We start from the raw sequence: 224316 nt of genomic DNA on the forward strand, positions 1-224316 counted from the left end.
GCCCGCCGCGCGCAGGACGGCGAAGCCGGGCAGGTTCTGGGCCGCCATGGTGACGAGATAGAGCGGGACGCCGACGCCGAGCATGGCTGCGATATCGAAGCGCGGTGTGACGAATTCGAGGCCGCTTAGCGACAATGGGCCGGCAGGCCAGCTCGCGAGCCCGCCGGCAAAGCTCAGGACGAGTCCGGCGCCCAAGGCCGCGATGACGCCGAGAAACGGGTTGAACAGCCTGACGACGAGAAAGATCGCCAGCAGCGGCAGGACGAGCGCCGGGCTCAGCCGCATCTCGTCGAAGACCGCGACGACGAAGCGGAAGATCACACCTGCGAGCATGGCGGCGGCGATAGGCATCGGAATACGCTCGATCAGCGCGCCGAGCGGCCGGAACGCCGCGGTCAGCATCATCAATAGCGCCGCCAGCAGGAAGGCGCCGACGGCGGCTGCGAGGTCGAGCCCGCTCGTTGCCGCGATCAGCGCCGCGCCCGGCGTCGACCAGGCGCAGATGATCGGCATGCGATGCCGCCAGGACAGCCAGATGCTGGCGAGGCCCATGGCGATGGCGAGGCCGGCAACCCAGGACACGGCCTGCGCCGGCGTCGCGGCCACGGCCTGGGCCGCCGCGAGCACCACGGCGACGGCCGCCGCGAAACCGACGAAGGCCGCGACCAGCGCGGAGAAGACGATCGACATGGGCGCTCTTGCGGCATTGCGCGAAAGGGCGACGACGCGCCCGGGCGTTCCCTTCAATCAGAAAAGCCGGAGCGTCGGAAGCCTCGCAGCATGCTGCGGCCATGAAGTGCGCGCGGGCTGGAGCCCTTCTGGCGCGAAGCTCCTCAGAGGCTGGCCTGAAATGAACCCAAAGATTTCGATGGCTCTGCCTTGATCTCCTACGCGCCGTCATTCCGGACGCAGCGAAGCGGAGATCCGGAATCCATCGTAGAGTTCCGGAGCCCTCCGATGGATTCCGGATCTGCGCCGCTGTGCGGCTTGTCCGGAATGACGGAGCGGATGATGGCGAGCGATCGGAGGCCCTTGATATCGCGCGATTCATTTCAGGTCAGCCCCTCAGGATGAGGGCCGATTTACATTCCTGCTGACGCTCAAGCGTCCTGGCTCATGACCAGATGGTACACGCGGCCCTTGAACAGCGGCATGATCGTGCCGAGCTGCTGCCGCACCTCCTGCCGGATCTCGCTCGCCAGCGCCTGGTGCATCGCCTCCAGGCTGTCGAAATGGAGATCGAAGACGACATAGACCGGCGGCGCGCCGGCTTCCTGCTCGGCGGCCCAGCGCAGCTTGACGTCGCGGATGCCGGGATAGCGTCGGATAGCCGGCAGCACGGTTTCGCGCATCTGACGGTCGAAATGGACACGATCGGCTTCAGGCACCTCGCCCTCGAGAACGGCTGAGCGGATAATCATCGGGATGTCTCCTCGGAGGTGTCCAGGCCGATCTGCAACAGGCGCACGACGCTGGTCTGGGTGGCGTGGAGATGGGCGTCGAGCAGGGCGCAGGCGCGCTCCGCCTCGCGCGCCAGCACGGCTTCCATGATGGCGGCGTGCTCGCTGTTGACGTCGCGGACCTCGGCCGGCGCTTCCCGATGATGCAGCAGGCGGATCTTGCGATAGCGCTCGGAATGGTCGGCGAGCGTGCCCCAGAAGCGCAGCAGCCAGTCCGAGCCGCAGGCGGCGACCAGGGCGGCATGGAAGCGCCGGTGACGGCCCTCCCACAAGGTCGCCGCCTCGCGGTCGTCCTGCGAGGCGGGCAAAGGGGTGCGCGAGAGCATGTGCATGGCCGCGACGATCTCGGCCTCCCAGGCGGCGTCGCCGAGCGCGATCGCCTTGGTCAGGCAGAGCCGCTCGATCTCGCGGCGGGTCGCCATCAGGTCGGTGAAGGCGCCAAGCGAGGTCTCGGTAACGCGCGAGCCGCGATGCGTCTCGGCCGCGACGAGCCCCTCGGTCGAGAGCCGCATCAGAGCTTCGCGGATCGGCGTCAGGCCGAGTTGGAAGCGGTCCTGCAGGTCGTTGGCGCGCAGGCGCTCGCCCGGCATCAGGTCGCCATGCAGGATTTCGCCGCGCAGGCGCTGATAGGCTCGCTCGGCTTGAGAGCGACTTTCCGTCAGGGTGTCCATCGCCACCGCACATTTCATGTTGACTCGCAGATTTTATAAAATCATCCTGATCTCATAGCAAGACGGCTTTGAGTGGAGATGACGGCGATGGCGCATGCCGGGTGGGCTCTGACGACGGTCGAGGTGGCGAGTGGGCCCGTTGCCTGCCTCGATGTGGAGGGCAAGCTCTATGCTCTGGAGCCGTCGCTGGCGCGGGTCGGGTTTCCCGGCCAGATCAGCATCATCGGCCTGTTCGCGGACTGGGGGCGTGCCGAAGGGGCTCTTGCGATAGCGGCCGCCGAGGTCGATCCGGCCGATCTGGTCACGGCCTCGCGCCGTCTCGCGCCGCTGCTCTACCCTGGCAAGATCCTTTGCGCCGGCGCGAATTATTTCGACCACCTCGCCGAGATGGGTATGCCCGGCGCCAAGAAGGAGGAGCAGCGGCTGTTCTTCTTCATGAAGCCGCCGCGCAACGCCGTCGTCGGCGAGGGGGCGACCGTGCGCATGCCGATCGGTACCGAGAAATTCGACTGGGAGATCGAGCTCGCCGCCGTGATCGGCAAGACGGCGCGCAATGTCTCCGTCGAAACCGCGCTGTCGCATGTGGCGGGCTATACGGTCGCGATCGACTTCTCCGCCCGCGACCACAACCGCGCGCCGGAAACTTTCTACAAGCTCGACTGGGTGGCGGGTAAGGCCAATGACACCTGCTGCCCGCTCGGCCCGCGCTTCGTGCCGGCCTCGGCGATCGCCGATCCGCAGAATCTTAGCTTGAAGCTCGCGGTCAATGGCGAGGTGAAGCAGGATGGCCGCTCCAGCGACATGATCTTCTCGCTTGCCGAGCAGATCGCGACCGCGTCGCGGATCATGACGCTCGACCCCGGCGATGTGATCCTGACCGGGACGCCCGCCGGTGTCGGCGTGCCCAAGGGCACCTTCCTCTCTGTCGGCGACACGGTCGATGCCGAGATCGAGGGCATCGGCAAGCTCAGCGTTATCATCCAGGCGGCGGCCTGAGATGGCGGCCGCGCCCGTCGCATTCGTGACAGGCGGCGCGTCCGGCATCGGGCGCGCGACGGTCTTGCGGCTGATCACCGATGGCTTCCACGTCGTCGCGGCCGATCGCGATGCGGAGAAACTGGCGGAGTTGGGCGCGCAGGACCAGAGCGGACGCCTCGAAACCTGCGTGCTCGATGTCTGCGACCGGCCGGCGGTGGCGGAGGCGATTGCGAAGCCTGCTTCGCTCGATGCTCTGATCTGTGTTGCCGGAGCCTATCAGCCGCGCGCCTTCGATGAGATCAGCGATGCCGATTTCCGCATGATGCTGGATGTGAACCTGCTCGGCGTCTTCATCGCCGCGCAGGAGGCCGCACGGCGGATGCAGGCTGGGGCGCGCATCGTGACGGTGTCGTCGCGGGCCGCCATCGGCGGTACGAACTTCGCCCATTACGTCGCCTCGAAAGCCGGCGTGATCGGCCTGACCCGCGCCATGGCGATGGAGCTGCGGCCGCGCCAGATCGCGGTGAACTCGGTCGCGCCGGGCTTCACCGATACGCCGATGACGCGGGCTATGCCGGCCGACCAATATGCCAAGGCCCAGGCGCTGGAGCCGAGCGGGCAGGCGGCCGCTCCTGACGACATCGCCGGCGCGATCGCCTTCCTGGCCTCGCCGGCGACGAAATTCATCACCGGTCAGACCTTGTTCGTGGATGGAGGCAAGTCCCTGGGCGGTCTGGGCCTGTGAACGAGACGTCCTGATCACAACGCATAATGAGGGGAAAACAGCGATGACGACGCGGCGTGGGATCATGAAAGGCGCACTGGCCGGTGCGCTCATCGGCTATGCGGGACGGGGCGCGGCGCAGGCGCCCGTGCAGATCCGCATCTCGACTGCGGCGCCGCCGAGCGATTTCCTGGCCAAGGCCCTGGAGGCACTGAAGGCCGAGATCGACGGCAGTTCGGCCGGGCTGAACGTCAGCGTCCACACCGCATCGACCCTGTTCAAGCAAGGCACCGAGGTGCAGGCGCTGCAGCGCGGCAACCTCGAAATGAGCACGATGACCACCTTCGAGGTGGCCCAGCAAATACCCGAGCTCGGCTTCTTCAACCGTGGCTATCTGTTCAAGGACCATGCCCATCTGCGCCGCGTCTTCGATGGGCCGATGGGCGAGGAGTACCGCAAGGTCGTGTCCGAAAAGATGGGCATCGAGATCCTCGCGACGCATTATCTCGGTACGCGGCAGGTTTCCCTGCGCACGAAACGCAATGTGAAGGGGCCGGCCGATCTCGCTGGGACCAAGCTGCGCATGCCGGCGGGGCCGGAATGGCTGCTGCTTGGCCGGACGCTGGGGGTGAGCCCGCTGCCGCTGGGCATGCCCGAGGTCTATCTCGCGCTCAAGACCGGTACGGTCGACGGCCAGGAGAACCCGCTCTCGATCTTCAACGCCGCAAAACTCTACGAGGTGAGCGAGCAGGTCGTGCTGACCTCGCATATGCTGCAGCCCGTGTTCTTCGCCATCGCCAAGCCGGTCTGGGCCAAGCTCTCGCCGGCTCAGCAGGCGGCCCTGCAGGCCGCGGCGCGCAAGGCCGCCAAGGCGGGCGATGATGGCCGCCTCGCCGACGAGGCCAGCATCATCGATGCGCTCAAGGGCCGGGGCCTGAGCGTGGATGCGATCGATCTCGCTCTGTTCCGCGAGGGGGCCGACAAGGCCTATTCCGGGGCCGATGCGACCAAGGCCTGGGACATGGCCTGGCTCAAGCGCGTCACCGAGGCCTGAGGCGCCATGCAGACGGGCGAGGGCGTGGAGACGCAAGGTGAGAGCGCAGCAGGCTGGGGCGCGCGGCTGCGCCGCTTCGCAACCGCCGTCCCGGCGCTGATGTTTGCGCTCGTCTTCCTGATCTTCAACTACAAGATCATCACCCGCTATCTCGAACATGACGAGGCGGCCTGGGCCGATGAGGTTTCGGTGATCCTGTTCATCTGGATCATCTTCTGGGCCAACGCCTTCGTCGTGCGCGACAAGGAGCAGATCACCTTCGATCTGGTCTATCGTCCGCTGCCGGACCGCTGGAAGCGCGTCATGGCACTGGCGCGGCTCGTCTTCGTCGGCGGCATCTTCGCCTGGGCGCTGCCGGGATCGCTCGATTACATCGTCTTCCTCTGGCGCGAGCGCACGCCGGTGCTGAACCTGCGGCTCGACCTGATCTATTCCTGCTTCGGCCTCTTCCTCATCGCCGTGGTGGCGCGCTCGGCTTGGCAGATCGTCAAGCTGCTCGGGCCGCGCTGGCGCGCGCATATCTGACGGGAGACGGGGACGCATGTCCGACGGGTTGTGGGTTTTGATGGGCGTCTTCACGGCCGCCGCCGTGCTAGGCGCGCCGCTTGGCCTGTCCATGCTGGCGGCGGGCTTCGCCTATATGATCTCGACGCATCAGGATGTCGGGCTCGTCGTCGACCAGACGATGAACGGGCTCTACAATTCCTATCTGCTGATCGCGGTGCCGCTGTTCATCTTCGTCGCCAATGTGATGAATGCGAGCGGGGTGATCGAGCGGTTGCTGCGCTTCGGCTCGGCCATGGTCGGCCATCTGCCGGGCGGGCTCGCGCAGGTGAATGTCGTCTCCAACCTGATCTTCTCCGGCATGAGCGGCTCAGCCGTCGCCGACGCCTCGGGACCGGGCCTGATCGTGGCGCGGATGATGGCCAAAAACGGCCGCTATCCGCGCGGCTTCGCGGCGGCGACTTCGGTCGTCTCGGCGACGCTGGGGCCGCTGATGCCGACCTCGATCCCGATGATCTTCTATGCGCTGATCGCCAATGCCTCGGTCGGCGCGATGTTCCTGGGCGGCCTCGTGCCGGCCGGGATGATGGCCCTGGCGCTGATGGGTGTGATCGCGATCATCTCGCGCCGCCGCAATTTTCCGCGCGAGGAGAAGGTGTCCTGGGGTGCGATGCCGGCCGTCTTCGGCCGGGCATTGGCACCGCTCGCACTGCCCGGCATCCTGCTCGGGTTGATCTATTCCGGCGTTACCACGCCGACGGAGGCTGCCGCGATCGCGGCGAGCTATGCGCTGATCCTGGCTTTCGTCGTCTATCGCACACTGAAGCCAGCGCAATTGCTGGTCGTGATGGGCGATACGGTGAAGGCGACCGCGATGATCGCGCTGATCATGGCCGGCGCCTTCGTCTTCAACTATGCGGTCGCCAATGAGGGCGTGCCGAAGCTGATCCAGTCGACCCTGCTTGCCTGGAACCTCTCGGCGACGCAGTTCCTGCTGATCGTCGACCTGCTGATGCTGCTGCTCGCGATCGTGCTCGACGAGGTCACGATCCTGCTCGTCATCGTGCCGTTGATCGTGCCGGTGGCGCAGGGCTTAGGCATCGATCTCGTGCATTTCGGCATCGTCGTGGTGCTCAACATTATGGTCGGGCTGACGCTGCCGCCACATGGCCTGCTGCTCTTCGTCATGGCAGGGCTCACCGGCACGCCGCTCTCGGAGATCTTCCGGGAGGTGCCACCCTTCATCGTCGCGATGCTGGCGATCGTGCTCGCGGTGACGTTCTTTCCCGAGATCGCGCTGTGGCTGCCCAGGATGGCGGGGCTGATCAAGTCGTAGGGGATCGGACGGCTTGCTATCGTCTTACTCGGAAACACGCCGTCGTCCCGGACAAGCGGCGAAGCTGCGCTGATCCGGGACCCGTGCCTGAACTTATCCGGTGAGGTTCAGGCATGGGTCCCGGGTCTCCCGGAGCCTGCCATCGGGCCGGCTAAACGCCGGACCCGGTAGGTCGCCCGGGACAACCGCGCATTCCTCGGGAAGGGCAGCTTCTGCCGTTATGAAAAGGGCGTGGCGACCACCAGTCGCCACGCCCTTTCGATTTCAAGTCAATGCGCGTGAAAGCTCACGCCGCTTTCGGCTTGCCGAAGGTCGGGTCGAGCTCGCCCTTGGCGTAGCGCTTGGCCATTTCGGCGGTGGTCGCGATGCGCTTGATCTTGCTGGCCTGGCCGGCGGTGTTGAACTCCTTCAGCCGCAGCGTGCAGAGCTTGGTCATCGCCTCCATGGCGGGCTTCAGGTATTTGCGCGGGTCGAACTCGCCGGGGTTCTCGGAAAGGATCTTCCGGATCTGGCCGGTCATCGCCATGCGGTTGTCGGTGTCGATGTTGATCTTGCGCACGCCATGCTTGATGCCGCGCTGGATTTCCTCGACCGGCACGCCCCAAGTCTGGGGCATCTTGCCGCCATACTGGTTGATGATGTCCTGGAGGTCCTGCGGAACGCTCGACGAGCCGTGCATGACGAGATGCATGTTCGGCAGCTTCTTGTGGATCTCCTCGATGATGTTCATCGCCAGGATCGCGCCGTCGGGCTTGCGGGTGAACTTGTAGGCACCGTGCGAGGTGCCCATGGCGATGGCGAGCGCATCGACCTTGGTCTCGGCGACGAACTTCACCGCTTCCTCGGGGTTGGTCAGGAGCTGGTCGTGGCTGAGCTTGCCCTCGAAGCCGTGGCCGTCCTCCTTCTCGCCTTCGCCTGATTCCAGCGAGCCAAGCACGCCGAGCTCGCCCTCGACGGAGATGCCGCCGAGATGGGCCATCTCGGTCACGGTCTTGGTCACGCCGACATTGTAGTCCCAGTCGCCAGGCGTCTTGCCGTCGGCCTTGAGCGAGCCGTCCATCATCACCGAGGTGAAGCCGGCCTGGATCGCGGTCATGCAGGTCGCCGGCTCATTGCCGTGGTCGAGATGCACGCAGACGGGGATGTGCGGATAAATCTCGGTGACAGCGTCCATCATGTGCTTGAGCATGATGTCGTTGGCGTAGGAGCGCGCTCCGCGCGAGGCCTGGATGATGACGGGGGCGTCGGTTGCGTCCGCGGCCGCCATGATGGCCAGGGCCTGCTCCATGTTGTTGATGTTGAAGGCAGGCACGCCGTAATCATGTTCGGCGGCGTGATCGAGCAACTGGCGGAGCGTAATACGGGCCACGGAGGTCCTCCCGGTTGGCGTCAGGTTTCCGGGAGGATGTAGGGCCAATGGCCCTGTTTCGCAAAGAAAAAGCTGCGCTCGTCGTGAACGGAGCGGCGGGTTTTCAGCTCAGCCGCAATGCCTCGACGCCCGGCAGCGCCTTGCCTTCCATCCATTCCAGGAAGGCGCCGCCCGCGGTCGAGATGTAGGTCAGGTCGTCGGCGACGCCGGCATGGTTCATGGCCGCGACGGTGTCGCCGCCGCCGGCGACGGCGACGAGCTGGCCGGCCTTGACGCGCTTGGCGGCGGCCCTGGCGACGGTGACGGTGGCCGTGTCGAAGGGCGGTAGTTCAAAGGCCCCAAAAGGCCCGTTCCAGACCAGCGTCTTGACCTGGTCGAGCTTCAGCACGACCTCGGCGACGCTGAGCGGGCCGGCGTCCAGGATCATCTCGTCGGGCTCGACCTCGCCGATCTGGATGACGCGATGGCCGGGATGGGCCTTGAATTCGCGCGCGACCAGCGCATCGACCGGCAGCATGATCTCGCAGCCGGCCGCCTTGGCCTTGGCCTCGATCTCGCGGGCGGTGCCGACGAGGTCGTGCTCGCAGAGCGACTTGCCGACATTGATGCCGCGCGCGGCAAGGAAGGTGTTGGCCATGCCGCCGCCGATGACGAGCACGTCGACCTTCTTGACCAGATTGCCGAGCAGATCGAGCTTGGTCGAGACTTTTGCGCCGCCGACGATCGCCATCACCGGGCGGGCGGGGTTGTCGAGCCCGGCGGAAAGCGCTTCCAGTTCGGCCTGCATGGAGCGGCCGGCGAAGGCCGGCAGGACGTGGGCGAGGCCTTCGGTCGAGGCATGGGCGCGGTGCGCCGCCGAGAAGGCGTCGTTGACGAAGAGGTCGCCATTGGCGGCGAGCGCCTTGACGAAGGCGGGGTCGTTTGTCTCGTCGCCGGCGTGGAAGCGGGTGTTCTCGAGCAGCAGGACCTCGCCGTTCTTCGCCGCCGAGACGGCCTTGGCGACATCCTCGCCGATGCAATCCTCGACGAAGGTGACGGGTTGGCCGAGCGCATGGGCGAGCGCCACCGCGACCGGCTTCAGGCTGTCCTTGGCGTCACGGCCCTTGGGGCGGCCGAAATGGGCGAGCAGGATGACCTTGCCGCCCTTGTCGGAGATCTCGCGGATCGTCGGCAGCACGCGCTCGATGCGCGTCGCGTCCGTGACCTTGCCGTTCTCCATGGGCACGTTGAGATCGACGCGGACCAGGACGCGCTTGCCGGCGAGATCGGCGTGATTGAGGGTGCGGAAGGCAGTCATCGCGCTCTCTTCAAAGGCGTTGGAACAGGGTGGGATAATCCATGACGAGGCCATCCTCGTCGACGGGCAGATCGGCGGTGAAGCTGCGGTCGGCTGCCTTGTAGCGAAACAGGCGCGGACCAAGGCAGGCATAGGTCTGAGCATCGACCGAAGGTTCGAAGGTGCCGAAGGACACATACAGCATCGTGAAGCCGTGTTCCGTTCCCGTTTGCCAGGCCGCGCGGCGGATCGGCAGCGTATTGGTGAAGGGCGTTCCGGCCAGGTCGATGTCGATGCAACCGTCGAAGTCGGGCAGATGGCCGCGCCGGCTGTCGTACCAAGCGCCATCACGCCGCGTCATCTCGAGGCCGCGACCATCGGTCGTGGAGACCGCGAAGGATCGCACCGAGAAATCGAGATCGCAGGCGATCTTGTAAGTCACCCCGTAAGGCGTACCGCCGCGCGCGCCGATCACGACCGCCTCGGCATGAACGGTCTCAGCTGTCGCCGAGATCGTCAGATGTTCCAGCCCTTCCCCGCCCAGGCCCTGCCAGCGGACGCTGCGTCTCGCTTCGAGGCATTGGACGGGCCGAAAGCTCATCGCGACAACAGTCCCGGGATCAGGCCCGGCACGCCGTATTTCAGGACGAGCACGGTCAGGATGACGGTGAGGACAGCGGTGGCGAGGCCGGTGATGAACAGGGCCCCGAAGCGCGGCGTCGCATCGACGCGCTGGCGCAGCGCGGCAACCTCGCCGGAGATGCCGGCAAAATCCATGGAGCCGGCGGCGTTGTCGACCTTATGGGCGCTACGCTCAAGCGAGGCTTCGGCGCGTGTCAGGACGGCCTCGTAGCGGGCGAATTTCTCCTCGATGCGCGCCGCTTTCTCCTCGATCCGGGAGAGCTGGTCGAGCCCGCGCGGCTCGCTTGCGGGCGTGTCCGCAGCCGGGGTCGCGCTGCCGACGATGTAAGGCGTGCCATGGGACGGCGCAGGCGTGACGATGGTCGGCTCGGCGGCGCTGGCCGGGGCTGCGACGGTCGGCTCGATCTTGGCCATGGGATGTCCGTTCATGCGAGGGAAACAGGGAAGGCCGCGCCCGGATGGGCGAGGGAAACAGGGAAGGCCGCGCCCGGATGGGCGAGGGAAACTGGGAAGGCCGCGCCCCGGATGGGCGCGGCATCGCTCGGGTTGGATCAGAGCAGCTTGGCCATGGCGACGGCGGTGTCGCTCATGCGGTTCGAGAAGCCCCACTCATTGTCGTACCAGGACATCACGCTGACGAACTTGTCGTCCATGACCTTGGTCTGGTCGAGCGCGAAGGTCGACGAGGCCGGATCATGGTTGAAGTCGATCGAGACATTGGGCTGGTCGGTGACGGCCAGGATGCCCTTGAGCGGCCCGCGCTTGCTAGCCTTCAGGATCGCCTCGTTGATCTTCTCGACCGTGGTCTTGCGCTTCGAGAGGAACTTGAAGTCGACCATCGAGACGTTGGGTGTCGGCACGCGCACCGACACGCCGTCGAGCCGGCCCTTGAGCTCGGGGATGACGAGGCCGATCGCCTTGGCGGCGCCGGTGGAGGTCGGGATGATCGACATGGCGGCGGCGCGGCCGCGATAGAGATCCTTGTGCATCGTATCCAGCGTCGGCTGGTCGCCGGTATAGGCGTGGACCGTGGTCATGAAGCCCTTGTCGATGCCGACAGCGTCATGCAGCACGCGCACCAGCGGAGCCAGGCAGTTCGTGGTGCAGGACGCGTTCGAGACGATGATATGGTCCTTGGTCAGTTCGTGATGGTTCACGCCGTAGACCACGGTCAGATCGGCGCCGTCGCAGGGCGCCGAGACCAGGACGCGCTTGGCGCCGGCGGCGAGATGCGCCGAAGCCTTGTCCTTGGTCGTGAAGATGCCGGTGCATTCGAAGGCGATATCGACGCCGAGCGCCTTGTGCGGCAGGTCCTTGGGATCGCGGATCGCGGTGACCTTGATCGGCCCGCGGCCGACATCGATCGTGTCGCCCGAGACGGTCACGGTGCCGGGGAAGCGGCCATGGACTGAATCGAAGCGGAAGAGATGGGCGTTGGTCTCGACAGGGCCGAGATCGTTGATCGCCACGACCTCGATATCCTTGCGCTTCGACTCGATGATCGCGCGCAGGACGTTGCGCCCGATGCGGCCGAAGCCGTTGATCGCCACCTTGACCGTCATCTCAATCCTCTCCTTCGCCGAGTTGCGGCGCCTTGGGCCGTCATACACGCGGGCAAATCGGCCAAACGATGACCGAACGCAAGGCCCTTTGCGGGAATATCTGCCTTGTTTGGCAAGCCTCAGGCGTTATGGCGCTTCATCGCGGCTTCGACCACTGCGTCAGGCGTAATGCCGAAATGCTTGTAGACCTCCTTATAGGGGCCGCTGGCTCCGAAGGAGTGCATGCCGATGAAGCCGCCATCATGGCCGATGACGGCATCCCAGCCGAAACGGACGCCGGCCTCGATCGCGATCTTGATCGGCGCGGAGCCGATGATGGCGCTCTGCGTGGCCTCGTCCTGGGCCAGCAGCAGCTCCAGCGAGGGCACGGAGACGACGCGGGCGCGCACGCCCTTCTCGGCGAGGAGCTTGCGCGCCGCGACCGCGATCTCGAGTTCTGAGCCTGAAGCGAAGAGAGAGACCTGGGCCTTGCCGCCCTCGGCCGCAAGCAGTTCGTAGCCGCCCTTGGCCGAGCGGTTGGTCGCGGTCGCGTCGGTGCGCAGCTGGGCGAGGTTCTGCCGCGAGAGGGCGAGCACGGTCGGCCCCTTGGTGTTTTCCAGTGCGAACTGCCAGGCTTCGGCGGTCTCGATCGCGTCGGCCGGGCGGAAGACATGCATGTTGGGCATGCAGCGCAGCGACGCGATCTGCTCGACCGGCTGATGGGTCGGGCCGTCCTCGCCCAGGCCGATCGAGTCATGGGTCATGACGTAGACCACCGGCAGGCCCATCAGCGCGGCGAGCCGCATCGCGGGGCGGGCATAGTCGGCGAAGACGAGGAAGGTGCCGCCGCCGGTGCGGAAGCCGCCATGCAGCGTGATGCCGTTCATCGCGGCGGCCATTGCGTGCTCGCGGATGCCGTAGCGGACATAGCGGCCCTTGGGCGTCTTGATCGTGAAGTCCTCGGCACCCTTGGCCCGGGTGTTGTTCGAAGGCGTCAGGTCGGCCGAGCCCATGACCAGTTCGGGCATCACCGGCTCGATGACGTCGAGCGCGAGCTCCGAGGCCTTGCGCGTCGCGATGGTGAGGGGGCTGGCGATCAGCGCTTTCTTATGGGCGAGGATCACCTTGTCGAGCTTGGCGGGAACCTTGTGGGCGAGACGACGCTCGAACTCGGCGCGCTTGCGCTCGGAGAGCGCGGCAAAGCGCTCCTTCCATTCCTTGTGGGCGGCCACGCCTGCGCCGCCGAAGCCGCGCCAGGCCTTGAGCACATCGGCTGCGACCTCGAAGGGGCCGCCGGTGATGCCGAGCGCCTTCTTGGCGGCGGCAAGCTCTTCCGCGCCGAGCGGTTCGCCATGCGCCTTGGAGGTGCCGGCCTTCTTGGGCGCGCCGAAGCCGATCACGGTCTTGCAGGCGATCATGGTCGGCTTGTTCGACTTCTGGGCGCGGCGGATCGCGGCCTCGATCGCCTCGGGGTCATGCCCGTCGACGCGCTCGGAGCGCCAGCCGCAGGCCTTGAAGCGCGCGACCTGGTCGACCGAGTCGGAGATCGTCAGCGGGCCGTCGATCGAGATGCCGTTATCGTCCCACATCACGATCAGCTTGTTCAGCTTGTGGTGGCCGGCGAGCGCGATGGCCTCGTGGCTGATGCCCTCCATCAGGTCGCCGTCGGAGGCGAGCACATAGGTGTGATGGTCGACGACCTTCTTGCCGAACTCGGCGGCGAGCATGCGCTCGGCCATGGCCATGCCGACGGCGGTGGCGAGACCCTGGCCGAGCGGGCCGGTGGTGGTCTCGATGCCGGCGGTCATGAAGTTCTCGGGGTGTCCCGGGGTCTTGGAGTCGAGCTGGCGGAACTTCTTCAGGTCATCGAGCTCCATGCCCGGCACGCCGGTGAGATAGAGCAGCGCGTAGAGCAGCATCGAGCCATGGCCGGCCGAGAGCACGAAGCGGTCGCGGTCGGGCCAGCGCGGATCGGCGGCGTCATACTTCATGACGCGGGTGAACAAGACGGTGGCGACATCGGCGGCGCCCATCGGCAGGCCTGGATGGCCTGATTTCGCCTGCTCGACGCCATCCATGGCGAGGGAGCGAATGGCGTTGGCGAGCTTGTCGTGCTGGCTCCGGTCGATCGATGTCATGGTATTTCAGGCTCCCGCCGGCGAATGGGGCAAGGCCGCGGCCGGCTCCCGTTTCAAAGACGGGGCGACGGCGGTCGCTATGTATAATCTCGGCCGATTGCCGACCGGGCTCGATTAGGCTGCCGGATCGACCTGAGTCAATTCGCTCCTCAGGCGTTTCGGCCATGCGAGGGGCAAGGCGGCCCCGAGACGGCGGCTGAGCAACCGCGCGCAAGCCCTTGGGATCGGGCGGCTCCTGGCCGGGCTTGCGATTCACGTTTCGCCCGCAGATGCGCTAGTGTCGCGAATCGAGTGAGCCGGCTTCGTTCTGAAGGAGGAAAGACGGTGGCGAGCCTGATGCTGGAGAATGCGCTCGCGCGCCTCGACGGCGCGTTGGGACAGCTTGAAGCCGCCGCCCGCCGCCGTATCGAGGCGGAACGCGGGCGCGCCAATCTCGAGACGGAACTGACCCTGATGCAGGACGACCGCGCCCGGCTTGCCGCCGAGCTCGATGGCGCCGTCTCCCGGCTCGGCGAGGTCGAGAGCGCAGCCACCGATGTCGATCAGCGGCTGGAGCGGGCGATGAACGTCATCGGCGCGGTGATCACGCGTGCGCAGGCTGAGATGCCTCATCTGGATCATTGAGCGGGGGCGACCATGCCGCAAGTCAACGTCACCATCGCCGGGAAGGCCTATCGCATGGCCTGCGGAGAGGGCGAGGAGCCGCATCTGGAGGGGCTGGCCCGGCTCTATGACGGCAAGATCGACGAGATGCGCCAGGCCTTCGGCGAGATCGGCGACATGCGCCTGCATGTGATGGCGGCGCTGATGGTCGCCGACGAGGTCTCCGAGCTCAGGCAGAAGGTCGCCGCCATGGAGATGCAACTGGCCGCCGTGCAGGGCGACGCCGGGGCGGCCGATCACCGCCTGAACGAGGTCGAGGACCGCGCAGCCGAGGCGCTGATGGCGGCGGCTGAGCGCATCGAGGGCGTGGCGCGCAGTCTGGTCCCGGCGCCTGTCGGCTGATATTGCCGGGCTTTCGATCACGTTTCCGCGGCTGCCTGCGAAGCCGCCGGGAGTTCCTGAATGCCGGCTGACATGAACCGCTCGGTGAGCTTCACCTTGACGGCGGACGATTACGCGGCGGCGAACAAGCTGCATGTGCTGAACATCTACCGGGACCGTTTCCGGCTCGCCATGATTGCCGCGGGAGTGCTGCTCTACGCGCTGTTCATCGGCTCTGACTATGCCAGCGGCTGGTCGTTCGGGGCTTTCGCAGGTATCGTTCACCTGTTCGCGTTCTTGCTGCTGCTGTTGCCGTTCCTGAGCTATTTCCTGTTCGCGCCGGACATGGCGCGGAAGACTTTCCGGAAGCAGAAATCGCTCCAGCAGCCGCTCACCTGGTCATGGTCGGAAGCGGGGCTGAGGGTGGCGAGCGATAGCGGTGAGTGGCTGACGCCCTGGGAGCACTATCTCAAGCGGGCTGAGAATGCCGAGATGTTCCTGTTTTATCAGGCGCCACGCCTGTTCCAGATCGTGCCGAAACGCGCCCTGACGCCGGAGCAAATGGCCGACCTGCGGGGATGCGCCGATCGGGTGGCCGGGTAGGGAGGCGAGACTGGGGAAGTGGCTTTCCAGATCGGGCTTGATTTGGAAATGATCGTTTCCTATAAATGGAGCATGGCCAATGTCGCCCCGTCATCCGCATCGATCTCCGTTTCGCGCAGCCGCGGCCGGCCGCGCGAATTCGATATGAATGACGCGCTCGACAAGGCCGTGCGAGTCTTCTGCGCACGCGGCTATCACGCTACCTCGATCGGCGACCTGACCGAGGCCATGCAACTGGCCCAGGGCAGCGTCTACAAGGCCTTCAAGGATAAGCGGGCGGTGTTCCTGGCGGCGTTCGACCGCAACAAGGCTGTGCGCGCAGAAAAGCTGCAGGATGCCGTCGGCGCTGGCGGGACGGGACTCGAGCGTATTCGCAAGGTCCTGGCCTTCTATGCCGAGGCCTCGCACGGCGCCGAAGGGCGGCAGGGCTGCCTGGTCGTCGGCAGTGCGGCGGAGCTTGCGATCTTCGATGACGAGGTGGCGCAGCGGGTCGCGGCGAGCCTCGACAGGAACGAGGCGCTGCTGGCCGGCCTGATCCGGCAAGGGCAGGCGGATGGCTCGATCCCGGCCCATCTCGACAGCGCGGCTATGGCCCGGCTGATGCTCTGCCTTGTCCAGGGCATGCGCGTGGTCGGCAAGACCGGCCGCAGCCGCGACGAGATGGCGGCCGTGGTGGAGGTCGCGATGAAGGCGCTCGCCTGATCTTTTTGACAATTTAGGAAACGATTATTCTCTATTCTGGAGCTCCTGATGACAATCGCTGCGACCGCCGACAATCCGCCTGATGAAGGCGCGCCGCCTGACGAAGGTGCAGTTTCCCCCTGGATCACCTTCGTCCTGGCGATGGCCTGCGGGTTGATCGCCGCCAACATCTATTATGCTCAGCCTCTGGCCGGGCCGATCAGCGCTGCGCTGGGCTTGTCTGCGCAAGCGACGGGCCTGATCGTCACCCTGACGCAGATCGGCTATGGGCTGGGCCTGCTGCTGATCGTGCCGCTTGGCGACCTGATCGAAAACCGCCGCCTCGCCCTCACCATGATCGGCGTCGCTACGCTCGGTCTGCTCGGCGCCGCCCTGTCGACCGAGGCTCTGCCCTTCTTCGCCGCGGCATTGTTCATCGGCCTCGGCTCCGTCGCGGTGCAGGTGCTCGTGCCCTATGCCGCGCATATGGCGCCCGAGGCCGTGCGCGGTCGCGTCGTCGGCAATGTCATGAGCGGGCTGATGCTCGGCATCATGCTGGCGCGCCCGGTCTCCAGCTTCATCGCCGGATTGTCTTCATGGCACATGGTGTTCTTCCTCTCCGCCGGGGCGATGGTCGCGCTCGCCTTGCTCCTCTGGCGGACCCTGCCGCGCCGCGTGCCGGTGGCGAAGCTCCGCTATGGCGAGTTGCTGGCGTCGATGGGCCATCTGGCGGCGACGACGCCGATCCTGCAACGGCGCGCGCTCTATCAGGCCTGCCTGTTCGCCGCCTTCAGCCTGTTCTGGACGACGACACCGCTGCTGCTGGCGGGGCCGGTGTTCCAGCTCTCGCAGACCGGCATCGCCTTGTTCGCACTGGCGGGCGTGGCGGGCGCGGTCGCCTCGCCGATTGCCGGGCGGCTCGCCGACCGCGGCTGGACGAAGCCGGCCAGCATCTTCGCCATGCTTTCCGTCGCGGTCGCTTTCGCGATGACCCATCTCGGCGAGGCGGGCTCGACCTGGTCGCTTGGATTGCTGGTGGCGGCGGCGATCCTGCTCGATTTCGGCGTCTCCACCAATCTGGTGCTGGGGCAGCGCACGATTTTCGCACTCGGCGCGGAGCATCGCAGCCGCCTCAACGGGCTCTATATGGCGACCTTCTTCGCCGGCGGCGCGATCGGTTCGGCGCTTGGCGGCTGGGCCTTCGCGCAGGGCGGCTGGCCGCTCGCTTCCTGGATCGGCTTTGCGCTCCCGGTCGCGGCGCTGATCTATTTCGCGACGGAGTAGAGCTTGCGGAGCGCCACCCCCAGTGGCGCTTCTCCCGACTGTGGACATCCGAACTGAAACGCGCTCCGGCCGAGATGCCCACTGGCGCTTTGCCGGCGCGCATCTTACATTGCTGATGCGGGGCTGCCTGGTGCGTGCGAGAACTGTATTCCCGGGCCCATACGACTCCCTAGGGAGCTGTCCCTGACCGGGTCCCTGGACCCGGACACACGGCGCCCACCTACTTCAGTAGGTGTCCCGGGATCGAAATCTCCACGGCCAAGGTGGCTCCGTACTTCCCATCATGACCAATGCATTCTCCGACAGCGCCGCCCACAGGAAAGCCGCCCTGCGCGAGGCCGCCCTGGCGCGCCGCGACGCGCTGGAGATCGACGACCGGCTCGAATGGGATCCGGTGATTACCGAGCGGGTGCTGGCGCTGTCGGCCCTGTCGGGAAATGGCCCGGTCTCGGCCTATTGGCCGATGCGCTCGGAGGCCGATCCGCGCCCGATCCTGGAGGCGCTGCATGCGCGTGGCATGCCACTCTGCCTGCCCGCCATCGTCTCGGGTGCCATGCTGTTCCGGCGCTGGGCGCCGTGGGAGCCGATCGTGCCGGGCGGTTTCGGGACGCTTGTTCCCGAGCCGAGCCGAACCGAGCTCAAGCCGAGGATCCTGCTGGTTCCGCTTGCCGCCTTCGACCGGCGCGGCTTCCGCATCGGCTATGGCAAGGGCTATTATGATCGGGCGCTGACCGAACTCGGCCCCGTCACGAGCATCGGCATCGCCTATGCCGTACAGGAGATCGAGGCGGTGCCAGACGAGCCGCATGATCGCAGGCTCGACTGGGTGGTGACCGAACGGGAAGCGATACACTGCGGTTGATTCTGCCGCGCATTCGCGCGACGGAGGACGCCTCGCAGCCATCCGAGTTCTCATGCCATGCGTTTTCTCTTCCTCGGCGATATCGTCGGCCGCCCCGGGCGAGTCGCGGTGCAGGAGCGTCTGCCGGCCCTGCGCCAGCGCTGGAGCCTCGACTGCGTCGTGATCAACGGCGAGAACGCGGCGGGCGGCTTCGGCATCACCGAGGCGATCTGCGACGAACTGCTCGCGGCGGGTGCGGATGCGGTGACGCTCGGCAATCATTCCTGGGATCAGCGCGAGGCGCTCGTCTTCATCGAGCGCCAGGACCGGCTGGTGCGTCCCGCAAACTACCCGACGGGTACGCCGGGGCGCGGCGCGACCGTGATCGAAGCGGCCAATGGTGCGCGGGTGCTCGTCGTCAATGCGATGGGGCGCATCTTCATGGATGCTCTCGACGATCCCTTCGCCGCTGTGGCGCGGGAGATTTCGGCCTGCCCGCTGGGCGAGGTCGCGGATGCGGTGATCGTCGACTTCCATGCGGAGGCGACGAGCGAGAAGCAGGCGATGGGCTATTTCCTCGATGGCCGCGCGAGCCTCGTCGTCGGCACCCACACCCATGCGCCGACCGCCGATACGCGCGTGCTGCCTGGCGGTACCGCCTTCCAGTCCGATGCCGGCATGTGCGGCGACTATGATTCGGTGCTCGGTATGCAGAAGGATGAGCCGATCCGGCGATTCCTGCAGAAGACGCCGGGCGCGCGGCTCGAACCCGCCACCGGCGAGGGCACGCTGTCTGGCGTCGCCGTCGAGATCGACGATGCGACGGGGCTGGCGAAGGCGGTCTGGCCGGTCCGGCTGGGCCCGCATTTGAGCGAAGCGGTGCCTGTCGGCTGGGAGCGCGCCTGACCGGCGCTAGAGTATCGGCCCGAAAAGTGGGAACCGGTTTTCGGCGACAAGCCGATGCAAGATCAAAGCTCTACAGCATCAGACCGAAGACGATATTCGGTCTGATGCTGTAAGCCGCCTCAGGCGGCTCGATTGCGCTGCATCAGGTGATCGAAGGCGTCGGCAAGCGACGCGGCCTTGGCGGCCAATGTGCCGGCGAGGTTGAGCACGTCGCTGACGCTGCTGCCGGCCTCCTGCGCCATCAGGCTGACGCCGCTGACGCTTTGCGCCACCTCTTCGGTGCTCTGGGCGGCGAGATTGACGCTGCGAGCGATCTCCTGCGTCGCGGCGCGCTGTTCCTCGATGCCGCTGGCGACAGTGGCCGTGGTCTGGTCCATCTGCCGGACGAAGGAGACGATGCGCTCGATCGCGGCGACGGCTTCATGGGTGGCCAGCTGCATCGAGGGTACCTGGGCCGCAATCTCGTCGGTCGCCTGCGCGGTGCGGGCGGAGAGCTGCTTCACCTCGGTTGCGACGACCGCGAAGCCGCGCCCGGCCTCACCGGCGCGGGCGGCCTCGATCGTGGCGTTCAGCGCCAGCATGTTGGTCTGGGCGGCGATGGTGCGGATCATCTCGACGATGGAGCCGATGGTCTGCGCCGAATGCGCCAGGCTCTTGACGATGATGTCGGTCTCGAGCGCGGCGGCGTTGGCGTCATGGGCCATGGTGGCGGCGCGAGACACCTCGATCGCGACCTGATCGAGCGAGATCGACAATTCCTCGGCCGCGCCCGCGACGCTGTGGACATTGGTCGAAGCTGCGTCGGAGGCCTGCGAGGCGACGATTGCCTGGGTGCCGGTATCCTGGACCACGCCGTTCATGGTCTTGGCCATGGCCTCGACGGTGCCGGCGCCGGAATTCACCGCGCCGACGACCTCGCGCACGGTGACCCCGAAGGCGGCGAATTCGGCAATGACGCGCTCGCTGCTCTGGCGCTGGACCTCGGCATAGGTTTCCAGCAGCAATTCGAGGTCGAGCTGGGCGGCCTTGTTGAGCGCGGCGCGCAGCGCGATGCGGCGGCGGAATTCCTTGCGGCGCCAGAAGCCGTTCATCGCCCGCAGCGCGTCGCGGTCGAGGCCCAGCTCGGCGCCGATCCGGTTCGAGACGATGGCGTGGCAGATGACGACCGCATAGGCGGGGACGCCGTGATCATGGAAGGCGACGGCGAGGCGATGCGCCGATTCCATGAAGCCGTCGTCGAGTTCGCCCGAAGCCAGCTTGATCCAGTGGGCGAGGCGCAGGGCATGCACTTCAGGCAGGCGCAGCGCCCGCGCGGTTTCGGGCCAGGGCTCGAACTGGGGGTGCAGCTCCTCCAGCAGCATGGGCAGGCGCGTCCTTGCAAACTGCGATTGCTGGTGCAGGAGCTTGAGGTCGAACGGTTCGATCTGGAAGGCGCGGAAGCGCGTCTCCTGTTCGGCGATCGGGTTGTTGGAAAGGATCGTCATGAAGTCCGGATTCGTCGCGCGCCGCTCGTCGGCGCGCGACGACTCTGGAAGCACATGGCAAATATTGGCTTAACAGAACCGCCCGGGCGGGACGATCATGCATAATTGCGGCTCGCTAGGGGCGTTGCGGCGGCTCCTGTCCCGGTGGCTTGCCTGTCGCCGAAGCCGGCGCTTATAAGGCCGGTCTCCCGCCATGGCCGCCGAAAGACGGGCCAGGCGATGTGCGCAGACGTGACAGCAGAGGCTGAATTGCCATGGCCGGCCATTCCCAGTTCAAGAACATCATGCACCGCAAGGGCAAGCAGGACGCCGTGCGCGCCAAGCTGTTCTCGAAGCTGGGCCGCGAAATCACCGTCGCCGCCAAGATGGGCATGCCCGATCCGAACATGAACCCGCGCCTGCGCATGGCCGTGCTGGCCGCGCGCGCCGAGAACATGCCCAAGGACAATATCCAGCGCGCCATCAACAAGGCGGCCGGCGGCGAGGGCGACAACTATGACGAGGTCCGTTACGAGGGCTATGGGCCGGGTGGGGCTGCCGTCATCGTCGAGGCGCTGACCGACAACCGCAACCGCACCGCATCCGCCGTGCGCTCCTACTTCACCAAGTCCGGCGGGGCGATGGGCGAGAGCAACTCCGTCTCGTTCATGTTCAACCGCGTCGGCGAGATCAGCTATCCGGTTGAGGCGGGCGATGCCGACAAGCTCATGGAAGCGGCAATCGAAGCCGGTGCCGACGACGTCATCAGCGACGAGAACGGCCACACCATCCTGTGCGCTTTTGATGCGCTGAACGAGGTCTCGAAGGCCCTGGAAGCGGCGCTGGGCGCGCCGGCCTCGGCCAAGCCCGTCTGGCGGCCGACGACATCGGCTCCGCTCGACGAGGAGAAGGCCGCCTCGATGATGCGTTTGATGGAAGCGCTCGACAATGACGACGACGTCCAGAACGTCTTCGCCAATTTCGAGATCGCCGACGAGGTGATGGCCAAGCTCGGCGCAGCCTGAGCCGTCATTCTCGGGGTTGACCCGAGAATCTCAGGCAGAAAGAGGCTCATTCGGCAAGAGATGCTCGGTGCAAGCCCGAGCACGACGGGCGCGGCTCAGCGCCCGATCAGCCCGTCCCATACCGGCAGGCTGACCAGCGCGCTCAGGAAAATGACGAGATAGGCGATGCGGCGGAACGCGGCGTCTGATGCCAGCCTGAAGCCATGCGTGCCGCCCCAGAGGCCCACGCCATAGACGGCGCAGAGCGGCAGCGCCATCAGCGCGGCCCCGGTCGTCAGGATGCCGTTCAGCCACAGGATCGTGCCGCTGATCAGTGTCGATATGCCGAAGAAGGTTTGCAGGTTGGCGCGTGTCTTGTGCTTGTCATTGCGCTGCGCGCCCAGCCAGAACACTGCGAGCGGCATGCCGCCGATGCTCGCCATGCCGTTGAACAACCCCGACAGCACACCGACGCCGAGCGAAAGTGGGATGCCCGGCCGGCCGTGATAGCGCCAGCCCGAGGCCATCAGCGCGACGGCGGTGAGCACGAGCCCGGCCAGGATCCAGCGCATGGTCTCGCGATCGAGCCAGATCAGGAGCCAGATGCCGGCCGGCAGCGCCAGCGTGGCGGTGGCGAGCAGCGGCAACACCTCGCGCCATTCGGCGTTCTTGGCGCTGCGCGCCGCCAGCGGCAGCGCATAGGGCAGGTCGATGAACCAGATCAGCCCCAGCGCCGCGACCGGCCCGAGCACGATGCTCGCCAGCGGCATGAAGACCATGGCGAAGCCGAAGCCGGTGAAGCCGCGCACGATTCCGCCAAGCGCGGTTGCCGCCAGCAGGATCGTCAGTCCGGAAGCCGAAATTCCGGGAAGGAGCGCGTTCAGGAGATCGTTCATCTGCGGAGGGCGAGAGGAGAAGAAAGTTCTCTTCGCACCAACATGGATCTCTGGCTGCGGGCAACCCTTTCCTTGTGATGCGATCGATGCGCGCCGGTCATCGATCGTTAGGACGGAGATGGAACAAAGGGTGTCCACAGTTTAGGCTCATCTTCACATGGCAGCTCCGATTCGCATTCTTGGCCTCGATCCCGGCCTCCGGAAGACCGGCTGGGGCATCGTCGTTTCGGAAGGCAGCAAGCTCAGCTTCGTCGCCTGCGGCTGTGTCGAGAGTGACGGCACGCTTTCGCTGAGCGAAAGGCTGCGGCAGCTGCATGAGGGCATCAGCCGCGTGATCGCGACCTGGACGCCTGACGAAGTCGCGGTCGAGGAGACCTTCGTCAACCGCGATCCGCAATCGGCGCTGAAGCTCGGCCAGGCGCGCGGCATCGCCCTGGTCGTGCCGGCGCTGGCGGGATTGGACGTGGCGGAATATGCGGCCAACCTCGTCAAGAAGACGGTGGTCGGCGTCGGCCATGCCGACAAGAAGCAGGTCCAGATGATGATCCGCGTGTTGCTGCCGAAGGCGGAGACGAAGTCCGCCGATGCGGCCGATGCGCTGGCGGTCGCGATTTGTCATGCCCAGCATCGCGGCATGCGAACCCTGGTTGCGCAGATGCGGGCTTCCGCGTGAGGCGCTACAGCTTGTATCCTGCTCTAAGCGGCGAGGCCTTCGATGATCGGTAAGCTCAAGGGCCTGATCGATTCCTATGGCGAGGATTTCGTCATCCTCGACGTGCAGGGCGTCGGCTATGTCGTGCAATGTTCGTCGCGGACCCTGCAGCGCCTGCCCAAGCCCGGCGAGGCGGCGGCGCTCTCGATCGAGACGCATGTGCGCGAGGATGCGATCCGGCTCTACGGTTTCCTGTCCGACAATGAGCGCGACTGGTTCCGGTTGATGCAGATGGTGCAGGGCGTCGGCGCCAAGGTCGCGCTCGCGATCCTGTCGATCCTGGAGCCCGGCGCGTTGGCGACCGCGATCGCCACCAACGACAAGACGGCCGTGGCGCGCGCTTCCGGCGTCGGGCCCAAGCTCGCCCAGCGCATCTGCGCCGAGCTCAAGGACAAGGCCCCGGCCTTCGGCCATATCGACCCGGGCGTGGCGCAGCTCGCCGGCGCGCTGGAGGACAGGAAACTGCCGCAGCCGGTCGCGGATGCCGTCTCGGCGCTGTCCAATCTCGGCTACCCACAGGCGCAGGCCGTGGCGGCCGTGGCGGCGGCGTCGCGGGCGGCGGGCGAGGGGGCCGGCACGGCGCAGCTCATTAAGCTCGGGCTGAAGGAATTGGCGAAGTGAGCGCGCCCAGCGCCGGCATCATCCGCGACGTCGAGGACAAGAGCGCGTTCCTGGCGCTGATGATGGCGAGCTGGGGCTCGCACAGCATGATGATCGGCCTGCATGTCTATGACTGCTCCGAGCTCGATCTGCTCGGTGTCTTCGCGCCGGATGGCGAGGCGATGGCCTATGCGAGCTGGACCATGCGCGGCGATGTCGCGCTGCTCTGTGCGCTGCATTCCGTCGCTCAGGGACAAGGCGCGGCGATTCAGATTCTCGACGCGGTCAAGACTGCGGCCAAGGCCAAGGGCGCGGTCAAGCTGCGCGCGATGCTGACCAATGACAACATGCCCGGCCTCGCTTTCTACCAGAAATGCGGCTTTCGCTTCTCGGCGCTTTATGTCGAGGCGATCGACGCCTATCGCTCGGTGATCCCGACCATCATCAAGACGGGTTATCAGGACCTGCCCGTGCGCGACGCGCTCGAATTGGAGATTGAATTGTGAGCGATGCGCCGCGCCGTCCCGGCCTGATGACCGCCGACCGCCGCGACGACGACAGCGAGAGTTCGCTGCGGCCGCTCTCGCTTGCCGATTTCACCGGCCAGGCGGCGGCGCGGGCCAATCTCCAGGTCTTCATCAACGCCGCCAAGTCGCGCGGCGACGCGCTCGACCATGTCCTCTTCGTCGGGCCACCAGGGCTGGGGAAGACCACGTTGGCGCAGATCGTGGCGCGCGAACTCGGTGTCAATTTCCGCTCGACCTCGGGGCCCGTCATCGCCAAGGCCGGCGATCTCGCGGCGCAGCTCACCAACCTCGAGGAGCGCGACGTGCTCTTCATCGACGAGATTCACCGGCTCAGCCCGGCGGTGGAGGAAATCCTCTATCCGGCGATGGAGGATTATCAGCTCGATCTGATCATCGGCGAGGGGCCCGCCGCGCGCTCGGTCAAGATCGACCTGCCGAAATTCACCCTGGTCGGCGCCACCACCCGGGCCGGCTTGCTGACCACGCCGCTGCGCGACCGCTTCGGCATCCCGATCCGGCTCCAGTTCTACACGGTCGAGGAATTGCAGGGCATCGTCGCGCGTGGCGCCCGCGTGCTCGGCGTGCCGATGTCCGATGACGGCGCCAACGAGATCGCCAAGCGCTCCCGCGGCACGCCGCGCATCGCCGGGCGCCTGCTCAGGCGTGTGCGCGACTTCGCCATCGTCGACGGAGACGCCATCGTCACGCGCTCGGTCGCCGACAAGGCGCTGCATCTGCTCGATGTCGATGCGATCGGCCTTGACCAGATGGACCGCCGCTACCTCACCATGGTTGCGATCAATTTCGGCGGCGGCCCGGTCGGGATCGAGACGATCGCCGCCTCGCTTTCGGAGCCGCGCGATGCGATCGAGGAGATCATCGAACCCTTCCTGCTGCAGCAGGGTTTTATCCAGCGCACCCCGCGCGGCCGGCTTCTGACGCCGCACGCATTCCGCCATCTCGGCATGCCGGAGCCCGCGCGCGAGACGGCGCAGTTCGGGCTGTTCGGGGATGGCGAGGAGGAGTGATGCTGCTGACGATTTGGACGGCCCTGTTTGCGATGGTATTGACGCTGCTGCCGGCTGTCGGGGCAGGGGCGGCCTATGCGGCCGAAACCTCGCCCGAAGCCACGGTCCGCGAGGCCTATGCGATCACGATCCGCGAGCTTGCCGACATCGAGGCCGGCAAGAAGGCCACCCAGCCGCCCTTCCGGCCTCCGCACCGGCAGCGTTTGATGACCAAGGAGCTTTCGGCGCTGTTCGCGCGCGACGAGCAGTTCATGACGGAAAGCCGAGACCAGGGGCATATGGATTTTGATCCCTTCATCAGCGGGCAGGATGGCGAGGTCAAACAACTGCGCGTCACGGTTTCCGAGCGTTCGGCGGAGAGCGCCACTGTCTTCGCCGACTTCTTCAGCTTCGGCCCGGTGCGCGTCACCTTTCGGATGAAGCTGGAAGATGGGCGCTGGCGCATCGACGACATCGTCAACTGGATGGAGGGCAAGGACTACACGGTTCGCAGCCAGCTTTCGCAGCCCTATGACTGCGGCTCCTTCATGAAAAAGCCCTGCAAGCGGTAGCGCCAAACCGACCGGTCAATCGCAGGCTCCGGACAGATATAGGCCATAGGCTGCTTCCTTGGGGCAGGTGCGTTGATGGGTTTGCCTCCTCATCTGAGATTGCGCCATCGCTCCCAGGACGTCCGCTGTCGTGGCGGCCAAGCGAGCGCGAAGTCGTCGTCGGCATTGTCGAAATTGGGGCTGTAGAACGGATCGTTCAGCAATTCGCCGCGCCAGGATGCCTGCATGAAGCGGCATTCGCGGTGGAAGCGGTCTCTTGTGTCCGGCCTATCGTCGGAGGGGCGCGAGGCGGATTCGAGATGGTGGAGCACGGCATTGGGCGTCCAGACGACGCGCAGGCCGTGCTGGCGGACCTTCATGCACAGGTCGACGTCGTTGAAGGCGACCTTGAGCCTGGTATCGTCCAGGCCTCCGACAGCCTCATAGACCTCGCGGCGGATCGCCAGGCAGGCTCCGGTGACGGCACCGACGTCCCGGGTCAGGCCGAGATGGCCGAAATAGCCGGGATCCGTGGCGCTGCGAAACAGGCCGATATGACCGGCGATGCCCGGGCCGCCATCGAAGGAGCCGGCGCCGAGCCTGACCCCGGCATGCTGAATCTTTCCGTTGCCGTAGAGGAGTTTTGCGCCGACTGCGCCGATATCGGGCCGAATCGCGAGGCTGACGAGCTCGTCGAGCCAGTTATCGGCGATGACCTCGATGTCGTTGTTGAGCAGGAGCAGGATATCGCCTCGCGCCTGGCGGGCGGCGACATTGTTCAGGGCGGAGTAGTTGAACTCCCCGTCGATGCGCAGGATGTGCACGCGCTCGTCCCGTTCGAGGGTGTCCAGGAGAGCCAGCGCATCGTCCTCGATGCTGCCATTGTCGACGACGATGATCTCGAGCGCGGGATAGGCCGTCTTCTGTAGCAGCCCATCCATGCAATTGCGCAGAAGTGCTGCGCGATCACGCGTCGGCACGATCACAGTCACGAGGGGGCCGGATCTGGAACCGGCCATTCGACGCGGTTCCAGATCCTGGCGAGCGGCGCTTCCGAGACCTTGGCGGCGCTGTGCCCCATACGGTCGAGATGCCGCCTCACGGCCATGCGGGCATTGCGCAGGCAGGCCTCCAGCCGCCGCTGCGAGAAAGAGCCGCCGCCGGCTTCCTGTCGCCAGTGATACAGAACGAACGGAATATGCCTGATGCGGCCCGGGTCGATGGCCTCGATCGCGCGCAAGGCGAGATCGTAATCCTGGCTGCCGTCCAGCGACGGGTCGAGGCCACCGACCCGCTCGAGCAAGGCCCTGCGGTAGACCGCGAGATGGTTGATCAGGTTCTGGCCCAGCAACAGATCGTAACTATATTCCGGCTTGAAATAGGGCTCGCTGCGCCGGCCTTTCTCATCGACCTTGTCCTCGTCGGAAAAGAGCAGATCGGTCTTGGGATGCCGCTCCAGCTCGGCGGCGATTTCATAGAGCGCCCGTTCCGCCAGAAGGTCGTCATGGTCGAGCAGGGCGACGAATTCGCCCGTTGCGAGCGCGAGCGCATTATTGGTCGCTTCCGCGATGCCGCCATTTGTCTCACGTCGAATCCAGCGAATGCGCGAGTCCAGCGCGGCCTGCTCGCGCAGGATATCGGCGACGTGGCTGGAGGGCGATGCGTCGTCGGCGATGCAGAGCTCCCAATGCGGATAGGCTTGGCCGCGCACCGACTCGATCGTCTCGCGCAGGACGCGCGCAGGCGTCTGATAAGCCGGCACCACCACCGAAATCAGAGGGCGGCGTGGCATTGCCGCGATATGGCGGCGGATCGCGGCCCTGTCGGCGGCACTCAATGTGTCGTAGGCCGAGATCCATTTGCAGTAGGAAAATCCGGCCCGGGGCCGCATGGCCGGAGGCGCGAAGGGGGCTGCGAGCAGGTCTCCGACGGCCGGCCAGCCGCCGCTTGAGTAGCGTTGCCTGGCCAGCTCCAGACGCCGGGACATCCGCTGTGGGGTCGCCAGCCAGTAGAACAATCGCGTCGCGGCGCGAGCATAGGAGCCTTTCCGCTGCCACCATGTGCTGTCGGCTATCTTGTAGACTGTCTGATGCAGAGCCATCCGCGCCTCGTGTTGCGTCCGGACGGAGCTGCCCGGTAACCGTTGAGGCTGCGGATGCCGCCGCCGCGGCGTGGCGCTTCTTGGGCGGTTGATCGACGGAAATGGCTCTCGGCGTTGCCGGATTGTTTCAGGCTCACGGCTATCCCGGATCATGCGGGAGCAGGATGCGAAAAGGTGGGAACCGGTTTTTCGCCTTGATCCCGCTCTCACTCTTGGATGAGAGACGGATTCAGATTTCAGCTGGGATCACATTGTGATTCCATCAGACATCATCCGGCTCTAGATGTGGAGCCTCAACAGGTTGTCCTGATCGAGAGCGAGTCTGCTGATTGGGGTATTGGCCTGGATACCGCCATGGGGTCGATGCCAGTTGTAATGGTGGAGCCAGCGCGGCAGCTCCTCTGTTCGGCGGTCTGAGTGATCATAGGGCCTGGCGTAGGCCCATTCGCGCAGAGCTGTCTGGATGAAGCGCTCGGCCTTGCCGTTGGTCTTGGGTGTGTAGGGTTTTGTCCGGATGTGCTTGAGCCCGAGATCGCGACATGCGTCGCGGAAAGCGAAGGCTTTATAGCATGAGCCGTTATCGGTCATGACGCGGGTGACGGTGACGCCGAGGCGCTCGTAATAGGCCACCGCCGCCCTGAGGAAAGCGACCGCGCTTATGGCCTTCTCGTCGGGCTTCATCTCGACGAAGGCGAGTCGCGAGGCATCGTCGATGCAGACATGGGCGAACTCCCAGCCGAGGCCTTCGCCGCGTCCGCGCCGGTTGCTCTGGCGGGTCCGGTCCCCGGTGATGCGGTGGCCGACACCGTCGATGCGGCCGAGCTTCTTGATGTCGATGTGGATCAACTCGCCGGGATGGGCGCGCTCGTAGCGGCGCACCGGTTCGGCCGGCTCGAGGTCGCGCATCCGGCTCAATCGCGCCCGCCGCAGGATCCGGCTCACCGTCGCCGGCGAGACGCCAGCTTGCTTGGCGATGGCCTTGCCGCTCAGCTTCTGGCGCCGCAGCGCGAGGATCTGCTCGATCCGTTCGCTCGGCGTCGGGCGATGCAGCCGGTGCGGCCGCGACGAGCGGTCGGCCAGACCTGCCACACCCTCGGCGGCGAAGCGGGCGATCCATTTATCGACGGTCTTCAGGCTGACGCCGACGCAGACCGCGATCTCGGAAGGCCTGTGCCCATCGGCCGCCATCCGCACAATCCGCTCTCGACCCAGCGGTGTCAGACGGGCATTCTTGTGGATGTTCATCCGGTTCCTCCCCGAGGGCTCTGAAGCTTCGCAACCTCAGCTTCCTCGCTCGGGACCGGATGGACAACCTATTGACAGCTCACATCTAGAGGTCCGATGGACCCCTTGCCGAGGCCGCGCATTCCCGCATGCGGCGCCTTGGCTCAGCAGAGTATTCGATCGTGACCGTCCACCGGCTTTCCGTCCGCGTCTATTATGAGGACACCGATTTTTCCGGCGTCGTCTACCACGCCTCCTATCTGCGCTTCATGGAGCGCGGGCGGACCGAATTGATCCGGTCGCTGGGCATCGAACAGCGCGAATTGTTCGATGGCGGCACCGCGCTCGGCTTTGCCGTGCGCAAGATGGCGATCGAGTTCATTCGGCCGGCGGTGATGGACGATCTTTTGACGGTGGAGACACGCTCGGTCGCTGCGCGCGGGGCGACGATGGATGTCGAGCAGCGGGTGCTGCGCGGCGAGGAGGTCCTGGTCACGGCGCAGGTCCTGGTCGCCTGCGTCGGCGGCGGGCGGGCGCGGCGGATTCCGGACGGACTCAGACGCAGGCTCGAGGGCGGGACGGACGACGCGTAATGCGTGGTCGACGCTGGCCTGGCGCCATGTTAGCGCTCGATACATGAGCTGGAAGCGCAACACCCCCGATCCGCCACGCGGCTATCATCACGGCAATCTCAAGGAAGAGCTCGTGCGCGCCGCGCTCGGGCTGATCGGGGAGAAGGGCCCCAACGGCTTCACCTTCGCCGAGGCCGCGCGGCTTGCCGGCGTCAGCCCGGCCGCGCCCTATCGGCACTACCGTGACAAGGACGCGCTGCTGGCCGATGTCGCGGCGCGCGGCTTCCTCGTGTTCGAGGCGGCGCTGTCGCGCGCCTGGGATCAAGGCAGGCCGGATCCGGAGACGGCGTTCCACCGGCTCGGGCGCGCCTATCTCGCCTTTGCCCATGACGAGCCGGCCTATTACTCGGCGATGTTCGAGGCCGGGGTGCCGCTCGATGCAAGTCCCGAACTGCGCAGCGCGGCTGACCGCGCTTTCCAGGGCCTGCGCGCCGCCTCAGAGGCCTTGATCGTGCTGCTGCCGGTGGGCAAACGGCCACCGGCGCTGATGATGGCGCTGCATGTCTGGTCGATGTCGCATGGCGTGGCTGCGCTGTTCGGCCGGGCCGATGGCGGCCGGCGGCCCTTGCCAATGTCGGCAGCCGAGCTGCTCGAAGCCGGCATGCTGATCTATTTGCAAGGGCTTGGACTGGGCTCACTCAAGGATCCGAGCCCATGACCGAGGCAACGGACACACAGATCGACGAAGCGATCCTCTCCGAATTAGAGGCAAATTCTCTCAAGACCGCCCGGATCATGGTTCTCGTTGGAAAGCGGTTTCATGCTTCGGATCCATCATTCCTGGATAGGGTCGAGGCCCGTATCGGTGTGTTGATCGAGGCTGGAAGCGTCAAATTGTACGGTAACTTGGCAAATTGGCGCCGTAGCGAGCTTGCCTTGATGCCGTCCGATGGATGAGCAGCCTCGGCTGCCTCCGCCTTCGAGATCTGGCTAGGAGACCTCTGTCCGAGCGATCTTGACAAAAGGTCCGGTCGCATCCATTTATGTAAATGTGATTTACATTCACGCCTTTCCATGGTGAGGAAACAATGCCGATCGTCGCGAAGCTGGACGAGTTTGGGAGAGGGGCCTGGATCGCCTTCACGGTCCTGGGCTTCATGGTTTGGTGGCCTCTGGGTCTGGCGACCCTGGCCTTTACGATAGGGAGTGGTCGCATGGGATGCGGATATGCCGGGGCCGGCCGTCAGGAATATCGGATGAGCCGTCTCCAGGAGAAGATGGACCGTCTGCGTAGCCGCATGGGCGGCGAGGGCGGCGGTTTTGGCGGCGGCGGCTGGCATCGCGGCCCGTCGAGCGGCAACCGCGCTTTCGACGAGTATCGCCAGGAGACGCTGCGTCGCCTCGAGGACGAGCAGCGTGAGTTCCACGACTTCCTGGGACGGCTGCGCATGGCCCGCGACAAAGCCGAGTTCGACCAGTTCATGGCCGACCGGCGCGGCGGAGAGGCCACTCCACCCCCCGCTGGCTGACGCGTAAGACGCATAACGACCTGTCGTTGCAGCCTCGCCCGCTCCGGAGAACCGGGGCGGGCGTTTTCGTTTGCGACCCCTGGCTAGAGCCGTTGAATGATCCAATCGGATCGTTCAACGGCTCTAGCTCTTTGTTTTAACGCGTCTTCTTCACGCGAACCGGTATCCACTTCGCTCGAAAACGCTCTCGGCCTGCGCTGGCCGCATGGCGCGTATACCGGGCATTAACCTTGCTGGAGGCTTAACTCGATCCCGAGCATGCGTTTCGCAGGAAACCCCGTTTCGGCCCATCTTTCGCCGGATTTTCAAGCGATTGACGGCACCGGCAGTTCCCCGGATCGCGGATCGGGCGGCGGCGTGGGGTCTCTCGCGACGCGTGCGGCGGGGTTGCGTCGGGAAATCCGGCGCACTCGCTAATGCAGAAGGATGACAGGATGAACCCGGCCGATGTCGCGCAAGCCGCGCCGCAGATCGATATGTCGTTCTGGACGCTGTTCTGGCACGCCCATATCGTCGTCAAGCTGGTGATGAGCGGATTGATCGGCGCCTCGATCTGGTGCTGGTCGATCATTATCGACAAATCGCTGCTCTATCGCCGCACGCGCAAGGACATGGACGCCTTCGAGGAGGGCTTCTGGTCAGGCCGTTCGCTCGAGGAGCTCTACCGCGACCTCTCCAGCAAGCCGGCCAATGACATGGCCGCCGTCTTCGTCGCGGCGATGCGGGAGTGGAAGCGCTCCTTCGAGAATGGCGGGCGCTCGGTCGCCAGCCTCTCGCAGCGCATCGACAAGGTGCTCGACGTCACCATCCAGCGCGAGACCGAGCGGCTCGAATCGAAGCTGCTCGTGCTCTCGACCATCGCCTCCTCGGCGCCCTTCATCGGCCTGTTCGGCACGGTCTGGGGCATCATGCATTCCTTCACCGCCATCGCCGTCTCGAAGAATTCGTCGCTTGCCGTGGTGGCGCCCGGCATCGCCGAGGCGTTGTTTGCCACCGCAATCGGCCTGTTCGCCGCGATTCCGGCACTGATGGCCTATAACAAGCTCCAGGCCGAGGTCGCCAAGGCGCAGAACCGGCTGGAGGCCTTCGCCGACGAATTCTCCGCGATTCTGTCGCGGCAGATCGACGAGCGGCTGGCGGCTTAGGGGCAAGCAAAATGGGTATGTCAGCAGCATCCGGCGCGAAGGCCGGGGGGCGACGCGGCCGGCGGGGCCGGCGCCATGGCGCCATCGCCGAGATCAATATGACGCCGTTCATCGACGTCATGCTGGTGTTGCTGATCATTTTCATGGTCGCGGCGCCCCTGATCGCGACCGGTGTGCCGCTCGATCTGCCGCAGACCGGCGCCAAGCCGATCAATGTCGACCAGAAGCCGGTCACCATCGCCATCGACAGCAAGGGCCAGATCTTCCTGCAGGACCAGCCGACGCTGGAGCCCGATCTGGTGATGAAGCTGCAGAGCCTCGCCAAGCAGGGCTTCGACGAACGCATCTATGTCCGCGGCGATCGCATGGTCGATTACGGCCGCGTCGCCTCGGTGATGTCGACCATCACATCGGCGGGTTTCAAGCGGGTCGCGCTGGTCACCGAACCGGCGCGGTGAAGACGAGTGCAGTGAGGGTGTTCCAGGCGTGAAGCTTACGACCTCCGAACCGGGCATGATTGTGTCGGCGCTGGGCCACGCGACGTTTCTCGTCGCGGGGTTGCTGGCGTTCGCCTCGCCGGTGCCGCTGCCGGAGAACGAGGAGGCGATCGCCGTCGAGGTGGTCGATCCCAGCGCGCTGAACCAGGTCACGCGCGGCGAACGCAAGGCCGAGAAGGTCCAGGAGCAGCCGATCCAGCGCGCCGAGCGCCAGTCCGAGATCGTCGAGCGTAAGGAGGCGGGCGAGGCCAAGCTGGACACGCCCGCGCCGCCGAGCAGGCCGGTGGAGCTCAAGATCGCCGACGACAACGCGGCTGCGCCGCTGCCGCCCTCGCGCGCCGCGCTGCTGCCGAAGGCAGAGCCGAAGGTCACGCCGCCGGAGCCGGTGAAGCAGCCGCCGCAGAAGGCCGAGCCCAAGGCAGAGCCGAAGCCCGACCTCAAGCGCGAGGAGCTGGCGAAGCTCGCTGAGGACGCCGAACTCGAATCCAAGGCGAAGCAGGCCGAGGAAGAGGCCAAGGCTGCCGCCAAGGCGAAGTCCGAGGCAGAGGCTCAGGCCAAACAAGAGGCTGCCGCCAAGGCCAAAGCCGATGCTCAGGCCAAGGCGGAAGCCGCCGAGGCCGCGAAGCAGAAGGCGGAGGCCATCGCCAAGGCAAAGTCTGAAGCCGAGGCCAAGGCGAAGATCGTCGCGGCAGCAAAGGCGAAGCAGGAGGCCGAGGCCAAGGCCAAGCGCGAGGCCGAGATCGCCAAGAACTTCAACCCGACCGATATCGCCAAGCTGCTGCAATCGAAGGAGCAGGCGCAATCCTCGGGCTCGGCCGCGCCGCAGGTCAATCGCACAGCTTCGCTGGGCACCGAGCGCGGCGCGTCGCAGAAGCTCAGCCCTTCGCTCAAGGCCCAGCTCATCGGCATTATCCAGGACCAGTTGCTGAAATGCTGGAACGTGCCGATCGCTCTCGCCAACGCCAAGGGCTCGGTGGTGCCCTCGGTGCGGATGAAGCTGAACACGGACGGCTCGCTCGTCGGCCAGCCCGGCGTAGTCAACTCTTCGTCAGATCCGCTGTTCAGGGTGGCGGCCGATTCCGCCCTGACCGCAACCCGCCGCTGCGCGCCTTTGCGCATTCCGGCTCAATTCGCTTCCTATTATGACGACTGGCGCGACGTCGTCGTCAATTTCGACGCAAGGGACGTACTGTGACCCTCATCGACCGCAAAATCCTTTCGCCGGTTGCCAACGGACTGACGCGCCGCGGCGCGCTTGCTCTGGGCGGTGCGGCGTTGCTCGCCCCGGCCGTGGCGAAGGCCGAACTCGTCATCGATCTGCGTGGCGGCTCGTTCCAGCCGCTGCCGATCGCCATTGCCGACTTCGCCGGCGATGGCGGCGTGCTGGTCTCGGGCGTGATCACCAATAATCTCAAGCGCTCCGGCTATTTCACGCCGATCGACAAGAGCCGCCATCCCGACAGGAATCCGCCCTTCGATTCCGTTCCGCAATTCGAGGCCTGGAAGGCGGCGGGCGTCCAGGCGCTGGTGACGGGCCGTGTCTCGCGCGACGGTTCGGGCCGCATCAAGGCCGAATTCCGGCTCTGGGACGTGACCACCGGCACGCAGACCGACGGCCAGCAGTATTTCACCGATCCGAGCAATAATCGCCGCGTCGGCCACATCATTTCCGATGCGATCTTCACCAAGGTCACCGGCGTTGGCGGCTTCTTCGACACGCGTGTCGTCTTCGTCGATGAATCCGGGCCGAAGGAGAACCGGCGCAAGCGCCTCGCCATCATGGACCAGGACGGCGCCAATGTGCGCTATCTCACCAATGGCGACGTCTCCGTGGTGACGCCGCGCTACTCGCCGGTGGCCCAGGAGGTCACCTATATGTCGCAGCGCATGGGCGAACAGCCGCGCGTGCATGTGCTCAACATCGAGACCGGCCAGCGCCAGATCGTCGGCAATTTCCCCGACATGACCTCGAGCCCACGCTTCTCGCCCAATGGGGCGCGCATCGCGCTCAGCCTGCAGCAGGGTGGCAACGCCAATCTTTACGCCATGGATATCGGCTCGCGCACCACGACGCGGTTGACCTCGACGGGCGCGATCGACACCTCGCCATCCTATTCGCCTGATGGCACGCAGATCGTCTTCGAGAGCGATCGCGGCGGTTCGCAGCAGCTCTATCTGATGCCTTCGGGGGGCGGGGAGGGCAAGCGCCTCTCCTTCGGTGCGGGCTCCTATTCGCAGCCCTCATGGTCGCCGCGTGGCGATCTGATCGCCTTCACCCGTCGCGGCGCGGGCGGTTTCGCGATCGGCGTGATGCGTGCGGACGGTTCGGGCGAGCGGGTCTTGACCGAGGGGTTCCACAATGAAGCGCCGAACTGGGCGCCCAACGGCCAGTACATCATGTTCTTCCGCGATCCCGGGGGGCAATCCGGTGGAAAACTATACATGGTCGACATCACCGGGCGCGTCGAAGTGCCGGTGCCGACACCGGCCTTCGCCTCGGACCCGACCTGGTCGCCGCTGCTGACAGCGGGGAGGTGACGTGCCTCCTGTCCTGAGCCCTCATCCTGAGGAGCGGGCGCTAGCCCGCGTCTCGAAGGGTGTTTCAGCTGTCTCGGAAGCCACCTGAAGCGTCCTTCGAGACGCCGCTTCGCGGCTCCTCAGAATGAGGGCTGTGCGGGATCGAGGGACAAAAGGCGATGTATTCGCGCCACACAGCCTGGAAAGCCGCATTTCGCAGCGTTTGGTTAACCATATGCCGCAATGCCGCCACTTCGCCTTGTTTTGGCAAGGTCTCGTTTAGGTTGACGCTTCATTGATGGGCTCCTGTGCAACGCCGTCCGTGAGCCGCGCCCCGCAGATTCGATTGCCCCGGAGTCAAACCATGCTTGCCACTCTTCTTGCCGGCGGCCGCGCCGTCCGCTTCGCCGCCGCGATCGCAGCCTCGCTCGCGCTCGGCGCCTGCGCCAACAACAACCAGAATGCCGACGGTTTCGGCGCCGGCGGCGCCGCCACGCCCGGCAGCGCCCAGGATTTCGTCGTCAATGTCGGTGACCGCGTCTTCTTCGAAACCGACTCGACCGATCTGACGTCGACCGCGACCGCCACACTCGACAAGCAGTCGGCCTGGCTGCAGCGTTATCCGCGTTACACCTTTGTGGTCGAAGGTCATGCCGACGAGCGCGGTACGCGCGAATACAACTTCTCGCTCTCGGCCCGCCGGGCCCAGACCGTGCGCGACTATCTCGCTTCGCGCGGCATCCAGGGCAACCGCATGCGCATTGTCTCCTACGGCAAGGAGCGCCCGGTCGCTGTTTGCAACGACATCTCGTGCTGGTCGCAAAACCGCCGCTCGGTGACGGTGCTCGACGGGGCCGGCGGCGTCTGATCGCCACCCAGCATCCCGATCAAGTTCGGGCCGGCGCCTTCCGAAGAGGAAGCCGCCGGCCCTTTCATATTTTGGCCGTGGTGAGGGCGTGTTATAGCGCCCGAACCAAGCGCAACCGGTTGTCGATAATGCTCAAAGACGTCGCTCTTCACCGCAAGGCCCATTCCCTGCTGGTCGTTCTGGCCGCAGGCTGGATGGCATTCGCCATAGCGGCTCCCGCGCGAGCCCAGGACGCGGCCGAACTCACCGTGCGCACCGCGCGGCTCGAGAACCAGTTGCGTCAGCTCTCCGGCCAGATCGAGCAGCTCCAGTTCGAGAACAAGCGTCTCACCGAGCAATTGCGCAAGTTTCAGGAAGATGTCGATTTCCGCCTGAACGAGCGTGGCGGCGGCCGCACTGGTGGGGCGGCGCCAGCAACGGCGCCGAGCAGCGCGCCTGCCGGCGGCCAGCGCCAGCGGCGCGGAGATGCCTTCGATCCCACGACGCAGCAAGGGGCGGCCGGCGCGCCGCGCTCGCTCGGCGGTGGCGTGGAGGGTATCATCGAGGAGGATTTCGCGGGAGCGCCGGGCCAAGGTCCGCTCGACATCCAGGGCGTCGGACGCACCGTGCCGCAAGGGGCCTTGCCCCCGGCGGTTCCGCGTGGGCCGAGCGTGGCCGCGGCGGGCGGCGTGAGCTCGGCCAAGGAAGCCTATGACATCGCCTACGCCTCGGTGCTGCGCAAGGAATACGAGCAGGCCGAGATGGGCTTCCGCCAGTTCCTGCAGAGCTATCCGCGCGACCGGCTCGCGGCCGACGCGACCTATTGGCTGGGCGAGAGCTATTTCCAGCGCCAGCGCTATCGCGAGGCGGCCGAGCAGTTCCTGAAGATCTCGCGCGAGAACCCGCGTTCCACCAAGGCGCCTGACAGCCTGCTCAGGCTTGGCATGGCTCTGAACGGGCTGGGCGCGCGCGATCAGGCCTGCGCCACCTACGCCAAGGTCGGCGTTGACTATCCCGCCGCCTCCAGCGCCGTGCGTCAGGGCGTCGAGCGCGAGCGCCGCCGCTCCGGTTGCGCTTGAGCGCGCTGCCGGCCTCGGTCGCGGAGCACGAGCCGATCCTCGCCGGCGAGGCGGAGGTGCTTTTCGCCGATCTCGCCCATGAACCCAGATTGCTCGTCGCGGTCTCGGGCGGCCCGGATTCGGTCGCGCTGCTGGCTTTGCTCGCTGAATGGGCAGGCCATCCCGGGCGGCCCGCGATCGTCGCCGCGACGATCGATCATGGTCTGCGCGAAGGTTCCGCGGCCGAGGCGCAGGCCGTGGCCCGGCTTTGCGATGGGCTCGGTGTTCCTCACGCGCTCCTGCCCTGGCTCGGTCCAAAGCCCGCGACCGGTTTGCAAAATCGGGCGCGAACAGCCCGCTACCATCTGCTCGCCCGCGAGGCCGAGCGGCGCGGCGGCGCGGTGGTCGTCACCGCCCATACGCTGGACGATCAGGCTGAGACGCTGCTGATGCGGATGGCGCATGGCTCGGGACCGGCCGGGCTTGCCGGCATGCGGGCGCGCAGCCGCCGGGACGAAATCACGCTGGCGCGGCCGCTGCTGAGCGTCTCCAAGGCGCGGCTCGTCGCCACGGCCCGGGCACGCGGCCTGTGGTTCGCGGCCGATCCGAGCAATCTCGACCCGCGCTTCGAGCGCGTGCGCTGGCGCATGCTGATGCCGGTGCTGTCGGAGGCCGGCCTCGACGCCGGTCGCCTGGGGACGCTGGCGACGCGGCTGGCGCGCATGGAGAGGGCGTTGGCAAGCCGGGCCGAGGCGCTCTGGCCGGCGATCGTTATGCCCTGCGACGAGGCTGGTGCGGTCAAGCTTGGCTTTACTGCCCTGCTCGACCATCCCGAGGAAATGCTGCTGCGCCTGCTGGCGCGGGCCGTCGATAGCGTCGGCGCCGATGAAGACACCGTGGCGCGGCTGGAGAGGCTCGAAAGCTGCGGTTTTGCGTTGATCGAGGCGGCGCGGGCGCGGTTTGCCTTGACACGGACATTGTCGGGGTGCGTGCTGACGCTTGGTCGCGATGGCGTCCTTTGCGTGCGGCGCGAGCCTGTCCGCAAGCGGGGCGTTCACCCTGCGGCGTCATAAGGTCTGGTCGATTGGCCCGTTTCCCTTGGCAAGGGCGTGTGCCGCACCTAGATTAGCCTAGCAAACCCTTGGCCTCCTCCGGCATTCCGGCAGGCCCGATCGGACTGGTGATGAATCCGAACTTCCGTAATTTCGCCCTTTGGGTGGTGATCTTCCTGCTGGTTCTGGCGCTCGTCACGCTCTTCCAGAGCCCAAGCCAGCGCGCCAGCACCAATGAAATTCCCTATAGCCAGCTGATCAACGAGTCGGAGGCCGGGCGTATCGCCAATGTCGTGGTCGCCGGCCAGGAGATTTCCGGCACCTTCTCGGATGGCCGCAGCTTCGTGACCTACGCGCCTTATGGCGACCCGGCACTGCTCAAGACCTTGGCCCAGAAGGGCGTTCAGGTCTCGGCGCGGGCGCCGTCCGAGGGCACGCCCTGGTTCATGGCGCTGCTGGTGAACTCGCTGCCCTTCGTCATCTTCATCGGCCTGTGGATCTTCATGTCCCGCCAGATGCAGAACGGCGCCGGTCGGGCCATGGGCTTCGGCAAATCCAAGGCGAAGCTCCTGACCGAGGCGCATGGCCGCGTCACCTTCGAGGATGTCGCCGGTATCGACGAGGCCAAGGAAGACCTTCAGGAGATCGTCGAGTTTCTGCGCGATCCGCAGAAGTTTCAGCGGCTCGGCGGGCGCATCCCGCGCGGCGTATTGCTGGTCGGTCCTCCCGGTACCGGCAAGACCTTGACCGCGCGCGCCGTCGCCGGCGAGGCCAATGTGCCGTTCTTCACCATCTCGGGCTCCGACTTCGTCGAGATGTTCGTCGGCGTCGGCGCGAGCCGTGTGCGCGACATGTTCGAGCAGGCCAAGAAGAACTCGCCCTGTATCATCTTCATCGACGAGATCGACGCGGTCGGCCGCCATCGCGGTGCCGGCCTCGGCGGCGGCAATGATGAGCGCGAGCAGACGCTGAATCAGCTCCTCGTCGAGATGGACGGCTTCGAGGCGAATGAGGGCGTCATCATCATCGCCGCCACCAACCGTCCCGACGTGCTCGACCCCGCGCTGCTGCGTCCGGGCCGTTTCGACCGCCAGATCGTCGTGCCGAACCCCGATGTCGCCGGTCGCGAGAAGATCCTGCGCGTCCACGTCCGCAAAGTGCCGCTGGCTCCCGATGTCGATCTCAAGATCCTGGCCCGCGGTACGCCGGGCTTCTCGGGCGCCGACCTGATGAATCTCGTCAACGAGGCGGCTTTGCTCGCGGCGCGTCGCGCCAAGCGGATGGTCACCCATGCCGAGTTCGAGGACGCCAAGGACAAGGTCATGATGGGCGCCGAGCGCAAATCCATGGCGATGTCCGAGGAAGAGAAGAAGCTGACCGCCTATCACGAGGCCGGTCACGCCATCGTCGGGCTTTATGTCCCCGCCGGTATCCCGGTCCATAAGGCGACGATCATCCCGCGCGGCCGTGCGCTCGGCATGGTCAAGTTCCTGCCCGAGGGCGACCGCTACTCGATGAAATTCAAGGAGTTCACCTCGCAGCTCGCGGTCGCCATGGGCGGGCGCGTGGCGGAAGAGATGACCTTCGGCATGGAGAACGTCACCTCGGGCGCGACTGGCGACATCCAGCAGGCGACCAAGATGGCGAAAGCCATGGTCACCCAGATGGGCTACTCCAAGGAACTCGGCATGGTCGCCTATGGCGACAACCAGGAGGAGGTCTTCTTGGGCATGTCGATGGGTCGGACGCAGAGCCTGTCCGAGGCGACCGCGCAGAAGATCGATAGCGAGGTCCGCAAGCTCGTCCATCAGGGCTATCTCGATGCCACCGCGATCCTGACCGAGCACCACGAGCAGTTCGTCGCGGTGGCCGAGGCGCTGCTCGAATTCGAGACGTTGACCGGCGACGAGATCCGCGACCTGATCGCTGGCAAGCGCCCGGTGCGTGAGACCGACGACACGCCGCATGCGCCGCGTGGTTCGGCGGTTCCCAGCGCCGGCCGCGGCCGCAAGCGCGGCGAACCCGACGCCGGGCTGGAGCCGCAGCCGCAGCTCTGAGGCGAAACCTCTCCCGATTGGAAAAGGCGGCCGTATCGGCCGCCTTTTTTCTTGTGAGCCACAGTTTTCTCTTCTCGAGATGAGGCTCTGGTTTCGAGTGTAGCTGCCCGGTCGCAGCCAATGGCAGCGTCTTGCGCCTGCTCCGCCCCGTGGTCGGATAGGATTCGTCACAAATCGTGAGAAGGCGGAAACCAATTCCGGCTATAGAAGGAAGCCGGATCGAGCCTGCGGGCTCGTGTGGACAGAGCAAACATGACACGCAAATATTTCGGAACCGACGGCATTCGCGGGCGCGCCAACGGCGTCATCACGCCCGATCTCGCCCTGAAGGTCGGCCAGGCGACCGGCATTGCCTTTCATCGCGGCGAGCATCGCCACCGCGTCGTCATCGGCAAGGATACGCGGCTCTCGGGCTATATGATCGAATACGCCATGGTCGCGGGCTTCACCTCGGTGGGCATGGATGTGATGCTGCTCGGCCCGATGCCGACGCCGGCTGTCGCGATGCTGACGCGCTCGATGCGTGCCGATCTCGGCGTCATGATCTCGGCTTCGCACAACCCCTATGAGGATAACGGCATCAAGCTGTTCGGCCCCGACGGCCACAAGCTCAATGACGAGGTCGAGGCCGAGATCTCGGCCCTGCTTGATTCCGATCTATCGCCGCGGCTCTCAACCTCGCCGATGCTCGGCCGGGCCAAGCGTATCGAGAGCGCCCATGCCCGCTATATCGAGTTCGCCAAGCGCACCCTGCCGCGCAATATGAGCCTGGAGGGTCTACGGATCGTGGTCGATTGCGCCAATGGCGCCGCCTACAAGGTCGCCCCCGAAGCGCTCTGGGAGCTTGGGGCGGAGGTCATCGCGATCGGCGTCGAGCCGGACGGGCTGAACATCAACAAGGATGTCGGCTCGACCCATCCCGCCGCCTTGATCCAGAAGGTGCGGGAATTGCGCGCCGATGTCGGCATTGCGCTCGACGGTGACGCCGACCGCGTGTTGATCGTCGATGAGCAGGGGCAGGTCGTCGATGGCGACCAACTCATGGCCGTGATCGCGCGCAGTTGGCAGGAGGATGGGCGACTGTCGCAGCCCGGCATCGTCGCGACGGTGATGTCCAATCTCGGCCTGGAGCGTTATCTCGGCGGTCTCGGCCTGTCGCTGGCGCGGACCTCAGTCGGCGACCGCTATGTGCTCGAGCATATGCGCGCTCATGGCTTCAATGTCGGCGGCGAGCAGTCCGGCCACATCATCCTCTCCGATTACGGGACGACGGGCGATGGGCTGGTCGCTGCGCTGCAGCTTCTTGCTGTGGTGAAGCGCAAGGACAAGCCGGTCTCGGAGGTCTGCCACTGCTTCGAGCCGCTGCCGCAGATCCTCAAGAATGTACGCTACAAGCAGGGCCAGCCACTCAAGGAGAAGCCCGTGGTCAGCGCTATCGAGGCGGCAACGCTATTGCTTGGCGCAGGCGGGCGGCTCGTCATCCGCCCGTCGGGCACCGAACCGGTGATCCGGGTGATGGCGGAGGGCGATGACGCTGACCTCGTCATGCGCGCGGTCGACGATGTCGTCGAGGCCGTGACGAAGGCGGCTGCTTAACGACAACTCGGCCTAGGCCGGAACCAGGTCGTCATTCCGGGTCTACACTTGCCGGGTCTACGCCTCGCTGCGCCCGGAATGGCGACGCGTTACCCAGACAAGACAATAGGAAGAGGCTGTGTCACCAGACAGCCGCGAAGGCTGCGCTTTCAGCTTTTTCACCCACTGCGGATATCGGCGGATTGGCTGGCCGTTAACCCGAAACCCGTTGCGGTTAGGAATTCGGTAAGTATTGAGGCGAGCTTCATTCTTTTTTCAGGTTAAGCGTTAGGGTTAAGTCTCATTTAAGAAATCCCTGCCAACGTCCTTCCTATCGGTAACTCGCGCGAGCTGCGTTCTTGGCGTCGCGCAAACTCGAAGGACACTGCCATGGGCAGCCTGAAAATCCTTGCGCTGGCAGGCGTCATGGCTGTCAGCGCCTCCGCGCTCGCAACCGCCGCCGATTATATGCCGGCTCCGCCGCCACCCGAGCCGCTCGGCCTCAAGGGCTCGATCTCGAGCGGCGTCTATCTCCGCGGCGATATCGGTGTCGGCTATCAGTCGATCAGCAAGTATCATCAGGACGATGTCGCGGCTTTCGGCGGCAGCTTTTTCGGAGCGGCCGAAGGCAACCACGCGGTCTTCGGCGGGCTCGGCATCGGTTACCGCTTCAACAACTGGTTCCGGGTCGATGCGACCGGCGAATATCGCGGCGGCTCGACGATCGGCGTCAACGACATCATCTACAACCCCTTCGCAGGGGTGAACCAGACGAACACCTACAAGGGCAACCTGTCCTCGATGGTGGCGCTGTTCAACGGTTATGTCGATCTGGGTACCTGGAACTGCCTGACGCCTTATATCGGCGCCGGTATCGGCTATGCGTCGAACAGGATCACGGGCCTGACCGATCAGGGCATCGTCGGCATCTCGCCGACGCTTGGCACGGCGGCCAGCGGCACCAAATCCGGCCTCGCCTGGGCGCTGATGGCCGGCGTCGGTTACGAGGTGAACAAGAACCTCACGCTTGAACTCGGCTATCGCTACCTCAATCTCGGCGATGCCCGTTCGGGTTCGATCAACAACGCCTTCCTGGCCGAGAGCTATGCGCCGCTCAAGGCCAAGGACATCGACAGCCACGATTTCCGGATCGGCATGCGCTGGAACTTCGGCGAGTCGGATTGCTGCGGCCCGGTCGAACGCCCGGTGGCTTATGCGCAGCCGACCGTGCGCAAATACTGAGAGCTGGCCAAATCTCGCATTCTGGCGGCGCGGACCTCGGGTCCGCGCCGTTTTCGTTTCGGACTGCTGCGATCAGCGCAGCAGCGAGCGGCCGGTCATCTCGCTCGGCTGCGGCAGGCCGATCAGGGCGAGCAGCGTCGGGGCGATATCGGCGAGGCGGCCTTCCGCCAGGGTCATGGCGCCGCTGCCGACCAGCATGATCGGCACGGGGTTGGTGGTGTGGGCGGTGTGCGGCTCCCCCGTCACCGGATCGACCATCAATTCGCAATTGCCATGGTCGGCGGTGACGATGAGCGAACCGCCTGCTGCCGTGATCGCGTCGGCGATGCGCCCGAGGCCGGCATCGACCGTCTCGACGGCCTTGATCGCGGCTGAGAGCACCCCGGTATGGCCGACCATGTCGGGGTTGGCGAAGTTCAGCACGACGAGATCGTAGGCACCGGACTGGATCGCTTCGACCGCGCGCTGAGCCAGTTCGGGCGCCGACATTTCGGGCTGCAGATCATAGGTCGCGACCTTGGGGGAGGGCACCATGACGCGGTCCTCGCCCGGATAGGGCGTTTCTTCGCCGCCATTGAAGAAATAGGTGACGTGCGGGTATTTCTCGGTCTCGGCCATGCGGACCTGCGTCATCCCGGCCTTGGCGACGGTCTCGCCGAGGCCGTTGGCGAGCGTCTGCGGGGCGAACAGCGCCGGCATCAGCGGGTCGAGCTCCGAGCTGTAGGAGGTCATGCTGACAGCCTTGGCGAGCACGGGTCGGCGCGGACGCACGAAGCCGGTGAACTCGGGCTGAAGCACCGCGCCGAGAATCTCGCGAATCCGGTCGGAGCGGAAATTGAAGCTGAGCAGTCCGTCGCCGTCCTGCATGCCGCTAAAGCCTGCGATCACGGCAGGCTTGATGAACTCGTCGGTCGTGCCTTGCGCATAGGCGCTGGCGATCGCGGCCTGCGCATCCGCGAAGGCCTGCCCTTCGCCCAGGACCATGGCGCGCCAGGCCTGCTCGACTCGTTCCCAGCGGTTGTCGCGATCCATCGCGAAGTAGCGGCCCGACAGCGTCGCGATCACAGCCTGCGGTGGCAGTGCGGCGCTGAAGGCTGCGATATAGGCGGCAGCCGATTGCGGGGGCGTGTCACGTCCGTCGGTGAAGATATGGACGCGGACCGGGATACCATGCCGGACCAGGATTTGCGCCAGCGCGACCGCGTGATCCTGATGGGCATGGACGCCCCCGGGCGAAACCAGCCCGAGCAGATGGCAGGCGCCGCCGCTGGCCTTCAGAGCCGCGATCAGGCCTGTGCCCTCCAATGCGCGTGCGATCGAGCCGTCGGTGATCGCCTGGTTGATGCGCGGCAGATCCTGCATCACCACGCGGCCGGCGCCGAGATTGAGGTGGCCCACCTCCGAATTGCCCATCTGGCCACCCGGCAGGCCGACATCGAGGCCCGAGGTCTTCAGTGTGGCGTGCGGGGAGGCGGCCCAAAGCCTGTCGAAGTTCGGCGTGTTGGCGAGGCGGACGGCGTTGTTCTCGCTCTCCCCGCGGCAGCCCCAGCCATCGAGGATCATCAGCATCACAGGGCGTTTGGGCATGGGCTGTCCTTACAGGCGCGGTTTCGGAGCAGGGGAGGCCGATAGCACGACCCGGTGTCACGAGCGAGGCGGCGCGCCCGCGCTTGACGCTCAAGCGGGTCCACGCATTCTTGATGGGCGAAGGGTCGCCGGCCGCTCGCTCTTTGATGAGAGACGGATTCAGATTTCAGGAGATGACGCGTGATCAAGTTCTATTATCACCCTTCGCCGAACCCCGCGAAGATCGCCCTGTTCCTGGAAGAGGCCGGTCTGCCCTATGAAATCGTACCGATCGACACCCGCAAGGGCGAGCAGTTCAAGCCGGAATTCCTGGCGATCAACCCCAACGCCAAGACGCCGGCGCTGACCGATGGTGACGTCACCATCTTCGACAGCAATGCGATCCTGCTCTACCTCGCCGAGAAGACCGGCCAATTCCTGCCGGAGAATACGCCGAAGGCGCGCGGTGAGATGCTGTCCTGGCTGATGTTCGTGGCGACCGGCATCGGCCCCTATTGCGGCCAGGCGGTGCATTTCAGCCGTTTCGCACCGGAGAAAATCCCCTATGCGATCAATCGTTATGCCCGCGACGCCGAGCGGCTCTGGGGCATCATCGACGCGCAGCTTGGCAAGCATCGTTATATGCTGGGCGATGCCTACACGCTGATCGACATGTCGGTCTGGGGTTGGTCCACCCTGGCGCAGTTCGCGCTTGGCGACGAGGCCTTCGGCAAGCTGCCGAACGTCAAGCGCCATCGCGACGAGATCTCGGCGCGTCCGGCGGCCCAGCGCGCCGTGGCGCTGAAGGACAAGTTCGCCTTCAAGACCGAGTTCGACGACGAGGCGCGCAAGTTCCTGTTTCCGCAGAATGCGCATCTGGCGGCGTGAGCCAGCTCGCTTTCTGAGCCAAGCCGCTTCCTGAGCCAAGCCGCGGCCTGGCGAATCTTCCGCGTCAGGCCGCGATCACGAAATCGAAGCGGCCGAGCTTTCCACCCTCGGCCGCGCGGATCTGCATCAGGAGCGACTTGTCGTAGATGCCGTCCCTGGCATTGGCGGGTTCATCGGGGAAATAGAGTTGCGTTGTCAGCACGGGGCCGCTGCCGGCCCGCAGCTTGACGTGGAAATGCCGCGTCCGACCCGGATAGAGCCCGGGGACGCGGGTGATGAACTGGTAGCGGCCCTGTTCGTCGGTGAACTGGTGGCCGCGAAAGCGGAAGCCGGAATTGTCGTAATCGCCACCGTCATTGGCGTGCCAGAGATCGACCAGGGCGCCGGTGACAGGGCGGCATTGCCGGGTCAGGACGAAGCCGGACAAGGCGAGGATGTCGCCGGGGCCGTCCCCGCGCAAATCGCGCTTCAAGGGCGATGACGGGACGAAATAAGGGCCCTCCGTCTGCCGCTTCGTCGTCGCGGCTGGAGCGCCGCAAGCGGGCGTCAGCGGCAATTCGGCCTCCTGTGCCACGACAAGGCGCGGCAATGCCAAAGCGGCGAACCCGGCCGCGGAGAGGCTGGCTGCAACGAGGTCGCGTCTGCTGATCATGGTGTCGGCTCCGGTTGGAGTTCGTCGTCTAGCCTATCAAGAGGGCTGAAAGCCGGCGCCTGCTTGTCTGCGTTTTTCTCAACTCCGTTCCGCGGGATGACGCTCCTGATTTGCAGGAAAGCAGTGGCAGCGCGGCTGGTTTCGCGGCAGTGTCGCAGCGACGATTCCGCGCCCGCCGCTTCAGGCTCCGGCGCGCTCCCATGAGGATGGAATGCCGACCGATATCGAAATTGCGCGCGCGGCGACGCTGAAGCCGATCGCAACCATCGCCGACAGAGCCGGCATTCCCCAGGAGGCCCTCAACCCCTACGGCAAGTTCATCGCCAAGGTCGATACATCGGCTATTCCCGATTTCGCGAGCAAGCCCGATGGCAAGCTGATCCTGGTCACGGCGATCAGCCCGACGCCGGCGGGCGAGGGCAAGACGACGACGACAGTGGGGCTCGGCGACGGGCTTTCGCGCATCGGCCGGAATACCATGATCGCGCTGCGTGAGCCTTCGCTGGGGCCCTGCTTCGGCGTGAAGGGCGGCGCCGCTGGCGGCGGCTATGCCCAGGTCGTGCCGATGGAGCAGATCAACCTGCACTTCACCGGCGATTTCCACGCCATCACCAGCGCACACAACCTGCTCGCGGCGATGATCGACAACCATGTCTATTGGGGCAACGCGCTCGGGCTCGACACTCGCTACATCGCCTGGCGGCGGGTGATGGATATGAACGACCGGGCCTTGCGCTCGACAGTCTCCTCGCTTGGCGGGGCCAGCAACGGCTTTCCACGCGAGGACGGCTTCGACATCACCGTCGCCTCCGAGGTGATGGCGATCTTCTGCCTGGCGAAGGATCTGCCCGATCTGGAGGAGCGATTGGGCCGGATCGTCATTGGCCGCACGCGCGACAAGCGCCCGGTCACGGCAGCCGAGCTCAAGGCGACAGGGGCGATGAGCGTGCTGCTCAAGGACGCCGTGATGCCCAATCTGGTGCAGACGCTGGAGGGCACGCCGGCCTTCGTCCATGGCGGACCCTTTGCCAATATCGCCCATGGCTGCAATTCGGTGATCGCAACGCGGGCCGCCCTCAAGCTCGCCGATTATGTCGTGACGGAAGCGGGCTTTGGCGCCGACCTCGGGGCCGAGAAGTTCTTCGACATCAAATGCCGCAAGGCCGGCCTCAAGCCAGCTGCTGCCGTCGTCGTGGCGACCGTGCGCGCCTTGAAGATGCATGGCGGCATGGCCAAGGACAGCCTGGCCAAGGAGGATCTCGCGGCGCTCGAGGCGGGGCTCGCCAATCTGGCGCGGCATGTCGAGAACATTCGCAAATTCGGCGTGCCACCGATCGTGGCGATCAATCATTTCACCAACGACACGGCTGCCGAGCATGATTTGATCCGCAGCTTCTGCCGCAACCATCTCGGCGTCGAGGCGGTGATCTGCCGCCACTGGGCAGAGGGCGGAGCCGGCACCGAGGAGCTGGCGAACAAGGTCGTGGCGCTGGCGGAGGGCGGCGAGGCCGATTTCGCGCCGCTCTATCCCGACGTCATGCCGCTCTGGGACAAGCTCGAGACGGTGGCACGCGAGATTTATGGCGCCGCCGGGCTCGTCGCCGACGCCAAGGTGCGCGCGCGCTTTGCCGAGCTGGAGGGCGCCGGACACGGGGCGTTGCCGGTCTGCGTGGCGAAGACGCAGTATTCCTTCTCGGCCGACCCGACGCTGCGCGGCGCGCCTTCGGGCCATATGGTGCCGGTGCGCGAACTCAGGCTCTCGGCCGGTGCAGGCTTCGTCGTCGCGATCTGCGGGGACATCATGACGATGCCCGGCCTGCCGCGTGAGCCTGCGGCCGAGCGCATCCATATCGATGCGGCCGGGCAGATCGAGGGGTTGTTCTAAAACGCGGCGTCATCCCGTGCGCGCCGCGGGATGACATCCCTTAGAAAGCGAGCTGTACCTTCATCGCCTTCGACTTGTCGGCGGCGAGATCGAAAGCCTCGATCGCGCGCTCGACCGGGATCGAGGCCGTCAGCAGCGGCGAGAGGTCGATGCTGCCCGAGCCGATCATCGCCACCGCCCAGTCGAACTCCTCATGGAAGCGGAAGGAGCCGCGCAGGTCGAACTCCTTGGCAACGAGCACATTCATCGGCAGGGTGAAATTGCCGCCGACGCCGATCTGCACGATGGTGCCGCCCGAGCGCACAACGTCGAAGGCTCCCGTCAGTGCGTGCTGATTGCCTGAGGCCTCGAACATCACGTCGAAGGCGCCCTTCTCAGCACCATATTCCGCCTTCAGCCGCTCCGGTTCGGCCATGACGTTGATCGCTGCGGTCGCGCCCATCTTCAGCGCTGTCGGCAAGGGACCATCGACCACATCGGTCGCGACGATCTCGGAGGCTCCCGCCGCCTTGGCCGCGACCATGGCGAGCACGCCGATCGGGCCTGAGCCCGTCACCAGCACGCGTTTGCCGAGCAATGGACCGGCGCGCTTGGCGGCATGCAGGCAGACCGAGAGCGGCTCGGCGAAGGCGGCCATGGCCGCGCTGACACCGGCTGCGACCTTAACGGCCTGGCGCTCCTCGACGACGAGGATGTCGCGGAAGCCGCCCTGGACATGGGGAAAGCGCATCGCCGAGCCGTAGAACAGCATGTCGGTGCAGTGCTGCTGCTGGCCCATCTGGCAATAACGGCAGCGTCCGCAGGCGCGGCTGGGATTGACCGCGACGCGGTCGCCGGGCTTGACGCGCGAAACCTCGCCGCCCACGGCCTCAACCGTGCCGGCGATCTCATGGCCAAGGATCATCGGCTCCTTGACGCGGATCGTGCCGAAGCCACCATGCAGGTAATAATGCAGGTCGGAGCCGCAGATGCCGCCGGCCTCGATGCGCACCCGGACATCGAGCGGCCCGAGCTCCGGCGCGGTCGTCTCCTCGACGCGCAGATCCTTCTCGGCATGGATGACGACGGCGCGCATGGCGTTCTCCCAGTGCAAGACTGATGTACGAGACTTGGCGATCTACGAGACTTGGCGATCTCGGCCCAGCTTGCGATTGTCTAATCGATTGAAAGATGCTTACCGAAATCGAGCCCGCGCAGGCAAACGCAAACTGCGCAGGTCAGACGCGCCGTAACCGGAGATCCACCGATGTCGCTTTCGCTGTTCAGCCTCGCGGGCAAGATCGCCCTGATCACCGGCTCCGGCCAGGGCATCGGACTGGCGCTTGCCGAGGGTTTGTCGGAAGCCGGCGCGCATGTCGTGCTCAATGGCCGCGACAAGGCCAAGCTGGAAGCGGCGGCGAAGACGATCTCGGCTGCCGGCCGCGAGGTCTCGGTCGCCCCCTTCGACGTCACGGATCAGGCGGCTGTCGAGGCCGGCGTCGCGATGATCGAGGCCGAGATCGGGCCGATCGACATTCTGATCAACAATGCCGGCATGCAGAAGCGCGCGCCCTTCACCGAGTTCCCGGTCGAGGGCTGGCACGAGGTCATGGCGACGAACCTGCATTCGGTGTTTTATGTCACGCAAGCCGTGACCAAGCGCATGGTGCCGCGCAAGCGCGGCAAGGTCATCAGCATCGGCTCGGTGATGAGCGAGCTCGGCCGCGCCACGATCATCCCGTACACCGCCTCCAAGGGCGCGGTGAAGATGATGACGCGGGGCCTGGCCGCCGAGCTCGGCAAGCACAACATCCAGGCCAACGCGATCGGGCCGGGCTATTTCACCACCGAGATCAACAAGGCGCTGATCGCCGACGAGGCGTTCTCGGCCTGGGTCAGCAGCCGCACGCCGGCAGGCCGCTGGGGGGAGACGAAGGAGCTGGTGGGCGCCGCAATCTTCCTGTCTTCGGCGGCATCGGACTATGTCAACGGCCATCTGCTGATGGTCGATGGCGGGCTGACCTCGGTGGTGTGACGGCGCCTAGATCACGTGGCATTCGCATTTGAACCACGCCGTCATCCTGGCCGCAGCGAAGCGGAGCGCCGGGATCCATCATAAGGCTCTGACGCTCTACGATGGATCCCGGGACGCCCTGCGGGCGCCCAGGATGACGCAGTGGTTCCGAGGCCAACGATGACATTCAGTTGCGCTTCTCCTGCGGGTCCGGGTGCCCGTCGATGCGCATCTGGAAGAGGAAATAGGTCGGCGAACAGAAGCCGTAATCCTTGACCAGATCGGCCGCGCCGGGCACGTCGTCGGGCATTGCCTGGCACATGTAATCCTCCCGGCAGAAGCGCGTCGCGCTGCAGGTGCCGCGATTGCCGCGCGTGACGGATTTGGCGAGGCAGGCGTCGAAATTATTGGTCGCGACGCAATCGTCGAAGGCCTTGCCACCGGCGAGGCCGCAAATCTCGTCGGGCGTCTTGCCGCCCGCAAAGCCTGCGAAATTCTTGTCGGCGGCGTTGCATTGGCGATAGGCCATGCCGCCGGGCACGCCGATCTTGGCCGGCCGGCAATTGAAGCTGTCTTGCGAGAAGCTTTTGGCGAAGGCGCCGAACTGCCCCGTCAGTTTGTATGTGTCGAGATAGGGCTTGCCGACGACCGTCGTGATTGCGCCGGAGAGGCAAGGCTGGCCTGAAAAATTGCGTGCTTCCTCCAGCTTCAGGCATTGCCCGAGCCCGGGGCCGACAGAGGGGTTGGCGATGATCGCCTTGCAGGTCGAGCCGCTGCCGCAGGTCCAGTTTTCGCCGAAGCTCGAGCGGGCTGCATCGGTGAGGCATGGCATCGTCAGCCCTGCAGCGCGATAGCTGAACGGTTTGCCGGGCTGCCAGCTGGCGGGCGGCGCGAAGGAGAGGGGGCGATAGCGGTCGGGTTCGCGGCCTGCCGCCATCGCCTCGATATAGGCCGCGCGGCGGATGGTCTCGGCGTGGAAATGCGGGGAGACGCCGGTCTTGATCCGGTTCAATGGCGATGTGGTGGCGTCGTCGAGCCCGAACATATGGAAGCCGGCCGTCGCATTGGCCTGATGGCAGCCCATGCAGGTGCCGTTGTCCAAGCGCTCGATGATGCCGCGCTCCGTGCGGACCAGTCGCGTCGCGCCCAGATCCAGGCCGGCCAGCGCACCGGCCGGCAGTATCTCGGTGAAGGGGTGGTTGGCGAGGCGGGCGCTGCCGAAGGTCGAGTACGAGATCGCCTTCGTCGCCAGAAAGCGCGTCGGCAGCAGGTAGACGCCCTGGTCGATCGCCGGAACATGGTCGCGGACATAGTCGACGAGGTCCTTGCGTAGAGCCGCGTCGGCCTTCAGGCGGGGAATGTCGGGCGTGTTTTCCAACGGCTTGGGCGAAAGCGTCAGGGCGCCATCCTGTCTCGCGGTGGCGAAGACCCGTAGCAGATAGGCGGCCTGTCCGCCGAACTGCGTTTCCATGCCGGAGGGAAAGCGCACGATCTGCGCATTGATCTCGACCTGCTTCAGGTTCAGCCGTGCCCGTGCGAGCGGTCCCTCGATGATCGTCCTGGCGCTGACTGCAGCCTCCACGCTCGCCTGCAGGGGCAGCCAGAGCGCGGCCATATCGTTGCAGGTCTCGCCGGGCAAAGCCGCGGCCGTGAAGACGGCGTTCAGCGTGAAAGGCAGGCGCGAGGCGAGCTGGCGCTTCAGTTTCGTATCCTGGAACGCATAGGCGAGGCGATAGATCAGCCGAACCTCGCCGCAGCCGGTCTCGCCGCCGAGGCTGGCGAAATCGTGCCGGTCGAGCCGGTTGACGACGGCGCTCAGCCGAAACTGCGCGATCGGCGAATTCAGCCAGCCGAGATCGATGATGCGGCCAACATTGCCATCGGTGACTTCGAACAGCTTGCGTCCGTTGACTGCCATCTCTGCACGCAGGCCCGAGACGTCGTCGCGGAGATGGCTCGCGATGACGCGGAAGGCTGCGCTGGCGCGCGTGAGATCGGCGGTCGATGAGGCCTGCGCCTGTCCGAGGATCGCACCGAGAGAAAAGCCCGCGGCTTCGATCTGCCGCAAGGTCGCGACGTCCTGGATGTCGGTCAGTGCGGGCCGGCGATTGGGAGGCTGCTGCGCCGAGAGTTCGACCGTCGCCATTGCCAGGACGAGCGAGGCGAGGGCGATCCTGAGGCCAGTCGACCAGCGCATCCGCTCTCTCCGCACTGAGGCGCCGTCTCGCAATGACGCTAAGGATAGCGAGTGAGCGGTGCCCTCGTCTAGAGCAGTTTCCGATCCAATTGGATCGTTCAACAGCTCTAGCTCTTTGTTTTAATGCGTTTTCTCCGCGCAAACGCTTCGCGTTTGTCGCGGGGGAACCGGTGTCCACTTCGCTCGAAAACGCTCTCGCGGTCGCAGGCTTCAGGCCGGCTTGCCGTCGCGGGCCTTGCTGGCGCGCAACTCGAATTCCTGGCGGATCGCCTCGAGTTTCTCCTCGTCGAGCTCTTCCAGATCGAGCAGTTCCTCGCGCGCGCCCTCCAGCCGCACGATCAATTCGTCGAGCTTGATCTGCATCGCGGCGCTGTCACGATTCTGGCTGTTCTGGATGATGAAGACCATCAGGAAGGTGATGATGGTCGTCGAGGTGTTGATCACCAATTGCCAGGTGTCGTTGAAGCCGAAGAAGGGCCCCGATAGGCCCCATAGGACAATTACCGCGACGGCGATGACGAAGGTCTGCGGCCTGCCCGCCCAACGCGCCGTCGCCTGTGACAAGCGGGTGAACAGCGAGCGATCGGTCAGCAATGCGACAGGAGACGGCATGGCGATTTTCCCCGGGCCGGATTTTGGCCTGCAGATTCAACGCATATCGGGGCCGCGCGTTCCGTCGCCGGATGGTTCAGCCGGGCAGCAGGCGCCGCGCATGCCAGGCGATGTGCTGCGCCATGAAGGTCGAGACGAAGGTGTAGGAGTGGTCGTAGCCCTCGCGCATCGTCAGTTCGAGCGGGATCTCGGCCTGGACGCAGGCAAGCTCCAGCAGCCAGGGCCGCAACCCCTCCTGCAGGAAGCCGTCGGCGGTGCCCTGGTCGACCAGGAGGTCCTTGAGGCGGTGCCCGTCGGCGATCAATGCGGTGGAGTCATATGCGCGCCATGTCGTCTCGTCCGGCCCGAGATATTTCTCGAAGGCGGGCCGCGACCAGCCGGCGGTCGAGGGCTGGGTGATCGGCGCGAAGGCCGAGACTGAGGTGTAACGCATCGGATTCTTGAGCGCGAGCGTGATCGCGCCATGGCCGCCCATCGAATGGCCGAAGATGCCCTGGCGGCCCATGTCGAGCGGAAAATGCTGCGAGACCAGCGCCGGCAATTCGTCGCGGATATAGCTCTCCATGCGATAGTTCTTCGCATAAGGCTCTTGCGTCGCATCGAGATAGAAGCCGGCGCCGGAGCCGAATTGCCAGTTATCCGGCTCGTCGGGAATGCCCTCGCCGCGTGGGCTGGTGTCGGGGCAGATGATGGCGACGCCGTTGGCCGCTGCGGCGGCGCGGTACTCGCCCTTGTCCATGACGTTTTGGTGCGAGCAGGTCAGGCCCGAGAGATACCAGAGCACCGGCACCGGCCCGTCCTCGATCTGCTGCGGCAGGAAGATCGCGAAAGTCATCGGGCAGGCGCAGACCGCGCTGTCATGACGATAGACACGCTGCGAGCCGCCGAAGGCCTTTGAGGAGGAGATGAGTTCCATCGGGTGTCCTTTCGCGGGGGGCGCGGCGAATGCCCTGCCGTCATTCTCGGGCGGAGCCCCCGGGTCCGGCCTCTGGCCGGCCCAAGGATAAACTCCGCGCAGACCCGAGAATCTCATGACGGAAAGGCACTGGTTTCCGAGATGGTCGGGTCAAGCCCGACCATGACGGCTCAGTGCCTGCCAGATGCGGCTAAAGAACGGCCGCTCAATACACCACCACCGACCTGATCGACTTGCCTTCATGCATCAGGTCGAAGCCGTGGTTGATCTCGTCCAGGCTCAGCTTGTGTGTGATCAGGTCGTCGATGTTGATCTTGCCCTCCATGTACCAGTCGACGATTTTCGGCACATCGGTGCGGCCGCGCGCGCCGCCGAACGCGGTGCCCTTCCAGACACGGCCGGTGACGAGCTGGAACGGGCGCGTGGCGATCTCCTTGCCGGCCTCGGCGACGCCGATGACGATCGACTCGCCCCAGCCGCGATGACAGCATTCCAATGCCTGCCGCATCACATCGGTGTTGCCGGTGGCGTCGAACGAGAAATCCGCGCCGCCGCCGGTGAGATCGACGATCGCCTGCACGACCTTGTCGTTGCCGACCTCCTTGGGGTTGATGAAGTCGGTCATGCCGAACTTGCGCGCGATCTCCTGCCTGGCCGGGTTGATGTCGACGCCGATGATCTTGTCGGCGCCGACCATTCGCGCGCCCTGGATGACGTTGAGGCCGATGCCGCCGAGACCGAAGACCACGACATTCGCGCCCGGCCAGACCTTCGCGGTATAGATCACCGCGCCGATGCCGGTCGTCACGCCGCAGCCGATATAGCAGATCTTGTCGAAGGGCGCGTCCTCGCGGACCTTCGCCAGCGCGATCTCGGGCAGGACGGTGAAGTTCGCGAAGGTCGAGCAGCCCATATAATGGAAGACCTCACCGCCATCGCAGGAGAAGCGGCTGGTGCCGTCGGGCATCACGCCCTGGCCCTGCGTGGCGCGGATCGAGGTGCAGAGATTGGTCCGGCGTGACAGGCAGGATTTACAGCTGCGGCATTCCGGCGTGTAGAGCGGGATGACATGGTCGCCGGGCTTCAGCGAGGTTACGCCCGCGCCGATCTCGCGCACGATGCCCGCGCCCTCATGGCCGAGGATCGCCGGGAACTTACCCTCGGAATCCAGCCCCGACAGCGTGTAGGCATCGGTGTGGCAGATGCCCGTCGCCATGACCTCGACCAGCACTTCGCCGGCCTTGGGGCCGCCGATCTCGATGGTCTCGATGGTCAGCGGCTTGCCCGCTTCCCAGGCGACGGCGGCGCGTGTCTTCATCGGGTGTGTCCTTCTTTTGGGGTTTTTGCTTTTTGGGGTCTTGCAGTTATTTCAGATAGGGGCGGATGGCGCGCATGATCTGTGTGATCTCCGCCTCGCCGTCTTGCGGCGTGGTCTTTCCGCTCGCCCTTCCCAGTATGGTTTCGCGCAGATGGCTTTCGAGGACCTCGGCCATCAACCCGGTCGCCGCACCGCGCAGCGCCGAGAGCTGCTGCAGCAGCGCACCGCACTCATCACCGCGCTCGACCGCGAGGACGAGCGCATCGGCCTGCCCTCTGATCCGGCGCAGCCGGGCGATGGCGCGCTTCTTCTCTTCGGGTGTATGCGGCATGCGGTTGGTATACTGGGGTGGAGTATGGAAGGCGGACGCTAATATGGCCCTGGCGAGCGTGTCAATGGCGCCCCAGCGGACTCAAACAAAAACGGCGGCCGCGTTGTCGGGGCCGCCGTTCAGGGAATGCGCGGAAATGGCGCGATCGCTAGAGCCGGATGATTTCAGATTGGGTCACAAAGTGACCCAATCTGAAATCATCCGGCTTTCATCAAAGCGTTAGAGCAGGATCGGTGCGAAAAACCGGTTCCCACTTTTTCGCATCCTGCTCTAGAAGCTGTAAGACGCTTTCACCTTGACCAGATGCTGGCTGAAATTGGTCAGGTCGAGATCGCCGGGCTGGCCCTTGGCCTTGCCGGCGACCTGGATGTTGTAGGCGGCCGAAAGCGCGAGCTGCTTGGTCGCCTGCCAGTAGACGCCGGGACCGGCGAAGGTGGCGTAGCCAGCCTCGGTGCCGAAGCCGAGATCGTTATAGCGGCGCTGATGGCGCACTTCGCCGCTGAGATAGATGCCGTCCACGGCCTGCCAAGCGAGCGAGGCGCCCAAAGTCAGCGTCGAGCTGCGGCCATAGGGGCTGGGGCCTGTCCAGGTCAGGTCATGCGAGACGTTGAGCGCGGCGTAGAGCTTGCCGGGGATCAGCGTCTTGTCGGCAAAAATCCGGATGCCGGTGTTGTAGCCGGTGAAGCGGCTGGCGCCGTCGGGGTCAGTGCGGTTGACGCTGGGATCGAGCACCACGGTCAGGCCGATGCCGTGCAGGTCGCGGCCGAGCAGCTTGTATTTCATTTCGACGCCGGCGCCGTAGCTGCGTGAATCCGCGTTGACGCCGCCGAAGGACGCGTCGGTGTAGTTGCCGAGCAGATAGGGGCCGACCTCGAGGCAAGGCAGCAAGCCGTAGGAGCCCTGGAGCTGGGCGCCGTGGCTGTTGAGCGTGCCGCTGCGCGCACCGAAGCCGCCGCCATAGGTCAGGCTCGGGCCGAAGGAGCCCTTATCCGCGACATCCGAGCCGGTGGTGAAGCCGAAGGCGTCGGTCGGAATGCCCTCACTCTCGCTGCAGGCGGACAAGGTGGCCGGAATCGCCGGCGCGCCCTTGCGCGAGGGCAAGTCGGCGGCGAGGGAGACGGTTGCGGCAGCGGCCGAGCCGAGCAAGGCGAGAGCGACGGATCTGAACGACATGGGCGGGTTCCGGTTGAGGTGAGAGACCCTTATGCAAATGCGAATGATTTGCAATATCTGATTCTGCTGTTTTTCGACGAAATCAGGATGCCTGAGCCGGAAAGACAGCGCGAGAGCCGGTGGCGGCCGGGTTGCGCAATGCGACGGCATGTTGCGCCGCGGCAACATGAATGACGTCAGTGCCGCGCCATATCGCCGAGCCGGGCATGGACCCGGGGTGCGATCGCGGCCAGTTCCGTCACGGGTTTCCAGGCTGCGGCATGGACCTCCTCGATCTGGGCGACGAGCGCCAGCGCCGGGTCGGCGAGGAAGAGATATTGCAGGTCGTGATGGACATGGTCGGGCTCGCCGCGAGCGGGCTTGCCGGGCACGTCATGGCTGTCGATGGCGAAGGGCAGGTCGCCGCCCTGGTGCCAGGGATGCAGCGACAGCCCCTGGACGCCGGTCTCCTCGATCGCCTCGCGCGCTGCCGAATGGTGGAAGGCCTCGGCCTTCTCGTAATGGCCGCCGGGCTGGAGCCAGCGGCCGATCACGACATGGTCGATCAGCAGCACCTTGGTGTGGTCGGGCGAGAGCACGATCGCGCTGGTGGTGAGATGTCCGGGCATGGTCGCGCGCTCGTCGAGCGCATCGCTTCGCGCGATCTGCCAGCGCAGCAGCGCCAGATGCTCGCGCGGGGAGGCGACCTCGGTGCGATAGCGCGCGACGATCAATGACAGGCGGTCGAGGAAGGATAGGGCGGTCATGCGTCCAGTCTAGCCGATTCGCTGGTTTTCAGGGCGGAGGCAGGTGGTATTCCTCGAACTTGCCGTTCCGGGGGCCGTCATAGCCGATCAGGACGGTCAGTCCGGCGGCGTCCTCGCCGGTGACGACGAGCGCCTCGGCCTTGGCGCTGTCGCGGTTGCGCAGCTTGCCCAGTTCCCGCACCGTCTCGGGCCGCGCCGGATCGATGAGCATCACCGCATAGTCCAGATCCTGCTCCTGCGCCGGGCCGACCAGAGCGAGCAGCCGGCCATCCCCAAGGGTTGCGAGATCGCGAAAGCCGCGCTGGCCCCCGAGCGGGACGGCCACGAGCCTGGGCTCGCCGCGCGCCGGTTCGTGTCCGGTCGCGAACAGGTCGGCGAGGCTCGCGCCGACGAGGAAGGCCTTGCCGTCAAGCGAGGGCGCGCGCAGGCCGGCCCAGAGCCGGTCTCCGGCAACAGCGATCGCCTCGACATTCATGCCGTTGGCGCTCATCAGATCCCGGCCGAAGAAGCCGCCGGCGGAGCCTGCCCGGCGCAGCAGGTCGCTCAGGCGATAGGTCAATTCGGGCGCGCCCTCGGCCCGGCCATTGGCGTCGACCTTGATGCGGGCGAGGTGGAAGGCCGAAAGCCGGAACTGGCCGGAATGGCGCGAGCAGCCATGCGAGCCGGCGACATAGAAATAGGGCGCGGAGAATGCGACGCTCTCGCCGTCGAGATCGCGGAACTTGCCCTGTTCCGGACAGGCCACTGCTGGCGGAGCGCCGAGCGTGGCCGGTGATGGCCCGTCGCCAAGCAATGGCATGCTTTCGCCGGGCGTGATCGCGCCATCGGCCAACGTCGCGAATTGCGCGGCCGTGTTCTCGTCATTGATCAGCAGGCAGCGCTGCTTGCCGTCGCGCGCCGGCATGCAGGCCATACCGCTGATGTCATGGGCGGGTTTGCCAGGCTTCTTGCCGGCGAAGTCGCTCATGGCCTCGATGCGACGCAATGGCTGCAATGTGTCGGCCAGGGCAGGCGAGGTCGCGAACAGAGCGCCGGCGAGCAGGGCGCAGAGCCGCGGATGCCGCATGATCCGTTTTCCCTCGGAGTTCATATCAGCCTCTAGCCCTCCAGCCAGGATTTCATCACGCGCCAGAAGGCGAAGCGCTGCTTGCTCGAGACCAGCGTATGCGCCGCGCCTGGAATGATGGTGAGCTGCTTGTCGCCATTGGGCAGTTTCTTGAAGAAATCGCAGATATCGTCCATCGAGGCGATACCGTCATATTGCCCGCTGATCATCAGGACCGGCGCGGTGACGCGGTCGGGATGAACCACCGGCAGGTTGACCGTCATGTCGAGATAGGTGCCGGCGGGCACGCTGTCGCCGAAGGGCAGTTCGGCCTTGACGAAGGCGTCGATCACGTCCTGGTCGGTGGTGTCGGGCTTGTCGCGGGTAAAAATGCTGCCCAGCATGCCGGCATCGCGCGGCCTGCGGTTATGCGTGCGGAAATACTCCGCCTGCTCGGCCCGCTTGCTGAGCGTGCCCGAGCCCTGGCCGGTATAGGTGAAGGCCTGCAGCACCAGCCGCCCGACGCGGTCCGGCCGCGCCATCGCATAGGCGCCGACGCGCAGCGCACCCGAGCTTTCGCCCATCATATGCATGCGCTCCTGGCCGGTTTCGCGGCGCACGAGGTCGCCTGCGACGATCAGATCCGCGACGCCGCTGGCGATGTCGGAATTGCCGGAGGTGCGAGTGGATTTGCCATAGCCCTCATGGTCCATGGTCCAGACGTCATAACCCCAGCGCGCGGCGACATTCATCAGCGAGATGTCGTCGCGCCCGGGAATGGTCAGGTCGTATGTCGGCCGGCCCGAAGCCGATGAGCCGTGCACGAAGAACAGCACCGGCAATGGCTTGCCGCCCGGCGGCCCGACGCGCTTGCGGTAGATCGCAAGCTCCACGCCGGGCGCTTTCGTGGCGCTGTATTCGGCGCTCCAGATCGCGGCCTCCTCGGCCTTTGCGCCCTGGCTGTCGAGCGATGAGGCCAGACCGCCAAGGGCCGCCCCCTGAAGCAGCGTGCGACGGTGAAGCATATGCGACCCTCCCGGAGCCCGATCTTGATTTCGGTCAGAGTAGGAGGGTGGAGGCGGGGGCGACAAGCGGGGCTGCATGGCTTGCGATCACCAATGCGAGATTGGGGGGCATTTGGGAGCCGGGACGCCTCTTCCCTTCTCCCACCCATCTCGGGCTTGCCCGAGATGGGCAACCAAGGTGTCAAAGTCGGCAACAGCCGACTTTGATGTGGGAGAAGGTGGCGCGCAGCGCCGGATGAGGGGGCGCCGTGCCCTGTCAGGTTGGCGTCGTGTTCGGCTAGATGGAACGCTCACAGCGCCCCCTCATCCGTCTCGGCTTCGCCGATCCACCTTCCCCCGCGAGGGGGAAGGGAAGAAGGCGCGCGAAATCCCCGCTCGCGCCTATGCGCCGCGGCACTCCGCCTTCGGCGTTCTTCCTTAAGGCTCCGACCATCGACGTGCCGAGGAGGAACGCGTTTCAAAGATGCTGGGGCGAGCCCGAGCATGACGCGGTGATCGCCGCGCGTGCGTCCTCGGTTGACATACTCATAACTCTCTGGTTATTGATCGAAACAATAACCAGAGAGTTATGGATTCGATGCCGGACAGCCACGACATGCTCTTCAGGACGCTCGCCGATCCGACCCGGCGGGCCATCTTCGAGCGGCTGTGCCGTGACGGCGAGCAGACGGTCGGGGCCCTGACGGCCCGGGCCGGCGTCTCGCAGCCGGCGGTGTCGAAACATCTCGGCGTGCTGAAGCAGGCCGGGCTGGTGCGTGACCGTCACCAAGGTCGCCAGACGCATTATTGCGCGCAGCCCGGCGCCCTGACCGCGCTGATCGATTGGACAAGCCAGATGGCCGGGTTCTGGGAAGCCCGTTTTGACGATCTCGAAGACATACTGAAGAGGATGGACCAATGACCGAAACATTGACCGAGATCCGCTCCGTCGTTGTCGAACGGGAGCTCTCTCATCCGCCGGAAAAGATCTGGCGAGCGCTCACGCAACCGCAACTGATCGCGGAGTGGCTGATGAAGAGCGACTTCAAGCCTATCATGGACCACCGTTTCAGCCTTCGCGCCGATTGGGGTGCTGTTGACTGCCAGGTCCTGGCTATCGAGCCGAACAGGGCGCTGTCCTATAGCTGGGGCGCTTACGGCCTCGAGAGTGTCGTCACCTGGACACTGACCCCGACGCCCGGCGGGACTCATCTGCGCATGGAGCAGTCGGGCTTCCGGCCAGACCAGCAGCAGGCCTATCAGGGCGCCAAAGCCGGGTGGCCGCAGTTCTTTGCAAATCTGGAGCAGCTTCTGGCGCGGGTGGACTGACGCCCGCCGGAGCGGGGCAAGGCGAAGGACGAGTCTATCGGACAGGGCCGATGATCGGCACCTGGCTGATAAATCGAAGCGCCGCTTTACAGCGGTGCTTCGATCTCTTGGCAGCAGTCCTCACAACTTCCCATAAGCCGGGACGGTCAGGAACTCCTCGAATTCCGGCGCGAGCGAGAGCTGCGAGAACAGCGCGATCGCCTCCGGGAAGCGGCCCTTGTCGTAGGCGTCGGCTCCCAGCTCGCCCTTGACGCGCTCCATCTCCTGCGCGAGGCAGCGCTTGAACAGATCGGCGGTGACTTTCGTGCCGCCATCGACCTCGACGCCGTATTGCACGAACTGCCAGATCTGGGCGCGGCTGATCTCGGCGGTCGCTGCGTCTTCCATCATGTTGTAGATCGGCACCGCGCCGCGGCCGCGCAGCCAGGCTTCGAGATATTGCACGCCGACGCGGATGTTCTCGCGGAAGCCCTCCTCCGAGCGCGTGCCCTGATGGACTTCCAGCAGATTTTCGCGTCCCACCTGCACGTCGGTGCGCAGCTTGTCGAGCTGGTTGGCCTGCGGCATCAGCCGGTCGAACACCTCCATGGCGACGGGGACGAGGTCGGGATGGGCAACCCAGGTGCCGTCATGGCCGTCGCCGGCCTCGCGCTCCTTGTCGGCCTTGACCTTGGCGAAAGCCGCGGCATTGGCCTCAGGATTGTTCTTGACCGGGATCTGCGCCGCCATGCCGCCCATGGCGAAGGCGCCGCGGCGGTGGCAGGTCTTGATCAGGAGCAGCGAATAGGCGCGCAGAAAAGCCTTGGTCATCACGACCTGAGAACGGTCGGGCAGGACGTAGGCCGCGTTGCGGGCGAGCTTCTTGATGAAGGAGAAGATGTAGTCCCAGCGGCCGCAATTCAGGCCCGCCATATGGTCCTTCAGCTCGAACAGGATCTCGTCCATCTCGAAGGCAGCCGGCAGGGTCTCGATCAGGACGGTCGCCTTGATCGTTCCGACCTTCAGGCCAAGCGCGTTCTGGGCGGCGACAAAAACGTCGTTCCAGAGGCGGGCCTCGAGATGGCTCTCGAGCTTGGGCAGGTAGAAATAAGGGCCCGAGCCCGCCGCCAGCGCAGCCTTGGCGTTGTGGAAGACATAGAGGCCGAAATCGACCAAGGAGCCCGAAGCGATCTCCCCGTCGATCTCGATATGCGCTTCCGGCAGATGCCAGCCGCGCGGGCGGATGATCAGAACGGCGGGCTTGTCCTTGAGCTTGTAGGCCTTGCCGGTGGTCTTATCGGTGAAGTCGATCTTGCCGGCCCAGCGATCCCGGAGATTGAGCTGGCCCTCGATCATATTGGCCCAGACCGGCGAGGAGGCGTCCTCGAAATCGGCCATGAAGACTTTTGCGCCGGAGTTCAGCGCGTTGATGATCATCTTGCGATCGACCGGGCCGGTGATCTCGACACGGCGATCCTGCAGATCGGCGGGGATGGCTGAGACCTTCCAGTCGCCCTCGCGGATATGGCGGGTCTCGGCCAGGAAGTCGGGCGTCTCGCCGGCGTCGAAACGCTTCTGGCGCTCAGTGCGCAGGCTCAGCAGGCGCTTGCGCGTCTCGTTGAAGCGGCGCTGCAGATCGGCGACGAAGGTAAGCGCATCAAATGTGAGGATCTCGTCGAAGCGCGGGCCGAGCGCGCCCTTGATGACGACGCCCTTGGGCAGGCTGAGGCCGTTGGCTTGAGATGGCGACATGATCTTCTCCCTGCGGCGCGAATGCTGCCAGCATCATGTCTCAGTGCTCGCCTTCTCGAAATGCGGAAAAGAGACTGATCACCTTTCTCGATTTGGAAATAATGCCTCCGGTCGCATGCTGGCTCCGACGCGTGTACGGCAGGCCTCTTTTGATTGCGTGCGGCTCTATATTCTCGCATAAGTTGTGCTACCGCAACGTTATTTGCAGCAACTGCGAGATGGGGCCGAGTTCCTATGATCAATTTTAGCGATTCGTAAGGTCCTGGACGCCATCGCTCACCCGGCCGAAAGCGGCGCAAGGCTGAGAGGTGGCAGGCGATGATGCGGATCAAGGCGATGACGCGGGTCAAGGTCTGGGCGACGCGGTTCATGTCGCTTTGGGCGGGTTTTGCTGGAGACCGCTCGGGCAATGTCATGATGCTGTTCGGCCTCGCCATGATCCCGGTCCTCGGGCTGGTCGGCGCGGCGGTCGACTACTCCCGCGCCACCACGATGCGCACGATGCTCAACGCGGCGATCGATTCCGCTGCACTGATGGCGGCGCGTGACGCGACCAAGCTGAGCGACGCGCAATTGCGCGAACGCGTCAATGGCTGGATCCGCGCGAGCTTGCATGGCGATGCCGCGAAGGGCTTCAGCGCCGCCACGATCGCCATCGACCGCACCGGCCGCACGATCAGCGTCAGCGCCACGGCGAGCCTGACGGCAAGCCTGACGCAATTGATCGGCCAGAACGCCATCCAGATCAGCAGCAGCAGCCAGTCGTCATGGGGCACCAACACGATCGAGCTTGCTCTGGTGCTCGACAATACCGGCTCGATGGCGTCGTCGGGCAAGATGACCGCGCTGAAAGCGGCCTCGCTCGATCTCCTGAAGATCATGAAGGAGGCGACCTCCGAGCCGGACCAGATCAAGATCTCGATCGTGCCATTCTCGACCCGGGTCATCCTCGATACGAGCAACAAGAACGCGAACTGGCTGCGCTGGGACCAGTCGGTCACCACTTGCAGTAATTGGTGGCCCTATCCGTGCACGACCACGACCATTTCGAAATCGACCTGGCAAGGCTGCGTGGCGGATCGCGACAAATCCTACGATGTCCAGGACGGCGATGGTGGCGGCACCAATGGGACCGCCTATCCGGCCGATTTCTGCGACGCGTATTCCCCGTCGACCCAGGCGAAGGTCATGCCGTTGACGAGCAATTGGGATGCCTTGACGCAGCGCATCGGTGAGATGACGCCGGTCGGCGCGACCAATGTGACGATCGGCGCCGCCTGGGGCATGGCGACCTTGAGCCCGGGCACGCCCTTCACGGAAGCAAAACCGCTCACCACGCCGCGCCTGAAGAAGTTCATGATCCTGCTGACCGATGGCGACAACACCAAGAACCGCTTTGATGGGGATGGCTCGACCTCGAACCCGAACGTCGATGCGCGCACCAAGCTCGCCTGCGCCAACGCCCAGATCGCGGGAATCGTCGTCTATACGGTTCGCGTCATGGATGGGAACCGGGACCTGCTCAAGGCCTGCGCGTCTGACGCCGGCAAGTATTTCGAAGTGACCGATGCCGCGCAGCTCAGCCCGATCTTCAAGCAGATCGCCAGCGAGATCAGCGCGGTGCGCCTGACGATGTGATCGTCAGATCGCTGGCGCGTCTCGAAAGGATGTGGGCCGTGTCTCCGAAGACTTTCGGTCCATTCCGATTGTATATGTCAATTTATGCTCTCTATAGTTGTATAGCCAATGATTTCTTCACTGCATTTCCGAGATAGCGGCCAGTTCCGATAGTCGTTTTTATCAATTCGTAAGTTCCAGACCCCATCGCTTCCTTAGCCGAATGCGGCTTTTGGGTTGTGGGATGCCAAGTCGATGATGCGGATCGGGTCCTTGCGTCGGGTTATGCGATCGTTTCGGTCCGATCGAAGCGGCAACGTGCTCACCCTGTTCGCGATCACGCTCGTGCCGATTCTGGCGCTGACCGGCGGGCTGATCGACTACACCGAGGCGGCGAACGCCAGGATCCAGCTCAATGCTGCGGCGGATTCGGCTGCGCTCGCTGCCGTCTCGCAAGCGGCGATGCTGAAATCGATCGCCGATTCCAAGGCCGATGCGGAGAAAATCTTCGACGCCAACGCCGCGAGCTACAAGAGCATGGTGGCGAGCCGGACCGTCGAGATCACCAATGTCGGGCTGAGCCGTTCGGCCAAGGTCGTCTACAGCGCGAATTACCCGACCTATTTCGCCAGCTTCGTCGGCCAGGGCAAGGTCGTGGTCTCGGGCACGTCGAGCGCCGCAGGAGCGCGCGCGCCCTTCATCGATTTCTTCCTGCTGCTCGACAATTCGCCCTCGATGGGAGTGGCCGCGACGACAGACGACATCGCTGTCATGGTGGCCAAGACCACAGACCAATGCGCCTTCGCCTGCCATCAGATGGATAAAGCGACCAGCGACTACTACACGCTCGCCAAGAAGCTCGGCGTGCAGATGCGCATCGACGTGGTGCGCTCTGCTTCACAGCAATTGATGGATACGGCCAAATCGACGGCGACGCTGACCGGCCAATATCGCATGGCGGCCTACACCATGGGCCCTTCCTGCAATGGCAAGACGCTGACGACGATCCAGTCGATCACCTCCGACCTCACTGCCGCGAAGACCTCGGCGGCGGCCATCGACCTGATGACGATTCCCTATGCGGGATATAACAACGACCAATGCACCGATTTCGACGCGACGCTGACGAGCATGAACGCGGTGATCGACAATCCGGGCGACGGATCGAGCGCGGCCTCGCCGCAGAAGGTGCTCTACTTCGTCTCCGACGGCGTCGGCGATTTCTATAATCCAAGCGGCTGCTCGCAGCCGACGACCAGCGGGCGTTGCCAGGAGCCGATCGACACCAGCTTCTGCAAGACGATCAAGGATCGCGGCATCAAGATCGCGGTGCTCTACACGACCTATCTGCCGCTGCCGACGAACAGCTGGTACAACAGCTGGATCAAGCCGTTCTCGGCCAAGATCCCGACCAATATGCAGGCTTGTGCGTCGCCGGGCCTCTATTTCGAGGTCAGCCCGAGCCAGGGCATCGCGGAGGCGATGAACGCCTTGTTCCAGCGCATCGTGACCAAGGCCTATCTGTCGATGTGAAGGGCGACGCGTGATCTGATCTGATCAGGCGCCTGAGAGCTCAGCAAAGCGCGCGAGGAAACGCGCCTGGGCGGTTTCGGTGTCGAGCGGGTCGAGCCAGGCCATGACCGCGCGCGGCAGCGCCTGGGGCCGGCCGAAGAAACGCAGCGCCTCGTCCCGTGCGAAGCCGGCAAGCTCCGTCGCCTCGAAGAAGGCGGCGACCATATCGGCCTCCTTAGTCTTGCGCTTGAGTACGGCCGGCGTGGTACCCGGCAAGGCGAAGCGCAGATGGATCGCGGTCAGCAACCGCAGCTCCACGCTCTTATAGGCGTCGCCCATCACCACCTTGAAGGGCGAGATCATGTCGCCGATGACGTATTCCGGCGCGTCGTGCAGCAAGGCCATCAAGCGCCAGGCATCGGGCCAGCCCGGGTTGAGATGGCTGGCAATCGCCTCGACCAGCAGGCTGTGCTGCGCCACCGAGAAGGAATGGGCGCCGTGCGTCTGGCCGTTCCAGCGGGCGACGCGGGCAAGCCCGTGCGCGATGTCCTCGATCTCGATGTCGAGCGGGGAAGGGTCGAGCAGATCGAGCCGGCGGCCCGACAGCATGCGCTGCCAGGCGCGCGGCGGAGAGGGGGGCTTGGCCATGCTCAGGCCACTGGGCGAGCGTCGCGCGCCAGCACGGCGCATTCCTGCCAGCGGAAGCAGTCGGTGAGATGGTCGTTGACCAGCCCGCAAGCCTCCATGAAGGCATAGACGATGGTCGGGCCGCAGAAGGTGAAGCCGGCTTTCTTCAATTCCTTCGCCATGGCCTCGGAGATCTTCGTCTGCGTCGGCACCTCCTCATGGGTGCGGAAGGCGTTCTGCGTGACGCGGCCGTCGAGATGCTTCCAGAGAAAATCGGCGAAGGGCTCGCGCTCGCTGATGGCGAGATAGGCGCGCGCGCTCTTGATCGCACCCTCGATCTTGCCGCGATGGCGGATGATGCCGGGGTCGGCGAGCAGGCGCAGCACATCGGCCTCGGTGAAACGAGCGATCGCCTCCGGCTCGAAATCGGCGAAGCCGGCGCGGAAGGCGTCGCGCTTGCGCAGGATGGTGATCCAGGAAAGCCCGGCCTGGAAGCCGTCGAGGATCAGCTTCTCGAACAAGGCGCGGGAATCATATTCCGGCACGCCCCATTCGGTGTCGTGATAGGCGAGGTAGAGCGGGTCGGTTCCAGGCCAGACGCAGCGGAATTTCCCGTCCGGCCCCTCGACGGCGGCGCGTCCGCTCATGCTGCGGCTCCGAAGTCCGGTTCGCCGGGGAAGGGGAAGCGGATAAAACCGGGTTTGGCCAGAACGAAGGCGAGGCCGCCGCCATTGAGCGTGAGGCCTTCGGAGAGCGCATCCGCGACACGGTCGAGCCGGAGCATGGCAAGCCCGCGCCCCTTCGCGCCCGAGCCGATGCGCCCGAGCGTCTTGGCCCCGGCCGTCGCCTCGACCCCGGTTTCGCAGGCGATCCCCTCGGTGAAGACCACCGGCACGATGCGGGTGCGCGCCGTGCCGCGGTGCTGCATGCGCGAGACGACCTCCTGGCCGATATAGCAGCCCTTCTTGAAGGAGACGCCGCCGAGCTGGTCGAGCAGCACCTCATGCGGGAAGGCGTCGCCATAGACGAAGTCCCTGCCGCCATCGGGCACGCCCAAGGCGATCCGCCTGGCATGATAGGTCTCGGTATCGTCGGCCGCGATCTCCTCGACGCCGGCGCGGTCGGTAATGGCGCGCTGGCCGAGCGCGGGCAGGCGCGGATCGGCATAGACGAGGCCTGAATCCTCCGGCAGGGGCGAGCCGTCGGCCGAGGCGATGACGGCGCTGGCCTCGCTCAAATCGTCGAGGGTGACCTTGGCACGCAGCTTGTAGAGTTTCAGGCGTTTCATCAGATCAGTGGTCTGGAGCAGCGGAACGTCGAGCAGGAAGCCGCCGCCATCCTCATCTGACAGCGCGACGATGAAGAAGTCGCAGATGATCTTGCCTTGCGGTGTCAGCAGCGCTCCGTAGCCCGAGCCGGCACGGTCCGGCGTCACGAGGTCCAGATCATTGGTGACGAGGTTCTGCAGGAAATCGCGGTCATCCTCGCCGTTGACGCGGATGACGCCGCGATCGATCAATCGGGTTGCGGACATGGGCAGCCGTTCCAGTTCTGAATTCCCTGCCGGGGCTCGTTAGCCGAAAGGGATCATTGTGCCACCCGAAAGCTGTTTCCGCTTCCGAGATGGCGAGTCTGTGGATAGGTAGGCCGCATCCGTCCTTTGCTCAACTGCCCGGAGACAAGCCATGCCGCAGACCTATGATGTCATCCTCAAGGGCGGCACTGTGGTGAACCAGGATGGCCGCGTTGCGCGCGACCTCGGCATCACCGGCGGCAAGATCGTCGCGCTCGGCGATCTCTCCCGCGCCTCTGCGGCGGAGACCGTCGACTGCACCGGCCTGCATATCCTGCCCGGCGTGATCGACTCACAGGTGCATTTCCGTGAGCCGGGGCTCGACCATAAGGAAGATCTGGAGACCGGGTCGCGCGCCGCCGTGCTGGGCGGCGTCACCACCGTCTTCGAGATGCCCAACACCATTCCCCAGACCACGGACGAGGCGGCGCTCGCCGACAAGATCCGGCGTGGGCGCCACCGCATGCATTGCGACTTCGCCTTCTGGGTCGGCGGCACGCATGAGAACGCCAAGCATGTCGCCGAGCTGGAGCGATTGCCCGGCGCTGCCGGCATCAAGGTGTTCATGGGTTCCTCGACCGGCGATCTCCTGGTCGAGGACGACAAGGGCGTCGCCGAAATCCTGAAGCGCACGCGCCGCCGCGCCGCCTTCCACTCCGAGGACGAGACCATGCTGCGCGAGCGCATGGGGCTGCGCGTCGCGGGCGATCCGTCGAGCCATCCGGTCTGGCGCTCGCCGGAGGTAGCGCTGACCTGCACGCAACGGCTCGTGCGCATCGCGCGCGAGACCGGGGCGCGCGTTCACATCCTGCACATCTCGACTGCAGAGGAGATGGTCTTCCTGAAAGACCACAAGGATGTCGCGACCGTCGAGGTCTTGCCAAATCACCTGACGCTGGTCGCGCCCGATTGCTATGAGCGGCTTGGTACCTATGCCCAGATGAACCCGCCGATCCGCGACGACAGCCACCGCCAGCGCATCTGGTGGGGCGTGGAGCAGGGGATTGTCGACGTGCTCGGCTCCGACCATGCGCCCCATACCCATGAAGAGAAGCACCACGCCTATCCCGCCAGCCATTCCGGCATGCCGGGCGTACAGACGCTGGTTCCGATCATGCTCGACCATGTCAACGCAGGCAGGCTGACGCTGGAGCGCTTCGTCGATCTGTCGAGCCATGGGCCGCAGCGCATCTTCGGGCTCGAGGGCAAGGGCCGGATCGCAGCCGGCTACGACGCAGATCTCACCATCGTCGATCTCAAGCGCCGGGAGACGATCACCAATGAGTGGGCCGCCTCGAAATGCGGCTGGACACCTTATGACGGCGTCACCGTCACCGGTTGGCCGGTCGGCACCTATGTGCGCGGGCAGAAGGTGATGTGGGAGAGCGAAATCGTCACACCAGCTCAGGGTGAGCCGGCGCGCTTCCTGGAGGCTCTGCCGCGCTAGAGCAGGATGCGAAAAAGTGGGAACCGGTTTTTCGCATTGATCCTGTTCTCACTCTTTGATGAGAGGCGGATTCAGATTTTAGACCGGATCACTTTGTGATCCGGTCTAAAATCATCCGGCTCTAGTCGCATGAGGCCGAGGAAGCGCTGCAAGGCACGGCTCTCATAGGCGTCGCGGCGGCGGATGAAGAGCGTCGTCACGGCGCCTTCATCGCCGTCGATCGGGTGCCAGCGCAGGGCCTCGCGCTGGGCCGACTGCATGAACACCGCCTTGGGCAGCAAGGTGATACCGACGCCGGCGGCGACGCAGCCGAGAATGCCGTCCAGCGTGCCGAATTCGAGGCGCGCATAGGAGGGCAGCCCGAGGCGCGCCAGCACCTGCTCCAGGCGCTGGCGATAGGAGCAGCCGGGGCGGAAGGTCAGCACGCTCAGCCCGGTCGAGGCGCTGCGCCGGAGGGCGTCGAGATCGCCGATCGCCTCCGGCGTCACCAGCCCCAATGTCTCTTCGAAGACCGGCAGGGCCGCGATCTCGTCATGCTGGATCGGGCCCGCCACGAAGGCGCCGTCGATCTCGCGGCGCAGGACACCCTCGACGAGCTGTGCGGTCGGCCCGGTCTGGAGGCTCAGGCGCACGGCGGGGCAGGCCTGGTGGAACGCCGCCAGCAGCGGTGGCAGGCGGATCGCGGCGGTCGTCTCCATCGAGCCGAGCTGCAGCACACCTTGCTCGGCGGCGTTGTCGCGTGCCGCGACCTTCGCCTCCCGCAGTAGCGAGAGCACACGCTCGGCATAGGGCAGCAGGCGCTGGCCGGCTTCCGTCAGCGCCATGCCACGGCTGTGGCGCTCGAACAATGCGAGGCCGATCTCGTCTTCAAGAGCCTTGATCCGCATCGTGACATTGGACTGGACCGTATGGATCTCCCGCGCTGCCGCGGAGATGCCGCCGGACCGGGCCACGGCGGTGAAAGTGGTCAGCTCGTTGAGATCCATCGGCCGGCGTTCTCAATTCCAGATGACTATAATCTTAATAATTCATTTTAGCAGAACGATAGGATGATCTAGCCTCGCTGTCGACCGGAAGCCTGCGGCGAGGACCGACACCATGACGATCACGACCCCCCTGACCCGGATGCTGGACGTCAAGCATCCCATCCTGCTCGCAGCTATGGATCTCGTAGCTGACGCTAGGCTGACGCGCGTGGTCTCGCAGGCCGGCGGCTTCGGCATTTTGGGCGGCGGCTATGGCGACGCCGACTGGCTGGGCAGAGAGCTTCCCAAGCTGGTGGAAGCCCGCGAGGCGTCGCCTTTTCGCTTTGGCGTCGGCTTCATCACCTGGGGGCTGGCCAGGCAGCCGGAGCTGCTCGACCTCACGCTCGCTGCCAAGCCCGACGCGGTCTGGCTCTCCTTCGGCGATCCCGAGCCTTTCGCCGGCAAGATCAAGGCTGCCGGAGCACGCCTGATCTGCCAGGTGCAGTCGGTCGAGATGGCGCGCGACGCGGTGGCGAAGGGGGCCGACATCATCGTGGCGCAAGGGTCGGAAGCGGGCGGGCACGGCGCCTCGCGTGGCACCTTCGCGCTGGTGCCGGCGGTGGTCGATGCCGTTGGCGACAGGGCGATCGTGGTCGCTGCGGGTGGCGTGGCCGATGGGCGCGGGCTCGCGGCTGCCTTGATGCTGGGGGCCCAGGGCGTCGTCCTCGGCACGCGGCTCTATGCCAGCCAGGAGGCTGCGGGCCATGGCGCGGCGAAGGAGCGCATCGTCGCGGCCTCCGGCGACGACACGGTGCGCGGGTTGATCTTCGACATCTCGCGCCAGAATGTCTGGCCGGCGCCCTTCACCGGTCGCTGCCTGGTGAACGCGCATGCCGAGCGCTGGAGCGGGCGTGAGGTCGCATTGATGCAGAATATCGCGACAGAGGCGCCGCGTTATCAGGCGGCGCGCGAGGCGGGCGATTTCGACATCGCCGCCGTCATCGCCGGCGAAGCGGCGGGGTTGGTGCGCGAGGTTTTGCCCGCTGCGACGATCGTCACCGAGATCGTCGAGACGGCCGAAGCGCTGCTGGCGAACGGGCAGGGCGGTCCGGTCAGCCTCGGGGCCGTGTAAGGCGCGCCAAAATATTTTCGCCGGGGTTGTCGATCCTGCTTGTGCCCGTTCGACGTGATGTCAGAGAGCGGGTGTTGAAGGTAGCGATAGACGCTTGCCGGACCTGCCTCCCGAAGCTGGAAAACCAAGGAGAACTCCGATGCGTGTGATGGTTCTGGTCAAGGCCGACAAGGACAGCGAAGCCGGCATCATGCCGAGCGAGGACATCCTCACCAAGATGGGGGCATATAACGAGGAACTCGTGAAGGCCGGCGTCATGCTGGCGGGCGAGGGGTTGCATCCAAGCAGGAAGGGCCTGCGCATCCGCTTCTCCGGGGCAGAACGCGTGATCACTGACGGCCCCTTCGCCGAGACCAAGGAATTGCTCGCCGGCTTCTGGCTCTGGCAGGTGAAGTCTTTCGACGAGGCGGTCGAATGGCTCAAGCGCGCGCCCTTCGACGGCGGCACCGAGATCGAGCTGCGTCCCGTCTTCGAGATGGAAGACTTTGGCGAGGCAATGACGCCCGAACTGCGCGAGCAGGAAGACCGGTTGCGCGCTGGAATCGAGAAGAAGGGCTGACCGGACCCGAAGCCCGCATACCCATTTCAATCCAGACGGCGCGAGGCATCGCCTCCGCCGCTTCCACGCCAAAGGAGAAAACCGATGCGTTTCATGGTGATGGTCAAGGCGACGACCGACAGCGAAGCCGGCGCACCGCCGACCCAGGAGCTGCTCGACGCGATGATGGCGTATAACGAGGAACTCGTGAAAGCCGGTATCATGAAGGGAGGCGACGGCCTGCAGCCGAGCTCGAAGGGCGTACGTGTGCAGTTCGAAGATGCCAAGCGATCCGTCGTCGATGGCCCCTTCACTGAGACCAAGGAACTGGTCGCCGGCTTCTGGCTCTGGGAATGCAAGTCGCTCGACGAGGCGATCGCATGGGTCAAGCGCTGCCCCAATCCGATGCCCGGTCCGTCCGAAATCGAAATCCGCCCGCTTTACGACCTGGCGGATTTCGGTGAGGTCGTAACCCCGGAGGCTGCGGCGACGTGGGATCGCCTCAAGACCGAGATCGGCGACAAGGGCTGAATCCTCTTCTGCCGGCGGCTGATGCCGCTTGCCAGAGGAGCCCGCTGATGATGTGTATCGCCCGTCATGTCGGCGAGCGATACACACCGCGCCATCGAGACGGTCTTCAGGATCGAGGCCGCGAAGCTGATCGCGGGACTTGTGCGCCTGACCCGCGATATCGGGCGCGCCGAGGAGCTGGCGCAGGACGCTCTGGTCGCGGCGCTGGCGCAATGGCCGCAGGAGGGCGTTCCGCGCAATCCCGGCGCCTGGCTGATGCAGGCGGCCAAGCACCGCGCCATCGACATGATCCGCCGTGACAAGCTGCTTCAGCGCAAGCATGAGGAACTCGGCCACGACAGCGAGGCCGATGCGCTGGCGATGCCGGACCTCGACGCCGCGCTCGACGACGAGGTCGGCGACGATCTGCTGCGCCTGATCTTCACCGCCTGCCATCCGGTGCTCTCGACGGAGGCCAGGCTTGCGCTGACGCTGAGGCTGCTCGGCGGGCTAACGACGGAGGAGATCGCACGCGCCTTCCTCGTGCCGGAGCCGACCATGGCGCAGCGCCTGGTGCGGGCCAAGAAGGCGCTGGCCGATGCGCGCGTGCCTTTCGAGGTGCCTCATGGCGCCGAACTGGCGCAGCGCCTCGCTTCGGTTCTGGAGGTGGTCTATCTGATCTTCAACGAAGGCTACGCTGCGACCGCAGGCAATGACTGGGTCCGGCCGGCGCTATGCGAGGAGGCGATGCGGCTCGGCCGCATCCTGGCCGAGCGCGCGCCGCTGGAGCCGGAGGTGCATGGCCTCGTCGCCCTGATGGAATTGCAGGCCTCGCGGCTGCGTGCTCGCACCGGGCCGAACGGCGAGCTGATCCTGCTGCTCAACCAGAATCGCGCCCGCTGGGACCAGCTCCTGATCGGGCGCGGGCTCAAGGCGCTGGAGCGGGCGCAAAAGCTCGCCGGCGCGACGCCCGGCCCTTACCTGCTGCAGGCGGCGCTGGCGGCCTGCCATGCCCGGGCGCGCAAGGCCGAGGACACGGACTGGCGTCGAATCGCCGCGCTCTATGCCGTGCTCGCCGCGATCAACCCGTCGCCGATCGTCGAGCTCAACCGGGCCGTCGCGGTCTCGATGGCGGAGGGGCCGGAGGCAGGGCTGGCGTTGGTCGATGCTCTGGCCGTCGAGCCGGCGCTGCGCGGGTATCATCTGCTGCCGAGCGTGCGCGGGGATCTGCTGGCCAAGCTCGGGCGGCATGGCGAGGCGGCGGCGGCCTTCGAGCGCGCTGTCACATTGACGCGCAACGCCAAGGAACGCGCGCTGATGGAGGCGCGCGCCACGACGGCGCGCAGCGCGGCTGCTCTGGACTAGAGCAGTTCCCGATCCAATTGGATCGCTCAATCGCTCAATCGCTCTAGCTCTTTGTTTTTACGCGTTTTCTTCACGCGAACCGGTATCCACTTCGCTCGAAAACGCTCTAGAAAATATAGCCCAGCTTGAGTCCGTAATTGGTGAGGCCGCGATTGGCGTTGCAGAGGCCGGCATTGGACATGTGCTCGACCGTCGCCATCACCGTCCAATTGGCGTCGAGGCGATAGCCGAGCGAGCCGGCCTCGCGCAGCAGCGGCGTGCAGCCGAGCGCGGCGTGGCCCACCGGCACGAAGCGGCCGGTATCGCCATTGTGGAAGGCAAGGCCGAAGGCGCCCTCGACGAAGAGTTTCGGGGTGATGTCGAAGGTCCAGGTCAGGCCGCCATAGACATGGCTGGTCTTGCCGGCCGTGTTGAGCGAGCCTCCGAGATGGAAGCGCGGAACCAGCAGCGCCAGAACCGGATCGCTCGGCAGGAACGGCTTTATCGAGAGGACCTCGAGATTGATGTCGACGGAGCCGCTCTCGGGGCTGGTCGGATCATGCAGATAGGCGCCGCCCCGAATCTCGGAAATCCAGATGTCCCGCGCCAGAGAGGGCAAGACCGGCGCCAGCGCGACCACATCGGCCGCCTGGACTTCCATCGTCAGGCCGGAAAGCAGGCAAAAGAGCGACAATAGGCAAAGCGTAGCAATACGCATGCTGAGCTACCCTAATCGAAACGGCCCCTGTCTGCCTTCTTTAGACAACGGCGATTCGCGGGAAAACACGCTTGTGGCGGCTCAGTTTCAACTTTTTCGACAGAGTTGCAGTTGTGCTGCAGTCCCAGCAAAGGCTTGCTGCGGGGCAAGGCAGATCGCCAGGCAGCTTCTAAGCGGATGGGTTAGTGCCGGGTGCCGCTGGTGAAGGCGCCGCCGCGCACCTTGCCCGGCAGCGCTTCGGCGAAGACGGCGGTGGCCTCCTCGCCATAGGTCTCGACCAGCGTGCGGAAGGCGGCGAAGAGGGCGGCATGGGCCAGTGCGTCGCTGTCGAGCCCGTCCTGCTGCGCTTCGTTGAAGGCGTCCTCGACATAGCCATAGGCGACGCGTCTTGCGTCGCTACGGTCCTCGCCCAGGGTGGGGTCGAGCGGCAGATCGTCTGGAAAAGTCGACATCGAGGCGGAGACTCTGCGGCTTGGACCTGAACATGCGGCGCGAAGTCCCCCTTGCGGGAGAATCCGTGCCATCGACAGACGTATAGTCATACGCAAAGCCGGCTTGCCCGGCCACCATCCCCTTTAAGAAAGGTTAACGCAGCCGCGAGAGTTTGTGGTTAAGAGCCGGCTGGTCGAGCTGTATCTACCCGCCATAGCGGCCTGCAAGAAGCCGGGCGAGGCGTTCGCCTTCGCTTGCCAGACGCACTGACGCCTCCTGGCTGCCGTCGGTACAGGCGCGATGCGTCGCCGAATAGGCGCGGAAGCCGCGGTTATAAGCGCTGGTCAGGCGCTCGCGGCGCTGCGGCGTGCGGCCCTCAGTGTCGAGCAGCGCGGTCATGCGCACCAGCCAATCCTGCGCCTCCTTGCCGGCGCAAAGGGTGCGCAGATAGGCGAGCGAACCCATGATCTCGGCCAAGCTCAGGAGCTGCGGCTCGTAAGGCGGGGGTGGTGGCTCGCCCGGCTCAGTCGTGGGCTTGGGCGCGTTTGCGGCAGGGCGTTGCGTCTGCGCGGCAGCCTCGCCAAGCGAAAGCGCGACTATGAGCGCCAGTGCCAGGACCGCGCCCCGCCTCACGGGCCGCGCCCGGCATCGTGCAACAAGGCCTCGTCCAGCAAGGCACGGGCGCGCCTGAGGACGTCGCCGAGTTCGCGCGTCGTCGGCAAGCCGCCAAGGTGCAGCGGATCGGCCCACATCACGGCGCCGGCCTCCGGCCCGGTCGTCGGCTCGCCCGAGAGCCATTCGCCGACGAAGGAGGCGACGACAAAATGATGCGTGACGCCGCCCTTGGCGTCGCGGCCGAAGATCTCGACATGGCGGTTGAAGCCGAGGATGCGCGCCTTGACGCCGACCTCCTCCTCGAGCTCGCGCAAGGCGGCTTCTTCCAGGGTCTCGCCGGGCTCGACCTTACCGCCCGGCAGCGACCAGAGCTGGTCGGCCGGTGGCTTGGTCCGCGTCGCCAGCAGGACCTTGCCGTCGCGGAATACGGCGACGGAGGCCGCCAGAACCGGCCTTGCCGGCGCCTTGCCGACTGCTGGAAACCGGATGACCTGGCCGCTATCTCCCGTCACACGTGCTGCCCGCCATTAATGTGGAGCTCGGAGCCCGTGACATAGCTCGAGGAGTCGGTGCAGAGGAAATAGATCGCCTTGGCGACCTCGTCGGTCTTGCCGAGGCGCTGCAGCGGCAAGGTCGCGACGATCTTCTCCGTGCCGGGCGAGAGGATGGCGGTATCGATTTCACCCGGTGAAATCGAATTGACCCGAATGCCGAGCGGCCCGAAATCGGCTGCCATCTCGCGGGTCAGGCTGGCGAGCGCGGCCTTGGAGGTGGCGTAAGCCGCGCCCGCGAAGGGGTGGACGCGGGAGCCGGCGATCGAGGTCACGTTGACGATCGCGCCCTTGGCCGTCGTCAATTCGTCGAGCAGGCCGCGCGCCAGCATGATCGGCGCGAAGAAATTGACCTGGAAGACCTGGTGCCAGTCGTTGAAGGACGTCGTCGCGGCGCCCAGCCGCGCGCCCTTGGGTCCTTTGGGCGAGATCCCGGCATTGTTGACCAGCGCGTTGAGCTTGCCGCCCTCGGCGGCCAATCGCTTCTTGATCTCGGCGATGCCGCGCATCGTGTCTTCGGGGTCGCCGAGATCGATCTGGACGTGATCGGCGGCGCCCGAGGGCCAGGGGCATTTGTCGGAAAAGGCCTGGCGCGAGCAGGACAGGATGCGCCAACCTGCCATGGCGAACTGCATCACGGTCGCATGGCCGATGCCACGGCTGGCGCCTGTCAGCAGCATGACCGGGCGCTTGCCGGCCTCGGTCTTGGGAAAATCGAATTTTGGCATCGCCATGGAGACTATCCTCAGGGGTAGAGGCGCGTACGCGACCAGGGCTCGGCTGCCGAGGGGCGGCGGAACACGACGCGATCATGCAGACGGAATGCGCCGTCGCGCCAGAACTCGATATAGACGGGCTCGATCCGGAAGCCGGTCCAATGCGGTGGCCGCGGGATCGTGCCCAAGCCGAATTTCGCAGCATAGCTCGCGACCGCCTTCTCCAGCGCAAAGCGGCTCTCCAGGGGGCGTGACTGCTGCGAGGCCCAGGCGCCGATGCGGCTGTCGCGCGGACGCGACTGGAAATAGGCGTCGGCCTCGGCCTCCGTCACCAGCGAAACCGGGCCGCGAATCCGGACCTGCCGCCGCAGGCTCTTCCAGTGGAAGAGCGCGGCCGCCTTGCCCTGGCCGAGCAGCTCCTGCCCCTTCTGGCTTTCGGTGTTGGTGTAGAAGACGAAGCCGTCCGCATCATAGCCCTTCAGCAGCACCATGCGGCTATTGGGCATGCCGTCGGCGTCGACGCTCGACAGCGCCATGCCGGTGGGATCGTTCGGCTCGGACTTCGTCGCCTCCTGCAGCCAGTCATGGAACAGAGCGAATGGCTCATCCGCCTGGGTGAAGTCACCGGTCGTTAACCGTTCCACGTGCTTAATCCTTGCTGGTTCTAGGTAGGCGTCGGGCGAGCGCGATCTGTGATTTGGGATGTGAGAGCAAGTCTGTATAGGGCAGCGGCGGGGGCGATCCAAAGCCCTCCTGCGCGCTATGCATCCATGCGTTCGGTCATGGTCGGCGGGGCGCTCGGGCTGGCTCTGTTCGGCGGCGGCTGCTCGGTCTCGTTCCCGATCCTGGGATTGTCTTCGAAGAGCGAGGACGAGGTCGCCACGACATCCTCGATCCCGCCGATCCAGAGCCCCACTAAGGGCGGAGCGCTCACCTCGCTCGCCTCCGATCTAGGACCTGAGGACATGCGCCGGGCCGATGGCGCGATGGCCGTGGCACTCGACCCACAGGGCAACGGCGCGGCGGTGTCCTGGGACAATCCCCAGAGCGGCATCAAGGGCTCCTTCATCCCGGTCGGTGGCCCGTTTCTGCGTTCCGACGAGATCTGCCGCGCCTTTATCGCCAGCGTCCAGACGCAAACCAAGCCGGCCAAGCTGCAAGGCACGGCGTGTCGTCCCTCGGGCGGCGACTGGGCCGTCAAGGACGTCCAGCCCTGGAAAGGCCTGACCTGAGCGGCGGGCGGACGATCCTCGATCGCGATCTTTGCGCGGGATGTTGCGTTCAGGCCACACCATTCCCAGATATCGGGTTATTGGCGGAAGGCTGCTGGCGGCACACGGACGCCTGGCGTCTTCAGTCGTGCGAATGGGGTTTATGAATGCGCGATCCGTATCAGATTCTGGGCGTCGCCCGGTCGGCCAAAGAGGACGAGATCAAGAAGGCTTACCGGAAGCGAGCCAAGGATCTGCATCCCGACCGCAACCAGGACGATCCCAAGGCGCAGGACCGCTTCGCCGAACTCAACGGCGCCTATGAGATCCTCGGCGACGAGGCCAAGCGCAAGCAGTTCGACCGTGGCGAGATCGATGCTGAGGGCAAGCCCAAATTCGCTGGTTTCGAGGGGATGGGCGCCGGACGCGGCGGCCGCGCGGGCGGCTTTGAATTCAATTTCGGCCAGGGCGGCGGCCAGCCCTTCGGGCGTGGCGGGCATGATGCCGGTTTTGATCCGGCCGATATCTTCGGCTCGCTCTTCGGAGATGCGGCGCGGCGTGGCGCCCGGGCTAAGCCGGAGGCGCAGAAGCCGCCGGAGCAGAGTTTTACGCTGGAGGTGACGCTGGCGCAGGCGGTGGCGGGCGCGCCGCGCCGCGTCAGGCTGCCGGGCGGGCGCGAGGTCGAGGTCACGATTCCCGAGGGCGTCGCCGACGGCAAGGTCATGCGCCTGCGCGGCCTCGGCCAAGTCGACCCGCATTCGGGCGAGGCCGGCGACGTGATGATGACGATCAAGGTCAAGCCCGATCCGCGCTTCACGGTCGAGGGTAATGATCTGCGCACCCGCGTGCCGGTGCCGCTCGCCAAGGCGGTGCTTGGCGGCCCGCTGCATGTGCCGACGCTGACGGGCGCGGTCGAGATGACGATTCCGCCCCTGACCGGCACGACCCGGCAGTTCCGCCTGCGTGGCAAGGGGCTGAAGGGGGAGAAGGGCGCAGTCGGCGACCTCTTCGTCGCCATCGACATCGAGATGCCGGAATCGGACGCCGAGCTGACTGCGCTGATGAAGGCGCGCACGACGTAAGCGGTTGCGCTCGCGCTCTTTACGAGAGTGCCCGGGCTTGCCCGGCCATCGAAGCGCCGCAACTGTCGAAAACCGGTTTCCACTTTTCGGCGTCATGTTCTAAGAGACCCCTCCTTTTGTTTCGTTCCAGGGTCTCCGATGCCTGACGCCATCACCGCCGCCCTCCCGACCGCCAATCTGCTCAAGGGCAAGCGCGGCCTCGTGATGGGTGTCGCCAACAACCGCTCGATCGCCTGGGGCATCGCCAAGGCCGCCGCCGATGCCGGCGCGGAACTCGCCTTCACCTATCAGGGCGATGCGCTGAAGAAGCGCGTCGAGCCGCTGGCGAAGGAGCTCGGCGGCCATGTCGTCGGCCATTGCGACGTCACTGATTCGGCCTCGATCGACGCCGTCTTCGCCGAGGTCGAGAAGCTTTGGGGCAAGCTCGACTTCGTCGTCCACTGCATCGCCTTCTCCGACAAGGACGAATTGACCGGCCGCTATGTCGAGACCAGCGAGGCGAACTTCACCAAGTCGCTCCTGATCTCCTGCTACTCCTTCACCGCCGTGACGCAGCGCGCGGAGAAGCTGATGAGCGATGGCGGCGCCATGCTGACGCTGACCTATTACGGCGCCGAGAAGTGGATGCCGCATTACAACGTCATGGGCGTCGCCAAGGCAGCGCTCGAGGCGAGCGTGCAATATCTCGCCGCCGATCTCGGCCCCTCGAAGATTCGCGTCAACGCGATCTCGGCGGGGCCGATCAAGACGCTGGCGGCGTCGGGCATCGGCGACTTCCGCTACATCCTTCGCTGGAACGAATACAACTCGCCGCTACGCCGCACCGTGACGATCGAGGAGGTCGGCGAGACCGCCGTCTTCCTGGTCTCCGACATGTCGCGCGGCATCACCGGCGAGATCCTGCATGTCGATGCGGGCTATCATGTCGTCGGCATGAAGGTGCCGACTGCGCCTGACATCTCACTCGAACGCAGCGAGTGAGCGGGCGATTTTCGTTGTAACTTTGTTGTAACGTCGCCGCCGACCGGATATTATTTTCGGCGTTGGAGGCGTGTCATGCATAGTTCTCTCAAGAAGATCGGAAATTCGGCAGGCATTCTGATCCCCAAGCCCATGCTCGCGGAGATCGGCGCCAAGGCCGGCGACAGCATCGATCTGACCGTCGAGAATGGACGGATCATCATGCAGCTGGCCGTCAATGCGCCACGTGCCGGCTGGGCCGAGGCTTCGCGGCAGCTTGCTGCGGAAGGCGATGACGGGCTGGTCTGGCCCGAGTTCGCCAATGATGACGATGCCGAACTGAAATGGTGAAGCGTGGCGAGGTCTGGCTCGCGACGCTGGATCCCACAATCGGGAGCGAGATCCGAAAAACGCGGTCCTGTCTGGTGATCTCGCCGAACGAGATCAACGATCATCTGCGAACCGTGACCGTTGCGCCGATGACGTCCGCGAGTCGGCCGGCTCCCTATCGCGTTCCGTTGCGCTTCGACGAGAAAGATGGCCTCGTCCTGACCGAACAGGTGCGGGCGCTCGACAAGCGCCGTCTCGTCAAGCGTCTCGGTCAAGTGCCGGGGCCGGTCTTGAGCCGCGTACTGCAGATCCTGCGGGAAACCTACGAAGACTAGGCAGGATGCGAAAAAAGTGGGAACCGTTTTTCCCGTTGATCCTGCTCTAATTTTTTGATGAGAGCCGGATGATTTCAGATGAAATCACTCTGTGATGCCATCTGAAATCATCCGGCTCTAGCGTTTGCGGAATGGCGTTCAGTTGATCGCCTTGATGCTTCCGAAGATCGCGTCGAGTTCCTTGCCATGCGACTCGCGCTCCTCGTCGGAGCCCCAGACCGTCAGCATGATCATGCGGTTTTCGCCGGCGGGCAGCAGGATGAAGTCGACCTTCGTCGGGCCGTTGCCGTCCGTGGTGCGGTACTGGAAGATCGTGGCCGGAATGCCGTTCAAGGGCGCCTCGGCCTTGATCGGCTCGACCTTCTTGATCTTGTTGTCCTTCATCCAGGCATCGTTGTTGGCGAGCATCTTGTCGATGTTGCGCGCATCGGCAAACTCGACCGAGAAGAACACCGACTCATCCTGCGGACGGGCGGAATAGCCGTAGTCGATCTCCTGGGTCTTCCAGTCGTTCGGAACGGTGATGGTCACGGCCGGGTTCTTGGTCGGGACCGCGAAGTTTTTCGCAAACGCCGGCGCGATCATGAGAAGCGCGGCGACGACGGCGGCGAGGGGACGAGCGCGTGTCATGGTAGGTTCTTTCAAGCCAGGCTCCGACTTGTCGCCTGCAGCGCTTTTTTCTCTGCGCCGATGATCGAGATGACGCAACGTTTGGTGCGTGCTCACTTTCGATAACGGTTAATTAACCTAAGGGCCGAAAAGGCTCGCGCCGAGCGTCGCATTGTTCAGGAACCGGGCCGCGACCAACGCTGGCGAACCGAGACCTTGCCGCGATTGCGAGCAAGTGGCGGGGTGATTTGCTTCCGGCCTAGTCCAGCGCGCGCTCCAAGCGTTCGGTCGCCTCCGCGTCCTGCCTGACGGTAGGGTCGGCGAGCTTGTCGCGGAGCTTGGCTGCGGTCTGGCCACTGAGCGCCAACATGGGCGCGATCTCCGCCAGCGGCGCCAGGGCGAAGGCGCGCTCGGCCAGGCGCGGATGCGGCACCTGCAGGCCGGGCTGGTCGATCTCGTCATCGCCATAGCTCAGAATGTCGATGTCGAGCGTGCGCGGGCCCCAGCGCTCGAGGCGCTCGCGACCTTGCCGCTTCTCGATGTCGAGGACGAGGGCGAGCAACTCGATCGCCGGCAGGCTGGTTTCGATCAGCGCGGCCATGTTGAGGAATTCCGGCTGGTCGAGCCGCCCCCAGGGCGGCGTCCGGTAGACCGAGGAGATCGTCCCCAGCCTGATCCTGGGATGCGCGGCGAGGGCTTTCAGCGCCGCTGCAAAAGCCGCGACCGGATCGCCGAGATTGCCGCCGAGCCCGAGTGCAGCCTCAATCGCCACGCCGGTAGCTCAGCTTGATGCCGACGCTGGCGAGCGTGGCGTGGATCGGCGGGGCGGGCTTGCGCAGGGTGACCTCGACGCGGCTCACCGGGGGAAAGCCGTCGAGCACTGCCATCGCCACGGCGCGCGCCGCTGCTTCCAGGAGGTTGAAGCGCTTGGCGGTGAAGGCTTCCGTCACCACACCCACGACCTTGCCGTAATTCACCGTGTCGGCGAGGCTGTCGCTGATCGCCGAGGAGCGCAGGTCGGTCTCCAGCAGGAGGTCGAGCGTGAAGCGCTGCCCGAGCCGCTCCTCCTCCGAGAAGAAGCCGTGATAGGCGTAGATATCGAGCTTCTCGATCAGAATGCTGCCGGTTTCGCTCACGGGGCGCCCTTTGCGGTGTTCAGGCTGGCGGAATTGGCGATGGCGGCCCAGACTTGGAGCGCCTCGGTATGGGCGCGCACATCATGGGCGCGGATGATGGCCGCGCCTTGCGAGACGCCATAGAGATGGCTGCTGATGCTGCCGGCGACGCGCTCGGCGGCGACCTTCTGGCCGGTGATCTGGCCGATCATCGATTTGCGCGAGGCCCCGAGCAGGATCGGGCAGCCCAGTTCCTTCAGGCGGCTGAGATCACGGATCAAGGCGAGGTTCTGCACTGGCGCCTTGCCGAAGCCGATGCCGGGATCGACGACGATCTGGCTGTGCGGCACTCCGGCTAAGGTGGCGATGGCGATGGAGCGCTCCAGGAAGCGTAGCACGTCGTCGAAGATGTCGATGTCGGGATCGACCGTGTCGCGGTTGTGCATCAGGATCATGGGCGCGCCATAGCGCGCCGCGACTTCGGCGATGGCGGGCTCGCGCTGCGCGCCCCAGACATCGTTGACGATGGCCGCACCCGCGCTCAGCGCGGCCTCGGCAACTTCGGCCTTCCAGGTGTCGATCGAGACCGGCAGCGAAAGCGCGTTGGCGAGACCCGCGACCACGGGCCGCACCCGCGCGATCTCGGTCGCGGCATCGATCGCGGCATGGCCCGGCCGGGTCGATTCCCCGCCGACATCGATGATGGCGGCTCCCTCCATCGCCAAAGTGAGGCCATGCGCGATCGCCTCCTCCGCATTGGCGAGCAGGCCGCCATCGGAGAAGGAATCGGGCGTGATGTTGACGATGCCCATGATGAGCGGCCTCGCATCAAGGGCGAGGCTGTGGCCATCGGGCAAGGTGAGAGCCAGGGACATTCGAACCTGCTGCAGCAGCGAAGAGCCGCCTATATACGGCGCATCGGGCCTCGGCCAACAGAAAGCGACGGCGCTTGCCATGGCCGCGACGCATGACCGCCGCCCGCGAGGGACTTTGACGGGCAAAGCGCCAGCGTGCATGAGCCCCCACATGGTCTCGATCACGCTCCCGCAACGGCTCATTCTCATTCGCCACGGCGAAACCGAGTGGAATCGCGAAGGCCGCCTGCAGGGCGCCCAGGATATTCCGCTCAACGCTTTGGGGCGGACGCAGGCCGCGGAGGCGGCCGAGCGACTGAAGACCCTGGCGCCGGATTTCGCGGCGCTCGACTACATTGCCTCGCCGATGGAGCGGGCGCGCGAGACCATGGATATCCTGCGCGGCCAATTGCAGCTGGAGCCCGGGGCCTACCGCATCGACGAGCGCCTGCGCGAGCTGACCTTCGGCGATTGGGAAGGCTTCACCTGGCGCGAGATCCGCAAGAGCGAGCGCGAACAGGCGCAGATGCGCGAGCGCGACAAATGGGGTTTCGTCCCGCCAGGCGGCGAGAGCTACCGGATGCTCGCCGAGCGCATCAGGCCCGTGCTGGAGGAGCTGCAGCGCGAGACGGTCATCGTCAGCCATGGCGGCATCGCGCGCGCCGTGTTGGCGCTGGTTGGGGCGGTGTCGCCGCAGAAGGCCGCGCTCGTCGATATCTGGCAGGGCAAGATCCTGGTGGTGTCGGGCAATCAGGCCGACTGGCTCTAACAGGGCTGCTGGACTAGGCTGCCGTAGCGGTAGCGTGGGGAACCGAAGCGTTCATCACGGGTTCAGTCATGGTTTGGCAAGGTCGTTCTGCTAAGCCAGTTTCGTGCGGCGGTGGCATGCTCGGCCGGAAGGCACAGCGGGAAGAGCGCATCGGGGGGTGTGGCTCGCCCGTGTTTTTATGAAGGTGCGTCGCAGGGGTGCGAGTGCCTGGTTCGAGGGTGCTTTCCGCCTCGCTCCGGGATGTCGTGGTTCTGAGCGCAGCGGGGCGCAATGAACGACATCAGCAATTTGTCGGCAAAAACAGCCGTGATGGGCGCACAGCCGCTCGCGGCTTTGGCGGGCGAGAAGCGCCCGGACCTGATCCGAGACGAGGTGCTGGGCGAGATCTTCGCCGCGACCGTCGCAGCGCGCGGCGGCGAGACGGCCCTGCGCGATGGCGCGCGGAGCCTGAGCTATGCCGAGGTCTGGGCCGCTGCCGGGCGGCAGGCGCGGGGCCTGGCTTTTGCGGGCGTCGGTCCCGGCGATATGGTCGGCCTGTGGATGCCGCGTGGCATCGATCTCCTGATCGCGCAGATCGCGATCACTCGCTCGGGGGCTGCCTGGGTGCCGTTCGATGCCGAGGCACCGGTCGAACGCATTGCCGTTTGCCTGAAGGACGCCGAGGCCAAGGGCCTCGTCACCACAGCGGAATGGCAGGGCAGGGCGGCGGCCACGGGCCGCATCGTCTGGAGCCCCGCGGATCTGGCGGCCCGCGACGATGGCGTCGAGATGCCGGGGCGCGCAGTCGGCCTGACCAAGGACCACCCAGCCTATCTGATCTACACCTCCGGCTCGACGGGCACGCCCAAGGCGATCGTCATCAGCCATCGCAACATCTGCCATTTCCTGCGCTCGGGGAACGCCTTCTACGGCATCAGTCCCGATGACGTCGTGTTCCAGGGCGCTTCGGTCGCCTTCGACCTGTCGATGGAAGAGATCTGGACGCCTTATCTGGTGGGGGCGGCTCTCTATGTCGCGAGCCCCGAGACCATGGGCGACGCGGAAAAACTCCCGGCCCTGCTGACAGAGGCCGGCGTGACGGTGATCGACACGGTGCCGACCCTGCTCGGCATCCTGCCCTCGGACGTGCCTTCGCTCAGGCTGATCCTGCTCGGCGGCGAGGCGTTGCCGCCGGCTATCGTCCAGAAATGGTCGAAGCCGGGCCGGCGCATTCTCAACACCTATGGCCCGACCGAGGCGACCGTGGTTGCGACCGCGGCCGAGGTCCGTCCGGGCGAGGTCGTGACGATCGGGCAGCCGATCGCCAACTACACCGCCTATATCGTCAACGAGGCGATGCAACTGGTCGGTCCCGGCGAGCAGGGCGAATTGCTGATCGGTGGTCCCGGCGTCGCCAAGGGCTATCATGGCCGCCCCGAGCTGACGGCCGAGAAATTCATCGCCAATCCCTTCGGCGGGATCGACGACCCGGTGCTCTATCGCTCCGGCGATGCGGTCAGTCTTGATGCCGACAGCAATATCGTCTTCCACGGCCGCATCGACGATCAGATCAAGATCCGCGGCTTCCGGGTCGAACTCGGTGAAATCGAGTCGAAGCTCGCCGACGAGCCGGGCGTCAGTCAGGCCGCCGTGGTGCTGCGCACCGATGACGAGATCGAACGGCTCGTCGCCTTCGTCGTGGCCGAGCCCGGCGTGGCGGTCGACGGCGCCGCCTTGCGCGCGGCGCTGCGCGACAAGCTGCCGCCCTACATGGTGCCGGCGCATTTCGAGGCTGTGGGCTCGCTGCCGCGCATGGTCTCCGGCAAGGTCGACCGCAAGATGCTCAAGGCGGCGCCGCTGACGGCGCCGAGCGCGGCCGGTGAGCAGGAGCCGCCGCGCAACGCGACGGAAGCGGCGCTGCTGGACGCCGCCAAGCGTGTGCTGGGCGCGGCAAGCCTGCCGCTCGACGCCGATTTTTTCATGGATCTCGGCGGTCACTCGTTGCTGGCCGCGCGCTTTATCTCGATCGTGCGCGAGACGCCGGCCTATGCCGGCATCACGCTGCAGGATGTCTATGGCGCGCGCACGTTGCGCGGCATGGCGGCACTGCTCGACGGGCGCGGTATCGCCGAGGTCGAGGATCTCTCCTTCACGCCTCCGCCGCTCCTGCGGCGCTTCCTCTGCGGCCTCGCCCAGGCCGCGGTGCTGCCGGTCATCATCGGCCTGTCGACCGCGCAATGGCTCGGCATCTTCGTCACCTACATGATCATGTCGGGCGAGGATCTGTCGCTGCTCGGCCAGATCTTCGCGCTGCTCGGCGTCTATGTCGCGATCACCATCGTGACCGGGCTGATCGCGATCGCGCTGAAATGGATCGTGCTCGGCCGGACCAAGCCCGGCGTCTATCCGCTCTGGGGCGTCTATTATTTCCGCTGGTGGTTCGCGGCGCGCGTCGCCGGGCTCGTGCACATCAAATGGCTCCAGGGCACGCCGGTGATGCGGTTCTACTGGCGCCTGCTCGGCGCCAAGGTCGGCCGCGACGTCATCATCTCGGATTATGAGGCCGGCGCGATCGACCTGATCGAGATCGGCGAGGGCACCGCACTCGGCTCCAAGACCACCTTCGCTAATGGTGAGGCGATGGGCGACAAGCTGATCATCGGTCGGATCAGCATCGGCAAGGACGTGTCGGCCGGCGCCTCCGTCGTGTTCGGTCATGGCAGCGTCATCGGCGACCATGCCGAGATCTGCGATTTGAGCGCGATCCCGCCCCGGACCCATGTCGGCGAGGCCGAGATCTGGGACGGCACGCCCGCGCGCAAGACCGGCATGGTCGATCTCGCCTCGCTGCCGCCGCAGGCGCAGGCCAGCACCCGCCGGCGCGCCGCGATGACGGCCTTCTATGTCGCCATGCTGATCGTGCTGCCGCCGGTCAGCCTGCTGCCGATCTTCCCGGCCTTCTGGCTGTTCGACCAGATCGACGACTGGGTCGCGAGCTGGTCCGAGATCAGCTATCTCTGGTACCTGCCGCTCCTGACCTGGCCGACCGCGATCGGGCTAATCGCCTTCACTGTGCTGCTGATGGCGGGGCTGCGCTGGGTGATCCTGCCGCGCGTGACCTCGGGCTCATACTCGATCCATTCCGGCTTCTACGCCCGCAAATGGACCGTGGCGCTGGCGACCGAGGTGACGCTGGAGACGCTGTCCTCGCTGTTTGCGACGATCTATATGCGGGCCTGGTACCGCATCATGGGTGCGCGCATCGGCCAGGGCGCCGAAATCTCGACCAACCTCTCGGGCCGCTATGATCTCACCGGCATCGGCGCCGGCAATTTCATCGCCGACGAGGTCGTCTTTGGCGACGAGGACATGCGGCGCGGCTATATGCGTCTCGACATGACCCGGACGGGCGATCAGGTCTTCGTCGGCAACGATGCCGTCGTGCCGCCGGGCGCCGTCATTCCTGACCGTGTGCTGATCGGCATCAAGTCGAAGCCGCCCGCCAATGAGTTGATGCAAGCAGGCGACACCTGGTTCGGCTCGCCGCCGATCCGCCTGCCGACGCGCCAGAAGGTCGATCTCGGCGCCGACTGGACCTATAAGCCGTCGCTGCGCAAGCAGTTCGCGCGCGGCATCTTCGAGGCGTTCCACACCTCGTTCCCGGCGATGCTGTTCATCACCTTCGGCACGATCGCGGTCGATCTCGTACTGCAGCGTGAGATCAACCATCAGGATTGGCTCGGCCTTGCCGTCTCCTTCACCTTTGTCGCCACACTGATCGCGATCACGCAGGCGTTGATCTGCGCCGCGATCAAATGGCTGATGATGGGCGTCTACAGGCCGGTGATGAAGCCGATGTGGTCGTGGTGGGCGATGCGCACCGAGGCCGTGGCGGTGCTGTATTGGGGGTTGGGCGGCAAGGTGCTGTTCGATTATCTGCGCGGCACGCCGTTCCTGCCCTGGTTCCTGATGCTGTTCGGCGCCAAGTTCGGCAAGGGCTGCTGGCTCGACACCACCGACATCACCGAATTCGATTGCGTCAAGATGGGCGATTTCTGCACCATCAACGCCCACTCGGCCCTGCAGACGCATCTCTACGAGGATCGTGTCATGAAGGTCGGCCGGGTCCATCTCGGCAAGGGCGTCTGCGTCGGTGCCGGTGCGACCGTGCTCTATGACACCCATGTCGGCGACTACGCCCAGATCGGCCTTTTGACCGTGATCATGAAGGGCGAAAACCTGCCGGCGCATACGCGCTGGGAGGGCGCTCCTGCGGTGCCGGCGAAGGCGCCGGCGGGGCATTGAGGCCGCTGGGATAAAGGGCCTCCGATAGCTCGTCATCTTTGCGCGACAATGGGACAGGTGCCGCCGCTCCGTTGCTAGTGTGTCTGCGCCCGCGTAGCGTAAGGTCAGGCGCTGCGGGCGAGATCGGGTTCATGGGAAAATCGGTTGTCCTGGCAGCGGCGAGCGCTGTGCTGCTGGCGGGCTGCAACGCCCATACCGTCACGGTTCCGGCCGGTGGGAGCGCGATCGTCAGTCAGCTCGCCATGTTCCAGCTTCATGCCTGCACGAGCTGGGAGCCGCCGCGCGCGAAGCTGGACCAGCCGCCGAGCAATGGCACCGCCGCCATCGGGCAGATCAAGGGCGTCATCACCGCTCCGTCTCACCCCTGCGCCGGGAAGGTGATCGACCGCACGGTGGTCAGCTACACGCCGCGCCGCGGCTTCGTCGGTCAGGACAGCCTCTCGGTGACCTATGACTACATCACCAATGATGCCGGTGGCCGTGGCAACCAGACGGATACGGTGACGATTCAGGTTCGGTGATCCGACGTCCCGGGGCTATGTTTGACGTTCGGCGGCGGCTTTACTAAGTCCGCCACGTTGCTCCGCGTCAGGCTGCCCATGTCACACAACACCTTCGGCCATCTTTTCCGTGTCACGACCTTCGGCGAGAGCCATGGGCCGGCGATCGGCTGCGTCGTCGATGGCTGCCCGCCGCTGCTGCCGCTGACCGAGGCCGATATCCAGGTCGAGCTCGATCGCCGCCGGCCCGGCCAGTCACGCTTCACCACCCAGCGCCAGGAGCCGGACCAGGTGCGGATCATCTCGGGCGTCTTCGCGCGCGAGAGCGATGCCGTCCAGGTCACGACCGGGACCTCGATCGGGCTGATGATCGACAATGTCGACCAGCGCTCGAAGGACTATTCGGAGATCAAGGACAAGTACCGGCCTGGCCATGCCGATTTCACCTATGATGTGAAATACGGCATTCGCGACTACCGCGGCGGCGGGCGCTCTTCGGCGCGCGAGACGGCGATGCGGGTCGCGGCCGGCGCGATCGCGCGCAAGGTCGTGCCCGGCATGGTCGTGCGCGGCGCGCTGGTGCAGATGGGGCCGCACAAGATCGACCGCGGCAACTGGGACTGGAACGAGGTCGGGAACAATCCGTTCTTCTGCCCCGATGCCAAGGCGGCCCAGCTGTTCGAGAGCTATCTCGACGGTATCAGGAAATCCGGCTCCTCGATCGGCGCGGTGCTGGAGATCGTCGCCGAGGGCGTGCCGGCGGGGTTGGGCGCGCCGATCTATGGCAAGCTCGATGCGGAGATCGCCGCCGCCTTGATGAGCATCAACGCGGTCAAGGGCGTCGAGATCGGCGATGGTTTCGGTGCGGCCGAGCTGTCGGGGGAGGAGAATGCCGACGAGATGCGCGCCGGCAATGACGGCCGCCCGCTGTTCCTGTCGAACCATGCCGGCGGCGTCCTCGGCGGCATCTCGACCGGGCAGCCGATCGTGGCGCGCTTCGCGGTGAAGCCGACCTCCTCGATCCTGGCGACGCGGGCGACCGTGACGCGCACCGGCGGCGAGGCCGAGATGTTTACCAAGGGCCGCCACGACCCCTGTGTCGGCATCCGGGCTGTGCCGGTTGGCGAGGCGATGGTCGCCTGCGTGCTGGCGGACCAGTATCTGCGCCACCGCGCGCAGGTGGGTGTCGTGGAGCCAAGGTGGCCGTTTCAGCCCTAGCGGCCCGTGATTCTCGGGCCGCGCAGCGGACCCGAGAATCTCTGGCAGGGGAGGGTGCCTGTTCCGACAAGAGATGCTCGGGTCCAGCCCGAGCATGACGATGGGATTATGCATTTCAGCAATACTGAAATTTTTCTGCCGCTTCATTGCAACTGAAGCCGCCGCGCATTAGCTTGCGCTCATGAAACTCGACGCCTGGCTCCAGCAGAACAAGATCGGCCGCAGCGCCTTTGCGCGGCAGGTCGGGCTGTCGCCTGCGAGCGTCACCGCGCTCTGTAACGATCTGAGCGCTTGGATCTCGCGCGAAAGCGCCGAGCGTATCGCCGCCGCCACGGGCGGTTCCGTCACCCCCAACGATTTTCTCGGCCTTGTCGGGCCGCGGGAGGCTGCCATGTCCAGCAATGTCACCCAGGCCATCGAGGCTTTCGCGCGCGGCGACATCGTCATCGTCACGGATGATGATGATCGTGAGAACGAGGGCGATCTCATCATTGCCGCCTCGCTCTGCACGCCGGAGAAGATGGCCTTCATCATCCGCAACACCTGCGGCATCGTCTGCGCGCCGCTGACATCGGGCGAGGCGCGCCGCCTGCGGCTCGACCCGATGGTGTCGTCGAACGACGCCCCGCTTGGCACCGCCTTCACGGTCACGGTCGACGTCAAGCATGGGCTGACCACCGGCATCTCGGCCGAGCAGCGCTGCAATACGGTGCGCGCGCTCGCCAACGGCAATATGGGCGCGGCGGACTTCGTGCGGCCGGGCCACGTCTTTCCGCTGATCGCCAAGGATGGCGGCGTGCTGATGCGCTCGGGCCATACCGAAGCCGCCGTCGATCTCTGCAAGCTCGCCAGCCTGCCGCCGGTCGGTGTGATCTGCGAGCTCGCCAATGACGACGGCACGGTGATGAAGGGGCCGCAGATCACGGCCTTCGCCCAGAAGCACGGTTTGCAGCAGATCACGGTCGCGGATCTGATCGCCTATCGCCAGTCGCGCGAGAAGCTGGTCGAGCGGGTGCACTCGTTCCCGGTGAAGACCGCCTTCGGCGAGATGACCGGGCATGTCTACATCACGCCCTTCGAGGACACGCAGCATTTCGCCTTCGTGATGGGTAAGATCGGCGATGGCGAGAAGGTGCCGGCGCTGTTGCATAGAGCCAATGTCGTCGCCGATGTGCTCGGCGGTGCGCCCTCGATCCAGTGTGCGCTGAAGCGCTTCGCGCAGGATGGCCGTGGCGTGCTGATTTATCTGCGCGACGGCTCGGCCGGCGTGCCGATCAAGAGCGTCGAGGATGGCTCCGACGCGCAGCGCACGCAGCAATGGCGCGAGGTTGGGTTGGGCGCACAGATCCTGCGCGACATCGGCGTCGGTTCGATCGTCAACCTTGCCTCCTCACCGCGCTCCTTCGTGGGGCTGAGCGGCTTCGGGATCGAGATCGCGGACACGCAGCCGTTGGAGTGAGCGCGGCCGTCATTGCGGCTTCGCGAGCGGCCGGAGTTCGCGAGTTCGGGAGTGCTGCGACAGGTCCAGCGGCTTCGAGAACGCCGCGGCGAGATGCAGCATCGCTTTGCGGATCGCGGCGTTGCGCAGCTCGCGGGCAAGGCGGAGATGGTGTGCAATCAGCTCCGGAGTGACGATAGGACGGCCCATCATTTCGCCTCGACGGTTTTGGTCGACGACCAGGCTCGGCCCCGGATGACACTGCAGATCTGGAAGCTGTAGTCGCTGAAGAAGCTTTCGATCCCGCGCTTCTTGGCCTTGGCGTGCTCTGGCTCAACGCGCCACGCCTTGAGCGCCGCCTCGGTTTCGAACTCGACGATCGTCACCCTTTCGCCGTCCTCGGCGACAAAGCCCTTATGAGAAACGTACCCCGAAATGCCTCGGGCGAGCTCGCTCATGCGCTTGGCCATGGGGCCGTAATCCTCTTGAACTCCTGGATTGAGGCGAGAGCGGAAGATGGTGACGATCATGGCGGCGAGCCCCTCTGCAAGCGGAGCGGGATCGCGGCTCGTTCGGCCAACGCCCCGCAATGTCAGGGGAACGTGCGCCTCACCATAATATAAATCAAATGCATATATATAATTATGATTATGTTCGATTTGATCCAGGATCAAGCTTGGTTTTCAACGCGCTGGTCAGCAATTCGATCGCCGGATCGAAGCGCCCCGGTATTGCATTGCGGATCAACGTCACCGTTGCCGGCATGACGAAATCCAGCACATCGAGGATGTTCAGACCGTGCCGGTGCGGGCTCTGCTCGAACTGCCGGCGCGGGACGAGGCCCAAGCCGCCGCTATGGGAGAGCAGCGACAACTGAAGGTCTTCCCCAAAGATTTCCGCCCCGACCTGGATGGGCAGCTGTTGCCGATCGAAGGACCGGACCAACGCGGCACGGCATCCACAGCCCGGAGGATTCAAGAACCAGCTTTCTCCTGCCAGATCGCGCAGCCGCCATGGGCTGCCGTCCCGCCGGCTCGCAGATCTGGACGCCGACACGATGACGACCTGCTCGGCTCCGAGCGAAATCCGGAGCAAGCCGGCGGGGACAGCGTGCGCATCCGTCAGCAAACCCACCGCGCAATCAAGCGCGCCATTGCGTATGTCTTCAATGAGCGCAGTGCTCCAGTTCGAGCCAACTTGCAGCCGAATGCGCGGAAAGGTTCGGCGCAGAGCATCGAGTGGTGTCGTCAAGACCATCTCGCCCAGCCCATGGGCGATGCCGATTCTTAACTCGCCGGCCGGGTCGGCCGCGCGCGTTGCGCAGGCTTCCAACTCCGCAACGGCCGTGAGAACGCGCCTGCAATGCTCGAGGACATGGTTGCCGAGCGCCGTTAATGCGGCCGGCTTCACCGAACGATCGAACAGAGGATCATCCCCGATTGCAGCCTCGAAGTTCTGAATGCGCCGGGTCGTTGCCGGCTGGGTCAGGTTGAGCCGTATCGCCGCCCGGTTGACCGAGCCGGTTTCAGCAGCCGCCACAAAGGCTCGAATGTCCGCTATGTTCATGCGATCGGAGCATAAACGAACAATGTTTATGCGAGAAACTGGGAAAAGCCAGATTGCAGAGCAAAGTCACAATCTTGCAGTCTTCGATCGCGGTGCCTCTGGCGATGTGGGCCCAGCTACCCCCGCATCAGCGCCATGACATGGGCGGCGGCCGAGCGCGACAGGGCTTCGAGATCGTAGCCGCCTTCCAGGACGGAGACGACGCGCCCCTTGGCGCGGCGGTCGGCGATCTCCATCAGCTTCTGCGTCGCCCAGGTGAAATCGCCTTCCTTGAGGTTGATGTTGGCGAGCGGGTCGCGCCAATGCGCGTCGAAGCCGGCTGAGATGATGATGAGGTCGGGCGCGAAGGCTTCGATCCGCGGCAGCAGCGCTGCTTCGAAGGCCTCGCGGAACTCCTCGGAGGCGTCGCCTGCACGCAAGGGGGCGTTGACGATGGTGCCGTGCTGGCCGCGCTCGGAGGCTGCGCCGGTGCCGGGATAGAGCGGTATCTCATGGCTTGAAGCATAGAGGACGCTCGGATCATCCCAGAAGATCTCCTGCGTGCCGTTGCCGTGATGCACGTCCCAATCGACGATGGCGACGCGCTCGACGCCATGGGCCTTCTGGGCGTGGCGGGCGGCTATGGCGGCGCTGTTGAAGAAGCAGAAGCCCATCGCCTTTTCGCTCTCGGCATGGTGGCCGGGCGGGCGCGTGGCGCAGAAGGCGTTGGCGACGGCGCCGCGCATGACCTCGTCCACCGCGAAGGTCGCGGCGCCGACGCCGCGTAGCGCGGCCTCGACCGTTCCCGGCGACATCAGCGTGTCCGCGTCGATCTGGACGAGGCCGGTTTCGGGGCTGGCCGCAATCACGGCTTTCGCGAAGGCGGGCGGGTGGCAAAGCGTGACCTGCTCCAGCAAGCCCAGCGGCGCGGTCGCGCGAATCAGGCCCGCGAAGCGCTCATCCTCCAGCGCCTGCTCGATGGCGCGAATGCGCTCGATGCGCTCGGGATGGCCGGGCGGCGTCTCATGCTGGAGGCTGGCCGGATGCGTGATCAGGAGGGTCGTCACGGAAAAGGCGCCTCGCATTGCGGATTACGAAAGGTCAGCGTGGCCGCTTTGCAACGGTCAGCGTGGAAGCGCGCGAATCGGTCGCCACAGCGGGAACCAGATTGCGCCATCTATGTTACGAGCCTAGTGGTTCGCTCGATTTCTCCGTGCCGTAATTCGCGTTGGCGTCACAGAACGTTAACCTTCGATTCATCATAAAAGTCGCCGTAGGGCCGCTTGGATGGAATGCATGAAACAGACCGTGATCGTATCTCTGGCGCTGGCGACCCTTCTGGGAGCTTGCCAATACAAGAGTGTGAATGCGCCGGCCCTGTCCGCACGCGACGCCGAATATATCGCGCTGGTGCCGAAGTTCGAGCACTACGTCACGCAGCTTCCTTATGAGATCACCGATCCGACCGGGCTCGCGCCGGGCACGATCCTGATCGATACGACCGAGAAGTATCTCTACTATGTCGAGCCGAACAAGAAGGCGATCCGCTATGCGGTCGCCACCGGCGACGAGGCCTTCGGCTGGACCGGCGAAGCGGTGATCCAGCGCAAGGCCGAGTGGCCGCGCTGGACGCCGCCATCCGAGATGCTGGTGCGCTGGCCGCATCTGAAGCCTTTCGCCGGCGGCATGGAAGGCGGCCCGGAAAACCCGCTGGGCGCGCGCGCACTGTATCTCTACCAGAACGGGCGCGACACGCTTTACCGCATCCACGGCACCAACGAGCCCGAGACGATCGGCCATTCGGCTTCGTCGGGCTGCATCCGCATGCGCAATATCGATGTGGTTGACCTGTTCAACCGCGTGCCGACCGGCACGAAGGTGATCGTTCGCTGAAGGCGCGGCGGCGCCTGGCGCCGTCTTGACTTGGAACCACCGCGTCATCCTGGACAAGCCGCGTAAGCGGCGCAGCTCCGGGAACCGTCGTAGAGCGCTAAGCCCTCCGATGGATCCCGGGACGACCTTCGGTCTCCCAGGATGACGGCGCGGTTCCCAGCACGAACAGCAAACCTAAGCGCCACAGCTCCGAGCTAGAGCACTTGCTCTAGCTCATTGTTTTAACGCATTTTCTTCACGCGAACCGGTATCCACTTCGCTCGAAAACGCGCTAGCCCAGCTCCACCAGGACGATCTCCGGCGGCATGCCGAGCCTGACCGGCAGGATACTGGTGCCGATTCCCCCCGAAACGATCAGGTCGCGCCCGTCACTCTCGCGGATATGGCCGTAGGCGTAACGCTGGCCATAGCGCGAAGGCACGAGCGGCGCCCAGCCGAACAGTCTGACCTGGCCGCCATGGGTGTGGCCCGACAAGGTCAGCGCGATGCGCTCCGGCATGCGCACGAAGGCGTCGGGCTCATGCGCCATCATGATCACCGGCGTGCCGTCGTCATCGATCTGCGCCAGTGTCCCGCTGAGGTCGTCGACGCCATGAGGCAGGCCCTGGACGCGCGGCAGGAAGGCGATCTGGTCGCCAAGGCCAGCGAGCCAGAGCGGGCCCGCCGCCGTGTCGAGCTTCATTGCACGGTTTTCCAGAACGGCGATGCCGTTTCCCGCCAGCGCCGCGCCCACCTCGGTCGGGCCGGAGCGGGCGGTTTGTGCCGGCGTGTCGTGCCACCAGTCATGGTTGCCCAGCACGGCGTAGACGCCGTCCTTGGCCTGAAGCCGTGCGAGCTCCCCCGCCCAGGCCTGCATGGGCGGGTCCGAGGCGCGGCGCGCGCGGCTCGCGACGAAATCGCCGAGCAGGAGCGTCAGGTCCGGCTTGAGTGCATTGGTCCGCGCCACGATGTCGGTGACGCGCGAGAGCGGGACGTGCAACCCGCCGATGTGCAGATCCGAGATCACGGCCAGGCGCAAGCGCCGCCCAGAGGGCCAGCCGCGCGGCGTCAGGCCATAGCGCGTCACGCGCAGCTGCTCGGGCTCCCAGGCTGCGGCATAGCCGGTCGTGCCGAGGCCGGCGAAAAAAGACCGGCGAGAGCTTGGAGAACTCTGCGCCGGTCAATCATTGAGGGTCTCGAAGAGTTTTCGAAGATCAGTCGTCGAAGCCATCGCGAAGGACACCGGCAAGCCGGGATGGTTGATCCTTCGCGTCGTCATCCAACGCGGCTGATGTGCATCTCGTTCCATCGGCGACTGCAGGAAAGGCGATCGGACGGAGACGAAAAGCATCGACTTCCCTGGCGGATGTAATGTGGAAGCCCGCGCTCGCTTGTGTCGTTGCACGAGATATTGGGTGAAATCATGGCCGTGGACGTCGTCGATTGTAGCAAGGCTGGTCGATTGTAGCAGGCCGATGGTTCCTGGCCACCGGTCGACATCATACTGACAAGCGATCCCGCCGCTGGCGCGGCGGGATCGTGATGTCTCCGTGTCGAATTGTATGCGGCCGTAACCAGCCGCCACAATCATGAACGACGGGCGTGGCTCAGGCGGCGAGCAGGCCCTCGGCCTTGGCCCAGTTGAGGGTCTTGTTCAGGGCGCGCTCATAGCGGTTGAACATCTCCTCGATTTCGGCCTCGGTGATGATCAACGGCGGGCAGAAGGCGACGCGGTCACCCATGGCGCGGGTGATCAGGCCTTCTTCCTGCGCGAAGACCACCGATTTGGCGCCGACGCCCTTCTTGGCCTCGAACGGGGCCTTGGTCTGCTTGTCCTTGACCAGCTCGACACCGCCGATCAGGCCGACACCACGCGCTTCACCGACCAGCGGATGCTCGCCGAGCTTCTCCAGCCGCGTGACGAAGGTCGGGGAGACCTTGCGGACATGGTCGACGATCTTCTCGCGCTGGTAGATCTCCAGCGTCTTGACTGCGATCGCGCAGCCGACAGGATGGCCGGCATAGGTGTTGCCATGGCCGAAGACGCCGATCTTGCGGCTCTGGTCGACGAGCACGTCATAGACCTGCTCGCTCAGCATCACCGCGCTGAGCGGGAAATAGGCCGAGGTGATCTGCTTGGCGAGCGAGATCGTGTCGGCCTTCATGCCATAGGTCGTGGTGCCGAACATGTTGCCGGTACGGCCAAAGCCGGTGATGACCTCGTCCGCGATGAAGAGGATGTCGTATTTCGCCAGGATCGCGTTGACCTTCTCGAAATAGCCTTCCGGCGGCAGGATCGCGCCGCCGGCGCCCATCACTGGCTCGGCGATAAAGGCGGCGACCGTGTCGGGCCCCTCGCGCAGGATCATCTCCTCGAGCTCGGCTGCAAGCCGCGACGAAAAATCCTGCTCGCTCTCGCCGGGTTCGGCGAAGCGGTAGTGATGCGGGCAGGAGGTGTGCAGGATGCCCGGCAGCGGCAGGTCGAAATCGATATGATTGTTGGGCAGGCCGGTCAGCGAGGCCGAGGCGACGGTGACGCCGTGATAGCCCTTCAGCCGCGAGATGATCTTCTTCTTCTGCGGCCGGCCGAGCGCATTGTTCATGTACCAGACGATCTTCACCTGGGTGTCGTTGGCGTCCGAGCCGGACGCGCCATAGAAGATTTTCGAGATCGGAACCGGAGCGATTTCCTTCAGCTTCTCGGCCAGCTCGATCGCCGGGTCATGGCTGCGGCCGCCGAAGATATGGGTGAAGGGCAGCTTCTTCATCTGCTCGGTGGCGGTCTCGATCAGCTCCTGATTGGAGTAGCCGAGCGAGGTGCACCACAGCCCCGCCATGCCCTCGATATATTCCTTGCCGGCGGTGTCGTAGACATAGACGCCCTTGCCGCTCTCGAGCACGAGCGGGCCGACCTCGCGATGCGTCGCGAGGTTCGTATAGGGATGGACGAGGGTCTCGATATCGCGGACGGCGAGGTTGGACAGCATCGTGCGGTTCCCGATCTTTATGGATTGCTTATGCGAGCATAGACCGGGTGTGGCGCAAAAGCTGAGCGATTTTCACGCAAGCCTGCGCAGACTCTGGCGCGGGGCGGCATCGCCGCGTCAGGATATTGAGCGGGTTCCGGGCGGGGCGCGATAGCCGGCGCCGGAGCGCTCCAGCATGGCGCCGACGGCGATCGCCATGCGGTCCTCGCCGGCCGCCGCGATGACCTGCACGCCGAGCGGCAATCCCGCCTTCGAGAGCTGCACCGGCACGCTCAAGGCAGGCAGGTCCGCCCCTGTGGCGAGCGAGGCCCAGAGCAGGAAATCGAGATAGGGGCGGGGTTCGCCGTTCACGCTCAATCGCCTGGCATGGATGTCGGGCGCGTGGTCGTGCGGGATCGCGGCCACGGGTGCGGGCGGGCAGAGCAGCACATCGTGACGTGCGAAGAAGCTGGCCCAGCGCCGCTTCAGCGCCAGCCTGCGCTGGGAGAGTTGCTGATAGAGGCCCGGCGTCATCCGCGCGCCGCGCGCCTGCAGGGATTGATGCGAGAGATCGTTGGGGCTGAAGCCTGAGGCCTGCGCCTGGATGCGGGCGCGTATCTTCGGCGGCAGGCCATAGGCGACGACGGCGTGGTTGAGTAGGGCATAGACCTCGAAGGCCTCGGCGAAGCGCAGCGAGGGCCGGGCGGTCTCGTCGACGGTCGCGCCCGCAGCCTGCAATTGCCGCGCCGCCTCGCGCACTGCGTCGGAGACTTCGCGATCGACCGGGGCGAAGGGGTCCTCGGCCCAGAGCGCCACCCGCAGGCCCTGCGCCGTCTCGCGCCGGGGCGGTGTCAGCACGGGGCCGGGCGTGGTCGCGTCGCGCGGGCCAGCCAGCACCGGCAGGATCATATCGAGATCCCCGGCCGTCCGGGTGATAGGCCCGGCGACAAGGAGGTCGGGATTGCGCAGCGTGCGCCGCTCGGGCGGCGGCGGAATAGCGCCCCAGGTCGAGACCAGCCCCCAGCTCGTCTTGAGACCGAAGACCCCGCAGGCATGGGCCGGCCAGCGGATCGAGCCGCCGAGGTCCGAGCCGAGCTCGAAGGCGCACATGCCGGTCGCGACTGCCGTTGCTGCACCACCTGACGAGCCGCCGGGCGAACAGGCCGCGTTCCAGGGATTGTTGGTCACGCCATGGGCCGGATTGTAGCTCTGGAAATCGCCGGAGAAGACCGGGACATTGCTCTTGCCGATGATGACGACACCGGCAGCGCGCAGCCTTGCGACGGCGGTCGCATCCTCCGCCGGGATGCGCTCGCGATAGGCCGGCAAGCCGCCGGAGGAGGGCAGGCCGGCGACATCGAAGGCGTCCTTGATCGTGATGGGCAGCCCTTCCAAGGGGCGGGCTGCGCCGGAGGCGATGCGCCTGTCGGATTCGCGCGCCGCGGCGCGGGCAAGGTCGCGATCCTGCGTGATGATGGCGTTGAGGCCGGGATTGAGCGCGTCGATGCGGGCGAGGCTGGCTTCGAGCAGGTCGCTGGCGGTGAAACGGCGCGCGAGAAGCGCTTCTCTCAGGCTTACTGCGGAGGCTGTGAGATCGATCGTCGCGCTCATCTCGCAGCCTTCTTCATCCGCGCTTGCGCGTCAGCTGGCGTCGACGGCGCGGGCCAGGTCGCGCCAGGCCTTGACCAGGCGGTCGAGCTCGGTGAGGTCGTCGCCTGGCAGCTTGCCCAGCGTGTTGGCGACGAAATCGCGCTGCGCGGCAATGCCGGCCTCGGCCAGTCTGCGGCCTTCCGGGGTCAGGTGCATCGCATAGGAGCGCCGGTCGCCCGCGATCGCCCGGCGTTCGACGAGGCCTGCCTGGACGAGGCGATCGGCGAGACCCGAGACATTGCCCTTGGTGACGTAGAGCCGCTCGGCGAGTTCGCTCTGGCTGATACCCTCGCGCTCGGTCAGCGTCGAGAGCAGATCGAATTGCGGGATCGAGAGCCCGAGCGCCCGGATACGGGCCGTCATCTGGATGAGCATGCGCTGGTGCAGCCGCATGAAACGGAACCAGACGCGATCGGGCTCGGCAGGCTCAAGGCTCGGGGCGAAGTTGGAGGCGGACACAGGCTTCTGGCTCTCCGGGCTGAATTGATACGACCTAAACCATCTCGCTCCCGGGCGCGAGCCCCGCTTTCATATCCGCGCGGCTTGCGCCTATTCTGCCCGCAATAACAAACACGATTTCAGGGGAGGCACCGATGCTCGGCTTGATGCAGGACTGGCCGCTGCTGCTGCACCGGATCATCGACCATGCCGCGATCCAGCACGGCACACGCGAGGTCGTCAGCCGGGCGGTGGAGGATGGACGTTTGCGGCGCACGACCTATGCGCAATTGCGCCAGCGCGCCTTGCAGGTCGCCAAGCGGCTCGGCCGCGAGGGCATGGCACTGGGCGACAGGGTGGCGACGCTAGCCTGGAACACGGACCGCCATCTCGAGCTCTGGTACGGCATCAGCGGCATGGGGGCGATCACGCATACGGTCAATCCGCGCCTGTTCCCGGAGCAGATCGCAGGGATCATCGACCATGCCGGTGACAGGATGCTGTTCCTCGACCTGACCTTCGTGGCCCTGGTCGAACAGTTGCAGGTGAAGATTCCGAGCGTCGAACGCTTCGTCATCCTGACCGATGCCGCCCATATGCCGGAGACCTCGCTCAAGGGGGCGGTCGCCTATGAGGATTGGCTGGCCGAGGCCGATGACGATTTCGCCTGGGCGAAGCTCGACGAGAACACGGCAGCCGGGCTCTGCTACACCTCGGGCACCACGGGCGGCCCCAAGGGCGTGCTCTATTCGCATCGCTCCAACGTGCTGCATGCGCTCGCCTGCGCGACGCCAGACTATCTCGGCCTGTCCTCGCGCGACACGGTGCTGCCCGTGGTGCCACTGTTCCACGCCAATAGCTGGTCGTTGGCCTATTCCGCGCCGATGACCGGAGCCAAGCTCGTCATGCCGGGAGCCAAGCTCGACGGGGCTTCGCTGCTGGAGCTGCTGGAAACGGAAGGCGTGACCTGCACGGCGGCGGTGCCGACGGTCTGGCTCGGCCTGCTCCAGCATCTGGAGGCGACAGGTGCGGGCCTCTCCACGCTGAAGCGCGTCGTCATCGGCGGTTCGGCCTGTCCGCGTGCGATGACGGAGGCCTTCGAGCGCAAATACGGCGTCACCGTTTCGCATGCCTGGGGCATGACCGAGATGAGCCCGATCGGCTCGTTCTGCTCGGTCAAGCCGATCTATCAGCATCTCGAAGGCGAGGCGCTCTACGACCTCAAGGTCAAGCAGGGCCATCCGCCCTTCACCGTCGAGTTCCGCATCACCGACGATGCGGGTAAGGACCTGCCCTGGGACGGCGCGACCTTCGGCCGGCTCAAGGTGCGCGGGCCCGCCGTGGCTGGCGCCTATTTCCGCCGCGAGGACGAGCCGATCCTCGACGAGCAGGGCTTTTTCGACACGGGCGATGTCGGCACCATCGACGCCGCAGGCTACATGCAGATCACCGACCGCTCCAAGGACGTGATCAAGTCAGGCGGCGAGTGGATCTCCTCGATCGATCTCGAAAACCTCGCGGTCGGTCATCCCGATGTGCTCGAAGCTGCGGTCATCGGCGTCGCCCACCCGAAATGGGACGAGCGGCCGCTCCTGGTGATCGTGCCCAAGCCCGGCCGGACGCCGGGCAAGGACGAGATGCTCGCCTTCATGACCGGCAAGATCGCGAAATGGTGGCTGCCCGACGATGTCGTGCTGGTCGAGGCGATCCCCCACACCGCAACGGGCAAGATCCAGAAGACGGCGCTGCGCGAGCAGTTCAAGGATTATCGTCTGCCGGGGGCGTAACGGGGAGGGCTGCGCCCCGGCTCGCAGTGGATTCGGCCGATTTCCAGCGCAAGAGGCCGGAGGGCCGGCCTCCTCATCGCTGGCGGGCTGACGCCGGAGATTGGCAGCATTTGCGCAAGAGGGGCCCGGAGCGAGCGGTCAGCGACATGTGATCGCGGCGACGACCCCCAAGGTCCGAGTCTCTGTCAGATCAGGCGCGGTCGCCTTGCGTTGGGCGGGATGTTCAGAACTCTTCTCGCTTCGCGATTGTGACGCGGATATGCCGATTCCTGCTTCGCTGGCTTTCTGCGATAGGATCGAACGCCTCTACGCATCTGCGAATGGAAAGCCACATCTGCCAATGGAAAGCATTGTGGGCCGCGAGATGCGACCTGTGCCTGCGCTGTGGACGTTCTACGTCAAGGTTAGTATTGGCGGTTGTGCTGGTCACTGACGCTGATGCTGCGAGACATGGCGCGAACTTGCTTGAGCAGTCCGTGGAAAAGCGCAAATACGCCAAGCGTAGCGAGGATGAGCGGCCATCCCGCGCTGACGAATGCGATCGCGATCGCATCACTCCAAGTGACGCGGCGCATCGGCAACTCCACGATCGAGTTCAGGCCGAACCACGCACCGCCAGCTCCATAGATCAGCGCGAGCCAGATCATGAGAACGCTTCCAATATACCGCGTCTCAATCGTAACATTAAACTCTTGGTAATCATAGCGCTGGATTCCGCTTCGGCAGGAAACAACCGGGGCCGGCATCTGCTTTGCGAGGCCTGCCGCCGACGCCCGGAAATTTAGGCGCTGGGCGGCGGATTCTTGGTTTGGGCCTGGCAGAGAGCCATCGTCGGCTTGTGATGGGCAGAGAAACCCTGCTGCTGATGCCTGGGTTGTGGCGGCGGCTCGCAGATTTTCGCCTTGTTCCGCCCCTAGCGTTCGACGAGCCTGGGCTGCCAGCAGCATGAGCTTCGTGCTAGTCAGCCCAGATGGTTTCTGCCCAGATCGTTCCTGCCCAGGTCGTTCTTGCCCATAGTCTTCCCGCCTATCCGGAGTCAGCATGTCGAACGCGTTGCGGGTTCTCCGCATTGAGACGAGCCCCTTTCCCGATCAGGAGCCCGGCACGTCCGGCCTGCGCAAGGCGGTCCCGGTTTTCCAGCAGCCGCATTATCTTGAGAACTTCGTTCAATCGATCTTCGACGCCGTCCCGGAATTGCGCGGCGGCACGCTGATTCTGGGCGGCGACGGCCGCTTCCATAATGCCGAGGCCGTCCGCGTCATCGTCGCCATGGCACTCGCCAATGGCGTTGCGCGCATCGTCGTGGGTGAGGGCGGGCTTTTGTCCACGCCCGCGGTCTCGGCGCTCATTCGCAAGCGCGGCGCGCAAGGCGGCATCGTGCTGTCGGCGAGCCATAATCCCGGCGGGCCGGATGGCGATTTCGGTATCAAGTTCAATGCCGATAATGGCGGGCCGGCAGCGCCCGTGGTGACCACGGCGATCTTCGCCCGCACGCGGGAGATCACGACATACCAGATTGCGGATGGTCTCGAACTCGCGCTGGGAACGATCGGGACGACTACGCTCGGTTCGGGCCAGGTCGTGGAGGTGATCGATCCGGTTACCGACTATGTCGCTTTGATGCAGATCCTGTTCGATTTCGACAGGCTGGGCGCCCTGTTGCGCTCGGGCTTCCGGATGCGGTTCGACGCCATGAACGCGGTGACCGGCCCCTATGGCCGGCGCATCTTCGAGGAGCGCCTGGGCGCGCCTGGGGGCAGCGTCATGAACGCGGTGCCGCTGCCCGATTTCGGCGGGCTGCACCCTGACCCGAACCCGGTCTATGCGGCCGAGCTGATCGCGGCGATGGCCGGGGCGGAGAAACTCGATTTCGGCGCGGCCTCCGATGGCGACGGCGACCGCAATCTGATCGTGGGACCCGGCGGCCAGGTCGTGGCGCCAAGCGACAGCGTCGCGATCCTGGCTGCCAACGCCCATCTCGCGCCGGGCTATGCCGCCGGCCTTAAGGGCGTCGCCCGCTCGATGCCGACGAGCCGCGCGCTCGACCGCGTTGCGAAGGGGCTTAACCTGCCGCTCTACGAGACGCCGACAGGCTGGAAGTTCTTCGGCTCGCTGCTCGATGCGGGAATGATCTCGCTTTGCGGCGAGGAAAGCGCGGGGACGGGCTCAGATCATATCCGCGAGAAGGATGGCGTCTGGGCCGTCTTGCTCTGGCTCTCCATCGTGGCGGTACGCAAGGAATCCGTGACCGAGATCGTTGCCGATCATTGGCGCCGCTATGGCCGCGACTACTACCAGCGCCATGATTATGAGGAGATCGACAGCAAGATCGCCAACGATCTCGTTGCCGCGCTCAGGGGCAGACTCGCGACTTTGCCGGGCCAGAGCTTTGCCGGCATGACCGTCGCCACAGCCGACGAGTTCAGCTATCGCGACCCGGTCGATGGCTCCGTGACCGAGCGCCAGGGCCTCCGCATCCTGTTCGACAATGACGCCCGCATCGTCTTCCGGCTCTCGGGGACCGGCACCAAGGGCGCGACGCTCAGGATCTATCTGGAACGCTTCGAGCCGGATCCGGCGCGGCACGGGCTCGATCCCGCGGTTGTGCTGGAGCCCCTCGCGAAGGCTGCCGCGGCGATCACGGAACTGGCGGAGCGTACGGGCCGGACGGAGCCGACGGTCGTCGCCTAGCGCTGGATGAACCCCGCGCGAACCACGCCGTCATCCTGGCCGGAGCCCTCGGGTCCGATCTTCGATCGGCCCAAGGATAAACTCCGCGGAGTGCCGGGATCCATCGGAGGCCGCTGCACTCTACGCTGGATCCTGGGTCGACCTTCGGCCGCCCAGGATGACGGCGTGTTTCCGTTCGACGCTAACGCACCTCGTTGACGTAGATATGGGCGCGGGTGGTCGCGCGGTGCTGGCCCAGGATGGTCGGCACGCCGGCCTGGTCATAGGCCACTTCCTCGATCGTCAGCACGGCCTCGCGCCCGGTGAGATCGAGCAGGGCGGTGTCCTCGTCATTGGCGAGATCGGCCGCGATCTGCTCGCGCACGGCCGAGATGCGGACGCCGTAGCGCTCCAGCAGATGTAGGTAGAGGAGCTGGGGCAGGGCGGCGGGATCGCGCGGCAGGCCGGGCACGCGCTCCGCCGCGAGGACCAAACGGTCATGCATCACCGGCTTGCCATCGGCATGACGGATGCGATGCAGCTTCACCACCTCGGCATCCGGCTTGATTTGCAGCAGCGCGGCCTGCTCGGGCGTCGCTTGCGCATGCTCCACGCTGAGCATCTGGCTGGTTGAGCGCGTCAGGTTGCCATCGGCGCGATGCAGCCGGAAATACTGGAAGAAGAAGCGCAGGCTGTGATGCGGGCTGCGGCCGGTCACCACCGTGCCGGTCTTGCGCCGGCGCGAGAGCAGGCCTTCCGCGACGAGATCGCTCATCGCCCGGCGCACCGTGCCGACCGCAATGCCGAAACCTTGGGCAAGCGCCGTTTCGTTGGGAAGCACCATGCCCGGCTGCCATTCGCCGACCAGGATGGCCTCCGACATATGGCGCTTCACCTTCTCGTAAAGCGGGGCCGCATCGCTATTGGCCAGGTTGGGAAGCGTAGGCTGGGCGTGTGCCCGTTGCGTGGCGGGTTCTGAGGCAGCGACCGTCGTTTTTTTGGCATTGACAGCAGGCATGCGCTCGTTCCTATTTCTATATAGTTTATATGAAAGCGAGGTTCTTGCAAATGGCGATGCCAGTTCGGCCCGCACGGCGTCTCCATCGCAGATCGCGGCTGCGCGCGACAAGCGCCGTCTCGGCGCGCTGATCGCGATGACCTCCGCTTCCGCTTGGATACAGGATGTTTCCGCCTTGGCGCCGGCCATGGCGTGGATCGCTGATGCGGTTGAAAGCGCTGCCAACGATCTCGGCGCGATGATCGCAGTCGATACCTCCTTTCCGCCGGGGCGGGGCTATGACGCCTTCGCCGATCTGATGGAGGGGCTGGTCGCGCCGCTCGGCTTCGCGCATGAGCGCGTCGTGGTGCCGGACGGGCTCTGGCAGGTGCCGGGTGGCCCGGCATTCGGCCCCCGGACCAACCTCATCGCGACGCGGCGCAGCGGCAAGCCGGTCTGCGGTCTGTACTTCCATGTCGACACCGTGCCGGCCGCGCCCGGCTGGCAGGGCGATCCGCTGCGCATGGCGCGCGAGGGCGGCACGCTGATCGGGCTTGGCGCTGCCGACATGAAGGGCTGCATCGCCGCAGTGCTGCTGGCGCTGCGCGCGGCGGAGGCCTGCAATGTCACCCTCGCCTATGATCCGATGCTGCTGCTCTGCACGGACGAGGAGGGCGGGCTCTATCCGGGTATCCGCTATCTCGCCGAACAGGGCCGCCTCGAAGGCCATGTCCTGAATTTCAATGGCAGCGCGGAGGCCCGCATCTGGGCCGGCTGCTTTGGTCTTTTCAACCTGCTGGTCCGGGTGCGCGGCCAGGCAGTGCATGCCGGCGAGGGCAATCGCTCCGGCTCCGGCATGAACGCGATCGAGGGCGCACTGCCATTGCTCAACGCGCTGTCGGTGCTGAAGGCGCGCGTGGCGACGCGCATCTCGGCCCTGCCACCACCGCCGGGCAAGCCGGCGCTGGCGGCGCAGCTCAGCATCGCGACGATCAATGGCGGCACGGCCGGCGGACAGGTGCCGGCGCTGCTCGAACTGACGCTCAACCGCCGCTATGCGCCCGAGGAGCGTTTCGAGGAGGCGTTGGCGGAGATCGAGGCTGTGGTCCGTGAGGCGGTCGCGCAGACACCGGGCCTGTCGGTCGAAACCGCCCTGGTCGGTCATCTCGCCCCGACCTCCGATCCGGCCGGGCCGCATTGGCCACGCTGGCAGCGTGCGATGGGGCAGGGCTTTGGCTACGCGCCTGAAGAGTTCCGCAAATGGGGCGCTGCGAGCTGCTCCGATTTCGGCTGGGTCCAGCGCACTACTGGCATGCAGGAGGTGCTGCTCGGCGGGCTTGGTCGCCCGAGCCGCAACATCCATGCGCCGGGCGAGCACACCACGACAACCGATATCGTCGCCCTGGCGCGCAGCGTCCTTGCCTATCTCGCTGCCGATTTCGCGCCCGAACTGATCCCCGAAAACACCTCGTCCCAAAGCTGAAGGAGCGCCCCATGCCGAGCGTCAATCGTCGCCATTTCCTCGCCGCCTCCGCTGCGCTCAGCGGTTTTGCCATGACCGGCTTCGATGCCGCGGCGCAGGCCCAGCCTCCCCGCCGGGGCGGTACGCTACGCGTCAGCGTCGACCAGGCCGTGGCCAAGCTGAACCCGCTCGTGACCCGGGTGAACCCGGAATACCTGGTCTCGGAACTGCTCTATTCCGCGCTGACCCGTCTCAAGGTCGATATGAGCGTCGAGCCGGACCTGGCCGAATCCTGGAGCAATTCCGCCGACCTGCTCGAATGGACCTTTGTCCTGCGCAAGGGCGTGACCTTCCATGACGGCAGTGCCTTCACGGCCGCTGACGTGGTTGCAACCTTCGAGGCGATCCTCGACGCCAAGACCGCCTCGCCGGCGCGCCAGAATGTCGGCCCGATCAGCAAGGTCGCGGCCAAGGACGACGCCACCGTCGTCTTCACGCTCTCGGCGCCTTATGCCGATCTGCCGGTGGCGCTGGCCTATACCAACGCCAAGATCGTGCCCGCCGCGGTGATCAAGGCCGGGCTTGGCCGGCTTGATCGCGAAGCTGTCGGCACCGGCCCGTTCAAGCTGGTCTCCTTCGAGCCGGAGCGGCTCATCGTGGTTGCCCGCAACGATGCCTATTACGACAAGGCGCGGCCCTATCTCGATCGTGTCGATGTCGTGGTCTATCCCGACATCAGCGCCGAAAGCTCGGCTTTGATCGCCGGCGACACCGACCTGATCTCGACCGCCCAGCCGACCGAATATGGCCGTCTGGAGAAGGCCGCCGGCGTCAAGGGGCTGCGCGTGCCTTCGGGCCAGTTCTGCAACGTCAATTTCGGCTGCGACACCAAGCCCTTCAATGATGTGCGCGTGCGCCAGGCGCTGGCCCTGACAGTGGACCGCACCGCGATGGTCGATTTCGTCACCGAGGGTTACGGCACGCCGGGCAACGACACCCCGCTCAACGCCGCCTATCGTTTCTATTCCGAGCAGGCGCTGAAGAAGCCCGACATCGTCAAGGCCAAGGCGCTGCTGACTGAGGCCGGCTATCCCAATGGCATCGAGGCGACGCTGATCGCCTCCGACCGTCCCTCGCTGCGCACCCAGATGGCGGTCGCGCTGCGCGAGATGGCCAAGCCCGCCGGCTTCCGCATCAATGTCGAGACGATGCCGCATGCGACCTATCTCGATCAGGTCTGGAAGAAGGGCTCGTTCTATGTCGGCTTCTACAACATGCAGCCGACGGCCGACGCGATCTTCGCGCTGCTCTACACCTCCAACGCCGCCTGGAACGAGACGCGCTGGAACAACGCCGCCTTCGACAAGGTGGTGAACGAGGCGCGTGCGACTGTCGACGAGGCCAAGCGCCGCGAGCTCTATGGGCAGGCGCAGGCACTGATGAACGCCGAGGTGCCCTCGATCATTCCGACCTTCTTCGATCTGCTCGCCGCCCGGCGCGACTGGGTGCAGGGCTATGAGTTGCATCCGCGCGGCGCGGTGTTCCGGCTCGATCATGTCTCGCTGGGCGCCAATGCGCCCAAGCGCGCCTGAGGGGTCAGCGCGCGTGTCGCCGGCCTATATCCTCAAGCGTATCGTGCTGGTCGGCTACACGCTGCTCGTCGTCTCGCTCATCGTCTTCGCGATCACCCAGATCCTGCCGGCTGATGCTGCCGTCATGATGCTGGGCGAGAACGCGACGACTGAAGCGCTCAGCGCGCTGCGCGCCAAGATGGGCCTTGATGCGTCGATCTGGGCGCAATACGGCCATTGGCTGGCCGGCGTGCTGCGCGGCGATTTCGGCGTCTCGATGCGCACCGGCCAGCCGGTCGGACCGGTGATGATCGAGGCGCTCGGCCGCTCGCTGCTGCTCGCCTTGTTTTCGATCGTGCTGATGCTGGTGCTGGCCTTGCCGCTGGGCATCATCGCGGCTGTCAGGCGTGGCCGCATCGCTGATCTTCTGGTCAGCGTGGTCTCCTATATCGGGGTCTCGCTGCCGGAATTCGTCACCGCCACGCTGGTCGTGCTGGTGTTGGCCGATTGGCTGCAATGGCTGCCGGCGACGGGCTATGTGCCGCTGACCGAGAACCCGCTGCAGGGTCTCAGGCATCTCGTCCTGCCGGTCCTGACCATTTCGGTCATCCTGATCGCGCATGTCTCGCGCATGGTACGCTCGGAACTGGTCGATGTGCTGCACACCGATTATGTCCGCGCCGCCCGCCTCAAGGGACTGCCGAAGCGCACGGTTCTCTACAAGCATGCGCTGCGCAATGCGCTGCTGCCGACGATCACGATCGTGGCGCTCGATGTCGGCTACCTCCTCGGCGGCGTCATCGTGGTCGAGGAGATTTTTGCGCTGCCCGGCATCGGCCGCCAGCTCATCGTCGCGATCCAGAGTCGCGACCTGCCCTCGATCCAGGCCGGCGCGCTGATCATGGCCGCGACCTACGCCATCGCCAGTTTCCTCGCCGACATCGCCTATGCCCGGCTCGACCGGAGAATCCAGTATGATTGAGCTGTTGCGCCGCGTGCTGCGCTCGCCGCAGGGAGCGCTCGGGCTCGTCCTGGTCGGGCTGATCCTGCTCGTGGTCATCCTGGGCCCATGGATCGCGCCTTACGACCCCGAAAGCCTCGCGCCCCTGCAGCGCTACAAACCACCGAGCGCGCTGTTCTGGCTCGGTACCGACCAATATGGCCGCGACATCCTGAGCCGCCTGCTGCATGGCGCGCGCGCCACCGTGGTGATGGCGGTGTTCGCGACCGCGCTCGGCACGCTGGCGGGCGCCGTGATCGGCACGATCTCGGCCTTTCTCGGCGGCCGCAGCGACGAGGCGATCATGCGCACCGTCGACGCGGTGATGGCGATCCCGAGCCTGTTGCTGGCGCTGCTGATCGTCAATCTGCTCGGCAAGAGCAGCGTGAACGCGCTGCTGGCCATCGCCATCGCATTCACGCCCGGCATGGCGCGGGTGACGCGCTCGGTCGCGCTTGCCGTGCGCAAGCAGGATTATGTCAATGCCGCCATCGCGCGCGGCGAGAGCGCGCGCTTCATCGTCTGGCGCGAGATGCTGCCCAATGTCGTGGCGCCGATCATCGTCGAGATGACGATCCGCGTCGCCTTCGCCGTGATGCTGTTTGCGACGCTGAGCTTCCTTGGGCTGGGCGCACAGCCGCCGGCCTCGGAATGGGGGCTGATGGTCGCCGAGGCCAGGCGCTTCATGCATCTGAGCCCGTGGATGATCCTCTGGCCGAGCCTGGCGGTGGCTTTTGTGGCGATCGGCTTCAACCTGCTGGGCGACGGCCTGCGCGACGCGCTCAACCCGCGCACATGAGGCCGACCATGACGCCGATCCTCGACATCGCCGGCTACTGCCTCGACTACGCCACGCCCGCCGGCTTCACCCGCGCGCTCGATGCGGTCACGCTCAGCGTTGCCAAGGGCGAGGTGCTCGGCCTCGTCGGCGAATCCGGTTCCGGCAAGACCTCGCTCGCCTGGGCGATCATGCGCCATCTGCCGGAGAGCGCACGGGAGGCCGGCCGTATCCGGCTGATCGACAAGGACCTGACCACGACCAGCGAGGCCGAGATCGAGGCCATCCGCGGCCGGCGCATCGGCATGGTCTTCCAGGATCCGAGCACCTCGCTCAATCCGACCTTGCCGCTGGGCGAGCAATTGGCCGAGGTGCTGGAACATCATCGCGGCCTGACGCGCAAGCAGGCCTGGGCCGAAGGCGAGGCGATGCTCGCCCGCGTCGGCCTGAAGGTTCCAGCCGAAATGATGCGGCGCTATCCGCATGAGGCCTCGGGCGGCGAGAAGCAGCGCGTGGTCATCGCCAGCGCCTTCGCCTGCCAGCCCGAATGCATCATTTTCGACGAGCCGACGACGGCGCTCGACGTCATCACCGCCCGCCAGATCCTTGATCTCTTCGGCGAGCTGCAGGCGCAGACCGGCGTCGCCTCGCTCTACATCTCGCATGATCTGGCTCTGGTCTCGCGCGTCGCCAATCGTGTCGCGGTGATCCATCGCGGCCGCATCGTCGAGCAGGGCGAGGTGGAGGAGGTTTTTGCCTCGCCGCAGGACGCCTATACCCAAAAGCTGCTCGCGGCCGTGCCGCGCCCGGATCATCGCCTTGTCGGCGCCGGGCCGGGCTCCGAGGCGAAGGCGCTGGTCGAGGTCGACAAGGTCAGCGTTCGCTATGGCCGCAAGCCCTTCCTTGCGAAGCTGCTCGGCCGCGAGAACACCCAGTTCACCGGCAATCGCGACATCAGCCTCTCCGTGCGTGAGGGCGAGATCCTCGGCATCGTCGGCGAATCCGGCTCGGGCAAATCGACGCTCGCCAGGGCGCTGACGGGGCTGAACCCGTTCGAGGGCGAGATCCGTTTCGCCGGCCGCCCGATCAGCGGATTGAAGGATATGGACCGTGCTTATCGTCGCGATGTCCAGATCATCTTCCAGCACCCCGATTCCTCGCTCAATCCGCGCCAGCGCATCCGCGAGATCCTGTCGCGGCCGCTCGCGCTCTACGGCACGGACGCGCAGCGCAAGGATGCGAATGCGGTCAGTGAGTTGCTCGAACAGGTGCGTCTGCCGGCGGCTTACGCCGAGCGCTATCCCCACCAGCTGTCCGGCGGCGAGAAGCAGCGCGTGGCGATTGCGCGCGCCTTCGCCTCGCGGCCGAAGCTGGTGATCTGCGACGAGATCACCTCGGCGCTCGACGTGTCCGTGCAGGCCTCGGTGGTGGAGCTTCTAGTCGATCTGCAGAAGCGCTTCGGCACCGCCTATCTCTTCATCACCCATGACCTCAACCTGGTGCGCCAGATCGCGCATCGCATCGCGGTGATGTATCGCGGCGACCTCGTCGATCTCGTCGATGTTGCCGAGCTCTCGGGCGGGCAGGTCCATGCCTATACCCGCTCGCTGATCGAGGCCGTTCCGGCCCCAGCCGCTCCCGCATCTGAGCTTCCAAGGATTTGACGATGGATCGCGCCGCCCTCCTGGCTCGTCTCGACGAGAAAGCCGCCCTCGATTTCCTCAGCGCCATGGCGCGCCACAAGAGCTATTCCGAGACCGAAGGCGAGCGCGTGCTCGCCGCCTTCATGGCCGAGAAGATGCGCGAGATCGGCGTCGAGGCCGAATTGCAGCCAGTCGTCGGCGAGCGTGTCAACGCCATCGGGCGCTGGAAGGGCACGGGCGGCGGCAAGAGCCTGCTGTTCAACGGCCATCTCGACACCAACCCGGCGACCGAGGGCTGGACGGTCGATCCCTGGGGCGGGCTCGTCGACAAGGAGTTCATCTACGGCATCGGCGTCTCCAACATGAAGGCGGGGGATGCTGCCTATTTCTGCGCGGTCAAGACGCTGATCGACGCCGGCGTGAGGCTGAAGGGCGATGTCGTCCTGACCTTTGTCGTCGGCGAATTGCAGGGCGGCGTCGGTACGGTCGCGGCGATCCGGAACGGGGTGAAGGCCGACTACTTCATCAATTCCGAGCCGAGCGACCTGCAGGCCATCACCATGCATGCCTGCGCCTTTACCTTCGTGATCGAACTCACCGGCAACACCCGCCATCTCTCCAAGCGCGAACAGGCTGTCGATGCCATCGTCGCGGCCTGCGACCTGATCCCACGCCTCAACGCCATGACCTTCTCCGGCGCGAAATCCGACGAGCACCGCTCGATCAACCGCGTCCATGTCGGCGTGGTTCGCGGTGCGCTCGGCAAGGAATTGCATGAATGGCGCGCGCCGCAGGTCGCGGACTTCACCCGGATCAAGGGTTCGGGGCGCTATGCGCCGGGCCAGACCGAGGCCGGCGCCATCGCCGATATGCGCCGCGAGCTCGATGCGCTGGAGGCGCGCTTCCCCGGCTTGAAAGCGGCGATCCGCACCGAGAAGGAAGAGGGCCACAGGTCGATGCCGGCCTTCGAGGTCGCCAGGGACGCCCGCATCGTCAAGACGATCAACGCCGCCTATCAGGAGGTGCGCGGCGAGGCGCAGCCGACAGGCGCGATTGCGCCTCCCGGGTTCTTCGGCACCGATGCCGGCCATTTCTATGCGGAGCTCGGCATGGAAGGCATCGTCTGCGGTCCGGGCGGGCGCTACAACACCATGCCTGACGAGCGCGTCGAGATCGTCGACTACCTCGCCATGATCCGGATCTACATGCTCTGCATCCTCGATATCTGCGAGATCGCCTGAGCAATGTTCGCGCCCCAGGAGTTCACGCTTCGGGAGTTCGCAAGCCGCGTCGCCAGGGCGCGGGCCGCGATGACTGATGCCGGCGTCGATCTCTTCCTGATCGACCATGCCGAATGCCTGGCCTGGCTGACCGGCTACACCGTCTCGGAGACGATGTATCGCGCGGCTTTCCTGCCACTCACGGGCGAACCCTGGTTCGTCCTGCGCGATCTCGATGCGCAGCCTTGCCGCAACGCCTGCTGGTTTTCCGATATCAGGGGCTTTGCCGATACGGCCGAGCCGCATGCTGTGATGGCCGAGGCGATCCGCGCCCGGGGCCATGCCGCCTCCCGGATCGGGGCCGACCACAACTCCTATGGCTTCACCGCTGCGACACGCGACCGGCTCCAGGCGCTTCTCCCGGAGGCACGTTTCGTCGACATGCCGGGTGCCGGCGACCTGCTGCGCCAGGTCAAGTCCGAGGCCGAGATCGGATTGCTCGCGCAGGCGGCCGGGATCGCCGACAAGGCCATGGCGGCCATCGCGGCCAGGGCGCAGCCAGGGTTGTCTCCGCGTGCGGCGGCCGCGATCGCGGCTGCGAGCTTCCTCGAGAATGGCGCCGATACCGGCGAGACGGGGCCGATCGTGCCCGGTATCGGCGACCACGAATTCCTGCATGGCGTGATGACCGCACAGCCGCTTGATGATGGCGACGTGCTGCATGTCGAATTGATCCCGAAGGTCGCGAATTATGGCGCGAGGCTGATGCGGCCGGTGCTGATCGGCTCGGATCGGCGCGGGCTTGCGCCGCTCGCCGAGCGGCTCGTCGCCTTGCAGGATCGGCAATTCGCGGCGATGCGGCCGGGTGCGCGCGCTGGCGAGGTCGACGCCGTCTTGCGCGAGGCGGTGCTCGCTGAGCGCCTGCGGCCGGCCTACGACAATGTCAGCGGCTATACGCTTGGGCTCTACGCACGGACGCCGCGCCCGAGCGATTTTTCACGCGTCTTCCTGCCCAATGCGACATGGCGATTGGAGGAGGGCATGGTCTTCCACATGTATGTCTCGGCCGGCGGGCTCGGCTTCAGCGAGACCGTCGTTGTTCGCGCGGGCGGCGGGGAACGATTGACCGGGATGGCGAGGGGGTTGCTGCGGGCCGGCGGCCCGCAGCTCTCCTGACCGAGCCTCTCAATCGATCCGCGACAAGGCGGCCTCGATCGTCGCGAAGATCGTCTCGATCTCGCCGGGCGCTATGATCAGCGGCGGCGACAGCACGAGCGTGTCGCCGGCATTGCGGATCAAGACGCCGGCCTCGTAGCAGAGCTTGGCGCAGGCGCCACCGCGCGCGCCCTCGGCGCCGGGGCGTGGCGAGAGATCGATGGCGCAAAGCAGCCCGGCCGTGCGGATGTCCGCGACATGTGGCGCGCCCTTGAGGCGGTGGGCGCGATCCTCCCAGAGCGGCAGCACGCTGCGCAGGCGCCCGAGCAGATCCTGTTCGGCGAAGACATCGAGCGTCGCGAGCCCCGCCGCGCAGGCGAGTGGATGGGCCGAATAGGTATAGCCGTGGAAGAGCTCGACCGCCTCCGGCGGCCCGGCCATGAAGGCCTCATAGACATGGCCGGCGACGAGTACGCCGCCCATCGGCACGGCGCCGTTGGTCATGCCCTTGGCGCAGCTCATCAGATCGGGCTTGACGCCATAGGCCTGTGCCGCGAAGGGCGTGCCCAGCCGGCCGAAGCCGGTGATGACCTCGTCGAAGATCAAGAGGATGCCGTGCTTGTCGCAGATCGCGCGCAGGCGTTCGAGATAGCCCTTCGGCGGCGGGTATACGCCGCCCGAACCGGTGACGGGCTCGACGATGACGGCAGCAACGGTCGTGGGATCATGGATCTGCAATAAGGTCTCCAGCGCCTCGGACGCGCTCACCCCGCCCTCAGGCTGGCCACGCGAAAAGGCCATGGTGGCGCGGTCATAGGGCAGCGGCAGATGGGCGACATCGGCGAGCAACGGACCGAAGGCGGCCTTGTGGCGGCCGATGCCGGCGACAGAGAGACCGCCAATGCCGACACCATGATAGCTCTTGTGGCGTCCGATCAGCTTGGTGCGGCCGGCCTGACCCCTGGCGTGGTGATAGGCACGGGCGATCTTCAGCGCGGTGTCGACGGCCTCCGAGCCCGAATTGACGAAGAAGACATGGTCGATGCCCTCGGGCGCGAACGCGCAGAGCCGCTCCGCATAGGCTTCCGCGGCTGGGTGGCTCATCTTGAAGGAGGAGACGAAATCGAGCCGGCCGGCGGCCTCGCGGATGGCCTCGACGATACGGGGCTGGCCATGGCCGGCATTGACGCACCAGAGCCCGGCCATGCCGTCGAGGATGCGCCGGCCTTCCGGCGTGACGTAATGCATGCCCTGCGCGCTCTCGAACAGCATCGGCTCACTCTGGAAGCCGCGCATCGGCGTGAACGGCATCCAGAAGGCATCGCGCCGGTTGGCGAGGTGAGGCTGGGGCGGGGCGGCATGGGCGGTCATGATCGGTCCTCGGCGAAGCGGGACGCTCATGATGTCTTTATTAAATACAAAAGACAATATCTGTTCGATGGCGCCGTTTCGGGTTCAGAGCCGGATGCGGAAAACCGGTTCCCGTTTTTTCGCATCCGGCTCTCGGTTTTTGTTTTGACGCGTTTTCTTCACGCAAACGCTTCGCGTTTGTCGCGAGGGAACCGGTATCCACTTCGCTTGAAAACGCTCTAGTCAAACCCGTTGGCGCGGCGGAGCTGGCTGGCCCGCTGAAGATGGCTGCGCATCAGGGCCGAGGCGAGTTCGCGGTCGCCGGCCTCGAGACAGTCAAGCATCTGCAAATGTTCGCGGCAGTTCACCACGACGCGCTCGAAGCCGAAGACCCAGTCGTAATTGGACAGGCGGCGCAGCTGGTTCTGTCGCTTGATCGCCGAGTGGATGTAGCGGTTGCCCGAGGCCGCTGCCAATCCCTCGTGGAAATCGGCGTTCATCTCGTAGAAGCCGATGCTGGAGGCTTCGCGCCAGGGGCGCTCGAGCGTCTCGCGATGATGGGCGCGCATTTCGTCGATCCAGCCTTGTTCGAGCGAGAAGCCGGGCTCCAGCAGTGCCATGGGCTCGATCAGCAGGCGGAAGCGGTAGCGCTCGTCATGGGCTGAAGGGTCGCGCAGATCGTGCAGGAAGCGCCAGCCATAGCCGGGCTTGCGTTCGACCATGTCGAGGTCGGCGAGGCGGGCGAGGAGGCGCTGCACCTCTGGCCGGCCGAGGTCGTAGCGCCGCATCACCTCCAGCTCGGAGATGTCGTCGGGAAGTTGCCCGGCCTCGCGGTCGCGAGCGATCCTGACCATGGCGAGCTCGGTCGCGTCGGGATTTCCGCCATTGCCCGCGGTCATTGCCGGCGTGCTCAGCAACTCGACGCCCTTGTTGGGGTGGCGCCGAACGACGCCTTGCCCGGCGAGATAGTCCAGGGCGGCGCGGACCGGCGTGCGCGAGACGTTCAGGCGGCGCGCGGCGCTGTTTTCGTTCAGCCAGGCGCCGGCCTCCAGGCCATCCTCGCGCACCATCTGGAGGATGCGCTCGGCGATGTCCTGCTGCAGCCGGGTGGGGGTGGTCATTGAAAAACTCTTGATTGTCTTAGTTGGCAATGAAATACATTAAGGATTGACGATGCGCCAGCGCGCTACGCGGAGTCCCGACCATGGTTGAACCTTGCCCCTTCGTCGACGTTTCGGGTTCGCCCTATGAGCGCGGCCGCCAGCATGGCGCCGCGGTGCCGCAGCGCGTCAAGCGCTCGATCGAGCTCTATGGCGGCCAGCTTGGGGATCTCGGCTATGACGCCGCCGCGAAATCGGCCCTGATCGCCGAATTCGCCCGCGAGATCGAAGCCTTCGGTGCGCATTACATCGAGGAGATGCGCGGCATCGCCGACGGCGCCAAGGTGCCGCTCGAAGACATCGTCATGATCAATGCCCGCACCGAGGTCATCGCCAAGGCCAAGCTCATCAAAAGCACGCCGATCGCCGAGACCGAAGAGCTCGACGATGGCTGCACCGGCGCGGTGATCCTGCCCGAGCGCAGCGCCAGCGGCGAATTGATCCACGGCCAGAACTGGGACTGGAAGGCCGAATGCGCGGAGACCGCGATCGTGCTGCGGGTGCGCCGCGAGGATGGGCCGGATTTCCTGACCTTCGTCGAGGCCGGCGGCCTTGCCCGCTGCGGCACCAATGCGGCCGGCATCAGCATCACCGCGAACTATCTCGAATCCGAGCGCGATTTCACGCAGGTGGGCGTGCCGCTCGCCCTGATTCGCCGCAAGGTGCTGGAGCAGGAGCATCTCGCCTTCGCGATCAAGGCGGTCGCGACCACGCCCAAGGCCTGCTCGAACAACATGATGCTCTCGACGGTGAAGGGCTTCGCCATCGACTTCGAATGCGCGCCGGATGAGGCCTTCCCGATCTATCCGAGCGAGGGGCTGATCGTGCATGCCAATCACTGGGTTGGGCAGGTCGCGCTGACGAAGCTAAGGGATACCGGGACGCCGCGCGTCCCCGAGAGCTTCTACCGCGACTGGCGCGTGAAGAAGCTGCTCGACGAGGCCGGCGAGAAGCTGACGGTCGCTGATCTCAAGCATGCCTTCTTCGACGATTTCCTCACCCCTCATTCGGTCTGCCGGCCGCCGCGCCTCAACGATGCCGGCAATCTCTCTGCCACCGTCGCGATGGTGATCATGGAGCCGGCCAAGGGGAGCATGGAGGTTGCGCTGCTGCCGGCGCTGAACCGGGTCTTCACGCGCTACAGCCTGACGGACGAGCCGGTCACGCTCGCGCAGGCCGCCGAATAGCGGAAGCCACACGCCGGCCGAACAGCTCGTCATAAAAAGAGGGGAACATGCCGATGCGTCGTTGGAATTCGTGGTTCGCGAGGCCTGCAGCAAGGCCTGCTGGGAGTCTCGCGGCAAGTCTCGCCGCCGGCCTGGTGCTCGGTGTGACGATCGCCGCTTCGGCGCAGGCGAGCAGCCTGCGTGTCCAATTGCCCTTCGACATCCGTTCGATCAATCCCGGCGTCAATCGCGATCACAACACCGACGGCGTCGTGCTCCACATGGTCGAGGGCCTGGTTGCCTATGGCGAGGATGCCTTGCCCAAGCCGCTGCTGGCCGAAAAGATCGAGATTTCAGGCGATGGCAAGACCTATAGCTTCACGCTGCGCCAGGGCGTGAAGTTCCATAACGGCGCCAGCCTGAGCTCGGACGACGTGCTCTGGAGCTGGAACCGCTACATGGACCCGAAGACGGACTGGCGCTGCCTGTCCGAATTCGACGGCCGCGGCACGGTGAAGGTCGAAAGCGTGACGGCGCCTGACGCCCGCACCGTCGTGTTCACGCTGGACAAGCCGAGCGCGCTGTTCCTGACCTCATTGGCGCGCACCGACTGCGCCATGACCGGCATCCTGCACAAGGATTCCGTCAAGGCCGATGGCAGCTTCGACAAGCCGGTCGGCACCGGGCCGTTCAAGCTCGGCGAGTGGAAGCGCGGCGAATACATCAAGCTGGAGCGCTTCGCCGACTACGCGTCCCTGCCGGGCAAGATCGATGGTTTGACCGGGGCGAAGCGACCGCTCGTCGACGAGCTTCGCTTCGTCATCATTCCCGACAGCGCCACCGCCAAGGCGGCGCTGGAGCGCGGCGATGTCGATGTCGTCCCCGACGTCGCCAATGCCGATGTCGCCGAACTCAAGAAGGGTGGCAAGGTTTCGCTGTCCGTCGTCTCCAGCATGGGCCTTGTCGGTTTGATCATCCAGACGCGCGACCCGGTGATGGGTAACGTCAAGCTGCGCCAGGCCATTGCGGCGGCAATCGACACCGACGAGCTCGTCGGTGCTGTGACGGACGGCATCGGCAAGCCCAATCAGTCGATCGTTCCGGCGCTTTCGGCCTATCACGGCCCGGTCGAGCAGCAGGGCGTGAAATACGATCCCGCAGCGGCGAAGACGTTGCTCGCAGAGGCCGGCTACAAGGGCGAGAAGATCGTCATGCTGGCCAACAAGCGCTACACGAACAGCTTCGACGCCGCCGTCATCGCCCAGCAGATGCTGAAGACGGCCGGGATCAATGTCGAGATCGAAGTGCTGGAATGGGCGACGCAGCTCGACCGCTACAACAAGGGCAATTACCAGATCCAGGCCTTCCCCTATTCGGGGCGGCTCGACCCGTCGCTCTCCTTCGAATCGATCACCGGCCCGAAGGACAAGCAGCCACGCAAGCTCTGGGACGATCCGCAGGTGCAGGCCCTGCTCGACAAGTCGATGGTCGTTGCGGGGAAGGCCGAGCGCCAGGCGATCTTCGACGAGCTGCACAAGCGCTTTATCGCCGATGTGCCGATGGTGATGCTCTATAACGGCATCGTCAGCGGCGCCTTCTCGAAGCGGGTCAAGGGCTACACCTCGTCTTTGACTTCGCTGCCCCGGCTCTGGGAGGTCTCGGTCGATGGCTGAGCGTGCGCCTGGGCCTCGATCATGTCCTTGACGATATGATGGGCGATCAGCCCGGCGAGGCGCGTCGCGTCGCCCGCACGCAGCGCCTCGACCATGGCGTGGTGGTCGCGGTCGCTGTTGAGCAGCGCCTGATGCGAACTCCAGACGGTGACGGAGGAGCCGCGCGAGCGGTCCCTCAGCCCCCAGATCGTCTCTTCGAGCACGGGGTTGCCGCAGACCGCGTACATCAGATGGTGGAAGGCGCCGTTGATTTCGCTCTGCTTGATGCGCGTGCCGCTCAGGACCGCCTGGCTGAAGCGCTCGGCGAGTTCGCTCAAGCGCGCGATCGTCGCGGCATCGATGCCGGCGACGATGCCGGGCGCGGCGGCAGTCTCCAGGATGATGCGGGTGTCCCGGATCGCGCGCTGGGTCTTCAGGTCGATCTCGGCGACACGGTAGCCGCGATTGGGAACATGCTCGATGGTCTTGCGGACGGCAAGTTCATCAAGCGCGCTGCGCACGTCGAAACGCGTCGCCTTGAAGGCCTCTTCGAGGTCGATCTGGCGCAGCCATTCGCCTGGCCGGTAGGCGCGCATATGGATCGCTTGCGCGATCTCGCTGGCCAGCGCGCGCTTCTCTTTTTGGCGGGTCGGACGAGTCGTCATCGGGTGTCTTTAGCAGATTCCAGATTTGTCGCATCGGGGCGTTGCGAGCCCTACAATAACATGCAACATAATTGGCGCCAATTATTACGCCAATCGAAAGGCGCATCATGACCGCTCCTGCAACCGCCTCCTCCCAGCCGGAAGATGCCGCCGCGATCGCCCGCGCGCTCTACGATCTCGGCCCCACGGCGGTGATCGCCTGCAAGGCCGATCCACGCTTCAGCTATTGCCTCTATGTGCCCAAGACGCTGGGGCAGGGCGGTGAGCAGCCGGAACTCGTCGTGGCCATGCACGGCACCGGGCGCGGCTTCACCGGCTATCGCGACGCCTTCGAGGAATTCGCGCGCTGGAACAACTGCGTCGTGCTGGCGCCGCTGTTTCCGATCGGCGTGCTCGGCGACGATAATCGCGACGGCTTCAAATATATGCGCGAGGGCGAGATCCGTTATGATCATGTCCTGCTCGCCATGGTCGACGAGGTGGCGCAGCGCTACGGCCTGAGCATCGATCGCTTCGCCCTGTTCGGCTATTCCGGCGGCGGCCATTTCGCCCATCGCTTCCTGATGCTGCAGCCGCAAAAGCTCTGGGCCTGCTCGATCGGTGCGCCGGGCTCTGTGACCCTGCTCGATCCGACGCGCGACTGGTGGGTCGGCACCCGCAACATGGCGCAACTCTTCGGAGTGGCACCCGATATCGAGGCGATGCGCCAGGTTCCGGTGCAGATGATCGTCGGCGCGGCCGATCTCGAGACCTGGGAGATCACCCACAAGCAAGGCGGCCGCAACTGGATGCCGGACGCCAACCATGCCGGCGCGACGCGTCCCGAGCGGCTGGCAAGCCTGCAGACATCCTTTGAGGCCGCGGGCGTGTCGGTGCGCTTCGATCTCGTGCCCAACATGGCCCACGACGGCCTGAGGGCCGTGCCGCGCGTGCAGGATTTCTTCGCCGATGTGCTCGCCCGCCGACGTGGCGGCGGCGCCAAGGCCGCTTGAGCGCCACCTAAAACAATAAGGGGAACAGTTATGAACCGTGTGCTCGCTTCCGCCTTCATGCTCGCGGCAATGGCTGGCCCCGCTGCCGCGCAGTCACTCACTGTTTCGGTCGCGGCTGATGTCCGCAGCATCAATCCCGGCGTCAACCGGGACGACAACACCGACGATTTCGTGCTGCAAATGGTCGAGGGCCTCGCCGGCTATGACGAGGGCGGCACGCCCGGCCCGCTGCTCGCCGAGAAGATCGACGTCTCCCCGGACGGCAAGACCTACACCTTTACCCTGCGCAAGGGCGTGAAGTTCCACAACGGCGCGCCGCTGACCTCGGCGGACGTCTTGTGGAGCTGGAATCGCTACATGGATCCGAAGACGGACTGGCGCTGCCTGACCGAATTCGACGGCCGCAACGGGCTCAAGGTCGAGGCGGTGGAAGCCCCCGACGCCAATACCGTGACGATGAAGCTGAATGCGCCCAATGCGCTCTTCCTCGACGCGCTGGCCCGCACCGACTGCGCCATGGCCGCCGTGATCCACAAGGACTCGGTCAAGCCCGACGGCTCCTTCGACAAGCCGATCGGCACCGGCCCGTTCAAGATGGGCGAGTGGAAGCGCAACGAATTCTACACGATGAGCGCCTTCGCGGACTACGTCTCGCCGAAGGGCGACGGCAAGATCGACGGTTATCTCGGCTCCAAGCGCCCATTGGTGAAGGATGTGAAATTCCTGATCGTGCGCGACCCCGCGACGGTCAAGGCCGGCCTGCTTTCAGGCGCCATCGACATGGGCGGCATCCTCAACAGCGATGTCGATGAATTGCGCAAGGCGCCGAGCCTGAACGTCCAGGTCGGGACCAATGCCGTGCGCCATGGCCTGCTGATCCAGACGCGCGACCCGCTGCTCAAGAACGTCAAGCTGCGCCAGGCCATCGCCGCCGCGATCGACTATGACGAGCTGGTTTCCGCGGCCTCGGCCGATCTCGCCAAGCCGAACAACTCGCCGCTTTATCCAGGCTCGTCCTATTTCGGCGATGTCGAGAAGCAGGGCTTCAAATACGACCCGGCGCAGGCAAAGAAGCTGCTTCAGGAATCCGGCTACAAGGGCGAGACCATCACCATCCTCGCCAATAAGCGCCCGACCGCGGTGAGCTTCCCGCAAGCAGTCGTCGCGCAGTCGATGCTGCAGGCCATCGGCATCAAGGCGGAGATCGAGGTGCTGGAATGGGCGACCCAGCTCGATCGCTACAACAAGGGCAACTACCAGATGCAGGCCTTCTCGTTTTCGTCGCGCTTCGATCCGGCGCTCGGATTCGAGCAGTTCTCCGGCAATAAAGACAAGCAGCCCCGCAAGATCTGGGAGGAGCCGCAGGCGCTGGCCCTGATCGACAAGGCGATGGTGGTTGCCGACAAGGCCGAGCGTCAGAAACTCTTCGACGAATTGCACAAGCGCTACATCGCCGAGGTGCCGATGATCTTCACCTTCAACGGTGTCGAGCCTTATGCCCTGTCCAAGCGCGTCAAGGGCTTCGAGGCCTGGCAGTCCAAGCAGCGCATGTGGGAAGTCACGCTCGCCAACTGAGCCATCCCCGACAGTCCTGAAGCGGGGAGAGCCCGATGCTGCGTTTTGCACTGACCCGGATCGTGATGGCGATCCCGACCCTGCTGATCGTGGCAGTGTCGGTTTTCGTCCTGATCCGCCTGATACCCGGCGATCCGGCCTCGTTGATGCTGGGCGATCTCGCGACGCCCGCTTCGATCGCCGATCTGCGGGCCCGGCTCGGGCTCGACCAGAGCCTGCCCACGCAGTTCGGCATCTGGTTTAGCCATCTGCTGAAGGGCGATCTCGGCATCTCGATCAACAGCCAGGAGCCGATCCTGCCGCTGATCCTGTCGCGCTTCTGGGTCAGCGCCCAGATCGTGCTGGTCGCGGTGTTCTTCGCCAGCCTCGTCGCAGTGCCGGCCGGTGTCATCGCCGCCTGGCGGCAGGATTCGACGCTCGATCTCGGCCTCGTCGGCGCTGCCACGCTGCTGCTCTCGATCCCGACCTTCTGGCTCGGCCTGCTGCTGCTGCTGTTCTTCGGCCTCAAGCTCGAATGGCTGCCGGTGGTGGGGTATGTCTCGATCGGCGACGATCCCTGGCGCGGCATCATCTATCTGATCATGCCGATCCTGACGCTGTTCCTGCATGAGATCGGCGTGATCCTGCGCATGGCGCGGGCCTCGACGCTCGAGGTTTTGCGGCTCGACTACATCACCCATGCCCGCGCCAAGGGGCTCTCGGAAGGCGCGGTGCTCTGGCGCCACGCCTTCAAGAACGCGTTTGGGCCGACCTGGACGCTGATCGGCCTCGTGCTCGGCAATCTGCTCGGCGGCATCGCGGTCGTCGAAACCGTCTTCACCATCCCCGGACTGGGCCGGCTCCTGGTCGATTCGATCTTCGCCCGCGACTACCCCGTCATCCAGGGCTGCATGCTCTTCGTCGCCTTCTGTTACGTGCTGGTGAATCTCGTGATCGATCTCTGCTATCCGATCTTCGACCCGAGGGTGACGGCGCAATGAAGCTCCCTGCATTCAATGCGCTGATCGGGGGCGGCCTTATCGGCGGCCTCCTCATTGCCGCCGGCACCGGCGCGCTCTGGACGCCCTATGATCCGCTCAAGCTCTCCTTTCGCGAGAAGCTCGCCGCGCCAAGCGCGGCCCATTGGCTCGGCACCGATGAATTCGGCCGCGATGTGCTCTCGCGCCTGATGGCGGGCGCTGCCACGAGCGTCTGGATCAGCCTGCTGACGGTGGCGCTCGCCGTGATCTTCGGCACGCTGATCGGCCTGTTCTCGGGCTATGTCCGTGGCTGGGTCGACCGGGTCATCATGGCCTTCAACGATGCGTTGCTGGCCTTCCCCGGCATCCTGCTGGCGCTCGGCCTGCTGGCGGTCGTCGGCGCCAATAAATACGGCATCATCGTCGCGCTCGGCATCGCCTATACGCCGTCGGTCGCGCGTATCGTGCGCGGCACGGTGCTGTCGTTGCGCGAGAAGGAGTTCATCGCCGCCTCGCGCGTGATGGGCAATTCGGAAGGCTACACCATGGCCCGCCACATCCTGCCCAACTGCGTCGCGCCCCTGACCGTGCTGGCGACCTCGATGTTCGGCTATGTGCTGCTGGCCGAGAGCTCGCTCTCCTTCCTGGGGCTGGGCGTACCGCCGCCGGCCCCGACCTGGGGCAACATGCTTGCCGGTGCGCGGCCCTATATTGGCCAGGCGATGTGGCTCGGCATCTTTCCCGGCCTGTGCATCTCGCTGACGCTGCTCGGCATCAACCTGCTCGGCGACGCGGTGCGCGACCGGCTCGATCCGCGGATGAGGGGCATGCGATGAGCACTGGCAATCCCGCGCCCGCCAGCAAGCCCTTGCTCGCGGTATCCAATCTCACGCTCAGGATTGGTGCGTCCGGCAAGACCGTCGTCAACGATGTCGGCTTCTCGGTCTCGCCGGGCGAGATCGTCGGCATCGTCGGGGAATCCGGTTCAGGCAAGACGCTGGCGGCCCGCGCCATCATGGGCTTCGTCCCGCCGGCGGTGAAACTCGTTTCCGGTTCGATCCTGTTCGACGGCGACGAGATCACGACGATGGCGCCCAAACGCCTGCGCGCCGTGCGCGGTTCCAAGGTCGGCATGGTCTTCCAGGAACCGATGACCTCGCTCAACCCGTCGATGATGATCGGTCGGCAGCTGGAGGAGGGGCTTGCGCTCCATCGCGATCTCAATGCTGCCGGCCGGCGGGCGCTGATCCTTGACATGCTCCGGCGCGTTGGCCTCTCCGATCCCGAAGGCGCGCTTCACGCCTTCCCCCACCAGTTCTCCGGCGGCATGCGCCAGCGCATCATGCTGGCCTCGGTGATGCTGCTGAAGCCCGCCTTGCTGCTTGCCGACGAGCCGACGACGGCGCTCGACGCGGTCGTCCAGCGTGACGTCATGGAGCTGATGGTCGACCTGACCAAGGAGAACGGCACCGCTGTCCTGCTGATCTCGCATGATCTCGGCATGGTCGCGCGCTATTGCAGCCGCATCGTCGTGATGAGCCAGGGCGACGTCGTCGAGCAGGGCGCGGCCGACGACATCCTGGCGCGGCCGCAGCACCCCTATACCCGCAAGCTGCTCGCCGCGATGCCGCTGCGGGGTTTGGCCCGCGAGCTCCCGCAGGCGAAGACGCCGATCGTCGCGGTCCGCGACCTCGTCGTCGACTATCCCGGCCGGCAGCGCTTCTTCCGCAAATCGGCGCCCAAGCGCGCGCTGCACGGCATCTCGCTCGCGGTGCAGCCGGGCGAGGTCGTCGCTGTCGTCGGCGGCTCTGGCTCGGGCAAGACCACGCTCGGCCAGTCGATCGCTGGCCTGGTCAAATCGAGCGGCGGCGAGATCCTGTTCAACGGCAAGCCGATCTTCAAGAGCGAGGCCGCTTATTGGGATTACCGGCTGAACTGCCAGATGGTGTTCCAGGATCCCTACTCCTCGCTCGATCCGCGCATGTCGATCGGCGAGCTCGTCACCGAGCCGCTGCGATCGGTGCCGGGTATGAGAGCCGCCGAGAAGAAGGCTCGCGTCGCCGAGGTGCTGGCCGAGGTCGGCCTCGGCAACGGTTTTGCCGAACGCTTTCCGCATGAGCTCTCCGGCGGTCAGCGCCAGCGCGTCGCGATCGCGCGCGCCGTGGTGCGCCGGCCGAGCTTCGTCATCGCCGACGAGCCGGTCTCGGCGCTCGACGTTACCGTGCGCGCCCAGGTGCTCGAACTCTTCGCGGAATTGCAGCGCAAGCACGGCTTCTCCTGCCTGTTCATCAGCCATGATCTCGGCGTGGTCGAGCAGGTCGCGGACCGTGTCGTGGTCATGCAGGAGGGCCGCATCGTCGAGGAGGGCTCGCGCGACCAGATCTTCGACGATCCGCAGCACGCCTATACCCGCAAGCTGCTCTCGGCCGTGCCGGGGCTGGAAAGCAGCGGGGATGGCGGGGTGAGGCTGTTCTGGCGCTTGAGCGAGCCGGCGTGACGGCAATGGTTCAGGTGCTGGAGCAAATGAGGACCTCGCCGTGAAGAACGGAATGATCGTCTGCCCGCAACCCGAGGCCGCCGAGGCGGGCGCGGCGGTGCTGGAGCGCGGCGGCAATGCGGTCGATGCCGCCATCGCCTGCGCCTTCATGCAGGGCGTGGTCGATCCGCTGATGAGCGGGATCGGCGGCTTCGGCTCGATGCAGCTCTACATGCCTGGCCGCGGCGTTCACCAGATCGTCGAGTTCTACGCAAAAGCCTCGCTCTCGGCGACGCCCGACATGTGGGTCGACAAATTGCTCGGCCAGTCGCGCGACGGCTTCGCCTTCCTGCTCGAGGGCGGCATCAGCGAGTTCGGCCATCTCGCCGTCTGCACGCCCGGCAGCGTCAAGGGCTATGACTACGCGCTCTCGCGCTTCGGCAGGATGGACTGGGCCGATGTGATCGCGCCTGCGATCGCGCAGGCGCGGAGCGGCGTGCTGGTGCGCCCGCATATGCACTGGTTCTGGTCGCAGGATCAGAAGGGCTCGGGCCAGGTCAACACCGCCGATAAGCTGCGCTACAGCGAAACCGGCAAGAGCCTGTATTTCCGACCCGATGGCAGCCTGAAGCGCGTCGGCGACCTGCTTGCCAATCCCGACATGGCGAACACGCTCGAACGTCTCGCCAAGGGCGGGCCGGAGCTGTTCTACAAGGGCGAGCTTGCCGAAGAGATCGCCGCCGACTTCGCAGCACATGGCGGCCTGATCTCGCGCGAGGATCTGGCGGCCTATGAGCTTTCGGTCGCCGAGCCGGTCTGGGGCTCCTATCGCGGTCACCGCATCTCGACCAGCCCGCCGCCGGCCAGCGGCATGCTGATGCTGCAGATTCTCAACATGCTGGAGAATTTCGAGATCGGCGCGCTGAGCCATGGCGGCACGGAGCATGTCCGGCTGCTGGCCGAGGCGATGAAGCGCATGACCATCGACAAGGACCAGCATATGGGCGATCCGGCTTATGTCGACGTACCGGTCGAGCGATTGATCTCGAAGGAGCATGCCGCCGGCCAGGCCGAGAGCATCCGCCGCGGCGAGCGGGCCGATGTGACGCGGCTGGAGCGCTCCTCCTCGCGCGAGACCACGCATATCTCGGTGGTCGACAGCCAGGGCAACGCAGTCGCGCTGACGCATACGCTGGGCAGCCCGTCTGGCGCGATCACGCCGGGGCTGGGCTTCATGTATAACGGCACGATGAGCCGCTTCGATCCGCGCCCCGGCCGCGCGGGATCGATCGCACCGGGCAAGCGCCGCTCCTCATCGGCCGCGCCGACCATCGTGTTCAAGGACGACAAGCCCTTCATCGTCATGGGTGCGCCGGGCGGCAGCTATATCGCGCCGGCGATGGCGCAAGGCATCATGAACGTCGTCGATTTCGGCATGTCGATGCTGGAGGCGGTTGCCGCGCCGCGTATCGTCGCTGTCTCGAACTCAATCGATATCTCGAACCGCATCCGCCGCAGCGTCAGCGCTGAATTGAGCGCGATGGGCTACGACATCAAGCGCTCGGCCCAGAGCTATCCTTTCGCGGCCCTGCACGGCATCAGGATCGATGACGGACGCTGCTCAGGCGGAGCCGACCCACAGCGCGATGGCATGGCGATCTCGGTGCCGGCGGCTTGATCTGCGGCGCGCAGGCTGTCGCGATCGATTGGGAGCACGGCAGGCTGCTGGGTGCCTCCAACCGGCGCAGCGAGCCCCTCACCGGAAGGGCGGGCTGTATTGCAGTCCGCCCTGTGTCCAGAGGGCGTTGGGGCCGCGCGTCAGGCGCATGCGGGATTTTTGGCCGAGATGGCGCTCGAAGCTCTCGCCGTAATTGCCAATGGCGGAGATGATGCGCACGACCCAGTCATTGCTTACGCCCATCGCCTCCCCGAATTTGCCGTCCTGCCCGAGGAAGCGCTTGATCTCGGGATTGGTCGACTTGGTCATCTCGGCGATATTCGCCTTGGTGACGCCGAGTTCCTCGGCGTTGATCAGCGCAAATAGCGTCCAGCGCACGAGGTTGAACCAGACCTCGTCGCCGCTGCGGACCCAGGGGCCGAGCGGCTCCTTCGAGATCACCTCCGGCAGAACGAGATGCTCTTCCGGCACGCGGAATTTCAGCATGTTGGCCGAGAGCGCCGAGATGTCGGTGGTGTAGGCGTCGCAGCGTCCGGCCTCATAGGCGCGCAAAGCTTCCTCGGAGGTGGCGAAGGCGGTGGGTTCGTATTTCTGGCCGAGCTTGCGGAAATAATCGGCAAGGTTGAGCTCGCTCGTCGTGCCTTGCGCCACGCAGATCGAGGCGCCCCCGAGCTGGGCTGCGGAGGTCACGCCGAGCTTCTTCGTCACCATGAAGCCCTGACCGTCATAATAGTTCACGCCGGTGAAGGTGACGCCCTGGCTGGCGTTTCGCGACAAGGTCCAGGTCGTGGTGCGCGGCAGCACGTCGACCTCGCCGGCCTGCAATGCGATCAATCGGTCCTTCGAGGTCAGCGGGACATAGGCCGCCTTGTCCGGGTCGTTGAAGATCACAGCGGCGAGCGCCCGGCAGATATCGGTGTCGAAGCCGTCCCAGCGGCCATTGGCGTCCTGCAGCGAGAAGCCGGCGACGCCGGGGCTCGTGCCGCAGATGATCTTGCCGCGCTCGCGGATGGTTTTCAGGGTGTCGGCTGCGATGGCGGGCATGGCAAGGCTCGCCGTGAGCATGGCCGTTGTCGTCAGGCGGAGCAGTATGCGTTTCATTCCAGATCCCCTTTTTGTTGATTTTGGACAAAGCTCTCCCTGCGCGGCGGTGCGTTGCCGCCGCGTTCGTTTCTCTCCCGGAGATGGTCTTGGCTCAGGCGACGTCGGTTCAAGCGATGTCGGTTCAGGCGACCTGGGCTCGGGCGACTTTGGCTCAGGCGACTTGGGCTCGGGCGACTTGGGCGGCCGCTGGGCGTTCGAGCGCGACGAGCAGGGCGTCGAGGTCGCTCCAGAGATCGTCGGGATCCTCCAGCCCGATGCTGATGCGCAGGACCGTGCCCGGATGCGTCCAGGGCTTGATCGTGCGGTCACCCTTCACCGCCATCGGCGCGATCAGGCTGCGCGTGCCGCCCCAGGAGGCGCCGATCGCGAAGATCTTGAGCGCCGTCAGCGCGGCTTCGAGCTCCGCCTCGGCGATCGGCTTGAGCACCACGCTGAAAACACCCGAAGAGCGACCCATGTCGCGCTTCCAGAATTCATGGCCGGGGCTGGACGGCAAGGCTGGATGCAGCACGGTCTCGATAGCGGGAGAGCGCGTCAGGCGCCGGGCGAAATCCTCGGAGATGCGGCCCATATGGGCGACGCGCAGACCCATGGTCTCGATGCCGCGAAGCGCCAGCGCGCATTCGTCCGGCGAGACGCCGACGCCGAGCCCGCGCAAGGTCTCCTTGAGCTTCTGCCGCAGTGCCATGTCGGCGACCGTGACCGAGCCGAGCAGCAGGTCGGAATGGCCGCCGACATATTTGGTCAGCGCCTCGCAGGCGAAATCGGCGCCATGCGCCAGCGGCTTGAACAGGAGCGGCGTCGCCCATGTGTTGTCGCAGCCGACAAGCGCGCCCTTGGCCTTGGCCGCCTTCGCGATGGCGGGTACGTCCTGCACCTCCATGGTGCCCGAGCCCGGCGACTCGACCCAGACGAGCTTGGTCCTGTCGTCGATGAGGTCGGCGATGCCGGCGCCGATCAGCGGGTCATAGACGCCGTAATCGATGCCGCGCGGCTTGAGGTACTCCTCGCAGAAGCTGCGGACAGGCGGATAGACATGGTCGGGGATCAGCACTTTGTCGCCCGGCAGCAGCACCGAGAGCATCACGATGGTGACGGCAGCCTGGCCGGAGGGAACGAGGACAGTGCGCACGCCGCCATGGAGTTCGGAGAGCTGCGCCTCCAGCGTGCGCGTCGTCGGCGTGCCGTGCAGGCCATAGGTATAGCCGTCGAAGCCGCGATGTTTGCGGGCGGCAAAGCTTGCTGCATCGGGATAGACGATGGTCGAGGCGCGGTGTGTCGCGACGGCGAGGCTGGCATAGCCCTCGTCGGAGACGGCGGGGTGGTGAACGCAGCGGGTCAGGTCGTGCATGATGGGCCTCTTTCGATGCGTCAGGTTGACGACCCCGATGGGTCGAGACAATCGAGCCGGGATCATGAGGTCATGAGCCTGGCTTATGGTTCGTGGGCTTATGGCTTGCGGGCAAAGCTCAGGCGCCCGGCGCCTCGGTGAGGGCGAGCCTGGCGACATGCGATAGCCAGCCCACGGCCGCGGGCAGGATCGCGTCGTTGAAGTCGTAGCGCGAGTTGTGCAATTCGCCGCCGGGCGCGGCCGGGCCGTTGCCGATCCAGACATAGGCGCCAGGGCGCTGCTGGAGCAGGAAGGAGAAGTCGTCTCCGGTGGTGCTCGGGCGCAGGTCGCGGCGGACGGCCAGGCCTGCCATCCCGGCGGCGGCGACGGAGAGCTCGCCCTCGGCCCTGGTGTTGATCGCCGCGCGCCCGGTCGAGAGGATCTCGACATCCGTGCGCATGTCGTAAGCCTCAGCGATGCCGGAGATGATGCTTCTCATCCGCTTGATCACAGCCTCGCGCACCTCCGGCCGGTAGGTCCGCAAGGTGCCGAGCAGCGTGACGCTGGGCGGAATCTGGTTGCTGACGACGCCGCCGCTGACCTGGCCGATCGAGAGCACGACGGCGTCGATCGGATCGACATTGCGCGCCACGATGGTCTGGAGTGCGACGATGAGGTGGCCGGCAGCGACGATCGGGTCCCGTGTCTGGTGCGGGATCGCGGCATGGCCCGCCAGGCCGTGCAGGGTAACGCTCCAACGCCCGCCGGCCGCCATCACCGGCCCGTCATGGACGGCGACCGTGCCGGCATCGAGCCCCGGCCAGTTGTGGAAGGTGAAGACGCGCTCCATCGGGAAGCGTTCCAGCAGGCCGTCGGCAAGCATCGCCTTGGCGCCGACGCCATTCTCCTCCGCCGGCTGGAAGATGAACTGCACCGTGCCTTTCCAGCTCTGATCGCGCGCCAGTGTGGCGGCCGCTCCGAGCAGGGAGACGGTGTGGCCGTCATGCCCGCAGGCATGCATCACGCCGGGCATCCTGGAGGCATAGGGAACGTCGTTTTCTTCAGCGATCGGAAGGGCGTCGATGTCCGCACGCAGGCCGACAGAGCGGTTCGAGCCCGGCCGGCTCAGCGTCGCGACGATGCCGGCGCCGCCGATGCCCGCGACGAAGGGAATGCCGAGCTCGGTCAGCCTCTCCTGCACGAAGGCGGCTGTGCCGTGCTCATGCTCGGAAAGCTCCGGCTGGGCGTGAAGCTGCCGGCGCCATTGCGTCAGCGTCGCGAGGAGTTTGGTATCCATGGCATGCCTCGGATCGGGATGGTGGGGCGTATCGGGGGCTGTCACCGGCTGGGGAGGGTGAGACGCGCCTCGAAGCGGTGAATGAGCCAGGAGAAGCTGACGGCGATGGCGAGGAAGATCGCGCCGACGACAGCGAGCGGCTCGCCATAGCGGAAGGTGTCGGAGGCGATATCGAGTGCCGAGCCGAAGGATTCCGGCACGGCGATGACCGCGAGATAGGGTGTCGATTTGAAGATCGAGATGAAATAGCTGCCCATCGGCGCGGCGATGTTGCGCAGCATCTGCGGGGCGATGACCAGGATGACCGTCTGGAAGCGGCCAAGCCCGAGCGCCTTGGCCGCCTCGAACTGGCCCCGCGCGATGCCGTCGATGCCGGCCTTGAAGACCTCGGCGAGGTAGCCGCAGTAATAGATGCTCAACGCCGCGACGCCGACGACCAGAGCCGGCAGCTTGATGCCGTAGACGGGCAGCACGTAGTAGAGGAAATAGAGCTGCACCAGCACGGGCGTCGAGCGGATGAAGTCGATGACGAAGCGCATGGCGTAGCGCATCGGCTGGCTGGAGCGGCGCGTGATTTCCAGCCCGAAGCCCAGAAGCGCCGCGAAGATGCAGCTCAGCAGCGTCACTGCGAGCGTGGTCGTCAGCGCTTTGCCTATGACGGGAACGATCGACAGGGCGAAGCCGAAGTCAAACATCGTGCGGGTCAAACATCATGGACGAGCTTCCGTCCGGCGCCGACCTTGCGCTCCAGCCAGCGTCCGACGATGGTCGCGGGATAGCAGATGATGAAATAGGCGACGAGCAGCCCGGTATAGACCTTCACCGGGTCGTAATGGAGCTGCGAGATCTCCTTGGCCCGGAAGGTCATGTCGCTGAGCGTGATCAGCGAGACCAGCGCCGTGCCCTTCACCAGCTGGATAAACTGGTTGATGAAGGTCGGCATCATGGCGAGCAGCGCCTGCGGCAGTTCGATCAGCAGCAGGATCTGCCAGCGCCTGAGGCCGAGCGAGAAGCCGGCCTCGACCTGTCCCTGGTTGAGCGCCTGCAGCGCCGCGCGCACCGCCTGGCTGCCATAGGCGCCGATGTTCAGCCCCAGCACCATTGCGCCGACGGTGAGGCCCGACAGCCGCAATCCGAAGCCCGGCAGCGTGTAGTAGAAGGCGTAGAGCAGAATGATGACCGGCGAGGAACGCCAGAATTCGATCAGCGCGGTGATGGCGGCATGCGGCCAGCCGCGGGCGCTATACTGCGCGACGCCGGCGATGAAGGCGAAGGGCACGGCGTAGAGCATGCCGAGCAGGGTGACCAAGGCGGTGACCCGGAAGCCTTCGAAAATGCCGGCGAGAACCTCGGCGAATGTCATGATGATGCGTGGGTTTCTGGCCGAGCGTCAGTTTCGCTGAGCCTCAATTCTTGGCGCAGAGCTCGGCTGAGCTGGCGCGCGGCGGCGCCTCGGCGTCGGTGAAATTGTACTTGTCCATCAGCGCCTTGACCGTGCCGTCGGCCTTTAGCCTGGCGAGCTGCGCGTTGTAGATCGCCTGCAACTCCTTGTCCCTGGGAGCGAACACCACGGCGGTCGCCATCATGTATTCGCTGCCGTCGGGCCGGACATAGCCCTTGAACGGCAAGGCGCGCTCGATGCCGTTCATGCCGCCCGCTTCCATCAGGACCGACACGCTGGGCGCCGACAAGGTCGCGGCATCGACGCGGCCGGCCAGCATGGCGCTGACCACCGCCTCATTGTTGGGGAAGAGCAGGAGACGGTCCTCGGGCACGCCGGCGGCGAGCGCATTCTTGGCGTTCTCCGTGCCGCGTCCGCCGCCAAGCTTCACCTTCGGATTTTTGACGATGTCCTCATAGCTGTGCAGGTTGAGCGGGTTGCCCTTGAGCACGAGCAGCCCATCGCCGGCGGAGAGATCGGGCTCGCCAAAGAGCACCTGCTGGCAGCGCGCCGGGGTGATGGCGACGCCGGATGCGATGATGTCGAAGCGGTTGGCCAGCAGGCCGGGGATCAGCGCTCCGAAATCGGCCACCGTGAACTCGATTGCCTTGACGCCGAGCGGGGCGAGCGCGGCGCGTACCAGATCGGGATGATAGCCGATCACATCGCCATTCTTGTCGCGATAGCCCCAGGGTGCGCGGTTATGGATGCCGATGGTGATGGTCTTGCCGGCCAAGTTCTTGCCGACAAGGCTGGATTGCTGGGCTTGCGTCGCACAGGGCGCGGCCGCGACGAGGCCGAGCGCCATGACAGCCATCAGGATGCGCTTGGAAAAGAACGGCATGGCATGCTCCCCCGGCTCTATCGGCCGTCGGCGACGATAGAGGGACGCGTTCGGGCGACAATCGCGTTGCGGTAATGAGACGATGCCTAGGATTTATACCTAGCCCGCTCCAGAACGATTGCTTCAGCGTGCGGCCATCAGGCAGTCGATGAAATCGCGCACGAGTTGGGATTTAGGGCGGTCGAGCGGCAGGATCAGCAGGCTCTTGCTCTGGACCACGGGCTCGAAGGGCCGCAGCACCAGCCGGGTCGGATCGGCTCCGGCGATGGCATAGGGGCTGACGAGGCCGACGCCGACGCCCTCGGCTACCAGGGCGCAGACGGTCGCGGCATAGATCGTTTCGACCACGATGTTGGGGGTGACACCGGCCTCGGTGAAGATCAGGTCGAGACGCTGCCGGGCCCGATCCTCGGGGACATAGGCGACGAAGTCGACGCCATCGAGATCATGGGGGCCGATGATCTCCCTCGCCGCCAAGGGATGGCCCTGTGGCATGGCGCAGAGGACGCGCGGCGTGACGAAGGATTGATGCAGCACGCCGGTGACGTCGATCTCGTCCGCCGCCAGCCCGATGTCGAACTCGCCCGAGGCGACGCCGTCGCGTACGTCGCGGGAGGGCAGCACCATCAGGGTCACACGAATATCGGGATGGACCACGCGGAAACGCTTCACCGCGCGCGGGACCAGAGACGAGCCCAGTGCCGAGAGCGAGCCGATGCGCAATTGGCCCGAACCCTGGTCGCGGATGCGCGCGGCGGCCGCACGCAACGTGTCCATGCCGAGGAAGGAGCGCTCGATATCGGCGTAGAATAATTTCCCTTCCGGCGTCGGGATGATGCGGTTGCGGACGCGGTCGAACAGCGAGAAGCCGATGGCGCGCTCCAGCTCCGCGATGGCGCGGCTGACGGCCGGCTGCGTCAGTCCGATCAGCTCCGCTGCGCGCGAGACGGTGCCGGCCTTCATGACGGCCGAGAAGATTTCGATCTGACGGTAGTTCACGCCAAGCTGCCCGCTAGTGGTTTGATTCCGACATTTGCTCCCCAATCTATATCGAGCTCGGAGCAAATGTCGGAATCACCAAAACCACTAGCAAATCATTGGTTTTCTAGTGGAACTTATGAATTTGACATTTGCCTCGCGGCCGATATCGGGCGGGTCGCAAATGTCAAATTCGTTCCACTAGTCTCGGCCACCGGGCCGGCCTCTTCAGGCGCTCAGTCTCGCACAAGGCCGGCTGCTTCGCGAGTTGACGTGTGCATCGGTCGACGGAGAGGCTCTTCAGGTCTGATGGCAACCGTTCATCTTGGCCTCGATATTGCTCCTCTCGCGCGCCTTCGCGTTCTGTGCCGAATGGAGACGAGTTGATGACGGGAACGGATGGGACGGCTCAGTTCGCCTGCAGCGCCTGCGGCTCGCCCTCGATCGTCCTCCCCGCCGTGCTGGCCGATGAAGCGGTCGTGTCCTGCGGGCGCTGCCAGAGCGTGCTTGGCTCCTGGCGCGGCTATAAATCCTATGTCAGCCGCTCGATCCATGCGGAGTACGAGGCGGTTCCGGCGCAACCCTTGATCTGCGTCGATCCGATCATCGCGCCGGCATTGGCGGAGGCGGTTTGATCGTGGTCTTGCGTCCGCGATCCGTGGTCGTTAGCGGATAAGTCAGCCTGTCCGGGCAAGCTCGGCTGACGGCGGCGCCGATTCGATGATTTGGCTGTGTCCGGCCGACAATGCTGTGTCGAGGTTGTTCATGCGCGTCTTCAAATCGGCGGCCCTGGTTTGCGCCTGGATCGGGCTTGCTTATCTCGTCTGGGTTTCGATCATGCCGATCGGATCCAGGCCGCATCTCTTCGACGAGATCCCGGACATCAGCCGCTTCCTCGGCTGGTTCGTCATCACACTGGCTTTTGCTGCCGCCTATCCGCGCCATCTTGGCCGGGTCCTGCTCGCGATGTCGGTCGCGATCGCCCTGCTCGAAGCCGCCCAATATCTCGAGGTCACGCGCCATGGCCGGATTCACGACGCCGTGGTCAAGGTCGCGGGCGCGGCGTTCGCGGTCGTGTTGGCCCTGGCCTATCTCGCCGTGGCGCGCAAGCGTTCGCCCGTGCAGGAGCGCCCCTAACAGCTTCTAGTTCTGCGAGCCGGCGAGGCGCCGTGATCAGCCGGCGTTGGAGAAGGCCTTCTTGCTGAAGACCGTCCGCAGCAGGATGCCGAGATCGAGCCAGAACGACCAGTTGTCGATGTACCAGTGGTCGTAGGCGATGCGCTTGGCCATCTTCTCGTCGGTATCGGTTTCGCCACGCAGGCCGTTGACCTGCGCCCAGCCGGTGATGCCGGGCTTGACGTTATGGCGGCGCGCATAAAGCGCGATCTTGCGCTGGAATTCGTGGTCATGCGCCAGGGCATGCGGACGCGGACCGACCAGCGACATCTGACCGGCGACGACATTCAGCAATTGCGGCAATTCGTCGAGATTGTAGCGCCGCAGCACGCGGCCGACGCGGGTGATGCGCGGATCATTGCGCCTCGCCTGGCGGATGACGTCGCCGTCATCGGTCGTGGTCATGGTGCGGAACTTCAGGATGCGGAAGGTCCGCTGGTTGAAGCCGTAACGGCGCTGCAGGAACAAGACGGGGCCTGTCGAATCGAGCCGGATCACGACGGCGATCAGCAGCAGCAGCGGTAAGCTCAGGAGCAGGATCGTCAGCGCGCCGACCATGTCGAAAATGCGCTTGGCGGCGTTTTCGACCACAGACAGGGCCGGCCGGGTCAGGCGCAAGCTGGCGAAGGTTCCGGTGCGAACGATATGGGGGTTGTCGAAGCGGTCCATGATCCGCTCCGGGGCGAGGTGAATTGCGGCCGGCAGGTTCATGAAGGCGTCGATGCAGGCATCGATCGCTTCCTGCTTCGACCAGGGCATGGCGATGTAGATCGCGTCCGGCTGCATCGTCCGGCAGCGCGCGACGGCGGCGCCGAGATCGGCTGCCAGCGCATCGCGATTGTCGGTGTCGCCCAGAAAGGCGACATCGACGATGGCAAAGCCGATGTTCCAGGGCTGGTGCCGCGAGACGAAGGACATGACGTCCCGCTCGCGCCCGATCAGAAAAATCCGCTCGGAGGTGATGCGCCCGGTCTTGCTCGCCATCGAGATGCTGCGGGTGATGGATGAGCGCGCTAGCGCGATCAGGAGAGGGGCGGTGAAATAGGTCGCGATGATCACGCCGCGCGAATAGTGATCGACGGTCTTGGCCATGAAGGTGATCGCGATGAAAGCGACCATGGTGATGTTCCAGACTGAGAAGGCGGCTGAAACCTGCCCCTTGGTCGAGAGATAATTGGCGATCTGGTAGCGGCCGCGCAGCAGATTGCTGAAGACGAAGATGGCCGCCAGCATCATCGCCAGTTCCAGCATGATCCGGGGACTGCCGAACTCGTCGAAAGCCAGCAGGTGGTATGTGAGCGAGGTGAGGGCGACGATGGCCATGACCACGACGGCGTCGGTCAACGCGGTGATCAGGCCGATCCAGTGTCGCAAGGGGGAGCTGCGCTCTGGCCTGACGCGCGCCTCTGCGGATCGTCCGGCCGCGTAGTTCAGATCGTCGACGCTTGCCATCCTGCCCGACTCCACCATTGCGCGGGAGCCCGAGGGTCCGTGCTGCAATCGGCGACCCGGATCGGAACACTTGTCCGGTCGGGAACGCTTTCGGTGGTGAAATCGCAAGCGGTGTACCGCTGCGGACTGCACCGAAATGAGACGAAATTCGGCGAGAACCATGGTTGGCGGGACGGGCCAGCTCTATCCGGTGTCAGCAAATGACCGATGGCGTTCGCTGCGGACCAAGGTGTCCGGCGCTGCCTGGCTTGAACGGCCGCCCATTTTGCGGCGTTCCTTGCGGCAGTCCTCGGCTCTTTTCGCTACGGCTAGAGGCTGTTATGACCCACGAGAGCGATTTGACGCTGGCGCTTTTGCGCGAATGTCAGGAGTTCGAGGACGCAAACCTTCCGGTTTGCTACGAAGAACGACGCCGCAGTCGCGCAAAAGCGCCGCGCAAGAGCAGGATGCGAAAAAGTGGGAACCGGTTTTTCGCATTGATCCTGCTCTCACTTTTTGATGAGAGACGGATTCAGATTTCAGATGGGATCACTTCGTGATTCCATCTGAAATCATCCGGCTCTAGCGGGTGAGGTGAAAACGGCGGAGCTGCAGCGTCGCATCGCTTGCCGATACCGGTGGTATCGCCTGCGCAATGCTCCTCCCATCTCCGTCGTTTTGACCTCATCAAATCGTTCTCGTGGGTCATAACAGCCTCTGGGCTTGGCTATGACGGCCGTCTCCCGTAGTGAAATCTTGCCGATTATCCTCATTCAGGTCGACACCCGCATCATGGCTTCAGCGAACATCATACCCTTGATCATGGCTGGTGGTTCCGGGACGCGGCTGTGGCCTTTGTCACGCGATACAATGCCCAAACAGTTCATCGGTTTGCTGGATGACGGTCTGTCGACCTTCCAGGCGACGCTGCTGCGGGTGAAGGACGCTTCCTTCGACAAGCCGATCGTTGTCACCAATCATGAGTTCCGCTTCGTTGTTGCCGAGCAGATGCAAGCGGTCGGTGTCGAAGGCGACATCGTCCTGGAGCCGGAGCGGCGCGATTCCGCTGCCGCCATCGCGGTCGGCGCGCTCCTGGCGAGCAGCCGGGCGGGGGATGGGATCTGCGTCGCGTTGGCGGCCGATCATATCGTCGCCGATGTCGAGGGCTTCCGCGCCGATTGCGCCAAGGCTGCAACGCTTGCGGCCACGGGCCTGATCATGACCTTCGGCATCGTGCCGACGAAGCCTGCGACCGGTTACGGCTATCTTGAGCCCGGTGGGGCGCTCGACGTGCCTGGCGCGAGCCGCCTGGCTCGCTTCGTCGAGAAGCCGGATGCGAAGACGGCGCAGCGTTATGTCGACCAAGGCTTCCTCTGGAACAGCGGCAATTTCGTTTTTGCTGCCGCCGGGATGATCGAGGAGCTCGACCTCTATGCGCCGGATGTGATCGAGGGCGCGCGTGCCGCGCTTGCCGAGGCCAAACGGGACCTCGACTTCCTGCGGCTCGATGCGGCCGGCTTCGCGCGGGCGATGAAGGTCTCGATCGATTACGCCGTGATGGAGAAGACCAAGCATGCCGGCGTGCTCGCGGCGAGCTTCGACTGGTCGGATGTCGGCGCCTGGGACTCGATCTACGAGGTCAAGCCGAAGGACAGGGATGGCAATGTGCTGGAAGGGCCGGTGGTCGCGCTCGACACACGCGGCACGCTGGTGCGTAGCGAGGATATCCTGACGACGGTGATCGGGCTCGATGACGCCGTCGTCGTGACGACGCGCGACGCGGTCCTGGTCACGACGAAGGCGCAGGCCGGCAATGTCAAAACGCTGGTCGAACAGATGAAGCGCGACGGCCGGAGCGAGGCGAGCGAGCATCTGCGCATCTACCGGCCCTGGGGCTGGTATCAGCGCATCGATCTCGGGGCGCGGTTCCAGGTCAAGCGCATCAACGTCAAGCCCGGTGGGCTGCTCAGCCTGCAGAAGCATTTTCATCGGGCCGAGCATTGGGTCGTGGTCTCGGGCACCGCCGAGGTCACTCTCGACGGCGCGATCTCCTATATCCACGAGAACGAGTCGATCTACCTGCCGATCGGCTGCACCCACCGCCTCGCCAACCCCGGCAAGATCCCGCTCGAGCTCATCGAGGTCCAGGTAGGCTCCTATACCGGCGAGGACGACATCGTTCGCATCGAGGATGTCTACGCGAGAACCTGACGTCTGGAGTGGGCAGCGCCTCGCCGCTCGCCCGGAGCCCTTAGCCGAAACCTGCTCAGCCTTTGTGGAATGCCCCGATGACGTCACGCAGTCTTTTGCCGGCGACCGGCCGCATTGCGCGCGGCGGCAAGGCGATCTATGGCGCGCCGCTCGGCATCCTGATGCTGGAGGCGCGTTTTCCCCGCATCCTCGGCGATATGGGCAATGGTGCGACGTGGCCGTTCCCGGTGCTGTATCGCGTGGTGTCCGGCGCAAGCCCCGACAAGGTGGTGATGCAGGGTGCCGCTGGCCTGCTACCGGATTTCATCGACGCAGCCCGGGATCTCGTCCGCCTCGGCGCGGAGGCGATTACGACCAATTGCGGCTTCCTCTCGCTGTTCCAGCGTGAGATCGCGGCTGCTGTCGGCGTTCCCGTCGCGACTTCGTCGCTGATGCAGGTGCCCTGGGTGCAGGCGACGCTGCCGCCGGGCAAGCGCGTCGGGCTGGTCACGGTTTCAGCGGGAACGCTAAGCCCGGCCCATCTCGAAGGGGCGGGCGTGCCGCTCGATGTGCCGGTTACGGGCACCGAGAACGGCCAGGAGTTCTTCCGCGTCCTGATCAAGGCCGAGAAGGACGACATGGACATCGACCTTGCCGAGCAGGATGTGGTCGAGGCCGCACTCGACCTCGTTGCGCAGAACCCGGATGTCGGTGCCATCGTGCTGGAATGCACCAATATGCCGCCCTATGCCGCGGCGGTGCAGGCGGCGACCGGACTGCCGGTCTACGACATCTACTCGATGATCACCTGGTTTCATGCGGGATTGCGACCGCGCGTCTTCGCCTGATCGAGGCCGAGCGCTAGCTACTCGCTGACGAGCTTGCGCGACTTCAGCAGGGCAAGCAGGCCCTCATCGCGGCGCGTCTCCAGTTCAGCGATCGAGCGGCCCGCGGCTTCTTCCGCGACGCCGGCGATGATCGCGCGCTGGACCTCCTCGCCCAGGCCCGGATTGCCCAGCGCTTGCCAGCGCCGCACCTGGCTTGGGCCGAGATGGGCGAGGTAGCCAGCGATGCCGCCTTCGCCGCCGCCGAGATGATAGGTCATATGCGGCCCCATCAGAGCCCAGCGCAGGCCGGGACCGTTGCACAAAGCCGCGTCGATTTCGGAGACGCTGGCGACGCCCTGCTCGACCAGATGCACCGCCTCCCGATAGAGCGCCGAGGCCAGCCGGTTGGCGATATGGCCGGGCATTTCGCGGTTCAGGATCACCGGCCGACGGCCGAGCCCGCGGTAGAAGGCGGCGGCGCGCGCAATGACGACCTCATCCTCGCCGACGATCTCGACCAGCGGCACGAGATGCGGCGGGTTGAACGGGTGGGCGACGATGATGCGGGCAGGGTTTGCGCAATCGGCGACGATGGCGCTGCGGACCAGCGCGGAGGTCGAGCTGGCAATGATCGTATCCGGCGGGCTGCCGGCATCGATGCGGGCGAGCAGCTCGCGCTTCACGGCCTCGTTCTCGGGACCGTTCTCCTGCACGAATTGGGCACCGGACAATGTCGCTGCGAGATCGGTTGAAAAGGCGATATTGCCGGTGCCCGTCTGGTCGAGCTCGGCGAGCTGTGCGCGAGCGCGCTCGACATAGGCGCGGAACTTTGCCTCGGCTTCCGGCGCCGGATCATAGGCGGAGACGGCGAGGCCGTGGGCGGTGGCAAGCGCCGCCCAGCTCGCGCCGATCATGCCGGCGCCAACGATGGCGATACGCTGGATGGTTCCTGTCATCGCGTCCTCATTCCGGCTTGAGCCCGGTCGCCTTGATCAATTCGTTCCATTTCGTCATCTCGCTGTCGATCAGCGCAGCCGCCTCAGTTGGCGTGCCTGGCTTGGGCGTGACGCCCTGGAGCTTCATCGCCTCCAGCGCTCGCGGGCTCCTCAGCGCCTTGCCGATCTCGGTGTTGAGCCTGTCGATGACGGGCTGCGGCGTGCCGGCCGGCGCCAGCACACCGAACCAGGAGCCGATCTCGAAATCGGCCAGGCCCTGCGAAATCGCGGTCGGATAGTCCGGCATGAAGGGCGAGGGCTCGCGGCCGGTCGTCGCGATCGCCTTCAGCGAGCCGGCATTCACATGCTGGAGCACGGAGGGGATCGTGTCGAACATCACCTTGACCTGACCGCCGATCATGTCGGTCATCGCCGGGCCAGAGCCACGATAGGCGACATGGCCGAGCTTGGTGCCGGCCCGCGCATTGAACATCTCGCCCGCCAGATGCTGTGGCGAGCCATTGCCGGAGGAGGCGTAGTTGAAGTCGTCGGGCCTGGCCTTGGCCAGTGCGACCAGCTCGGGGATGGTCTTGGCCTGCACCGAGGGGTGGACGACGAGCGCCAGCCCAACCGTGCCGGCGAGCGTGACCGGCGCGAAATCCTTCTTCAGGTCGAAGCCGGGCCTGGCCTGCAAGCCCATATTGATCGAGTGACTGGTGAGCGCACCCATCAGCAGGGTGTAGCCATCGGGCTGGGCTCGGGCCACGGCCGCCGCACCGACGCTGCCGGCCGCGCCGGCGCGGTTCTCGACCACGACGCGCTGGCCGATCATCTGCGAGACCTCCTCGGCGATGACGCGGCCGATGATGTCGGTGGCGCCGCCGGGTGCATAGGGCACGATCAGGATGATCGGCCGCGTTGGATAGGTTTGGGACGAGGCGGGCGTTATGCCGGCCAAAGCGAGGGCGGCGAGCGTGCCGCCCAGGAAGCTGCGTTTCAACATCGAGCGTTCTCCTCCTGTGGTGAAGCGGGCCGGTTGATCCGGCCTCGCTTGGTTCGAGATGGTTCAGTCGCGGTAGAGATCCTTCACATCGGTCTTGATGGCGGCGATGTCGGCGAAGCGTTCGCCGGAACGGCTCAGGCCGATCGCCGGCTCCCAGCTCTCCTGCTCGATCCGGGATTTGGTCGGGCGCGCGAAAGCCTCGCATCCGCTCAGGAGATGCGAGGAGGAGAGTGGTGTTTCGGGCAAAGGAGACGCCTCGCCTGCGATCGCGAGGCGGCCCGGAGCCGAGCCGCCTGAATCTGGCCCCAGCATGCCTTGCCGATGGCGCCGGGTCGAGGCCTAGCCCCGCCGGTCCTGACGTTGCGAGAGACCGGGGGATGGCCCGCTTCTTGCGAAAGCCGACGACGCGGCCCCGGTGAAATCGGCGGCGCGTGCAGAGCGAAATGGAGAGCGAGATGGGCGTTCAGGACGACATTGCTTCCCCGCAAGACCCGGCTTCCCCGCAGGATCCGGCTTTGCTGGTCGAGCGCCGCAGCCTGTTCGGGCTCGGCCTCGCCGGTGCCGCGATCGGCACCGCTGCAGCCGCCAGCCTGATCGCGCCTTCGGCCGCGCAGGCCCAAACTGCCGCCAAGAGCAAGCTCTACACGATCAAGGAGCGCGGCAAGCTCATCGTCGGCACGGGCAGCACCAACCCGCCCTGGCACTTCCAGGATGCCAGCGGCAAGCTCGTCGGCATGGACATCGACCTGGCCAAGCTCCTGGCGAAGGGCCTGTTCGATGATTACGAGAAGGTCGAGTTCGTGCTCCAGGGCTCGGATGCGCGTATCCCGAGCCTTGTCACCGACAAGGTCGATATCGTCGTGCAATGGATGACCGTGACGCCGGGCCGGGCGCAACAGGTCGATTTCACCATTCCCTATTACCGCGAGGGCAATGGCCTGCTGATGCTGGCGCGTGGCGGCAAATACAAGAACTATGAGGAGCTGAAGGCTGCGGGCAGCGCCGTCACGGTCGGCGGGATGCAGAACGTCTTCTTGGAGGAGTGGATCCACAAGGCCTTGCCGCAGGCCAAGGTCGATGCCTTCGACAGCCCGGATTCTGCCATGCAGGCGCTGAACGCCCGGCGCATCGACGCCTCGCTGCAGGATCAGTCGGCCGTGCGCTGGCTGATGCAGCAGGCGCCCGGCCGCTTCGTCGATTCAGGTTTCGGCTGGATGCCGAACTCCTATGCCTCGGCGGTCAAGCCCGGCGATCCGATTTGGCTGAACTGGGTCAACACGGCCTATAAGGAAGCGATGGTCGGCGTCGATTTCGACTATTTCGCCGCCTCCTACAAGAAGTGGTTCGGCATCGAACTGCCGATCCCGAAGGTCGGTTTTCCGCAAGAGTTCGCCTGATGGCATGGCCCTTGCCGCGGTCGGTCGGCATGCGCGCCGGCCGGCACGGCGTCGCGCCGCGGTCCGGACAATCACGGCCATCATGATCGACTATCATTTCGACTGGTCCGTCATCGCGCGCAACGCCGACAAGCTGACCGACGCCCTGCTGCTCGGGCTCGGTCTTGCGGTCGTGTCGCTGCTGATCGGCAGCGTGATCGGCCTCCTGGCCGCCTATGCGCGCGTTTCGGGCAAGACCTGGCTTTCGGCCCCAGTCTGGGCCTATGTCGAGTTCATCCGCTGCACGCCGTTGCTGCTGTTGATCTTCTTCCTCTATTTCGGCCTGCCGGAGTTCGACATCACCTTTCTCGACAAGACGCAGAGCTTCGTGCTCTCGCTCTCGCTCTATGCCGGCGCTTATATGTGCGAGGTCTTCCGCGCGGGCCTGGCCTCGATACCCAAGCAATATGTCGAGGCTGCCAAGGCGATCGGCCTGCGTCCCTGGCAGCGCCAGGCCTATGTCATCCTGCCCGTGATGTTCCGCATCACCCTGCCGTCGATCGGCAACAACCTGATCTCGCTGTTCAAGGACACGTCGCTGGCGGCCGCGATCGCGGTACCGGAGCTGACCTTCACGGCGCGCCAGATCAACGCCAACACCTTCCGGGTCATGGAGGTCTGGCTGACCGCGAGCGCGCTCTATCTCGTCAGTGCCTATCTGATCGCCATGATGCTGCGGCTGCTTGAGCGCCGCTACGCATCGATCCGCTGAGGTCGCCATGGATTTTTCGATGACGCCCGGCACCTTCCTGTTCGAGGCTTGGCAGGCGCGGGCCTCACTGCTCTCGGGGCTCGGTGTGACGATGCTGAGCTCGGCCCTGAGCATCGTCATGGCAACGGTCTGCGGGCTCGCGATGGGCGTGGCGCTGGCTTATGGCTGGTGGTGGCTGCGGCTGGTCGCACGGCTCTATGTCGACCTGATGCGCGGCATCCCGCTGCTGGTGCTGATCCTCTTCACCTATTACGGGCTGGCGCTGTTCGGCATCAACGTGCCGGCCTTCTGGGCCGGCGTCATCGCGCTCGGCGCTTTTGCCACCGCCCATGTCGCCGAGAATTTCCGCGGTGCGGTCCAGTCCGTGCCCGCCGGACAGATGGAGGCGGCCAAGGCGATCGGGCTGACCTTCGGCAAGCGGCTCAGCTATGTCATCCTGCCGCAGGCCGTGCGCCGCATGCTGCCGCCCTGGGTCAACACCGCGCTGGAGATCGTCAAGGGCACGACGCTGCTCTCGATCATCGGCGTGGTCGAGCTGCTGCTGTCGGCCCAGCAGGCGATGGCGCGCAATTACATGATCATCGATTTCTACCTGCTGACCGCGGCGCTCTATGTCGCGGTCAATTTCACGCTCGCCCAGCTCGGCGCATCGCTGGAGCGGCGGTTCTCCTATCTGCGCTATTGAGGGAAGGGCCGCCGATGATCGAGCCAGCGCTTCTGCAAGCCCGTGACGTGCGCAAGAGCTTCGGCCAGATCGAGGTGCTGAAGGGCATCGATCTCACCGTCAGCCAGGGGCAGGTGGTCTCGCTGATCGGCGCCTCGGGATCGGGCAAGACGACCTTCCTGCGCTGCATCAATCTGCTGGAAGAGCATGATGGCGGCGAGATCCTGCTCGATGGCGACCCGGTCGGCTACATCATGGCCGGTGAGCGCCGGAAGCGCCTGAGCGAAACCCGGATTTCGGCGCAGCGTGCCCGGCTCGGCATGGTTTTCCAGCAGTTCAATCTGTTTCCGCATCTGACGGCCGCCGACAATGTCATGCTCGGCCTGACCAAGGTGCAGGGCAAGAGCGATGCCGAGGCGCGCGACATCGCCCAGCATTGGCTCGGCCGCGTCGGACTGGCCGATCGCAGCGGGCACTATCCCTATCAGCTCTCCGGCGGCCAGCAACAGCGCGTCGCGATCGCGCGGGCCGTCGCCATGCAGCCACGGCTGCTGCTCTTCGACGAGGTGACCTCGGCGCTGGATCCCGAGCTGGTCGCCGAGGTCCTGAGCGTGATGCAGGGCCTGGCCGAGTCAGGGATGACGATGCTGCTGGTCAGCCACGAGATGATGTTCGTCCGCGACGTTTCCAACCACGTCGTCTTCCTCGATCAGGGCAGGGTCGCCGAGGCCGGGCCGCCGGCCGAGATCTTCGGCAATCCTCAGAACGACCGGCTCAAAAGCTTCCTCGGTCGCTTTCACGGGCTGTTTGGGCGGGGCTGAGCGGGACCTGAGTCGCTTGTCGTCGTCCATCCCCGTCATTGCGAGGAGCGAAGCGACGAAGCAATCCAGGAGGACGTCGAGCACGCGGCTCTGGATTGCTTCGGCTCACGCTCGCAATGACGGTTGGCGCTAGTGAATCTCCGGTTCGGGGATCTTCGCCGTGCCTTCGAGATAGTCGAAATCGCAGCCCTTGTCGGCCTGGCGGATATGGGCCGCCGACATCTTGCCGTAGCCGCGCGGATAGTCGCGGTTCGGCGGCGACCAGGTCGCAAGCCGAGCGGTGATCTCGGCATCGCTCAGATTGACGTTGATGCTGCGCGCCTCGACATCGACGCTGATGATGTCGCCGGTCCTGACCGCCGCGAGCGGCCCCTTGATATAGGCTTCGGGCGCAACATGAAGCACGCAGGCGCCGTAGCTCGTGCCGGACATGCGGGCGTCCGAAATGCGCAGCATGTCGCGTACGCCCTGCTTCAAGAGCTTGCGCGGGATCGGCATCATGCCCCATTCCGGCATGCCAGGGCCGCCGACGGGGCCGCAATTCTTCAAAACCATGACGTGGTCGGCCGTGACGTCGAGGCTCTCGTCATTCACTGCCTTCATCATCGCATCGTAATCCTCGAAGACCAGCGCCGGACCTGAATGCTTGAGCAGGCGGGGTTCGGCGGCGGAGGGTTTGATGACGCAGCCATCGGGGGCGAGATTGCCCTTGAGCACGGCGAGCCCGTTGGCGGTCGAGACGGCGCGGTCGAGCGGGCGGATGACGTTATCGTCATAGATCTGGGCCAGCGCGATCGTCTCCGAGATCGGCTTGCCGGTCACCGTCATGGCATCGGTGTGGAGCTTGCTCTCAAGTTGCTTGAGCAGGGCCGGCAGCCCGCCGGCATAGAAGAAGTCCTCCATCAGGAATTCGCCGGAGGGGCGTAAGTTTGCGATCACCGGGACTGTCCGCGAGAAGGCATCGAAATCATCCGGCGTCAGCGACACGCCGGCGCGGCCGGCCATGGCGATCAGGTGGATGATGGCGTTGGTCGAGCCCGCCACCGCCATATGCACGGTCAATGCGTTCTCGAAGCTTTTCCGCGTCAGGATCCGGTCAGGCGTCAGATCCTCCCAGACCATCTCGACGATGCGCTTGCCCGACGCAGCTGCCATGCGCGGATGGGCTGCGTCGGCGGCGGGGATGGCTGAGGCGCCGGGCAGGGTCAGCCCCAGCACCTCGGCATGGCTCATCATCGTGGCAGCGGTGCCCATCACCATGCAGGTGCCATAGGAGCGGGCGATGCCGCTCTCCATGTCCTTCCACTGGTCGTCGGTGATGTTGCCGGCTTCCTTCTCGGCCCAGTATTTCCAGACATCGGCGCCGGAGCCTAGCACCTTGCCGGCCCAGTTGCCGCGCAGCATCGGGCCTGCCGGGACGAAGATGAAGGGCAGGCCGGCGCTGCAAGCGCCCATGATCAGCGCCGGGGTGGATTTGTCGCAGCCGCCCAGCAGCACCGCGCCATCGAGCGGATGGGAGCGGATCGATTCCTCGGCCTCCATCGCCAGGAAGTTGCGGTAGAGCATGGTAGTGGGCTTCTGGTACTGCTCCGAGACCGACATCACCGGGATCTCGACGGGAAAGCCTCCGCTGGCCCAGACGGCGCGCTTCACGGCTTCGGCGCGGTCACGCAGATGGGTGTGGCAGGGGTTGATCTCGGACCAGGTGTTGAGGATGCCGATGACCGGCTTGCCCATGAACTCGTCATGGCCGAAGCCCATCTGCAGCGCCCGCGAGCGATGGCCGAAGGAGCGCAGGTCGCTGGCGCCGAACCAGCGCTTGCTGCGCAGGGTGTCGGGCGTCTTGCGGGGATGGGACGACATAGGCGTTTCCTTCGCGTGATCTTTTTGTTTGTCGCAGGCATTCTCCGTCATGCTCGGGCTTGTCCCGAGCATCCACGTCTTGAACACAGGTCTTGACCAGCGAAGACGTGGATGGTCGCCACAAGGGCGACCATGACGGGTGGCACTACTCCGCGGCGGCCTTCGCTGCGCTCCAGCCGGAGACGATGGCGCGCAGTTCGGCCTTCTCCGCGGCGTTCAGTTCCGGCAGGCCGGGCAGGCGGACGGGGCCGACATTCGTGCCGAGCAGGCCGAGAGCTTCCTTGACCACGGTGACGTTGGCGCCGTTGCCGTATTTCGTGCGCAGAGTCTCGAAGCCGGCGATGGCGTCGACCTCGACGCGAGCGGCAGCGTAGTCGCCCTTCTCCAGCGCATGCCAGACGGCAAGCGAGCGCTCCGGCGCAACATTGATCAGGCCGGAGGTGAAGCCGCGGGCGCCCAATGCGTAGAAGGGCGCAGCCCAACCTTCTGCGAGGCCGCAGATCCAGTTGGCGCTGGTCCCTTGCGTCGCGCGCACGCATTCGGCCAGCAGCATCATGTTGTTGGAAGCGAATTTGACGCCGGCGACATTGGCATGGGTCGCGACGCGGACGAGGTCCTTCACGCCGATCGCATCCGAGCGGATATAGGCGACGACGGGCAGCGTCAGCGCCTCGGCGATCGCGATGATGTAGTCGGCCTGCGATTGCGGCGCGGCGAAGGGGTCGAGCGGGTGATGCACCATCACCGCGTCGCAGCCCGCGGTTGCGGCGAGCCTGCCAGTCGAGACGGCTTCGCGCAGCGAGCGGCCGATGCCGGCGGTCACCAGCGCCTTGCCGTTGGCGGCCTGTGCTGCGACGGCATGACTCTTCACGACCTCGTCGGTCGTCATCGGGTAGAACTCGCCGGTGTTGCCGGCCGAGACGATGTTGTGGATGCCGGCCGCCGCGATGCGCGCGACGATCTTGGCCGTCACCGCCCAATCGGCCTCGCCATCGGCGCCCCAGGCGGTGACATGTACGCCGGAGATGCCGCGCAAAGCCTTGCGCACTTTGTTTTCGTGTTTTTGGTTTGCGTGCTTTTGGTCATTCGTCATAGGCCAGTCCCTCCGCATCCGCGCCGAACACCTGGTGCACATGGGCTTTCGCCGAGCGCACGATGTGGCGTCTCATCCTCGTCTCGGCGAGCGCCGGATCGCGTCCCGCCAGCGCCTCGAAAATCGATTTGTGTTCTTCAAAACCCTGGGCGCGCTCGGTGGGCTCGGAGAGCAGCGCGATGCGCTGGGCGTGATCGTACATGCGCTGGCCGTCGAGCCGACGCTCGAGATAGGTGCAGCCCGAAATCCGGTGGATGGCGCCGTGATAGGCCTCGTTCAGGGTGACGAGGTCCTCGAGCGCGCTATGCGCCGTCGCATGCTCCATGTCGTCGATCAGGCGCGCCATCTCGGCGATGTCGGCATCGCTCAGCCGGTTGGCGGCGATATGAGCCATGACGCTTTCGAGCGCGGCGCGGCCAAGAGCCATTTCCAGCGCCTGGCGGGCCGAGAACTCGACGAAGACGCCGCGCCGGGCTTCCGTCCGGACCAGCCCCTCGCTTTCCAGCTTGCGGATCGCGTCCTTTACCGGGGTGGTGCTGACGCCGAGCATCTCGGCGAGCTGACGCTCGTTCAGGCGCTCGCCATTGCGGAAACGCCCGGCGACGATCGCGCGGCGCAAGCGCTCATGCACATGCTCGCGCAAGGAGCGCAGCAGATGCGGGGCGACGGGCTCGATGGCGATCGATTGCGACATACCGTTCCAAGACATGGCGGTTCCAAGACATGGTTTCACGGTCGGCAATTCCCCGACGGGGAGTTGACGCCGGCCAGGAGCCCATGGCGGCACCAAACATCACAAACCGCAAGTGCCGGCAAGTCTGAAATTTCAGATTTCAAATCCCGAATGCCGTGCTATGTCACCCTCAAGGCCGAGCCAAGGGCCGCACCGGCGCAACGAGCCGGGACTGGAAAACGCAATGGGAGGATTGCCGACAATGAGACTGACACGCAGGGCCATGATCGCCGCCGCTTGCCTGGCTGCCGCGCCAGCCGCGATGGCCCAGGGAGACTATCCCTCCAGGGTCGTGACGATCGTCGTGCCCTTCGCTGCGGGCGGCACCACCGACATCCTCGGACGCCTGCTGGCCGAACGGCTGGGCGCCCGGATGAACGGTCGCTTCATCGTGGAGAACCGGGCCGGAGCCGGCGGCAATACCGGCGTTGCCGCCGTCGCACGCTCGACGCCCGATGGCTATACGCTGACCATGGGCACGGTCTCGACCCATGCGATCAATCCCGGCGTCTACGCCAAGATGCCTTATGACCACATCAAGGATTTCGCGCCGATCTCGCAGGTGGCGAGCGTGCCGAATATCCTGATGGTCAATATCGACCTGCCGGCCAAGACGGTGCCGGAGCTGATCGCGCTGTTGAAGGCCAATCCCGGCAAATATTCGTTCGGCTCGTCGGGTGCCGGCACCTCGACGCATATGGCGGCCGAATTGTTCAAGGTCGCGACCGGAACCGACATGGCCCATGTGCCTTATCGTTCCAGCGGGCAAGTGACGCAGGATCTGCTCTCGGGCCAGATCCAGGTCTCGTTCGACAACATCACCATCGCCTGGCCGCATGTCGAGGCCGGCAAGATCCGCGCGCTCGCCACCGCGACGCCGGAGCGGCTGGCTGTGGCCCCGGATCTGCCGGCGCTGGCCGAGTTCATCCCGGGCTATGCCGCGACCTCCTGGCACGGCTTCTTCGCGCCGTCGGGCGTGCCCAAGGAGATCGTCGCCAGGCTTTCCACCGAGGTGCAGGCGATTATGCGCGAGCCCGGCACGATCGAGCAGCTGAAGAAGCTCGGCGTCGATCCCGTCGGTTCGACGCAAGAACAGTTCGCCGCCCATATCGCCGCCGAGACCAAGCGCTGGGGCGAGGTGGCGCAGAAGGCGAATGTGAAGATCGAATGATCGAAGGGCCGATCATTCCGCCAGCGCGGCCGCCTGACGTGGCGGTCTGTGCTTCCGGTGCTCACGTACTTGAGTACGCTCCGCTCCGGTTCTCGACCGCCACGCCATCCGTCTCACGCTGACGAAATATTCGACCCTTCGCTGGAGCCCCGCTCAAGATCATGACGACCCTCACTCCCGAAAACCGCACGAAGCTGAAGCGCGTCTCGACCGCCACGCTCACCACCGCGCTGTTCAAGCGCGGCTTCCGCAATGTTTTCATCCAGGATGTCAGGCCGCTCGGCCTGAAGTCCGGCTCGATGGTCGGCGAGGCCTTCACGCTCCGCTATATCCCGGCGCGGGAGGATCTCGACCTGCTCTCGGCCTTCGAGGGCACACAGCATCCGCAGCGGCGCGCGGTCGAGGATTGCCCGCCCGGCCATGTCATGGTGATCGACAGCCGCAAGGATCCGCGCGCGGCCTCGGCCGGCGGCATCCTGGTCTCGCGCCTGATGCAACGCGGCGTCGCCGGCGTCGTCACCGATGGCGGCTTTCGCGACTCGCCGGAGATCGCCGCCATGGCGATCCCCGCCTATCACAATCGCCCGAGCGCACCGACCAACCTGATCCGCCACCATGCGCTCGACATCAACGCGCCGATCGCCTGCGGCGACGTCGCGGTCTATCCCGGCGACATCGTCGTCGGAGACGGCGAGGGCGTCTGCGTCATCCCCGCCCATCTCGCCAACGAGATCGCGCCGGAGGTCTATGAGCAGACGGCCTATGAGGATTTCGTCGCCGAGCGCGTGCGCGCCGGGCAGGGCATCTTCGGGCTTTATCCCGCCAATGCCGAGACCAAGGCAGAGTTCGCCGAATGGCGGCCGAGCTGGTCCTGACCGTTCGCGCTGCCCGCTGCTGACGCGGCGCTGCGCCAATCTGTGCTTCGGCGGTCCCAAGGGCAATTGTCTCTACATGGCGAACAGCCACTCGCTCCATGCGCTTTACGTCGAGGCTCACGGCGCGGTCTGAGCCCTCGGGACCGATGCGGTTGCGGTTCGCCGTCGCACCGGCCCTGGCATGCGGCGGGAAGGTGCGACACCAGGCTCGCCCTTGAGCTGAACGCCGACCGGTATCGTTAACCGCTGCTTGATGCGTCTCTGCGAGGGTCGAATCCCCATCGATGCGCGCGGGGGAGGTACGGGCTATGACGATGCGCAAGGCCGTTCGGCCATGACAGAGGTTGCGACCTTGCCCGCGCGCTACAACGCCTGGGTCAATCGCAAACTCGGCATAACCAGGCTCGGCGAGTCCGAGGCCTCGGCGCTTCGCGCGGCGCAGGCCGACATCTTCGCGCGCATTATCCCACCCATCCTGATCTCCAATGCGCTCTCGGCAGTCCTCGTGGCGAGCACCGCCATGTTTCATGGCTGGCTGTGGTTTCCGCTGTTGTGGAGTGGATGGGTCGTATCCACCGGGGTGTTCGGCATCCTGCGGATTTCCAGGATCAATGCACGCAAGCGCGACGACGCGCCATCCGTGAAGTTCAATGACAGGATCCTGATCGATTCGGCGATGATGGCGATGCCCTGGCTGGTGATGGCCGTGGTGATCAATCCGACTGCGGTGCCCCAGATGGAGGTGCTGACGGCGACCCTACTGGCAGGACTGATCTGCGCCGGCACGTTCACCATGGCCAGCATGCCCTCGGCTGCGCTGCTCTTCGTCGGCCTGATCCTGACAGCCCGCATCCTCCACATCGCGCTGTCCCCGGTCGATCATTTGCCGGAGAACCTCGCCTTTCAGGCGATCTGCGGGTCGGTCATGCTGGTGTCGCTGCGCAGCATGGCGCAGCTCTTCATCGATCGCGTCCGCGCCGTCAGCAGCGCGCAGGAGCTTGGGCTGGAAGCGCAGGCGCAGGCGCGGCTGGAGGAGAAGCAGCGCGAGCGCGTGGAGGGACAGGCTGAAGCGTTCCGGCGCGAGATCGGCGCCATCCTGCAGTCGGTTGCCCAATCGGTCGTCCACATGAATGGCGCGGCCGAGCAACTCGTCGCGATCTCCCACAGGTCGCAGGATAAACTCGCGGACGTGCTGACCAAGGTCGGCGATGCCAAGACGGATATCGTCTCGGTCGAGTCCTGCTCTCACCGCCTGACCGAGACGATCTCCCTGATCCGCAACGAGGCCGACCGGACCACACATCTGGTGCGGATGGCGGCCTCAGATGTCGCAGCCTCGATCTGTATCAAGACCCAGCTGAAGCAGGCGGTTCACGACATCGGTCAGGTTTCGGCTGATCCGCGCGATCGCGTCGCAGACCAATCTGCTGGCTCTCAACGCCACGATCGAAGCGGCCCGCGCCGGCCTGGCGGGGCGCGGCTTCGCCGTGGTCGCGATCGAGGTGAAGGGGCTGGCTGCCCGCACCGAGGCGGCGACGCAGGAGATTTCACAGCGCATCGAGGAGGTTCGAGCCGCCACCGAACGCTCGATCGCCGCCGTGATGAACATCAGCGTCTCCACTGATGCTATTGTCGGTGCGACCGGCGGCATCGTCGTCGCAGTGGACCAGCAGTCGGACGCGATCCGCACCATGGTCGAACTGCTGATGCGCGCCGTGCGCGAAGCCGAGCAGGCAGCCGGCGCGATCGATCTCGTCGTGGCCGACGCCGCGCGCACGATGGACCATGGCCGACAGGTTTCCGAGGCGGCTGCGGGTGTCGATGTCTCGGCGACCCGTCTTGGCGAATCCGTCGCCCGGTTCTCCCGCGACGTCGTCAGGGGCTGATCAGCCGGGTGTCCCGATGCCGTAGAATTCGCGGTACCACGCCACGAAGCGGGCGATGCCGGTCTCGATCGGCGTGTCCGGGCTGAAATTGACCTTCGCCATCAGGGCGGAGACATCGGCGAAGGTCGCTGGCACGTCGCCGGGCTGCATCGGCAGGTGGCGCTTGATCGCGGGCTTGCCGCAGGCCTGCTCGACCGCCGCAATGAAGCGGTCGAGCCGCACCGGCGTATGGTTGCCGATATTGTAGATGCGGTGCGGCGCGGCGGCCGTCGCCGGGTCCGGGCGGGCCTGATCGAAAGCGGGATCGGCCTCAGGCGGTGCGGCGACGAGCCGGACGATCGCCTCGCTGACATCGTCGACATAGGTGAAGTCGCGGCTCATCTCGTTTTCGGCGTAGACGTCGATCGGCTGGCCCTCGAGGATCGCCTTGGTGAACTTGAAATAGGCCATGTCCGGCCGGCCCCAGGGACCGTAGACGGTGAAGAAGCGCAGGCCCGTCGCCGGGATGCCGTAGAGATGGGCGTAGGAATGCGCCATCAGCTCATTGGCGCGCTTGGTTGCGGCGTAGAGCGAGACCGGATGATCGGCACCGTCATGCTCGCTGAACGGCGTCTTGGCGTTGGCGCCGTAGACCGAGCTCGACGATGCATAGATCAGATGGCTGACGGGATTGTGCCGGCAGGCCTCCAGCACCGACAGGAACCCGTCGAGATTGGCGCTGGCATAGGCGCGCGGATTGTCGAGCGAATAGCGCACGCCGGCCTGGGCCGCGAGGTGAATGACGGCGTCGGGCCGGTAAGCCGCGAAAGCCGACAGGAGCCGGTCGTAATCGGCGATATCCAGCGCCTCGAAGGCAAAGCCATTGCGCGGGGTGAGCCGGTCGAGCCGGGCCTGCTTCAGGGCCGGGTCGTAATAGGGCGTGAGGTTGTCGATGCCCAGAACCTGGATACCCTGGGCGAGCAACGCCTCGGCGACGTGGTAGCCGATGAAGCCGGCGGCTCCAGTCAGCAGGATGCGTTGCTGGCGAGTGTTGGTCATCTGGCGACGTGCCGTCCCTTGCCGCGGGGATGGCTGGCAGCGGGAGACTGTTTCGCCGCCGGTTCCCGCATATCGCCGGCAGCGAATGGCGGCCTGCGGGCCGCGACCGTGTTCGATTGCAGCCTCGTCCTCTTCGGATGATTTGCAGCGTGAGGCAAGAGCCCGACGATGCCGCTTCGCGCTGGTTTCGCGGCATTCCTGGCCCCGGCGGCATGTGGCATGCTGGCGATGAGACCGGACAAGTGGGCAATTTCTGCCCCCCGGACCTCGCAACATGGCAAAAGCTGCCGGGTCATTATGACGAATAATTGTTTAATTTGTTGATTCAATTACTTTTTTCTTCGGCTCGGCAATTGCGTGCTGCTTGCCCAGGGGGCCGATACCGATGCGGCCTCCGCCACCGGCATCGATGACCCAAAGGGGCCAGTCAGGAGAGCGTTCCATGAGTAGCGTATCGTCCAGCGCGCAGAACTATTCCCGGTTCGAGACGCGCGTCCAAAGCCGGCTGAACGCCGACATCGCCTCGGGCAAGATTTCCGCCGCGGACGGGACTGCGCTCGGCAGCGCACTTGGCGACATCCAGCAGCAGCTCACTGCCAGCTCGACCCAAAGCACCTCGTCTTCCACCAGCGGGAAGCTGGGCACGACGGTCGGTTCGCTCATCGATGGCGAGGTGTCGTCGGGAAAGCTGACCAGCGCCCAGGCCGACGAACTCAAGAGCCTGCTCGGGGGCGGGCACCGCGTCGGCGGCGGGCATCATGGCCACAAACCTGAGGCGGCCAAGAGCGACAGCAGCGATCAGGATAGCGACGATACCCAGACGGGGCTCGCCGGGGTGCTGAACGCGGCCTCTTCCAGCTCGACGGATTCCAGCTCCGCTTCCGATCCGCTCGCGGAATTCCTCAAGGTCCTGCAGAGCGCCCAGCAGACCTTGTCCAGCTCATCCTACAACGCAGCCGGCGCGAGCGCGACCAAGACCCCCAGCGCAAGCCTGGGCCTTGTCGACACCACCGCCTGACAGGCGCGGCGGCAAATAGAATGGCTGGGATGGAAACGGGACGGGCCGATGCATGTCGGCCTGGTCCCTCATCACTGTCATCGGAGAACCGCACCCCGTTTGGGGAAAGCGTTGGTAGCGGGAGAGGGACTCGAACCCCCGACACGCGGATTATGATTCCGCTGCTCTAACCAGCTGAGCTACCCCGCCCCGAGACGAAGGCTCGCCGCTGACGGCGTGCCTTTGTGAGGGCGCGTATAGGGGGCGAAGGGTGATGCCGTCAAGCCTCCGGGCGGCATGGGATATAATCATATGACATGCGCATTACGCTCTTTGCGGCGGGTATTGTAGGTTTGCCATGCGTTTCTTGCATTGGTGCAGTCTTGAAGCCTGGATGCGACGGCTTAGCTGATAGCCAGATCGGCGTCAGGGGCCGCTGCGGGAATGGTCGACGATGATCGCCGCCATCGCTCCGCTGCGCAGCCGGTCATTTCGGAGGCCGCCTTTCATGGCAACGCTCATTTCATCCTTCAGTTTTTCGTTTGCGCAATCCCTTTTGACACACGCCAAGTCGCGTATTGCCAGGCCGCGTATCGCGCAGACCGTGGCCGCTATCGCTCTCGGCGTCGCGGCGCTCGGCGCCATGGCGAGCGCTCCGGCGGCTGCCGCCGAGCGACCTGCATGGGAGACCGCCTGCGCCTACAAGCAGCCCTCCGGCACGTTCGGCAACGGCTATACGGTAGTGGCCGACATGTGCGCGCGTCTGCGCTCCTGCCAGGCCATCTCGGATCGGGGCGGCGACCTCGCGCAGGCGGGATGCTTTGACTTCGAGGCCGCGCCGCGCCCGGCTGGCCGGCGTTCCTGAAACACTCTTCCGGCCCGGCAGGCATGGTGCCAGCCGGGCCGGAATCAGATCAGGCCATTACCTGCTTGATGTGACGCGGTCTTGCGCAGGCGGACGACCTTGAAATAGCCCCGGCCGACATGGACGGTCTCGTAGCGTCCGGTGCGCGCCGCCCAGTCGGTCAGGCGGCTGACCTTGAAATCCGTGCTCCAGCCGATCGCCTTGGCGAGGGGCGCGAGCGCCGCCCAGAATGGCGCGAGCAGCCCACCATCGTCGACGAGGCGGCTCGAGATCACGATCTCGCCGCCAGGCTTCAGCACACGGTCCATCTCGGCCAGCGCTTGTTCGGGATCGGGCACCAGCGTGATCACGAATTGCGCGGTCACGGCGTCGAAGCGCTCGGCCTCGAAGCCCAGGCGGCAGGCATCCATCACCATCAGCCCGCGGACATGGTCGAGGCCCTGGCTCGCGACCTTGCGGTTGGCGACCTTGAGCATGTCGAGCGAGAGATCGGCCCCGAGCACGCGCGTGCCTTGCGTGAAATAGGGCAGGGTCAGCCCGGTGCCGACGCCGATCTCCAGAATGTCGGGACCGCAGGCGCAAGCCGCCGCGACGGCCTCGCGCTGCGGGCGGGCCAGCATGCGCAGATAGATCTTGTCGTAGAACTTGGCCCAGGCCGCATAGGCGCGCTTCTGGGCTTCGAGGTGAGTCACCGACATGGAGCGGCTCGCGGCGATTGAGGTTGCAGGAAAGCCGAGGCGGGCGTCGTCGGGCTCAGGGCTGCGCGTGGGCGAACGCAGGCGCGGGCGCCAGCATGGCGAGCGGCGGCCGCAGGATCGTACCGCCGCCGAGTACGCGCGCATCGGGGCCGGCATCAGTGTAGATGACGCAAGCCTGACCGGGCGAAACCCCCTCTTCATCGCTGGCGAGTTCGATCTTGAGGCCGTCCTCGTCGCGCATCAGCCGCGCCTCGCGCGGCGCCCGGGTCGAGCGCACTCGGACGGCGACATCGAGCCCCTCGGCCGGGAGTGCATCCAGAGACCGGTCGCCGAGCCAGTTGACGTCGCGCAGCCTGATCTCGCGCACGCCAAGCGCCTCGCGCGGGCCGACGATGACACGGGCGAGATCGGCATCGAGCCGCAGCACATAGAGCGGCTCGGCCGCGCTGAGGCCCAGCCCCTTGCGCTGTCCAACGGTGTAGCGCAGCACCCCGTCATGGCGCCCGAGCACGCGCCCGTCGAGATGGACGATCTCGCCGGGGCGCGAGGCGCCGGGCTTCAGCTTCTCGATCACATCGGCATAGCGGCCATTGGGAACGAAGCAGATGTCCTGGCTGTCGGGCTTATCGGCGATGCCGAGCCCGAGTTCTGCGGCGAGCGCGCGGGTCTGCGCCTTGTCGATGCTGCCGAGCGGGAAGCGCAGCAGATCGAGCTGCTCCTGCGTCGTCGCATAGAGGAAATAGCTCTGGTCGCGCGCGGCGTCGGCGGCGCGGAACAGGCCGCGATGGCCGGTGCCGAGGTCGCGGCTGACGACATAATGGCCGGTCGCGAGCGCATCGGCGCCCAGCTCCTGGGCCAGGCCCAGCAGGTCGCGGAACTTCACCGTGCGATTGCATTCGACACAAGGGATCGGTGTCTCGCCGGCGAGATAGCTCTCGGCGAAGCGCTCGATCACGGCGTCGCGGAAACGGCTCTCATAATCGAGCACGTAATGAGGGATGCCGATGGCCTCCGCGACGCGGCGAGCGTCGTGGATATCCTGGCCGGCGCAGCAGGCGCCGGCGCGATGCACGGCCGCGCCATGATCGTAAAGCTGCAGCGTCACGCCGATGACGTCATAGCCCTCGCGCTTCAGCAGCGCGGCGACGACGGAGGAGTCGACGCCGCCGGACATCGCCGCGACGACGCGCGTGGCCGCGGGCGGCTTGGCGATGTCGAGGGAGTTGAGGGGCGTGGTCATGCGATGGTCCGGTCCGGGACGGCGGCGGATGCGATCGGCGGTTCTATATCGGCTTTGGCGCGCGCCTGCCAGCGTGCGATCGGCAAATCCTGCCGGGTCGGGGTGCAAGACCGGCGCTTCTTGCCGTCATGGTGATCGCGCGATGCGGTTAAGTCATTGATATAGTGCATGCATTCCATGGCGTGGGACTTGCTCCCCGGAGGGGCGGGCGTTGTGCTGCCCGCGTCCGGAATCGCCGATGTCTGTTCAGTCGCTCACGCTTTCGTCTGCCTTGACCGAACCCGCTCCTGTGCGCCGTCGCGCGGCAGAGCCGGATTCCGGCCGCGCGGCTGAGGCGTTCACGCTGCCAGACGATAGGTCTCGCGAGACGGCCTCACCCGCGCAGGACACCTCCGCGCCGCGCCCGAAACCCGAGCAGGCGCAGGCCGAGGATCGACCTTCGCCGCAAAGGCCCGATGCCAGGACGGATACCACCAGGACGGATGCTGCCAAGACGGACGGCGCCAAGACGGACGGCGCTAAGACGGACGGCGCTAAGACGGATGGCGCCAAGACAGACGCTGCAAAGGCGAATGCGGCCACGCAGCCGCCGATCGCTGCCAAGCCGGGCGAGACCACGCCTAATGCTCAGGGCGCCACGGGCTCGCCCCCGGTTCAGCAGGATATCGGCGCACTTGTCAGCATCGCCGTTGCCACGCAGGCCGAGGCGCCGACGAGCGGTGAATCCGTAAAGAGAAGGACGCCAAGGGCGTCAAGGACAAGGCGAGCGAGACGCCGACGACAGATCCCTCCGCGCTTCTCGCCACGCCAGCCGATGGCGTCGTTGTTCAGGTAGCGCCGATCATCGATCTCTCCGCCGCGATCGTTCCTGGCCTTGTGCCCACGGCGGTGACCCAGGCGCCCGCTGCAGGTGCGGCTCTCGGGGCCGGCATCGCCAAGGCCGGGCTCGTCTCGCCGAAGCCGGCCGTCGCGACCTCCTTGCAGGGGGATGCCGCCGGCAATGCGGGAGCGGACGCCGGCGTCCTCTCTGATGGCGAAGGCGGCAAGGCGCAGCTTGCGAGCGACGGACAGCCGGCCTTGCGCGCGGCTAAAGCTGGCAAAGACGAGCCGACCAGCTCTTCAGCTGCGCCTGCTGCATCGCAGGCCGAATTCAAGCCACTCGAATTGCTGCAGACTCCGCAAAACCTGATCGATCTTTCGGCGCTGGCGCAGTCGCGCGGGGGCAAGGCGGGCGGCACCCTGGACGTGACCACTCCAGAGCAGACTGCCGCCGGACAGGCCACGACGGCTCATGGCCAGGCTGCCGCGGCCACGCAGACGACGCCGCTCCACATGGTTCCCATCGAGATCGGGATGAAGGCGCTGGCGGGCTCCCGGTCATTCGACATCCGGCTTGATCCGGCGGAACTCGGCCGCGTCGATGTCAAGCTCGAGGTGTCCGACAAGGGCGAGGTCAGCGCCAGGCTGGTTGTGGACCGGGTCGAGACGTTGCACATGCTCCAGCGCGACTCGCGCACGCTCGAACGGGCCTTCGAGCAGGCCGGTCTCAAGCCCTCCGATGCAGGCGTCGATATCAGCTTGCGCGACCCTGCCGACCAGTCCGGCTTCCGGCAGAACCGGCAGCAGGACGATGCGCCGCGTCGCACGCCGACCGCCACGGAAACCGGCGAAGACATCGTCGCACCCGCCCAGCCAGTCCAGACCCGCCGCCTCGTCAGGCTCGGCGGCGTCGATCTCAGCATCTGACGGCAAGGAGAAGCACCATGGCCGTTTCCAACACCTCCTCGACGACGACCGCGGGGTTCCAGAACACCTCCTCGACGACGACGAGCAGCAGCACCGTATCCGGTTCGCAGACGGCGATCGCCGGGAATTTCGACCAGTTCCTGTCGCTGCTGACGACGCAGCTCAAGAACCAGAGCCCGCTCGATCCGCTCGACACCAACCAGTTCACCGCCCAGCTCGTGCAGTTCGCCGGGGTCGAGCAGCAGCTCAAGATGAACGACACGCTGAGTGCGCTGCTCACTCTCAACAAGGCGACGACGACGACGGATGCGGTCGGTTTCATCGGTGCGACGATCACCGCCGACGGCGCGACGGCGCCGCTCAAGAACGGATCCGCCTACTGGTCGGTGAACATGGCGAGCGCCGGCACTGCCAATATCACCGTGAAGGATTCCAGCGGCTCGGTGGTCCGGACCCTGACGACGAGCCTCGCCGCGGGCGAGCAGACCGTCCAATGGGATGGCAGCACCTCGACCGGCACGGTCGCGCCCGCTGGCGACTACACCATCACCGTCGACGCCACGGATGTGTCCGGCCAGGCGGTGGTCGCCAAGACCGAAATCATCGGCGTCGTCGACAGCATCGATCTGAGCGGCGACGCGCCGATGCTCAAGATCGGTACGATCAGCGTCCCGATCGACAAGGTCAAGAAGGTGATCAAGGGCTGATGGCGGCTGACGCGCAGATAGGGAAAGCCGTCCGATTCGCTTTAGGTAAATCTTAAAGCCGGACGCCTATGCTCAGCAGAAGTAGGTCTGTTGAGTTGTGTGAGTGTACCATGACCGAGCCTTTGCGACCGCGGGTGAAGTACGTGATCGGACCGGACGGAAGTCCGTTGACGATTGCCGATCTGCCGCCCATGAATACGCGCCGCTGGGTGATCCGGCGTAAGGCCGAGGTGGTCGCGGCCGTCCGCGGCGGCCTTCTCAGCCTCGAGGAAGCGTGCCAGCGCTATACGCTGACCGTCGATGAATTCCTGAGCTGGCAGATGTCTATTGATCAGCACGGCCTCGCCGGTCTGCGGACGACGCGCATCCAGCACTACCGTCAATAGGATCCCTTTTCCGGTCCATTGCCCGGTCCATTACCAAGGCGTCGGTCCGATCGGGCCGGCGCCTTTCGCATTTTCGGTGCCTATCGCCATCAATCCACCATTCGTTAACCCGGCGCTAACCATGCACTGGGAAAAACTTGCCTAGTGCGTCGTGCCTCGTGTGCGGCGATGTCGGTTTTGTGGAACGGATGGCTGCGTGAACGGCATCGTCGGTCAGTTTACGAAATTCGGAGCGGCTCGCCTGGCGGCGATGCTAGCGGTGACGCTCGGCCTCGTGGGCTTCTTCGGCTTCGTCATGCTGAGGATGTCGCAGCCGGCGATGAGCGTGCTGTTCTCCGACCTGTCGAACCAGGATGTCAGTGCGATCCTGAAGGATCTCGATACGCGCGGCATCAAATACGAGCTGCGCGGCGACGGGCAGACCGTGCTCGTCGCCAAGGCCGACGTGCCGCGGCTGCGGCTCGACCTTGCCAGCAAGGGCATCCCGTCCGGCGGCGGCGTCGGCTACGAGATCTTCGACAAGGGCGATGCCTTCTCCTCGACCAGCTTCGTCCAGAACATCAACCATCTGCGCGCGCTGGAGGGCGAGCTCTCGCGCACCATCCGCTCGATCAGCCGCGTCCAGGCGGCGCGTGTGCATCTCGTCATCCCGGAGAAGCGCCTGTTCGAGCGCGATCGCGAAGCGCCGCGCGCCTCGATCGTGCTCAAGCTCGCCGGCGAACTCGACGCGGCGCAGGTGCGTGCCGTGCGCCATCTCGTCTCCTCCGCCGTTGACGGGCTCAAGCCCGAGCGCGTCTCGATCGTCGATGAGCGCGGCAGGCTTCTGGCCGACGGCGCCCAGGGCGAGCAAGGGCTTGTCGGGCTCGGCATCGACGAGCGGCAGATGGGGATCGAAAAGCGGGTCAAGACGCAGGTCGAGGATATCGTCGCCAGCGTCGTCGGGCAGGGGCGGGCGCGGGTCCAGGTCTCGGCTACCCTCGACGCCAACCGCATCGAGAGCCGCTCGGAGACCTATGACCCGGAAAGCAAGGTCATCCGCTCCAGCCAGAACCGCACCGAGAATTCGGCAACGACCGATGGCACGAACGGGGCCGTCACGGTCGGCAACGAACTGCCCGGAGCCCAGGCGGGGCAGGGCGCCCAGCAGAATCAGAAGGACGCCTCTTCGAAGAACGAGGAAGTGGTCAATTACGAAATCTCACGCACGACCCGCACCGAGGTGCTGGAGGGCGGGCGTGTCAAGCGGCTCTCGGTCGCGGTGCTGGTCGATGGAAACTACACCCGCAACGGCACCGAAGTCGCCTACCAGCCGCGCAGCAGCGAGGAGCTGGACCGGATCGGCCAGCTGGTGCGCATGGCGATGGGCTATGACGAGGCGCGCGGCGACAAGGTCGAGGTCGTCAATCTGCGCTTCGCTGAAGCGCCGCAGGCGATCGTCGAGCTGCCCGAACAATCCCTGATGCAGCAACTGCTCTCCTTCACCAAGGAGGATATGATCCGCTTCGCCGAACTCGGCGTCATCTCGCTGCTGACGCTGATCGTGCTGATGGTGGTGGTGCGGCCGCTGCTGAAGCAGGCCCTTGCGCCCGATCCGGGCAGCGCGCGGCCCATTCCGAGCTTCATGCGCGAGGGCTTCGCCCTGGTCCAATCCGATGGCACCGGCGACCCTGCGAGCCCGCGCTCCGTGACGGGGCCGGACGGCGCGCGCGAGATGGATGTCGAGGCGCCGTCCGAGCGCATGCTCGCGGTCGCGCAGATCAAGGGACAGCTCAAGGCTCAGTCCGTCGAGAAGATCGGCGCGTTGGTGGCGCAGAACCCCGCCGATTCGGTCGCGGTGCTGCGCGGCTGGATTCACGAAAAATCAGCGGCATGACGGGTCTTTGAGCCATGGCCGCTGAACGTTCCATCGCCACGCGCAACTCCGGCAGCCGGGATAGTGAAGCCGGCAGCTATAGCGGCGGCGTAACCACGATCGCGGAGATGAACGGGCCGCAGCGCGCCGCGGTGATCCTGCTCGTGCTCGGGGAGGATCATGGCCGCACGATCTGGCAGGAGTTCGATGATGAGGAGATCCGCATCATCACCCGCGCCATGGCCGAACTCGGGACGGTCGACGCCGACGAGGTCGAACGGCTGATGCTGGACTTCGTCGGCCGGCTGTCGAGTGCGGGCGCGGTCACGGGCTCGTTCGACCGGACGATCTCGCTCCTGGAGAAGATCCTGCCGAGCGATCAGGTTGCCCTGATCATGGAGGAGATCCGCGGGCCTGCCGGCCGCAACATGTGGCAGAAGCTCGGCAATATCGATGCGGTCGTGCTCGCGAACTTCCTCAAGAACGAATATCCGCAGACGATCGCGGTCATCCTTTCGAAGATCAGGGCGGAGCACGCCGCCAATGTCCTGCGCAACCTGCCCAACGAACTCTCGATCGACGTCGTCAGCCGCATGCTGCGCATGGAAGCGGTGCAGAAGGAGGCGCTCGACCATATCGAAAATACGCTGCGCACCGAATTCGTCTCGACCTTGACGCAAACCCGCCGGCGCGACCCGCATGAGATGATGGCGGAGATCTTCAACGGCTTCGACCGCCAGACCGAGATTCGCTTCCTCGCGGCGCTCGACGATTCCAACCAGGAATCGGCCGCCCGCATCAGGGCGCTGATGTTCACCTTCGAGGATCTCGGCAAGCTCGATCCGGCCGGGCTGCAGACGCTGATGCGGCAGGTCGACAAGGACACGCTCGCGCGGGCGCTCAAAGGTGCGAGCGAGGATATGCGCAACTTCTTCTTCGGCGCGATGTCGCAGCGTGCCACCAAGAACATGCAGGACGACATGCAGGGCCTTGGCCCCTTGCGCCTCAAGGAGGTCGACGAGGCGCAGGCCAAGATGGTGGCCTTGACCAAGGAGCTCGCCGACAAGGGCGAGATCGTCCTGTCCAAGGGCAATTCCGAAGACGAATTGGTTTATTGACGATGCGCACCGCCACGAAATTCACGTTTGGCACCGATTTCCGCGAGGGCGGCCGGCGGGCGGCCGGCGAGGCCGACCTCGCCGCGGCGAAGTCCGAGGCGTTCCGTGCGGGCGAGGCCCAGGCGCGACACGACGCCGAGGGACAGCTCAACGGCATGGTCGCCCAGCTTGCCCGCACGGCCGAGCGCCTGCTCGCCCAGGAGGACGCCCGCACTGCCGCGATCGAGGCGCAGGCCGCCCATATCGCCATCGCCACGGCCAAGGCGCTGGCGGGCGCGGCGCTTGCCGAGAAGCCGCTGGCCGAGATTGAGCACGCCGTACGCGAATGCCTTTCGCATGCGCGGCTCGCGCCGCACCTTGTCTTGCGGGTGAATGAGGGCGCGGTGGAGGCCGTAGAAGCGTTGATCGCTCGTCTGGCGCGGGAGAGCGGCTTCGCCGGGCGTCTCGTCGTGCTCGGCGAGCCGGAGATCGCGCCCGGCGACGGGCGTATCGAATGGGCCGATGGCGGCTTCGTGATCGACGCGCAGCGTCTGTCGCAACTGGTCGAGCAGGCTGTGACGGGCGTTTTCGGCCATGCCGGTCCGCGCAGCCTTGCCGAGTGAGGACACCAAGATGAGCCAAGGCAACGACTTGAACCTGCCACCACTGAACCCGGCCGATCTCTCCTTCGATCACGAGGCGTCCTCGGTGGCGCGCTCGGGGCCGATACCGGTCAAGACCGCCGAGGATCTGGAACAGGTATTCGACGTACCGGTCACGGTCTCGGCAGTGCTGGGCTCGTCGCGGATCGCGGTCGGCGACCTGCTGCAGATTGTGCCCGGCGCCGTGCTCGAACTCGACCGGCGCGTCGGCGAGGCCATCGACATCTTCGTCAACGAGCGGCTGGTCGCGCGCGGGGAGGTTGTCGTGGTCGAGGACCGGCTCGGTGTCACCATGACCGAAATCATCAAGGCCGACCGGTGAAGACCGGCCGCCCCATCACGTTCTCATACGGAAAGGCCTGAGCCATGCGCCTCATCATCGTCGGCGGTCTCAAGGGGCAGATCATCGCGGCCGCCCGGATCGCGATCGCGCATGGCGCGAGCGTCACGCACACGGAGAGCCTCGACCAGACGCTCGCCGTGTTGCGCGCCAAGGGCGCGGATCTCCTGATGATCGACGTCGCGCAGCCGATCGCGAAATATGTCGCGGCACTGGAGGCCGAGCGCATCCGCACACCGATCGTCGCCTGCGGCACCTCGACCGATGCGCGCGCCGCCGTCGCTGCGATCCAGGCCGGGGCGCGCGAATATGTGCCGCTCCCGCCCGATCCCGAACTGATCGCTGCCGTGCTGGAGGCGGTCGCGGCCGATCAGTCGAGCCTGATCTGGCGCGATCCGGCGATGGAGCGCGTCGTCCAGCTCGCGGCCCAGATCGCCCGCTCGGATGCCCCCGTGCTCGTCACCGGCGAAAGCGGCACCGGCAAGGAGGTGATCGCCCGCCATCTGCACCAGAAGTCGCTGCGCAAGGACAAGCCTTTTGTGGCCGTGAACTGTGCTGCGATTCCCGACAACCTGCTCGAATCAGAGCTGTTCGGGCATGAGAAGGGCGCCTTCACCGGGGCAGTGGCGCGACGCATCGGCAAGTTCGAGGAGGCGAGCGGCGGCACGCTGCTGCTCGACGAAATTTCCGAGATGGATGTGCGGCTGCAGGCCAAGCTGCTGCGCGCCTTGCAGGAGCGCATGATCGACCGCGTCGGTGGTACGCAGCCGGTCAGGGTCGATCTTCGCATCATCGCGACCTCGAACCGCAATCTGGGCGATGCTGTCCGCGAAGGTTCGTTCCGCGAGGACCTGTTCTACCGGCTGAACGTGGTGCACTTACGCCTGCCGGCGCTGCGCGAGCGGCCGGCCGATATCCTGGCGCTCGCCGACCATTTCACCAAGAAATATGCCGAGATCAACGGCCTGCCGCTACGGCCGCTGGCAAGCGACGCACGCAAGCTCCTGCTGACCAATTCATGGCGGGGCAATGTGCGCGAGCTGGAGAATACGATCCATCGCGCCGTGCTGCTGGCGCAGGGGCCCGAAATCGGCACCGAAGCGGTGATGACGCCGGAGGGCGAGACGCTCGGCCCCGCCAGCGGTCGGGACCCGGCCGCGCGGGCGGCGCAGACGGCCGAGGCGGTGACGCGCTCGCTCGTTGGTCACACGGTTGCCGATGTCGAGCGCGAACTCATTCTCGACACGCTGGATCACTGCCTCGGGAACCGCACGCATGCAGCCAAGATCCTCGGCATTTCGATCCGGACGCTGCGCAATAAGCTGAGCGAATACGGAGCGGCCGGCATCGCCGTGGCCGAGCCGGGCCAGGCCCGCGTTAGCGCGGCCTGACCCGGTCGGTCGAATTGCCGATCACCAGCGGCGATAGCGCCGGCGGCCGTAATAACGCGGGCGCGCATAGTAGCGCGGCCGGGCGTAGTAGCGCGGGCGGGCATAATAGCGCGGCCGGCGGCGATAATAGTAATACTGGCTGAACTCGGCGTCGGTCTTGTCCAGGCCCTCCGTCATCTCGGCGGCGATCTGGTCGTCGGCCTTGCCCGGTTGCGGTTCCGGCAGCGGGGCCGGCTTCGGCTGGGCGGCTTCGGCAACAGCCATGCCGCCTAGACTGGCTGCGGCCATGCCGCCGATCAGGGTCATGATGAATGAGCGTCTATCCACGGCATCCTCCGAAGACTGGTTTTCTATCCCTGTTCGTGCCCGCATCAGAGCGCGCAACCGGGGCTAAAAGATAACGCATTTTCGTGGTCTGTGTTCCCATTCCGCAAATTTCTCTGATCATCCGTCTCTCATCCAAGAGTGAGAGCAGGATCGATGCGAAAAACCGGTGCCCACTTTTTCGCATCCTGCGAGAGCCGGATGATTTCAGCTGGCATCACTCCGTGATTCCAGCTGAAATCTGAATCCGTCTCTCATCTAAGAGTGAGAGCAGGATCAATGCGAAAAACCGGTGCCCACTTTTTCGCATCCTGCTCTAAAGCCGCTTGGGCGTGGGCTCGTCGACCGCGTTGAGGGGGCGAGTGACGTCTTCCAGCGATCTGCGCTCGGCGCGGACGGCGAAAAGCGCAGCTATCAAGGCCGCGGTCAGCATCAGGGTGGCGCCGAACAGGTAGCCGCCGAAGACGCTCAGGCGCGAGCCGGTGTCGATCAGCGCGCCGAACAGCCAGGGACCGGCGACGCCGCCGATACCGGTGCCCACGGCATAGAAGGCGGCGATCGCCAAGGCGCGCATCTCGACTGGGAAGGTCTCGCTGACGGTGAGATAGGCAGAGCTCGCGGCGGTGGAGGCGAAGAAGAAGACAATGCTCCAGCAGGCCGTCAATTGCGCGGCGCTGACGAGGTCGCGCCAGAACAGATAACCGGTCGCCGCCAGCAGCAGGCCCGACATCGCATAGGTGAAGGCGATCATCCGCCGCCGCCCGAGGGTGTCGAAGAGGCGGCCCAGGATGATCGGCCCGAGCACGTTGCCCGCCGCGAAGGGCAGGATGAACCAGCCGACCGCCTGCGACGGCACCGCATAGAAATCCGTCAGGACCAGCGCATAGGTGAAGAAGATCGCATTGTAGAAGAACGCCTGTGCGGCCATCAGCGCCAGCCCCACCAGTGCCCGCTGCCGGTGCCTGACGAACAGCGCGTGGAAGACCTCCCGAAGCGGGGTCGCGGCGCGCGGACGCAGGTGGAGCTTCGGCAGGGCCTCGTCAGGGCTGTAGGAAACCCCGGCGCGCCGTTCGATGTCGGCGACGATCATGGCGGCCTCATTCGGGCGGCCATGGCTGATCAGCCAACGTGGGCTCTCCGGTATCCATTGCCTGAGGACGAGGATGACGAGGCCGAGGGCCGCGCCGATGAAGAAGGCGAGCCGCCAGCCCAGTTCGGGATCGATGATTGCAGGATCGAGCAGGATAATCGCGCCGATCGCGCCGAGCGCCGCGCCAATCCAGAACGAACCGTTGATCACGAGATCGACCCAGCCGCGCATTCGCGCCGGAACGAGCTCCTGGATGGTCGAGTTGATGGCCGTATATTCGCCGCCGATACCCATGCCAGTGAAGAAGCGGAAGATGATGAAGCTGGCAAAGCTCCAGGAGAAGGCGGTCGCCGCCGTCGCGACGAGATAGACCAGAAGTGTGATCGTGAAGAGCCGCTTGCGGCCAAGCCGGTCGGTCAGCCAGCCGAAGAGAAGCGCGCCGAGGACTGCGCCTGCGAGATAGGCCGCGCCGGCGATGCCGATCTCGGTGTTGCTGAAGCGCAGAGCCGGGCTTTGCTTCAGCGCGCCGGAGACCGAACCCGCGAGCGTGACCTCGAGCCCGTCGAGGATCCAGGTGACGCCGAGCGCCACCACCACCAGCGTATGGAACCGCGACCAGGGCAGGCGGTCGAGCCGGGCCGGGATATCGGTCGAGATCGTCGGCTGCAAAGCCGTGTCCGGCGCTGTCATGCCGGTGCCCTCCCGATTGTCGCGAGGCCGCTATCGGTCGAACGGCCTCCGTATGAAAAAGGCGGCACCTTGCGGGCGCCGCCTCGTTAGTTTGGGCGCTGACGTCAGCGCACGTAGATCGGGCGTCGGCGGATGACGCGGTGCGGGCGCCGGACGATGACGGGCCGGCGCACGATGACCGGCCGGCGATGACGGGGGACGAAGGGCCGGTGCGGACGATGACGCCCGACATACTGGGTGAATTCGGCCTCGGTGTTGTCGAGCGCGGTCTTGCTCGCGGCGTCGACCGCATCGGAAGCCGGCACGGCCGGGGCCATCTCAGGCTTGCGCGAAGCGGCCTGCGCGATCGCGGTGCCGCCCAGGCTCGCGGCAGCCAGGCCGCCGAAAATGCTCATCACAAAGGAACGTCTATCCAAGTCTTCCTCCAATATCTGCGGTCTTGCAAAACCAGTTTTGTCGACCCGCGCCAAGTTACGCGGCGCAATGCGGCGATAACGCGGCAGTTCGATAACGGCCTGTTCAGGGAAAGGTTCCCGGGGCGGTTTTTTGGACCGTCTTAACCACTCGTTCACCATGTACCCGGCAAGAATTGCCGGGTTATGCCTCTGTCGGGGCGTATGTCCGCATGCGGACGGGTTCGCCGTGGCGACGGGAGTGGGTTGGTCGATGACCGATGTGACGGCAGGCCAAGGCGGCGGCTTCAACATGCCGAGCCGCGGCGCGATGGGGAAGCTCCTCAACCGGCCGGACCTGTTCCTGGCGATCGGCGTCATGGGCATCCTGGTGGTGCTCATCTTCCCGCTGCCGGCGGTCCTGCTCGACCTTTTGCTGGCGCTTTCGATCATCCTGTCGGTGCTGGTTTTGATGACGGCGCTGTTCATCGAGGAGCCGCTGGAGTTTTCGGCCTTCCCGACGGTGCTGCTGATCGTCACGATGTTCCGGCTGGCGCTGAACCTCGCCTCGACGCGCCTGATCCTGCAGCACGGGCATGAGGGCACTTCGGCGGCCGGCCACGTCATCGAGGCCTTCGCCAGTTTCGTGATGGGCGGCAATTTCGTGATCGGGGTGATCGTCTTCACCATCCTGATCATCGTCAACTTCGTCGTCATCACCAAGGGTTCGGGCCGTATCGCCGAGGTCGCGGCGCGCTTCGCGCTCGACGCCATGCCGGGCAAGCAGATGGCGATCGACGCCGATCTCTCGGCCGGGCTGATCGATCAGGAGGTCGCGAAAGTCCGGCGCAAGGCGCTGGAGGACGAGGCGAACTTCTTCGGCTCGATGGACGGCGCCTCGAAATTCGTGCGCGGCGATGCGATCGCGGCCCTGCTGATCACCTTTATCAACGTGCTCGGCGGCATCATCATCGGCGTCGCGCAGCAGGGCATGAGCTTTGGCGCGGCCGCGCATAACTATACGATGTTGACCGTCGGTGACGGTCTCGTCAGCCAGATTCCGGCGTTGATCGTCTCGACGGCGGCTGGCCTGCTCGTCTCGAAATCGGGCGTGCGCGGTGCCGCCGACAAGGCGCTCGGCAAACAGCTCTCGGGCTACCCCAAGGCGCTCGGCATGTCGGCTGCGGTGATGCTGCTGATCGCGGTCCTGCCCGGCATCCCGATGCTACCCTTTCTTGTGCTGGCAGGCGGCTCGGCGTGGCTCGCGCGTCATTTCGGCAAGCTCGCCAAGACCAAGCAGACGGAGGAAGCGGTCGCGGCGCAGGCAGCCTCGCCGCTCTCCGCCGACGGCACGCCGAAGGAGGAGACGCTCAACGACCTGCTCAAGCTCGACGAGCTCAAGATCGAGATCGGCTACGGCCTGCTGCCGCTGGTCAATGCGGCTGGCGGGCAGGACAGGCTGACGGACCAGGTCCGCGCATTGCGGCGCCAGCTCGCGGCCGAGCTCGGCTTCGTCATGCCGGCGGTGCGTATCGTCGACAACGTCCAGCTCGAGGCGAACTACTATTACATCAAGATCAAGGAGATCGATGCCGGGCACGGCATCGTTTATGCCGGCCAGTACATGGCCATGGACCCGATGGGTGGCGCGGTGAACCTGCCCGGCCATAATGTCCTGGAGCCGACCTTCGGCCTGCCCGCGACCTGGATTGACGCCGCCTTGCAGGACGAGGCGCAATTGCGCGGCTTCACCGTGGTGGACGCCGCGACCGTGATCTCGACGCATCTCACCGAGGTGCTGAAATCGAACATGCCCGAGCTGCTTTCGCATGGCGAGGTGCAGAAGCTGCTGCGCGAGCTGCAGAAGGACCATGCCGACCTGCTCAAGGAGATCGTGCCGAGCCAGATCTCGACCACAGGCATCCAGCGCGTGCTGCAATTGCTCCTGGCGGAACGCGTCTCGATCCGCGATCTCGCCACCATCATCGAGGGCATCGCCGAAGTCGCCGGCAGCATCAAGAATCCGCGCGACATCGCCGAGCATGTCCGCACGCGCCTTGCCCGTCAGATCTGCGCGCAGTTCTCCAACGGCCAGGGCAATCTGCCGATCATCACGCTCTCCTCGGCCTGGGAAAGCATCTTCGCCGAATCGATTATCGGCCAGGGCGAGGAGCGTCATCTCGCCATGCAGCCCTCGCGGCTGCAGGAGTTTGTGCGCCATGTCCGCGACAAGTTCGAGGAGGCGGCGCGCATCGGCGAGATGCCGGCGCTCGTCACCTCCGGACTGGCACGGCCCTTCGCGCGGCAGATCATCGAGCGCTTCCGCCGGGAGACGCCAGTGCTCTCGCAGGCCGAGATCCATCCCCGCGTCAGGCTGAAGACGGTCGGCAGCGTCTGAGACGGCCGCCGGCAACACGGCTCCATCGCCTGACGCTGCTCGGGCTTGCCTCCTGCAACTCACATCCCGGTCGCATACGCCCAGCCAGCTTGACGCTCGATTGTTCACTATAATAGTATATCGTACTCTATAGTGGACAATCGAGAGCGCGAGCATGAGCATCCGACCGGCCCTTGCGGCCGACCTGCCGGCGATCCTGGCGATCTACAACGCTGTGATCGCGACCTCGACCGCGGTCTACACGGAGACGCCGGCGACCCTGGCGGATCGGCAGGCCTGGTTCGCGGCGCGGACGGAGCAGGGCTATCCGGTGCTGGTCGCCGATGAAGCTGGCGAAGCTGTCGGCTACGCGACTTTCGGCGATTTCCGGGCCTGGCCGGGTTATCGCCACACCGTCGAGCACAGCGTCCATATCCGTGCCGACCGACAGGGCAGGGGGCTCGGCAAGGGCCTGGTCTCGGCTCTGTTCCCCCATGCCGCCCAGCTCGACAAGCATGTGATGATCGCTGGCATCGATGCGGCGAACGAAGCGTCGCTGCGGATGCATGAGCGCCTCGGCTTCACCCAGGCGGGGCGTTTCAACGAGGTTGGGCGCAAGTTCGACCGCTGGCTCGACCTCGTCTTCCTGCAGCGCCTGATATGACGGATCTGCGCAGCAGTGCTGAGGCATTCGTCGCGCCGGCCTCGACCGAGGCGCGTGGCCGCGTGGCCAGGCAGCCATTTCTATCTCTCAACGCTCTTCTCTTCGTCGCGATGTGCCTCGCCTGGGGGCTCACCTTCCTGCCAGTCAAGATCGCTGTGGCGCATGTGCCTCCGATCTTTCTGGCGGCGGCACGCTTCAGCATCGCCGGCCTGCTGCTGCTTGCCTGGGCCGGGCGTGGCGCGTTCAAGGTTCCGATACAGGCATGGCTGCGGCTCGTCGGCACCGCGCTGCTGGTCAATAGCTGCAATTACGCTTTGCTGTTCTGGGGCATGGCGCACGCGCCCTCCGGGCTCGCGGCGATCATCAATATGGCGACGATCCCGATCTATACGGTGCTGGCGAGCCGCGTGATCGAGGGGCAGCCCATCAGCGGGCGCCGCATCGCCGCGGTCGCTCTCGGGGCCATCGGGCTCAGCTTCCTGTTCGCGACACGGGCGCTGGGGGGCTTGAGCGCGGCGAAGGGCGATGGGCTGGAACTCTGGGGCCTGGCGGCGATCGCACTGGGGACGTTCTGCCACTGCGTCGGGGCGGTGCTGAGCCGCAAGATCGCAGGCTCTGTGCCGACCCTGACGCTGGCGGGCTGGCAGACCATGATCGGTGCGCTTGGGCTGATTTTGCTCTCGCTCTCGCTCGAGCCTGTCAGCATCGCGCATCTGCGGGCGCTTGTGGAATGGCCGACGGCGCCGGCGCTCGCCTTCGTCGTCATCGTCGGCTCGCTCGTCGGCTTCACCATCTTTCTGAGGCTGCTGCGCGACTGGGGCGCGTTCTACGCCGGGCTCTTCGCCTTCGTCAGCCCAGTCATCGCGGTCGGCGCCGGCGTGGTCGCGCTGGGCGAACCCTTCGGATGGCCCGAGGCGGTCGGCGCGCTCCTGATGTTCGGCGCGGCGGCGATCGCGCTCAGGAAATAGCCCGGCCGGTCTTCAAACGATTGGCGGGTCGGCGCTTCGGGCCTTGGCGTCGGCCTGCGCGACGGCGACCGTCAGCTTGTGTTTCTTGAGTTGGGAGCGCTCGAAGGCAAGCACCACCGGCAGCGATATGACCAGTGGAAGAATGAGGTAGAACAGCCGCCAGATCAAAAGCGCGGCGAAGACGGCCGGCGCCGGCACGCCCGGCATCACAGCGAGGAAGACCGCCTCCATCACGCCGACGCCGCCCGGCACCTGGCTCAGCAGCCCGGCCGAGAAGGAGAGCAGGAAGGCGCCCAGAACGATCATGAAGCCCGGATTGCCCTGGTCGGGCAGGGCGAAATAGATGATGCCGGCCGCACCGGCGAGCTCCAGCGGAGCCGCCAGATATTGGCGCGCGACGATCGGCAGGCGCGGATAGATCAGTTCGAACTTTCCGATCTTGAACGGCTTGAACTTCAGCCAGGAGCCGATCGTGTAGAGCACGACGAAGCCGAGCATGCCGAAGCCGATCAATCGTGCCGTCTGATCGCCGATCGCGAAGCGCGTCGAGAGCCGTGTCAGGGGGCGCAGGATTTCCGGCTCGATCACCAGGACGAGCCCGAGCAGCAGGATCGTGCCGAAGGCGAAGGTGAAAGAGCACAGCGCCACCAGCACGGCGACGTCGGCGGCCGTCAGCCCCTTGGCCGTATAGGCCCGGAACCGCACCATGCCGCCGGAGAAGACCGACGCGCCGATATTATGGGACAGCGCATAGGTGACGAAGGAGCACAGCGAGATATAGGGCCAGGAGATGCCCTTCTCCTTGCCGATATGGATGAGCGCGATGCGATCGTACCAGGCGAGCGCGGCATAGGCGACGAGAGTGGCGAGCGCGGCATGCAGGAAGGCGTCGGAAGGGATCACCGCGATCTTCTGGCCGATGCGGCTCGCGACGATCTTGATGTTGTCCCAGAGGTTGCCCTGCTCCAGCAAGGCCTGGATCGCGGCGTCGGTGCCGGCCTCGGTCTTGAGCTTCTCCCAGAGCAGGTCGACCGACCAGACGACCGCGACAAGCCCGATGATCGGCCAGAGATAGTCGAGATACTTTTTCATGGGACCCGCGGCTGCGAGGAGACGAAAAGCCATAGATACGCCATTGCTCGCACATGCGGGAAAGATGCGAGCCGGAGGCTTGCGTCTTCTCTGCCAGCGGTCGCCCGCGAGGGCAAGCGGCGCATGGCTGGATGCCCCTTGGGGAACAGACTGGGCGCTAGAGCCGGATGATTTCAGATGGAATCACGCAGTGACCCCATCTGAAATCTGAATCCGTCTCTCATCAAGGAGTTAGAGCAGGATGCGAAAAACCGGTTCCCACTTTTTCGCATCCTGCTCCAGCGCTCGGCTCATGTGTCGATCATGGGATGGCTCTTGTGTCGCGGGCGAAATCCCCCGACCCTGCCGCCGCGATCATGTCATGATCGCGGCAGTGCCCATCCCGCCGCGTCGCATCAAGAAGCCAGCATGTCCGAAAGCCTTTCCATCAACCTGACCGGCATCACCGACCTGCCGCCGGGCAAGATCGCCGCCATCGTCACCTCGCTCGAAATGTTCGAGGCCCCGCCGCCACGCTCCGACCCACCCGGCATGGAGGGGTTCGCACTCGATTCGATCGGGCGCGAGGATGTCGCCCGCTATCTCGCGATCTACCGTGTGCTAGGCGAGCGCTGGATGTGGTTCAGCCGGCTGGTCAAGCCGGTGGCGGAGCTCCAGGCGATCCTGGCCGATCCAGCCGTGGAGTTTTTCGCCGTCCGGCATGATGGCCGCGATGTCGGCTTGCTCGAACTGGATTTCCGCGTGCCGGGCGAAGGTGAGCTGGCCTTTTTTGGCCTCGATGAGAGCGTGATCGGGCGCGGCGCCGGGCGCTGGCTGATGAACCGTGCCCTCGCCAAGGCCTGGGCAAAGCCGATCGGCCGCTTCTGGGTGCACACCTGCACGCTGGACCACCAGGGTGCGCCGGAGTTCTATCAGCGCTCCGGCTTCACCGTGTTCAAGCGCAGCGTCGAGGTCGATGACGATCCGCGGCTGCACGGCCATATGCGGCGCGATAGCGTACCGCATCATCCGGTCATCGCCTGAAACGAACGAAGCCCTCATTCCGGCGAGAGCGAGCCATGCTCACCTCTCGCCGGAATGAGGGCTGATCGTTGCGGGCTTCGAGAGCGTTTTCGAGCGAAGTGGCTACCGCTTCGCGTGAAGAAAACGTGTTAAAACAAAGACCGAGAGCAATTGAACGATCCAATCGGATCGGAAATTGTTCTAGGCGCCGGCGCGGGCGCGCAGTCCAATCGAGTCCATCATCGCCTGGTCGCGGGCCGCCTCGGCGGCACGCTCGGTGGCGCGTTCGCGATCGTCGAGGATCTCGACCTTCTTCATGTCCTCGAAGGCTTCCTGCAATTCGGCCTTGGCCTCGTCGAGCTGACCCTTCAGGTTGTCGGCCGACTGGCGCAGGTTGTCGCGGCGGCCGAGAGCCGCTTTGGCATAGGTCGGGTAGGCGAAATGCGCCGGATCGGAAATTCCGGCCCGGGTTTCTTCGCTCTGGATCTCGCGATCCAGATCGGTCGCCATCCGATGAAACTCGGCGATCATCATCTCAATCTGGCTAACCCGGCGACGCTTTTCGTCCACCTGGAAGCGTTTGAGACGCAAAAGGGTCTCTCGCGACTTCATGTCGTGTCCAACTCCTGATTACACTTGGTCGCGCGCCGACCCCTCGACACGCAACCGGAACTCTATCCGCGAGACAAAAAGCACAATGGGGCAAGGAGGTTGACCGTTCCTTACCGAAATCGGTTGCTTTGCATGCATGTTGAGGCCGCGTCGCGGGCTCTGCCGCTCCTGACATGCTTCAGCTAAGCGTTTCGCAACAGAGTGGGGCATCGCCCTCGCCGTCGACGGAAACGCTCTCTTGGCTGCCCCCTTCCTGTCCGCCTCCTCGCGCCCGTCCGGGCATGGACCGCTGCTCTGCGGCCTGGCTCTGACCCGCATCATCGGTTGGGGTTCGACCTATTACGCACCGTCCGTGCTGGTGGGCTATCTCGATCGCGAAATGGGGCTCGGGCCCGAGCTCGTCTTCAGCGGTGTCACCATCCTGCTGCTCACCGGGGCGTTCGTGGCGCCAGCCATGGGCAAGCATCTCGATGTGCATGGCACGCGCCGCTCGATGTGCGTCGGCGCAGTGATCTGCGGGCTCGGCCTGGCGACGCTCGCCCTGGCGCAGGGGCCGGTCAGCTATCTCGCGAGCTGGTTCGTCATCGGCATCGGCCATGCGATGACGCTGGCCAATGTCGGCAACGTCACCGTGGCCCAGGTCATGGGCGAGCGCACGCGCCGGGCGCTTGGTCTGATGATGCTGGTGACCGGGTTCTCCTCGAGCGTGTTCTGGCCGCTCGCCGCCTTCCTGTCGCAGGCCTATGGCTGGCGCGTCGCCTGGCTGATCTTCGCGGCGATGCAGATCGTCATCGTGCTGCCGATCCATTTCGCCATCCCGGCCTATCATCGCTCGTCGACCGGAGAGGCGGTGGTCGGGCCGGTGAAGACGGATGATGTGGGCAGCGCCCCCTGACGCAGCGCCGGGCAACCTTCTGGTTGCTTGCCTTGATCTTTTCCGCCAGCGGGCTCGTCTCCTGGGGCTTGCCCCTGAATCTCATCGCTTTGCTGCAGAGCTCGGGCCTGAGCCAGGCGAGCGCGGTCGGTATCGCCTCCTTGGGCGGCCCGGCGACGCTTTTGGCGCGCCTGGTCGATGCGGTCGCGGGCGAGCGTTTCCCGGTCGAGCGCGTGGCGTTGGGCGGGCTTGCGCTGGGGCCGCTCGCCTGCCTGATCATGGCATTCGGGCCAGGCTCAGCGGTGACCGCGGCCAGCTTCGTCATCTGCTTCAGCGCTGCGATGGGGGTGATCTCGGTCGCACGCGCGACGTTGCCGCTGGCGCTGTTCGGCCGCCAGGGTTTCGGGGCGATGCTGGGCAAGCTCGCGGTGCCACAGAACATCGCCTTTGCCGTGGCGCCCCTGCTGTTTGCGGTGATGATCGAGACGCTGGGCAACCGCGCCACGCTGGTCGCCTCGGCGGCGATCCAGCTCGTCGGCTTTCTGGCGATGCTGTGGCTGGTGCGCCTGCTGAGAGGCGCCTAGACGCTTGAGGCCTGCTTCAGATCCTGAACAGCAGCGCCAGCAAGGCCAGGGCGGCGGGCGCGGCCTGGATGTAGAGGATCTTGCGGCTGGCGGTCGCCGCGCCATAGAGGCCTGCGACGATCACGCAGGCGAGGAAGAAGGTTTTGATCGCGAAACCAGCCTCGCCGAGCCACAGACCCCAGACCAGCCCTGCGACCAGGAAACCGTTATAGAGGCCCTGATTGGCGGCGAGCGTCTTGCTCTGGGCCGAGAATTCCGCCGTGGTGCCGAATGCCTTGCGGCCGCGCGGGGTGTCCCACCACACCATTTCGAGCATGACGATATAGGCATGGATCAGCGCGACGACGCAGATCAGGATGGTCGCTGTCATCGGGCTGGCTCCAGTCAGGGCGGATCGGCAGCAGTGAACGTCCATTCGCGCCGATTCAGCAAGCGGTCGGCCGGATCCTTCCCCAGAAGCCCCTGTTCAGAAAGCCGCCTGTGCTCGTTGCAAGCACGGGCGTATCCTCCGCCTCAACCGTTCATGATAGCCGACAGCATGGCGTAGCATTCGGGCAGGGAGGTCGCTTCGTCCTTGGCCTGCTTGAGAAAGCCTTCCAGCGCCGGGTTGAGGCGGATCGCCTCGTCGACTTCGGCCGATGCGCCCTGGCGATAGGCGCCGAGCCGAATCAGTTCCTCCATATCGGCATAGGTCGCGAGCGTCGCGCGCGCTTTCTGCACCACCGGATAGAAAGCCGGGTCGCAGGAACGCGGCATGGTGCGCGAGACCGATTTCAGGATGTTGATCGCCGGATAGCGCCCACGCTCGGCGATCGAGCGCTCCATCACGATATGGCCGTCGAGGATGCCGCGCACCGCGTCCGCCACCGGCTCGTCATGGTCGCCGCCATCGACGAGCACGGTGAACAGGCCGGTGATGGCGCCGTCCCCGATGCCCGGCCCGGCGCGCTCGAGCAGGCGCGGCAATTCGGCGAAGACGGTTGGCGTATAGCCCTTGGTCGTGGGCGGCTCGCCGGCGGCGAGGCCGATCTCGCGCATCGCCATGGCAAAGCGCGTGACCGAATCCATCAGGCACATCACCTGCTTGCCCTGATCGCGGAAATATTCGGCGAGCGTCAGCGTGGTCATGGCCGCCTGCTTGCGCATCAAGGCGGGCTCGTCCGAGGTCGCGACGACCACGACCGAGCGCGCGAGACCGGAGGGGCCAAGATCGTCCTGCAGGAACTCCTGCACTTCGCGGCCGCGCTCGCCGACGAGGCCGATGATGTTGACGTCGGCCCGGGCGTAGCGCGCCAGCATCGAGAGCAGCACCGACTTGCCGACACCCGAGCCGGCGAAGATGCCCATGCGCTGGCCGAGGCAGCAGGTCAGGAAGGCGTTGAGCGCACGCACGCCGAGATCGAGCGGCTTGCCTACGCGGCGCCTGGAATGAGCGGGCGGCGGATCGTTGCGGAAGGTGCAGAGCCTTTCGCCCTCGGGCAAGGGCGGGCCGCCATCGACGGGGCGGCCGAGCGCATCGACGACGCGGCCGAGCCAGGCGGAGGTTGGTCTGATGCCGGGCTGCGCCTTGTCGACATAGGCAGGGCAGCCGCGGCGCACGCCGTCGAGCCCGCCATAGGGCATCACCAGCGCCTTTTCTCCGGAGAAGCCGATGACCTCGCAGGGCACGCGGACACCCGGCGCGATCTCGATCTGGACGCGGCCGCCCAGGCTCATCGCGCCGATCGGCCCCGAAATCTCGACGAGCAATCCCCGGACGGCGGTGACACGGCCGTAAACCGTGACGCTGTCGAGGCCGCCAATGACGGCGGCGAGGTTGGAAAGCCGGTCTGGGCCGCGCGAGGCGCTGTTCATAACTGCTTCCGTCAACCTTTCATTTACCTGTGTGATTAACACTGTGTTTCGAGGCTGCGGCGTTTCGCAGGGCGATTCAGCCCTGTTCGGCGACGCTGGTCTCCGCGAAAGGCGATTTCGCGGGTGAAGGCTCCACGATCCGTGTCAAATTCGACTCACCTCGACAAGGATCGTTCACTTTCTCCCAAGAAGCGCTTGCGCTCGGGAATCACGGTTTGTTAACCATTTCTCCGTAGCGTGTCGCGTGGCGTTTCATCAGGCAAGCACGTCATCGTCCTGGGCCGCGGGGGCCCGGATGAGAAGAACGATCAGCTTGCCTGCGGGCGGAATTGGGGACGTGACATGCGGGTTCTGCTGATCGAGGACGATAGCGCAACCGCTCAAAGCATCGAGCTGATGCTCAAATCGGAGAGCTTCAACGTCTACACCACCGATCTCGGTGAGGAAGGCGTCGATCTCGGCAAGCTCTACGACTACGACATCATCCTGCTCGACCTGAACCTGCCCGACATGTCGGGATACGAGGTTCTGCGCTCTCTGCGTGTCGCCAAGGTGAAGACGCCCATCCTGATTCTGTCCGGCCTCGCCGGCATTGAGGATAAGGTGAAGGGTCTCGGCTTCGGCGCCGACGACTATCTGACCAAGCCCTTCCACAAGGACGAGCTCGTCGCCCGGATCCACGCCATCGTGCGCCGCTCGAAGGGCCATGCCCAGTCGGTCATCACGACGGGCGACCTCGTGGTCAATCTCGACACCAAGACCGTGGAAGTCGATGCCGCGCGCGTCCACCTCACCGGCAAGGAATACCAGATGCTGGAGCTGCTCTCGCTCCGCAAGGGCACGACGCTGACCAAGGAGATGTTCCTGAACCATCTCTATGGCGGTATGGACGAGCCCGAACTCAAGATCATCGACGTGTTTATCTGCAAGCTCCGCAAGAAGCTCGCCAATGCGTCGGACGGCAAGAACTACATCGAGACCGTCTGGGGCCGCGGCTATGTGCTGCGCGAGCCGATGGACGTCGAGGAGCGCATCCCGGCCTGAGATGCGCTGGCCCGTTCCGCTCGTCATAGGGCGGTCATGAACGGATGCCAAAACGCCCTTGGCCTGATCGTCGGATGTACACGACAGGTCGACGGGGACCCCGCCGAGAGGCGGGGTTTTTGTTTGGGCGAACCCCGGTTTTAGTCAGCGACTGCGCGGCGCTTCTAAAAGCTTAGAGCATTGCGCACCGACGAGAGCGGCCTCAACCGCGGATGCTGCTCAGCGTTGGCGTCCTCGTCCGGTCGAAGGGCAGGCCGAGGCCGGCGCTTTGCGCATTGCTCGAGCGGCTTTCGCGATAAAGACCGCGATGGCTTTTGTCGGGCACGATCGTCGTGGTGATGCCGATGACGGTTTCGGCGGCGCCGAGCACGAAGACGCCGTCCGCCGTCAAGCGCTGGGCAAGCGCCGCCATCACCTTGGCCTTGGTCGGTACGTCGAAGTAGATCAGCACGTTGCGGCAGAAGATGATGTCGAACTGCCCGAAATGGCTGTTCGGCAGCAGCAGATTATGGGGTTTCAACTCGACCATGGCGCGGATGCGCTCGGACACCTGCCATTTGTCGCCATCCTGCCGGAAATGCCGCAGCAGCATCTGGATCGGCAGGCCGCGTTGCACTTCGAACTGGCTATAGATGCCGGCCCGCGCCTTCTCCAGCACCTCCGAGGAGATGTCGGTACCGAGTATCTCGACCTTCCAGCCAACGAGCCGGGCGGCCAGCTCGTCGAGGATCATGGCGAGCGAATAGGCTTCCTGGCCGGTCGAGACCGCCGCGCACCAGATGCGCAGCGTCCGGCTGGCCGCGTTGGCGGTGAGCTTTTCCGGCAGGATCACGTCACGGAACAGATCGAACGGCGTCCGGTCTCGAAAGAACAGCGTCTCGTTGGTCGTCATCGCCTCGATGACGGCGTTCTCGAGCAAGAGATCGGTGCCCGGGCGCAGCGCCTGCACGAGCGTACTCAAACCGTCGATGCTGCTGCGGCGGCAGAGCATGCCGAGGCGGCTTTCGGCGAGATAGCGCTTGTCCTGACTCAATGAGAGGCCGGAGCGCACATGCAGCAGGGCGCGCAGGAAGTCGAAATCCGCCTCGGTCATGAGGGTTTGCCCCCACGCAGCAGATCGCGGATCGCGCTGCCGATACCGTCGAGCGGGATCACGGCGCTGGCATGCCGCGCCCGCACCACGGAGCCCGGCATGCCCCAGATCGTGCTCGACAATTCGTCCTGGGCGATGACGGCAGCGCCGGCTCGTCGCAATGCGCCGGCGCCCTCCGTCCCGTCGCTGCCCATGCCGGTGAGTACGAGGCCGAGCGCCGCGGGACCGAGATGGCGCGCGCCCTCGGTGAAGAGAACATCCACGGCTGGCCGGCAGAAGCGTACCGGCGGCGCGTCGCTGATACTGGCGACGAGATGGCCGAGCTTGCGGTCGATGCCGAGATGCCGGCCTCCGGGCGCGACATAGATCGTGCCGCGCGAAAGGCGCTCGCCGTCATAGGGTTCGCGCGCCGGCATGCCGATCTGGGCGCTGACTTGCTCGGCGAAGGAGGCGGTGAAGAGCGGCGGCATGTGCTGGACGACCAGGGTCGTCAGGTCATTCAACGCGTCGCCGATGTCGGAGAGCACCTTGGCGACGGCGCGGGGGCCTCCGGTGGAGGCGCCGATCATCAGATAGCGCGGCATCACCGAGACGAGATTGCGCAGGTTCACCGGCCCGACTGGGGCGAAATCGAGGTCGATCTCCGGTGGCAGCGCTCCCGCGCGGGTCGGTGACTGCGCGATGTTGCTGAGCTTGAGCAGGAATTCGCTGCGGAAATCGAGCGACAGCGTCATGCCGCCGCGGCTGTCCGGCTTGGACAGCACATCCATCGCGCCTTTGGTCATGCATTCCAGCGCGATGCGGGCGTTGCGCTCGGTCAGCGTGGTGGCGAGCAATACGCCGGTATGGGGGCTTTCCCTGAGGATCTGGGGCAGGGCTTCGGCTCCGCCGAGGCCGGGCATGTCGAGGTCGAGCACCATCACGTCAGGGTGGAAGCGCCCGGCATGGGCCACCGCGGTTTCGCCGTCGCCAGCGACCGCGACGACATGGAACTGCCCGCTCTCGCCGAGCCAGCGCGCGAAGAGACCGCGCACGACGACGGAATCGTCAGCGATCACGACCGTCTTGGGTCGCTGCGCCGATGCGCTCGCTGGTGAGAGACTCGTCATGTGTCGCGCCTCCGGCGGACTTGCCACAGGTCGTAGAGGCAGCAGGCAGCGGCGAGGGAACTCGCCGCGCTATGGCTCACAGCAGGCCTACTTGATGGAACTTCGAAGCGACGATTTCCTTGTCGAAGGGCTTCATGATGTATTCGTCGGCGCCGGCATGCATGGCCCGTGCAATATGGGCGATGTCGTTCTCGGTGGTGCAGAACACGACCTTGGGCCGCTTGCCCCCCGGCATTTGCCGCAATGTGCGCAGAAAATCGTAGCCGTCCATGATCGGCATGTTCCAGTCGAGCAGGACGGCGTCCGGCATCTCGCCCTTGCAGGCGTCGATGGCGCGCGCGCCATCCTCGGCCTCGGCGATGCGGAACTGCAGGCCTTCCAGAATGCGGCGGGCGACTTTGCGGATCACGGCGGAGTCATCGACGACAAGACAATATTTCATGATTTTCTCCAAAAATCGTAGGGCGACGCCTCAGGCGGCCACCGGCAAATCAAGCTTCAGGACGGCATCGACATCGAGGACGACGAGAAGACGCTCGTCGAGACGATGCACGCCGGCCGCAAGCGCGGACCAACTGGCATCGAGATGCACGGGAACGGGTTCGAAGGTGGATTGGTCGAGGCGCATCACCTCTCCGACCGCATCGACGATGAGCGCATAGGCCTCGCCGCCGAGGTCGATCCCGACCGCGACGAGTTCGCAGGCCTCGTCATAGCGGGTGGCTGCGACCGGGTGGCCGAGACGCCGGCGCAGGCAAATGGCGGTGACGACACGCCCGCGCAGGTTCAAAAGGCCGACGATCTCGGAGGGCGCGCGCGGGACGGTCGTGATGTGGTTGGCGATGAAGACGTCGTGGACGCGTCCGATCGGCAGCCCGAGCAGCTGCTCGCCGACGGTGACGGTGACATAGTCGAGCGATTCGCCGAAAGCTGCAGCCGCAGAGGTGGCGCCGGGTGCGGGCGCATTGGCTTCGTACTTGCTCATGCGGCCTGCCTCATGCCGGATTTGTATTCCGCCAGCTCGCTCAGCAAGGCGCGGCGATCGAATTTCGCGATGACCTCGTCGAGCCGCACCTGTGCCGCGCGCATATGCAATTCCGGGGTGGCAAGCGAGGTCAGGCCGAGAATCCGGAGGCGGTCGCCGCTTTCGGAAGCGCGCAGCGCCGCGGCGAAGGCGTAGGCGGCGTCCGGGGTGCGGTCGAGGTCGATCAGCACGCAGGTCATCGCCTCGTGCGCGGCCAGCCGTGTCGCGGTCTCGAAATCGGAGGCGAAGGCGATCTGCCGCCCCGAGGCTTTCAACACGGGGCTCAGCATCTCGCGCAGGAAGTCGGAGGGCTCGACCAGCAGGATCTGCGCTGCATCGATCGGCCGCGCGTCCGAGCGTCGGCCGCTCAGCCAGCCCGGGTCGTCCTTCGGCAGGTAGTGGGCGAGGTCGAGGATGTCGGTGGCGCGGCCGCGAATGATGGCCGAGCCGATCACGCCGCGGTCGATCATCGAGGCGATCTCGACATCGAGCACCTCATCGACGATGTCGACGATCGCATCGACCGCGAGTCCCAGGATCAGTTCTCCGTCGGAGATGATGACGAGCGGCTGCAGTCCCTCCGCGCGGATCGCGGCCTCGCCGACCGGAATGATCGGCATCAGCCGGTTGCGGTAATGCAGGAGGACGCGGCCGCCGCTATGCTGGAATTCGCTGGCGTCGACCTCCTCGAGTCGGGTCACCAGCGAGAGCGGCACCGCCTTGACGCCTTCGAGCCCGGCGCGGAACACCAGCATCGTCGTCTTCTCGGCGGTGGGCGACTGGGCTTGCGCCGGCGCCTCGACACGCAGCGCATCGACGGTCGCGGCTGCGCCGACGAGCCGGGCGATGCCGTTGGGATCGACGATCAGCACCACGGCGCCATCGCCGAGGATCGTGTTCCCGGAGAATAGCGGGATATGCCGCAGTTTCGTCGACATCGGTTTGACGACGATTTCCTCGGTGTGGAAGACACCGTCGACCAGGATCCCGAACTGGCGCTCGCCGATCTGCGTCACCACGATGAAGCCGTCATCGGTCGGCGCGCCGGCTGCCCCCATCAGGGCTGACAGGGCGATAATCGGCAGCAGGCGGTCGCGCAGGCGCAGCACCGGCGCACCGTTGATCTGCTCGACACGATGGTCCGCGCCTGCCTTCACCCGGACGAGCTCGCGCACCACGATCTGCGGAATGGCGAAGCGCTGCTTGCCGGCCACGACGATGAGGGCGGAGACGATCGCCAGCGTCAGCGGGATCTTGATGGTGATGGTGGTGCCGACGCCGGGCGTGCTGGCGACGTCGATGATGCCGCCGATGGCGTCGACATTGACCTTGACGACATCCATGCCGACGCCGCGGCCCGAGACCGCCGTCACGCTCTCCGCCGTCGAGAATCCGGGGTGGAAGATGAAGCGGCTGATCTGCGCGTCGCTCATGCGCTCGATCTCGGCCTCCTGGGCGAGGCCCTGCTGCAAGGCCTTGCGCCGGATGCGCGCGATGTCGAGGCCGCGCCCGTCATCGGAGATCGCGATCGTCACCGAGCCGCCCTCGTGATAGGCTGCGAGACGGATGGTGCCGTATTCGGGCTTGCCCGCCGCGAGCCGCTCGTCCCGCGATTCGATGGCATGGTCGGCGCAGTTGCGGACCATATGGGTGAGCGGATCCTTGATCAGGTCGAGGATCTGGCGGTCGAGCTCGGTATCGGTGCCCTCCATCACCAGTTCGATGCGCTTGCCAAGCTCAGCGCCGAGATCGCGCACGATGCGCGGCAGCTTCGACCAGGCGTTGCCGATCGGCTGCATGCGCGTCTTCATGACGCCGTCCTGCAGCTCCGCCGTGATCAGCGAGAGCCGCTGCAGCGGCGCCTTGAGGCCGACATCCTCCTGCTTGCGTGAGATCTCCAGAAGCTGGTTGCGGGTCAAAACGAGCTCCGACACCATCGTCATCAGATGCTCGATGGTGTCGACATTGACGCGCAGCGTCGCGGAGTTGCCGGGGCGGCTCTCGCGCGGCGCGGCCTCGTCCGCTGCCTTCGCCGTGGCCGGCGCCTCGATGCGCCCGTCCCGACCGCGCTCCGGCCCTGGCGCGCTGCGGAAGACGAGGTCGAGCTCGTCCTCGCTCAGATGCGAGCCATGGCGGGTGAGATAGGCGGCGACGGGGTCGCTCGGCTCGCCGCTCTCCGGCGGCAGATGGGCTAATTCGGCCTTCGCCTGATCGGCCAGGGCCAAGAGTTCCGTGATCAGCGCCTCGTCATTGCCGACGGGTTCCTGGCCCTTCTCGGCGAGCTCGGCGAGGATTTCCTTGATGCGGTCGATGGTTTCGAGAATGGCGGTGACGGCGATGGCGCTGACGGTCGCGCCGTCCCGGAACTGGCCGATCACCGACTCGGCCGCATGGGTCAGCGCTTCCAGCCGGGGCAGGCCGATGAAGCCGCAAGTGCCCTTCACCGTGTGCACCAGGCGGAAGATGTTGCGCAGGATCTCGCGGTTGTTCGGCTCCTGCTCGAAACGTACGAGTTCCCGATCGACCGTGTCGATGTTCTCGCCGGTCTCGCTCAGGAACTCTTGCAGCAGATCATCCATGCCGAAGACCATCACCCACGCAACAATACCGGGCGATCTAAGCAGGAGAAGGGTTTATGATCGGTTTCAATTGAACCTGCGGCGCAATGATTCGGCGCTCAATCAGCCTTTTGCGCGATGATGCTGACCGTGTCGGCCTCGATGGCGAAGCTGATCGCCATGCCGGCGGCGCGGGCGACCATGCCGGTATAGAGCGGCTGGACGGCATGAGCGTCGATCGTGCCGGTCTCGGAATGGCCCGCGATCAGATCCTCGACATGGTTGGGAATGCGCGCATGCGAGCCCGTGGCGGTGATGACGAAGCGGCCCTGCTCGCCGTCGATCGTGGCGCGGGAGACCAGTTTGCCGCCGCGCGGTACCGCATGGGTCGCCAGAATGAGCAGGTTGAGGAGCAGCTTGACCTGGTTCTTCGGCAGCAAGGCGCGTGGCGCCTCCCAGTCGAGCGAGAGCTTGTCATCGTTGAGGAAGCCGTTGGCGACATTGCCGGCGTCGCCGAGGTCGATCATCGCGCCGGCTGAACCGGCCGCTCCGAAGGCGAGGCGGGCGAATTGCAAGCGCGCCGAAGCGCTGCGGGCGCTCTTCTTGATCAGGTCCAACGCGAAATCACGCATGGAGGGATCGTCTTCCTCCAGAACCTCGAGCGCGTTGACAATGGCGCCGACCGGGCTGATCACGTCATGGCAGACGCGGCTGCAGAGGAGCGCGGCCAGGTCTAGCGGCTCGAGCGAAATGGCGGTCATGGCTTGGTGTCCTGCGATCGACGGTGCGGAGCGCGCGGTGATAACGCGGCGCCATTAATACAAAGATATGGTGCCATCTTGGTTTGCATGTGGTTAACCCTGATTTTCTTGTCGAAGGGGCCTTCGGGACGATGATCGGCCAGGACGACCCCCGTCTTTGCGACTGCAACGACCTGGCGCGCCGGCTCGCGGAAGCCGCGTGCCTGAGCGCGGCGGTGCTGCTGACGATGCGCATGGCGCGCGACGTCAAGGTCAAAGCCGACGGGTCGCCGGTCTGCTCGGCCGATCTCGCTGCCGACCACGCTGCCAAGAGCGCGCTTGCGCGCCTGCTGCCCGGTTTCCCGGTGATCAGCGAGGAAAGCGCCGACGCCGTTGCGCCCGCGCCGGTCTTCATCCTGCTCGATCCGCTGGACGGCACGCGCGAATTCCTGGCGAATGGCGACAGCTATTGCGTGGCGATCGCCATCATCCGTGATGGACGGCCGGTCGCGGGCGCGATCGCGGCCCCGCGGCTCGGGCGGCTTTGGTTTGCCGGCGAGGGCGCCTTCGCGCAGCGCCTGGCATCGGACGGGGCGGCGCTGGGTGAGCCCGAGCCCATCCATGTCCGGCCGCTCCCGCCCGATGGGCCAGTCACCCTGGTCAGCCGTTTCCATGGCGACGAGCTCAGCGACAAGGTCGCGGTGGCTATGGGATCGCGCGCCACGATGCCGATGTCGTCGGCGGTCAAGTTCGGGCTCATCGCCTCGGGCGAGGCCGATCTGCATGTGCGCGCCGGCCAGACGATGGAATGGGACATCGCGGCCGGAGACGCGATCCTGAAGGCCGCGGGAGGTAGTGTGCTGATGCTGGATGGGGCTTTGCCGCGCTATGGCGCAAGCGAGCGGCAGTTCCGCAATCCGCCCTTCGTGGCGGCCAGCAGCGAAGCGCTCGCACGTCGCGCAATCTCGGTGGCGGACGGCTCCCGCGGCTGATCGGGAGCGCCGGAATTAGAGGCTGTTATGAGCCATGGGGCCGATGTGATGAGGTCAAAACGGCGGAGATGGGAGGAGCATTGCGCAGGCGATACCCTCGGTATCGGCAAGCGATGCGACGCTGCAGCTCCGCCGTTTTCACCTCACCCGCAGGGCGCGGCGCTTTTGCGCGACTGCGGCGTCGTTCTTCGTAGCAAGCCGGAAGGTTTGCGTCCTCGAACTCTTTGCGTCCTCGAACTCCTGGCATTCGCGCAAAATCGCCAGCGTCAAATCGACCCCATGGCTCATAACAGCCTCTAATACCTCGCGATGGTCCCGTAGACATCCCTCCACTGCGCTTCGGCGAGCTGGAACAGTGCGGCGTTGTTGAGGAAGCGCCGGCGGTTTTCCCCGGTCCGGAACAAATAGAGCCGCGAATTGATCACGGCGAACAGGTGCGGGTCGCTCTCGACTGCCCGGCCATCGGCGACGCCCGTGGCGTCGAAGCCGGCGAAGGCCGGCTCATAGACATCAGGCGCGTCGCGGAACGCCTCACGATTGGCGGCGGAGGCAAAGCGCCAGACCACGCCGCCATGGACGAGTTCGTAGTCCGGGCGACCCGGCGTCGCGCGCGCCAGCAGTTGATAGGCGACGGGGTCATAGCCGTGGAGCGCGAAGCCGGAGGGCGTGTCGCGCTGCATCGTCTCGCCCAGGCGTGGCAGCTGTGGCAGGCCCGAGGGCAGGCCGGGCATGACCGAATCCTGGGAGGAAAGACTTTGTGCAGAGGAAAGACTTGGCGCGGAAGCGAGCGGCTGCGTGGCCAGGACCGGCTGAACCGCGATGGCAAGCACGAGCGCGCCGACCGCAATCGTGATCCAGCGCTGCCATGTTACGGCCTTCATCACGTCAAATCCTTTGGATGTCAGTTCTTCGGTGAGCCGTAGCGCGCCGGAATCTTCACGGGTTGGATACACTTGCGAGGTATCAAACCCGTTACCGAAATGGTGCGTATTTGCGCGGTGTCATGCTTCGCGTTCGAAAACCGCGCGTTTCTGCGCGGTCCAGAGCTCCCCTCCGACAGGGGGATCGGCACGGATCTGCAGTCGACTTCACTGCGGGCTCCACGGTCTTCCGGTCGGTTTGAATTCACGAACTGGCGCCCAGCCCGGAGATGATCTCGATGATAAAGACACGCCGCAGCTTCGTCGCCGGAGGGCTCGCGCTTGCGAGCGCCGGCTTGGCGATGCAGTCCGCTCCCGCCCTCGCCCAGCAGAACTACAGCCAGAGCCGGTCGTTCTCGCAAAACGAGCTCGTCGGCTCCGGTCATCAATTCTTCGGAAACGTCTCGCGCGGCCTTGCCTTGACGATCGAAGAGGCTGTGCGGCGCTGGGGCGAGCCCAATGGCTATGTGCTGGGCCAGGAGGCCTCCGGCGCCTTCGTCGGCGGGTTGCGCTATGGCGAGGGTACGCTGTTCACCCGCAATGCCGGAGACCGGAAGGTGTTCTGGCAGGGGCCGTCCGTGGGCTTCGACTTCGGCGGTGAGGGCGCCCGCACGATGATGCTCGTCTATAATCTGCCGGCGGTCGAGGCGCTCTATCAGCGTTTCGTCGGCGTCGACGGCTCGGCCTATTTCATCGGCGGCTTCGGCTTCACCGCCATGGCGGCCGAGAACGTGACGCTGGTGCCGATCCGTACGGGCATCGGTTGGCGCCTGGGCGTCAATCTCGGCTATCTGAAGTTTACGCCCCAGGCGACCTGGAACCCCTTCTGAGAGGCTTCTGCTGAGAGGGTTCTGTCGAAGCGCTGGTCATGATGCGGCCGGCGTGGCAGTTTCACGTGTCTGATCATGTCCAGATGCGGAGCGGCAGGTCTTGATCGAAGCGGTCATGCTCGTGATGCTCGGCTTTCTGTCGGCGACGCTCTTGGCGTTGGCGGCGGTTCCGGCCTTGGCGCGCCGCGCCGACAGGCTGGCGCGCAAGCGGGCCGAGGCGGCGTTTCCCCTGTCGCTTGCTGAGATCGCTGCCGACCGCGACCATTTGCGGGCGGAACTCGCCTTGCGCGCGCGCGGGCTGGAGCAGCAGGCCGAGCGTGGCTTTGCCGCCAAGGCGGCGGCAATGCAGGATATCGGCCGGCGCGACATGACGATCGGCCAGCTCGAACGCGATCTGCGCGCCGGCGAGGCGCGGATCACCGATCTCGACGCGGATCTGACCGCGACGCGCGGCAAGCTCGCGGAGACGCAAGGCAGGCTCGCCGCCGAGACCGCGAGCCATGCGGAGACGGGCAAGCTGCTGGACAAGCGCGTCGCGGATCTCGCAGCCCTCGAGCACAGCCTCGCCGAGGCGCGCATGGCGCTGACCGGCACGAGCGCCGATCTATCTGCGCGCGGCCCGGAGCTCGACCAGCAGCGCGCGACCTCGGACCGAGTTCAGGCGCTGCTGAGCGAGCGCGATGCGGAACTCGCCGCGCTGCGGGCGGAGAGCGATGTGCTGCAAGCCTCGCAGCTCAAGCATCGGACGCAGATGCTGGTGCTGGAAGGCCAATCCTTCGACCTGTCCAGCCGTCTTGCGGCAGCCGAGCAGGGGCTCGTTGTGGCCAAGACCGCGCTCTCGGCGATGACCGTTGATCGCGACAGCGAAAGGCTGCGCGCCGACGCTCTGTCTACGCGCGCGGCTCAAGCTGAAGCCGGGCTGGCGGCGGCGGATGCTGCGAGCGCTGCGGCCACAGTTGAGACCCGCCGCATCCAGGATTTGCTGAAGCATGAGGCCGAGGCGCTCGCTTTGCAGATGCAGGCGCGCGAGGCGGCCGAGCAACTTGCCGAGGAGCTGAAGGCAACGAGGCTCGAAGCCGACCATAAGCTCAGGCAGGAAAATGAGGCCATGCGCGGGCATCTGCGCGAGCGCGAGCAGCGCCTTGAGACGCTCCATGCCGAGATCCAGACCTTGCAGGGCGCGCTGATGCAGGCGCGGACCGAGCGAGGCGTCCCGAAGCGCGGGAACACGCAGCCGGCTGCGCCGGTGTCTCCAACGGTGGCGCCGGCCGGCGGCAAGACCGCGCTCCGGCGTGACATCATGAAAGTCGCTGGACGCTTGAAGACTAGGCGGCCGAAGCAGGAAGCCGCCGAATAGATCCGGCAACGGTCCCCACATCACTTCGTAAGGCCTGGCCTCGAAAACCGGTTTCCACTTTTTCGCATCCTGCTCTAGGAAAGCGCGCCCGCGCATCCCTGCGAGACATCTGTCTGAAATGGTTTCTGCCGTGACCGAACCCAAGATCGATCTGCTTTGCATCGGCGAACCGCTGGGCGAGTTCAACGCGACGCGCGGCGAGGCCGGCGCCTTCCAGTTCGGCCATGGTGGCGACACCTCCAACTGCGCGGTCGCGGCCGCCCGCCAGGGCGCTTCGGTCGCTTATGCGGGGGCGTTGGGCGATGACAGCGCCGGCCGCTCCCTGCGTGGGCTGTGGCAGCGCGAGGGTGTCGATGATCGCCATGTTTCGACGCATCCAAGCGCGCCGACCGGGCTCTATTTTGTCGATCATGGGCCGAGCGGCCATGTTTTCTCCTATCTGCGGGCGGGCTCCGCCGCGAGCCTCTACGGGCCGCGCGATCTGCCGCGCGACCTGATCCGTTCCGCGCGCATCGTCCAGGCCTCGGGCATCAGCCAGGCGATTTCGGCGAGCGCCTGCGATGCGGTGTTCGAGGCCTTCGCGACCGCGCGCGAGGCCGGCGTGCTGACCGCCTACGACACCAATCTGCGCCTCAAGCTCTGGCCGCTGACGCGGGCGCGCGCGATCATCCACGCCGCCTGTGCGATGTCCGACATCGTGCTGCCGGGGCTGGACGATGCGACCCAGCTCACTGGCTTGAATTCTCCCGACGCCATCGTCGATTTCTATCTCGGTCTTGGCGCAAGGGTGGTGGCGCTGACGCTGGGCCATGAGGGTTCGCTGGTGGCGACGCCTGTCCGCCGCGAGCGTTTGGTGCCGATCAAGGTCGAGGCCATCGACGCGACCGGAGCGGGCGACTGCTATGACGGCGCGTTCCTGTCGGAATATATCCGCACCGGCGACGCCTTCGCCGCCGGCGCTTATGCCAATGTCGCCGCTGCGCTTTCTACGCAGGGCTATGGTGCGGTCGCGCCGCTACCCCGCCGCGCCGATGTCGAGGCGCGGATGGCGCTCGAGGCGAAGGTGGCGCGGTGATGAGCGTTCCGGTTTTGACCGAAGCGGGCACGCTGCTCGCCCGCTACGATGTGCTGATCAGCGATGTCTGGGGCGTGGTTCATGACGGCGTCTGGGCGCTGGAGCCGGCCTGCGACGCCTTGACCCGCTTCCGCGAGGCAGGCGGGGCGGTGGTGCTGCTCTCGAACGCGCCCGGCCCCTCGGAGCAGGTCGCCGGCGTGCTCGACAAGAAGCGCGTGCCGCGCCAAGCCTGGGACCGGCTGGTCACCTCGGGCGACGTGACGAAGGCGCTGATCGCTGGGAGCCATCACCATAAGGTCTTTCATATCGGCTGGCATGACGATCGCTCGATTTTCGAAGGCGCCGACATCGTCCTGGTCGGGGAGGACGAGGCCGATCTCGTCGTTGCCACCGAGCTCAATGATTACCGTACCGAGACGCCGGAGCAGTACCGCCCGCAGCTCGCGCGCTTTGCCGCGCGCGGCGTGCCCTTCATCTGCGGCAATCCCGATCTCGTCGTCCATGTCGGCGAGGATCTCCTGCCCTGTGCCGGTGCGCTGGCGACGATCTATGAGGAGCTCGGCGGCCAAGTCGCCTGGGCCGGCAAGCCGTATCGGCCGGCCTATGACCTCGCGCTGGAGGCCGCCCGTGCAGCGCGTGGCGGTCGTGCGGTCGACCCCGCCAAGGTGCTCGTCATCGGCGATGCGGTTCGCACCGACCTTGCCGGGGCACGATTGATGGGCTTCGACAGCCTGTTCATCGCCGGAGGCATCCACCGCGACGAGACGATGCGCGGCGGCGAGGTCGATTCTGCCGGGCTTGCCGAGGTTCTCGCCGGGTTGCCGATCCAGCCAAAGGCGGCAATGGGCGCGCTGGCCTGAACCTGCCTCTCGCCTCTAGTGCGGCTCGCCCGGACGGGCGTCGCGCAGCACTGTCAGCGTGACGGCGATGCAAAACAGCATGCCAGCGACCGACAGGATGGCCGATGCGCGGAAGCCCGCCATGAAGGCTGCGCTCGCTTGCGCCAGAACCGGCCCGGCTTGCTCGGGGGAAAGCGTGGCCGCAAGCGCCAGCGCCCCGCCCAGCGTCGCCCGAGCCGGCGCGAGCGCGTCTGCGCTGAGGCCGGGCACCACGACATCCGCCATGCGGCTGCGATAGAGCGCGGCGCCTAGGCTGCCGAGCACCGCGATGCCGAGCGCGCCGCCGAGCTCCGCGCTGGTCTCCGACATGGCGGAGGCCGCACCCGTCCGTTCCGGAGGTGCGGAACCGACGACGATACCGGTCGTCAGGGTGATCACCGGTGTGAAGCCGACCGAGAAGACCACCGATGCCGCGACGATCTGGACGAGATTCGGCGCGAAGACGAGCCAGATGAAGCCAAGCGCGGAGACCGCCAGGCCGCTCGCCATCAGCGTCGCGGGCTTGCAGCGGGCGGCGAGCGCGGGCGTCACGAAGGAGGCGAGCGTGAAGGCTATCGCCGAGGGCAAGGACCAGAGGCCTGCCTGCAGCGGCGTCAGGCCGGCGACGAGCTGGAAATACTGCGCCAGGAAGATGAAGCTGCCGAACATGAACAGGATGCTGGCGAGGTTGATCGCCAGCGCGGCCCTGAAGGCGGGGATGCGGAACATGGCGAGGTCGACCATCGGGTCGGCCAGCCCTGTCTGCCGCCGCAGGAAGGCCAAGGCGAGACCGAGCCCTGCCAGGATCGCCGTCGCGGCCAGCGGCCCGAAACCGGCTTCGGCCCAGTGCTTGATGCCGTAGATCAGCGCGAGCACCGCGGCCAGCGAGAGCAGCGCGCTGAGGATATCGATGCGTCCGGCATTCGGCGCCCGGTATTCCGGCAGCAGGACGGGGCCGATGACCAGCAGCAGGAGCATCGGCGGCACGGCGATGAGGAACACCGAGCCCCACCAGAGATACTCGATCAGCAAACCGCCGACGACCGGGCCGATGATGGCCCCGGCGGAGAAGCTCGCGATCCACATCGATATCGCGAAGGTGCGCTCCTTCTCGTCTTCGAACATCACGGCGATGAGCGAGAGCGTGGAGGGAGCGAGCGTCGCGCCGGCGATGCCGAGCACGGCGCGCATCGTGATCAGCATTTCGACGCTGTTCGAGAAGGCGGCGACGGTCGAGGCCAGGCCGAAGAACGCGGCGCCGAGCATCAGCAAGCGGCGGCGGCCGATGCGGTCGCCGAGCGTGCCCATGGTCATCAGGAAGCCCGCGACCATGAAGCCGTAAATATCGATGATCCAGAGCAGCTGGCTCGCGCTGGGTTTCAGCTCGCGCGTCAGCGTCGGCACTGCGAGGTTCAGCACCGTCAGATCCATCGAGTAGATCATGCAGGGCAGGGCGATCGCGATCAGGCCAAGCCATTCGCGGCGCGTCGCCTTTCTGCCGCCCTGCGGCGGGGGTGCCGAAGTCATCATTCTCTCGCAGCCGTTCTTTCCGGGGGCGAGCCTCTTGCCACGGACGTGCGGCCGAAGCTGGCAGGAGGCGCTATATCGGCTGAGACCGCCAGCGCGTCTTCGAGCAGGCCTGAACGCGAAGCGCAATCTTCATAGTGAGGCGAGCGGTTCGGCCTGATAGGCCCGGTGCAGCAATTCCCGGAAGGATGGCGCTTCGGGCAGGCGCATGGAGCCTATCTCTTCACCCCTGTAGCTTTGTCCGCTCCGCGCGCAGCCGCTTGCCGATATCCTCGAACAGGCCTTCGAACGGCCCGAACACGAAGCGCACCGTCGAGCGGCCGGGCGGCACCGCGACGGCACGGAACAGCACATTGGCGCGCAGCAGTTCGGCCGGCTTGCCGTCGATCTCGACCTGCCACCAATGGTGCCAGACATCGTTGAGCACGACGAAGCCGCCGCGCGGCGCATCGACTCTCAGCGACACCTCGGTGGTGCCGTAATCGGTGATGATGACCGAGCCGGGCTGGGCCGGGCCGGTCGGGACCGGGGGCGGAGCGCGGTCGAGCAGCACGGTCGTCTTCGGATCGAAGCCCTGCGGCCATTGCCCGCTCGTCAGGATCGCGTCGAAATCCGCCTTCTGTGCCTGGGTGACGAGCAGCACGCGCGGCAGCGCGCGCGGGTTCTCATAGATATAGGCGTCCTTGGTCCGGGCGATCTGGGTGAGGTCGCCGGGCTTCAGGTTCTTGTCGATCTGCTCGACGGGCACGCCGGTGGCGATGAAGCGCAAGCCCAGCATGTCGGCGAGCAGCGAGCGATAGCCCGGCATCAGCGGGGAAAATTGGCGCTGCTCGGGCAGGGCGACGTGGTCCTCGGCCCCGGTCGCCTTGCTGTAGAGGCCAAGCCTGAGCGGGTTGTAGCCCAGCGTGTTGTCGAGCTCGTGGACGAGGCTGGCATTGGGCCAGTGGAAGCCGATGCCGGCGAGTTCGATGCGGTCGCGCCGGTCGGGCGCGGCGGTGCGGGCGGTCTCGCGCTTGAGCAGGGCGATCGTCTCGTTCTTGCTGTCGGCGCGCAACACCTCATAGCTCTGCGAGGGCAGGGCGGTCGATTCGCTGGGGCCGTTATTGACGGAGAGATCGACGGTCAGCGCCGCGGCCAGCACGATCGCCGCCGCCAGCCCCGAGCCGCGCAGGCTCAAGCCGCGCGCAGCAACCAGCGCGCCCAGGCTGAGCACGGCGCAAAGCAGCGCGATCAGCAGCGGCATGGCGGCAACGGGCAGCCGGCCGACCGTCCAGGCCAACCAGAACGCAAGGCCAAGCGCGCCAAGGACAATCGCGGCCTCAATGGCATAGTGCCAGGGCCGGCCGCGCGGCGCAGTGTCGGTCATGACGAGATGGGTGAGATAGCCGCCGAGCAGTGCGAGAAGCGCGCCGAGAATGAACAGAGCATCGGCCGGACGCCGGTAGAAATCGACACCCGGCAGTTCGAACAGCAGGCGGAAGCCCGGCGTGTAGCGCCCGAGCGCATAGATCAGCACGATCGCGGCGGCAGCGCTCAACGCGACGATTTCACGCCGCAGCAGCGCCCCGCGCACGATCCCCACGGTGAGGATCAGCAGCATCGGCAGGAGGCCGAGATAGAGCTGGCTCATATTGCGTGCGAGATAGAGATCGAGCGGGCCGAAGCGCGCCTCGAAGGCCGGGCTCGGCGCGCCCCAGAAATTCTCCAGCGGGCCGGCCGCACCGTAGAGGTTGGCGAAGAGGGCGGTGAGCAGCGCGGCTGGATGCAGCGAGCCCTTGCCCGCTCCGATCAGATCGATCTCGGGCCGGTTGGATTCCTGGGCGAAGAAGGCAGTCAGCAGGATCGGCACGGTCGCGACCAGGGCTGCGCCGAGGACGCCGGCCATGAGCGGCCACAGGCTCGCGCGTAGCGCCCGCCAGGGATGGCGCGCCATGGCGATCGCCGCGACAACGAGCCCGACCAGCACATAGACGCCGATCAGCGCGACCTGGTCGCGCCCCAGCACCATGAAGCCGGCCATGACGCCTGCCGCGAAGCCGTAAAGCGCCGAGCCGCGTTCCAGCGCACGCGCGACCAGCAGCAGCGTGATCGCGAAATAGCCGAGGCTCAGCACCTGCCCGACATGCTGGATGCGCCAGGCCGCCGAGGCCCCGAAGGCGAAGGCGAGCGCGGCGACGACCGCACCCGCCGGGTGCCAGTCGCGGTCCCGGAACAGGAGGATGATGGCGAAGGCGCCCGCCAGCAGCGTGCCGAGCACGGCGCCGTCGCTCCAGCGGAAATCAGGCGTCGGGTTCAGCGCCGCGATCAGGGCGAAGGAGGGCGAGAAGATCAGCGATTGCGGATCGGCGACCTGCGGCGAACCGGAAAAGACATAAGGCGTCCAGAACGGCGAGAGCCCCTTGTGCCAGGCGCTCGCCAGGAATTGGAGCTGCGGATGGAAATGCGCCTTGGCGTCCCAGGGAATTGTGACGGCGCCGGAGAGCCAAGGCCAGGACAGGGCGAACCAGGCCAGCGCCACGATGCAAAACACGCTGGCAAGCGGCCAGCGTGCGCGGGGAAGCGGGGCGTGGTCGAGCGCGGGCTCGGACATCGGTCGACTCTGCCCGGAGTTGTGGCCGCGATCAATCCTTCGGCGCGGCCCGCGCCATCAGCGCGTCCATGTCGATGATGTGGCCGGCACGATCGCGCTTGGAGGCGAGATAGCGGACATTGTGGATATTGGGGCGGCCGAGCACGCGCTGGGTCGCTGCGACCTCGAGCCCCGCCGCCTTGATGGCGCCGACCTTGAGCGGGTTGTTGGTCAGGGCAGTGACCCGGGTCACGCCGAGTTGCTTCAGCATCGTCGCGGCGAAATCGTAATGGCGCTGGTCGAGGTCGAAGCCGAGCACCTCGTCGGCGTCATAGGTGTCCCAGCCCTGGCTCTGCAGCTTGTAGGCGCGCATCTTGTTGGAGATACCGTTCCCACGGCCCTCCTGGTCGAGATAGAGCAGGATGCCACCATCGTTCTGCGCCATCCACTGGACGGTTTCGCGGAGCTGGTCGCCGCAATCGCATTTCAGCGAGCCGAACAGGTCGCCGGTGAGGCAGGCCGAATGCAGCCGCACAGGGACCGCCTCGGACAAATCGGGCTTGCCGACGATGATCGCGACCTGGTCGCGCAGGCCTTCGCCGCCGCGGAACACGACGAATTCGGTTTCGGGCGCGCCCTCCAGCGGCACGGGCGCACGGCCGACGATGGTCAGCGAGGCTGCCTGCGCCGCGCGATAGGCGTTCACGGCCTCGGTCGAAACCTCGATCAACGGTTCGCCGGAGACGGCCTCCGGGCTGACCGGCACGAGGATGACCGCCGGCAGCACGAGCGCCAGGCGAGCGAGTTCGAGCGCGACATTGTCGACCTCGGAGGCGGGAGCGACCGGCGCATCGACCTTGCCGTCGGTCTTGAGGGCGAGCGTCTCTATGCGCTCCAGATCGATCCGGGGCATCGCGAGCACGCCGGTTTCACTGCGGCCCTTCGCGCCCAGGCGGCGTAGCCGCGCAGCGCTCAGGACGAGATGGGCATGGCCCTTCGCAAGCTCGTCGAGGCGCTGGACCAGCACGGCGTCGGCAAGTTCGGCGGAGAGGGCCAAGGCCAGACGCTCGCCGGCGCGCAGCAGCACGGGGCGGCCGGCGCGGAATTCCGAGATCGCGCGATCGACGGCCACCAGGCTCGTCTCATGGGGGCGTCCGAAGAGCGTACGCGACTTGGGCATCGGGATTGTATCCGTCAGATTGCGCCGGTGGTCGGCAGTGGAGTGTAGCTTCTACGGGTGAAAGGTCGATACGGATGCGACCGCATGGCCGTCTCACCAAACCCGCCGACTGCGATGGGAGTTCCCGCCGCCGGCATTATCTCGTCGCCCGACCCCGCAGCCATCCAATCCCAAGACGTCGCCGATGACGTTGCCCATGACGTTGCGTATAGGGTTGCGAGATTGAACATGAGATGAATGCGAAGGCATCGACCCGGCCTGGAGAGTTGCATGACGCAAGATCACGACCCGTTCGCGACCATGGCTGCGCCACCGCCACCATATAGTGCAGCCGCGCGCCATTTCCATTGGGCTACGGCTGCGGCCGTGTTCGTTATGCTGCCGCTCGGTTTCGCCATGACCTATCGGGGAAACACGCTGGATATCTGGGACGGGCTGACCGACGCCCTGTTCAGCACGCATAAGCTGCTCGGCTTCCTGCTGATCTGGCTCGTCGCCGGGCGGCTCGCCTACCGGCTGCTGCGCGGCGCCCCGCCGGACGAACCCAGCCTGCTCTGGTGGCAGAGGGCGGCTTCGCATCTGGTGCACTGGCTGCTCTATGGGATGCTGTTGATCGTACCGCTGCTCGGCTGGATCGGCGTCTCGCTCTATCCGTCGCTGACGCTCTTCGGCCTGTTCGACCTGCCGGCGCTAGCCAAGCCCGATCAAGCGCTGGCCGAACGCGTGCTCGGGCTGCACGGTTGGCTCGCCATTCTGGTCGCGCTGCTGGTCGGCGCGCATATCGGGGCGGCGCTGTTCCACTACTTGATCCTGAAAGACGGCGTGCTCAGGCGGATGCTGCCGAGGCTGAAGACGTAACGCGGCCTCAGACCGGCCTGGCCCAGAGGTCGTTGTGGCCGACGAGGCCAGAAACCGAGGCCGCCCGCACCGCCAGCCAGTCCGCGACGGTCGCGGCGTCAAGATGGCCGGTCTCCAGAACGGCATCGGCAATGCCTTGTGTCAGGGCCTTGGCAAGCTCGCGCTGCCCCGCATCGATGGTCCAGGCGCTGTCGCCGGTGGAGACCGCGAAGCCCGATTTGCGGAAGGCTTCCGCCATGATCTCCGTGGCGTCGGGGCCGGCCGCCGGGCCAAAACCCTTGTCGGAGTGCTGGTGATGCGCGAAGGCGGCGAGCATCCTCGCGTCAGCCTCATGGGGCGGCTGCCATTTCTCGCGTCCGTCATAGGTCAGCACGGTGTAGAGCGGCAGGCGCTGGCTCGCGAGCGCCGCGACGAAGCGCTCGATCCAGCGTTTCGAGGTCAAGTCGAACAGGGCGGCGGCGGTGACGAGATCGGGCTGCCAGCCGAGAACCCATTCGAGGTCCTTCATCAGGTCGGCCTGGCGGAAATCGACCGTGATCGACTTGCCGTCCTTGGCGAGGACGAGTTCCTCGCCTTGTTCGCGCGCCTCGTCGGCCCAGAGGTCGAGCGTTTTGCGCGCGGCGTCGAGCAGGTTCTGGTCGAAATCCACCAATGTCCAGTGCTGGCGCGCAGGCAAGGCGGAGAAGGCGCCGCGCAGGTTGGAGCCGGCGCCGCAGCCGAGATCGACGATCGAAATCGAGGTCTTGGGTGTAAAATACGCACCGACGGCCGCGAGCAGCTCCGGATTGCGCGCCGCACGGTCGGCCGGCTCGCGCAGCGCCAGCCATTCGGGGGAGAAACCACCCATCACATCACCTTCCGGCAGGTTTGCGCGACGATCGTCGCGGTGTCGCGCCAGCGCGGCAAATCATCGGCCGCGGCCCAGGCCGCATTCGCCATGCCTTCGCGAAGCGCGCGATCGTCGATGAGCTTGCCTAGCACCTCGGTGAAGGAAGCGATATCGCCGGGCGGCACCTTGAGCGCGGCAGCATCCGGCGCGGTCTCGGCGGCCGCGCCGCCTGTCGTGCACAGGATCGGCAGAGCGCGCGCCAGCGCCTCGGCCAGCACCATGCCGTAGCCCTCGAACAGGGACGGCATGACGAAAAGGTCAGCTTTATCATAGGCCTCGGCCAGGGCATCCTCGCCCACGGCTCCGGCGAGCAAGATGCGATCATCGAGCCCGGCCGCCTTGATCTGGGCTTGGAGTGCGCGGGCCGTATCGGGTGCGCGGTCCGACGCGCCGATGATCGTCAGCCGCCAGTTCCGGTCCTTGAGGCTGGCGAGGGCGGAGACGAGCACGTCGTACCCCTTGCGCGGGACAAGCGAGCCGACGGCGAGCAGGGCAAGCGGACTGCCGTTGGCGCTGCCGCTCGCGCGGGGCGCGCGATCGACGCCGGGCAGCGCGACAGTGATCCTGTTCTCAGCGACGCCGAAATCCGCGACCAGGATGCGCTTCGTTGTCGGGCTGGTTGCTATGACGGCGCTGGCGTGACGCAAGGCGGCCGCTTCGCCTGCCAGCAGTGCTTTGGCGCGTTCCGACGCCAATCCGGTCTCCAGCCCGAGCGGATGATGGACGAGCGCCACGACGCGGCCGGCGAGGCCCGCGGCGATGCTTTCGGGGAAGGCGCCATAGGCCAGGCCGTCGATCAGTAGGGCGGCATCGAAGGGCTGCGACAGGATCAACCGCCCGGTCTCGGCGAGGTCGCCAGGCGTCGGGTTCGGGAAAGAGGAGGGGAGAGCGAGGTGGTGCGCCGCGATGCCCATCTCGCGCCATTCCCGCAGCAGCCGGCGATCATAGCCATAGCCGCCGGTCGGCAGGTCGATGTCGCCGGGGACGGCGAAGACGATGCCGCTCACGCGAGCGCACCCTCATAGCTCGCCCGCGCCAGATCGGTCTCGTGCAGCGTCACCTTGATGCGGGAAAGGCCGGCTCCGTCCTCGCCGAGCGCGCCGGATGCGGCGGCCTGCGCCATCGCGTCGAAGATATGCTTGCAGAGGAATTCCGTCGTGGTCAGCACGCCCGCGAATTGCGGCAGAGCGTCGAGATTCTGGTAGTTCAGCGGCTTCAGCGTGCTGTTCAGCACCTCGAGCGCGGCTCCGATATCGACGACGACATTGTGCTGCGTCAGTCTCTCCCGGAAGAAGGCGACATCCACGACGAAGGTCGCGCCGTGCATGTTCCGGGCTGGGCCGAAGAACGGATCGGGCAGCGAATGGCCGATCATGATGCGGTCGCGGACTTCGACGGAAAACATGAACGCGGGCTCCTGAGGGAAGGCGGGCGGGCAGCGACGCTCAACTTATGGCGAGCGGGCGCCGGCCAAGCGATTGCGACAGGCGCAAGAGGTAGCCGTCGGGATCCTGAACGAGAAACTGGCGCACGCCGATTTCCTGCTGCTCGGCTTTGTACCACCGCTCTTCCGGCCCGAAGAAGATCGGCCAGTGCGCTGCCCTCAGCGCATCCAGTAGCACGCCTATATCGTCGACGCCGATCTCGAAATTGATGCCGCGGCCGAAGGGGCGCTCCAGAGGGCCGGTGTCCCAGATGTTGAGGCGCTCGACCGGCCCAGTGCCCCGTTGCTCCAGCATGAACTCGACGCCGTCGCGCTCGATCGCGGCAAAACCCTGCTCGGGTCGGTCATAGAGGATGCGAAAGCCGAGGATGTCGCGCCAGAAGCGCAGGCTTGTCGGCGTGTCGGTAACGAGAAGTTCGGGCACGAGCCTTGGGCGCGGGCTTGATCGCAGGGGATCGCTTTCGGTCATGGGTGCGATCCATAGCAAATCACGGCGGTAAGGCCAGCCGCGCCCGGCGCAAACAGCGCCGGCAAACGCACGGGGGCTTCGGAGAAAGGGATTTCCTCGGTGATCAGCGCATCGAGGCGGTCGTCGCTGAGAAGCGCCATTGCCGCCTGGCTGCGGCGCGCATAACTCCAGCGCGGACGGCGCGAAGGCGCGATCTGCCCGACCTGCGACGAGATCAATTGCAGGCGCCTGGAATGGAATGCGCCGCCCAGCGAAACGGGGACGGCGCCCTCGCCATACCAGCTCAATTCGACGATACGGGCTTCGAAGCCGGCGGCATTGATTGCCGTCGCGAGCCCCGCGCCCGAGCCGCTGGCATGAAAGACGAGATCGGCGTCGCCGGGCGCATCCGCTGGCAGAGCAAAGCCGAAGCCGAGCGTGGCGGCAAGCGCGGCGCGGCCGGCATCGATATCGACCAGCGTCACCTCCGCGCCCGGCAACTGGGCCGCGAGCCACGCGACCAGCAGGCCGAGCACGCCACCGCCGACCACGACGATCCTGTCGCCTGGGCCGGAGCCTGCATCCCAATGCGCGTTGAGCGCGGTTTCCATATTGGCGGTGAGTACGGCCCGGCGCGCCGGCACATTTTCGGGCACGATCGTCAATCGGTCGCAGGGCGCGGTGAAATGGTCCTGATGCGGATGCAGGCAGAAGATCGTCTTGCCGAGCATGCCGGGCGGGCCTGCATCCACCAGGCCCACCGCGCAGTAGCCGTACTTCACCGGAAAGGGGAATTCCCCATCCTGGAAGGGGGCACGCATGCGTTCATATTCGCAGGCCGGCACGCGGCCCTCGAGGACAAGACGCTCCGTGCCGCGACTGATGCCGCTCCAGAGCGTGCGGATGCGACAATCTTGCGGGCCGGCCTCGGGCAAAACATCGGCGTTCAGGGCGCATTCACGCGGCGAGATATACCAGAGAGCGGTCGCCTTCGCGCTTGCGCTCGCTACGGTTGCCGGCTTTAGCTCCTTCGCCATATCGAGCCGATCCCTGTTCCGACCAAGCCTTTACAGCAAGCCTTTACCGACTGCAGGCCTTTCGACTGATATCATGACAGAGACCGCCATGAACCAGCGCTCCGCTCCGACCACGTTCCAGTCGGCGGCGCAAGAGGTCGAGAGCCTGCGGGGCCTGACGCCGGCGGGCGTGCAGGCGACAGCGACGCTGAGTGCACGGCGCTGGCTCGTGCTGGCGCTGAACATCGTCACGCTCGGCGTGCTGCTGCTGGGGCTCGGGCGTGTGCTCGGGACTGGGGGCTGGACGGTGACGGATGTGGTCATCCTCATTGCCTTCCTGTTCGGTGCGCCCTGGACGGTGCTCGGTTTCTGGAATGCGGTTATCGGCCTCTGGCTGCTGCATGGCGCCGATGACGGGCTTGATCAGGTCGCGCCCTTCGCAGCCGATGGCGAGGTCGCGACGCCGATCGCGATCCGCACTGCCATCCTGATGACCTTGCGCAACGAGGATCCCGAACGCGCCTTCCGCAGGCTGCGCGTGGTCAAGGACAGCGTCGAGGCGACAGGCGAGGGCGCCTGGTTCGACTATTTCGTGCTGTCGGATACCAGTGATGTCGCTGTCGCGGCGGCGGAAGACCGGCTCGCGGCACAATGGGCGGGCGAGATCGGCGGCACCTCGCGCCTCACCTATCGCCGCCGCACCGACAATGCCGGCTTCAAGGCCGGCAATGTCAGGGATTTCTGCGAGCGCTGGGGCGATCGCTACGAGGTCATGCTGCCGCTCGACGCCGACAGCGTCATGTCGGGCGATGCGATCGTGAAGCTCGCGCGGATGATGCAGGCGCATCCCAAGCTCGGCATCCTGCAAAGCCTGGTCGTGGGTATGCCGAGCCGGTCGGCCTTCGCCCGCATCTTCCAGTTCGGCATGCGCCAGGGCATGCGGCCCTACACCATGGGCTCGGCCTGGTGGATCGGTGATTGCGGCCCGTTCTGGGGCCATAATGCCATGGTGCGGATCGCGCCTTTCCGCGATGAATGCCATCTCCCGGTCCTGCCCGGCGAAGGGCCGCTCAGCGGGGCGGTGATGAGCCATGATCAGGTCGAGGCGACGCTGATGCGTCGCGCCGGCTACGAGGTCCGCGTCTTGCCGCAGGAGATGGGGAGCTGGGAGGAAAACCCGCCGACCATGCTCGAATTCGCCAAGCGCGACCTGCGCTGGTGCCTCGGCAATCTGCAATATCTCAAATTGCTCGACCTGCCCGGCTTGCAGCCGATGAGCCGCTTCCAGCTGGTCTGGGCGATCCTGATGTTCCTGGGGTTACCGGCCTGGACACTGATGATCGCGCTCCTGCCGGTGAAGGTGATCGAGGATGCCGGCATCGCCGACTATCCCTCGGGCCTCGCGGCTGTCCTCTATGTGCTGTTCCTGGCGATGTATCTGTCGCCGAAGCTCGCAGGCTTCATCGACATCCTGCTGACCGGGGGCGGCACCCGGCGCTATGGCGGCACGGGGCGCTTCATCGCCTCGGCGCTGATCGAGATCGTCTTCGCCTTTCTGCAAGGCGCGGTCTCGACCTTTCGGACGACGCTGTTCATGGTCGGCCTCGCCTTCGGGCGCGCCAAAATCGGCTGGAACGGCCAGTCGCGCGATGCGCATGCCTTGTCCTTCACTACCGCCTTCGCCGGCTTGTGGCCGCATCTGCTGTTTGGCCTCTACATCTTCGGCGCGCTGATGTTGCTCTCGCCGACCGTGCTGCTCTGGTCGCTGCCGCTGACCGCGGGCTATGTGCTCGCGATCCCCTTCGCCATGCTGACGGCCTTGCCCGCACTGGGGAGATGGTTCGCGCAGAGCGGGCTTTGCGGGATCCCCGAAGATTTCGACCCGCCGGTTGAGCTCTTAGCGGTCGCGAATCTCCCGGCGATCGCGAATGAGGCGTCGCGATGAGCCCAGCTGCCTATCCCAAGGGCATGGCCAAGGCGGTTTCGCGCTCCTTGCGGGTCTATCACGGCGACCCTGCGCGCAGTGCCGCGATGGATGCGCTTTATGCGCGCTTCCTCAACCCGGGCGATCTCGCCTTCGATATCGGCGCGCATGTCGGGGACCGGGTCTCCTCGTTTCGCCGGCTGGGCGCGCGCGTCGTGGCGCTGGAGCCGCAGCCGGGGCCGGCGCGGGCGATCCGCCTGATCCATGGCCGCGACCCGCTCGTGACGCTGATCGAAGCCGCCTGCGGCGACAATGAAGGGGCGGTGACGCTGCAGATCAACAGCGCCAACCCAACGGTCTCGACAGCCTCGCCGGCTTTCGTCGGCGCAGCGCAAGGAGCTGGTGGCTGGGAGGGGCAGGTCTGGGACCATGAGATCGTGGTTCCCTGCACGACGCTCGACAAGCTGATCTGGCGCCATGGTCTGCCGGCGCTGATCAAGATCGATGTCGAGGGCTTCGAGGCGCATGTGCTGGCGGGGCTGACCAAGGCCGTGCCGGTGATCTCCTTCGAGTTCACGACGATCCAGCGCGACGTCGCGGAGGCTTGCCTCGCGCTGCTGGATACGCTTGGACCTTATCGCTTCAATGTCGCGCTCGGCGAAAGCCAGAGCCTCGAACTCGCCGAGCCGGCGAGCGCGGAGGCGATCGGCGGCTTCCTGCGCGACCTGCCTCACTCCGCCAATTCCGGCGATGTCTACGCCATGCTGACGAGTTGATATCGATGATGACGCTTCTCTCCCGCCTGCGCTCCGTGGTTCTGCCGCTCGCCTTGGCTTGCACCGCTGTTCCGGCTCTCGCCGCCAGCGATGTCGCCGTCGAGGTCAAGAACGAGTCCGAGCCGGTGCTCTGCGCCGAGAAGGACAATGTCACCATCAAGGCGATCTCGCCCGAGGTGCGGCGCTTCCAGATCGAGGCGGCGCATCCTGCCTACAACGCAGGTCTCTTGCGGGATAACTGGGATGCGGACTGGACCGATTGCGAGATGAAGGGCGATCCTTCCTTTGCAGCCCCGGTGCCACCCCGGCGCGTCACCTTCTATGAGAGCACCGAGTACTGGCTCGTCGGCTACACCTTCCCGACCTTCTGGCGGCCGGCCGACACGACCTTCCGGGTCGGCGACAGGGTCGAAAAGGGCCTGCATCTCGTCCAGCTCTGGAAGCTCGGCAAGGATCGCTCGCATGAATTGCTCGTGGTCTATCCGCAGGATGGCTATTGGCGCGCCAGGCCGATGCCGCCGCAGCAGCTCGCGTCTTCGGCCTATGGCTCGTCCTTCCTGTTCGGGCCGATCGAGACCGATGGACGCCCGGTCGTGAACATCAAGGAGATCGAGTTCGATCCCAAGACCACCACCTTCAAGCTCAGCTTCAAGGACGGCTCATCGGGCAGCTTGAAGCTCGACAGCGTCGACGAGAACCGCATGGTGCTGGATGCGGTGCTCGACAAGCCGGTGACCGGCGGCAAGGGTTTCGTGGCGCTGCGCTCGATGTATGTCACCGAGTTCAACAACGACGTCGCCCGCATCGCGGTGCGCGAGCCCGGCGCCAAGGGCTGGCGCGAGGAGCCATTGATGCCGTTCACGGGTGGCAAGGCGACCGATATCTGGATGGGCCGCACCACCCATTCGCGCCACAACACCTCCTCGCCCGACATGGTCTTCCGCAATTTCTCGAAGGACCCGAACCCGCCGGCGAAGCCGGAGAAGAAGTAGCCCATCTCGCAGCATGCGAGGTATCGGTTGGCGGGCTAGAGCAGGATGCGAAAAAGTGGGAACCGGTTTTTCGCAATCGATCCTGCTCTAACTCTTTGATGAGAGACGGATTCAGATTTCAAATCGGATCACTTTGTGACCCGATTTGAAATCATCCGGCTCTAGGGGCTGATCCATGGACACGACCATCCTGAGCCTCGCGCTCGGCGCGGCGGTTGCCGGTTTCGTGCAGGGGCTCTCGGGCTTCGCCTTCGGGCTCGTCGCCATGTCCTTCTGGGCCTGGACGCTCGAGCCGAGGCTGGCGGCCGTGATGGCGGTGTTCGGCGGGCTGACGGGGCAGATCATCTCCGCTTTCTCCCTGCGCCGCGGCTTTGATCTGGCGCGGCTCTGGCCCTTCCTGCTCGGCGGGTTCGCCGGCATTCCGCTCGGCGTCGCGTTACTGCCGCTGCTCGATGCGACGCTGTTCAAAGCCGCGCTGGGCTGCCTGCTGGCGATCTGGTGCCCGATCATGCTGTTCGCGCCGCGTCTCCCGGCGATCCGTGTCGGTGGGCGTCTGGCCGATGGCGTCGTCGGCCTCACCGGCGGCATCATGGGTGGCTTCGGCGGCTTTACAGGTGTGGTCCCGACGCTGTGGTGCAGCTTGTGCCGCATGGACAAGGATGTGCAGCGCTCGATCATCCAGAACTTCAATCTGGCGACGCTCGCCGTCACCATGCTGAGCTATGTCGTGGCCGGGAACGTCACGCCCGAGATGCTGCCTTCCTTCGCCATCGTCGCGCCGGCCATGCTGATCCCCTCGCTGATCGGCGGCCGTCTCTATATCGGCATCAGCGAGGCCGCCTTTCGCCGGATCGTGCTTGCCTTGCTGACATTGTCGGGGGTTACGCTGCTCGCCGCGTCGTTGCCGCGGCTGCTGGGCAGCGGATGACATCGCAGCGGGAACGTCTTCGGCCCGCGAACGTTACCGACGCTGGAGCGAACGTCGAGCAGGCCTGGTTCAGCCTGCCGCGGGGAGATTGGGCCGAGGGTGAGCGCAGCATGGCCGCGGTTTCCGGATTGCCGGATCTGGCTCGCGAGGACGAGGGCCCGATTTGGAATGACGCGAGCCGGAAAGCGTTCTAGAGGACCGCAACCGGGCAGGGGCGGACGATTATCCAGGTGGATTATGCACGGCCAGTCTATTCCAAGGCTCACGACACCTCGTCTCACCCTCCGCGCCCAGATCCCAGGCGACTTCCCGGCTTATGCCAAGTTTCTCGCCTCGCCGCGCGCGAAAGCCATGGGCGGGCCTTATCGCCTCCGCGACGCCTGGGGGCTGTTCTGTCACGATATTGCGGGGTGGGCCTTGTTCGGGCATGGCGCGCTGATGATCGAGCTGGCCGGCACGGGCGAATGCATCGGGCAGGTCGGCATCAACGATGGGCCGCTGTTTCCAGAAAGGGAGCTCGGCTGGCTTGTCTATGACGGCCATGAGGGCAAGGGTTACGCAACCGAGGCGGCGCTGGCCTTGAGGGATTGGGCCGCCGACACGGCCGGGTTGCGCGACCTCGTCAGCTATATCGATCAGGAAAACCACCGATCCATCGCGGTCGTCGAGCGACTTGGCGCAGTGCTCGACAGGGATGCCCGGAAACCGGACCCGGAAGATTTGGTGTATCGTCACCATATGATGGGCTGACGGGGTTTATCCAGATGCTGGGAATGCCCACAACAGGATGCCGTTCCGTCCGCAACTGACCGGAAGCAGTTGCGCCATTCATGAGTTCGCAATCTTGAGGCCGACATGCCGCGTTTTGCCGCCAATCTCTCGATGATGTTCACCGAATGGGACTTCCTCGACCGCTTCAAAGCTGCGGCCGATGCCGGTTTCGAGGCGGTGGAGTTCTTGTTCCCTTATGAGCACGCGTCTGAGAAGATCGGCCTGGCGCTCGCCGGCGCCGGGGTCGAGCAGGCGCTGTTCAACCTGCCGCCGGGCGATTGGGCCAAGGGCGAGCGCGGCATGGCGGCGATCCCCGGCCGCGAGGACGAGTTCAGGGCAGGGATCGAGACGGCCCTGGCCTATGCGCATGAGACCGGTGTCAAGCGCCTGCACATGATGGCGGGCCATGCCGACCCGCAGGATCCCGCCGCGCAGAAGGCTTATCGCGCAGCGCTCGCCTATGCCGCCGACAAGCTGGCCGAGCACGACATCGACCTGCTGCTGGAGCCGATCAACGGCCGGGACATGCCCGGCTATTTCCTCAACGATTTCGACCAGGCGGCGGCTTACGTCCGTGAGTCGGGTCGCGCGAATGTCAGGCTGCAGTTCGACATGTATCATTGCGAGCTGATCCATGGCGACGTCTCGGGCAAGCTCAAGGCGCTCTACCCGCTCGTCGGCCATGTTCAGATCGCCAGCGCCAATGGCCGCCACGAGCCCGACGCCTCGGGGCCGGACTATCCGCGCCTGTTCGAAGAGCTGGACGGGCTTGGCTATGAGGGCTTCGTCGGCTGTGAGTATCGGCCGGCGGCCGGCACGCTCGAAGGGCTCGGCTGGTTCTCCGATTTCAGGAAGCCGGAGTGATCTCGCCTTTCGCCTATCCGGCTCTGGTCGCCGATATCGGCGGCACGAATTGCCGGCTGTCGCTCGTATCCCGGGCAGGGGCGCCGCATGAGCCCCTGGCGCGGATCAGCACCGGTGGCCACCCGACGCCGGAGGCGGCGCTGGAGGCTGTGCTGTCGACGTTGGCGCAGCGGCCGCGCAGCGCCATCCTTGCCGTCGCGGGGCCTCTGGATGGGCGCAAGGCGCAGCTCACCAACGCCAATTGGCATTTCGACGGGCCGGAATTCGCCGAAGCGCTCGGGCTCGAACAGGGCCTGCTGGTCAATGATTTCGAGGCACTGGCGGCCTCGCTCGCGGTGCTGCGCGCCACGGATCTGACGACGCTGGTTCCGGGAGAGCCGGAGCCTGATGGGCTTCGCCTCGTGCTCGGGCCTGGTACGGGCTTTGGCGCCGCCGCGCTCCTGATGCGGGGCGAGCGCGGCGTCCTGGTGCCGACCGAGGCCGGTCATATCGGCATCGGCCCGGAAGACCCGACCGAGCACAAGATCTGGCCGGCGCTCGCCACCGAGCAGCCGCGCGTCACGGTCGAGGGGCTGCTCAGCGGAGACGGGCTGGTGCGTTTCCACCGCGCGGTGGCGAAGCAATCGGGCATGCTGGAGGCCGATGTCAGCGCCGCCGACGTAACGACGCTGGCGCTCGACGGTGACCCCGCCGCGCTGATGGCGGTGATCTGCTTCTGGCGATTGCTGGCGCGGGTCGCAGGCGATCTCGCGCTCGCTTTCAAGGCGACGGGAGGCGTCTATGTCGCAGGCGGCATCGTGCCGCGGCTCCTGCCGCTGGCCGATCCGGCGACGATCCAGGCCGTGTTTCATGCCAAGCCGCCGATGGAGGATCTGGCGAAGCGTTTCGCTTTGCATGTGATCACGACACATGATGCGGCCGAGCAGGGGCTGGCCGCCATCGCCACCGCGCCGGCGCGGTTCGGGCTGGACGACCCCGCGCGGCTGTGGTTTGCGTGAGCGTGTCGGTTTCGCGCGTCTGAGGCTCTTTCCGGTTTGTTCCAGCTTTACGGCATCCAGGCCCTGCGCGCGGCTGCGGCCTTCATGGTCGCCGTGCATCATGTCCAGTATGACGCCATAGCGCTGGCCGCCCGGAGCGGGGCCGGTTTCTCGCCTTCGCTGCTGCTGCCCTGGATGGCTGGCGTCGACATCTTCTTCGTCGTCTCCGGCTTCATCATGGTGCATGCCTCTGCCGATCTCTTCGGCCGGGCAGACGGTGCAAAACTCTTTCTGCAGCGCCGGCTCGCGCGCATCGTGCCGCTCTACTGGGCTGCGACGACATTGTTCCTGCTCGTTGGACTGGTCCTGCCGGGCGCACTGAATTCGGGCGTACCGGATCTGGCGCAGATCGCCGGCTCCTATCTGTTCTGGCCCACGATCTCGACGATGGGGCTTGTCCAGCCGGTCTATTCACTGGGTTGGACGCTGAACTATGAGATGCTGTTCTACGCGCTCTTCAGCCTGGGGTTGCTGCTGCCGCGCGCCTGGACGCTTCCCGCCATCACCTTGGCCTTGGCGGGCTTGGTCGCGGGTGAGGCCTTGGCCGGGCCGCTCGCCGTGCCCCTGCGCTTCTGGGGCCAGCCTATCGTGCTCGAATTCGTGGCCGGGATGGGGATCGCCCTGCTGTGGCGGCGGGGCTTTCGACTGGGGTTCGCCTCGGGCGTCGCGGTCGCTGCGCTTGGCGTGGCGCTGCTCCTGGTCGCGGCCCAAATGCCGGGCAGCGATGCACCCTGGGCCGCGCTTGCATGGCGGGGCTCGGCTGCGGCCCTGCTCGTGCTGGCGGCAGCGTGCGGCAAGCGGCGGGAGGCACCCTCCGCGCCGCTCCGCTGGCTGGCGCTGGTCGGTGACGCTTCCTATGCGCTTTATCTGGTGCACCCCTTCGTCATTCGGGGCCTGCATGAGCTGTTCCAGCGTCTCGGCTGGGGATCGCCGCTGCTCTTCATCATCGTGGCTCTTGCGGGTGCCGTCGTTGCGGCGCTCCTGGTCCACCGCCTCTTCGAGAAGCCGGCGACGCGCTTCATGCGGCGCAAGCTCGGCGCCTGAAAATCCGCGCCGGTCTGTTTCCCTACCGCATCAACTTGTCCCGAAAACCGGCTCCCAGTTTTCGAGTCGATGCTCTATTTCAAGCGCATCCCCTTCAGTGACTGGCCGACGACGCCTCCGGAGCGGCGTCTCTCGGCGCGCTTGGCCTTGATACCGGCAACATCCTCCGGCTGGGGATGGCGGCCGCGCTCCAGCAGTTCGAGCGTATATTCCTCATAGGTCAGGCCCAGGGCCTCGGCGCGCTCCTCGCGGCGCAGCGCGATTGCCGGGGGCTTGCGCCAGGCCCGGCGATGGGCCGTGCGCCATTCGAAATAGCGGTTGATCTCGCCTTTGCCCCATTCCGGCTCATGTGGCGGCGGCTCATCGAGCGGTGGGCCGCCATTGTCGCCCATGCCGGTAGGTCGGTCGGCTCGTTGCTGCTTCAATCTGGCCAAGGGGCGCTCCGGGTGGACGCTTCGTTCGAAAAGGGGGCTCCTGCGCTCACGATAATAGCGCTTGTGCGCCGCACCAAGATCGAACTCAACGCAGCACGGCGCGTGACAGAGCCGCCGCGCCGGTCTATCCCGCCTGCATTCCCCTCACGGACACCCCATGGCCCCCTTGCTCCATCTGCGCGACGTCGCGCTCACCTTCGGCGGACAGCCGCTTCTCGAGGCGGCGGAGATTGCCGTTTCCGCCGGCGAGCGCGTTTGCCTGGTCGGCCGCAACGGCTCGGGCAAGTCGACCTTGCTGAAAATCGTGGCGGGGCTCGTCGAAGCCGACAGCGCCGACCGTTTCGTGCAGCCGGGCTGCACGGTGCGCTATCTGCCGCAGGAGCCGGATTTTACCGGCTACAAGACCTCGCTCGCTTATGTCGAAGCGGGCCTCGGACCGGGCGACGACGCCTATCGCGCGCAATATCTGATCGATGAGCTCGGCCTGACCGGGCTGGAGGATCCCGCCACGATGTCGGGTGGCGAATCGCGCCGCGCGGCCTTGGCGCGGGTGCTGGCGCCCGAGCCCGACATCCTGCTGCTCGACGAGCCGACCAACCATCTCGATCTGCCCGTGATCGAATGGCTGGAGCAGGAGCTGAAATCCTTGCGCTCGGCCATGGTTCTGATCAGCCATGACAGGCGCTTCCTGACCTCGCTGTCGCGCGCCACGATCTGGCTCGATCGCGGCCTGACGCGGCGCATGGACAAGGGGTTTGGCGAGTTCGAGGCCTGGCGCGACGAGGTGCTCGCCCAGGAGGAGCTCGACCGCCACAAGCTCGACCGCAAGATCGCCCGCGAGGAAGACTGGCTGCGTTACGGCGTCAGCGCGCGCCGCACCCGCAACCAGCGCCGCCTCGGAGAACTGCATGGCCTGCGCGAGCAGCGCCGCACCGCCCGCAATGTCGTCGGCAATGTCCGGCTCGAGGCGAGCGAGGCGCAGACCTCCGGCAAGCTCGTGATCGAGGCGATCGACGTCGCGAAATCCTTTGGCGACAACGCGGTGGTGAAGTCGCTGTCGCTGCGCGTGGCGCGTGGCGACCGGATCGGCATCGTCGGCCCCAATGGCGCCGGCAAGACCACGCTGATCAACCTGCTGACCGGCGCGCTCGCGCCCGATTCCGGCAAGGTCAAGCTCGGCGTCTCCTTGAACATGGTCACGCTCGACCAGCGCCGCGAAAGTCTCGACCCTGCGACGCCGCTCGGCGATGCGCTGACCGGCGGCGGCTCCGACCAGGTCATGGTCGGCGACACGCCGCGTCATGTCATCGCCTATATGAAGGACTTCCTGTTCCAGCCGCTGCAGCGGCGCACGCCGGTGGGAGCACTGTCGGGCGGCGAGCGCGGTCGCTTGATGCTGGCGCGGGCGCTGGCAAAGCCTTCCAACCTCCTGGTGCTGGACGAGCCGACCAACGATCTCGACCTCGAGACGCTCGACCTGCTGCAGGAGCTTCTGGCCGACTATCAAGGCACGGTCCTGCTGGTCAGCCATGACCGCGACTTCATCGACCGCGTCGTCTCGGCGACGCTGATCTCGGATGGCGACGGCGTCTGGACGGAATTCGCCGGCGGCTATTCCGACATGCTGGCGCAGCGCGGGCGCGGCGTTGGCGCGAAGGTGAGGGCGGTCCCCGGGAAATCGGCGCCTGCCGAGCACAAGTCCATGGTGGCGGCCGTTCCTGCGCCGGCCGCGAAGCGCAAGCTTTCCTTCAACGAGAAGCATGCGCTGGAGACCTTGCCCAAGCGCATCGCGGTTCTGCAAGCGGAAGCCGCCAAGCTCAGCCAGGCGCTCTCGGGCGATCTCTATACGCGCGACCCCAAATTGTTCGCCAAGGCGACGACGCGGCTGGAAGAGGTGACACGCGAGATCGGGCAGGCGGAAGAGCGCTGGCTGGCGCTGGAGATGCTGCAGGAAGAGCTGGGGGCGTGAGACCGAGGCGTCATGCTCGGGCTTGTCCCGAGCATCTCGCGACGAGAGAGCCTCCTTTTCCCAGCACCTTACGCGGCCGGAGATTCTCGGGTCTTCGCTGCGCTTCGCCCGAGAATGACGCTGCGACGCCGCCATACAATTTCCGTCTCCGCCCAATCGCGAAAACGCATTTGTTGCCGGCGGCAAATCTCACCAATGTCGCGGACCCCGAGAAAAACAGACCCTAAGAAAAACGACCCCGAGAAAAGCTGAGGAAGCACGATGAGATTGAAGGGCAAGACGGCGCTGATCACCGGCGCGGCACAGGGGTTCGGGCTCGGCATTGCCGAGACCTTCGTGCGCGAGGGCGCGCGGGTGGCCGTGCTCGATATCAATGCCGACAAGGCCAAGGAGGCGGCCAAGGCGATCGGCCGCAAGGCCTTCGCCGTCGGTTGCGATGTCGGCCGGGCTAGGAGCGTCGACAAGGCGGTGGAGCGCGTGCTGGCGAAGTTCGGCCGGCTCGATATCGTCATCAACAATGCCGGCATCAGCCATCGCAACCAGCCCATGCTGGATGTCTCCGAGGAGGAGTTCGATCGCGTCTTCGCGGTGAACGTGAAGTCGATTTACCTGATGGCGCGCGCGACCGTGCCGCATTTCCGCGAGCATGGCGGCGGCGTCATCCTGAACATCGGCTCGACCGCCGGCATTCGGCCGCGCCCGGGCCTGACTTGGTATAACGGCTCCAAGGGGGCGGTGAACCTGCTCTCGAAATCGATGGCGGTGGAGCTGGCGCCCGACCGCATCCGCGTCAATGCGATAGCACCCGTAGCCGGCGAGACGCCGTTGCTGGCGACCTTCATGGGCGAGGACACGCCGGAGAAGCGCGCGCAGTTCAAGGCAAGCATTCCCTGGGGCCGGCTCTCGACGCCGCAGGACATGGCCAATGCGGCGCTCTATCTGTGCTCGGACGATGCCGAGATGGTGACGGGCACGGTTCTGGCGGTGGATGGCGGGCGCTGCATCTGAGAGGCGCATGTCATTCCGTGCGCGCTGCGGCGCGCAGTGCCGCTGCGCAGACACGGGACCGTCAGCAGAATAGGGCGCCTGCGCGTCGCGCGGTCCCGCATCTGCGCGGCGGCATTGCATGCCGCGGCGCGTGCGGGATGACACCGCTCACACCGGCTTTGCGTGCAGCGCGATCTCCTGGCGCAGCATCACAGTGCCGTCTGGTTCGAAGCCGCGCTGCTCGACGCTGATCTGGGGCGCGCTTGCGTCGCCCTCGATCTTGAACAGATGCCAGGTCGCCATCTCGCCATGGCCGAGCGGGCCGATCGAGGCCGAGGGCACACCGACGATCGGCACGTCGCGGCCCAGCCCCGGGCGCCAGGCCAGTGAGAATGTGTGGTTGTGGCCGTGCAGGATCAGATCGGCGCCGCTGCGCGCCAGCATCGCCTCGAAAGCCTCGGCATCGACGAGCTCGCGCGCGCGCCGCGCGCCGCCGACATAGGGCGGATGATGGATCAGAACGACGCGGATCAACCCCTCATCGCGGGCGCGGTTCAGCAGGGCCTCGGCCTTGGCGATCTGCGCCTGGCCGAGGCGCCCCGTCGCCATGAGGGGCAGGGTCGGAATGCCGCTGTTGAGGCCGATCAGCGCGACCGGGCCACGGCGACGATACCAGGGATAGCCGGCCGCGCCCTCGTCATCAGCACACCACGGGCCGAGATGGCTGGCGAGCGGCTTCAGCGATGAGGGGGCATAGGCGTCGTGATTGCCCGGCACGAAGCTGACGGCATCGCGCGGACCCAGCGTGTCGAGGAAGGTGACGGCCGTCTTGAATTCGTTGGGCAGGCCGATATGGGCGACATCGCCGGTGCAGGCGACATGGTCGGGCGCTTGCGCGCGGATATCGGCGACGACCAGCGCCAGGACGTTCATGTCATGGGCATGGCGCCGCTTGCGCCGCCAATTGACATAGCCCGTCGCGCGCTTGCCCAGGAGCTGGTGCAGCGAAAAACCGGCGAGTGGGCCGAGATGCGGGTCGGACAGATGCGCGAGCTTGAACACAGCCTAAGCGCTTGCCCTTGCCGCCCGCCAGCCGTCAAGCGCGAAAGATGCGTCGATCGCGACGCAAGCCTCGCGCTGGTCGGATCAGTTGGCGGTGCCGGTCAGTTCGGAGACGATGAACGAATCGGTCAGGGTGACGGCGGGCTTCCAGACATAAGCCGGCTTGGCGCGCAGGCGAGAGATGATGAAAGAGAGTAGCATGACGAGAGTTCCTGTTTGTAAGGCTGACTTCTCTGCCTCGTTTGCGGCGCGTTTGTGACGTAACGGAACCGGAAATGGGCCTCTGCCATGCGTTATTTGCATAGACAATTAGGATTTCCTTTGGATTTAACGAGTCGATGACCGTGGATCGCGCATCCGAGCCCCTTGCTGACCGGCTGCCGGGGGCCGAAACGGGTCGCAGCTTGCCGCAAAAGATGCTTGGCCGGCTGCTGCATCTCTATTTCCGCATCGTGCGGGGCATGACGCTGGGCGTGCGCGCTGTCGTGCTGGACGGCGAAGGCCGCGTCTTCCTGGTGCGTCACACTTACACTCCCGGCTGGCACCTGCCGGGTGGTGGCGTCGAAGTCGGCGAGACGCTCGAGGAGGCGCTGGCGAAGGAGCTGCGCGAGGAAGGCTGCATCCGGTTAACGGGGCCGGTGATGCTGCACGGCATGTTCTTCAATCGGGCGATGTCGCGGCGCGACCATGTCGCGGTGTTCGTGGTGCGGGAGTTCGTGGTGGAGAGCGTCAAGCAGCCGGACCGGGAGATTGCCGAGGCTGGCTTCTTCCCGCTCGATGCGCTGCCGGAGGGCACAACGCCGGCGACGCGGCGGCGGCTGGACGAGATCGCGGCTGGCGCAAGAGCTCCGGCCGTCTGGTGAGCCCACGCTTATCGCGAGAAGCGTGATGGACGCCTGCGCGTCACTCTGCTACAGCCCGCCGCCATGACGAACGGGCAACGCCTTTCCACCCTGCGACGACCGGCGCGCTGAGCGCGCCCTTGAGGCATGCCGCCGATGCGCGGCCATGCTCTCGCCGTCCTATTCGCAGGTTTCTGCCCGCCCGCAGGTTTGCCCGTCATGACGTCCTTGCCTTTGACCATTCGCCATGAGCTTCCTGCCGATGCCGCCGCGATCGAGCGTTTGCATGAGCGCGCCTTCGGGCCGGGGCGTTTCGCGCGCACGGCCTTTCGTCTGCGCGAGGGCGTGCCGCCCGATGCAAACCTGACTTTCGCCGCCCATGTCGGCACGTTTCTGGTCGGCTCGATCAGGGTGACGCCGGTTTCTGCGGGCGGCAACACCGCGCTGATGCTGGGGCCGCTAACGGTCGATCCCGCTTTCGAGGGGCGCGGCATCGGGGCGGCCCTGATGAACCGCTCGATCGAGGCGGCGCGGGCCGCAGGTTACGATTTGATCATGCTGGTGGGGGACGCGCCCTATTACGCCCGCTTCGGCTTCAGGCCGATCCCGCCGGGCCAGCTTGTCTTGCCGGGGCCGGCAGATCCGGCGCGCTTCCTCGCGCTGGAGCTGGTCGAGGGCGTGCTGGCGCAGCGCAGCGGCGCTGTCATGCCCTATCGCTGAGGGGCGTGTCATTCCGGGGCTCGGCGAAGCCGAGAACCCGGAACCCACGACCGGGTGAGGCTTTGGCCATGCGCCGTCGAAAACGCTCGCCCGGTCGTGGTTTCCGGGTTCGGCCCTTCGGGCCGCCCCGGAATGACAGGGCTATGCTGCGTCCGGGCGTCGATTGAAGCGCCTGCCGCTCTCGCCCAGCCAACCGGCAACAAGCGCGCCAAACAGCAGCGCCAGGCCGATCAGGCCGATGAAGAGCGGCGAGACCTGGACGCCGCGCACGATGCCGGAATCGCTGATGCGCAGGCCGATCCAGTCCGAGCCGGCGAATTGCGATCCGGACCGCACCGGCACGATGCGCGGAATGGTCACGTTCGAGCCGATCTCCTGGCCGATCCGCCGTGAGGAGCCGCCGCTGGCCTCGGCCAGAGCCTGAAGCTGGGCCGGGTTGCTGACCACCTCCATCAATTCGCGCGGATTCTCGGGGCCGACGCTGGCAAAGGCGGTGAGGTTGTCGGCGGCGACGCGATGCAGGCCGAATTCGCTGGTAGGGATGCGCGCAGTGAAGAGGCCGGGCCGGCCGGCCTCGAGCGGCACGGAGCGCGATTGTCCGTCCGGCCCGGTGATGGTCACGGGGGAGGGCGTGTCGCCGAGCGTCTGGCGCTCGACCTCGATGACGCCGCCGCGGGCCGAGGCGCGCAGCGCTTCCTCTTCCAGCTCGGGCTCCTTCATCAGCCAGTGGCTGAGCCGGCGCAGCAGATCGAGATAGGGGCCGCCATCGCGAAAGCCGCGCGCCCAGAGCCAGGCATGGTCGGAGAGGAAGAGCGCGACGCGGCCCTTCTGCTCGCGCGCCAGCATCAGCAAAGGTCGCTCACCCGGGCCGGTCATCACGGCCGAACCGGTGCGGGCGCGGGCGCCGACCATGCGCAGCCATTCGCCCCAGCGCGGTGGATCGACCTCGGAGCCCGGCAGGTCGCGGGTGACGGGGTGGCGCTTGCCGGGTTCGCTGACATGGGCGCGATAGGCCTCGTCGATCACGGAGCCATCCGGCAGGGCAGGCAGGATCTGGCCCAGGGGCGTGCGCGATAGGCTTTGCGAGCCGGCATATTCCGGCCCCGCCGCGATCAGCAAGGCGCCGCCCTCGCGGACATAGCGGACGATGTTGTCGAAATAGATCAGCGGCAGGATCGACTGGTTGGCGTAGCGGTCGAAGATGATCAGGTCGAATTCCTTGATCTTGACCTGGAACAGCTCGCGCGTCGGGAAGGCGATCAGCGAAAGCTCGTTGATCGGCGTGCCGTCCTGCTTCTCCGGCGGGCGCAGGATGGTGAAATGCACGAGGTCGATATTGGCGTCGGCCTTCAGCAGGTTGCGCCAGGTGCGCTCGCCCGGATGCGGCTCGCCCGAGACCAGCAGCACGCGCAGCTTGTCGCGCACGCCTTCGATGGTGATCACCGCGCGGTTGTTGGCGAGCGTGAGCTCGTTCTCGAGAGGATCGGCTTCGATCTCGACGACATTGGGGCCGCCGCGATCGATCCGGATCGGCACCTGCACGATCTCGCCGGCGGTGACCTCGCGGCGCGCGATGATCTCGCCGTCGCGGCGGATAGTCAGCCCGGCCCGACCCGGCCCGCCTCGCTCGACGACGCGCAGGCGGACGTTCTGGTCCTTGCCGACGATGCCGAAGCGCGGCGAATCGACCAGCACGATGCGGCGGTCGATCTCGGCGTTGCGCCCCGTGGTCAGCACATGCAGCGGCGCGCGCAGGCCCAATGCCTCGGCATTGGCCGGGGCGTCATGGGCGAGGCCGTCGGTGATCATGATCGCGCCGGCGACGCGCTCGGAGGGCACGTCGGCGAGGCTTGCGGCCAGCGCCTCGAACAGGCGGGTGCCGTCGCCCGAGCCTTGCGCATCGCGAACCTCGACGATACGCGATTCGACATTGTTCAGGCCGCGCAGCTGGCGCTCGATCTCGGCCTGGGCGGCCTGCGTCTGGGCTGAGCGGTCGGCCAGCCGGTTCGAGCCGGAGCGGTCGACCACCACCGAGACGACGTCCTTGACCGGCTCGCGATCTTCGAAGACGAGCGATGGATCGGCCAGCGTCAGCGTCAGCATGGAAAGCGCGAGCGCGCGCAGGATGGCGCTGCGCCCCGCCAATACGATCGCCGCACCAGCCGCGAGCGCAGCCAACAGGCTCAGGCCTATCAGCAGCGGCAGCGGCACCAGCGGGGCGAAGGAGAGGCTCCACATCAGGTCGACATCCTGCTTGTCCACTCCGTCGGGGAGACCATCCCCTCAGCCCTCATCCTGAGGAGCGCTCTGCAGGAGGGCGTCTCGAAGGATGCTCCAGCTGGTTCCGGAGCCTCCTGGAGCATCCTTCGAGACGCCGCTGCGCGGCTCCTCAGGATGAGGGCTGAGGGAGTCTGGAGCATCATCACTGCCCGAGCCTTTCCAGAAGGGCCGGGACATGGACCTGGTCGGCCTTGTAGTTGCCGGTGAGCGCATACATCACGAGGTTGACGCCGGCCCTGAGCGCCATTTCGCGCTGGCGCGGATCGGAGCCCGACAGCGGGACCAAACCCTCGCCGCGCCGGCCGACAGCCCAGGCGGAGGCGAGGTCGTTCGAGGTGATGACGATCGGCGAGACATTGTCGCCGGCCCGCGCCGGGCGGCGGCCGTCCTCGCCTGCGGGGGGAGGATCTCGACCCAGGTCGTGCCGGTGTCGTAGCGGCCGACGAAGCCGTCGAGGATGTAGAAGGTCTTGGTCAGGACATGGTCGCGCGGCAGCGGTTCGAGCTCGGGAATGTCGAGCGTCTGCAGCATGCGGCGCAATTGTTCGCCCTCGGGCGTAGTGCCGCCGCCGGGCCGTGCGCTCATCGCGTCGCGGGTGTCGAAGATCACGAGCCCGCCGCCCTTCATATAGGCTTCGAGCTTGCGCAGGGTCTCGGGCGCGGGGATCGGGCGTCCGGCCACGATCGGCCAGTACAGCACCGGGAAAAAGGCGAGCTCATCACGGTCGGCATTGACGCCGACGGCCTCGCCGGGTTCGAGCGCGGTGCGCGCGCCGAGCACGATGTTGAGACCGGCAAGGCCGGCCTTCGACATGTCGTCGACGGTTTTGTCTCCGGTGACGACATAAGCCAGCCGCGTCACGGCGCCGGCGGCGAAAAGCTCGCGCGGAATCGGCGGGCGGTCGTCCGCCGGCGCTGCCGGCACGGCTTGAGCGCGCACTATGTCGGGCGTTGCGGTGCCGACGAGCACGAGCGCCAGCAGGATCGCGGCCGGCGCGGCGCGGCCTGCGCGGCGCGCAATGTTCAGCCGGCCGCCGAGCCAGAGCGTCGCCAGCGTGTCGGCGATCAGGCACAGCAGCGCCAGCACCAGCAATTGCGGGCGGATGTCGAACGCGACCGGCTTGTCGACCGGCAGGATCGGCGCGCCGAGCGCGGCCAGATCGATCGCCCGCAGGCTGTCGGCCGGGTTCAGGGCGTTCACCGCGAGCGAGCCGTCGGCGGGGCCGTAGATGCCTGGCGGATGCGCTAAGGTCGCCCGTCCGGCGAAGGTCCGGGCCACCGGCTGGGCGGTTGCGGGCGGGCTGCGGAAGGCGCCGTGGCCATCAAGCACGCGGGTCGGCGACAGCGTATCCACGCGCGCATCCTCTCCTTGAGCCTCGCTCGGCCCGGTTCCGGCAAGGCTGACGACCTTGCGCAGCATATCGACAAACAGCCCCGAGAGCGGCAGGTTCGACCATGTCGTGTCGGCGGTGACATGCATCATCGCGATCATGCCGTCGCCACGGCGTTCGCCGGTGACGACCGGCGTGCCGTCCTCCAGCGCAGCCCAGGTCTTCCTGGCGAGATCGGCTTCGGGCTCGGCCAGGATCTGTCTGGAGACGCGGACATCGTCATTGATGGCGATGCCGAAGAAGGGGCTCTCGCGGGTGAAGGGGGCGAGCTTGCGCGGGGTTTCCCAGGAGAGGCCGCCGCCGAGCGTGCGGCCGCCGCGGCGCAGGCGCACCGGCGTGAGGTCGTCGGCGGCTGCCGCCAGCCGCGCGCCGGCGAAGCGCAGCAGCACGCCGCCGCGCTGGATGAAGCTGTTGATCTTGCCGACGGTATCGCCGTCGAGCGCGCCGATATCGGCGAGCACCAGCACGGAGAGGTTTTGCGCCAATAATTCGCCGATCGGGTCGGTCGAGCCCGGGCGCGGTTCACGGATCTCGGCGAAGGGGGAGAGCGCGCGCGAGACGTAATAGGTCGGCGAAAGCAGCGGCTGGGCCGTGTCGGTGGTGGTGCCGGAGACGATGCCGACGCGCCGGCGCTTGGCGCGGTCATCGAGCAGCGCCACGGCCGCCGCGCTGCGCTCGCCGACGATCTCGAGCCGGGACACGGCGTTGCGCACCTCGATCGGCAAGGTCAGGCGCGCCGAACTCTGCAAATCCGAGCCGTTGAAGATGAAGGGCGCGTCGCCGAGCGGGAGCCCCTTGAGATCGAGCGCGCGGACATGGCCCGTGGCAGTGGCGGCGCTGGTGGGGCGCAGCACCTTCACGGCAAGCGCGCCAGCGAGGTTCTCGGGCGATGTCAGCGCGAGCTGGCCGGGGGAGCCGGCATGGATCGAGAGCCGGCGAGCATCGGCTTCCTGCTTCAGCCGGGCGAGGAAGGGGCCGTCATCGGCGATCGAAAGGCCATCGCTGACCCAGACGGTCTCGGCCTCGGGCGCGCTACGCAGGAAGGCCTCGATACGCTGGAGATGGGCGGAGCGGTCGGGCGCATGCGGCTGCAGCGCCAGAGCGCGTAACCGGTCGAGCGCGGCGCGCGGCTCAGACAGGGCGATTTCACCGGGCGCCTCGGCGAGGCCGACGATGGCGACGGCCCGGCCTTCGCGGGAGGCGGCGGCGAGGCGGGATTCTGCGATCGCCTGCCGCTCGGGCCAGTCGGTCGCGGCGCCGAAGCCGTTGTCGATCAACAGCAACATCGGGCCGCGCATCGGGCCAGCCTCGCGCGGCGGGTTCCAGACCGGGCCGGCGACGGCGAGGATCGCGAGCGCTGCGACAGCCATGCGCAGGGCCAGCAGCCACCAGGGCGTATGGGCCGGCATTTCTCGCTTGGCGATGAGGTCCGCCATGATCTTGAGCGGCGGAAAGTCGATGCGTCTCGGGCGCGGCGGCGTCACGCGCAGGATCAGCCACAGCGCCGGCAGCAAGGCCAGCGCGGCGAGCGCCAGCGGGGCGGAGAAAGCGATCGGCAGGGAAGCGAGCATGGGTCTCGTCCGTCCTCCCTAGCGTCCGGGGCCGCGCGAAGCGGCGATCAGGCTGGCAATGCGCAGCACGCCTTCGCTTGCCGGCCGGTCCGTGCGATGCAGCGTCAAGGTCCAGCCGACCTTGCGGCAGGCTTCCTTGATCGCGTCGCGATGCGCTTCCAGCCGCTGCCGGTATTCCTCGCCCCAGGAGCCGGCATCGCCGACCCTGAGCGACAAACCGTCCTCAAGGTCGAAGAGTTCCGCCTGGCCGGTGAAGGGGAAGGTCTCCTCGATCGGATCGGCGATCAGCAGGACATGGCCGCGCGCGCCTGATGACGCCATCGTGGCGATGCGCTTGGCCAGCGAGGCAGCCGGGGAAAGACCGTCGGTGATGATGATCGCATCGGCCAGACGCGGCAGCGGCGCGTCCGGCGGCAGGTCGGCCTCCGTGCCCTTGGCGTCGACCAGGATCGCCTGCGCCAGCGTTTCGACGATGCGGCGCGAGGCAAGGGCACGGGTCAGGCCGAGATGGCCGACGCGCTCGCCGCCCTCGACCAGCGTCTCGGCCAGGGCGAAGCCAGCGATGAGCGCGCGATCGACCTTGGAAGCGAGCGCCAGGGAGGAGGCAAAACCCATCGAGGCCGAGCGGTCGATCCAGAGCCAGATCGCATGTGAGGCTTCCCATTCGCGTTCGCGCACGAAGAGATGGCCGTCACGGGCTGAGCGGCGCCAGTCGATGCGCGAAGCGGATTCGCCTGTGACCAGCGGGCGATATTGCCAGAAGGTCTCGCCGGGGCCTGCGCGCCTGCGCCCATGGATGCCGTGCACGCTGGCCGAGACCCGTCGCGCCTCCAGGATCAGCCGGGGCAGACGCGCGGCGAGATCGAGCGAAGCGGTGAGAACCGGCCGAGCCGGTTGGCGTTCGGAGGTCCCGAGAACGCGCATGCGCAGCATTGTCGTGTCGCCTCCTACCCCAACCGTTCCACAAGCCTGGCGATGATACCCTCGACGGTTTCGCCATCGGCGCGCGCGGCGAAGGTCAATGCGATGCGGTGCTTCAGCACCGGAATGGCCAGCGCCGCGACATCGTCCACCGATGGGGCGAGGCGGCCTTCGACCAGAGCCCTGGCGCGGCAGGCCAGCGTCAGCGACTGGCTGGCGCGGGGCCCCGGGCCCCAGGCAAGCTTGTCGGTGATGGCGGCGTCGCCGCCCTCGGGCCTGGCCGAGCGCACGAGGTCGAGGATCGCATCGACCACGGTCTCGCCGACCGGCAGGCGCCGTACCAGCCGCTGCGTCGACATCAGCGTCTCGGCGGTCATCGCCTGGACGGGCTTGTGCTCGGTGGCGCCGGTGGTTTCGAGCAGGATGCGGCGCTCCGCCTCGCGGTCGGGATAGGCGACGTCGATCTCAAGCAGGAAACGGTCGAGCTGGGCCTCGGGCAGGGGGTAGGTGCCCTCCTGTTCGATCGGGTTCTGGGTTGCGAGCACATGGAAGGGGGCCGGCAGGTCGTAGCGCTCGCCACCGATGGTGACATGGTGCTCCTGCATCGCCTGCAGCAGCGCCGACTGGGTCCGGGGGCTGGCGCGGTTGATCTCGTCGGCCATCAGCAATTGCGCGAAGACCGGACCCTTGATGAAGCGGAAATGACGCTTGCCCTCCGGGCTCTCATCGAGCACCTCGGAGCCGAGGATGTCGGAGGGCATCAGGTCCGGTGTGAACTGCACGCGGCGGGCGTTCAGGCCGAGCACCGTGCCCATCGCCTCGACCAGCTTGGTCTTGGCGAGGCCGGGCACGCCGACGAGCAGGCCGTGGCCGCCGGCGAGCAGGGTGATGAGCGAGAGATCGACGACCTTCTGCTGG

General features: G+C 65.9%; 218 protein-coding genes, 1 tRNA gene, 1 other RNA gene and 2 pseudogenes (2 of these 222 cut by a window edge). 120 read left to right on the plus strand and 102 right to left on the minus strand.

What is annotated here, in order from left to right:
• The 3 genes from RMR04_RS06110 to RMR04_RS06120 all read right to left on the minus strand — a co-directional run.
• A protein-coding gene (locus tag RMR04_RS06110) for a benzoate/H(+) symporter BenE family transporter (RefSeq protein WP_311913564.1) crosses the window boundary here: on the minus strand, nt 1-690 show its 5' portion. The gene continues 465 nt to the left of window position 1, outside the view; only the first 690 of its 1155 coding nucleotides appear in the window; it begins with the start codon at nt 688-690; the stop codon falls past the left edge of the window.
• A 410-nt stretch (nt 691-1100) separates the two neighbouring features.
• Nucleotides 1101-1421: an EthD family reductase gene (locus tag RMR04_RS06115; protein WP_311913566.1), complete on the minus strand. Its 321-nt coding sequence runs from the start codon at nt 1419-1421 to the stop codon at nt 1101-1103.
• Nucleotides 1418-2131 carry a GntR family transcriptional regulator gene (locus tag RMR04_RS06120; RefSeq protein WP_311916072.1) on the minus strand — a complete coding sequence of 238 codons (714 nt, stop codon included), beginning with the start codon at nt 2129-2131 and terminating at the stop codon, nt 1418-1420. Before RMR04_RS06120 ends, RMR04_RS06115 begins: the two co-directional genes overlap by 4 nt.
• An 87-nt stretch (nt 2132-2218) precedes the next feature.
• Here RMR04_RS06120 and RMR04_RS06125 point away from each other — a divergent pair, with 87 nt between their 5' ends.
• Genes RMR04_RS06125 through RMR04_RS06145 form a run of 5 tightly spaced genes read left to right on the plus strand, consistent with a single transcriptional unit; the run spans nt 2219 to nt 6727 of the window.
• Nucleotides 2219-3127: a fumarylacetoacetate hydrolase family protein gene (locus tag RMR04_RS06125; protein WP_311913567.1), complete on the plus strand. Its 909-nt coding sequence runs from the start codon at nt 2219-2221 to the stop codon at nt 3125-3127.
• Between the two features lies 1 nt (nt 3128).
• Complete coding sequence (locus RMR04_RS06130) at nt 3129-3854, plus strand: SDR family NAD(P)-dependent oxidoreductase (protein WP_311913568.1); 726 nt, start codon at nt 3129-3131, stop codon at nt 3852-3854.
• A 43-nt stretch (nt 3855-3897) separates the two neighbouring features.
• Entirely contained in the window at nt 3898-4887 is a 990-nt protein-coding gene (gene dctP / locus RMR04_RS06135; protein WP_311913569.1) for a TRAP transporter substrate-binding protein DctP, read from the plus strand.
• Nucleotides 4888-4893: 6 nt separating this feature from the next.
• Complete coding sequence (locus tag RMR04_RS06140) at nt 4894-5412, plus strand: TRAP transporter small permease (protein ID WP_311913570.1); 519 nt, start codon at nt 4894-4896, stop codon at nt 5410-5412.
• A 16-nt stretch (nt 5413-5428) separates the two neighbouring features.
• Entirely contained in the window at nt 5429-6727 is a 1299-nt protein-coding gene (locus RMR04_RS06145) for a TRAP transporter large permease (protein WP_311913571.1), read from the plus strand.
• Between the two features lie 286 nt (nt 6728-7013).
• Here the strand turns inward: RMR04_RS06145 and fba are convergent, their stop codons facing one another.
• The 6 genes from fba to tkt form a co-directional block, all read right to left on the minus strand.
• On the minus strand, nt 7014-8096 hold the full coding sequence (gene fba / locus RMR04_RS06150) for a class II fructose-bisphosphate aldolase (protein WP_311913572.1): 1083 nt from the start codon (nt 8094-8096) through the stop codon (nt 7014-7016).
• Nucleotides 8097-8199: 103 nt separating this feature from the next.
• On the minus strand, nt 8200-9393 hold the full coding sequence (locus RMR04_RS06155) for a phosphoglycerate kinase (protein WP_311913573.1): 1194 nt from the start codon (nt 9391-9393) through the stop codon (nt 8200-8202).
• Nucleotides 9394-9403: 10 nt separating this feature from the next.
• Nucleotides 9404-9973, minus strand: coding sequence for a putative glycolipid-binding domain-containing protein (locus RMR04_RS06160; RefSeq protein ID WP_311913575.1), 570 nt, complete (start codon nt 9971-9973; stop codon nt 9404-9406).
• A complete protein-coding gene (locus RMR04_RS06165) occupies nt 9970-10428 on the minus strand; it encodes a hypothetical protein (protein ID WP_311913576.1) in 459 nt (152 codons plus the stop codon). Before RMR04_RS06165 ends, RMR04_RS06160 begins: the two co-directional genes overlap by 4 nt.
• 137 nt (nt 10429-10565) lie before the next feature.
• Nucleotides 10566-11576, minus strand: a complete 1011-nt coding sequence (gene gap / locus RMR04_RS06170) for a type I glyceraldehyde-3-phosphate dehydrogenase (RefSeq protein WP_311913577.1) — start codon at nt 11574-11576, stop codon at nt 10566-10568.
• Between the two features lie 119 nt (nt 11577-11695).
• Nucleotides 11696-13693: a transketolase gene (gene tkt / locus RMR04_RS06175; protein WP_311913578.1), complete on the minus strand. Its 1998-nt coding sequence runs from the start codon at nt 13691-13693 to the stop codon at nt 11696-11698.
• A gap of 324 nt (nt 13694-14017) precedes the next feature.
• On the opposite strand from tkt, the gene RMR04_RS06180 reads away from it, so the two are divergent.
• From RMR04_RS06180 to RMR04_RS06215, 8 genes are all read left to right on the plus strand, one after another.
• Nucleotides 14018-14317 (plus strand): DUF4164 family protein, encoded by a 300-nt coding sequence (locus tag RMR04_RS06180; protein ID WP_244546312.1) that lies wholly within the window; start codon nt 14018-14020, stop codon nt 14315-14317.
• 12 nt (nt 14318-14329) lie between these two features.
• On the plus strand, nt 14330-14698 hold the full coding sequence (locus RMR04_RS06185; protein ID WP_092167592.1) for a cell division protein ZapA: 369 nt from the start codon (nt 14330-14332) through the stop codon (nt 14696-14698).
• Between the two features lie 60 nt (nt 14699-14758).
• A complete protein-coding gene (locus RMR04_RS06190) occupies nt 14759-15280 on the plus strand; it encodes a YcxB family protein (RefSeq protein WP_311913580.1) in 522 nt (173 codons plus the stop codon).
• Nucleotides 15281-15328: 48 nt separating this feature from the next.
• Nucleotides 15329-15982: a TetR/AcrR family transcriptional regulator gene (locus RMR04_RS06195; RefSeq protein WP_311913581.1), complete on the plus strand. Its 654-nt coding sequence runs from the start codon at nt 15329-15331 to the stop codon at nt 15980-15982.
• Nucleotides 15983-16030: 48 nt separating this feature from the next.
• On the plus strand, nt 16031-17245 hold the full coding sequence (locus tag RMR04_RS06200; RefSeq protein WP_311913582.1) for an MFS transporter: 1215 nt from the start codon (nt 16031-16033) through the stop codon (nt 17243-17245).
• A gap of 117 nt (nt 17246-17362) precedes the next feature.
• A non-coding RNA gene (ssrS, locus tag RMR04_RS06205) (6S RNA) lies at nt 17363-17519 on the plus strand.
• A 9-nt stretch (nt 17520-17528) separates the two neighbouring features.
• Nucleotides 17529-18107: a 5-formyltetrahydrofolate cyclo-ligase gene (locus RMR04_RS06210; protein ID WP_311913584.1), complete on the plus strand. Its 579-nt coding sequence runs from the start codon at nt 17529-17531 to the stop codon at nt 18105-18107.
• A gap of 57 nt (nt 18108-18164) precedes the next feature.
• Entirely contained in the window at nt 18165-18992 is an 828-nt protein-coding gene (locus RMR04_RS06215) for a TIGR00282 family metallophosphoesterase (RefSeq protein ID WP_092167584.1), read from the plus strand.
• A 119-nt stretch (nt 18993-19111) separates the two neighbouring features.
• Here RMR04_RS06215 and RMR04_RS06220 read toward each other — a convergent pair whose 3' ends face one another.
• Nucleotides 19112-20476, minus strand: coding sequence for a methyl-accepting chemotaxis protein (locus tag RMR04_RS06220; RefSeq protein WP_311913586.1), 1365 nt, complete (start codon nt 20474-20476; stop codon nt 19112-19114).
• 254 nt (nt 20477-20730) lie between these two features.
• Here RMR04_RS06220 and RMR04_RS06225 point away from each other — a divergent pair, with 254 nt between their 5' ends.
• Nucleotides 20731-21480 (plus strand): YebC/PmpR family DNA-binding transcriptional regulator, encoded by a 750-nt coding sequence (locus tag RMR04_RS06225; protein WP_311913587.1) that lies wholly within the window; start codon nt 20731-20733, stop codon nt 21478-21480.
• Nucleotides 21481-21575: 95 nt separating this feature from the next.
• On the opposite strand, the gene RMR04_RS06230 is transcribed toward RMR04_RS06225, so the two are convergent.
• Nucleotides 21576-22355: a sulfite exporter TauE/SafE family protein gene (locus RMR04_RS06230; RefSeq protein WP_311913588.1), complete on the minus strand. Its 780-nt coding sequence runs from the start codon at nt 22353-22355 to the stop codon at nt 21576-21578.
• A gap of 157 nt (nt 22356-22512) precedes the next feature.
• Here RMR04_RS06230 and ruvC point away from each other — a divergent pair, with 157 nt between their 5' ends.
• Genes ruvC through RMR04_RS06255 form a run of 5 tightly spaced genes read left to right on the plus strand, consistent with a single transcriptional unit; the run spans nt 22513 to nt 25773 of the window.
• Nucleotides 22513-23028 (plus strand): crossover junction endodeoxyribonuclease RuvC, encoded by a 516-nt coding sequence (gene ruvC, locus RMR04_RS06235; RefSeq protein WP_310147589.1) that lies wholly within the window; start codon nt 22513-22515, stop codon nt 23026-23028.
• 42 nt (nt 23029-23070) lie between these two features.
• On the plus strand, nt 23071-23688 hold the full coding sequence (gene ruvA / locus RMR04_RS06240; protein WP_311913589.1) for a Holliday junction branch migration protein RuvA: 618 nt from the start codon (nt 23071-23073) through the stop codon (nt 23686-23688).
• Nucleotides 23685-24173 (plus strand): GNAT family N-acetyltransferase, encoded by a 489-nt coding sequence (locus tag RMR04_RS06245; RefSeq protein ID WP_311913591.1) that lies wholly within the window; start codon nt 23685-23687, stop codon nt 24171-24173. The genes ruvA and RMR04_RS06245 overlap by 4 nt, the downstream gene beginning before the upstream one ends.
• A gap of 26 nt (nt 24174-24199) precedes the next feature.
• Nucleotides 24200-25222 carry a Holliday junction branch migration DNA helicase RuvB gene (gene ruvB / locus RMR04_RS06250; protein ID WP_092168862.1) on the plus strand — a complete coding sequence of 341 codons (1023 nt, stop codon included), beginning with the start codon at nt 24200-24202 and terminating at the stop codon, nt 25220-25222.
• Complete coding sequence (locus RMR04_RS06255) at nt 25222-25773, plus strand: DUF3828 domain-containing protein (RefSeq protein ID WP_311913593.1); 552 nt, start codon at nt 25222-25224, stop codon at nt 25771-25773. The genes ruvB and RMR04_RS06255 overlap by 1 nt, the downstream gene beginning before the upstream one ends.
• 89 nt (nt 25774-25862) lie before the next feature.
• Here RMR04_RS06255 and RMR04_RS06260 read toward each other — a convergent pair whose 3' ends face one another.
• The 3 genes from RMR04_RS06260 to RMR04_RS06270 all read right to left on the minus strand — a co-directional run bounded on the left by RMR04_RS06260 (nt 25863) and on the right by RMR04_RS06270 (nt 29098).
• A complete protein-coding gene (locus tag RMR04_RS06260) occupies nt 25863-26771 on the minus strand; it encodes a glycosyltransferase family 2 protein (RefSeq protein ID WP_311913594.1) in 909 nt (302 codons plus the stop codon).
• Nucleotides 26741-27853: a glycosyltransferase family 2 protein gene (locus RMR04_RS06265; RefSeq protein WP_311913595.1), complete on the minus strand. Its 1113-nt coding sequence runs from the start codon at nt 27851-27853 to the stop codon at nt 26741-26743. Before RMR04_RS06265 ends, RMR04_RS06260 begins: the two co-directional genes overlap by 31 nt.
• A gap of 279 nt (nt 27854-28132) precedes the next feature.
• Nucleotides 28133-29098 (minus strand): IS481 family transposase, encoded by a 966-nt coding sequence (locus tag RMR04_RS06270; RefSeq protein ID WP_311913596.1) that lies wholly within the window; start codon nt 29096-29098, stop codon nt 28133-28135.
• Between the two features lie 128 nt (nt 29099-29226).
• On the opposite strand from RMR04_RS06270, the gene ybgC reads away from it, so the two are divergent.
• From ybgC to RMR04_RS06340, 14 genes are all read left to right on the plus strand, one after another.
• Nucleotides 29227-29670, plus strand: a complete 444-nt coding sequence (gene ybgC, locus RMR04_RS06275) for a tol-pal system-associated acyl-CoA thioesterase (protein WP_410492204.1) — start codon at nt 29227-29229, stop codon at nt 29668-29670.
• Between the two features lie 43 nt (nt 29671-29713).
• Entirely contained in the window at nt 29714-30367 is a 654-nt protein-coding gene (locus RMR04_RS06280; RefSeq protein ID WP_310147601.1) for a TetR/AcrR family transcriptional regulator, read from the plus strand.
• A complete protein-coding gene (locus RMR04_RS06285; protein ID WP_311913599.1) occupies nt 30364-30606 on the plus strand; it encodes a hypothetical protein in 243 nt (80 codons plus the stop codon). Before RMR04_RS06280 ends, RMR04_RS06285 begins: the two co-directional genes overlap by 4 nt.
• A gap of 131 nt (nt 30607-30737) precedes the next feature.
• A complete protein-coding gene (locus RMR04_RS06290; protein WP_311913601.1) occupies nt 30738-31178 on the plus strand; it encodes a DUF2852 domain-containing protein in 441 nt (146 codons plus the stop codon).
• A 434-nt stretch (nt 31179-31612) separates the two neighbouring features.
• Complete coding sequence (gene tolQ / locus RMR04_RS06295; protein WP_092168855.1) at nt 31613-32323, plus strand: protein TolQ; 711 nt, start codon at nt 31613-31615, stop codon at nt 32321-32323.
• Nucleotides 32324-32334: 11 nt separating this feature from the next.
• The gene (locus tag RMR04_RS06300; RefSeq protein WP_311913603.1) at nt 32335-32781 is read left to right on the plus strand and encodes an ExbD/TolR family protein; all 447 of its coding nucleotides are present in this window, start codon (nt 32335-32337) and stop codon (nt 32779-32781) included.
• Between the two features lie 28 nt (nt 32782-32809).
• A complete protein-coding gene (gene tolA, locus RMR04_RS06305) occupies nt 32810-34015 on the plus strand; it encodes a cell envelope integrity protein TolA (protein WP_311913604.1) in 1206 nt (401 codons plus the stop codon).
• A 41-nt stretch (nt 34016-34056) separates the two neighbouring features.
• Nucleotides 34057-35358, plus strand: a complete 1302-nt coding sequence (tolB, locus tag RMR04_RS06310) for a Tol-Pal system beta propeller repeat protein TolB (protein ID WP_410492253.1) — start codon at nt 34057-34059, stop codon at nt 35356-35358.
• Between the two features lie 343 nt (nt 35359-35701).
• On the plus strand, nt 35702-36205 hold the full coding sequence (gene pal, locus RMR04_RS06315; RefSeq protein WP_310147614.1) for a peptidoglycan-associated lipoprotein Pal: 504 nt from the start codon (nt 35702-35704) through the stop codon (nt 36203-36205).
• Between the two features lie 128 nt (nt 36206-36333).
• Nucleotides 36334-37263: a tol-pal system protein YbgF gene (ybgF, locus tag RMR04_RS06320; RefSeq protein ID WP_311913605.1), complete on the plus strand. Its 930-nt coding sequence runs from the start codon at nt 36334-36336 to the stop codon at nt 37261-37263.
• Nucleotides 37260-38315 (plus strand): tRNA lysidine(34) synthetase TilS, encoded by a 1056-nt coding sequence (gene tilS, locus RMR04_RS06325; RefSeq protein WP_311913606.1) that lies wholly within the window; start codon nt 37260-37262, stop codon nt 38313-38315. The genes ybgF and tilS overlap by 4 nt, the downstream gene beginning before the upstream one ends.
• 110 nt (nt 38316-38425) lie before the next feature.
• Entirely contained in the window at nt 38426-40351 is a 1926-nt protein-coding gene (ftsH, locus tag RMR04_RS06330) for an ATP-dependent zinc metalloprotease FtsH (protein WP_311913607.1), read from the plus strand.
• Between the two features lie 252 nt (nt 40352-40603).
• The gene (gene glmM, locus RMR04_RS06335) at nt 40604-41947 is read left to right on the plus strand and encodes a phosphoglucosamine mutase (RefSeq protein ID WP_311913608.1); all 1344 of its coding nucleotides are present in this window, start codon (nt 40604-40606) and stop codon (nt 41945-41947) included.
• 369 nt (nt 41948-42316) lie between these two features.
• Nucleotides 42317-43168 (plus strand): outer membrane protein, encoded by an 852-nt coding sequence (locus tag RMR04_RS06340; protein ID WP_311913609.1) that lies wholly within the window; start codon nt 42317-42319, stop codon nt 43166-43168.
• Nucleotides 43169-43240: 72 nt separating this feature from the next.
• On the opposite strand, the gene gpmI is transcribed toward RMR04_RS06340, so the two are convergent.
• A complete protein-coding gene (gpmI, locus tag RMR04_RS06345) occupies nt 43241-44755 on the minus strand; it encodes a 2,3-bisphosphoglycerate-independent phosphoglycerate mutase (RefSeq protein ID WP_311913610.1) in 1515 nt (504 codons plus the stop codon).
• 180 nt (nt 44756-44935) lie between these two features.
• Between gpmI and RMR04_RS06350 the strand changes: the two genes are divergently transcribed.
• On the plus strand, nt 44936-45622 hold the full coding sequence (locus RMR04_RS06350; RefSeq protein WP_311913611.1) for a glutathione S-transferase family protein: 687 nt from the start codon (nt 44936-44938) through the stop codon (nt 45620-45622).
• 64 nt (nt 45623-45686) lie between these two features.
• Here RMR04_RS06350 and RMR04_RS06355 read toward each other — a convergent pair whose 3' ends face one another.
• A complete protein-coding gene (locus RMR04_RS06355; protein ID WP_311913612.1) occupies nt 45687-46274 on the minus strand; it encodes a dioxygenase family protein in 588 nt (195 codons plus the stop codon).
• Nucleotides 46275-46485: 211 nt separating this feature from the next.
• Here RMR04_RS06355 and RMR04_RS06360 point away from each other — a divergent pair, with 211 nt between their 5' ends.
• Nucleotides 46486-48159: a formate--tetrahydrofolate ligase gene (locus RMR04_RS06360; RefSeq protein ID WP_311913613.1), complete on the plus strand. Its 1674-nt coding sequence runs from the start codon at nt 46486-46488 to the stop codon at nt 48157-48159.
• A 40-nt stretch (nt 48160-48199) separates the two neighbouring features.
• Here RMR04_RS06360 and RMR04_RS06365 read toward each other — a convergent pair whose 3' ends face one another.
• On the minus strand, nt 48200-49234 hold the full coding sequence (locus tag RMR04_RS06365; protein WP_311913614.1) for an L-idonate 5-dehydrogenase: 1035 nt from the start codon (nt 49232-49234) through the stop codon (nt 48200-48202).
• 171 nt (nt 49235-49405) lie between these two features.
• Here RMR04_RS06365 and RMR04_RS06370 point away from each other — a divergent pair, with 171 nt between their 5' ends.
• The gene (locus RMR04_RS06370; RefSeq protein WP_311913615.1) at nt 49406-50173 is read left to right on the plus strand and encodes an SDR family NAD(P)-dependent oxidoreductase; all 768 of its coding nucleotides are present in this window, start codon (nt 49406-49408) and stop codon (nt 50171-50173) included.
• Nucleotides 50174-50339: 166 nt separating this feature from the next.
• On the opposite strand, the gene RMR04_RS06375 is transcribed toward RMR04_RS06370, so the two are convergent.
• From RMR04_RS06375 to RMR04_RS06415, 9 genes are all read right to left on the minus strand, one after another.
• Nucleotides 50340-52349 carry a hypothetical protein gene (locus RMR04_RS06375; protein WP_311913616.1) on the minus strand — a complete coding sequence of 670 codons (2010 nt, stop codon included), beginning with the start codon at nt 52347-52349 and terminating at the stop codon, nt 50340-50342.
• Nucleotides 52350-52559: 210 nt separating this feature from the next.
• Nucleotides 52560-52961 (minus strand): low affinity iron permease family protein, encoded by a 402-nt coding sequence (locus RMR04_RS06380; protein WP_311913618.1) that lies wholly within the window; start codon nt 52959-52961, stop codon nt 52560-52562.
• A gap of 76 nt (nt 52962-53037) precedes the next feature.
• A complete protein-coding gene (gene fghA / locus RMR04_RS06385; RefSeq protein ID WP_311913619.1) occupies nt 53038-53877 on the minus strand; it encodes an S-formylglutathione hydrolase in 840 nt (279 codons plus the stop codon).
• Nucleotides 53878-54082: 205 nt separating this feature from the next.
• Nucleotides 54083-55195 (minus strand): S-(hydroxymethyl)glutathione dehydrogenase/class III alcohol dehydrogenase, encoded by a 1113-nt coding sequence (locus tag RMR04_RS06390; protein WP_311913620.1) that lies wholly within the window; start codon nt 55193-55195, stop codon nt 54083-54085.
• A 46-nt stretch (nt 55196-55241) separates the two neighbouring features.
• Nucleotides 55242-55526 (minus strand): metal-sensing transcriptional repressor, encoded by a 285-nt coding sequence (locus RMR04_RS06395; RefSeq protein ID WP_311913621.1) that lies wholly within the window; start codon nt 55524-55526, stop codon nt 55242-55244.
• A 270-nt stretch (nt 55527-55796) separates the two neighbouring features.
• Nucleotides 55797-56699: a hypothetical protein gene (locus tag RMR04_RS06400; protein WP_311913622.1), complete on the minus strand. Its 903-nt coding sequence runs from the start codon at nt 56697-56699 to the stop codon at nt 55797-55799.
• Between the two features lie 176 nt (nt 56700-56875).
• Nucleotides 56876-57445, minus strand: coding sequence for an NUDIX hydrolase (locus RMR04_RS06405; RefSeq protein ID WP_311913623.1), 570 nt, complete (start codon nt 57443-57445; stop codon nt 56876-56878).
• 28 nt (nt 57446-57473) lie between these two features.
• Entirely contained in the window at nt 57474-58511 is a 1038-nt protein-coding gene (locus RMR04_RS06410; protein ID WP_311913625.1) for a DUF3616 domain-containing protein, read from the minus strand.
• Nucleotides 58512-58543: 32 nt separating this feature from the next.
• Nucleotides 58544-59515: an alpha/beta hydrolase gene (locus tag RMR04_RS06415; protein WP_311913626.1), complete on the minus strand. Its 972-nt coding sequence runs from the start codon at nt 59513-59515 to the stop codon at nt 58544-58546.
• 577 nt (nt 59516-60092) lie between these two features.
• Here RMR04_RS06415 and RMR04_RS06420 point away from each other — a divergent pair.
• Nucleotides 60093-60416, plus strand: a complete 324-nt coding sequence (locus RMR04_RS06420; RefSeq protein WP_311913627.1) for an ArsR/SmtB family transcription factor — start codon at nt 60093-60095, stop codon at nt 60414-60416.
• Entirely contained in the window at nt 60413-60823 is a 411-nt protein-coding gene (locus RMR04_RS06425) for an SRPBCC family protein (RefSeq protein ID WP_311913628.1), read from the plus strand. Before RMR04_RS06420 ends, RMR04_RS06425 begins: the two co-directional genes overlap by 4 nt.
• 120 nt (nt 60824-60943) lie before the next feature.
• Here the strand turns inward: RMR04_RS06425 and aceB are convergent, their stop codons facing one another.
• Nucleotides 60944-62554, minus strand: coding sequence for a malate synthase A (gene aceB, locus RMR04_RS06430; RefSeq protein WP_311913629.1), 1611 nt, complete (start codon nt 62552-62554; stop codon nt 60944-60946).
• Between the two features lie 318 nt (nt 62555-62872).
• Between aceB and RMR04_RS06435 the strand changes: the two genes are divergently transcribed.
• Both RMR04_RS06435 and RMR04_RS06440 read left to right on the plus strand, forming a co-directional pair.
• Entirely contained in the window at nt 62873-64192 is a 1320-nt protein-coding gene (locus tag RMR04_RS06435) for a pilus assembly protein TadG-related protein (RefSeq protein ID WP_311913630.1), read from the plus strand.
• A gap of 264 nt (nt 64193-64456) precedes the next feature.
• Nucleotides 64457-65704 carry a TadE/TadG family type IV pilus assembly protein gene (locus RMR04_RS06440; protein WP_311913632.1) on the plus strand — a complete coding sequence of 416 codons (1248 nt, stop codon included), beginning with the start codon at nt 64457-64459 and terminating at the stop codon, nt 65702-65704.
• A 24-nt stretch (nt 65705-65728) separates the two neighbouring features.
• Here the strand turns inward: RMR04_RS06440 and RMR04_RS06445 are convergent, their stop codons facing one another.
• From RMR04_RS06445 to RMR04_RS06455, 3 genes are read right to left on the minus strand one after another with little or no spacing between them, the layout of a single operon-like run.
• Complete coding sequence (locus tag RMR04_RS06445) at nt 65729-66331, minus strand: YfbR-like 5'-deoxynucleotidase (RefSeq protein WP_311913633.1); 603 nt, start codon at nt 66329-66331, stop codon at nt 65729-65731.
• Nucleotides 66332-66333: 2 nt separating this feature from the next.
• Complete coding sequence (locus RMR04_RS06450) at nt 66334-66957, minus strand: DNA-3-methyladenine glycosylase I (protein ID WP_311913634.1); 624 nt, start codon at nt 66955-66957, stop codon at nt 66334-66336.
• Nucleotides 66954-67844, minus strand: a complete 891-nt coding sequence (locus tag RMR04_RS06455) for a CAF17-like 4Fe-4S cluster assembly/insertion protein YgfZ (RefSeq protein WP_311913635.1) — start codon at nt 67842-67844, stop codon at nt 66954-66956. The genes RMR04_RS06450 and RMR04_RS06455 overlap by 4 nt, the downstream gene beginning before the upstream one ends.
• Before the next feature lie 151 nt (nt 67845-67995).
• On the opposite strand from RMR04_RS06455, the gene RMR04_RS06460 reads away from it, so the two are divergent.
• Entirely contained in the window at nt 67996-69330 is a 1335-nt protein-coding gene (locus RMR04_RS06460) for a dihydroorotase (protein WP_311913636.1), read from the plus strand.
• A gap of 71 nt (nt 69331-69401) precedes the next feature.
• Here the strand turns inward: RMR04_RS06460 and RMR04_RS06465 are convergent, their stop codons facing one another.
• Entirely contained in the window at nt 69402-70316 is a 915-nt protein-coding gene (locus tag RMR04_RS06465; RefSeq protein WP_311913637.1) for a LysR family transcriptional regulator, read from the minus strand.
• A 112-nt stretch (nt 70317-70428) separates the two neighbouring features.
• On the opposite strand from RMR04_RS06465, the gene RMR04_RS06470 reads away from it, so the two are divergent.
• The 4 genes from RMR04_RS06470 to RMR04_RS06485 all read left to right on the plus strand — a co-directional run bounded on the left by RMR04_RS06470 (nt 70429) and on the right by RMR04_RS06485 (nt 73840).
• The gene (locus tag RMR04_RS06470; RefSeq protein ID WP_311913638.1) at nt 70429-71427 is read left to right on the plus strand and encodes an NAD(P)H-dependent flavin oxidoreductase; all 999 of its coding nucleotides are present in this window, start codon (nt 70429-70431) and stop codon (nt 71425-71427) included.
• A 139-nt stretch (nt 71428-71566) separates the two neighbouring features.
• Nucleotides 71567-71986, plus strand: a complete 420-nt coding sequence (locus RMR04_RS06475; protein ID WP_311913639.1) for a YciI family protein — start codon at nt 71567-71569, stop codon at nt 71984-71986.
• 84 nt (nt 71987-72070) lie between these two features.
• On the plus strand, nt 72071-72496 hold the full coding sequence (locus RMR04_RS06480; RefSeq protein WP_311913640.1) for a YciI family protein: 426 nt from the start codon (nt 72071-72073) through the stop codon (nt 72494-72496).
• A 66-nt stretch (nt 72497-72562) separates the two neighbouring features.
• A complete protein-coding gene (locus RMR04_RS06485; RefSeq protein ID WP_311913641.1) occupies nt 72563-73840 on the plus strand; it encodes an RNA polymerase sigma factor in 1278 nt (425 codons plus the stop codon).
• Between the two features lie 106 nt (nt 73841-73946).
• Here RMR04_RS06485 and RMR04_RS06490 read toward each other — a convergent pair whose 3' ends face one another.
• From RMR04_RS06490 to pdxH, 6 genes are all read right to left on the minus strand, one after another.
• A complete protein-coding gene (locus RMR04_RS06490; RefSeq protein ID WP_311913642.1) occupies nt 73947-74537 on the minus strand; it encodes an acyloxyacyl hydrolase in 591 nt (196 codons plus the stop codon).
• A 182-nt stretch (nt 74538-74719) separates the two neighbouring features.
• On the minus strand, nt 74720-74989 hold the full coding sequence (locus RMR04_RS06495) for a hypothetical protein (RefSeq protein ID WP_069692920.1): 270 nt from the start codon (nt 74987-74989) through the stop codon (nt 74720-74722).
• Between the two features lie 184 nt (nt 74990-75173).
• Nucleotides 75174-75602, minus strand: coding sequence for a TIGR02301 family protein (locus tag RMR04_RS06500; RefSeq protein WP_311913644.1), 429 nt, complete (start codon nt 75600-75602; stop codon nt 75174-75176).
• Nucleotides 75599-76096, minus strand: coding sequence for an NUDIX hydrolase (locus RMR04_RS06505; protein WP_311913645.1), 498 nt, complete (start codon nt 76094-76096; stop codon nt 75599-75601). The genes RMR04_RS06500 and RMR04_RS06505 overlap by 4 nt, the downstream gene beginning before the upstream one ends.
• Nucleotides 76093-76815, minus strand: coding sequence for an SDR family NAD(P)-dependent oxidoreductase (locus RMR04_RS06510; RefSeq protein ID WP_092168821.1), 723 nt, complete (start codon nt 76813-76815; stop codon nt 76093-76095). Before RMR04_RS06510 ends, RMR04_RS06505 begins: the two co-directional genes overlap by 4 nt.
• Nucleotides 76816-76880: 65 nt before the next feature.
• The gene (gene pdxH / locus RMR04_RS06515) at nt 76881-77495 is read right to left on the minus strand and encodes a pyridoxamine 5'-phosphate oxidase (protein WP_311913647.1); all 615 of its coding nucleotides are present in this window, start codon (nt 77493-77495) and stop codon (nt 76881-76883) included.
• 126 nt (nt 77496-77621) lie between these two features.
• Here pdxH and RMR04_RS06520 point away from each other — a divergent pair, with 126 nt between their 5' ends.
• The 5 genes from RMR04_RS06520 to RMR04_RS06540 all read left to right on the plus strand — a co-directional run bounded on the left by RMR04_RS06520 (nt 77622) and on the right by RMR04_RS06540 (nt 80769).
• Complete coding sequence (locus tag RMR04_RS06520) at nt 77622-78083, plus strand: RT0821/Lpp0805 family surface protein (protein ID WP_311913648.1); 462 nt, start codon at nt 77622-77624, stop codon at nt 78081-78083.
• A 146-nt stretch (nt 78084-78229) separates the two neighbouring features.
• Complete coding sequence (locus tag RMR04_RS06525; RefSeq protein WP_311913650.1) at nt 78230-79144, plus strand: DnaJ C-terminal domain-containing protein; 915 nt, start codon at nt 78230-78232, stop codon at nt 79142-79144.
• Nucleotides 79145-79282: 138 nt separating this feature from the next.
• A complete protein-coding gene (gene fabI, locus RMR04_RS06530; RefSeq protein ID WP_311913651.1) occupies nt 79283-80125 on the plus strand; it encodes an enoyl-ACP reductase FabI in 843 nt (280 codons plus the stop codon).
• A 75-nt stretch (nt 80126-80200) separates the two neighbouring features.
• Nucleotides 80201-80455 carry an AbrB/MazE/SpoVT family DNA-binding domain-containing protein gene (locus tag RMR04_RS06535; RefSeq protein ID WP_311913652.1) on the plus strand — a complete coding sequence of 85 codons (255 nt, stop codon included), beginning with the start codon at nt 80201-80203 and terminating at the stop codon, nt 80453-80455.
• Nucleotides 80449-80769: a type II toxin-antitoxin system PemK/MazF family toxin gene (locus tag RMR04_RS06540; protein WP_311913653.1), complete on the plus strand. Its 321-nt coding sequence runs from the start codon at nt 80449-80451 to the stop codon at nt 80767-80769. The genes RMR04_RS06535 and RMR04_RS06540 overlap by 7 nt, the downstream gene beginning before the upstream one ends.
• A gap of 138 nt (nt 80770-80907) precedes the next feature.
• Here RMR04_RS06540 and RMR04_RS06545 read toward each other — a convergent pair whose 3' ends face one another.
• The 4 genes from RMR04_RS06545 to folP all read right to left on the minus strand — a co-directional run bounded on the left by RMR04_RS06545 (nt 80908) and on the right by folP (nt 83368).
• On the minus strand, nt 80908-81399 hold the full coding sequence (locus RMR04_RS06545; RefSeq protein ID WP_311913654.1) for a hypothetical protein: 492 nt from the start codon (nt 81397-81399) through the stop codon (nt 80908-80910).
• 238 nt (nt 81400-81637) lie between these two features.
• Nucleotides 81638-82150, minus strand: a complete 513-nt coding sequence (gene folK, locus RMR04_RS06550; RefSeq protein WP_311913655.1) for a 2-amino-4-hydroxy-6-hydroxymethyldihydropteridine diphosphokinase — start codon at nt 82148-82150, stop codon at nt 81638-81640.
• Nucleotides 82140-82514 carry a dihydroneopterin aldolase gene (gene folB / locus RMR04_RS06555; RefSeq protein WP_311913656.1) on the minus strand — a complete coding sequence of 125 codons (375 nt, stop codon included), beginning with the start codon at nt 82512-82514 and terminating at the stop codon, nt 82140-82142. The genes folK and folB overlap by 11 nt, the downstream gene beginning before the upstream one ends.
• Nucleotides 82511-83368, minus strand: coding sequence for a dihydropteroate synthase (folP, locus tag RMR04_RS06560; protein WP_311913657.1), 858 nt, complete (start codon nt 83366-83368; stop codon nt 82511-82513). Before folP ends, folB begins: the two co-directional genes overlap by 4 nt.
• Before the next feature lie 139 nt (nt 83369-83507).
• Here folP and RMR04_RS06565 point away from each other — a divergent pair, with 139 nt between their 5' ends.
• The 5 genes from RMR04_RS06565 (at nt 83508) to ribB (ending at nt 91577) form a co-directional block, all read left to right on the plus strand.
• Nucleotides 83508-84116 carry a histidine phosphatase family protein gene (locus tag RMR04_RS06565; protein WP_311913659.1) on the plus strand — a complete coding sequence of 203 codons (609 nt, stop codon included), beginning with the start codon at nt 83508-83510 and terminating at the stop codon, nt 84114-84116.
• Between the two features lie 270 nt (nt 84117-84386).
• Complete coding sequence (locus RMR04_RS06570) at nt 84387-88400, plus strand: Pls/PosA family non-ribosomal peptide synthetase (RefSeq protein WP_410492205.1); 4014 nt, start codon at nt 84387-84389, stop codon at nt 88398-88400.
• A 131-nt stretch (nt 88401-88531) separates the two neighbouring features.
• Nucleotides 88532-88921: a hypothetical protein gene (locus tag RMR04_RS06575; protein WP_311913660.1), complete on the plus strand. Its 390-nt coding sequence runs from the start codon at nt 88532-88534 to the stop codon at nt 88919-88921.
• Between the two features lie 78 nt (nt 88922-88999).
• The gene (aroC, locus tag RMR04_RS06580) at nt 89000-90118 is read left to right on the plus strand and encodes a chorismate synthase (protein ID WP_311913662.1); all 1119 of its coding nucleotides are present in this window, start codon (nt 89000-89002) and stop codon (nt 90116-90118) included.
• 181 nt (nt 90119-90299) lie between these two features.
• Complete coding sequence (gene ribB / locus RMR04_RS06585; RefSeq protein ID WP_311913663.1) at nt 90300-91577, plus strand: 3,4-dihydroxy-2-butanone-4-phosphate synthase; 1278 nt, start codon at nt 90300-90302, stop codon at nt 91575-91577.
• A 9-nt stretch (nt 91578-91586) separates the two neighbouring features.
• Here the strand turns inward: ribB and RMR04_RS06590 are convergent, their stop codons facing one another.
• The 4 genes from RMR04_RS06590 to RMR04_RS06605 form a co-directional block, all read right to left on the minus strand.
• Entirely contained in the window at nt 91587-91766 is a 180-nt protein-coding gene (locus RMR04_RS06590; protein ID WP_311913664.1) for a hypothetical protein, read from the minus strand.
• Entirely contained in the window at nt 91766-92086 is a 321-nt protein-coding gene (locus tag RMR04_RS06595) for an antibiotic biosynthesis monooxygenase family protein (RefSeq protein WP_311913665.1), read from the minus strand. The genes RMR04_RS06590 and RMR04_RS06595 overlap by 1 nt, the downstream gene beginning before the upstream one ends.
• A 118-nt stretch (nt 92087-92204) precedes the next feature.
• On the minus strand, nt 92205-93122 hold the full coding sequence (locus tag RMR04_RS06600) for a LysR family transcriptional regulator (protein ID WP_311913667.1): 918 nt from the start codon (nt 93120-93122) through the stop codon (nt 92205-92207).
• A gap of 116 nt (nt 93123-93238) precedes the next feature.
• Nucleotides 93239-94168 (minus strand): histone deacetylase family protein, encoded by a 930-nt coding sequence (locus RMR04_RS06605; RefSeq protein ID WP_311913669.1) that lies wholly within the window; start codon nt 94166-94168, stop codon nt 93239-93241.
• A 229-nt stretch (nt 94169-94397) separates the two neighbouring features.
• Here RMR04_RS06605 and RMR04_RS06610 point away from each other — a divergent pair, with 229 nt between their 5' ends.
• Nucleotides 94398-94994, plus strand: a complete 597-nt coding sequence (locus RMR04_RS06610; RefSeq protein WP_311913670.1) for a L,D-transpeptidase — start codon at nt 94398-94400, stop codon at nt 94992-94994.
• 271 nt (nt 94995-95265) lie between these two features.
• On the opposite strand, the gene RMR04_RS06615 is transcribed toward RMR04_RS06610, so the two are convergent.
• The 4 genes from RMR04_RS06615 to RMR04_RS06630 form a co-directional block, all read right to left on the minus strand.
• Nucleotides 95266-96060 (minus strand): metallophosphoesterase, encoded by a 795-nt coding sequence (locus RMR04_RS06615; RefSeq protein WP_311913671.1) that lies wholly within the window; start codon nt 96058-96060, stop codon nt 95266-95268.
• Nucleotides 96061-96580: 520 nt separating this feature from the next.
• On the minus strand, nt 96581-97960 hold the full coding sequence (locus RMR04_RS06620) for an aspartate aminotransferase family protein (protein ID WP_311913672.1): 1380 nt from the start codon (nt 97958-97960) through the stop codon (nt 96581-96583).
• A gap of 117 nt (nt 97961-98077) precedes the next feature.
• Complete coding sequence (locus RMR04_RS06625; RefSeq protein ID WP_311913673.1) at nt 98078-99550, minus strand: amidase family protein; 1473 nt, start codon at nt 99548-99550, stop codon at nt 98078-98080.
• Between the two features lie 30 nt (nt 99551-99580).
• The gene (locus RMR04_RS06630) at nt 99581-99982 is read right to left on the minus strand and encodes a MarR family winged helix-turn-helix transcriptional regulator (protein ID WP_311915750.1); all 402 of its coding nucleotides are present in this window, start codon (nt 99980-99982) and stop codon (nt 99581-99583) included.
• Nucleotides 99983-100182: 200 nt separating this feature from the next.
• On the opposite strand from RMR04_RS06630, the gene RMR04_RS06635 reads away from it, so the two are divergent.
• The gene (locus RMR04_RS06635; RefSeq protein ID WP_311913675.1) at nt 100183-101814 is read left to right on the plus strand and encodes a long-chain-fatty-acid--CoA ligase; all 1632 of its coding nucleotides are present in this window, start codon (nt 100183-100185) and stop codon (nt 101812-101814) included.
• 404 nt (nt 101815-102218) lie between these two features.
• Here RMR04_RS06635 and RMR04_RS06640 read toward each other — a convergent pair whose 3' ends face one another.
• Nucleotides 102219-102761 carry a hypothetical protein gene (locus RMR04_RS06640; RefSeq protein ID WP_311913676.1) on the minus strand — a complete coding sequence of 181 codons (543 nt, stop codon included), beginning with the start codon at nt 102759-102761 and terminating at the stop codon, nt 102219-102221.
• 106 nt (nt 102762-102867) lie between these two features.
• Here RMR04_RS06640 and RMR04_RS06645 point away from each other — a divergent pair, with 106 nt between their 5' ends.
• Nucleotides 102868-104505, plus strand: a complete 1638-nt coding sequence (locus RMR04_RS06645; RefSeq protein WP_311915751.1) for an alpha-D-glucose phosphate-specific phosphoglucomutase — start codon at nt 102868-102870, stop codon at nt 104503-104505.
• Between the two features lie 181 nt (nt 104506-104686).
• On the opposite strand, the gene RMR04_RS06650 is transcribed toward RMR04_RS06645, so the two are convergent.
• Complete coding sequence (locus RMR04_RS06650; RefSeq protein WP_311913677.1) at nt 104687-105502, minus strand: GntR family transcriptional regulator; 816 nt, start codon at nt 105500-105502, stop codon at nt 104687-104689.
• A 187-nt stretch (nt 105503-105689) separates the two neighbouring features.
• Between RMR04_RS06650 and RMR04_RS06655 the strand changes: the two genes are divergently transcribed.
• The 7 genes from RMR04_RS06655 to RMR04_RS06685 are packed head-to-tail and all read left to right on the plus strand — an operon-like array spanning nt 105690 to nt 114331.
• Nucleotides 105690-106964 carry a M20 family metallopeptidase gene (locus RMR04_RS06655; RefSeq protein ID WP_311913678.1) on the plus strand — a complete coding sequence of 425 codons (1275 nt, stop codon included), beginning with the start codon at nt 105690-105692 and terminating at the stop codon, nt 106962-106964.
• Between the two features lie 11 nt (nt 106965-106975).
• Nucleotides 106976-108535 (plus strand): ABC transporter substrate-binding protein, encoded by a 1560-nt coding sequence (locus RMR04_RS06660; protein WP_311913679.1) that lies wholly within the window; start codon nt 106976-106978, stop codon nt 108533-108535.
• A 13-nt stretch (nt 108536-108548) separates the two neighbouring features.
• A complete protein-coding gene (locus RMR04_RS06665) occupies nt 108549-109496 on the plus strand; it encodes an ABC transporter permease (RefSeq protein ID WP_311913680.1) in 948 nt (315 codons plus the stop codon).
• The gene (locus RMR04_RS06670; RefSeq protein WP_311913681.1) at nt 109489-110313 is read left to right on the plus strand and encodes an ABC transporter permease; all 825 of its coding nucleotides are present in this window, start codon (nt 109489-109491) and stop codon (nt 110311-110313) included. Before RMR04_RS06665 ends, RMR04_RS06670 begins: the two co-directional genes overlap by 8 nt.
• 8 nt (nt 110314-110321) lie before the next feature.
• Nucleotides 110322-111956 (plus strand): dipeptide ABC transporter ATP-binding protein, encoded by a 1635-nt coding sequence (locus RMR04_RS06675; RefSeq protein ID WP_311913682.1) that lies wholly within the window; start codon nt 110322-110324, stop codon nt 111954-111956.
• Between the two features lie 2 nt (nt 111957-111958).
• Entirely contained in the window at nt 111959-113176 is a 1218-nt protein-coding gene (locus tag RMR04_RS06680; protein ID WP_311913683.1) for a M20 family metallopeptidase, read from the plus strand.
• A gap of 3 nt (nt 113177-113179) precedes the next feature.
• Complete coding sequence (locus RMR04_RS06685; RefSeq protein ID WP_311913684.1) at nt 113180-114331, plus strand: M24 family metallopeptidase; 1152 nt, start codon at nt 113180-113182, stop codon at nt 114329-114331.
• Nucleotides 114332-114340: 9 nt separating this feature from the next.
• On the opposite strand, the gene RMR04_RS06690 is transcribed toward RMR04_RS06685, so the two are convergent.
• Nucleotides 114341-115681, minus strand: coding sequence for an omega-aminotransferase AptA (locus tag RMR04_RS06690; RefSeq protein ID WP_311913685.1), 1341 nt, complete (start codon nt 115679-115681; stop codon nt 114341-114343).
• 218 nt (nt 115682-115899) lie between these two features.
• Nucleotides 115900-116781: a GntR family transcriptional regulator gene (locus tag RMR04_RS06695; RefSeq protein ID WP_311913686.1), complete on the minus strand. Its 882-nt coding sequence runs from the start codon at nt 116779-116781 to the stop codon at nt 115900-115902.
• Between the two features lie 83 nt (nt 116782-116864).
• On the opposite strand from RMR04_RS06695, the gene RMR04_RS06700 reads away from it, so the two are divergent.
• Together RMR04_RS06700 and RMR04_RS06705 are read left to right on the plus strand one after the other, a co-directional pair.
• A complete protein-coding gene (locus tag RMR04_RS06700; protein ID WP_311913687.1) occupies nt 116865-118007 on the plus strand; it encodes a C45 family autoproteolytic acyltransferase/hydolase in 1143 nt (380 codons plus the stop codon).
• 47 nt (nt 118008-118054) lie between these two features.
• Nucleotides 118055-119659 carry an ABC transporter substrate-binding protein gene (locus RMR04_RS06705; protein WP_311913688.1) on the plus strand — a complete coding sequence of 535 codons (1605 nt, stop codon included), beginning with the start codon at nt 118055-118057 and terminating at the stop codon, nt 119657-119659.
• On the opposite strand, the gene RMR04_RS06710 is transcribed toward RMR04_RS06705, so the two are convergent.
• Nucleotides 119602-120303 carry a GntR family transcriptional regulator gene (locus RMR04_RS06710; protein WP_311913689.1) on the minus strand — a complete coding sequence of 234 codons (702 nt, stop codon included), beginning with the start codon at nt 120301-120303 and terminating at the stop codon, nt 119602-119604. The genes RMR04_RS06705 and RMR04_RS06710 overlap by 58 nt on opposite strands.
• 107 nt (nt 120304-120410) lie before the next feature.
• Between RMR04_RS06710 and RMR04_RS06715 the strand changes: the two genes are divergently transcribed.
• The 6 genes from RMR04_RS06715 to ggt are packed head-to-tail and all read left to right on the plus strand — an operon-like array spanning nt 120411 to nt 127983.
• Nucleotides 120411-121295: an alpha/beta hydrolase family protein gene (locus tag RMR04_RS06715; RefSeq protein WP_311913690.1), complete on the plus strand. Its 885-nt coding sequence runs from the start codon at nt 120411-120413 to the stop codon at nt 121293-121295.
• Nucleotides 121296-121325: 30 nt separating this feature from the next.
• Nucleotides 121326-122870, plus strand: a complete 1545-nt coding sequence (locus tag RMR04_RS06720; protein ID WP_311913691.1) for an ABC transporter substrate-binding protein — start codon at nt 121326-121328, stop codon at nt 122868-122870.
• 35 nt (nt 122871-122905) lie between these two features.
• Nucleotides 122906-123850: an ABC transporter permease gene (locus tag RMR04_RS06725; protein ID WP_311913692.1), complete on the plus strand. Its 945-nt coding sequence runs from the start codon at nt 122906-122908 to the stop codon at nt 123848-123850.
• Nucleotides 123847-124665 carry an ABC transporter permease gene (locus RMR04_RS06730; protein ID WP_311913693.1) on the plus strand — a complete coding sequence of 273 codons (819 nt, stop codon included), beginning with the start codon at nt 123847-123849 and terminating at the stop codon, nt 124663-124665. The genes RMR04_RS06725 and RMR04_RS06730 overlap by 4 nt, the downstream gene beginning before the upstream one ends.
• On the plus strand, nt 124662-126326 hold the full coding sequence (locus tag RMR04_RS06735; protein ID WP_311913694.1) for an ABC transporter ATP-binding protein: 1665 nt from the start codon (nt 124662-124664) through the stop codon (nt 126324-126326). The genes RMR04_RS06730 and RMR04_RS06735 overlap by 4 nt, the downstream gene beginning before the upstream one ends.
• Before the next feature lie 40 nt (nt 126327-126366).
• Nucleotides 126367-127983, plus strand: coding sequence for a gamma-glutamyltransferase (gene ggt / locus RMR04_RS06740; protein WP_311913695.1), 1617 nt, complete (start codon nt 126367-126369; stop codon nt 127981-127983).
• 78 nt (nt 127984-128061) lie between these two features.
• Here the strand turns inward: ggt and RMR04_RS06745 are convergent, their stop codons facing one another.
• From RMR04_RS06745 to RMR04_RS06775, 7 genes are all read right to left on the minus strand, one after another.
• Nucleotides 128062-129084, minus strand: coding sequence for an amino acid ABC transporter substrate-binding protein (locus tag RMR04_RS06745; protein WP_311913696.1), 1023 nt, complete (start codon nt 129082-129084; stop codon nt 128062-128064).
• A 154-nt stretch (nt 129085-129238) separates the two neighbouring features.
• A complete protein-coding gene (gene metC / locus RMR04_RS06750; RefSeq protein WP_311913698.1) occupies nt 129239-130438 on the minus strand; it encodes a cystathionine beta-lyase in 1200 nt (399 codons plus the stop codon).
• Between the two features lie 118 nt (nt 130439-130556).
• Entirely contained in the window at nt 130557-131714 is a 1158-nt protein-coding gene (locus tag RMR04_RS06755) for an amidohydrolase (RefSeq protein ID WP_311913699.1), read from the minus strand.
• 41 nt (nt 131715-131755) lie between these two features.
• Nucleotides 131756-132409, minus strand: a complete 654-nt coding sequence (ehuD, locus tag RMR04_RS06760; RefSeq protein WP_311913700.1) for an ectoine/hydroxyectoine ABC transporter permease subunit EhuD — start codon at nt 132407-132409, stop codon at nt 131756-131758.
• Between the two features lie 8 nt (nt 132410-132417).
• Nucleotides 132418-133077, minus strand: a complete 660-nt coding sequence (locus RMR04_RS06765) for an amino acid ABC transporter permease (RefSeq protein WP_311913701.1) — start codon at nt 133075-133077, stop codon at nt 132418-132420.
• Nucleotides 133078-133120: 43 nt separating this feature from the next.
• Nucleotides 133121-133999: an ectoine/hydroxyectoine ABC transporter substrate-binding protein EhuB gene (gene ehuB / locus RMR04_RS06770; RefSeq protein ID WP_311913702.1), complete on the minus strand. Its 879-nt coding sequence runs from the start codon at nt 133997-133999 to the stop codon at nt 133121-133123.
• A 123-nt stretch (nt 134000-134122) separates the two neighbouring features.
• Nucleotides 134123-134998: a LysR substrate-binding domain-containing protein gene (locus tag RMR04_RS06775; RefSeq protein WP_311913703.1), complete on the minus strand. Its 876-nt coding sequence runs from the start codon at nt 134996-134998 to the stop codon at nt 134123-134125.
• Between the two features lie 365 nt (nt 134999-135363).
• Between RMR04_RS06775 and RMR04_RS06780 the strand changes: the two genes are divergently transcribed.
• Both RMR04_RS06780 and RMR04_RS06785 read left to right on the plus strand, forming a co-directional pair.
• Entirely contained in the window at nt 135364-135612 is a 249-nt protein-coding gene (locus tag RMR04_RS06780) for a hypothetical protein (protein ID WP_311913705.1), read from the plus strand.
• Nucleotides 135613-135742: 130 nt separating this feature from the next.
• On the plus strand, nt 135743-136114 hold the full coding sequence (locus tag RMR04_RS06785) for a VanZ family protein (protein WP_311913706.1): 372 nt from the start codon (nt 135743-135745) through the stop codon (nt 136112-136114).
• Nucleotides 136115-136150: 36 nt separating this feature from the next.
• Here RMR04_RS06785 and RMR04_RS06790 read toward each other — a convergent pair whose 3' ends face one another.
• Complete coding sequence (locus tag RMR04_RS06790) at nt 136151-137605, minus strand: undecaprenyl-phosphate glucose phosphotransferase (RefSeq protein ID WP_311913707.1); 1455 nt, start codon at nt 137603-137605, stop codon at nt 136151-136153.
• A gap of 320 nt (nt 137606-137925) precedes the next feature.
• On the opposite strand from RMR04_RS06790, the gene RMR04_RS06795 reads away from it, so the two are divergent.
• The 3 genes from RMR04_RS06795 (at nt 137926) to RMR04_RS06805 (ending at nt 140622) form a co-directional block, all read left to right on the plus strand.
• Complete coding sequence (locus tag RMR04_RS06795; protein WP_311913708.1) at nt 137926-138144, plus strand: hypothetical protein; 219 nt, start codon at nt 137926-137928, stop codon at nt 138142-138144.
• Nucleotides 138145-138376: 232 nt separating this feature from the next.
• Nucleotides 138377-139795: a mannose-1-phosphate guanylyltransferase/mannose-6-phosphate isomerase gene (locus RMR04_RS06800; protein WP_311913709.1), complete on the plus strand. Its 1419-nt coding sequence runs from the start codon at nt 138377-138379 to the stop codon at nt 139793-139795.
• Between the two features lie 77 nt (nt 139796-139872).
• The gene (locus tag RMR04_RS06805) at nt 139873-140622 is read left to right on the plus strand and encodes an aspartate/glutamate racemase family protein (RefSeq protein ID WP_311913710.1); all 750 of its coding nucleotides are present in this window, start codon (nt 139873-139875) and stop codon (nt 140620-140622) included.
• Nucleotides 140623-140639: 17 nt separating this feature from the next.
• On the opposite strand, the gene RMR04_RS06810 is transcribed toward RMR04_RS06805, so the two are convergent.
• The 3 genes from RMR04_RS06810 to RMR04_RS06820 form a co-directional block, all read right to left on the minus strand.
• The gene (locus RMR04_RS06810) at nt 140640-141557 is read right to left on the minus strand and encodes a 3-hydroxyacyl-CoA dehydrogenase NAD-binding domain-containing protein (RefSeq protein WP_311913711.1); all 918 of its coding nucleotides are present in this window, start codon (nt 141555-141557) and stop codon (nt 140640-140642) included.
• A 7-nt stretch (nt 141558-141564) separates the two neighbouring features.
• Complete coding sequence (locus RMR04_RS06815) at nt 141565-142539, minus strand: Bug family tripartite tricarboxylate transporter substrate binding protein (protein ID WP_311913713.1); 975 nt, start codon at nt 142537-142539, stop codon at nt 141565-141567.
• A 63-nt stretch (nt 142540-142602) separates the two neighbouring features.
• Nucleotides 142603-142785, minus strand: coding sequence for a hypothetical protein (locus tag RMR04_RS06820; RefSeq protein WP_311913714.1), 183 nt, complete (start codon nt 142783-142785; stop codon nt 142603-142605).
• 209 nt (nt 142786-142994) lie between these two features.
• Between RMR04_RS06820 and RMR04_RS06825 the strand changes: the two genes are divergently transcribed.
• The 4 genes from RMR04_RS06825 to RMR04_RS06840 all read left to right on the plus strand — a co-directional run bounded on the left by RMR04_RS06825 (nt 142995) and on the right by RMR04_RS06840 (nt 146172).
• The gene (locus RMR04_RS06825; protein ID WP_311913715.1) at nt 142995-143936 is read left to right on the plus strand and encodes a transporter substrate-binding domain-containing protein; all 942 of its coding nucleotides are present in this window, start codon (nt 142995-142997) and stop codon (nt 143934-143936) included.
• 85 nt (nt 143937-144021) lie between these two features.
• A complete protein-coding gene (locus RMR04_RS06830; protein ID WP_311915752.1) occupies nt 144022-144687 on the plus strand; it encodes an amino acid ABC transporter permease in 666 nt (221 codons plus the stop codon).
• Nucleotides 144688-144694: 7 nt separating this feature from the next.
• Nucleotides 144695-145372 (plus strand): amino acid ABC transporter permease, encoded by a 678-nt coding sequence (locus RMR04_RS06835; protein WP_311913716.1) that lies wholly within the window; start codon nt 144695-144697, stop codon nt 145370-145372.
• Between the two features lie 14 nt (nt 145373-145386).
• On the plus strand, nt 145387-146172 hold the full coding sequence (locus RMR04_RS06840) for an amino acid ABC transporter ATP-binding protein (protein WP_311913718.1): 786 nt from the start codon (nt 145387-145389) through the stop codon (nt 146170-146172).
• Between the two features lie 129 nt (nt 146173-146301).
• Here RMR04_RS06840 and araD read toward each other — a convergent pair whose 3' ends face one another.
• The 3 genes from araD to RMR04_RS06855 all read right to left on the minus strand — a co-directional run bounded on the left by araD (nt 146302) and on the right by RMR04_RS06855 (nt 149837).
• Entirely contained in the window at nt 146302-148035 is a 1734-nt protein-coding gene (araD, locus tag RMR04_RS06845; RefSeq protein WP_311913719.1) for an L-arabinonate dehydratase, read from the minus strand.
• 145 nt (nt 148036-148180) lie between these two features.
• Nucleotides 148181-149128: a dihydrodipicolinate synthase family protein gene (locus RMR04_RS06850; protein ID WP_311913720.1), complete on the minus strand. Its 948-nt coding sequence runs from the start codon at nt 149126-149128 to the stop codon at nt 148181-148183.
• Entirely contained in the window at nt 149118-149837 is a 720-nt protein-coding gene (locus RMR04_RS06855) for a GntR family transcriptional regulator (RefSeq protein WP_311913721.1), read from the minus strand. Before RMR04_RS06855 ends, RMR04_RS06850 begins: the two co-directional genes overlap by 11 nt.
• Nucleotides 149838-150063: 226 nt before the next feature.
• Here RMR04_RS06855 and RMR04_RS06860 point away from each other — a divergent pair, with 226 nt between their 5' ends.
• The 3 genes from RMR04_RS06860 to RMR04_RS06875 all read left to right on the plus strand — a co-directional run bounded on the left by RMR04_RS06860 (nt 150064) and on the right by RMR04_RS06875 (nt 153793).
• Complete coding sequence (locus RMR04_RS06860) at nt 150064-151032, plus strand: Bug family tripartite tricarboxylate transporter substrate binding protein (protein WP_092167426.1); 969 nt, start codon at nt 150064-150066, stop codon at nt 151030-151032.
• Nucleotides 151033-151193: 161 nt separating this feature from the next.
• Complete coding sequence (locus RMR04_RS06865; protein ID WP_311913722.1) at nt 151194-151907, plus strand: ribonuclease activity regulator RraA; 714 nt, start codon at nt 151194-151196, stop codon at nt 151905-151907.
• 1445 nt (nt 151908-153352) lie between these two features.
• Nucleotides 153353-153793: a methyl-accepting chemotaxis protein gene (locus RMR04_RS06875; RefSeq protein WP_311915753.1), complete on the plus strand. Its 441-nt coding sequence runs from the start codon at nt 153353-153355 to the stop codon at nt 153791-153793.
• On the opposite strand, the gene RMR04_RS06880 is transcribed toward RMR04_RS06875, so the two are convergent.
• Both RMR04_RS06880 and RMR04_RS06885 read right to left on the minus strand, forming a co-directional pair.
• Nucleotides 153794-154831 (minus strand): NAD-dependent epimerase, encoded by a 1038-nt coding sequence (locus tag RMR04_RS06880; RefSeq protein WP_311913723.1) that lies wholly within the window; start codon nt 154829-154831, stop codon nt 153794-153796.
• Nucleotides 154832-155143: 312 nt separating this feature from the next.
• On the minus strand, nt 155144-155275 hold the full coding sequence (locus RMR04_RS06885) for a hypothetical protein (protein ID WP_311913724.1): 132 nt from the start codon (nt 155273-155275) through the stop codon (nt 155144-155146).
• Between RMR04_RS06885 and RMR04_RS06890 the strand changes: the two genes are divergently transcribed.
• Nucleotides 155274-155849: a hypothetical protein gene (locus RMR04_RS06890; protein WP_311913726.1), complete on the plus strand. Its 576-nt coding sequence runs from the start codon at nt 155274-155276 to the stop codon at nt 155847-155849. The genes RMR04_RS06885 and RMR04_RS06890 overlap by 2 nt on opposite strands.
• A gap of 112 nt (nt 155850-155961) precedes the next feature.
• Here the strand turns inward: RMR04_RS06890 and RMR04_RS06895 are convergent.
• Nucleotides 155962-156038, minus strand: a tRNA-Met gene (locus RMR04_RS06895).
• Between the two features lie 244 nt (nt 156039-156282).
• Here RMR04_RS06895 and RMR04_RS06900 point away from each other — a divergent pair.
• Nucleotides 156283-156693, plus strand: a complete 411-nt coding sequence (locus RMR04_RS06900) for a hypothetical protein (protein ID WP_311913727.1) — start codon at nt 156283-156285, stop codon at nt 156691-156693.
• A gap of 44 nt (nt 156694-156737) precedes the next feature.
• Here RMR04_RS06900 and RMR04_RS06905 read toward each other — a convergent pair whose 3' ends face one another.
• Together RMR04_RS06905 and mnmA are read right to left on the minus strand one after the other, a co-directional pair.
• Nucleotides 156738-157391, minus strand: a complete 654-nt coding sequence (locus RMR04_RS06905) for a class I SAM-dependent methyltransferase (RefSeq protein ID WP_311913728.1) — start codon at nt 157389-157391, stop codon at nt 156738-156740.
• Between the two features lie 55 nt (nt 157392-157446).
• A complete protein-coding gene (gene mnmA, locus RMR04_RS06910; protein WP_311913729.1) occupies nt 157447-158631 on the minus strand; it encodes a tRNA 2-thiouridine(34) synthase MnmA in 1185 nt (394 codons plus the stop codon).
• A gap of 888 nt (nt 158632-159519) precedes the next feature.
• Here mnmA and RMR04_RS06915 point away from each other — a divergent pair.
• The 8 genes from RMR04_RS06915 (at nt 159520) to RMR04_RS06950 (ending at nt 166812) form a co-directional block, all read left to right on the plus strand.
• Nucleotides 159520-160377, plus strand: coding sequence for a flagellar hook-length control protein FliK (locus tag RMR04_RS06915; RefSeq protein WP_311913730.1), 858 nt, complete (start codon nt 159520-159522; stop codon nt 160375-160377).
• 17 nt (nt 160378-160394) lie between these two features.
• A complete protein-coding gene (locus RMR04_RS06920) occupies nt 160395-161084 on the plus strand; it encodes a flagellar hook assembly protein FlgD (protein WP_311913731.1) in 690 nt (229 codons plus the stop codon).
• A 110-nt stretch (nt 161085-161194) separates the two neighbouring features.
• Nucleotides 161195-161470: a CtrA inhibitor SciP gene (locus RMR04_RS06925; RefSeq protein WP_038359348.1), complete on the plus strand. Its 276-nt coding sequence runs from the start codon at nt 161195-161197 to the stop codon at nt 161468-161470.
• 196 nt (nt 161471-161666) lie between these two features.
• Complete coding sequence (gene fliF, locus RMR04_RS06930) at nt 161667-163343, plus strand: flagellar basal-body MS-ring/collar protein FliF (protein WP_410492206.1); 1677 nt, start codon at nt 161667-161669, stop codon at nt 163341-163343.
• Nucleotides 163344-163450: 107 nt separating this feature from the next.
• The gene (gene fliG / locus RMR04_RS06935; RefSeq protein ID WP_311915755.1) at nt 163451-164440 is read left to right on the plus strand and encodes a flagellar motor switch protein FliG; all 990 of its coding nucleotides are present in this window, start codon (nt 163451-163453) and stop codon (nt 164438-164440) included.
• Nucleotides 164437-165042: a FliH/SctL family protein gene (locus RMR04_RS06940; RefSeq protein ID WP_410492207.1), complete on the plus strand. Its 606-nt coding sequence runs from the start codon at nt 164437-164439 to the stop codon at nt 165040-165042. The genes fliG and RMR04_RS06940 overlap by 4 nt, the downstream gene beginning before the upstream one ends.
• A 10-nt stretch (nt 165043-165052) precedes the next feature.
• Nucleotides 165053-165403: a flagellar motor switch protein FliN gene (fliN, locus tag RMR04_RS06945; RefSeq protein WP_311913733.1), complete on the plus strand. Its 351-nt coding sequence runs from the start codon at nt 165053-165055 to the stop codon at nt 165401-165403.
• 44 nt (nt 165404-165447) lie between these two features.
• Entirely contained in the window at nt 165448-166812 is a 1365-nt protein-coding gene (locus RMR04_RS06950; protein ID WP_103716223.1) for a sigma-54-dependent transcriptional regulator FlbD, read from the plus strand.
• A gap of 21 nt (nt 166813-166833) precedes the next feature.
• Here RMR04_RS06950 and RMR04_RS06955 read toward each other — a convergent pair whose 3' ends face one another.
• The 3 genes from RMR04_RS06955 to RMR04_RS06965 all read right to left on the minus strand — a co-directional run bounded on the left by RMR04_RS06955 (nt 166834) and on the right by RMR04_RS06965 (nt 169311).
• Nucleotides 166834-167139: a hypothetical protein gene (locus RMR04_RS06955; protein ID WP_311913737.1), complete on the minus strand. Its 306-nt coding sequence runs from the start codon at nt 167137-167139 to the stop codon at nt 166834-166836.
• Between the two features lie 313 nt (nt 167140-167452).
• The gene (locus RMR04_RS06960) at nt 167453-168916 is read right to left on the minus strand and encodes an MFS transporter (RefSeq protein WP_311913738.1); all 1464 of its coding nucleotides are present in this window, start codon (nt 168914-168916) and stop codon (nt 167453-167455) included.
• Between the two features lie 104 nt (nt 168917-169020).
• Nucleotides 169021-169311, minus strand: a complete 291-nt coding sequence (locus tag RMR04_RS06965; RefSeq protein ID WP_311913740.1) for a hypothetical protein — start codon at nt 169309-169311, stop codon at nt 169021-169023.
• Nucleotides 169312-169621: 310 nt separating this feature from the next.
• Between RMR04_RS06965 and flhA the strand changes: the two genes are divergently transcribed.
• The 3 genes from flhA (at nt 169622) to RMR04_RS06980 (ending at nt 173317) form a co-directional block, all read left to right on the plus strand.
• Nucleotides 169622-171706, plus strand: a complete 2085-nt coding sequence (gene flhA, locus RMR04_RS06970; RefSeq protein WP_311915757.1) for a flagellar biosynthesis protein FlhA — start codon at nt 169622-169624, stop codon at nt 171704-171706.
• Nucleotides 171707-171860: 154 nt separating this feature from the next.
• Nucleotides 171861-172349, plus strand: a complete 489-nt coding sequence (locus RMR04_RS06975; protein ID WP_311913741.1) for a GNAT family N-acetyltransferase — start codon at nt 171861-171863, stop codon at nt 172347-172349.
• Nucleotides 172346-173317 carry a DMT family transporter gene (locus RMR04_RS06980; protein WP_311913742.1) on the plus strand — a complete coding sequence of 324 codons (972 nt, stop codon included), beginning with the start codon at nt 172346-172348 and terminating at the stop codon, nt 173315-173317. The genes RMR04_RS06975 and RMR04_RS06980 overlap by 4 nt, the downstream gene beginning before the upstream one ends.
• A gap of 12 nt (nt 173318-173329) precedes the next feature.
• Here RMR04_RS06980 and RMR04_RS06985 read toward each other — a convergent pair whose 3' ends face one another.
• Nucleotides 173330-174409 carry a lysylphosphatidylglycerol synthase transmembrane domain-containing protein gene (locus RMR04_RS06985; RefSeq protein WP_311913743.1) on the minus strand — a complete coding sequence of 360 codons (1080 nt, stop codon included), beginning with the start codon at nt 174407-174409 and terminating at the stop codon, nt 173330-173332.
• 408 nt (nt 174410-174817) lie between these two features.
• On the opposite strand from RMR04_RS06985, the gene RMR04_RS06990 reads away from it, so the two are divergent.
• Nucleotides 174818-175432: a GNAT family N-acetyltransferase gene (locus RMR04_RS06990; RefSeq protein ID WP_311913744.1), complete on the plus strand. Its 615-nt coding sequence runs from the start codon at nt 174818-174820 to the stop codon at nt 175430-175432.
• Between the two features lie 180 nt (nt 175433-175612).
• Here RMR04_RS06990 and fliJ read toward each other — a convergent pair whose 3' ends face one another.
• Nucleotides 175613-176023, minus strand: a complete 411-nt coding sequence (fliJ, locus tag RMR04_RS06995) for a flagellar export protein FliJ (RefSeq protein WP_092167381.1) — start codon at nt 176021-176023, stop codon at nt 175613-175615.
• A gap of 238 nt (nt 176024-176261) precedes the next feature.
• Between fliJ and RMR04_RS07000 the strand changes: the two genes are divergently transcribed.
• Complete coding sequence (locus RMR04_RS07000; protein WP_311913746.1) at nt 176262-176918, plus strand: MFS transporter; 657 nt, start codon at nt 176262-176264, stop codon at nt 176916-176918.
• 32 nt (nt 176919-176950) lie between these two features.
• The gene (locus tag RMR04_RS07005; protein WP_311913747.1) at nt 176951-177481 is read left to right on the plus strand and encodes an MFS transporter; all 531 of its coding nucleotides are present in this window, start codon (nt 176951-176953) and stop codon (nt 177479-177481) included.
• Nucleotides 177482-177497: 16 nt separating this feature from the next.
• Here the strand turns inward: RMR04_RS07005 and RMR04_RS07010 are convergent, their stop codons facing one another.
• Nucleotides 177498-177851, minus strand: coding sequence for a DUF1304 domain-containing protein (locus RMR04_RS07010; protein ID WP_311913749.1), 354 nt, complete (start codon nt 177849-177851; stop codon nt 177498-177500).
• A 143-nt stretch (nt 177852-177994) separates the two neighbouring features.
• Entirely contained in the window at nt 177995-179335 is a 1341-nt protein-coding gene (fliI, locus tag RMR04_RS07015; protein WP_311913751.1) for a flagellar protein export ATPase FliI, read from the minus strand.
• Between the two features lie 342 nt (nt 179336-179677).
• Between fliI and ctrA the strand changes: the two genes are divergently transcribed.
• The gene (gene ctrA, locus RMR04_RS07020; RefSeq protein WP_069692841.1) at nt 179678-180379 is read left to right on the plus strand and encodes a response regulator transcription factor CtrA; all 702 of its coding nucleotides are present in this window, start codon (nt 179678-179680) and stop codon (nt 180377-180379) included.
• 202 nt (nt 180380-180581) lie between these two features.
• Here ctrA and RMR04_RS07025 read toward each other — a convergent pair whose 3' ends face one another.
• The 6 genes from RMR04_RS07025 to chpT all read right to left on the minus strand — a co-directional run bounded on the left by RMR04_RS07025 (nt 180582) and on the right by chpT (nt 186924).
• A complete protein-coding gene (locus tag RMR04_RS07025; RefSeq protein WP_311913752.1) occupies nt 180582-181472 on the minus strand; it encodes a CheR family methyltransferase in 891 nt (296 codons plus the stop codon).
• Nucleotides 181469-182581: a chemotaxis-specific protein-glutamate methyltransferase CheB gene (gene cheB / locus RMR04_RS07030; protein ID WP_311913753.1), complete on the minus strand. Its 1113-nt coding sequence runs from the start codon at nt 182579-182581 to the stop codon at nt 181469-181471. The genes RMR04_RS07025 and cheB overlap by 4 nt, the downstream gene beginning before the upstream one ends.
• Before the next feature lie 76 nt (nt 182582-182657).
• Complete coding sequence (locus RMR04_RS07035) at nt 182658-183023, minus strand: response regulator (protein WP_043237911.1); 366 nt, start codon at nt 183021-183023, stop codon at nt 182658-182660.
• Nucleotides 183024-183053: 30 nt separating this feature from the next.
• A complete protein-coding gene (locus RMR04_RS07040; RefSeq protein ID WP_311913756.1) occupies nt 183054-183566 on the minus strand; it encodes a chemotaxis protein CheW in 513 nt (170 codons plus the stop codon).
• Entirely contained in the window at nt 183563-186184 is a 2622-nt protein-coding gene (locus RMR04_RS07045) for a hybrid sensor histidine kinase/response regulator (RefSeq protein ID WP_311913757.1), read from the minus strand. The genes RMR04_RS07040 and RMR04_RS07045 overlap by 4 nt, the downstream gene beginning before the upstream one ends.
• 98 nt (nt 186185-186282) lie before the next feature.
• Nucleotides 186283-186924, minus strand: coding sequence for a histidine phosphotransferase ChpT (gene chpT, locus RMR04_RS07050; RefSeq protein WP_311913758.1), 642 nt, complete (start codon nt 186922-186924; stop codon nt 186283-186285).
• A gap of 131 nt (nt 186925-187055) precedes the next feature.
• Between chpT and RMR04_RS07055 the strand changes: the two genes are divergently transcribed.
• Nucleotides 187056-187895 carry a 3'(2'),5'-bisphosphate nucleotidase CysQ family protein gene (locus tag RMR04_RS07055; RefSeq protein WP_311913759.1) on the plus strand — a complete coding sequence of 280 codons (840 nt, stop codon included), beginning with the start codon at nt 187056-187058 and terminating at the stop codon, nt 187893-187895.
• Between the two features lie 296 nt (nt 187896-188191).
• On the opposite strand, the gene RMR04_RS07060 is transcribed toward RMR04_RS07055, so the two are convergent.
• The gene (locus RMR04_RS07060; RefSeq protein WP_311913760.1) at nt 188192-188776 is read right to left on the minus strand and encodes a YHS domain-containing (seleno)protein; all 585 of its coding nucleotides are present in this window, start codon (nt 188774-188776) and stop codon (nt 188192-188194) included.
• 278 nt (nt 188777-189054) lie between these two features.
• On the opposite strand from RMR04_RS07060, the gene RMR04_RS07065 reads away from it, so the two are divergent.
• From RMR04_RS07065 to RMR04_RS07080, 4 genes are all read left to right on the plus strand, one after another.
• Nucleotides 189055-189645 carry a DUF1134 domain-containing protein gene (locus tag RMR04_RS07065; protein WP_199578991.1) on the plus strand — a complete coding sequence of 197 codons (591 nt, stop codon included), beginning with the start codon at nt 189055-189057 and terminating at the stop codon, nt 189643-189645.
• A 100-nt stretch (nt 189646-189745) separates the two neighbouring features.
• On the plus strand, nt 189746-191002 hold the full coding sequence (locus RMR04_RS07070) for a coiled-coil domain-containing protein (RefSeq protein ID WP_311913763.1): 1257 nt from the start codon (nt 189746-189748) through the stop codon (nt 191000-191002).
• Between the two features lie 130 nt (nt 191003-191132).
• Nucleotides 191133-192077 carry a sugar kinase gene (locus RMR04_RS07075; RefSeq protein ID WP_311913764.1) on the plus strand — a complete coding sequence of 315 codons (945 nt, stop codon included), beginning with the start codon at nt 191133-191135 and terminating at the stop codon, nt 192075-192077.
• On the plus strand, nt 192077-192937 hold the full coding sequence (locus RMR04_RS07080; protein WP_311913765.1) for a TIGR01459 family HAD-type hydrolase: 861 nt from the start codon (nt 192077-192079) through the stop codon (nt 192935-192937). The genes RMR04_RS07075 and RMR04_RS07080 overlap by 1 nt, the downstream gene beginning before the upstream one ends.
• Nucleotides 192938-192952: 15 nt before the next feature.
• On the opposite strand, the gene RMR04_RS07085 is transcribed toward RMR04_RS07080, so the two are convergent.
• From RMR04_RS07085 to ribA, 3 genes are all read right to left on the minus strand, one after another.
• Nucleotides 192953-194482: an MFS transporter gene (locus RMR04_RS07085; RefSeq protein ID WP_311913766.1), complete on the minus strand. Its 1530-nt coding sequence runs from the start codon at nt 194480-194482 to the stop codon at nt 192953-192955.
• A 223-nt stretch (nt 194483-194705) separates the two neighbouring features.
• A complete protein-coding gene (locus tag RMR04_RS07090; protein ID WP_311913767.1) occupies nt 194706-197072 on the minus strand; it encodes a hypothetical protein in 2367 nt (788 codons plus the stop codon).
• Between the two features lie 31 nt (nt 197073-197103).
• Nucleotides 197104-198231: a GTP cyclohydrolase II RibA gene (gene ribA, locus RMR04_RS07095; protein ID WP_311913769.1), complete on the minus strand. Its 1128-nt coding sequence runs from the start codon at nt 198229-198231 to the stop codon at nt 197104-197106.
• Between the two features lie 270 nt (nt 198232-198501).
• Here ribA and RMR04_RS07100 point away from each other — a divergent pair, with 270 nt between their 5' ends.
• Nucleotides 198502-199089 carry a cytochrome b gene (locus tag RMR04_RS07100; RefSeq protein ID WP_311913770.1) on the plus strand — a complete coding sequence of 196 codons (588 nt, stop codon included), beginning with the start codon at nt 198502-198504 and terminating at the stop codon, nt 199087-199089.
• A 7-nt stretch (nt 199090-199096) separates the two neighbouring features.
• On the opposite strand, the gene RMR04_RS07105 is transcribed toward RMR04_RS07100, so the two are convergent.
• Genes RMR04_RS07105 through RMR04_RS07125 form a run of 5 tightly spaced genes read right to left on the minus strand, consistent with a single transcriptional unit; the run spans nt 199097 to nt 202907 of the window.
• Complete coding sequence (locus RMR04_RS07105) at nt 199097-199936, minus strand: class I SAM-dependent methyltransferase (protein WP_311913771.1); 840 nt, start codon at nt 199934-199936, stop codon at nt 199097-199099.
• A complete protein-coding gene (locus tag RMR04_RS07110; protein ID WP_311913772.1) occupies nt 199936-200985 on the minus strand; it encodes a glycosyltransferase family 4 protein in 1050 nt (349 codons plus the stop codon). Before RMR04_RS07110 ends, RMR04_RS07105 begins: the two co-directional genes overlap by 1 nt.
• A complete protein-coding gene (locus RMR04_RS07115) occupies nt 200982-201383 on the minus strand; it encodes a 6-pyruvoyl trahydropterin synthase family protein (RefSeq protein WP_311913773.1) in 402 nt (133 codons plus the stop codon). Before RMR04_RS07115 ends, RMR04_RS07110 begins: the two co-directional genes overlap by 4 nt.
• Nucleotides 201384-201423: 40 nt before the next feature.
• The gene (locus tag RMR04_RS07120; protein WP_311913774.1) at nt 201424-201891 is read right to left on the minus strand and encodes a bleomycin resistance protein; all 468 of its coding nucleotides are present in this window, start codon (nt 201889-201891) and stop codon (nt 201424-201426) included.
• Nucleotides 201888-202907, minus strand: coding sequence for a zinc-dependent alcohol dehydrogenase (locus RMR04_RS07125; RefSeq protein WP_311913775.1), 1020 nt, complete (start codon nt 202905-202907; stop codon nt 201888-201890). Before RMR04_RS07125 ends, RMR04_RS07120 begins: the two co-directional genes overlap by 4 nt.
• An 88-nt stretch (nt 202908-202995) precedes the next feature.
• Between RMR04_RS07125 and mdoH the strand changes: the two genes are divergently transcribed.
• The 8 genes from mdoH (at nt 202996) to RMR04_RS07165 (ending at nt 211222) form a co-directional block, all read left to right on the plus strand.
• The gene (gene mdoH, locus RMR04_RS07130; RefSeq protein ID WP_311913777.1) at nt 202996-204831 is read left to right on the plus strand and encodes a glucans biosynthesis glucosyltransferase MdoH; all 1836 of its coding nucleotides are present in this window, start codon (nt 202996-202998) and stop codon (nt 204829-204831) included.
• Nucleotides 204828-205586 carry an FkbM family methyltransferase gene (locus tag RMR04_RS07135; protein WP_311913778.1) on the plus strand — a complete coding sequence of 253 codons (759 nt, stop codon included), beginning with the start codon at nt 204828-204830 and terminating at the stop codon, nt 205584-205586. Before mdoH ends, RMR04_RS07135 begins: the two co-directional genes overlap by 4 nt.
• Before the next feature lie 8 nt (nt 205587-205594).
• Nucleotides 205595-206578, plus strand: a complete 984-nt coding sequence (locus tag RMR04_RS07140; protein WP_311913779.1) for a hypothetical protein — start codon at nt 205595-205597, stop codon at nt 206576-206578.
• A gap of 175 nt (nt 206579-206753) precedes the next feature.
• Nucleotides 206754-207506 (plus strand): sulfite exporter TauE/SafE family protein, encoded by a 753-nt coding sequence (locus tag RMR04_RS07145; RefSeq protein WP_311913780.1) that lies wholly within the window; start codon nt 206754-206756, stop codon nt 207504-207506.
• Between the two features lie 237 nt (nt 207507-207743).
• Nucleotides 207744-208256, plus strand: coding sequence for a GNAT family N-acetyltransferase (locus RMR04_RS07150; RefSeq protein ID WP_311913781.1), 513 nt, complete (start codon nt 207744-207746; stop codon nt 208254-208256).
• A gap of 105 nt (nt 208257-208361) precedes the next feature.
• A complete protein-coding gene (gene otnI / locus RMR04_RS07155) occupies nt 208362-209141 on the plus strand; it encodes a 2-oxo-tetronate isomerase (RefSeq protein ID WP_311913782.1) in 780 nt (259 codons plus the stop codon).
• Complete coding sequence (locus RMR04_RS07160) at nt 209138-210139, plus strand: glucokinase (protein ID WP_311913784.1); 1002 nt, start codon at nt 209138-209140, stop codon at nt 210137-210139. Before otnI ends, RMR04_RS07160 begins: the two co-directional genes overlap by 4 nt.
• A gap of 36 nt (nt 210140-210175) precedes the next feature.
• Entirely contained in the window at nt 210176-211222 is a 1047-nt protein-coding gene (locus tag RMR04_RS07165; RefSeq protein WP_311913785.1) for an acyltransferase family protein, read from the plus strand.
• Between the two features lie 74 nt (nt 211223-211296).
• Here RMR04_RS07165 and RMR04_RS07170 read toward each other — a convergent pair whose 3' ends face one another.
• The gene (locus RMR04_RS07170) at nt 211297-211656 is read right to left on the minus strand and encodes a hypothetical protein (RefSeq protein ID WP_311913786.1); all 360 of its coding nucleotides are present in this window, start codon (nt 211654-211656) and stop codon (nt 211297-211299) included.
• Between the two features lie 157 nt (nt 211657-211813).
• Here RMR04_RS07170 and RMR04_RS07175 point away from each other — a divergent pair, with 157 nt between their 5' ends.
• Nucleotides 211814-213625: an ABC-F family ATP-binding cassette domain-containing protein gene (locus RMR04_RS07175; RefSeq protein WP_311913787.1), complete on the plus strand. Its 1812-nt coding sequence runs from the start codon at nt 211814-211816 to the stop codon at nt 213623-213625.
• 261 nt (nt 213626-213886) lie between these two features.
• Nucleotides 213887-214633, plus strand: coding sequence for an SDR family oxidoreductase (locus RMR04_RS07180; protein ID WP_311913788.1), 747 nt, complete (start codon nt 213887-213889; stop codon nt 214631-214633).
• A gap of 147 nt (nt 214634-214780) precedes the next feature.
• Here RMR04_RS07180 and RMR04_RS07185 read toward each other — a convergent pair whose 3' ends face one another.
• A complete protein-coding gene (locus RMR04_RS07185; protein WP_311913789.1) occupies nt 214781-215674 on the minus strand; it encodes a metallophosphoesterase family protein in 894 nt (297 codons plus the stop codon).
• Between the two features lie 416 nt (nt 215675-216090).
• Here RMR04_RS07185 and RMR04_RS07190 point away from each other — a divergent pair, with 416 nt between their 5' ends.
• Together RMR04_RS07190 and RMR04_RS07195 are read left to right on the plus strand one after the other, a co-directional pair.
• The gene (locus tag RMR04_RS07190) at nt 216091-216537 is read left to right on the plus strand and encodes an NUDIX domain-containing protein (RefSeq protein WP_311915758.1); all 447 of its coding nucleotides are present in this window, start codon (nt 216091-216093) and stop codon (nt 216535-216537) included.
• A 198-nt stretch (nt 216538-216735) separates the two neighbouring features.
• Nucleotides 216736-217236 carry a GNAT family N-acetyltransferase gene (locus tag RMR04_RS07195; protein WP_311913791.1) on the plus strand — a complete coding sequence of 167 codons (501 nt, stop codon included), beginning with the start codon at nt 216736-216738 and terminating at the stop codon, nt 217234-217236.
• A gap of 141 nt (nt 217237-217377) precedes the next feature.
• On the opposite strand, the gene RMR04_RS07200 is transcribed toward RMR04_RS07195, so the two are convergent.
• From RMR04_RS07200 to RMR04_RS07215, 5 genes and pseudogenes are all read right to left on the minus strand, one after another.
• A complete protein-coding gene (locus RMR04_RS07200; protein ID WP_311915760.1) occupies nt 217378-219474 on the minus strand; it encodes a hypothetical protein in 2097 nt (698 codons plus the stop codon).
• A 307-nt stretch (nt 219475-219781) separates the two neighbouring features.
• Nucleotides 219782-220057, minus strand: a pseudogene (locus RMR04_RS32075) (hypothetical protein); the annotation flags it as partial.
• Nucleotides 219988-222477 (minus strand): annotated as a pseudogene (locus tag RMR04_RS07205) (DUF4159 domain-containing protein); the annotation flags it as partial. The pseudogenes RMR04_RS32075 and RMR04_RS07205, both read right to left, overlap by 70 nt.
• Before the next feature lie 18 nt (nt 222478-222495).
• Nucleotides 222496-223410 (minus strand): DUF58 domain-containing protein, encoded by a 915-nt coding sequence (locus RMR04_RS07210; protein ID WP_410492208.1) that lies wholly within the window; start codon nt 223408-223410, stop codon nt 222496-222498.
• A 14-nt stretch (nt 223411-223424) separates the two neighbouring features.
• Nucleotides 223425-224316 carry the 3' portion of an AAA family ATPase gene (locus RMR04_RS07215; protein WP_311913792.1) on the minus strand. The gene runs 131 nt beyond the window's last position, so 892 of the gene's 1023 nt are visible here — the last part of the coding sequence; its start codon lies beyond the right edge, outside the window; its stop codon occupies nt 223425-223427.

This window comes from Bosea sp. 685, from assembly GCF_031884435.1.
Taxonomy (GTDB): Bacteria; Pseudomonadota; Alphaproteobacteria; order Rhizobiales; family Beijerinckiaceae; genus Allobosea.

Bases quoted from the DNA above. Each gene is read 5' to 3' on its own strand.
- RMR04_RS06520 (WP_311913648.1), top strand. From the start codon at position 77,622: ATGCGTTCGGTCATGGTCGGCGGGGCGCTCGGGCTGGCTCTGTTCGGC.
- RMR04_RS06735 (WP_311913694.1), top strand. From the start codon at position 124,662: ATGAGCACTGGCAATCCCGCGCCCGCCAGCAAGCCCTTGCTCGCGGTA.
- RMR04_RS06140 (WP_311913570.1), top strand. From the start codon at position 4,894: ATGCAGACGGGCGAGGGCGTGGAGACGCAAGGTGAGAGCGCAGCAGGC.
- RMR04_RS06160 (WP_311913575.1), bottom strand. From the start codon at position 9,973: ATGAGCTTTCGGCCCGTCCAATGCCTCGAAGCGAGACGCAGCGTCCGC.
- ruvA (WP_311913589.1), top strand. From the start codon at position 23,071: ATGATCGGTAAGCTCAAGGGCCTGATCGATTCCTATGGCGAGGATTTC.
- RMR04_RS06745 (WP_311913696.1), bottom strand. From the start codon at position 129,084: ATGAAACGCATACTGCTCCGCCTGACGACAACGGCCATGCTCACGGCG.
- aceB (WP_311913629.1), bottom strand. From the start codon at position 62,554: ATGTCGCCATCTCAAGCCAACGGCCTCAGCCTGCCCAAGGGCGTCGTC.
- RMR04_RS06255 (WP_311913593.1), top strand. From the start codon at position 25,222: ATGCTGCTGACGATTTGGACGGCCCTGTTTGCGATGGTATTGACGCTG.
- RMR04_RS06210 (WP_311913584.1), top strand. From the start codon at position 17,529: ATGACCAATGCATTCTCCGACAGCGCCGCCCACAGGAAAGCCGCCCTG.
- RMR04_RS07135 (WP_311913778.1), top strand. From the start codon at position 204,828: ATGAGCCCAGCTGCCTATCCCAAGGGCATGGCCAAGGCGGTTTCGCGC.
- RMR04_RS06395 (WP_311913621.1), bottom strand. From the start codon at position 55,526: ATGCCGCATACACCCGAAGAGAAGAAGCGCGCCATCGCCCGGCTGCGC.
- RMR04_RS07175 (WP_311913787.1), top strand. From the start codon at position 211,814: ATGGCCCCCTTGCTCCATCTGCGCGACGTCGCGCTCACCTTCGGCGGA.
- RMR04_RS06480 (WP_311913640.1), top strand. From the start codon at position 72,071: ATGCGTTTCATGGTGATGGTCAAGGCGACGACCGACAGCGAAGCCGGC.
- RMR04_RS06440 (WP_311913632.1), top strand. From the start codon at position 64,457: ATGCGATCGTTTCGGTCCGATCGAAGCGGCAACGTGCTCACCCTGTTC.
- RMR04_RS06635 (WP_311913675.1), top strand. From the start codon at position 100,183: ATGCTCGGCTTGATGCAGGACTGGCCGCTGCTGCTGCACCGGATCATC.
- cheB (WP_311913753.1), bottom strand. From the start codon at position 182,581: ATGACGAGTCTCTCACCAGCGAGCGCATCGGCGCAGCGACCCAAGACG.
- RMR04_RS06415 (WP_311913626.1), bottom strand. From the start codon at position 59,515: ATGCTTCACCGTCGCACGCTGCTTCAGGGGGCGGCCCTTGGCGGTCTG.
- RMR04_RS06260 (WP_311913594.1), bottom strand. From the start codon at position 26,771: ATGGCCGGTTCCAGATCCGGCCCCCTCGTGACTGTGATCGTGCCGACG.
- gpmI (WP_311913610.1), bottom strand. From the start codon at position 44,755: ATGCCCAAACGCCCTGTGATGCTGATGATCCTCGATGGCTGGGGCTGC.
- pal (WP_310147614.1), top strand. From the start codon at position 35,702: ATGCTTGCCACTCTTCTTGCCGGCGGCCGCGCCGTCCGCTTCGCCGCC.
- RMR04_RS07125 (WP_311913775.1), bottom strand. From the start codon at position 202,907: ATGGCGAAGGAGCTAAAGCCGGCAACCGTAGCGAGCGCAAGCGCGAAG.
- fliI (WP_311913751.1), bottom strand. From the start codon at position 179,335: ATGAACAGCGCCTCGCGCGGCCCAGACCGGCTTTCCAACCTCGCCGCC.
- chpT (WP_311913758.1), bottom strand. From the start codon at position 186,924: ATGACCGCCATTTCGCTCGAGCCGCTAGACCTGGCCGCGCTCCTCTGC.
- RMR04_RS06850 (WP_311913720.1), bottom strand. From the start codon at position 149,128: ATGACGAATGACCAAAAGCACGCAAACCAAAAACACGAAAACAAAGTG.
- fliG (WP_311915755.1), top strand. From the start codon at position 163,451: ATGAACGGGCCGCAGCGCGCCGCGGTGATCCTGCTCGTGCTCGGGGAG.
- RMR04_RS06675 (WP_311913682.1), top strand. From the start codon at position 110,322: ATGACGCCGATCCTCGACATCGCCGGCTACTGCCTCGACTACGCCACG.
- RMR04_RS07120 (WP_311913774.1), bottom strand. From the start codon at position 201,891: ATGACCGAAAGCGATCCCCTGCGATCAAGCCCGCGCCCAAGGCTCGTG.
- RMR04_RS07045 (WP_311913757.1), bottom strand. From the start codon at position 186,184: ATGGATGATCTGCTGCAAGAGTTCCTGAGCGAGACCGGCGAGAACATC.
- RMR04_RS06625 (WP_311913673.1), bottom strand. From the start codon at position 99,550: ATGAGCGCGACGATCGATCTCACAGCCTCCGCAGTAAGCCTGAGAGAA.
- RMR04_RS06790 (WP_311913707.1), bottom strand. From the start codon at position 137,605: ATGGCAAGCGTCGACGATCTGAACTACGCGGCCGGACGATCCGCAGAG.
- RMR04_RS06465 (WP_311913637.1), bottom strand. From the start codon at position 70,316: ATGGATCTCAACGAGCTGACCACTTTCACCGCCGTGGCCCGGTCCGGC.
- RMR04_RS06525 (WP_311913650.1), top strand. From the start codon at position 78,230: ATGCGCGATCCGTATCAGATTCTGGGCGTCGCCCGGTCGGCCAAAGAG.
- RMR04_RS06360 (WP_311913613.1), top strand. From the start codon at position 46,486: ATGCCGACCGATATCGAAATTGCGCGCGCGGCGACGCTGAAGCCGATC.
- RMR04_RS06780 (WP_311913705.1), top strand. From the start codon at position 135,364: ATGACGGGAACGGATGGGACGGCTCAGTTCGCCTGCAGCGCCTGCGGC.
- glmM (WP_311913608.1), top strand. From the start codon at position 40,604: ATGACACGCAAATATTTCGGAACCGACGGCATTCGCGGGCGCGCCAAC.
- RMR04_RS06565 (WP_311913659.1), top strand. From the start codon at position 83,508: ATGAGCCCCCACATGGTCTCGATCACGCTCCCGCAACGGCTCATTCTC.
- RMR04_RS06460 (WP_311913636.1), top strand. From the start codon at position 67,996: ATGCCGCAGACCTATGATGTCATCCTCAAGGGCGGCACTGTGGTGAAC.
- RMR04_RS07065 (WP_199578991.1), top strand. From the start codon at position 189,055: ATGATAAAGACACGCCGCAGCTTCGTCGCCGGAGGGCTCGCGCTTGCG.
- RMR04_RS06680 (WP_311913683.1), top strand. From the start codon at position 111,959: ATGGATCGCGCCGCCCTCCTGGCTCGTCTCGACGAGAAAGCCGCCCTC.
- RMR04_RS06340 (WP_311913609.1), top strand. From the start codon at position 42,317: ATGGGCAGCCTGAAAATCCTTGCGCTGGCAGGCGTCATGGCTGTCAGC.
- RMR04_RS06445 (WP_311913633.1), bottom strand. From the start codon at position 66,331: ATGGCCAAGCCCCCCTCTCCGCCGCGCGCCTGGCAGCGCATGCTGTCG.
- ehuD (WP_311913700.1), bottom strand. From the start codon at position 132,409: ATGTTTGACTTCGGCTTCGCCCTGTCGATCGTTCCCGTCATAGGCAAA.
- RMR04_RS06300 (WP_311913603.1), top strand. From the start codon at position 32,335: ATGGGTATGTCAGCAGCATCCGGCGCGAAGGCCGGGGGGCGACGCGGC.
- RMR04_RS06755 (WP_311913699.1), bottom strand. From the start codon at position 131,714: ATGGATACCAAACTCCTCGCGACGCTGACGCAATGGCGCCGGCAGCTT.
- RMR04_RS06410 (WP_311913625.1), bottom strand. From the start codon at position 58,511: ATGCGGCATCCGCGGCTCTGCGCCCTGCTCGCCGGCGCTCTGTTCGCG.
- RMR04_RS07105 (WP_311913771.1), bottom strand. From the start codon at position 199,936: ATGGGTGGTTTCTCCCCCGAATGGCTGGCGCTGCGCGAGCCGGCCGAC.
- RMR04_RS06510 (WP_092168821.1), bottom strand. From the start codon at position 76,815: ATGCTGCTGACAGGCGCCAGCCGTGGCATCGGCCATGCGACCGTGATG.
- RMR04_RS06420 (WP_311913627.1), top strand. From the start codon at position 60,093: ATGCCGGACAGCCACGACATGCTCTTCAGGACGCTCGCCGATCCGACC.
- RMR04_RS06375 (WP_311913616.1), bottom strand. From the start codon at position 52,349: ATGCGCTGGTCGACTGGCCTCAGGATCGCCCTCGCCTCGCTCGTCCTG.
- RMR04_RS06265 (WP_311913595.1), bottom strand. From the start codon at position 27,853: ATGGCTCTGCATCAGACAGTCTACAAGATAGCCGACAGCACATGGTGG.
- RMR04_RS07115 (WP_311913773.1), bottom strand. From the start codon at position 201,383: ATGTTTTCCGTCGAAGTCCGCGACCGCATCATGATCGGCCATTCGCTG.
- RMR04_RS06630 (WP_311915750.1), bottom strand. From the start codon at position 99,982: ATGCGGCTGCACCAGCGCATGCTCATCCAGATGACGGCCCGTATCCGG.
- aroC (WP_311913662.1), top strand. From the start codon at position 89,000: ATGTCACACAACACCTTCGGCCATCTTTTCCGTGTCACGACCTTCGGC.
- ftsH (WP_311913607.1), top strand. From the start codon at position 38,426: ATGAATCCGAACTTCCGTAATTTCGCCCTTTGGGTGGTGATCTTCCTG.
- RMR04_RS06840 (WP_311913718.1), top strand. From the start codon at position 145,387: ATGATCGAGCCAGCGCTTCTGCAAGCCCGTGACGTGCGCAAGAGCTTC.
- RMR04_RS06865 (WP_311913722.1), top strand. From the start codon at position 151,194: ATGACGACCCTCACTCCCGAAAACCGCACGAAGCTGAAGCGCGTCTCG.
- RMR04_RS06230 (WP_311913588.1), bottom strand. From the start codon at position 22,355: ATGAACGATCTCCTGAACGCGCTCCTTCCCGGAATTTCGGCTTCCGGA.
- ruvC (WP_310147589.1), top strand. From the start codon at position 22,513: ATGGCAGCTCCGATTCGCATTCTTGGCCTCGATCCCGGCCTCCGGAAG.
- otnI (WP_311913782.1), top strand. From the start codon at position 208,362: ATGCCGCGTTTTGCCGCCAATCTCTCGATGATGTTCACCGAATGGGAC.
- RMR04_RS06200 (WP_311913582.1), top strand. From the start codon at position 16,031: ATGACAATCGCTGCGACCGCCGACAATCCGCCTGATGAAGGCGCGCCG.
- RMR04_RS06280 (WP_310147601.1), top strand. From the start codon at position 29,714: ATGAGCTGGAAGCGCAACACCCCCGATCCGCCACGCGGCTATCATCAC.
- RMR04_RS07085 (WP_311913766.1), bottom strand. From the start codon at position 194,482: ATGACTTCGGCACCCCCGCCGCAGGGCGGCAGAAAGGCGACGCGCCGC.
- RMR04_RS06355 (WP_311913612.1), bottom strand. From the start codon at position 46,274: ATGATCAGCAGACGCGACCTCGTTGCAGCCAGCCTCTCCGCGGCCGGG.
- RMR04_RS06490 (WP_311913642.1), bottom strand. From the start codon at position 74,537: ATGCGTATTGCTACGCTTTGCCTATTGTCGCTCTTTTGCCTGCTTTCC.
- RMR04_RS06115 (WP_311913566.1), bottom strand. From the start codon at position 1,421: ATGATTATCCGCTCAGCCGTTCTCGAGGGCGAGGTGCCTGAAGCCGAT.
- RMR04_RS06800 (WP_311913709.1), top strand. From the start codon at position 138,377: ATGGCTTCAGCGAACATCATACCCTTGATCATGGCTGGTGGTTCCGGG.
- RMR04_RS06290 (WP_311913601.1), top strand. From the start codon at position 30,738: ATGCCGATCGTCGCGAAGCTGGACGAGTTTGGGAGAGGGGCCTGGATC.
- RMR04_RS06710 (WP_311913689.1), bottom strand. From the start codon at position 120,303: ATGACGACTCGTCCGACCCGCCAAAAAGAGAAGCGCGCGCTGGCCAGC.
- RMR04_RS06765 (WP_311913701.1), bottom strand. From the start codon at position 133,077: ATGACATTCGCCGAGGTTCTCGCCGGCATTTTCGAAGGCTTCCGGGTC.
- RMR04_RS06365 (WP_311913614.1), bottom strand. From the start codon at position 49,234: ATGCGCGCCGTCGTCATCCATGCCGAGAAGGATCTGCGCGTCGAGGAG.
- RMR04_RS07150 (WP_311913781.1), top strand. From the start codon at position 207,744: ATGCACGGCCAGTCTATTCCAAGGCTCACGACACCTCGTCTCACCCTC.
- RMR04_RS06185 (WP_092167592.1), top strand. From the start codon at position 14,330: ATGCCGCAAGTCAACGTCACCATCGCCGGGAAGGCCTATCGCATGGCC.
- RMR04_RS06610 (WP_311913670.1), top strand. From the start codon at position 94,398: ATGAAACAGACCGTGATCGTATCTCTGGCGCTGGCGACCCTTCTGGGA.
- fghA (WP_311913619.1), bottom strand. From the start codon at position 53,877: ATGGAACTCATCTCCTCCTCAAAGGCCTTCGGCGGCTCGCAGCGTGTC.
- RMR04_RS06855 (WP_311913721.1), bottom strand. From the start codon at position 149,837: ATGTCTTGGAACGGTATGTCGCAATCGATCGCCATCGAGCCCGTCGCC.
- RMR04_RS06380 (WP_311913618.1), bottom strand. From the start codon at position 52,961: ATGCCGTCTCCTGTCGCATTGCTGACCGATCGCTCGCTGTTCACCCGC.
- ribB (WP_311913663.1), top strand. From the start codon at position 90,300: ATGAAACTCGACGCCTGGCTCCAGCAGAACAAGATCGGCCGCAGCGCC.
- RMR04_RS06700 (WP_311913687.1), top strand. From the start codon at position 116,865: ATGGTTGAACCTTGCCCCTTCGTCGACGTTTCGGGTTCGCCCTATGAG.
- RMR04_RS06920 (WP_311913731.1), top strand. From the start codon at position 160,395: ATGGCCGTTTCCAACACCTCCTCGACGACGACCGCGGGGTTCCAGAAC.
- RMR04_RS06405 (WP_311913623.1), bottom strand. From the start codon at position 57,445: ATGACCGCCCTATCCTTCCTCGACCGCCTGTCATTGATCGTCGCGCGC.
- RMR04_RS06475 (WP_311913639.1), top strand. From the start codon at position 71,567: ATGCGTGTGATGGTTCTGGTCAAGGCCGACAAGGACAGCGAAGCCGGC.
- RMR04_RS06540 (WP_311913653.1), top strand. From the start codon at position 80,449: ATGGTGAAGCGTGGCGAGGTCTGGCTCGCGACGCTGGATCCCACAATC.
- RMR04_RS06860 (WP_092167426.1), top strand. From the start codon at position 150,064: ATGAGACTGACACGCAGGGCCATGATCGCCGCCGCTTGCCTGGCTGCC.
- RMR04_RS07040 (WP_311913756.1), bottom strand. From the start codon at position 183,566: ATGAGCAAGTACGAAGCCAATGCGCCCGCACCCGGCGCCACCTCTGCG.
- RMR04_RS06155 (WP_311913573.1), bottom strand. From the start codon at position 9,393: ATGACTGCCTTCCGCACCCTCAATCACGCCGATCTCGCCGGCAAGCGC.
- ctrA (WP_069692841.1), top strand. From the start codon at position 179,678: ATGCGGGTTCTGCTGATCGAGGACGATAGCGCAACCGCTCAAAGCATC.
- RMR04_RS07090 (WP_311913767.1), bottom strand. From the start codon at position 197,072: ATGTCCGAGCCCGCGCTCGACCACGCCCCGCTTCCCCGCGCACGCTGG.
- RMR04_RS07100 (WP_311913770.1), top strand. From the start codon at position 198,502: ATGACGCAAGATCACGACCCGTTCGCGACCATGGCTGCGCCACCGCCA.
- RMR04_RS06695 (WP_311913686.1), bottom strand. From the start codon at position 116,781: ATGACCACCCCCACCCGGCTGCAGCAGGACATCGCCGAGCGCATCCTC.
- RMR04_RS06455 (WP_311913635.1), bottom strand. From the start codon at position 67,844: ATGTCCGCAACCCGATTGATCGATCGCGGCGTCATCCGCGTCAACGGC.
- RMR04_RS06450 (WP_311913634.1), bottom strand. From the start codon at position 66,957: ATGAGCGGACGCGCCGCCGTCGAGGGGCCGGACGGGAAATTCCGCTGC.
- RMR04_RS06880 (WP_311913723.1), bottom strand. From the start codon at position 154,831: ATGACCAACACTCGCCAGCAACGCATCCTGCTGACTGGAGCCGCCGGC.
- RMR04_RS06720 (WP_311913691.1), top strand. From the start codon at position 121,326: ATGAACCGTGTGCTCGCTTCCGCCTTCATGCTCGCGGCAATGGCTGGC.
- RMR04_RS06130 (WP_311913568.1), top strand. From the start codon at position 3,129: ATGGCGGCCGCGCCCGTCGCATTCGTGACAGGCGGCGCGTCCGGCATC.
- RMR04_RS07060 (WP_311913760.1), bottom strand. From the start codon at position 188,776: ATGAAGGCCGTAACATGGCAGCGCTGGATCACGATTGCGGTCGGCGCG.
- RMR04_RS06725 (WP_311913692.1), top strand. From the start codon at position 122,906: ATGCTGCGTTTTGCACTGACCCGGATCGTGATGGCGATCCCGACCCTG.
- RMR04_RS07010 (WP_311913749.1), bottom strand. From the start codon at position 177,851: ATGACAGCGACCATCCTGATCTGCGTCGTCGCGCTGATCCATGCCTAT.
- RMR04_RS06990 (WP_311913744.1), top strand. From the start codon at position 174,818: ATGTCCGAAAGCCTTTCCATCAACCTGACCGGCATCACCGACCTGCCG.
- ehuB (WP_311913702.1), bottom strand. From the start codon at position 133,999: ATGCCGTTCTTTTCCAAGCGCATCCTGATGGCTGTCATGGCGCTCGGC.
- RMR04_RS06225 (WP_311913587.1), top strand. From the start codon at position 20,731: ATGGCCGGCCATTCCCAGTTCAAGAACATCATGCACCGCAAGGGCAAG.
- dctP (WP_311913569.1), top strand. From the start codon at position 3,898: ATGACGACGCGGCGTGGGATCATGAAAGGCGCACTGGCCGGTGCGCTC.
- RMR04_RS06390 (WP_311913620.1), bottom strand. From the start codon at position 55,195: ATGAAGACACGCGCCGCCGTCGCCTGGGAAGCGGGCAAGCCGCTGACC.
- RMR04_RS06690 (WP_311913685.1), bottom strand. From the start codon at position 115,681: ATGACCGCCCATGCCGCCCCGCCCCAGCCTCACCTCGCCAACCGGCGC.
- RMR04_RS06545 (WP_311913654.1), bottom strand. From the start codon at position 81,399: ATGACACGCGCTCGTCCCCTCGCCGCCGTCGTCGCCGCGCTTCTCATG.
- ribA (WP_311913769.1), bottom strand. From the start codon at position 198,231: ATGCCCAAGTCGCGTACGCTCTTCGGACGCCCCCATGAGACGAGCCTG.
- RMR04_RS06570 (WP_410492205.1), top strand. From the start codon at position 84,387: ATGAACGACATCAGCAATTTGTCGGCAAAAACAGCCGTGATGGGCGCA.
- ybgC (WP_410492204.1), top strand. From the start codon at position 29,227: ATGCGGCGCCTTGGCTCAGCAGAGTATTCGATCGTGACCGTCCACCGG.
- RMR04_RS06535 (WP_311913652.1), top strand. From the start codon at position 80,201: ATGCATAGTTCTCTCAAGAAGATCGGAAATTCGGCAGGCATTCTGATC.
- flhA (WP_311915757.1), top strand. From the start codon at position 169,622: ATGCCGAGCCGCGGCGCGATGGGGAAGCTCCTCAACCGGCCGGACCTG.
- RMR04_RS07025 (WP_311913752.1), bottom strand. From the start codon at position 181,472: ATGACCGAGGCGGATTTCGACTTCCTGCGCGCCCTGCTGCATGTGCGC.
- RMR04_RS06485 (WP_311913641.1), top strand. From the start codon at position 72,563: ATGTCGGCGAGCGATACACACCGCGCCATCGAGACGGTCTTCAGGATC.
- araD (WP_311913719.1), bottom strand. From the start codon at position 148,035: ATGTCGTCCCATCCCCGCAAGACGCCCGACACCCTGCGCAGCAAGCGC.
- RMR04_RS06705 (WP_311913688.1), top strand. From the start codon at position 118,055: ATGCCGATGCGTCGTTGGAATTCGTGGTTCGCGAGGCCTGCAGCAAGG.
- fliN (WP_311913733.1), top strand. From the start codon at position 165,053: ATGAGCCAAGGCAACGACTTGAACCTGCCACCACTGAACCCGGCCGAT.
- RMR04_RS06885 (WP_311913724.1), bottom strand. From the start codon at position 155,275: ATGGAACGCTCTCCTGACTGGCCCCTTTGGGTCATCGATGCCGGTGGC.
- RMR04_RS06470 (WP_311913638.1), top strand. From the start codon at position 70,429: ATGACGATCACGACCCCCCTGACCCGGATGCTGGACGTCAAGCATCCC.
- RMR04_RS07140 (WP_311913779.1), top strand. From the start codon at position 205,595: ATGACGCTTCTCTCCCGCCTGCGCTCCGTGGTTCTGCCGCTCGCCTTG.
- RMR04_RS06985 (WP_311913743.1), bottom strand. From the start codon at position 174,409: ATGAAAAAGTATCTCGACTATCTCTGGCCGATCATCGGGCTTGTCGCG.
- RMR04_RS06685 (WP_311913684.1), top strand. From the start codon at position 113,180: ATGTTCGCGCCCCAGGAGTTCACGCTTCGGGAGTTCGCAAGCCGCGTC.
- RMR04_RS06400 (WP_311913622.1), bottom strand. From the start codon at position 56,699: ATGTCGTTCAGATCCGTCGCTCTCGCCTTGCTCGGCTCGGCCGCTGCC.
- RMR04_RS06165 (WP_311913576.1), bottom strand. From the start codon at position 10,428: ATGGCCAAGATCGAGCCGACCGTCGCAGCCCCGGCCAGCGCCGCCGAG.
- RMR04_RS06905 (WP_311913728.1), bottom strand. From the start codon at position 157,391: ATGTCGGTGACTCACCTCGAAGCCCAGAAGCGCGCCTATGCGGCCTGG.
- RMR04_RS06715 (WP_311913690.1), top strand. From the start codon at position 120,411: ATGACCGCTCCTGCAACCGCCTCCTCCCAGCCGGAAGATGCCGCCGCG.
- RMR04_RS06890 (WP_311913726.1), top strand. From the start codon at position 155,274: ATGAGTAGCGTATCGTCCAGCGCGCAGAACTATTCCCGGTTCGAGACG.
- RMR04_RS06270 (WP_311913596.1), bottom strand. From the start codon at position 29,098: ATGAACATCCACAAGAATGCCCGTCTGACACCGCTGGGTCGAGAGCGG.
- RMR04_RS07145 (WP_311913780.1), top strand. From the start codon at position 206,754: ATGGACACGACCATCCTGAGCCTCGCGCTCGGCGCGGCGGTTGCCGGT.
- RMR04_RS06815 (WP_311913713.1), bottom strand. From the start codon at position 142,539: ATGTTGAAACGCAGCTTCCTGGGCGGCACGCTCGCCGCCCTCGCTTTG.
- RMR04_RS07080 (WP_311913765.1), top strand. From the start codon at position 192,077: ATGAGCGTTCCGGTTTTGACCGAAGCGGGCACGCTGCTCGCCCGCTAC.
- RMR04_RS06660 (WP_311913679.1), top strand. From the start codon at position 106,976: ATGCCGAGCGTCAATCGTCGCCATTTCCTCGCCGCCTCCGCTGCGCTC.
- RMR04_RS06975 (WP_311913741.1), top strand. From the start codon at position 171,861: ATGAGCATCCGACCGGCCCTTGCGGCCGACCTGCCGGCGATCCTGGCG.
- RMR04_RS06980 (WP_311913742.1), top strand. From the start codon at position 172,346: ATGACGGATCTGCGCAGCAGTGCTGAGGCATTCGTCGCGCCGGCCTCG.
- RMR04_RS06900 (WP_311913727.1), top strand. From the start codon at position 156,283: ATGATCGCCGCCATCGCTCCGCTGCGCAGCCGGTCATTTCGGAGGCCG.
- RMR04_RS06370 (WP_311913615.1), top strand. From the start codon at position 49,406: ATGTCGCTTTCGCTGTTCAGCCTCGCGGGCAAGATCGCCCTGATCACC.
- fliJ (WP_092167381.1), bottom strand. From the start codon at position 176,023: ATGAAGTCGCGAGAGACCCTTTTGCGTCTCAAACGCTTCCAGGTGGAC.
- fabI (WP_311913651.1), top strand. From the start codon at position 79,283: ATGCCTGACGCCATCACCGCCGCCCTCCCGACCGCCAATCTGCTCAAG.
- RMR04_RS06125 (WP_311913567.1), top strand. From the start codon at position 2,219: ATGGCGCATGCCGGGTGGGCTCTGACGACGGTCGAGGTGGCGAGTGGG.
- RMR04_RS07210 (WP_410492208.1), bottom strand. From the start codon at position 223,410: ATGCTGCGCATGCGCGTTCTCGGGACCTCCGAACGCCAACCGGCTCGG.
- RMR04_RS07200 (WP_311915760.1), bottom strand. From the start codon at position 219,474: ATGTGGAGCCTCTCCTTCGCCCCGCTGGTGCCGCTGCCGCTGCTGATA.
- RMR04_RS06950 (WP_103716223.1), top strand. From the start codon at position 165,448: ATGCGCCTCATCATCGTCGGCGGTCTCAAGGGGCAGATCATCGCGGCC.
- RMR04_RS06190 (WP_311913580.1), top strand. From the start codon at position 14,759: ATGCCGGCTGACATGAACCGCTCGGTGAGCTTCACCTTGACGGCGGAC.
- RMR04_RS06640 (WP_311913676.1), bottom strand. From the start codon at position 102,761: ATGCTGCTGGCAGCCCAGGCTCGTCGAACGCTAGGGGCGGAACAAGGC.
- RMR04_RS06425 (WP_311913628.1), top strand. From the start codon at position 60,413: ATGACCGAAACATTGACCGAGATCCGCTCCGTCGTTGTCGAACGGGAG.
- RMR04_RS06145 (WP_311913571.1), top strand. From the start codon at position 5,429: ATGTCCGACGGGTTGTGGGTTTTGATGGGCGTCTTCACGGCCGCCGCC.
- tolQ (WP_092168855.1), top strand. From the start codon at position 31,613: ATGAACCCGGCCGATGTCGCGCAAGCCGCGCCGCAGATCGATATGTCG.
- metC (WP_311913698.1), bottom strand. From the start codon at position 130,438: ATGCACGACCTGACCCGCTGCGTTCACCACCCCGCCGTCTCCGACGAG.
- RMR04_RS06285 (WP_311913599.1), top strand. From the start codon at position 30,364: ATGACCGAGGCAACGGACACACAGATCGACGAAGCGATCCTCTCCGAA.
- RMR04_RS06960 (WP_311913738.1), bottom strand. From the start codon at position 168,916: ATGACAGCGCCGGACACGGCTTTGCAGCCGACGATCTCGACCGATATC.
- folP (WP_311913657.1), bottom strand. From the start codon at position 83,368: ATGTCCCTGGCTCTCACCTTGCCCGATGGCCACAGCCTCGCCCTTGAT.
- RMR04_RS06495 (WP_069692920.1), bottom strand. From the start codon at position 74,989: ATGTCGACTTTTCCAGACGATCTGCCGCTCGACCCCACCCTGGGCGAG.
- RMR04_RS06670 (WP_311913681.1), top strand. From the start codon at position 109,489: ATGATTGAGCTGTTGCGCCGCGTGCTGCGCTCGCCGCAGGGAGCGCTC.
- RMR04_RS06655 (WP_311913678.1), top strand. From the start codon at position 105,690: ATGGCGTGGATCGCTGATGCGGTTGAAAGCGCTGCCAACGATCTCGGC.
- gap (WP_311913577.1), bottom strand. From the start codon at position 11,576: ATGACGGTCAAGGTGGCGATCAACGGCTTCGGCCGCATCGGGCGCAAC.
- RMR04_RS06805 (WP_311913710.1), top strand. From the start codon at position 139,873: ATGACGTCACGCAGTCTTTTGCCGGCGACCGGCCGCATTGCGCGCGGC.
- RMR04_RS06220 (WP_311913586.1), bottom strand. From the start codon at position 20,476: ATGACGATCCTTTCCAACAACCCGATCGCCGAACAGGAGACGCGCTTC.
- RMR04_RS06215 (WP_092167584.1), top strand. From the start codon at position 18,165: ATGCGTTTTCTCTTCCTCGGCGATATCGTCGGCCGCCCCGGGCGAGTC.
- ruvB (WP_092168862.1), top strand. From the start codon at position 24,200: ATGACCGCCGACCGCCGCGACGACGACAGCGAGAGTTCGCTGCGGCCG.
- RMR04_RS06575 (WP_311913660.1), top strand. From the start codon at position 88,532: ATGGGAAAATCGGTTGTCCTGGCAGCGGCGAGCGCTGTGCTGCTGGCG.
- ybgF (WP_311913605.1), top strand. From the start codon at position 36,334: ATGCTCAAAGACGTCGCTCTTCACCGCAAGGCCCATTCCCTGCTGGTC.
- RMR04_RS06835 (WP_311913716.1), top strand. From the start codon at position 144,695: ATGGATTTTTCGATGACGCCCGGCACCTTCCTGTTCGAGGCTTGGCAG.
- RMR04_RS06730 (WP_311913693.1), top strand. From the start codon at position 123,847: ATGAAGCTCCCTGCATTCAATGCGCTGATCGGGGGCGGCCTTATCGGC.
- RMR04_RS06600 (WP_311913667.1), bottom strand. From the start codon at position 93,122: ATGAACATAGCGGACATTCGAGCCTTTGTGGCGGCTGCTGAAACCGGC.
- RMR04_RS06795 (WP_311913708.1), top strand. From the start codon at position 137,926: ATGACCCACGAGAGCGATTTGACGCTGGCGCTTTTGCGCGAATGTCAG.
- RMR04_RS06650 (WP_311913677.1), bottom strand. From the start codon at position 105,502: ATGCCTGCTGTCAATGCCAAAAAAACGACGGTCGCTGCCTCAGAACCC.
- RMR04_RS06595 (WP_311913665.1), bottom strand. From the start codon at position 92,086: ATGATCGTCACCATCTTCCGCTCTCGCCTCAATCCAGGAGTTCAAGAG.
- RMR04_RS07180 (WP_311913788.1), top strand. From the start codon at position 213,887: ATGAGATTGAAGGGCAAGACGGCGCTGATCACCGGCGCGGCACAGGGG.
- RMR04_RS07190 (WP_311915758.1), top strand. From the start codon at position 216,091: ATGCTTGGCCGGCTGCTGCATCTCTATTTCCGCATCGTGCGGGGCATG.
- RMR04_RS06435 (WP_311913630.1), top strand. From the start codon at position 62,873: ATGATGCGGATCAAGGCGATGACGCGGGTCAAGGTCTGGGCGACGCGG.
- tkt (WP_311913578.1), bottom strand. From the start codon at position 13,693: ATGACATCGATCGACCGGAGCCAGCACGACAAGCTCGCCAACGCCATT.
- RMR04_RS06620 (WP_311913672.1), bottom strand. From the start codon at position 97,960: ATGCTGTCCAACCTCGCCGTCCGCGATATCGAGACCCTCGTCCATCCC.
- RMR04_RS06195 (WP_311913581.1), top strand. From the start codon at position 15,329: ATGATCGTTTCCTATAAATGGAGCATGGCCAATGTCGCCCCGTCATCC.
- RMR04_RS06120 (WP_311916072.1), bottom strand. From the start codon at position 2,131: ATGGACACCCTGACGGAAAGTCGCTCTCAAGCCGAGCGAGCCTATCAG.
- mdoH (WP_311913777.1), top strand. From the start codon at position 202,996: ATGAACCAGCGCTCCGCTCCGACCACGTTCCAGTCGGCGGCGCAAGAG.
- RMR04_RS06965 (WP_311913740.1), bottom strand. From the start codon at position 169,311: ATGAGCATTTTCGGCGGCCTGGCTGCCGCGAGCCTGGGCGGCACCGCG.
- mnmA (WP_311913729.1), bottom strand. From the start codon at position 158,631: ATGACCACGCCCCTCAACTCCCTCGACATCGCCAAGCCGCCCGCGGCC.
- RMR04_RS07035 (WP_043237911.1), bottom strand. From the start codon at position 183,023: ATGAAATATTGTCTTGTCGTCGATGACTCCGCCGTGATCCGCAAAGTC.
- RMR04_RS06925 (WP_038359348.1), top strand. From the start codon at position 161,195: ATGACCGAGCCTTTGCGACCGCGGGTGAAGTACGTGATCGGACCGGAC.
- RMR04_RS07055 (WP_311913759.1), top strand. From the start codon at position 187,056: ATGATCGGCCAGGACGACCCCCGTCTTTGCGACTGCAACGACCTGGCG.
- RMR04_RS07195 (WP_311913791.1), top strand. From the start codon at position 216,736: ATGACGTCCTTGCCTTTGACCATTCGCCATGAGCTTCCTGCCGATGCC.
- RMR04_RS06785 (WP_311913706.1), top strand. From the start codon at position 135,743: ATGCGCGTCTTCAAATCGGCGGCCCTGGTTTGCGCCTGGATCGGGCTT.
- RMR04_RS06825 (WP_311913715.1), top strand. From the start codon at position 142,995: ATGGGCGTTCAGGACGACATTGCTTCCCCGCAAGACCCGGCTTCCCCG.
- RMR04_RS06590 (WP_311913664.1), bottom strand. From the start codon at position 91,766: ATGGGCCGTCCTATCGTCACTCCGGAGCTGATTGCACACCATCTCCGC.
- RMR04_RS06810 (WP_311913711.1), bottom strand. From the start codon at position 141,557: ATGACAGGAACCATCCAGCGTATCGCCATCGTTGGCGCCGGCATGATC.